The organism is Thermomonas sp. (assembly GCF_023953935.1).
Taxonomy (GTDB): Bacteria; Pseudomonadota; Gammaproteobacteria; order Xanthomonadales; family Xanthomonadaceae; genus Thermomonas.
Window position 1 is genome coordinate 1 of record NZ_JAMLIW010000001.1, and the last position, 228799, is coordinate 228799.

Genomic DNA, 228799 nt, shown 5'->3' on the forward strand with positions numbered 1-228799 from the left:
TAGTGCGGATTGCCGCGCAGCAGCGCCGCCATGCGCCGGCCGGCGTCCTCGATGGTCTGCAGGTCCTGCCCGCGCAGCTCGATCTCCAGCGGCGTGGAGAAGCTCAGCAGTTCGGGCCGGCTGAAATCGACCTGCGCGCTGGGCACGTCCCGCATGCTCGCGCGCAGCTTCTCGGTCTCGCGCGCTTCGACCGCCTTGCTGCCGCCGTCGGCCATGACCACGGTCAGCTTGCCGATGTTCTCGCCGCTCTCGGTCGGGTTGGCGTCCAGTCGCGTACCGGTGCCGCTGACGCCGTACAGCGTCTCGATGCCGGCGTCATTGGCGTGCTGCTCCTGCAGCCTCTGCACCAGCCGGTCGGTGTCGCGCAGCGGCGTGCCCGGCGGCAGCTTGACCGTCATCTCGAAGCGGTCCTGCGCCAGCTGCGGGATCAGGTCGGCGCCCAGCAGCGGCACCGCCATCATCGTCAGCGCGAACGCGACCGCGGCGCAACCCAGCACCAGCCAGGGACGGCGCAGCGCGTTGGGCAGCAGATTCATGTAGCCGCGCTCGGCGCGGTCGTAAGGCCTCATCGCCAGGTCGCTGGCCTTGCGCATGACCGGGCCGACGACGGCAACGATCCCGCGCCAAAGGCGAACGCACAGCCAGGAAAGCCCGAAGAAGGCACCGCGAATGCCGGCGCCGATCCCGCGACCGGTCGCGGCCGCGGGCTTCTGCCAGCGGCTCTGCGGCCGCCATGGCGGATGCGGCGCCTCTTCCGGAAACCCCATCGGCGGCCGCCCCTTCAGCGCGCTCAGCATCGGGATCAGGGTCATCGCCACCGCCAGCGAGATCGCGATCGCGATCGCCACGGTCAGCGCCTGGTCGCGGAACAGCTGGCCGGCAATGCCCTGCACGAACACCAGCGGCAGGAACACCGCGATCGTGGTCAGGGTCGAGGCCATCACCGCCATCCCGACCTCGCGGGTGCCCGCGATGGTGGCGTCGAGCACGCCCAGCCCGCGCTCACGCGCCTTGGCGATGGATTCCAGCACCACGATCGAGTCGTCGACGACGAGGCCGGTGGCCAGCGCCAGCCCGCCCAGCGACATCACGTTCAGGCTCAGATCGAGCCGGCCCATGAAGAAGAAGGTGGCGATGATCGAGACCGGCAACGACAGGCCGATCACGAAGGTGCTCCAGCCGTCGCGCAGGAACAGGAAGATGATCAGGATCGACAGCAGGCCGCCGATCACGCCGTCCACCTTGACGTCGCGCACGGCGTTGCGGATGAAGGTGGATTGATCCTCGATCACGGTCAGTTCGACGTCCCGCGGCAGGTGCTGGCGAATTTCATCGAGCCTGACCTGCAGCGCATCGGCGGTGGCCACGGTATTGGCATCGCCTTCCTTGTAGACCGCCAGCTCCACCGCCTCGCGGCCGTTCATGCGGATGATGGTTTCGCGTTCCTTGTAGCCTTGCCGCACGGTGGCCACGTCGCCCAGCCGCAGCGCCTGTCCGCCGGCGGTGGCGGAACTTCCTCCCGATTGTTGCGACAGCGCCGCCATCACGCTGGCATTGCCGCTGGCCGCCGCCACCCGCATCGCCTGCTGGGTACCGCTGGTGTCGGCCGCCGCCGCGCGCGTGGTCAGCAGCATGTTGCGGATTTCATCGACGCTGGCGAACTGGTTGACGGTGCGCACCAGGAAGCGCTGCGAACCCTGTTCCAGCCGGCCGCCGGAAATGTTGACGTTCTCCTGCTGCAGCCGCGAGATCACGCTGTCGATGCTCAGCCCGAGCTGCGCCAGCTTGTTCTGGTCGATGTCGACCTGGACTTCATCTTCAAGGCCGCCGCCGACCTTGACCGCGGCCACCCCGGCCACCGGTTCGAGCCGGCGCTTGAGATCCTCGTCGGCATAGCGTCGCAGCTCCACCAGCCGCCGCAGTTCTTCGGCGTCACTGCCGGCCTGCCTGGTGGAAAGTGCCAACCGCATGATCGGCTGGGTGGACGGATTGAAACGCAGCAGCACCGGCGGTTTGGCATCGAGCGGAAGCTGCAGCGACTCCATCTTGTCGCGCACGTCCAGGCTGGCCTGCTCCATGTCGGTGCCCCAGGCGAACTCCAGCACCACGTCGCTTTGCCCGGTGCGCGAAATGGATTTCAGCCGCCGCAGGCCCTTGACCACGCCCAGGGCCTCCTCGGCGGGCTGCGAGATCAGGGTTTCGACCTCGGCCGGCGCCGCGCCCGGAAACTCGGTGCGCACGGTCAGCGTCGGATAGCTCAAATCCGGCAGCAGGTTGACCTTCAGCCCGCCCAGCGCGATCAGGCCGAACAGCACCAGGGTGATCGTCATCATCGCCACCGTCACCCGGCGGCGGGTGGCGAACTCGACCAGGCTGAAACCGCGGGAGGGCGCGGCCAGCGGATCGTTGACCTGCCCTGGGTTCATCGGGCGTCCTGCGTGGGCGCGGCAGTCGTGGCCGCCGGTTTGGCCGGCGCCGTGGTCAGGACGTTGACCGCGCTGCCGTCACGCAGCGCCGCCTTGCCCGCCACCACCACCTGATCGCCGTCCTTCAGACCGGTGCGCACTTCCACCCAGGGGCCATCGTCATAACCCAGCTGCACCGCGGTGCGCGTCACCTTGCCGGCGCGCACGACGAAGACCGCAGGATTCCCGCCGTCATCCAGCAAGGCTTCCCGCGGGATCACCCGGGCATCGGCACGCTGGTCGTAGCGGATCCGGATCCGCCCGAACATGCCCGGCTGCAGCGCGTCATTGCCATCGAAGGCCACGATCACCCGGAAGGTGCCGCTGCCGGCATCCACCACCGGCGCCACCCGGTCCACCGTGCCGGCAAAGCTGCGCCCCGGCAATGCGTCAATCGCAAGGTCCACCGGCTGACCCGGCTTGATGGTTTCGATCTCGCGCTCGGGCACGTTCAAGGTCGCCTCCAGCCGCGAGGTATCGACCACGGTGAAGATCGGCGAGTTGATCTGGACGAAATTGCCGGGCTTGATGTCGCGGCTGGCAATCACGCCGGAGATCGGCGCTGTGACATTGCCGTAGGACAGTTCCAGCTGGGCCATGCGCAGCTGCTCGCGGGCGTTGGCCAGATCGAAGCGCAATTGGTCCACGTCGTTGGCGCTGACCATCTTCTGCTCGGCGAGCTGGACCGCGCGCCGGTAATTGGCCTCGAGCTTGCCCACTTGGGAGGACGCCTGGGCCGCCTGCAAGGTGGCGCGGTCGCGGTCGATCCGCAGCAGGGTCTGCCCGGCCTTGACGTGCTGGCCGACATCGACCAGCACCTGCAGCGCGATCCCCGACGTCTTGGCCACCACCTGCGCCTCGCCGCGCGCCTCCAGCGCCGCGGTGCCGGCATAGCTGGCTGCAATCGCGCGCCGCGCCACCGATGCAACCTCGACCGGCACGGCCTCGGGCGCAGTGTCGGTCTTGTCATCCTTGCCGGACGCGCTGGTCTGGACCTTGCAGCCGGTCAGACCGAGCACGAGCGCCATCAACGCCACCACCGCCAGCCGCGAGAGGTCGTGCGCAAAATCCTTGTCGAGCATCGAAGTCAGCCAATAACTGGTGTTGTAGTCAAGTATGTCACCTGCCCAGCAAAATCCGCATCCGCCAAAGGTCATGCCTTGATGCACGTCATTGCGTGATGGACGAAGCGTCACGCATCGCTATACTTGGGCGGTCGCGTCTCAATTCGTTCAGCGCGATCTCATTCACGGGGAAACCACCACATGTTGCGACCGTTGTCGATTGTCGCCGGCCTGGTTCTGCTGGTCGCGGCATTTTCCGTCACCGCCCAGGATCCTGCGCCGACCGCCACCCAAGCAGCACCCGCCGCTGCCCCGGCACCTGCCGCCGCCCCGGCTGCCGCCGGTCCCGGCGACGCCGCCCGCGGCAAGGCGCTGACCTACACCTGCCGCGGCTGCCACGGCCTGACCGGCTACAAGAACGCCTACCCGAGCTACCACGTGCCGAGAATCGGCGGCCAGTCGTCGACCTACCTCCGCAACGCCCTGAACGAGTACCGCAACGGCAACCGCCAACACCCGACGATGCAGGCCCAGGCGGAGAGCTTCTCCGAACAGGACATCAACGACATCGCCGCCTACCTTTCCAGCGTGAAGTGAGCCCCGCCATGAACAAGTTCGCCATGACCGTGCTCGCCGTCGCCTGTGCCCTGGCCCTGTCGGCCTGCAGCTCCTCCGGTGAATCGGGCCACGCCGTCGATGCCGGCAATGCCACCGTTCCCGCCCGCCTGCCCACCGGCAACATCGAAGCCGGCCGCAGCCTCGCCACCAAGGGCGACGGCAGCACCGCCGCCTGCGTGTCCTGCCACGGCGCCGAAGGCAACAAGCCGCTGGCCGACATGTACCCGAAGATCGGCGGCCAGTACGCCGACTACCTCGCCCACGCGCTGCAGGCCTACCGCTCCGGCGCCCGCAAGGGCGGCACCGGCGAAGTGATGGCAGCCCAGGCCAAGGGCTTGAGCGACCAGCAGATTGCCGATCTGGCCGCTTATTTCGCCAGCGTCCCGCCGCAGCTGCGCGATCTGGAAAACGCGAACTGAGCCCGGATCGACGCATGCCTCCCGCCGGGCCCACCCGCAGCTGGTGCCCAACCCGGGCCCGATCCGGTTGTGCGGTGCGTCCTGCAGATCCGCGATGGCAGCGCGCAGCCGCCTGCGTGCTTGTATGCGCCGCCTGCTGAGCGCCCTGCTGGCGGTCGGCGCCGGGTTCGGGCTGTGGTTCCTGTTCGATCGGGTTTGGGGCGCCGAGCCTTGGGATGGGGCCGGCCTCAAGTTCTACCTCCTGATCGAGGTCCTGGTCGGCGCAACCTGCACCTTGGTTGCCTACCCGCGCCGCCTGTTCGATGCCCTCCTGTGGACGGGCTTGTTCATCCTCGGCGAACTGCTGTTCATGCTGATCGACGCCAGCCGCTGGAACCTGTGGCCGCTGGCCTTGCTCGCTTTCTTGGTACTGAGCTTCCCGATCCTGTTGGGCGCAATCCCGGTGCAACTGCTGCTGAGGAAGCCCGCCCGTTGATCGCCGTCATGGCGGCGCTCGCGGCGTGAATGCACACTGCGGCGGAGCGTGTGAGGCAACCGTTGGCAACCATGGGCAGACGCATTCCCATCGACCTCAACCCGACGCGTGAAATCGTGATCGACGGCGCGCCGGTCGCGCGTGCGCTGGGCCTGGACAAGGCCGCATTTTTTCGCCTGCTCGGGCAGCGCAAGATCGACCAGCTGTGCGAGCGTGGCGTCGGCGAGGACGCCGGCCGCTTCCGCGCCAGCTTCTACCATGGCCGCAAGCGGGTGCGGGTGGTGGTGGATCACGCAGGCCGGGTGCTGGAGCCGCTGGAAATCAGCGAGCGCACGCCGGGCGGAACACCTTCCGGGGCGTGAAGGGTGCGACGGCGCGCATAACGCGACGGTTTGAATTCCGCAGCGTTGCCACAAAAACGATTCGAAAACGCTTCCTTGCCAAGCAGGGCGTTTGTTCGATAAGCACATGCCCATTCGGATTGGTCGGGCCGCCTCCGGATTTGGCATAGTCACCTCGCCTCCAGACGTTGTACCTCCATGTCCCGCCTGCTCGTGTTCCAACATGTCGCCGCCGAACCCCTGGGAACGCTGGACCCGTTGATCCGGCGTCGCGGCCACCGCATCCGCTTCAAGAATTTCGAGCGCCATCCGGACGCCCAACTCAATATCGACCGCTATCACGGGCTGGTGGTGCTGGGCGGCCCGATGAATGTCGATGAAACCCCGCAACGTGCGCACCTGCGCAGCGAGATGCAGGCCATCGAGACGATGCTCAAGCAGAGCAAGCCGGTGATGGGGATCTGCCTGGGCGCGCAGCTGCTTGCGCATGTACTGGGTGCCGCGGTGCCACGCAATCCGGTCAAGGAGATTGGCTGGTACTCGCTGCACAAGACCGCCGCGGGCAGGCAGGATCCGGTGCTGGCGCCGCTGGACGATGCCACGCCGGTGTTCCAGTGGCATGGCTGCCGCTTCGACATCCCGCGTGATGCGGTGCACCTGGCGCGCAGCAGCGACTGCGAGCAACAGGCGTTCCGCTACGGCGACAACGCCTACGGCTTCCAGTTCCATCTGGAGATGGACGAACGCCTGATCGAACGTTGGTTGGCCAATCCGGCCTACCGCGAGGAAATGCAGGAAGCCGGCCTGCCGCACGACGGCCATGCCGACCGTGAACAAGCCATCCGTGCCCACACCCGCCAGCACATCGCCAGGATGCAGGCGCAAGCCGATACCGTGTTCAGCAACTTCCTCGACCTGGTCGGCCGGCCGCAGCGCCGCCATACCCTGCCCTCGCGCGAGTGGGTGTGAACTGACACGGTTGACCTGATCGAACGCGCTTGACTGCCCGGAAGACTGCCCGGAAGACTGCTCAAAAGAAGGCCCGGCTCCGCAGGCATTGCGCCTGTCGAGAGTCGGGCCTCATCCGCCGAAGCGATTCTGCGTGTCGCCTTGCACGACGTGCAGTTTTTCTCCAGCACCGACAGGCTAGCGCAGCGAATGTTAGAAATCGGCTAAGTCAGTCGCATTCAGCTTTGCCGTTTGTCGGTTTCGCGCATTCAGTCTCCCCTCGCCCGTCGCCCCGCTCCCGTTGCCGTCACGCCCGTCCATGGCCACCAGTCACGGCCAGTCAGTGCATAGCGATCCGCAGCCTGTTCGAAACGGTTGCGCTCGCTGATCGCCCCGCCGGACAGCAGGTACAGCGGCAAGAACAACACGCCCAACACCATGTACTGATAGACGTGGGCGCGCTCGTGATCCGCCATCGAAATGAACGGTTCCTCCACCAAGCCGGCGCGACAGGCATAGGTGCGACAGGGACAAGCCAAGTCCTGGCCGGTATGCAGGATGACATTGCCCAGCGTGATCGCCCCGCCCGGTCCCCAGGGGAACTTCTGGAACACCAGCGCCAGATCATCGGAACGCAGTCGCGCATGCGCGCCGAACCCCAGCGCCACCGCACCAACCAGCAAGCCGACCAGCGACACCGGTAGCGCCCACAGCACGCCCAGCGTCAGCAGCGGGCCGCGCAGGACGGGCTGGCGCGGCAGGCGGTCCCAAGCCACGGTGGCAGCGCCTTCAGCCGCGCTTGCGCAGCCAGTCGTGGATGGTCTGCGGCACTTCGCGCTGGGCGCGGCTGGAGACGTAGATGCCGATGTGGCCGCCCTTGAACGCCAGCTCGGTGTAGTCGTCGCTGCCGACCAATCCGCGCAGCGCGCGCGAGGAATCCGGCGGCACCAGATGGTCCTGTTCGGCATAGATATTGAGCACCGGCATGTCGATGTTGCCCAGGTGCACGTCCTTGTTGCCGATCCGCGGCGGGGTTGCGCCCATGAAGCGGTTCTGCTGGAAGAACTGCTTGGAAAACTCGCGGAATGCTTCGCCGGCCTGGTCGGGTGAATCGAAGATCCACTTTTCCATCCGCAGGAAATCCTCCATCGCCCGCTGATCGTCGAGGATGTCGGCCATGCCCACGTATTTCTGCGCGAACAGGCGCCAGGGTTTGAGCATCAGGTAGGTGAAATTCATCATGTCCGCCGGCACGTTGCCGAGCGTATCCACCAGCAGGTCAACGTCGATCTCGCGATTCCAGTTCGACAGCATGTTATCCGGGGTGTGGAAATCCACCGGCGTCACCATCGTGATCAGGTTCTTGATCTTGTCCGGATGCAGGGCCGCGTAGCACAGCGAGAACGCGCCGCCCTGGCAGATGCCGAGCAGGTTGATCGAAGGCACGCCGCAGGCCTTGCGCAGGTGATCCACCGCGCCGCCGATGAAACGCTCGATGTAGTCTTCCAAGGTCAGGTAGCGATCGGAGCGGTCCGGATAGCCCCAGTCGATGACGTAGACATCCTCGCCGCGTTCCAGCAGGCCCTTGACCAGTGAGCGATCCTCCTGCAGGTCGACCATGTAGGGCCGGTTGACCAGCGCATAGCTGATCAGGATCGGCGTCTTCGCGGTTGGTGCGCGCGCGCCCTGGAAGCGGTACAGCACGACCTTGCCGTCGCGCCAGACTTCCTCGCGCGGCGTCACGCCGAAATCGACTTCGTCCATGTCATGCAAGGTGCGGATGCCGGCCATGAGCTTGCGCTGCAGGCGCGAGGCTTCCTCGGCCAGCGCGTCCGGGGTGATGTTCAGCGGTCCGTACATGTCAGCGCTTCCTTGCGGCGGGTTTGCCGCGCTTCGTCGTCGGTTTCAGCGGTTTGCGTGCAGCGGCGGGCCGGGCGGATGTGCGGGCAGGCACCGCAGCCTTCTTCGCGGCCGGTTGACTGGCGGCCCGCGTCACGGCGGATCTGACGATCTGTTTCTTCGCGGGTTTCCTTGCAGCCGGCTTGGCAGGCGGCGATTGTGCGGGCGAATCGCTGCGGCTCATTCCGCGCAGATCACGCTCCAACTGCGCAAGTCGGCGATAGGCGCCATCCAGTTCACTGCGCCCCGGCAGGCCCCAGGCCTGCGCGGCCTTCTCTGCGATCGCCTGCGCCGCGCTGCGCAGCTGCATCTGGGCATTGGCCAGTTCACCGAAAGCGTGCCGATATCCCGGCGACAGCGCCGTCTCGGCCCAGGCATCTTCCGCCGCATCGACCCAGACATCGAACAGCGCACGCACGCTGCCGATCTGGCGACCCGGCTCCTCGTGCTCGGCCAGCCTGGATTCGAAGCGTTCGAACGCGGCCTGCGAGACCTTCACCAGCAGCGCATCGTAGGCCCGCTGCGCGTCCTGCATGCGCAGCTGCGCCTTGCCCAGCGCCTGCAGCCGTTCCTGGTGTTCGCGTGTAAACCCGAACGCCGGCATCCCGAGCGCACCCAAGGTCTGCGAGCGCAACCCGTCGAGCCAAGGCGCCGCCGCGCTGCTCCACTGCGCGATGTTCTCCAAGCCCGGGCCGCGCAAGCCTTGCATCAGGCTGTCGAACGGGTGGCCGCCGGCAAAGGCGGCGCGCCACGCGGCGGCCACGTCCTGGGCGCGGTGCTCGCGGCCGGCGAACTGGGCCGCGACCTGCTGCATCTGCCCGAACCAGTCGCGGCATTGGCCCTGAAAGCGCTCCAGCAGGCCGCCGAACCCGCCCTGGCTGCCCGCCTGCCGCGCCCACAGGTTCAAGGCGTCACCCAGCCCCTGCTGGCCGACGTCGAAGCCGAGCCCGACCGAACCGTCGCGCAAGGCGTCGGCCCACAGGCCCCAATAGCGCTGCGCCAGCGCCGCCGGATCGTTTGGAATATCAGCCATGCGTCCTCCGTGTCTGCGTGAATCGTAGCAATGCGGAGGTAGTGCCGCCATCACGCGACGCGACAGGCAGTGCAGATTCACGGCTTGGGACAACGCTGATCAAGTCAGCGTTGCCTTGGCGCGATCAATAATCGCGCGACGAATGCGCGGTGGTCAGTGCGGCAAGGCCAGGTTTTCCGCCGCCAGCGGCTTGCCCAGGCGCGGCACGGTTGCGATCACCGCGCTTTCGGGCAGCGCGCCCTTGCCATCCAGATAGGCGTCGACCCGATCCAGCGCCGAATACATGTAGGGCAGCAGCGGCAGGTAGACCGCGGCCAGCTGCGGCACCGCGAGGAAGGCGTCGAAATGCTGCGTATTTTTCACCTGCCAGTAGCGCACGTCGCGCCCGGCGGCCTGCGCCATCGCCACGTACGGCAGGCTGGAGAACGCCTGCGGCACCAGCCCGTCGTCGGTGCCGTGGATCACCACCACCGGCAGCCCGGCGCGCGGCGGCGCGGCGCGGGTTTCCTCGATGCCCTTGCGCACCCGCCGGCCGTCGGCCGTGTCATCTGTCCACAGTGCGCGCAGGCAGCGCAGGCCGGTGATGCCGGCGTCCACGATCGGATGTGGATCCATGATCACCACCCCGTTGCCGGGCGGGATGCCGGAGGCGTCCGACCACAGCGGGATGCGTTGTTCCGGGGTCAGTGCGCGCGCGACCGGATACGTGATTGCGGAGTACCAATAGCCGCAGGGGTGGGCGTCAAACGGATAGCGCCCGTAGGCCGAGGCATAGGCCACACCGATGGCGCGCCAGAGGTCGTAGCTGACCGCGATCGAGCCGGCGCGGATGGCGGCATCGGTCCAGCCCGATGCGTGCAGCGCATCCAGCGCTTCCTGCTGGCGCGCTTCCGGCGTGTCCCCCTTCAGCACGCCCAAGCGCGCCAGTTCCGCGCAGCGCGCATCGCTGATCGGCAATGACGGAATGCCCAGCTTCGGCACCGCGCAGGGCATCAGCAGCGCGGCTTCGGTGGTGTAGTCGTAGAGACTGCGTGCGCCCTGGCCTTGGGCAAGGATGTTCGGCTCGCCGGCGACCACCGCATCCAGCCAGGGCTCGCTGTCCTCGGCGGCACGCAGCACCGCGCCGCCGCCGTTGGAAATGCCGACCGCGATGATGCGGGTATTTTCGAACGTGAACGGCGCCGCCTGCGGGAGCTGCGCGTTCAGTGTTTCCAGCGCGAATTCTGCCGCCTGTTTGACGTGCCGGCCCCAATCCGCCTCCGGGTTGTCCAGCGAATGCGCATGCTTGAAGGCCACCCCACGCCCCGTGGCCGGCTGCGGCGTGAACGCGAGGCCAGCCGCGGGCTTGGCCACTTGACCGGCATTGTCGTAGCCCAGGCCCGGTTCGAGGTCGAAATAGTCGGTGCCGGCGCCCTTGTCGGTATAGACCACGGCGCAGCCGCGCGGCAGGCCCCAGGCACCGGCCACCGCGATCGCGCCATAGATGCCGCGCGAACCGGACGCGGGCGCGACCAGCAGGCAGCGTTTTTGCACGTCGAACTGGTCCGGCAGCTGCAGCAGCACCCGATGCGGCTGGTGCGCCCCCGGGAGCATGGCAAACGCGCTGAACTCACGCCCCGGCACGTTGGCGACGCTGCCATAGAGCGTGCCGTAGCCGCCGCCCGGAGCAAGATCTGCGATCCCGCGCCAATTGTTCCAGACCGCGCGCCGACGCAGCTCCTGCGCGGTCGGATGGTGCAGATCGGCAAACGCCGGCGCCGCCATGTCCTGCAGACCGGGCAGGCCCAAGCCGGCGGTCAACAGATCGTCCTGGCCGCGGTGTTCGGTGCTGCGTGCGTGGCTGAACATGGTGGATTCTCCTGCGACGGCGGGAAAACCAACGGCGCTGCCCAGCAGCAAAGTGGTTATCAAGACCCTGTGTCGAATCATGCTCATGGCCTCAACCCTACTGCGATTCACGTTCGGCTTGCGTCGTACTTTCGTACCAAGAGCCGCGCCCCGGGTTCCTGCTAGCGTAGCCAACAATCGGCGGCTATGTGAAGACGGATTGGCGATGGACGGATTTTTGCAGGGGCGCAGTGCGCTGGTGACCGGCAGCACCTCGGGAATTGGGCTGGCCATCGCACGGCTGCTGGCGTCCGCAGGGACAAAGCTGGCGGTACACGGCCTGGGCGCGGAGGACCAGATCGCCGCTGCCGTTGCCGACGTGCGGGCCGAGGGCCACGGTGAGGTCCGGCATTTCGGCGGCGACTTGCGCGAAGCGGCCGCCATCGAACGACTGATGGGCGACGTGGCCGACTGGACGGGCGGGATCGACATCCTCGTCAACAACGCCGGCATCCAGCACACCGCGCCCCTGGCCGACATGCCGCCGGATAAATGGGACGCCATCCTCGCCATCAACCTGAGTTCGGCCTTCCACACCATGCGCCATGCCCTGCCGTCGATGGCCAGCCGCGGCTACGGCCGCGTCATCAACGTCGCCTCGGTGCACGGGCTGGTGGCCTCGAAGGAAAAATCCCCCTATGTCGCCAGCAAGTTCGGACTGGTGGGCATGAGCAAGGTGGCGGCGCTGGAATATGCCGCGCAGGGAAGCCGCGATTCCGGCGGCATCACCGTCAACTGCATCTGCCCGGGCTGGGTGGAAACCCCGCTGATCGAACCGCAGATCGAGGCCCATCGCAGCGGCGGCAGGCGCGAGGACGGCGTGCGCGCCCTGCTGGCGGAAAAGCAGCCCAGCCTGCGGATGTCGCTGCCCGACGAGATCGCCGCGCTGGCGGTGTTCCTGTGCCGGCGCGAGGCCCACAACCTGACCGGATCCGCAATTCCCGTGGACGGCGGCTGGACCGCGCAGTGACGCGGCGCCCCAGGATGCGTCAAAGTAGGCCGCGATGCCTTCCCTGCTGATCGCCGACGACCACCCGCTGTTCCGCGCCGCGCTCAAGCAGGCGGCGCGCGATGCGCTGGGCGAGGTCGAGTTGTTCGAAGGCGATTCGCTCGATGCCGTGCTGGCCCTGCTCGAAGCCCGGCCCCAGATCGACCTGGTCCTGCTCGATCTGCACATGCCCGGCAACCACGGTTTGGCCGGGCTCGCCGCGGTACGCGCCCAGTATCCGGGGGTGGCGGTGATTGTGGTCTCGGCCAACGACGACCCGCGGGTGGTCCGCCGCGCACTCGACCACGGCGCCGCCGGCTACCTGCCCAAGAGCGCCGGCCTGGACGATTTGCGCGACGCCATCCGCACCGTGCTGGCCTGTGACACCTGGCTACCGCCGCTGCTGCGCGCCAGCGTCGCCCGCGCCCAGAGCGCACCCGCAGACGCCGCACTCGCTTCCCGCCTGGCCAGCCTGTCACCCCAGCAATTCCGGGTGCTGACCTTGGTCGCCGACGGCCTACTCAACAAGCAGATCGCCGACCGCCTCGACATCCAGGAACGCACGGTCAAGGCCCACCTGACCGCCATCTTCGAACGACTCGGCGTACGCAACCGCACCCAGGCCAGCGTGATCCTGCGCGAACTGGAACTGACCGACCCTGCACGCCGCATAGAAGGCTGAACCACGCCACGGCGCGGATGCACCAAACCCGACCGCCGTGCGAAAATTGCGACATTCCGGAAGCGTGGCCGAGTGGTTTAAGGCACTGGTCTTGAAAACCAGCGATGGATCAAACCATCCGTGAGTTCGAATCTCACCGCTTCCGCCAATTTCTCCCGCCCACCGCGAACGTGAGTTCGACACATCGGCAGGATTGCCGATTTGGACAGCCACGGGCTGCCCCGCGCGCAGCGCGGGGTGAGGCCCAGGGACGGGCCGAATCAATCTCACCGCTTCCGCCGATCCTCCAGCGCACGCCCAGCGGCTGCATCACTCCCGCGCAAACGCCGCTACCGCCTCCATTTCGCGCGTCGCCCGCGCGAGGCTGCGACCGCTCAGGTCATCCACGATGCGCTGCCAGAACGGTGAACGCCGCTGCCGCGCCGCCACCCGCCGTGCCAGCCAGAGGCTCCACAGCATGCCGACGACGCCCACGGACAAGGTGAGCCAGAACCAGGTCGAGCCAGCGGCGAAACCGTCCACGCCACCCCACTGCCTGGCAATCGCCAGCGCCACGGGCAGCCACAGGCACCACCAAGGCAGCCCGAGCGCCAACGTGCTGCACACCTGGAACCGACGCAATTCGGAGAGCCGGCGCTGCTGTACCGTCACCGGCGCATCAAACAGGTGAATGCGGGTGGTGAGCAACAACCGGGTCGCGCACGCCCAAATTCCCGCAATTCCATACGCATGCAACACCAGCCCGATCGCGAGCCAATGCAGTTCCCCGCGATGCTGCACCCAGAACGTGGCTGCCAGCGCGGTGAACGCGATCCAGACGACCAGTTCCAGCCAACCGACGGCAAGGCTCCAGCGCAGTGCACCGCGGACGGCGTGACGACCGCGACGCGCCGATTCCGACTGCAAATGCCCTTCAATCCGCGCTTCGCAGGCTTGCAGCTGCGTCCACAGCTGTTTCATCTCATCATTGTTCATGGTCATTCTCCTGCAGGGTTGGCGGTCTCACGCCGACGACGCCGGCGCGCGGTCGGCCAGCCCGGCTCGCCAACGCTGCTTGATGCGATTGAGCTTGGTGGCCACGTTGGTGGTGCTGATCCCGAGCACCTCGGCAATCTCCGCGTAGCTGCGATCCTCAAGATGCAGCAGGATCAACGCCCGATTGAATGGATCCAGTTCCGCAATCCAGGCTTGCAGCGCCTGCATGCGATCATCCGGCAATTCGCTGGAGGGCGCCGGCAAGGTCTCGATCTGGGCGGTTTCCAGAGATTCGGTACGGGCAGGGTCGCCGCCGGCACGGCGCAGGTTCGAGATGGCCACGTTGAGGGCAATCCGATACAGCCAGGTGGAAAATTTCGCGCGGCGTTCGTCGAACTTGGGAAACGCCCGCCACAGCTGCGCCGCAATCTCCTGCACCAGGTCCGCCCGATCCTCGGCACTGCGCGCATACAGGCGCGCCACCTTGGTCACGATCCGCCGGTGTTCGCGCCACAGGGCGTCGAATTGCTGCTGGAGTCGCCCGTGATCCATGCCTGCCACCAAGGTCCGATGTCTTGATGATTCGCAGACCGGCTGAAAAAGTCACGCCCGGCAGAGGTTTCCCTGATGCCAACAAGCAAAACGGGCCCTGCGGCCCGTTCTGCTTTGCGAGGTTGTCCGCCTCAAACTGCCGCCGCGGCCTCCATCGGCTCGAACCGGCCCTGGAAGAAGCGCAGGTCCTTGGGTTCGTAGACGAAGCGCAGGCCGTGGATGGATTCGCGGCGCTGCCACAGGCGGATGATGCCGTTGGCCACTTCGCGCAGGTGGTCGTCGGAATACACGCGCCGGGCCAGGGTCAGCCGCACCAGTTCCAGCGCCGGGTGGTGGTTGCTGCCGTCGGGGTCGCGGCCGCTGGAAACATTGCCGCGCTCCATAGTGCGCACGCCGGTTTCGATGTAGATCTCGCTGGACAGGCGCTGCGCCGGGTATTCGTCCTGATCGACGTGGGGCAGGAAGCGGCGCGCATCGACGAACACCGCGTGGCTGCCGGTCGGTTCCACTACCGGCACACCGGCCTCGCGCAGCCAGCCGGCCAGCCGCTGCGCCTGGCCGACGCGGGCCTGGATATAGCGGTCGTCCACCATCTCGCGCACGCCCTGCGCCATCGCCGCCAGATCGGCCGCCGGCAGGCCGCCGTCGCGCACGCCGCCTTCGTAGATGCGCAGCTTGGCTTCGGACTTGTGCGCCCACTCGGCGTTGTCCTTGAAGGTGAGCAGGCCGCCGATGTTGATCAGGAAATCCTTCTTGCCGGACACGGTGGCGCCGTCGCCGTAGAGCATCATCTCGCGCAGGATGTCCTTGACGCGGGTGTCCTTGTAGCGCGGATCATGCGCCTGGATCATGTACGCGTTTTCCACCGCGCGGGTGGCATCGAACATCACCGCGATGCCGTGCTTGCGGGTCCAGGCATAGACCTCGCGCAGGTTGTCCATCGACACCGGCTGGCCGCCGGCCAGATTCACGCTCAGCTCGAACGAGATGTAGGCGATCTGCGCGGCGCCGTGCTGCTGCACCAGCGCTTCGAGCTTGGCCAGGTCGATGTTGCCCTTCCAGCGGAACGACGAGGTCGGGTCGTGGGCTTCGTCGACGATCACGTCGGCGAACACGCCGCCGGCGTATTCCTGATGCACCTTGGTGGTGGTGAAGTACATGTTGCCGGGCACGATCTGACCCGGGCGGATCATCACCTCGGACAGGATCTGTTCGGCGGCGCGACCCTGATGGGTCGGCAGCACGTGTTCGTAGCCGTAGACATCGCGGATCGCCGCGGCAAACTCCAGATAGGCGCTGCTGGTGGCCGGGGTCGGCAGCGCGGCCTCGTAGGCCGCCCACTGCGCGGTGGACATGGCGGTGGTGCCCGAATCGGTGAGCAGGTCGATCGCCACATCCGCCGAACGCAGCAGGAAGGTGTTCCAGCCGGCTTCGCGCATCGCCTGCAGGCGCTGCTCGCGGGTGGTGACGGCGATCGGTTCCAGGGTATGGGCCAGATACGGCTCGCAGTCGAACGCCACCGGTTCGAGATCGGCAAACACGGCGCCGAAGCGCAGTTCATCGTGCCATTGCCCATCCCGCTCCAGACTCAGCGCCGGCACCTGCTCACGCTGTCGATGCAGCGCGATCACCGCATCGGCCACCTGATCGAGCTGGCGGTTGGTCATCGCCAGCCGCGGGATCTGCAGCGGCAACAGGTGTTCGCCGCGTCCGGCCAGCCCTTGCACCAGCGCGCGCACGCCGGCGGTCTGGTAGAGCGCGCAGGCCAGCGCGTGTTCGGGGTACTGGTCAACCTGCGGCAGGAACGCGTCGGCGCGCAGGTAGGCGCCATCGCAACCGCGCTCCAGCGGCACGCCGGCAGCGCGCAGACGCGCGGTGAAGCGCTCGGTCTGCTGCATCGCCCACTGCACGGTGGGCTCGTCGCACATCTCGGCCAGGCCGCGCGCCAGCACTTCTATGGTGCGTCCGGCCATGCCGCCGTAGGTGTGCAGGCCCTCGAACACCACGATCTCGTTGATGAAGTGCTCGTGGTCGGCGGGGTTGTCGGTGGCGAGAAAACCGCCGGTGTTGGCACGCGCGTCCTGCGCACCGTCCATCAGGATGACGTGGGCGGTCTTGGCGAACTGCTTGACGATGTCGGCGATGGTGCGGTCGCCCATGCCCGGCTCGTAGCGCTGGATGTACCAGGCGTTTTCGACCACCCGCGACACATCGAGCACCAGCCGCAGGCCGTGGCGGTCGGCCAGCGCGCGGGCCGCGCGCAGGTTGCCGAGGCTGACCGGATGCTGGCCGTCGGCGAAGGCCTGGGCGCCGATGAAGGGCGGGCGGCTGGCGCCGATGCCCGCTTCCAGCGCAGCGAGGTCGAAATTGCCGGTGAACACGTCCTGGCCGTGGTCGCGCACGTCGTACAGCTCGATCCCGCGCGGCGCGTGCAGGTCCACCCGACCGCGGGCATTGCTCGGCAGGCGCTGGCCGCTTTCGGCGAACACGTGCAGCAGAATCTTCACCGAGCCGAGCGAATTGTGGGTCGGGCAGACATAGGTGTGACCAAGGACACGATTGATGTTGCCGCACAGGGTCTCGAAATTGCGCGCGCCGGCGTAGGCCTCGTCGCCAATGAACTGGCCGGCCAGCTGTTCCTGCGTCATCGCGCCGCTGCCGTAGGACACCATGTCGAAACTGACCTGCGGCGGGGTCAGATTGAACACGTTGAAGTGCGCCGCGGCGAGATTGTGCTTGCGCGCATCGATCGACGGAAACGCAATCTGACGGATGGTCTTGAACTTGTGCGGCTCGTGAACGGGAACGGGGGTGGCCATGAGGGGCTCCTGACTGGCGTGAAATCGACGCGCGGCGGGCGGACGGCGCGCCGGCATGGAAAAATTGTAGGAAGCCTTGGTCAGCCGTTTAATACGAAATTGTTGCCTTTTCCTTCATTCATGCTAAGAATCAAATACAAATTGCGGATTTCTCCTAATGTCTGAAAAACATCTCGACGCCACCGACTGGAAGCTGCTGGAATTGCTGCAAGCAGACGGGCGCACCAGCTTCGCCGCGCTCGGGCGCGCGGTCGGCATGTCCACACCCTCGGTGGCCGAGCGCGTGCGCCAGCTGGAATCGCGCGGCGTGATTCGCGGCTATCGCGCCGAAATCGACCTGGCCAAGGTCGGGCGGCCGATCCTGGCGATCGTGCGCATGAGCGTGGTCGGCGACGTGCTGCGCCGGATCACCGAAACCGTGCAGAACATGCCGGAGGTGCTGGAATGCCACCGCGGCACCGGCGCCGATTCGTTCATCGCCAAGGTGGCACTCGCCAGTGTCGAGGACCTCGAACGGCTGATCGACCGGCTCACGCCGTTTGGCACCACCTCGACCGCGATCGTGCTGTCCACGCCGGTCTCAGGCCGCACGATCACTTTGCCCGCCGCGGTGCCGCGGCCGCGCGAGCACGCGCACCACCACCGCCGTTGAGCGGTCAGGCTTCCTGCCCTAAAGCCGCGCGGCTTCCAGCAGCGGCGGCAACCGTTCGGCGAGAAAATCCAGCAACACCCGCACCGCCGGCAGCATGCCGCGGCGCGAGGCGAACACCGCGTGGGCAATCCCCTGCGGCAGGCGCCAGTCCGGCAGCACTACCTCCAGCGCACCGGCGCGCACCGCGTCCGAACACAGGATTTCCGGCAACAGGGTGATGCCGATATCGCGCTGCGCCAGCGCCAGCATCAGCGGCAGGTCGTGCCCACTCACCCGCGGCCGCAGCTCGATCCGGCGCACGTCACCGTCCGGTCCGTGCAATTCCCAGCGCTGGCGCGCTTCGTCCTCGTTCGAACACAGGGTGACATGCCCGTCCAGTTCTTCGGGCGTGCGCGGGCGGCCGGCGCGATCGAGGTAGCGCGGGCTGGCCACCAGCAGTTCCTGGATCTGGCCGAAGCTGCGCATCACCAGGCTGCCGTCATCGTCCAGCCGGCTGCGCACGCGGATCGCCACGTCCACGCCCTCGTTGATGACATCGACGCGGCGGTTGCTGACGATCAGTTGCAGACGCACTTCCGGGTAGTTCGCCATGAACTCCGGCAGGATCTTGGGAAACTGCAACTGCGCCATCGACACCGGCACGCTGACCCGCACCACCCCGCGCGGCTCGGCGCTCAGGCGATCCACCACCTCGCGCGCCGCCTGCGCTTCGGCCAGCATCGATTGAGCGTGCCGATGCACGCTCATGCCGACGTCCGTCACCGCGAACCGCCGGGTTGAACGCTGCAACAGCCGCACGCCCAGCTCGGCCTCCAGCGCGGTCACGCGGCGGCTCAAACGCGATTTCGGGATCCCCAGCGCCCGCGCCGCCGGCGCAAAGCCGCCGTGATCGACGACCGCTGCGAAGTACGAAAGATCATTGAGATTTTGCATCCACGCAGTCTGATTGACGGAACGATGAACGGGATTCGACCACGATATGTTGCAAAAACGCAACGTACTGAGGTCACGGCGAGGCCCGCTTGCTGTTGATTTCGCGCGGTCGTGCTGTGTGACCGATGGCGCTCATGCCCCCTCTGATATTGGCTTGCAGCCGGCATCTCCTATTGATCTCGCGCGGTCGTGCTGCTGTGACAGTTGCCGCTCATGTCCCCCGATGTTGGCCATTGGCCAACATCTCCTCCTTGACTTCGCGTCAACGGTCGCGGCAGCACGCCCTGCTGGTGTACTGGCAGCGCTTGCCGAATAGCAGAAAGGCCGGGACGGCGGCCCTTGGACGCGAAATCAAGGGGGAGGCGTCGTCCGCAGGACGATGCCGGAGGACATTCGCGTCCAAGGGCCGGCGGCACGGCCTTGCCATAGATACCACCACGGCCACCGCCAAACGATATTGGCGATCAAGAGTCGTCGGCCAGAACACATCAGGGAACCTCGGAAAACCTCATTTATCTCACCGGAGCCCGCATCAAGCATCTCCAAGCCGTTGAGTAAAAAAACAATGGATTGGACAAACATTCGTTTGTCAGAAGCGGCCCGCTTGCGCGGGAATGACGAGCAAAAATCCAGATTCTCGTGGTTCCCATCATGAACGTATCGAATCACCTGTCCGCAAACGCCCCCGAACTGCGCATCCCTTCAATAGCCCCGTTCCATCCAAAGGATCCCGACCATGCGCACTGCCCTGCTCGTCCCCGCGATCTCTGCCTGCCTGCTGCTGGCCGCCTGCGGAAAAACCCCGAACGCCGCGCCCACGCCCGCCCCGAGCACGACGCCGAGCACAGCGCCAAGTGCAACACCGGATGCCGCCGAAGCCCCGACCGCTGCAGAGGACGCAAAGCCCGCATCCGAGTCGGGGTTCGATTCACTCGACGCCAAGCCCGCATCGGGCTTCGACATCGACGCCGTGCGCCAGCGCATCGAGATCGCCAACATGACCTTCGGCGACCGCTACCGCAAGGACGATGCCTCGTGGTACGCCAGCCGCTACACCAAGGACGCCTGCGTGATGCCCGCCAACGAGACCACCATCTGCGGCCTCGATGCGATTCGCGGCTATTTCTACTACGGCGGCGCCAACCGCGACATCGACATCTCGGTCAAGGCCATCGACGTCTATGGCAGCGCCGACGCGGTGATCGAGGAAGGCAATTACGACATCCCCAACCCCAAGGGCGGCTACTTCGATCGCGGCAAGTTCATCGCCATCTGGAAACTGGATGGCGAAGGCTGGAAGGTCTACCGCGAGATCTGGACCAGCAGCATGCCCGCATCCGGCAAGCGGTAACTGCCTCAGACAATCCGCGTGGCACCGCCCATGTAAGGCCGCAGCACCTCCGGAACGTCGATGCTGCCATCGGCGTTCTGGTAGTTCTCCATCACCGCGATCAGGGCGCGCCCCACCGCCACGCCCGAACCGTTGAGCGTGTGCACCAACTCGGGCTTGCCGGTCGCGGGGCTGCGCCAGCGCGCCTGCATCCGGCGCGCCTGGAAGTCGCCGCAGTTGGAGCAGGAGGAAATCTCGCGATAGGTCTGCTGCGACGGCAGCCAGACCTCCAGATCGAAGGTCTTGGTCGCGCCAAAGCCCATGTCGCCGCTGCACAGCAGCATCCGGCGGTACGGCAGGCCGAGTTGTTCCAGCACGGTTTCGGCGCAGCGGGTCATCCGCTCGTGCTCGGCGTCGGAGTCCTCGGGCTTGGTGATGCTCACCAGTTCCACCTTCTCGAACTGGTGCTGGCGGATCATGCCGCGGGTATCGCGCCCGGCCGCACCGGCTTCGGCGCGGAAGCACAGCGAGTGCGCGGTCATCCGCAGCGGCAGCCGCTCGCCGTCCAGGATTTCGTCGCGGGCGATATTGGTCAGCGGCACTTCGCTGGTCGGGATCAGGTAGCGCTTGTGCTCGCCCAGCTGGGTCGAGAACAAGTCTTCCTCGAACTTCGGCAACTGCCCGGTGCCGCGCATCGAATCGGCGTTGACCAGCAGCGGCACGTTGGTCTCCTCGTAGCCGTGCGCGCCGCTGTGCAGGTCCAGCATGAACTGCGCCAGCGCCCGGTGCAGGCGCGCCAGCTGACCGCGCAGCACGGTGAAACGCGAGCCGGACAGCTTGGCCGCAGTCTCGCCGTCCAGCCAGCCATGGCGCGCGCCAAGTTCGACGTGATCTTTCACTTCGAAGTCGAAATCTCGCGGCGTACCCCAGCGCTGCTGCTCGACATTGCCGGTCTCGTCGCTGCCAGCCGGCACCGAGGCATCGGGCAGATTGGGGATGCCCAGCGCGATCGCTTCCAGCTCGCCGCGAATGTGATCCAACTTGATTTCCGACGCCTTCAGCTCTTCGCCGAAGCCGGCCACTTCCGCCATCACCGCCGCCACGTCCTCGCCCTTCGCTTTGAGCATGCCGATCTGCTTGCTGCGGGTGTTGCGCAGGTTCTGCAATTCCTGGGTACGCACCTGGATGCGCTTGCGGTCGGCTTCCAGTGTTTCCAGACGAGTCACGTCGAGGTCGAAGCCGCGCGTGGCGCGCAGGCGTTGGGCGAGTTCAGGGGCTTGGTTGCGGAGCAGTGCAGGATCGAGCATTGCAGTCAGGGATCGCATGGAAAGACGGTCATTATCGCCGAGGCAGGTCGCCTGCGTGCAGCGGGTGCGTGACCGTGCCACTCCCGCCCTCGGCTTGTGCGAAAATCCGGCCATGTCCGAACTCGACGCTCCGCCCGCCGCCCCGAAACGGTGGAGCCTGCCCAGATTGCTCGCGCTGGCCTTCGCGGCCGGCTTGGTGCTGTTCGTGTTCGTCTGGCTGTCCTCCCGCCACGACTACGATTTCTATACCCCGGGTGATCCGGCCACCGCGCAGGATCCGAACGCCACCCTGCCCGCCCCGATCGCCCCGGATCTCGCCGACGGCAACAGCGCCAGCGGCCTGCGCGTCGATGCCGCGCCCAGCGCCGCAACGCCACAGCCCACCGACGCCCCCGGCATCGTCCAACGGCCGGCCGCGCCCGTCGCAACACCGGTGCCCGCGCCGGATCCGAACACTATCGCCAGCGACCGCGCCACCCCGATCCCGCTCACCCACCAGCCACCGCGCTATCCGGCAGTGGAACAGCGGCGTGGCATCGGCGGCATCGTCTGGGTGCAGATCCACGTCGCCACCGACGGCAGCGTCGAAAGCAACGACATCGCCACCAGTAGCGGCAGCCGCAACCTCGACCGCGCCGCCCTCGAAGCCACCCGCCGCTGGACCTTCCAGCCCGCCACCCGCAACGGCCAACCCATCGCCACCGACGTGGTGGTGCCGATCGAGTTCAGGGCGCGGTGAGGGGTCCAATTCACGAACCCGTTGCTGCCCCTCAAGGGTGAATGGCGAATTGTCCCTGACACCTTTTCCTGCACTGCTGTCCTATTGCTTATTACGCAATATATTGCTTATAATGCAATATGACCGACGCGACCATCATCATCGACAGCAAGGTGGTCATGGGTCGCTGGATCGTGCAGCGCAAGGTCTGGCTTCTGTCTGAAGCCACCGACGAGCGCCCGCACGGTCTGAAATTCCGGCTGTATTGCGGGGACAGATCCGATTGTTTGGTGCGCTACGACAACGAAACCGGCAAGGGCGATCATCGTCACTACGGCGAACACGAGGAGCCGTATGCCTTCACCACTCTGGAAGCCTTGTTGGAGGACTTCCAGGCCGACATCATCCGACTGACCCAGGAGGCACCATGAAAGCCATCATCGAAATCGCCAACAACCAGGACATGCACCGCCGCGCCGTCGCTGCTGCCCGCGCCTTGGCGGCTGGCAAGCTCGATTCTGCGGACTTTCGCATCGGCTTCGAGAGCGCAGCTCAAGTATTTGCCGAACTCACCGCCGAACGCCTGCGCACGCTGGAAACGCTGCGCCGCGAAGGCCCGCAGAGCATCTACGGGCTGGCGGCGGTCCTGGGGCGCAACTACAGCAACGTGCATGGCGATGTGCAGCGGCTGATGGCCTTGGGGCTGGTGGAGCGCGACGGCCCCAAGGTGCGGGCACCGTTCGACGAGCTGGAAATCCATGTTCCGTTGGGCGCGAAGGCGGCCTGACACGCCCGCCTGCATACGCGTCCACGCCACCGCCGACGGGGTGTGTCGATCGAGTTCAGGGCGCGGTGACAGTTGCGCGCAGGGCGCGCCTCAAAAACAATCCAGATCCCGCGCCACGATCACCGGGCCCTTGTAGCCGCCGGCGCGGATGGCGGCCAGCAGTTCGGCGTCGTCATCGCCGTGGCGGACGATGTGGTGCAGCACCAGCCGCTTGGGTTTGGCCATTGCGGCGATCACGCCCAGTTCAATGTCGGAGGTGTGGAAGTCGCCCATGTAGGTGGGCCAGACTTCGCCGCCGATGCGCAGCTCTGGCAGGGCTTGGGTGTGCGGATAGACCTCGTGGACGAGGGTATCCACGCCGCGGCTGGCTTCGACGATTGCCTCTGTCGGGCGAGTATCGCCGGAAATCACGATGGAGCGATCCGGGGTGTCGATGCGGAAGCCGTAGGCGTGCTTCCAGCAGCCGTGTTCAACCGGGATGGCGGTCACTTTCACGCCGTCCTTGTCGTAGATGACGCCGGTATCGAATTCGTGCACGGCGACCTTGTAGCCGGTGGTGGTCTGCCGCTCCAGGCCTTCGATGCGCACGTGGATGTCCTCGTCCCAGGCGGCGAGGATGTGTTTGGTCATCTTCTTCAGGCCACGCGGCCCGTAGGCCTGCAATTTGTCGCGCCGGCCCATCACCCAGGTGGTCAGGATCAGATCGGGGTAGCCGAGGGTGTGGTCGCTGTGCAGATGGGTGAGGAACACCGCCTCCGGTCCGCGAATCGACAGCCCCGCCGCCGCCATCCGCCGCATCACCCCGGCACCGGCGTCGAACAGGAACACGCGGCCGTCGTACACCACCGCCGTGGCCGGCCCGAAGCAGGCCGGATCCGGGCGCGGCATGCCGGTGCCCAGCATCACCAAGGTGGTCGCGCCTGGCTTGCGCGCCGCAGCGCGCTTGAGGGCGGCGGCGCGATATTTGTCGATGGATGGCTTCGATGGCATCGACAGGCGCGCCTCAGCCCTGAATCCCGCCCTTGGTCAGCGCGGCCGGGTCCAGCAGCTTGCGCAGCTGCTTTTCGGTCAGGCCGCTGTCTTCCAGCGCCACGTCGAGCACGGGGCGGTTTTCGGCGTAGGCGCGCTTGGCGATTTTCGCGGCTTTCTCGTAGCCGATCACCGGATTGAGCGCGGTGACGAGGATGGGGTTGCGGTCCAGCGCTTCGGCCACCTTGTCCTTACGGATCTTCAAGGTGGCGATGGCGTTGTCGGCCAGTTCGCGCATGGAATGGGCGAGCAGGCCGATGGCTTCGTCGAGGTTGCAGGCCAGCAGCGGCAGCATCACGTTGAGCTGGAAGTTGCCGCTCTGCCCAGCCACGGTATTGGCCTGATGCAGGCCCATGACCTGCGCACAGACCATGCACAGCGCTTCGGGAATGACCGGGTTGACCTTGCCCGGCATGATCGAGCTGCCCGGTTGCAGGGCCTTGAGCTCGATTTCGCCGAGGCCGGCCAGCGGGCCGGAATTCATCCAGCGCAGGTCGTTGCCGATTTTCATCAGCGCCACCGCCAGCGCGCTCAGTTGACCCGACAGTTCGACCAGATCGTCGTGCGCGGCCAGGCCTTCGAAGGTATTGGGATTCTGTTCGAACTTCGCGCCGGTCGCCTTCGCCAGCGCCTTGGCCACGCCCTTGCCGAACTTGGGATGGGCGTTGATGCCGGTACCAATCGCGGTGCCGCCGATCGGCAGCCGGCGCACGCGTTTGAGGCTGTCTTCGATGCGGCCCTGCGCCGAGTGCAGCTGCGCCGACCAGGTGCCGAATTCCTGCGCGAAGGTCAGCGGCATCGCGTCCATCAAATGGGTGCGGCCGGTCTTGACCGTGCCGCCAATGGCCTTGGCCTGTTGGTCGAGGGTGTGGCGCAGGTGCGCCAGCGCAGGCAGCAGTTCGTCCGTGGTCTCCACCACCGCCATCACCCGCAGGCTGCTGGGGATGGTGTCGTTGCTGCTCTGGCCGAGGTTGACGTGGTCGTTGGGATGCACCTTGGCGCCCTTGGCCAGGTGCGCGATGACCTCGTTGACGTTCATGTTGGTCGAGGTGCCCGAGCCGGTCTGATAGCGGTCGATCGGGAATTGTTCGGCGTGGGCACCGCCGGCAATCGCGTTGGCGGCGGTGATGATGGCGGTGGCACGGGCGGCATCCAGCACGCCCAGCCCGAGGTTGACCTCGGCGGCGGCGGCCTTCAGACGGGCATGGGCGTGGATGAAGGCCGCCGGCATCGGCCGCCCGGAGATATGGAAATTCTCCACCGCGCGCTGGGTCTGCGCGCCCCACAGGGCGCTGGTAGGCACCTGCAGGTCGCCCATGCTGTCGTGTTCGATGCGAAAGCCGCTGCGGGCCTTGCTGGCCTTGGCCATGTCTGGAAGCTCCGGTGAAATTCAGCCGGAAAGGATACCGCCTTCGACGGTTAGAATGGCGTGTTTCCCCAGCCACGACGCCCATGACCAACCCGCTGACCGCCCTGTCCCCGCTCGATGGCCGTTATGCCGGCAAGGTCGATGCCCTGCGCCCGATCTTTTCCGAATACGGCCTGATCCATGCCCGCGTGAAGGTCGAGATCGAATGGCTGCTGGCGCTGGCCGCGCATCCTGGCATCCCCGAGCTGCCGCCTTTCTCGGGCGCTGCCGCGGTCCGCCTGCAGGCACTGGTCGACGGGTTTTCGGCGGACGATGCTGCGCGGGTGAAAGCCATCGAGGCCACCACCAACCACGACGTCAAGGCGGTCGAATACTTCATCAAGGAGCGCTTGAAGGACGATGCGGAACTTGCGCCGGCGCTGGAATTCGTGCATTTCGCCTGCACCAGCGAGGACATCAACAATCTGTCCTACGGCTTGATGCTCGCGGCGGCGCGGCGCGAGGTGCTCATTCCCGCCTATCAGGGCATCGCCGACGCACTGCGCCAACTCGCCCACGCCCAAGCGGGCCAGCCGATGCTCTCGCGCACCCACGGTCAGACGGCTTCCCCCACCACCTTGGGCAAGGAAATCGCCAACGTGGTGGCGCGGCTGGAGCGCCAGATCCGGCAGATCGCGGCAGTGGAAATCACCGGCAAGATCAATGGCGCGGTGGGCAACTACAACGCGCACGTGATCAGCTATCCCGACGTGGACTGGCCCGCCTTCGCCCAGCGCTTCGTGGAAAGTCTTGGGCTGGTGTTCAACCCCTACACCACCCAGATCGAGCCGCACGATTGCGTGGCCGAACTCGGCGATGCCGCACGCCGTGCCAATACCGTGCTGATCGACTTCGCCCGCGATGTGTGGGGCTATGTCTCACTGGGCTACTTCAAGCAGAAACTGAAGGAAGGCGAAGTCGGCTCATCGACCATGCCGCACAAGGTCAACCCGATCGATTTCGAAAATGCTGAAGGCAACTTCGGGCTGGCAAACGCCCTGTTCGAACACTTCTCGGCCAAGCTGCCGATCAGCCGCTGGCAGCGCGACCTCACCGATTCCACCGTGCTGCGCGCACTCGGCACCGCCTTCGGCCACCAGCTGATCGGCTTCGATGCCCTGCTGCGCGGGCTGGGCAAGCTCAGCGTGAATCCGGAGCGCCTCGCCGCCGACCTCGACGCCAGTTGGGAAGTGCTGGCCGAAGCCGTGCAGACCGTGATGCGCCGACACGGCCTGCCCAATCCCTACGAACAGTTGAAGGCCCTGACCCGCGGCCACGGCATCACCGCCGAGTCGATGCGTGCGTTCATCGACGGCCTGGACCTGCCCGCCGATGCCAAACAGCGCCTGCACGACCTGACTCCGGGCCGCTACATCGGGCTGGCGCAGCGGCTGGCGCAGGAAATCTGATACGGTGGCGACGAAGGCCGTCGCGCCCGCAGGCACCCGGCACTGGAGCACGCCATGACTGCCTACACGCCACCGCCGCCGCCCACCGACCCCGTCCGCATCACCGATCAGGCCACCGCCGTCGAAATGACCGCGCGGATCATCGCCGATGCCCGTCGCCAGGTCTGGATCCGCAGCCTCGACCTCGACCCGTGGCTGTTCGACCATCCGGACGTGCTCGACGCCCTGCGCGGCTTCGCCACCCACGGCCACGACACCCGCGTCCTGATTTTGCTGCACGACCACGCCGCGCCGCAGGCCGCCCACGCCAAGCTGCTGGACCTGGCCCAGCGCCTGCCCAGCGTGTTCGAGTTCCGCGAAGTCAACGACCCCGCCTATCGCGAAGACCGCTCGGCGATGGTGGCAGGCGACGCCGGTGGCTACTACTTCCGCGCCCAGGGCGACGCGTTCGAAGGCTCGGCCAATCTGTCTTCCCGCGCCCGGGTGCGCCAGCTCAAGGAGCGCTTCGACGAAATCTGGGAGCGCTCGCGGGTGATCAGCGAATACCGGGCGCTGGGGATCTGAGGTCCAGCCAGCAGACGCTCGACACGAACGCCCGACACGCCCTCGCGAAAGCCGGCTTGGTGCGGCCGTCGATGCCCCATTCAGTTTGATCCGGCTTATAATTCCGGATTGTTTGCACGCCCGCGTTCGATCCTGATCCGGTTTTCGGCCGGACACGTGCGTCCCGGCTTCGGCCGGAACGGGATTCCCCATCCAAATCGAAGGTCGCCAGCCACGCCGTGGACAGTCTTCTCAAGCAGTTCGCCCAAACCTCACAACTCGTCAGCAACGGCACCTACATCGAGGACCTGTACGAACAGTACCTGGCGGCACCCGACAGCGTCGGCCCGGACTGGAAGCGCTATTTCGACGGCCTGCACGGTCGCGAGGCCGGCGATGTTCCGCATTCGGCCATCATCGAACGCATTACCGAAGCCGCCCGTCAGGCCGCGCGCGGCGTCGTTGCGACGGGTGCGGGCGATGAGCGCGAGCGCCACGTCGGTCGGCTGATCACCGCCTACCGTTCGCGCGGCCACCTGGGTGCAAAGCTCGATCCGCTGGGGATGACCCCGCCGCTCAACCCGCCCGATCTCGGCCTGGCCTTCCACCAGCTCTCCGAGGCCGACCTGGATTCGGAATTCAGCACCGGCGGCGTCGGTGGCCAGGCGCGGATGAAGTTGCGCGATTTGTTCGCCCGCCTGCAAGCCACCTACACCGGCAGCATCGGCGCCGAATTCATGCACATCAGCGATGCCGGCCAGCGGCGCTGGGTGTACGAGCGGCTGGAAGCGGCCGCCGGCAACTACGGGCGCAGCCGCGAAGACAAGCTGCGCATCCTCGAACGCCTGACCGCCGCGGAAGGGCTGGAACGCTACCTGCACACCAAGTACGTCGGCCAGAAGCGGTTCTCGCTGGAAGGCGGCGATTCGTTGATCCCGCTGCTGGACATCGTGGTGCGCCGTGCCGGCAGCCAGGGCGTCAAGGAAGCCGTGATCGGCATGGCCCACCGCGGCCGCCTCAACGTGCTGGTCAACACCCTCGGCAAACCGCCGCGGCGGCTGTTCGACGAGTTCGAGGGCAAGTTCGAAAGCGGCCGCAAGGGCGACCACGCCCACACCGGCGACGTGAAATACCACCTCGGTTTTTCGGCCGACATCGGCACGCCGGGCGGCCCGGTGCACCTCGCACTGGCCTTCAACCCATCGCATCTGGAAATCGTCGATCCGGTGGTCGCCGGCAGCGTGCGTTCGCGCCAGCTGCGCCACGAGGATCACGAGCGCAAGCGCGTGCTGCCGATCCTGATCCACGGTGACGCCTCGTTCGCCGGCCAGGGCGTGGTGATGGAACTGCTGCAGATGTCGCAGGCGCGCGGCTTCCGCGTCGGCGGCACCGTGCACGTGGTGGTCAACAATCAGGTCGGCTTCACCACCAGCGCCGCCGAAGACGCACGTTCCACCTTCTACTGCACCGACGTCGCCAAGATGGTCGGCGCGCCGGTGCTGCACGTGAACGGCGACGACCCCGAAGCGGTCGCCTTCGTGGCCGAATTGGCCTTCGATTTCCGCCAGACCTTCGGTCGCGACGTGGTGATTGACCTGGTCTGCTACCGCCGCCACGGCCACAACGAGGCCGACGAGCCGGCCGCCACCCAGCCGCTGATGTACAAGATCATCCGCGCGATGAAGACCACCCGCGACCTGTATGCGGCGCAGCTGGCGACGGAAGGCACGCTCGACGCCGCCGGCGCGCAGGCACTGGTCGACGGCTACCGCGACAAGCTCGACGCCGGCGAGGTGACCGCCGACGTGGTCAAAGTCGAAGCCGACGCGCTCACCGTGGACTGGCGTCCGTTCCTCGACGCCGGGCTGGGCGATCCGGTGTCCACCAAGGTGGCGCGCAAGACGATCGATGCGTTGGCCAAACAGATCAACACGATCCCGGCCAACGTCACCCTGCATCCACGCGTGGCCAAGATCTACGACGACCGCCGCAAGATGGCCGCGGGCGAACACCCGGCCGACTGGGGCTTCGGCGAAAACCTCGCCTACGCCACCCTCATCCAGGAAGGCTACCGCCTGCGCCTGGTGGGCCAGGACTGCGGCCGCGGCACCTTCTTCCACCGCCACGCCATCCTGCACGACCAGAATACCGACGCCTATTACGTCCCGCTGCGCGAGTTGGCGAAGAATCCGGAAGACGTGGCGATCATCGACTCCCTGCTCAGCGAAGAAGCGGTGCTGGCCTACGAATACGGCTACGCCACCGCCGACCCGATGACCCTGGACATCTGGGAAGCGCAGTTCGGCGATTTTGCCAACGGCGCGCAGGTAGTGATCGATCAATTCGTGTCCTCGGGCGAGGCCAAGTGGGATCGCCTGTGCGGCCTGGCCTTGTACCTGCCGCACGGCTACGAAGGCCAGGGCCCCGAACACAGCTCGGCGCGGCTGGAGCGCTTCCTGCAGCTGTGCGCACTGGACAACATGGTGGTGTGCGCGCCGACCACGCCGGCGCAGGATTTCCACATGATTCGCCGGCAGATGCACCAGAAAACCCGCAAGCCGCTGATCGTGATGACGCCCAAGTCGCTGCTGCGCCACAAGCTGGCGGTGTCCAGTCTCGACGAATTCGCCAAGGGCGGCTTCCAGCGCCTGATCCCGGACAGCCACGCCAGCGCCAAGAAGGTGCGCCGCGTGGTGCTGTGCTCCGGCAAGGTCTATTACGACCTGCTGGAAGAAGCGCAAAAGCAGAACATCGACGACGTGGCGCTGGTGCGGGTGGAACAGCTGTATCCGTTCCCGCGCCCGGAACTGATCGCCGAACTGCAGCGCTTTGCCGCGGCGAAGGAGGTGATCTGGTGCCAGGAAGAGCCGCTCAACCAGGGCGCGTGGTACCAGATCCGCCACCATCTCGACGCCTGCCTGCAAGCCAAGCAGGTGCTTGACTACGCCGGCCGCCCGCGTTCGCCCTCTCCCGCCGCCGGCCACATGGCTGAACATCTTGCGGAATTGAAGCAATTGGTCGCCGACGCACTGACCAACCCCATCGACGGCATCGTCGATTCAGACTGAATCCCGCCCATCTACGCATTGCACCACGACAGGACGCCCTCATGGCCATCGAAGTCAAAGTTCCGGTACTCCCCGAATCCGTCGCCGACGCCACCATCGCCAGCTGGCACAAGAAGGTGGGCGATCCGGTCGCGCGCGACGAAAACCTGATCGACCTTGAAACCGACAAGGTGGTGCTGGAAGTGCCCTCGCCGGTCGATGGCGTGCTCAAGGAAATCAAGTTCGCCGAAGGCGCCACCGTCACCGGCGGCCAACTGATCGCGCTGATCGAGGAAGGTGCCGCCCCGGCGGCGGCGAAGGCCGAAGCGCCCGTCGCGGCAGCCGCTGCGACCCCCACCCCGGCGGCTGCGCCCAAGGCCGCGCCCGCGGCGCCGTCTGCGGCCGCCGACGCGCTGCCGCCCGGCGCGCGCTTCAGCGCCGTCACCAGCAACGTCAACCCGGCCGAGGTCGCCGGCACCGGCCGCCGTGGCATGGTGACCAAGGAAGACATCGTCAACTACGCGGCCGGCAAGACCGCCCCGCTGCCGGCCAGCGCCCGCCCCGAGCAGCGCGTGGCCATGACCCGCATGCGCGCCCGCATCGCCGAGCGGCTGATGCAGTCGAAGAACTCCACCGCCATGCTGACCTCGTCCAACGAGGTCAACCTGGCCAAGGTCATGCAGATGCGCAAGGAGCTGGGCGACCAGTTCCAGAAGGACAACGGCATCAAGCTCGGCTTCATGAGCTTCTTCGTCAAGGCCGCCGCCAACGCGCTGCAGAAGTACCCGGTGGTCAATGCTTCGGTCGATGGCAACGACATCATCTACCACGGCTATGCCGACATCAGCATCGCGGTATCCACCGAACGCGGCCTGGTGACCCCGGTGCTGCGCAACGCCGAGCGCATGTCCTTTGCCGACATCGAACAGGCCATCGCCACCTACGCCACCCAAGCCCGCGACGGTGGCCTCAAGCTGGAGGACCTGCAGGGCGGCACCTTCACGATCACCAACGGCGGCACCTTCGGCTCGCTGTTCTCCACCCCGATCGTCAATCCGCCGCAGTCGGCCATCCTCGGCATGCACACCATCAAGGAACGTGCCATCGTCGAAAACGGGCAGGTGATCGCCGCGCCGATGATGTACATCGCGCTCAGCTACGACCACCGCATCATCGACGGCAAGGACGCGGTGCTGTTCCTGGTGGACATCAAGAACCAGCTGGAAAATCCGCACAGAATGCTGCTGGGCATGTAATCCGCTTTACCCCCTCTCCCGCGCGCGGGAGAGGGCCGGGGTGAGGGCGCTCTTGTTCGCCACGCCCCACGCACCCCCATCCGGCGCTATACGCGCCCTCATCCGGCGCTTCGCGCCACCTTCTCCCGGGGGGAGAAGGAAACAGCAGGAACAATGCAATGAGCGAACAACAACAATTCGACGTCGTCGTCATCGGTGGCGGCCCGGCCGGCTACCACGCCGCGATCCGCGCCGCGCAACTGGGCCTGAAGACCGCCTGCATCGACGCCGCGCTGGGCAAGGACGGCAAGCCGGCGCTGGGCGGCACCTGCCTGCGGGTGGGCTGCATCCCATCCAAGGCGCTGCTGGATTCCAGCCGCCAGTTCTGGAACATGGGTCATCTCTTCGACCAGCACGGCATCAGCTTCGACAAGCCCAGGATCGACGTCAAGAAAATGGTCGCCCGCAAGGACGCCATCGTGAAGCAGTTCACCGGCGGGATTGCGGCGCTGTTCAAGGCCAACAAGATCACCCCGTTCTACGGCTTCGGTCAGCTGCAGCCGGGCAACGTGGTCAGCGTGAAGCAGCACGACGGCAGCACCGTTGAACTGAAGGGCACGAACGTCATCATCGCCGCCGGCTCCGATTCCATCGAGCTGCCGTTCGCCAAGTTCGGCGAGCACATCGTCGACAACGTGGGCGCGCTGGATTTCGACAAGACGCCCAAGCGCCTCGGCATCATCGGCGCCGGCGTGATCGGACTGGAGCTGGGCAGCGTGTGGAACCGGCTGGGCAGCGAGGTGGTCATCCTCGAAGGCCTGCCGAGCTTCCTGCCAGCCGCCGATGCCGAAGTCGCCAAGCTCGCCGCACGCGAGTTCAAGAAGCAGGGCCTCGATATCCGCCTCGGCTGCAAGGTCGGCGGCACCGAGGTCAAGAAAGATGGCGTGCACGTGGCCTACACCGACGCCAAGGGTGAAGCGCAGGAACTCGTTGTCGACAAGCTCATGGTCTGCGTCGGCCGCCGCGCCGCCAGCAAGGGCTTGCTGGCCGACGGCACTGGTGTGCAACTCAATGAACGCGGTCAGATCGTGGTGGACGAGCACTGCCACACCGGCGTCGATGGCGTGTGGGCGATCGGCGACTGCGTGCGCGGGCCGATGCTGGCACACAAGGGCTTCGAGGAAGGCATCGCCGTTGCCGAACTGATCGCCGGCCTGCCCGGCCACGTCAATTTCGACACCATCCCCTATGTCATCTACACCGAGCCGGAGCTGGCCTGGGTCGGCAAGACCGAAGAGCAGCTCAAGGCCGAAGGCGTGCCCTACAAGGCCGGCAGCTTCCCGTTCGCCGCCGTCGGCCGCGCGGTGGCGATGGCCGAACCGGCCGGCTTCGTCAAGGTGCTGGCGCATGCCGAAACCGACACCATCCTCGGCATGCACCTGATCGGCGCCAACGTCTCCGAGCTGGTCCACGAAGGCGTGCTGGCGATGGAGTTCAAGGGCAGCGCCGACGACCTGGCCCGCATCTGCCACGCGCATCCGTCGCTGTCGGAAGCCGTGCACGACGCCGCGATGGCGGTGCACAAGCGGGCGATCCACAAGGCGAACTAGCTGACAGACGGGAGATCGAAGTCAGCGTGCTCTTCTTCAGTTTCGTCATGACACACAACGCCGGGGAAACCCGGCGTTTGCGTTTCAAGGCATTCATCACAACCCCAGCCGCATCCCCTCGCGGGCCACATGAAATCCCGCCTGCTCGATCGTCTGTGATTCCGGGCTGTCGGCGCGCAGCAGCGGGTTGCTGTGGTTCATGTGGATGAAATACAGCTTGCCGCGCTCACTGGCGGGCAAGTCCGCGAGCAACGTCATCGTGTGGGTCACCAGCGGGTGCGGGATCTCGTCCATGTTGCGGCCCGGCAGTTCGCCCATGCTGTAGAAGGTGGCGTCGACCAAGGCGTAGTCCACTGTCGCCAGCACGTCCTTCAGGCTGCGCCCCCATTTTTCCCAGCCGTCGATGTCGGGGATGAACAGCGCCGATTTGCTCGGTCCACGGATCAGGAAACCCACGGTTTCGGAATACTCGTCGCGGTGCGGCACCCGCAGCGGCGTGACGGTGAGGCCACCGGGCAGCACGGTCGGCTGTCCGTCCTCCAACGGCTGCAAGGCGATGTTGCGCAGGGCCACCAGCTGGCTCCAGGGGCCGTTGTCGGTCAGGAAGACGCGCATCCTCGGCATCGCGTAGACCGGTACGTCCTTCGCCCCCATCACCTCGCGGCCGAACTGCATCAGGCCGGTGTAGTGACCGATATGCGCGTGGGTGAGAAACACCCCGCCGAAGCTGAAGCCGGTGTGCGGTGCTTCCAGTTCCAGCCGATACCACTGCTCCGGGAAATTGGGCGTGGCGTCGAACAGGTAGTCGACCTTGGAAACCGGATCAATCAGCGCCAGCGATGACGTCGGGTGACGCAGGTCCGGGTGTTCCCAACCGGGCATGCAATGCGGCTTGAAGCAGCCGGCCTGCGGGTAGCCGCCGTCCTGACTGGTGCCGAGGATGTAGAGATAGGGCGTCTCCGGGTGCGTTGCAGACGAAGCCTCGGCGGCGATCGCAGGGACCGCACTACCGAGCAGGAGCAAAGCAGCGGCCAACCATGCAGCAGGCGTTTTCGCGGCAATCGGCACGGTTCATCCGGATAATGCAGTTCCGAGCTTCAGGGTACACGTTAATGTCGCTGGAGAGCATGCTTATCCTGGCCGCAAAGCCCTGATTCCGATCATGGTTCGACAGGCTCACCACGAACGGAATCAGGCGCAAAGTGTGGGCGCTTGCGAAGGCTCACCACGAACGGAATCAGGGTGCTCGTCAGGGTGCCCCCATCCAGATTCTCGTCCGTTGAAATGTGGCACGTCTGCGGTGGCACAATGTCGCCATGAAATCCCTGTGCGTTTACTGCGGCTCCAACGCCGGCAGCGACCCCGCCTATGCCAGCCTCGCCAGTACCCTCGGTACGCAACTGGCCGAAAACGGCCTCACCCTCGTGTACGGCGGCGGCAACGTCGGCCTGATGGGCATCGTGGCCGATGCCGCGATGCAGGCCGGCGGCGACGTGATCGGGGTGATTCCCGAGCAGCTGATGCAGTGGGAAGTGGCGCACAAGGGTGTGACGCGGCTGGAAGTGGTCGATTCCATGCACACGCGCAAGGCGCGGATGTTCGAGCTGGCCGATGGTTTCGTCGCCCTGCCCGGTGGCTTCGGCACCCTGGACGAGATGTTCGAAATGCTGACCTGGCGGCAGCTCGGCCTTGGCAACAAGCCCTGCGCCTTCCTCGACGGCAACGGTTTCTGGAATCCGCTGATGGCCATGCTGGACACGATGGTGCGCGAGCGCTTCCTGCACCCGGAGCAGCGCGACGATCTGTGGCAGGGCCATGACATCGGCGCCATGCTCGCGTGGATGCGCGGGTATGTGCCGGCGCGGGCCGACAAGTGGCTGGACGAAAAGCGCCGCAGTCAGCTGAAATCGGAGTCCGCATGAGCCTGCCAACCCGATTCCGCGCCTTCCGCATCCACAGCGACGCCAGCGGCTACCGCAGCGGGATCGAGTCGATTGCGCTGGAGGATCTCAACCCCGGCGAAGTCGTGATCAAGGCCGCGTACTCGTCGGTCAACTACAAGGACGCGCTGGCCGGTACCGGCCAGGGCAAGATCCTGCGCCGGTTCCCGCTGGTGGGCGGGATCGATGTGGCCGGCCATGTGGTCGCCTCCACCGATCCGGCGTTCAAGGAAGGCGATGCGGTGCTGACCACCGGCAGCGGGCTGTCGGAAACCCGCGACGGCGGCTATTCGGAATATGCGCGCCTCGACGCCCGCTGGGTCATTCCCCTGCCCGCTGGCCTGAGCCTGCGCGAGTCCATGCTCCTCGGCACCGCCGGTTTCACCGCCGCGCTCGGGCTGCTGCGGATGGAAGACAACCGGCAGACGCCGGCGCTGGGCCCGCTGGCCGTCACCGGCGCGACTGGTGGGGTCGGCTCGCTGGCCGTCGCCATTTACCGTCAGGCCGGCTATGAGGTCCATGCGATCAGCGGGAAATCGGAACACGCGGACTACCTGAAGACGCTGGGCGCCGCCGAAGTGCTGGGCCGCGAGGCGCTGGCCACCACCCGACCGATGGACAGCGCCCGCTTCGGTGGCGGCCTCGACAACGTCGGCGGGCCAATGCTGGCCGCCCTGCTCGCCCAGACCGCGCCCTACGGCAACGTCGCCAGCTGCGGGCTGGCGGCCTCACCGGAGCTGCATGCGACGGTGATGCCCTTCATCATCCGCGGCGTCTCGCTGTTGGGGGTGGCCTCGGCCGGCACCGCCCGCGACATCCGCGAGGAGGTCTGGCGTCGGCTGGCCGGTGACTGGAAGCCGGCGACGCTCGGGCAGATCCACCTGCGCGAAGTCGGGCTGGATGGCCTGCCCGCGGTGTTTGCCGATATGCTGGAAGGCAAATCGCTGGGCCGTACGCTGGTGCAGCTCGGGAATGTCGCCTGAGTGCTTGCACAGCGAAAACCGATGGCTACAATTTACATGGAATCACGGGGACTCCCATGGCACGCATCCTGATCGTTGACGACTCACCCTCCCAGTTGATGAGCATCCGCCGCATCGTCGAGAAGCTCGGCCACGACGCGCTCACCGCCGAGGACGGCGCCGCCGGCGTGGAAGCCGCCAAGCGCGAGATCCCGGATCTGGTGCTGATGGACGTGGTGATGCCCAACCTCAACGGGTTCCAGGCCACCCGCTCGATCAGCCGCGAGCCCACCACCCGCCACATCCCGGTGATCCTGGTCACCACCAAGGATCAGGACACCGATCGGGTCTGGGGCATGCGCCAGGGCGCCAAGGCCTACATCACCAAGCCCTTCAGCGAAGCGGAGCTGGCGGCGGTCATCGCCCAATACGTCGGCAACGCATGAGCCGCGGGGCGCGCCCATTGCCTTGAATCCGCGCACGCGCTGGCATTGCGGCGCGTGCCGGCCTCATTCGCGCTGCCAATCGCTGCCAAACGCATCGCGCATCGTCGCGTAGGCCTTGCGCTGCGATTCGCTGCGCGCGCGCGGGGCGAGGATTTCCAGCTCGACGATCTGGTCGCCCGCACCGTCACGGCCGTCGGGCAGGCCGCGCCCGCGCAGGCGCAGCTTGCGGCCGGATTCGGAATCGGCCGGCACTTTCAACTGCACCGGCCCGCCCAGCGTCGGCACGCTGACGCTGGCGCCCAGCGCCGCCTCCCAAGGGGCGACCGGCAGGGTGTAGATCACGTTCAGCCCGTCCACTTCGAACTGCGGATCGGCGGCGTACTCGACTTCCAGCAGCAGGTCGCGCCCGCCCTGCCCCTGCCGCGCCAGCCGGATCGCCTGGCCGGGTTTGATGCCCTTGGGGACACGCACGTCGAGGGTGCGGCCATTGATCGTGATGCGCACGTTTTCGCCGGCAAACACGGCACGCAGCGGCACCGCCAGCCGGGCACGGGTATCCTGCGGCGGCGCGCCACCGGGCCGCACCGGGCCGGAGCCACCGCCACGCCCGCGTCCGAACAGGTTTTCGAAGAAATCCGAAAACCCGCCACCGGCGCCGCCACCGGCAAAAATTTCCTCGAAATCGAAATCAGGTTGGCCGCCCGGGCCGCGACCGTTGCCGAACCCGCCGGGCGGCGGGCGCACCTGGTCGCCAGGCCGATAGCCGCCGGCGCGCAGCTGGTCGTAGGCCTTGCGTTTGGCCGGGTCGCGCAGCGCCTCATAGGCTTCGTTGACCGCCTTGAAGCGCTCCTCGGCGCCTTTTTCCTTGCTGACATCGGGATGGTATTTGCGCGCCAGCCGGCGGTAGGCGGTCTTGATTTCCGCCTCGCCGGCGCTGGGTTCAATCCCGAGGATCGCGTAGTAGTCCTTGAATTCCATTGCCTGCCCTGCTGCCTGCCCTGCCCACGCCGCCCGGTCCGGACCGACGCTTGAAAAAAATGGCCCGCGACGTGCGCGGGCCATCAGTTTACGGCAGCCGCCGCGACCGCCGGATCAGCGCACCATCGCGGCTTCGATCACGAAGCGCGCAGGCCGCTGTTGCCGACCTGGATCCGGCGCGGGGTGGTTTCCGGGCGCTTGGGGATGCTGATTTCCAGCACACCGTTGCGGCCTTCGGCGGTGATGCCTTCGGCATCCGCGCTGTCCGGCAGGGCAAAGCGGCGGTGGAACACGCCGTAGCGGCGCTCAACCCGGCTGTAGTGCTCGTCGCTTTCGGCAAACTCGCTCTTGCGCTCGCCCTTGATCGACAAGATGCCCTTGTCCATCAGGATTTCGACCTCGCCCGGATCGACGCCCGGCAGGTCGGCCTGGATCACGAAGCGGGCGGCCTCTTCACGGATGTCGACCCGCGGGGTCCACTGGCTGGTGACCACCGAAGAATCGTCGCCAAGCTCGCCCAGCTGGAAGAAACGATCGAAGAACTGGCGCAGGTCGTCCTGCTGCAAACGCTGTCCGTCGCGCTGCTCAGCGCGCGCGAAACGCGGCCCGTGTGCATGCCTCATCGGGTTCATGGTGCTCTCCTGTCTGCGTGGCCCCACGGCCACCTGCTCCCGATATGGGATCATGCGGGCGGCATGCAAGACGTTGTATTGCCGGCAGCGTGCCCCCATTCAATCCACTTTCAGGTTTCCAGGAGCGCTCCCATGCCCATCCAGCCCGGTGATCGCATCCCGGAAGCGGTCTTGCAGTACATCGACGATGGCGTGCGCAAGATCAACGCCGCCGAATTGTTCGCGCATCGCCGCATGGTGTTGTTCGCCGTGCCCGGCGCCTTCACGCCGACCTGTTCCCAGCGCCACCTGCCGGGTTATGTCGAGCACTTCGATGCCTTCAAGCAACGCGGCATCGAGGTGGCCTGCATGGCAGTCAACGATCCCTTCGTCATGCAGGCCTGGGGGAAGGACCAGCACGTCCCGACCGGACTGCGCCTGCTGGCCGACGGCAACGGTGACTTCACCCGCGCGCTGGGCATGACGTTCGACGCCAGCGGTTATGGCATGGGGATTCGCAGCAAGCGTTTCGCCCTGTATGCCGATGACGGCATCGTGCGCGGGCTGTGGGTCGAAGCACCGGGCGAACTGCGGGTGTCAGCGGCCGACGCTGTGCTCGCCCGACTGTCCGCCTGAGCGCGCCGCCGGCGCACAGGCCTCGCAGGGCTGCGGTTCCAGGATCGCGAAGCGCAGGCTGTCCCAGGCGCCGCTGTCGGCCAGCGCGGTCAATTCATGGCGGCCCGGTTCGGTGAACTCGCGGATGAACGGGCGCCCGCCTTCGCTTTGCGCGAACCAGCGCCCGTCCAGCAGCCACTGCACCTGCCCGGCGGTGCCCAACGCGCGCAGGGTGACGCGCACGCCGGTGCGACCCGGCGCCGGCGCGAGGACGCTGTCGGCATTGATGCCCTGGATGTGCACGGTTTCCAGCGCGGCGCGCCCGTCGTCCACGCAGTCCTGCGCCAGCGGCGGCAGCGTCGACTGCGCGCGCCAGTCGGAAGGGAGCCACGGGCCAAGCAAAGCCGGCCAGCGCGCGATTTCCCGGGCTTGGGCGACGTGCGGCGCGCTGCACTGGGCCGACAGCCGCTGGCCGCTGGCCGCATCCACCTCGAAGCGCTCGATGCCGGTGGTCCAGCGCCGCGCGTCGCGCTCCGGGAAGGTCGGTGGAATGGCGCCGTCCAAGGTCCATGCCTGCAGCCGCTTGCGGCACAGTGCCGGCGGCTGCGCGGCCGCAGCAATCCCCAGCGGCCAGCAGACCTCGACGTCTTCCACCCCGGCCGGCGGCGGCGGCTCGCGCAGATCGCCGGGCCGGCGCGGCAGGCTGTCCACGACCTCGAACAACAGCGGCAGCGCTGTCACGGCGCCGTACTGGCCCGGCAGCGGCGTGCCGTCGGGCCGCCCGACCCACACGCCCACCGTGTAGCGCGGGGTCGCGCCCAGCGCCCAGGCGTCGCGGAAGCCGTAGCTGGTTCCGGTCTTCCACGCCACCTGCGCCCGCCGCCCGCGCGCGAACATGCCTTCGGGTTCGCCGGGGCGGGCGCCGCCGGTGAGGATGTCGCGAACGATCCAGGCCGCGCCAGGCGAGAGGATGCGGCGTTCGAGCTTCGGCGCGTCGGTGGTGTAGCGCACGCGCCCCGCAATTCCGTTGCGCTGGAACGCGGTGAACGCGCCGACCAGATCCTCCAACCTGGTGCCGGTGCCGCCGAGGATCAGGCTCAGGTTGGGCGGCGCGCCCAGCGGAAATTGCAGCGCCACGCCGGCATGTTCCAGCCGCGCGGCGAAGCGCGCTGGGCCGATGCGATCGAGCAGATCGACCGCCGGCACGTTCAGCGACAGCCGCAGCGCTTCGGCGGCGCCCACCGGCCCGCGGAAGCTGGTGTCGAAATTGCTGGGCCGGTAGCCGCCAAACGACTGCGGCGCGTCCACCAGCAGGCTCTCGGAATGGATCAGCCCGTCATCCAGCGCCATGCCGTACAGGAAGGGTTTGAGGGTTGAACCCGGCGAGCGCAGCGCCCGCACCATGTCCACGTCGCCCAGCCGCTGGCGATCGCCGAACGCCACCGAGCCGACGTAGGCGCGCGCTTCCAGAGTGGCGTTGTCCACCACCAGCAGCGCCGCCGAGGTGCGCGGTGGCAGGTTGGAAAAATACGCGCTGACGCGATCTTCCAGGGCACGCTGCAGGCTGGAATCGAGGGTGGTGACGATCCGCTTTGCCTGCGGGAACTGCGCGTGCAGACGCTGCGCCAGCAGGGCCGCGTCCATCGGATTGCGCAACTGCCGCGCCACCACGGTTTCGACCCGCGCATCGGCCACCTGGGACGGCGTCCAGATGTGCAAACTGGCCATCCGCGCCAGCAGCTTGTCGCGTGCCGCCTGCGCCGCTTCCGGATGGCGATCGGGGCGCAGCCGGCTGGGTGATTGCGGCAGCACCGCCAGCAGCGCCGCCTCGGCGTGCGAGAGCTGCCGGGCCGGCTTGCCCAGATAGGCCCAGCTGGCCGCCTCGACGCCCTCGATGGTGCCGCCGAAGGGCGCGCGTTCCAGATAAATGGTCAGGATTTCGCGCTTGGAAAGATGTGCCTCCAGTTGCAGCGCCCGCAGGATCTGGCGCAGCTTCCCGGACGCGCTGCGGGTGCCTGAACCACGCAGCTTCGGATCGACCATGCGCGCCACCTGCATGGTCAGGGTTGAACCACCGGAGACGATCCGCCGGCTGGCCACCAGCTGCACCGCGGCGCGCGCCATCGCCACCGGGTTGATGCCGGGATGACGCCAGAACCAGCGATCCTCGTAGCCGAGCAGGGCCTCCAGGTAGAGCGGCGAAACCTGCTCCGGCGTGGCCGGATAGCGCCACACGCCGTTGGCATCGGCAAAGGCGCGCAGTGGGGTGCCGTTGCGTGCCACCACCACCGTCGACAGATCGCGCTTGCCGGGCAGCGGCAGCGGGAAGGCCAGGTCCAGCACCAGCAGCAAGGCCAGCGCGGCGGCCGCGGCCCAGCGCAGCCAGGGCAGCAGCGCCCGCCAGCGGCGCCGTTGCGGCACGGTGGCGGATGCGGCCGCGGCGTCCCTCGACTCCGGCGTCATTCGTCTCCGCACGCCGCCGCGGCAGCGGGCGTCGGCGCGCCCCGCTGCCTCCCAATCGCAGGACGCGCCCGCGCGATTGCCGCCGGTCGCCTCACGGCTCCACCACCGTCAATGTCGACGGCACCGCACGGCCGACGCCACGCAGCTGCGGCCGGTACATGTCCTCGATCATCGGCGGCGGCACCGTGTAGGTCCCCGGCGTGACCGCGCGCACGAGGTAGTAGACGCGGGCAACTGAACCCGCACTCAGGCGCAGCGCCGCGACGTAGCGATCGTCGCGGAACTCTTCATGGCGGATATCGGACTCGCTCATGCGGTCGTCCATGCTGATCCCGTCGATCACCACATCGGCCCACTGCGCGCTGTCGCCGAGGTTCATGTTCTCGATCTCCAGCCCGGCCGGCAGCAGGTCGGTGAGCAGCGCGTCATTCATGCGCTGGTCGGCGGTGATCGACACCCGCACGATCAAGCTCTCGCCTTCCTTGAGCGGACGCGGGGTCCACGGCTTGCCGTCGGTGGTGAACAGCGCGCGCTCGATCTTGATCACGCTGGCGTCGGGCGCAGGCGCGCTGCGCGGCACGCCGGCCACGTCCAGGCTGGCGAAGAACGGCGGCTGCCCCTGCGGCAGGAAGCGCAGGCCGCTGGACAGGGCGGCGTAGTCGAAATCGCGGGCGAAGCTGCGTGCCGCCGCGATTGTTTCGGTGCTGCCACCGTGGGTGAGCGTACCCGACACCTCGCGGGTCTGGGCCGCCAGCAACGCCTTGCCCAGCCGCGCCAGCGCGATCTGCTCCTGCGTGCTCAGCCAGAACCACGGCGCCTGGCGGCGCGCATCCAGCTCGCGACCAAGGTCGATGACGCGGGCGTCATAGGCGGCCTTCGGATAGCCGCGCTCGTGGGTGAGCGCAATCATCAGCGCCAGGTCCCGCAGCGGGCTGCCGTAGTCGCCCAGCCAGCCGACCCGGTCCCCCTTGAACGCGAAGCCCGCCGCAATCGCCTTGTCTCCGCGCCCGCGATCGCCCTGCAGCGCCAGCGCCAGCCCCAGGTGCACCAGCGGCAGCCCCTTGAGCGCCTTGCTGCGGTCGTTGTCATAGAGCGCGCGCAGCGTGCCCAGCGGCGCCCGGTTGACCCGCGCCAGCACGTAGCCGGCATAGGCCTTGTAGGCGAACTTGAGGTACTCGCGCTGGTCACGGCCGTAGAACTCGACGCCGTTGGTCAGCAGGTCTTCGCTCAGCCGTTGCAGCGCCTTTTGCAGCACTGCATCGGGAATGGCGAAGCCGGCTTCACGCGCATCCAGCAGGAATTCGACGATGTAGGGCGTGAGCATCGGGTCGACGCTGTCGCTGTCGTTGCCACCCCACATCGAGAAATGCCCGCTCGACACCTGCATCGCCGACAGCCGGCCAAACGCGCCGTCCATGCGCGCCCGCCGCTGCGCCGCATCGAGGCCGGACACGCCGAACCCGCGCGCGGTGGCGGCATCGAGCTCAAGTGCCGCATAGCCCTTGCTGGTGGTCTGCTCGGCACAGCCGTAGGGATAGTCCAGCGCGCCCTTGAGCGCGGCACCGAACGGGATCGGCGGCAGCGCGCTGACCTGCATCCGCGCCCGCACCGAGCCCGGCAGCAGCCCCTCGGCGATGCCCGCATCCAGCGTCACCGGCGCGCCGGCAGCCAGTGCCAGCGTGCGCGAGCGCAGCACCGACGGCCAGGCCGGCCGCACCGGCAGGTCGTAGCGGCGATCGACCTTGAAGCCATTGCCCTCGACCCGGACCCGCACCTGGGCGGTGCCGAAGCCTTCCTGCGCGGCCAGCGGGAAGCTCAGCGTGGTCTTGGCCTGCGGCTGCAGGGTGGCGGATCGGCTGCCGTTGTCGATCCGGGCCGGGCCGATGCCTTCGACCTGGACATTGAAGCTGCCCGGTTTGCCGGTGTAGTTGCTCACGTCCAGGGTGACGGTGCCACGGTCGCCCGGCGCCATCACCCGCGGCATGCTGGCCTCGGCCACGATCGGCGCGCGCACCAGCACTTCGCTGTCACGATTGCCGTACTGGTGGTCCGAATACACCAAGGCCGAGACCCGCAGGGTGCCGTTGAAGTCCGGCGTGTGCAGGGTCACCCGCGCCACGCCCCTGGCATCGAGCTGTACCGGCCCCGAGAACAGGTCCACGGTCTGCACCCGCGAGGTCGGCCGCCGCGCCTGCGGCAGGGCGGCCAGCGCCATGTCGCCGCCGAAGCGGATCCGCGCCGTCCCGCCCTCGAAACTTTCGATCACCCGGCTGTAGATGTCATAGGCGTCCACCCCGAGGCGGCGCTGGGCGAAGAAATGCGCGTTGGCATCCGGCACCGGGTAGCGGGTGATGTTGAGGATGCCGACATCCACCGCCGACAGCGTCGCCCAGGCCCGCTTGCCGGCCAGCTGCGGGGCGGCAATGGTCACCTGCAGCGGCTCGTCCGGGCGCATCTGCGGGCGGGTGGTGAGGGCGACGTTGACCCGCCGGTCGATGCGGTCCATCGGCACGAACACCTCGCCCACCGCGCGGCTGGGGGTGATCTTGCTGGCCGCGCTGCCGCCGCGGAACACCAGCGCGGTGATGTAGACATCGTGCCGCTCCCAGTCCTGCGTCACCGGGATTTCGACCACAGTACCGGCCTTCACCTGCAGCGAACGCACGAACAACATCCGGTCGGTTTCCACCATCACCAGCCCCTGGCCGGGGTGCGGCGGGGTCAGGGTCACCTTGAGGGTCTCGCCGGCGCGGTAGGCGGTGCGGTCGAGCGAGAGCTTGACCTTGTCCGGGCGCGCATCGAGGCCGCGGTTGTCGTCGTCCCAGCCCCAGCCGGCCTGGAACGGATAGCGCATCGTCAGCCGGGTTTCGGGGTCGTAGACATCGACCCGATAATCGCCCCACTCGACCGGGAAGTCGAAACGGGTGGCGGTCGCACCGGCATCGAGGGTGCGGGTTTCGACATTCTCGAAGCGGCGGGTGAAATCGTAATTCCAGCCTTCGTCGCCGTGGGTCCAGTGGTAATCGCGGTGCTCGCGCACCAGGGTGACCTTCAGCCCCTTGACCGGCATCGGCTGGCCGTTGCTGGCGTAGCGCATCAGTTCGAAGCCGGCGCGGGTGTTGGCGCCGGAGCCATCGGCATCGTCGAACAGCGGGCGCACGCCGACCAGCGCGTTGGCCGGCCACAGGGTGCGGGTGAGGCTGCGGTTGACGCTGCGGCCACCGGTTTCGAACAGGCTGCCGGCGATCACCACCTTGACGGGGGTATTGCCCTTCACCTCTTCCGGCAGGGCGATGTCTTCGCGCAGCTCGCCGCGCGCATCGAGCTTGGCGTCGATGGCATCGCTGGCTTCCTTCGGCAGCGCCACGGTGGGATCGCCGAAGAACCAGCCCTTGAGGGAGGCCAGCGGGTGCTGGTCAACCGCCACCACCATCTTGGCGGTGAAGCGGTTGCCGTCGGCCGGCGCGCCGTACAGGTAAGCGCCCTTGGCCACCAGCTTCAGCGGTTGGCCAGGACGCAGCAGTGCGCCGGCGGCGTCCAGATCGAGCTTCATGCGCTCGGGCAGGAATTCCTCGATCCGCAGCGGCATGCCCTGCACCGCCTCCTTGCTGGCCGGATCGGTGCGGAACTCGACCTGCCAGCGCCCGGTCGGCGCTTCGGCCGGGATCGCCCGCTCGAAGCGGAAATAGCCGCCGGCCTGCGGCTCGATCCGCGATTCGACGAAGGTCTTGCCATCGGGCTGCTTGAGCCGCACGAACAGCGGCTGCGGCTTGCCGCCCTTGGCCGCCACGGGTTTGCCATCGAAGTCGCGCAGCAATGCGGAAATCCGCACGGTCTCGCCGGGGCGATAAAGATCGCGCCCGGACCAGGCAAACACGTCGAACCAGGCCTGCGTGGGCCCGGTGACAGCAAATTCGGACAAGTCCAGCGCCGGCTGGTTGAAGCCCAGGATCGACATGTCCTTGCCGCGTCTCGCCACGATCACGTGGCCGGCGTCCAGGGTGTAGTTCAGCAGCGCGTTGCCGTTGCTGTCGGTGCTGCTCTTGAAGATGGGCTCGCCCTGGGCGTTGAGGATCTTCAGCTCAACCCCGCCGAGGCCCGAGCCGTCGTTGAGCGAGGCGGTGTGCACGAACAGCTTGTCCTTGTAGGCGCGCACGTGCAGGCCGATGTCGCTGACCGAGAAGAAGGCGATGTCGTAGTCATCGCGGAAGCTGCCGGTCTTCTTCATCACCGCGAAGTACAGGCCGGGTTGCTGCAATTCCTGGATGTCCTGCACCGGCAGATAGGTCAGCGAGCGCTCGTTCGGCTTGCCGCCAAGCACGAAGCGGTTGACGTACACCGGGTCGGCCATCCGGGTGATCGGGGGACGGCTGTCCTCTTCGTCGGCGTCGTACCAGGACGGATCCAGCCGCCAGCTGTCGGCCTTGCCGCCGCGCCGGTAGTTGGCGAGGAACTGCGGTAGCGCGGACTCGCGCACGCGCAGGAACTCGACATCGACCTCATCGACGTTGACCGATACCACCGGCAGCCCGCGCGACTCCCGCGCCGGCAGCACGCTGCCCTGCGAGGCGAAACCCACCGCCGGGTCGAGCTTGCCGGTGTAGACCTTCAGCTCCTGGTCGCTGCCGAGGGTGGAGCCGTCCGCCGCAGCCAGGCGGCCCGCGATCTTCAGCGTGTAGGTCTTGTTCGCCTCGGCGTAGGGGAAGCGCAGGCGCTTGCCGTCGTCGCTGAGCACCCAGCTGCTGTCGCCTTCACCGCCCTTGGCGTCGATCACCAGCAGCTTGTCGAAGTCCTGGGTGCCGACCAGCGGGCGGGAGAACTCCACCGTCACCGCCAGCCCGTCGGGGCGTTGTTCGGGATAGGCGCGCACGATGCCGAAGCCGCGAATGGCATCGCGCTGGGCCTGGATCGCTTCGCCGCCGGCCACCGGCAACTGGCCGCTGGCATTGCGCTTGCAGCCGGGCGCGCCGACCGCCAGCGCCACTGCCGCCAGAAGAATCGCAACGGCGCGCAGCGCCCCGGTCCGTACCCGATCCATCGCCGCCCCGTCCTGTTGTGGCCATCACGAGTATAAGACGCGAAAAGCCGTCACAAGCGGACGCTGGCGGCAGGGTTCCGTCCAGCCGGAATTCAGCAACGCGAAACGCACCCCGCAAGGTGGCCGGCAAGACCGGCACGGCCACCGGGACGCCGGCTCAATCCGCCGGCGTCGCCTCACCCGCATCGGACCCGTTCGCCCGGGTGTCGCTGCCGGCGTCCTCGCCGTTGCCCTCGTCCAGCGAGGCGTCGAGGCGCTCGATCGCCTGCAGCTTCTCGCCTTCGCCCAGTCGCATCAGGGTGACGCCCTGGGTGTTGCGGCCCACCTGCGAGATGTCCGCCGCCGGTGTGCGCACCAGGGTGCCGCCGTCGGAAATCAGCAGCACGTCGTGGTGCTCGGACAGCTGGATGGCGCCGACCAGCGCGCCGTTGCGGCCATTGGTCTTCATCGCAATCACGCCCTGGGTGCCGCGGCCCTTCTTCGGGAACTCGTCGAGCACGGTGCGCTTGCCGTAGCCGTTTTCGCTGGCGGTGAGGATGTCACCGTCGCCGTGCAGGACCACCAGACTGACCACCTGCTCGCCCTTGGCCAGCTTCATGCCGCGCACGCCGGTGGCGGTGCGTCCCATCGGGCGGACGGTCTCGCCGGCGAACCGGGCCGCCTTGCCGTTGCTGGCGAACAGCATGATGTCGCGGGTGCCGTCGGAGAGGTCGGCGTTGACCAGCGCATCACCCTCGGCGAGGTTGATCGCGATCTTGCCGCGCTGCAGCTGGTAGGCGTATTCGGTCAGCGGGGTCTTCTTCACCGTGCCGTTTTTGGTGGCGAAGAACACGAACTTGCCTTCCTCGTATTCGCGCACCGGCTGCACCGCTTGGACCTTCTCGCCCGCTTCCAGCGGGATCCAGTTGATGATCGGGCGACCGAGCGCGTTCGGGCCGGCGTCGGGAATCTGGTGCACCGGCAGCCAGAACACCCGGCCATTGCTGGTGAAGGTCAGCAGGGTGTCGTGGGTATTGACCAGCCAGAGCTGCTCGATGAAATCCTCGTCACGGGTCGTGGCGGCGTTGCGACCGCGGCCGCCACGACGCTGCGAGCGGTAGCTGGTGGCCGGCTGGCGCTTGACGTAGCCGGCGTGCGAAAGCGTGACCACCACGTCCTCCGGGGCGATCAGATCGAGGATGTCGAGGTCTTCCTCGGATTGACGGATCTCGCTGCGACGCGGATCGCCGAACTCGGCCTTGAGGGTGCGCAACTCGGTGCGGATCACATCCAGCAGCACGCTGGCATCCTCGAGGATCCGGATCAGCCCGGCGATGACGTCGAGCAGCTGGCGGTATTCGTCAGTGAGTTTGTCCTGCTCCAGCCCGGTCAGGCGGTGCAGGCGCATCTCGAGGATCTGCTGGGCCTGAATGTCGGTGAGCTGGTAACCGTCAGACAGCAGGCCGACACCGGCCGGCAGGTCTTCCGGACGGCTGGCCGCGGCGCCCGCCGCCGCCAGCAGCGCGCCGACCAGACCCGGTGCCCAGCGCCGCGCCAGCATGCGTTCCTTGGCGACCTGCGGGTTTTCCGACGTCTTGATCAGCTCGATCATCGCGTCGATGTTGGCCAGCGCCACGGTCAGGCCTTCGAGCACGTGGGCGCGCGCGCGCGCCTTGCGAAGTTCGAAGATGGTGCGGCGGGTGACCACCTCGCGACGGTGGCGCACGAAGGCTTCGAGGATCTGCTTCAGATTGAGCAGCTTCGGCCGCCCATCGACCAGCGCCACCATGTTGATGCCGAACACCGATTCCATCGGCGTCAGCGAATACAGGTTGTTGAGCACCACCTCGGCCGAGAAGCCGCGCTTGATCTCGATGTAGATCCGCATGCCGTCCTTGTCGGACTCGTCGCGGCGCTCGCTGATCCCCTCGATCTTCTTGTCCTTGACCAGCTCGGCGATCTTCTCGATCAGCCGCGCCTTGTTCACCTGGTAGGGAATCTCGGTGACGATGATGGCTTCGCGTCCGCTGTCGCTGACCTCGATCTCGGTCTTGGCGCGGATCCGCACCCGGCCGCGGCCGGTGCGGTAGGCCAGCTGGATGCCGGCGGTGCCGTTGATGATGCCGCCGGTCGGGAAGTCCGGGCCGGGAACGTGCTCCATCAGGCTGTCGATATCGATCTGCGGATCGTCGATCAACGCCAGCAGCGCGTCCACCACTTCGCCGAGGTTGTGCGGCGGGATGTTGGTGGCCATGCCCACCGCAATGCCGGCCGAGCCGTTGACCAGCAGGTTCGGCACCCGGGTCGGCATGACCGTGGGTTCGAGCTCCTTCTCGTCGTAATTGGGCTGGAAGTCGACGGTTTCCTTGTCGATGTCGGCCATCAGCTCGTGGCTGATCCTGGCCATGCGCGCTTCGGTGTAGCGCATCGCCGCGGCGGAATCGCCGTCGACCGAACCGAAGTTGCCCTGCCCGTCCACCAGCATGTAGCGCAGCGAGAACGGCTGCGCCATGCGCACCAGGGTGTCGTAGACCGCGCTGTCGCCGTGCGGGTGGTATTTGCCGATGACATCACCGACGATGCGCGCGGATTTGTAATACGGCTTGTTGCTGTGCGCGCCCAGCTCGTTCATCGCGTACAGCACGCGGCGGTGGACCGGCTTGAGGCCGTCGCGAACGTCGGGAAGCGCGCGCCCCACGATCACGCTCATGGCGTAATCGAGGTAGCTTCGCCGCATCTCGTCTTCGAGCTTGACCGGGATGATTTCCTGCGCGAGATCGCCCATCGTGCGTCCGTATTCCTGTCGCTGGCCCACGCCCCGGCCCGGACGGCGAAAAGGCCGTCCGCAGGCGGTTTACGCGGGGATTCCTGGAGCCGTGAATTGTAGCATTTCCACGGCTTTTCCGCAGCATTGCAAGCGCTGGGAACGGCGCGTTTCCCGGCTTCGGTTCAGCCGTCCGCAAGCGCCCGCATGCGCGCCGCGTCGGGGCGTGCAAGCACGCCATTTTCGGTGACGATGGCGTCAATCAATCCGTGCGGCGTGACATCGAACACCGGGTTCCAGGCGCGCACGCCGGCGGCCACCGTGCGTTCGCCGCGTGCACTGAGCAGTTCGGCCGGATCGCGTTCCTCGATCTCGATCAAAGCGCCCTCCGCGGTGGCCATGTCGACCGTGGACGCAGGCGCCACGACCATGAACTTCACCCCGCAGTGGCGGGCGACGATGGCGAGCTGGCAGGTGCCGATCTTGTTGGCGACATCACCGTTGGCACAGATGCGGTCTGCGCCCACGACCACCCACTGCACCTGCCCGGTCTGCATCAGGTGGGCCGCCGCCGAGTCGGCAATCAAGGTGGCGTCGATGCCGTCCTGCTGCAGCTCCCACACGGTCAGGCGGGCGCCCTGATTCCAGGGCCGGGTTTCGGTGGCGAACACGCGCCGGATGCGTCCTTCGGCAACGCCGGCGCGGATCACGCCCAGCGCCGTGCCAAACCCGGAGGTGGCCAGCGAGCCGGTGTTGCAATGGGTCAGCACGCCGCTGCCGGGCGCGATCAGGCCGGCGCCCAGATGCCCCATCGCCCGGTTGGCCGCCAGATCCTCGGTTTCGATCGCACGCGCCTCGCGCTCCAGCACCTGCTGCCAGTCTGCACCGGCAGCAACCAGCACCCCGCGCATCCGATGCAGGGCCCAAGCCAGATTCACGGCGGTCGGCCGGGCCGCGTTGAGCCTTTCCAGCGCCGGCTCCAGCGCTTGCGCGGCCTCCGCACCGGATTCGGCCTGCACATCGCGCGTCGCCAGCACCGCGCCCCAGGCGGCGGCGATGCCAATGGCCGGCGCCCCGCGCACGATCAGGTCGCGGATGGCTACGGCCACCGCATCGCTGCTGCGGCAGGCCACGGTGGTGACCACGAACGGCAGGGCGCGCTGGTCGAGCAGTTCCAGCGCCTCGCTGGTCCAACGCAGCGGACGGACGTGGTCGTAGCGGTCGTAGTCGAGGGTGTTCACGGCGTGATTTTACCTGCTGCACACGAAACAGCCGGCGCCAGGACGCCGGCTGTCAACGTCGATTTGCAAACGCGGATCAGTAGCTGCGGAACTCCGCGCGGCAGCCCTGCGACACCCACACGCCGATCCGGCCATAGCCCCAGCTGCGGCCCTGGATGCAGGGCGCGTTCGACAATTGGCGAATCAGCTGGACGCCGGCGCGAACGTTGGCCGCACATTCCTGGGTCCGGCCATTGATCGACTCGCAGCGGAACTCGCGGCCACCATAGCCGCTGTTGCCCCAGCCGCCGCCGGTATAGCGGTTGGCGAACTCGCCGCGGCAGCCGTTGTTGACCCACACCGAATCCCGGTCCGCGCCCCAAGTACGGCCCTCGACGCAGGGCGAGTTGGAAATCTGCCGCACCAGCTCCGGCCTGCCGCGGCCGGGCACCGCGCAGCGGTTGTAGCGGCCATCGTGCGATTCGCAGCGCACGACACCGCCATAGCCGCCGTAGTCGCCATAGCCACGGCGGCCTGAAATCCTGAAATCGGCGCGGCAGCCTTGGGCCACCCAGATGCTGTCATTCCTCTGGCCCCAGCTGCGGCCTTCGATGCACGGCGAATTGGACACCTGCCTGAGCAGTTCTGCGCGCCCACCGCCGGTGTAGCACTGGTTGCTGCGACCGTCGATGGATTCGCAGCGGATGACGTTGTCATAACCGTTGCCATAGCCGTAGTTCTGGGCAGAGGCGGGAGCGGAAGCAAGGACACCCGCCAGCAGCAGAGCAATGGGGGCGACAGCGGCAAGAATCGGTCTGGACATGGCTGGCTCCTGGGATCTTCGGGACTGACGGGCGGGATCGACACTGATTGAAAACGCTTCGATGTCCGCAATCCGGACACGCGGCAGGTCACACGGTCGCTGGCACAACGGGCGGACAGCGGCCGATGCCCGTTTTGCCATCGCACAGGCTGAAATGCAAATCACCGCGCTGCTTCATTCAGGCTCTGGCAAAGTCGAAAGCCAGCACCGCGTCGATGCGCGGGTTGCCCCGCAGCACCATCAGCAGCCGGTCAACGCCCAGCGCCACGCCGGCGCAATCCGGCAGGGCCGGAAGCGCCGCCAGCAAGGCTTCGTCGATGGGCGGAAGCGCGGCGCCGCGCACGCGGCGTCGGTGCAGGTCGTTTTCAAACCGTTCACGCTGCTCTGTTGCATCGCCCAGTTCGTGATAGCCGTTGGCCAACTCGATCGGGCCCAGATACAGCTCGAAGCGTTCGGCCAGCGGCGGATCGCCGGGCCGGATCCGCGCCAGCGCCGCCTGCGTGGCCGGCCAGTCGTGGACCGCGATCAGCGCGTCGGCCGGAAACGTCGGCTGGATGCGGTGGGTCAGCAGCAGATCCAGCCAATCGTCGCGGCTCAGGCCTTCGGAGTTCACTTGCACGTCCCCAAGCGTCTCCTGCAAGTGCGATCCATCGGCCTCGAACGGATCCAGCCCGAGGGTTTCGAGATACAGCGCGCGATAACCGACCACGCGCAGCGTCGCACGACGACCGACCAGCGCCAGCGCCGCGTTGACGAACTCGGCAGTCTCCCCGATCAAACGCCGGTGATCCCAACCGACGCGGTACCACTCGAGCAGGGTGAATTCGGGGTTGTGCCGCCCGCCGGCCTCGCCGTTGCGGAACACCCGGCCCAGCTCGTAGCAGTCGCCCACGCCTGCGGCCAGCAGGCGCTTGAGCGAGTATTCGGGCGAGGTGCGCAGCCAGCGCCGGCGCGCGCCCGCGTCGACATGTCCGGAGAATTCGGTATGGAAACTGTCGATGTTCGGCTCGGTGTTGCCGGCCGCGGACAGGATCGGGGTTTCGACTTCGAGCACCTGGCGCTGCTGGAAAAATTCGCGCGCCATGCGGTTGAACGCGGCGCGCAGGCGCAGCGCGGCAACGTCGGCGGTAGGCTGCCAGTCAGGCATGATCGGAAAGGAAGGCCAGCAGCCGGGCCTCGTCCCAGACTTCGATGCCCAGCTCCCGCGCCTTGTCCAACTTGGAGCCGGCATCGCTGCCGGCGATCACCAGCGCGGTTTTTTTCGACACGCTGCCGGCCACCTTCGCGCCCAGGGCTTCCAGACGCGCTTTCGCCTCGTCGCGGGTCAGCGCCGCCAGCGCGCCGGTCAGCACCACGGTCTTGCCCGCCAGCGGGCCGGCCTGGGCGCGCTGCGGCGCACCCTCGGGCCAATGCACGCCGGCCTCGCGCAGCGCGGCGATCGCGGCGCGGTTGTGCGGCTCGGCGAAGAAATGCGCAATTCGCGTCGCCACCACCGGGCCGACGTCGGGCACCTGCTGCAAGGCGGCTTCATCGGCGTCCAGCAGCGGCTGCAGCGCCCCGAAATGGCGCGCCAGCGCCTTGGCCGTGGCCTCGCCCACTTCGCGGATGCCGAGCGCGAACAGCAGGCGTTCCAGCGTCGTACTGCGACTGGCGGCGATCGCCGCGACCAGATTTTCTGCCCACTTGGTCGCGATCTTGCCGGCCTTCACGGTCTCTGGAACCTCGCCGGCGACTTCGTCTGCGCGCTGTTTCATGGCGACGAAATCCTCGACCGTCAGGCGGTAGAGATCGGCGATGCCGTGCACGTAGCCATACTCGACCAATGCATCGACGAAACGCTCACCCAGCCCGTCGATGTCCATTGCCCGGCGCGAGCCGAAGTGGAGCAGCGACTGCTTGCGCTGGGCCGGGCAGACCAGCCCGCCGGTGCAGCGGGCGATGACTTCGCCATCGATGTGCTCGATTGCCGAATCGCACTCCGGGCAGTGCGTGGGCATGCGCCAGGGATGATGCCGCGGGCGTCCATGGGCGTCGTGCGGGCGCAGTTCGAGATTGACGCGCACCACCTCGGGGATCACGTCACCGGCGCGGCGGATGATGACGGTATCGCCGGGGCGCACGTCCAGCCGCGCCACCTGGTCGGCGTTGTGCAAGGTGGCGCGGCTGACCGTCACCCCGCCCACCTGCACCGGCGCCATCTGCACCCAGGGCGTGACGGCGCCGGTGCGGCCGACGCTGACCTCGATCGATTCCACCGTGGTCGCCACTTCCTGGGCCGGGAACTTGTGCGCGATCGCCCAGCGCGGCGCGCGGGCGACGAAACCCATCACCCGCTGCTGGTCGTAGCGATCGAGCTTGTAGACCACCCCGTCGATGTCGAACGGCAAGCGCTCACGCTGCGCGCCGATGCGCGCGAAGTAGTCCAGCAGTCCGCTCGCCCCGCGTGCGGTCTCCACTCGATTGCTGACCGGGAAGCCCAGGGTGCGGAGCCATTGCAGGGTTTGCGAATGGGTCGGCGGCAGCGTGACCTCGGGGCTGACCTCGCCCAGCGCATAGGCATAGAACGCCAGCGGACGTCGCGCGGTGACGGCAGGGTCAAGCTGGCGCAACGAACCGGCAGCCCCGTTGCGCGGATTGGCCAGCGGCTTTTCGTCGTGGGCGAGCGCATGGGCGTTGTATTTCTCGAACCCGGCCAGCGGCATGTATACCTCGCCACGCACTTCCAGCACCGCCGGCGGGTTCTCGCCGCGCAGCCGCAGCGGAATGGCCTTGATCGTGCGCAGGTTGGCCGTCACGTTCTCGCCGGTGGCCCCGTCGCCGCGGGTGGCGCCAAGCACGAAGCGGCCGTGCTCGTAGCGCAGGCTGATGGCCAGACCGTCGAATTTGGGTTCGGTCGAAAAAACCGGTTCCGCCGGGCCCGGCTCGGCCGTCCCGAGTTCCTTGACGATGCGGGCGACGAAGTCCTCGACTTCCGCCGCGCTGAAGGCATTGCCCAGCGACAGCATCGGGATCGCGTGTTCGACCGGCTCGAAGCGTCCGGACGGCGGTGCGCCGACGCGGCGGGTCGGGGAATCCGGATCGGCCAGTTCAGGGTGCGCGGCCTCCAGCGCTTCCAGTTCGCGCAGCAGGGCGTCGTATTCGGAATCCGGGATCGTCGGGTCGTCGAGCACGTGGTAGCGATGACTGGCCTCGCGCAGCTGCTGACGCAGCGCGGCAACGCGGGCAGCGTCGGCATTTTCGTTCATCGTGCTGCGGCAACCCACTGCATTGCGCCACTCACCACCGCGCCGGTTTGCCCAGCGGCGGCACGATGTGCTGGCGGTCGTAGCCGCGCAGTTCTTCACGGATGTGCTGCACGCGCTGGCGGCCCAGCGCGTTGCGCTCCTGGTCGAGCACCACGCCATCCAGCAGGTCGGCCATGCGCTGCGCCGCCGGCTCCATGGTTTCCCAGGCATCCAGCGCCGGCAGCGGAGCCGGCAGGGTCAGGAAGAAGGCCAGGGCCGGGGTTTCCAGTTCGGCGATCTTGGTCATGTCGAAGCTGCCGGGCTTGATGATGTTGGCCACGCTGAAGATCGGCCCCGCGTCCGGACGGCCGTCCACCAGGCGGTGGTAGACGCCCATGTAGCCGTAGGTCAGGCCGGCCTTTTCCGCCGCCACCACGATGTCGGGGCCGTGCAGCAGGTTGCCGGCCTTGGCCGCGACGTAGAGCGCGACAATCTTGTCGTACTCCTCGTTTGGCCGCCGGCCTGGCTCCGCCGCCGGCGGGGCTTCCGGGAGCGGCAGCTCGCCCTGCGCCGCCGGCGCCTTGCCCCAGCTGTCGGCCAGCTGTTCGCCCAGCGACGGTTCCTGGCGCCCCTCGCCACCCGGCCCGCCGCGCGCACCGCGCAGGTCACGCGCGCCCTTCTGGCTGCGGCCGAAAAAGATGATCGCGCCCAACAGCAGCGCCATCGCCACCGCGATGCCGATGCGCAGCAGGGTCAGGTCCGACATTGCTCCATCTCCTCAGTTGGGTCGCAGGATCGAACGATGCGTCATCATCTCAAACAGCGCCGGCCAGACGCGCGGCTTCGGCCAGGTCCACCGAGACCAGCCGCGAGACGCCCGGCTCGCGCATCGTCACACCCGAAAGCTGCTGGGCAGCCTCCATGGTGGCCTTGTTGTGGGTGACAAACAGGAACTGTACCGCTTCACTCATCTCGGTGACCATCGCCGTGAAGCGGCCGACGTTGGCCTCATCCAGTGGCGCATCGACTTCATCGAGCAGGCAGAACGGCGCCGGGTTGAGGCGGAAGATCGAAAACACCAGCGCCACCGCGGTCATCGCCTTCTCGCCGCCCGACAACAGCGAGATGTTGGACACGCGCTTGCCGGGCGGCCGCGCCATGATCGTCACGCCGGTATCCAGCAGGTCCTCGCCGGTCATTTCCAGATAGGCATGGCCGCCGCCGAACAGGCGCGGGTAGAGCTCCTGGATCCCGAGGTTGACGCGATCGAAGGTGTCCTTGAAGCGGCTGCGGGTTTCGCGGTCGATCTTGCGGATCGCTTCTTCCAGCGTGCCCAGCGCGGAGGTCAGGTCCTCGTTCTGCGCGTCCAGGTATTCCTTGCGTTTGGCCGCCTCGGCGCGTTCGGCGATTGCCGCGAGGTTGACCGGCTCCAGTCGGCGCAGCTTGCCGTCGAGTTCCTGCACCGCCTGCTCCCAACCGGCCGCATCGGCTTCTTCCGGCAGTTGTTCCAGCAGCGCATCGACGGCAAAACCGCCGGCCAGGATGGCCTCGCTGAACTGTGTCGCCTTCAGCTCCAGCGCCTGCTGTTGCAGCCGGCGCTGGCCGATCGCCTCGCGCTGCTCCAGCGCCTGGGCGTCGCACTGCTGGCGCTGCTGTTCCTGCGCGCGCAGTTCGATGTCCACTTCCTCCAGCGCAGCGCGCGCCTGCGCCAACACCTGGTCGGCCTGCACCCGGGCGTTCAACGCCGCCTGGCGCTGGGCCTCCAGGGTATCGGCCTGGGCACCGCCGTCGGCCAGCTGGCTGGCCAGATCCTCCAGCCGCGTCCCCAGCTGGCCGCGCTGGCCGTCCATGCGCTGCAAGGCCTGCGCCAGCGCCTGCATCTGGGCGCGCTGGGTTTCCAGGCTGAGCGACAGCGCGTAGGCGGCCTCGCGCGACTGGCGGGCGGCTTCGCGGGCGGCTTCGCGTTCGGCGGCCACGTCATCGCGCTCCGCTTCCAACGCCACCCGCGTCGATTCGAGCTCGCCCATGCGGGCCACCGCGCCTTCCAGCCGCTCGCGGGCCTGCGCGACCGCCGCCCGCTGTTCCTGCAACCCGGCCTCGAGCTGCGTCAGCTCGGCGTCGATGCGCTCGATCCGGCTGCGCGCACCGTCGAGTCGCCCTTGGGCGCTTTGCAACCGGCCGGAAGTTTCCGACAGGTCCCGATGCGCAAGATAGAGCTGGCGCTGGGCGTCTTCGCGCTGCTGCTCGGCCGCGCGCAGCGCGTCGCGCTGGCGAGTCAGTTCGGCGTCCAGCTCGGCTTCACGGCGTGCATCGGCCGCGATCGCTTCGCGCAGCGCGTGGATGTCCTTTTCACGCAACAGCACGCCCTGCCGCGAGGCATCCGCGCGCGCCACCTGCGCCCAGCCGGCGCCAAGCTGCTCGCCGCCACGGGTCATCACGCTTTCGTTCGCCGGAATCCGCGCCAGCAGCGCCTGCGCCTGGGCAAGGTCATCGGCCGCGTGGACCTTGGCCAGCCGCTGCCGGATCACCTCCGGGCCGCGCACCCGCGCCGCCAGCGAGGTGTCGGGGTAATCCTGCCCGGCCGCGGCGGCATTGCCTCCGTCGGCCACCAGCGCCACCCGCCCCTCGCCCAACTCGACCAAGGCGTCGACCAGAGACGCATCGAAGTGACCGGCGGATGCGTCCACCAGCGCCGCTTCGATCCACTGGCCCAGCGCGGTTTCGACGGCGGATTCCCAGCCGGCATCGACATCCAGGCGCTCGCCCACGCGCGCCGCCGAGCCCAGCCCGTGTGCCTGCAGCCAGCGCGCACCCGCGCCCGTTTCCTGCCCGAGCGCGGCCGCCTGCAATGTTTCCAGCGAGGACAGCCGCCCCCGCGCCGCCTGCATCCGCTTGCGCAATTCGGCCTGTTCGCCCTGCAGCTCGCGCTGGTGCTCCTGCGCCTGCGCGCTGGCCGCACGGCCGGCCTCCACCCGCGTGGTCAGTTCCTGCACCGTGACCTTGCCGGTTTCGACGCCGGCCTCCAGTTCCGCCAGCGCGGCGGTCAGGGCGGTCAGATCCAGCCCGGCGCGCTCTTCGCCCAGCTGCTGGATGCGACGGCCGGCATCCAGGTTTTGGCGGTCGAGATGCTCGATTCGGGTCCGTTCCACGTCGGCGGCCTTGGCCGATTCAGCCTGCTCGCGGGCGTGGGCGTCACGCCGCTGCTGCCAGTCGGCCAGCCGGGTTTCGGTTTCCCGCAGCGCCTGCTGCCGATCCCGGTCATCCTGTTGCACCACTTCGAGACGTGGGCTGGACTCTTCGACCGCTGCCCGCAGGACATCCAGCCGCGTGCGGTCGGAGACGATCTGGCCGCCGAGTTCATCCAGCGCGCTGCCGGCCTCGTCACTGGCGCGCTGCAGGCGCTCGGCCAGCTCGCGCTGATGGGCAATCTGCTGCTCGATCCGCGCCAGCGATCCGCTGGCTTCGTAAACCGCGGCCTGCGCCTGGTTGAGCGACTCGCTGGCGGCCTCGCGCTGCGTGCGCCCACTCTCCAGCGCGCTTTCGGCGCGACGCTGGCCGGCCACCAATTCTTCCAGCCGGGTCGCATCGCGCAGCAGCCCGGCGCGCAGCGCTTGCAGCTCGACATCCAGCGCGCGGTATTCCAGCGCCCGCCACTGCGCGTCCTTTTCCTTGCGCATGGCCTGCAGCGCGGTGTACTGCTCGGCCTGGCGCGCCTGCCGGAACAGGTGCTGCAGCTGCTTGTCGACTTCGTCGCGCAGGTCGGTCAGGCGGTCGAGGTTCTCGCGGGTGTGACGGATGCGGGTCTCGGTTTCGCGCCGGCGTTCCTTGTATTTGGAAATGCCGGCGGCTTCCTCCAGGTAGACGCGCAATTCCTCCGGGCGCGCATCGATCACCTGCGAGATCATCCCCTGCTCGATGATCGAGTAGCTGCGCGGGCCCAGGCCGGTGCCGAGGAACAGGTCGGTGATGTCGCGCCGACGACACTTGCCGCCGTTGAGGTAATAGCTGCTCTGGCCGTCGCGGCCGACCGTGCGCTTGACCGAGATTTCGTTAAACGCGGCATATTCGCCGGTGATGGCGTGATCGGCGTTGTCGAACACCAACTCCACCGAGGCCTGCGACACCGGCTTGCGCGCGCTGCTGCCGGAGAAGATCACGTCGGTCAGCGAATCGCCGCGCAGGCGGCTGGCGGCGGACTCACCCATCACCCAGCGGATGGCATCGATGATGTTGGATTTGCCGCAGCCGTTCGGCCCGACGATGCCGGTCATGTTGGTCGGCAGGTGCAACGTGGTCGGGTCGACGAAGGACTTGAAGCCGGACAGCTTGATGGTGGACAGGCGCATGCGGCGGTCGCAAACCTTGTGCGGCGCAGGGCGCCAATTCATGTAATGGATGGATAATACGACGTAAACGGTTGTTTCTTGATACTTAATGAAACAACAACTGGCGCCGAGACCACTGAGTATAACGGCCCTCAGCCCGCCTCGTCCGGGGTTTTTGCGTGGATCGAAAGCGCATGAATGTCGGTGCGCAACAGTTCGCCCAGCGCGGCGTACACCAGCCGATGGCGGCTCGGCAGCGGCTTGCCGACGAAGGCCGGACTGACGATGGTCAGCGTGAAATGCCCTTGCCCGGTCCGGCTGCCGGCATGACCGGCGTGGCGATGGCTGTCGTCCGTGATTTCGAGTCGGGTGGGCGCCAGCGCCACCTCCAGCAGCGCCCGCATCCGCGCGATGCGCCCCGGGTTCAGGCGCGGAACGTCGGCCTCGGTCCAAGCCTCGCTCACGGCAGTGCCTTGCAGAACGGCCGCACGTCCACCCGCTGGTAGACGCCAGCGGCGCAATACGGATCGGCATCGGCCCAGAGCCGCGCGTCCTCCAGCGACGGGAATTGGGCGATGACCACGCTGCCCTGGAAACCCGCAGGACCAGGATCCTCGGCATCGATCGCCGGGCACGGCCCGGCCAGCAGCAAGCGACCTTCATCGCGCAGCGCGGTCAAGCGCTCCAGATGCGCCGGTCGCGCCTGCTTGCGGCGCGCCAGAACATCGACGCCGTCAAACCCTTCGATCACGTACCACATCGTCCACTCCATGAACCGTTGCCCCCATTGTAGCGGCCCCCAGTGGACAGCCCGGCGGCGAATGCGTAGGCTTGCACCCTAGTTGTTTTCGCCCGGTCCTGCGGGTGCGCGTTGCCGGGCCTTCAGCCGCAGCGCGCCTGCCCACCCGGCACTGCATGCCATCGATCCGTTGACGGGGCCCACCGGCCGCGCCGTCGCGTGCGATGGAACGTGGAACCCACCCGCAACCCCGGCCATTTCCGGCCCTTGCAAATCAGGCGTGGCCCGGAGGGGGCCGCCAACCGATGACATCCGAGACCCGCAGCGGCACCTTGGCCGCCGCCAGCAGCGCAGGCAACCCGCCTCCCCAGCAGCAGGAAATGCCGCTGGCGGTGGTGCTCGGCCAGCCGCTGTCGGAAATCCCCAAGGATCTCTACATCCCGCCGGATGCGCTGGAGATCATCCTCGAAGCCTTCGAAGGCCCACTCGACCTGCTGCTGTACCTGATCCGCCGGCAGAACCTCGACATCCTCGACATCCCGGTCGCCGAAATCACCCGCCAGTACGTCGATTACATCCAGGCCATGCACGAGCTGCGCTTCGAGCTGGCCGCCGAATACCTGGTGATGGCCGCGATCCTGGCCGAGATCAAGTCGCGGATGCTGCTGCCACGGCCGCCGAGCGAGGAAGGCCTTGAAGAGGATCCGCGCGCCGACCTGGTCCGACGCCTGCAGGAATACGAGCGCTACCGCAAGGCCTCCGAGGACCTCGACACCCTGCCCCGGCAGGAACGCGACACGGTGGCAGTTTCCGCCTTCGTTCCCGATCGCGCGGTGGTGCGCTTGCCGCCGCAGGTGGACATCCGCGAAATGTTGCTGGCCCTGCATGAGGTCCTGCAGCGCGCCGAACTGTTCACCCAGCACGCCATCCGCCGCGACCCTCTGAGCGTGCGCCAGCGCATGGGCGAATTGCTGGAACGCCTGTCCGACGGCGCCTTCCATCGTTTCGAGTCGCTGTTCGTGGCCGAGGAAGGCCGGTTGGGCGTGGTGGTCACGTTCCTTGGCCTGTTGACCCTGGCCAAGGAACAGCTGATCGACGTCGTCCAGGAACAGCGGCCCGACGATGGCCACGCCCACGCACTGGCGCCGATCTACGTGAAGTCGCTGGCTGCGGGTGAAGCCGCGCCGGCGATGGAAGCCCTGTCCAGCGAATTCGACGACGACGTGCCCGCCGGAACCTGACCCCACGCGACCGCACCGCCACCTGCAATCCCGCGCCGCCGCCTTCAATCCCCAGCACCCTCGCCCAGCCAGGACGACATGCCGACCACCATGGATCAACAACTCGTCACCCGGATCGTCGAAGCCGCCCTGCTGGCCGCCGCGCAGCCGCTGACCGTGGTACAGCTCCACGGCCTGTTCCCGCTGGACGACCCGGCTCCCGAGGGCAGCGTGGAATCCGCCCTGCAAGCGCTGTCCACCGCCTGCGCCGGGCGCGGCGTCGAACTGGTGGAGGTCGCCTCGGGCTGGCGCTTCCAGGTGCAGGCCGACGTGCATCCCTGGGTGGCCCGCCTGTGGACCGAGCGCCAGACCAAATACAGCCGAGCCACCCTCGAAGTGCTGGCGCTGATCGCCTACCGGCAACCGATCACCCGCGGCGAAATCGAGCAGATCCGCGGCGTATCCACCAACAGCAACATCATCCGGGCGCTGGAAGAGCGCGACTGGATCCGCGTGGTCGGCCACCGCGACGTGCCCGGCAAACCCGAACTGCTGGCCACCACCCGCGGCTTCCTCGACTACTTCGGCCTGAAGCGTCTGGACCAATTGCCGCCACTGTCCGAACTCAAGGATTTCGGCGAACTCGAACCGCAGCTGCCGATCGCCGGCATCGAAACGGCAGGATCGGGCTCGGGTTCACTTTCCTCGGCGGATATTGCAGACGACGAAACAGGATCGTCGGAAAGTGAACCTGACACCGTTTCTCCCACCACCAGAGACGACGCGATGCCCGCATCGTCGGAGCAGATTGATGAGCACTGAAACCCCCCGCCGCCCGCTGAGCCTCAAGCGCGCCGGCGCCGCCGACGACGCCAACCCGCACGTCAGCGAACGCCTGCACAAGGTGCTGGCACAGGCCGGCCTGGGCTCGCGGCGCGCGCTGGAGCAGCGCATCGCCGAAGGCCTGATCAAGGTCAACGGGGAGGTGGCGCAAACCGGCATGAGCGTGACCGGCGGCGACAAGATCGAGATCGACGGCCGCACCTTCGTCGCCAGCGCCCTGACCGAAGGCGCGCGGGTGCTGATGTACAACAAGCCGGAAGGCGAAGTGACGACCCGCGAAGACCCGGAAGGCCGACCGACCATCTTCGATGCGCTGCCGGCGCTGCGCGGCGCGCGCTGGATCGCGGTCGGCCGACTCGACATCAATACCACCGGCCTGCTGCTGCTCACCACAGACGGCGAGCTGGCCAACGCGATGATGCATCCCTCGCACGAGATCGAGCGCGAATACGTCTGCCGTGTGCGCGCGCCGGAAGGCGAGGAAAACGTCAGCGACAAGCTGGTCGACCGGCTGGCGCGCGGCGTGGCGCTGGACGACGGCCCGGCGAAATTCGACGAGATCGAACGCATCGGCGGTGCCAACATGCCGGAAGAAAGCCGGCACGACTGGTTCCGGGTGCTGCTCAAGGAAGGCCGCAACCGCGAGGTGCGCCGGCTGTGGGAATCGCAGGGCTGCCAGGTCTCGCGCCTGAAGCGCATCCGCCACGGCCAGGTGCGGCTGCCGCAGCCGCTGCTGCGTGGCCATACCCAGGAATTGCCGCAGGCTGAAGTCGACGCCCTGCGCAAGTCGCTGGGGCTGGAGGACGGCACCCCGTCAGCATTGACGCTGATGCCGGTGCTGGGCCAGCGCAAGGCCGGCAAGACCGTCGTCACCAGCAATGCGCGCGGGCATGGCTACATCGGCGGCCACAACACCGCCGACGAAGGCCGCGAGCTGCGCCGCTTCGACAACGTGCGCGAAGATCGTGGCCGTCGCGGCGGTCGCAAGCCGAGCGGCGGCCTCACCGTCAGCGGCGAGCAGGCCGCCAATCAGGCCAACAAGCGCTTGAAGGTCAAGGGCCCGCGGCAACCCGGACAACGCATGAAGCCCGGCGAACGGCGTGGCGAGAATCCGGCGGCGATGCGCACCTGGTACGTGCCCGACGGCGTCGATACCGGCCCCAGCGGCCATCGCAACCCCGGCGGTCGTGGCCCGAAGAAATTCAAGCCGCGTGGCGCCTCGGGAACGACGGCGGCCGGCGAGGCCCGCCCGCAGCGACCGGCTCGCCCGTACGGCCATCCCGGCAACGCGCCCTACTTCCCGTCCGACCATGTGCACGGCCGCGATGCCCAGCCGGGCGCACCGCGCCGCGGGCCGCGTCCCGGCGGCAACGCCCGTCCCGCAGGGGGGCCGCGCCCCGGCGGCAATCCACGCCCGAACAGCGGCCCGCGACCCGGCAATCAGGGCCCGCGCGGACCGCGTGGGCCGCGCGGCGGCTCGCGCTGAATGCCGACTTCAAGGCATAGTGGAAGTTCCTCCAACGCCGCAACCTCAGGAGTCCCGACATGCCCGCCTCCCTGCTGCTCGCCCTGCTGCTGACAGCTCCGCAGGCCGCTCCCGCACCCGCGCAAACACCGCCGACGCCGTCCTCCGCGCCGGCAATGGAATACGCGGACGCCAAACTCCGCTCCGACGCCGACGAGGCCACCGTCACCGGGGCCGCGCACGCCGACATGGTCAAGCGCCAGAGCGACCTGCTGGACGCCGGCATCGCCGCCTGCGCCCGCGACGAGCTGCGCGACGACTTCACCCCGTTCACGATCGTCATGCAACTCGACGCCAGCGGCCAGGTTCAGCAGACTTGGCGCCAGGGCAGCTCGCCATTGGCCATTTGCATGCAGCGCTACGTGCGCGACAAGACCGTCTTCACCCCGCCCAAGGCGCCGTTCTTCAATTCGATCGAAGTCAGTTTCACGAAATAAGAAATAACGGTGTCAGGGACAATTCGCCCCACCCACGACGTCCAAGGCCCGCATCGCTGCGGGCCTTGTCGTTTGCCGTGCCGGTGATTGGCCTGTCGGGCAGCTTGCACGTTTGATGCGAAAGCGCGCGTCGGGCTCAGCCCAACGCGGCCAGTGCCGCCGCGTAGTCGGGCTCCTGGCCGATCTCCGGCACCATCTGTGCGTGCAGGATCTTGTTGTTCTCGTCCAGCACCAGCACCGCGCGCGCGGCCAGGCCGGCCAGCGGGCTGGTTTCGATGGCCACGCCGTAGTCCTTCAGGAACTCGCGACCGCGCATCGTCGAAAGCATCGTCACGTTGGAAATGCCTTCAGCACCGCAAAAACGCCCTTGCGCAAACGGCAGGTCGGCGGAAATGCACAGCACCGCGGCATTGTCCAGCGCGGCGGCGTCCTTGTTGAAATGTCGCACCGAGGCCTGGCACACGCCGGTGTCGATGCTGGGGAAGATGTTGAGCACCTTGCGCTTGCCGGCAAAGTCGGCCAGCGCCTTCTCGCTGAGATCGCCTGCCACCAGCTTGAACGCCGGGGCCTGGCTGCCCACCTGCGGGAACTGGCCGCCGACCTGGACCGGGTTGCCGTGGAATGTGACGTTGGACATGGTGGAACCTCTCATCTGGATTGACGCGGCGATCCTAGACGAGGTCGCGTGATGCTGGCGTCATCGCACAAGTGGTTCAAGCCGCGCTTCAGACCACGCTTCAGGCCACGATCCCGGTCCACGCCGCGGTGGCGAATTTATCCCGCGCCAGCGCTTCGGCGCGGTGCAGTTCCTCTGCGCTGACGGCCGCATCGACAAGGCCGTACGCAGCGCGAAAGGTGTCGATCATCCAGGCGATGACCTGCTCGCGCGGCAGCCCGGTCTGGCTGCGCAGCGGATCGACCCGCTTGTTGGCGCTCTGGGTGGCCTTGTCGGACAGCTTTTCACGCCCGATCCGCAGCACTTCCAGCATCTTGCCGGCGTCGATGTCGTAGGCCATTGTCACGTGGTGCAGCACCGCCTTGCCGCGCCGCATCTGCGCCGCGCCGGCGATCTTCCCATCTTTCGACGTGATGTCGTTGAGCGGCTGGTACCAGGCCTCGATGCCGAGCGAGCGCAGCGCTTCGAGCACCCAGGCATCCATGAAGGCGTAGGACTGTTCGAAGCGCATGCCTTCGACCAGCGCCACCGGCGCCGACAGCGAATAGGTGATGGTATTGCCCGGCTCGATGAACATCGCGCCGCCGCCGGTGATCCGGCGCACGACCTCGATGCCGTGGCGGCGGGCACCGTCCGGATCGACCTCGTTGCGCAGCGACTGGAAGCGCCCGATCACCACCGCCGGGGACGCCCATTCCCACACCCGCAGGGTCGGCGCACGCCGGCCGGCGGCCACCTCGTCGGTGATGACTTCATCCAGCGCCATGTGCAGCGCCGGCGCCTGCGGACCGGCGTGGACCAGCTGCCAGTCGAAATCGTTCCAGCCTGCGCTCATGCGCCCTCCCCGGCGTCGATCGCGCGCCGCACCGCCACCGCAAAGCCTTCGGCGTTGACTCCGAACATGCGGGTTCCGGGCGGCAGGGCGCGTTCGATGATCCCGGTCAGCGCCGCCTGCTCCAAACCGGATGATTGACCATGCAACGCCGCGTTGATCGCCGCCAGCGCCGTGTCCGGTTCGAGGAAGAAATCGCCGCTCAGCGCCACCTCGACCATCCGGCCAGCGGCGATGGCGACATCCGCGACCACCAGCTTGCCGCCCGGCACCTTGTATTCGCCATGTCCGTGCATCCTGCAATTCTATTGGATCGCGGGCCCGCGTGGCAGCGGATTTGACAAACGGCCATCACCTGTTTGCATCATTGCCCGCGGCCGCACCTGGCGGCCGCCGTCATGTCCGGAGACCGTCGTGGAATTTCGCACCATCATCGAGCCGTTTCGCATCCAGTCGGTGGCCCCGCTGAAGATGACCACCGCGCAGCACCGCCGCGAAGCGGTCGCGGCCGCCGGCTACAACCTGTTCAACCTGCACGCCGAAGACGTGCTGATCGACCTGCTGACCGATTCGGGCACCGGCGCGATGAGCCGCGACCAGTGGGCGGCGATCCAGCACGGCGATGAATCCTATGCCGGCAGCCCCTCGTTCGACATTTTCCGCACCGCCGTGCAGGACCTGTTCCCGTTCAAGCACGTGATCCCGACCCATCAGGGCCGCGCCGCCGAAAAAATCCTGTTCACCGTACTCGGCGGCAGCGAGAAGACCATTCCCAGCAACACCCACTTCGACACCACCCGCGCCAATATCGAGTACACCGGCGCCGAAGCGACCGACCTGGTGATCGCCGAGGGCCGCGACCCGGCCAGCCAGCACCCGTTCAAGGGCAACATGGACATCGCGGCGCTGGACGCCTATCTCACCCGCAACGCCGGCAAGGTGCCGGTGGTGATGATGACGATCACCAACAATTCCGGCGGTGGCCAGCCGGTGAGCCTGGGCAACCTGCGCGAGGTCCGCGCCGTATGCGACAGGCACGGCGTGCCGCTGTTCCTCGACGCCTGCCGGTTTGCCGAAAATGCCTGGTTCATCCGCCAGCGCGAGCCGGGCCAACAGGGCCGCGCGGTGACCGACATCGTGCGCGACATGGCCGCGCTGGCCGACGGCATGACCATGAGCGCGAAGAAGGACCCGATGGGCAACATCGGCGGCTGGCTGGCGCTCAACGACGATGCCATCGCCGAACAATGCCGCAACCTGCTGATCCTCACCGAAGGGTTTCCAACCTACGGCGGTCTGGCCGGGCGCGATCTGGAGGCGCTGGCGCAGGGCCTGAAGGAAGTGGTCGACCACGACTACCTGCGCTACCGCATCCGCTCCACCGCCTACCTCGGCGAGGCGCTGCTGCAATCCGGCATCCCGGTGGTGCAGCCGATCGGCGGCCACGCGGTCTATCTGGACGCGCGCGCACTGCTGCCGCACATCCCGCCGTTGCAATACCCCGGCCAGGCGCTGGCGGTGGCGCTGTACGAGGCCGGTGGCATCCGCGGCTGCGAAATCGGCACGGTGATGTTCGGGCGCCATCCCGACGGCAGCGAAACCCCGGCGGCGCTGGATCTGGTGCGTCTGGCCATTCCGCGCCGTACCTACACGCAGAGCCACATCGACTACGTGATCGAGGTCTGCCAGCAGGTCGGCGCCAATGCCAAGGCGCTGCGCGGCTACCGGATCGTGGCCGAGCCCAAGCAGCTGCGGCACTTCACCGCGAGATTCGAACCACTGGCCGGCTGATCCGCGGTTGCGCCGGATGCCGGGCGCGTGCTCCGCATGCGACCCGGCCGACGCACCCGCGCCGACCTCGGGGCGCCTGTCCCTCAGAGCGAACTTTCCAGCTCCTCCAGCCGCAGCGATTCCAGCTCGGCGCGGATCCGCACAAGCGCGCGGCGCATCGCCGCAGGAACGTAATCCGCCGTCTGCGCCGCCGCTTCCAGCCTCGTGCTCCATGCCTGCCAGCGCCGCCATTCCGCGGCGCTGGGCGCGGGCTTGCCGCTGGGCGGCGAAAACTTCGCGTGCAGAGTCAGTTCGGCGGCAGTTGCCCGCAGCTCCAGCGCGGCACGCAGGATTTCCTCCCAGACCGGGTACACCGGCGTATTGTCGAGAAAGGCGTTGCGCGTGAGCTGGCCGGCGTGACGGCGATAGCGCATCAGCACGCTGCCGGTATTGGCCACGGCCGCGGGGCCGAAGGCCTGCACGATGCGATGGGCAAACAGCCAGTCTTCACCCACCCGCGTCCGCGGAAGACGGATTGCCTCCAGCGCGCTGCGACGGAAGGTCATGGTGCTGGCGTAGATCGGGCAATGGAACACCAGCGCAGCGGCGATGTCCTCGCCACGGGTCGGCATGCGGATCCGGTGGTCGCTGGAAAACGGCAGGTGGCCGTGCGCGGGCGGAAAGCGCGGGTCGGCGAACATCACCAGATCACCGCCGACCAGCTGCACGCGTGGATCGTCGAGCCGTCGAAGCGGGTCGGCAAATCGGTTGGGCGCGCACAGGTCGTCGGCATCGACGCAGGCGATCAGCGGACTTTCCACGCACGCGAATCCGCGGGCGCGGGCGGCGCTCGCGCCCAGGTTGCTGGCGTTGCGCAGCACGATGCCCGGCAGTTTGAACTCGCCCAATGCGCGTTCGGCAAGCGCGGCAGTTGCATCCTGCGAGGCATCGTCAACGATGATGACCTGCTCCAGGCGATCGGTGCCTGCCGCCGCGGCCAGCGCAGCCAGTGCATCGCGAATGAACGCCGCCGCGTTGAACGCTGGCATCACCACGCTGAAGGAGGGGCTCATCACCGCACTCCGGGGCTCAGTCGGCTCCGGCAGGAGCCGCTGCCGCACCCGCGTTCATGAGGCCGCCGCGCCGGCCAGGGAGAAACCATCGGCATCGCGCAGCGCCGGGAAACGCGCACGGTGGGCCAGCAGTTCCCCGGCTTGCAGGGTCGCGGTGTGGGCGACTTCGGCATCGCCGGCCTCCAGCAGCGGGTGGCCGAGGAAATCCACCACCGCGCTGTCCCCGGAATAGTGCAGGCCGTTGCCATCGCTGCCCACCCGGTTCACGCCGATCACGTAGGACAGATTCTCGATCGCCCGCGCCCGCAGCAGGGTCTTCCACGGATAGGCGCGTGCCGATGGCCAGTTGGCGACGTACAGCGCCAGGTCGTATTCGGCACCGCTGGCGTGCGCGGCATCGAAACGATTGCGCGAGAACACCGGAAAGCGCAGGTCGTAGCACACCTGCGGCAGGATGCGCCAACCCTTCCAGTCGACCACCACCCGCTCACGGCCCGACGCGTAGCGCTCATGTTCCCCGGCATACGAGAACAGGTGGCGCTTGTCGTAATGGGCCACCCGGCCATCCGGCGTGGCGAACAACAGTCGGTTGAACACAGCCTCGCCATCGCGCAGCTGCACGCTGCCGGCAATCGCCGCGTCCAGCGTGGCCGATTGCGCCTGCAGCCAGTCCACGGTGGGGCCACGCATGTCCTCGGCGCCGGAGATGGCGTCATTGGAAAAGCCGCTGGTGAAGGTTTCCGGAAGCACCACCAGATCGGTTGCGCCCTGCAGCGGCGCCATCAGCGCACCGTAGTAGTCGCGATTGGCGGCGGGGTCGTGCCAGCGGGTTTCACCCTGGACGATGGATACGCGAAGATCTTGCATTGTCACTCCAGAAAACGGGCGCTTTGCGACAACCGAGTCAGCCGGCGGCGGGGTCGGGAACGAATTTCAGGACATTGCCGTTGATGCAGTAGCGCTTGCCGGTCGGCGGCGGACCGTCGTCGAACACGTGGCCCAGATGGATCCCGGAGCTGGTGCTTCGCACTTCGATGCGGTGCATGCCGTGGCTGTCGTCGCGAATGAATTCCAGCGCGCCGGCCATCGGCTCGAAAAAACTCGGCCAGCCGCAGCTGCTGTCGAACTTGGCATCGCTGCGAAACAGCGGCTTGCCGCTGACCGGGTCGAAATAGGTGCCGGGACGATGCTCGGACAGATGGGCGCCGGTGCCGGGAACTTCGGTACCACTCTCGAAGGCGATGCGCTGCTGTTCGGGCGTGAGCAGTTGCAGGCCCAACCAGTGCCAGAACGCCTTGGGATCGCCGCCATAGCCGGTCTTGCGCGCCACCTCCACGCCATTGCGGAACAGCACGACGGTGGGCGTGCCCAGCAGCGGGCCGGCCAGCGACCAGCCGGCGGGCGCCAGCGGGGCGCGGGTCTGCACGAACGGCACTCCGGCGCGCCAGTCGCGCAGCACGTCGGCATCGAAGCGCTCGCAATAGGGGCAATCTTCGGCCTCGTAGACCACCAGCTGCGCCGCCTGAGCCAGCGCCGCGCCGTTCAGCCGCACCGCTTCCGGCACTGCCGCATCCAGCGCGTAGCGGACGCCGGTGCCGCCCAGCCCGCAATAGCCGTCTGGATTCTTCAGCAGATAATCCTGATGCGACTCCTCGGCGCGGTTGTAGTGGCGCAGCGGCAGGATTTCCGTGGTGATCCTGCCGAAACCGGCGGCCGTCAACGCGCGCTGGTAAATGTCGCGACTCTGCTCGGCCAGCGCTTTCTGCTCGGGCGTGGTGTAGTAGATCGCGCTGCGGTAATTGCTGCCGATGTCATTGCCCTGCCCGCCCAGCTGGGTCGGGTCGTGGCCTTCCCAGAACGCGGCCAGCAGGGTCATCGGATCGGTCCGGCTGGCGTCATAGCGCACCCGCACCACCTCGGCATGATTGCGCGCCTGGCTGTTTCCGGCGCGGATCCGCGCTTCTTCGTCCAGCACGTCGCGATACCCCACCTGCGCCGCATCGCCACCGGCATAGCCGACCTCGACTTCCGCCACGCCCGGCACCGCCCGCAGGCGCTTTTCAGCGCCCCAGAAGCAGCCCATGCCGAAATACAGATCATCCAGTTGTCGCGATGTCACCGGCTTGGCCTCCGACAGTTTGCGCACTTCCAGCGCCTTCCAGCCCAATCCAACCACAGCCCCCGTGATGACCAGTGCAAACAGCAGGGCGAGCAGGTTGGACAAACGCATGACCGCCGCTCCCCGCTACAGCCTGGCCAGACGCTCGATCGCGGCGTCCATCGTGGCCTCGCTCTTGGCGAAGCACAACCGCAGCAAGCGCTGCCCGGCCGGCGGCCGCGCATAGAACGGCGACAGCGGGATGCCCGTCACGCCGTGCTCGACGGTCAGCCAGCGCGCGAACTCCAGATCCGGCAGATCGCTGACCGCCGAATAATCCACCAGCTGGAAATAGCCGCCCGGCACCGGCAGCGGCCTGAATTTCGTGGTGGTCAGCTGGGCGCGGAAGCGGTCGCGTTTCTCGACATAGAACTCGCCCAGCGTCTGGTAGTGCTCCGGCGCGTTGTCCAGCATGTCGGCAAAGGCATGCTGGGCCGGGGCAAAGGTGCAGAACACGTTGTACTGGTGGACCTTGCGAAATTCGGCCGACAGCGCCGGCGGGGCGATGCAGTAGCCGACCTTCCAGCCGGTGCAGTGGTAGGTCTTGCCAAAACTCGAGATCACGAAGGCCCGCTCGCGCAGCGCCGGATAGCGCAGCACCGATTCGTGGCGGGCGCCGTCATAGACGATGTGCTCGTACACCTCGTCGCTGAGCAGATAGATACCGGTACCGCGCAGCAGTCCTTCCAGCGTCGCCAGATCGTCCGCGCCGAGCGTCGCGCCGGACGGATTGTGCGGGCTGTTGATCATCAGCAACCGGGTCCTGGGCGTGATGGCGCGACGCACCGCCTCCCAATCCGGGGCGAACGTCGCCGGATCCAGCGCGACGTGGACCGCGGTGGCACCGGCCAGGTCGATCGCCGGCTCGTAGCAGTCATAACAGGGGTCGAGCACGATGACTTCATCACCCAGATGCGCCACCGCGTGGACCACGTCGAAAATGGCTTCGGTCGCGCCGCTGGTGACGGTGATTTCGGCATCGACGTGCGGGCGCCAGCCGTAGCAGCGCTCGGTCTTGTCGGCGATGGCGCGCCGCAGCGCCGGGATTCCGCTCATCGGCGCGTACTGGTTGTGCCCCGCCTGCATCGCCTGCGTCAGCGCATCGACCAGCCGCGACGGTGGCGGAAAATCCGGGAACCCCTGGCCGAGGTTGACCGCGCCGTGCTCGACGGCGAGCTGCGACATCACGGTGAAAATGGTGGTGCCGACCTTCGGCAGTTTGGTTGCAACCTGCATGCTGGTATTCCACGGGGCCCGCGCCGAGTCTACGCAATCCGGGCGTTGACGCATGTGAGTACGACGCATGCCGGTAGAATCCACGCCCGATGAGCGATTCTTCCGCCGCCCCGCCCCTGCTCGCCGCGCACGGCCTCGCGTTTTCACGCGATGAAGTGCCCGTGTTCGGGCCGCTGGAGTTTGCCGTCGGCCGTGGCGAGGCGCTGCTGGTGCAGGGGAGCAACGGCGCCGGCAAGACCACCCTGCTGCGGGTGCTGGCCGGCCTGCTGCGCGCCGATGCCGGCACCATCCGCTTGAAGGACACCGCGGCCGATCCGGCGCTGCGCGCGCAGCAGATCGCCTACCTCGGCCACCTGCCCGGCTTGAAGGCCGACCTGAGCGCGCTGCAGAACCTGCGCTGGCTGTGCGGGCTGCACGGCCAGCACCTGGGTCTGGCGCTGGAAGCGGCGCTGGCGCTGGTCGGGCTGGCCGGTTTCGAGGATGCACCGCTGCGCAGCCTGTCGGCAGGCCAGAAGAAGCGCCTTGGGCTGGCCCGGCTGTGGCTGTCGCCGGCCCCGCTGTGGCTGCTCGACGAGCCCTATGCCAACCTCGATCTGGAAGGCATCCAGCTGGTCAACCGCATGGTCGAGGCCCACCTCCGGGACGGTGGCGCGGCGCTGATCACCACCCACGGCGCCTATGCGGCGCCGCCGGTGCGCACCCGCCTGCTGGAACTGCGCGGGCGCACAGAATGATGCTGCAGGCCGCCCGCGCGCTGATGGTCCGCGACGCCCAATTGCTCTGGGCGCGGCGCGGCGACGCTTTCCAGCCGGCGCTGTTCGCGCTGCTGACGGTGGTGTTGTTCGCGCTCGGCCTCGGCGGGGAAGCTCGGGCGCTGGCGCCGGTGGCCGCCGCCGTGCTGTGGCTGGCGGTGTTGCTGGCCGGCCTGCTGGCGCTGGACGGTCTGTTCCGCGGCGACCTGGAGGACGGCTCGCTGGAGCAGTGGATGCTGGCGCCTGTGCCGCTGTGGTGGCTGGTGCTGGTGCGCACCGGGATGCATTGGCTGACCACCGCCCTGCCGGTGATCGTGGTCATTCCTCTGCTGGGCGAACTGCTGTACCTGCCCCACGCGCAGTTGCCGACGCTGCTGCTGTCACTGCTGCTGGGCACGCCGATCCTGAGCCTGCTGGGCGCGGTGGTGGCCGCGCTCACCGTCGGCATGCGCCGCGCCGGGATCCTGCTGGCCCTGCTGGCCTTGCCGCTGTACGTGCCGGTGCTGGTCTTCGGCGCCGGTGCGGTGGCTGCCCATGCGCAAGGGCTGGATGCCAGCGGCGCCCTGCTGCTGCTGGGCGCCGGGCTGGCGCTGGCGCTGCCGCTGGCGCCGCTGACGGCCGCCGCCGCGCTGCGGATCGCGCATGACTGAACAGCACTCCGGCACGGCAGGACAAGTCCGAAAACTGAATGCGCTTGAGCCAAGTCAATGCGGTCTTAACGAACGGCCTTGGACAATACCCGCGCTGGCTCGAACCGGGCCGGTTCAACATTTCAATGGAGTATTCCCAATGAAGTTCCGCCAGATTCTTCTCACCAGCGCCGTGGCGCTGGCCCTGTCCGCCTGCGGCGGCCAGTCCCCGGCCCCGGCCGCCGATACCGCCGCCCCGGCCGACGCCGCACCGGCCGCCGAGGCCGCCCCGGCTGAGGCCGCGCCGGCTGAAGCAGCGCCGGAAGCTGCGGTCGCCAGCAAGCCGGCCGTGGTCGAGAATTGCGCCACGACCATCGAGGCCAATGACCAGATGCAGTACAACGCCGATTCGATCACCGTCCCGGCCAGCTGCACCTCGTTCACCATCAACCTCAAGCACACCGGGACCATGGGCGCCAACGTCATGGGCCACAACGTGGTCGTCGCCGCCCAGTCCGACATGGAAGGCATCGACCAGGACGGCGCCGGCGTGACGCCGGACCACGTCAAGGCCGACGATGCCCGCGTGATCGCCCACACCAAGGTCATCGGCGGCGGCGAGTCCACCTCGGTCACCTTCGATCCGGCCAAGATCAAGGCCGGCGGCCCGTACAAGTTCTTCTGCAGCTTCCCGGGCCACATGACCCTGATGCAGGGCAGCATCCAGGTGCAGTAAGCGCTGCGGCGTCGGGCTCTCTCTTGACGCCGATTTCGATGCCGATTCACCACGCCAAGGCCAGCGCAAGCCGGCCTTGGCGTGTTTGTTTTTGCGCAATGCCGCGTATTGCGACAAGGGCAGGGGCGCGAGCCTTCTGAGCGAATGTCCCCCGGCGTCACCCTGCGGGCGACGCCTCCTCCTTAATTTCGCTCAGAAGGCTCACGCCTCTGCCTTTGCTGTACTTGCCGGCACGAAAAGCACCCGACTCCCGGCTGCTATGGAATCCGCGAAGCCACGATGGCCGGTGGGTCTTCGGAGAAAAATCAAGGAGGAGGCATTCGCCGCAGGCGGATGCCGGGGGACATTTGCCCCGAAGGTCCACCGGCCATCGTGGTACTGCCGCAGGACAACCCCGCTCAGATCAAGGCACTCAAAAGCGCACGCTGGTATCCTTGCAGGATTGTCGCGGCGTTGCTCGAGCCGCCTCCGCACAGGCCACGATGTCCCCGCTGATCCGCTGGTTCCATCAACTCGGCTCACCGCCGTACTTCGACCGCTTCTCCGCCCGCTGGGCGCCTTGGGCGTACCTGTCGGGGATGCTGGCGATCGCGGTCGGCGCCTATGGCGCGCTGCTGCAGGTGCCCGCCGACTACCAGCAGGGCGACAGCTTCCGGATTCTCTACATCCACGTCCCGTCGGCGTGGATGAGCATGGGCATCTTCGCGCTGATGGCGCTGTATTCGGCCATCGCCCTGGTCTGGCGGATCAAGCTGTGCGAAATCCTCGCCATGGCCTGCGCACCCACCGGCGCCGCCTTCACCGCCGTCACCCTGGCCACCGGCATGATCTGGGGCAAGCCGATGTGGGGCACCTGGTGGGACTGGGACCCGCGCCTGACCACCGAGCTGATCCTGCTGTTCTTGTATCTGGGCGTGATGGGCCTGTATGCCGCAATTGATGATCGCCGCAACGCCGCCCGCGCCGCCGGGCTGCTGGCGATCGTGGGGGTGGCGCTGCTGCCGGTGATCCGCTGGTCGGTGGTGTGGTGGAACTCGCTGCACCAGGGCCAGACCATCAACCTGTTCGGACCATCGCACATGGACCCGAGCATGCTGCCGCCGCTGTGGTGGATGGTGGCGGGCACCCACCTGTGGTTCGCAGGCTCCCTGCTGGCGCGCGCGCGCGCCGACAATCTGCGCCGCGAGGCAGGCAAGCAATGGACGACGAAGCTGGCCTGCGGGGACAGTCCATGAGCTACCGCGAATACGTCATCGCCGCTTACGCCGTGTTCGCCGTCATGCTGGCCTGGGACTACCTCGTGCCGAAGCTGTTGCTCCGCTCGGCCCTGCGCGCCATCCGCCAGCGCGAACGCCGCGCGCTGGCCGCGCCAACCCCACCTTCCGATGCGCCGCTGTCGCGCGGATGAAGCCAACGCCATGCACCCGACCCGCAAACGCCGCCTGATCTTCGTCATCGCCCTGCTGGCCGCCGGCGGAATTGCCACCGCTCTGGCGGCGCTGGCGCTGCAGCGCAATGCCGCCTACCTGTACACCCCGCACGAGGTGCTCGACGGCAGCGCCGGCAGCGGTGTCACCAGCGGGCAATCGCGTTTCCGCCTCGGCGGCATGGTCGCGGCCGGCTCGTTCCGGCGCGAACCCGGTTCGATGGAGGCGCATTTCCTGGTCGATGACGGCGACGCCAGGCTGCCGGTGGTCTACACCGGCATCCTTCCCGACCTGTTCCGCGAGAACCAGTCGGTGGTGGCCACCGGCCGCATGCGCGGCAACGTGTTCGTGGCCGAGGAAGTGCTGGCCAAGCACGACGAGACCTACATGCCCAAGGAAGTGGCCGACAAGATGGCCGAGGCGCACCGCAAGCACAACGTCGCCGAGACGGCCGACACGCCAGCGCAGGGAGCACCGCAGTGATTCCCGAGCTCGGGCAGATCGCGCTGGCGCTGGCGCTGATGGTGGCCGCGATACAAGCGCTGCTGCCGCTGCTGGGCGCGCAGCGCGGCGATCACGCGCTGATGGCCATTGCCCGTCCCGCCGCGTATCTGCAACTGCTGCTGGTCGGCCTGAGTTTCGCGATCCTCAGCTACGCCTTCGCGATCGGCGATTTCTCGGTCAAATACGTCGCCGACAATTCCAACTCCCTGCTGCCGATGCTGTACCGCTTCACCGCGGTCTGGGGCTCGCACGAAGGCTCGCTGCTGCTGTGGGCACTGGTGCTGGCATTGTGGACCGCCGCGGTGGCGCGGTTCTCGCAGGCGCTGCCCGAAGCCACCGTCGCCCGCGTGCTGGGCGTGATGGGGATCATCGCGGTCGGCTTTCTTGCTTTCCTCTATTTCACCAGCAACCCCTTCGCACGCCTGCTGCCGGCCGCCAGCGAAGGCCACGACCTCAACCCGCTGCTGCAGGATCCTGGCCTGATCATGCACCCGCCGATGCTGTACGCCGGCTACGTCGGGTTTTCGGTGCCATTCGCGTTTGCCATCGCCGCCCTGCTGGAGCGCCGGATCGACGCCCAGTGGCTGCGCTGGACCCGACCGTGGACCAACCTCGCCTGGGCCTTCTTGACCCTGGGCATCGCCATCGGCAGCTGGTGGGCCTATTACGAACTGGGCTGGGGCGGCTGGTGGTTCTGGGATCCGGTCGAAAACGCCAGCTTCATGCCGTGGCTGGTCGGCGCCGCGCTGATCCACTCGCAGGCCACCACCGAAAAACGCGGCAGCTTCGGCGGCTGGACCCTGCTGCTGGCGATCGCTGCGTTCTCGCTGTCGCTGCTGGGCACCTTTCTGGTGCGTTCGGGCGTGCTGACCTCGGTGCACGCGTTCGCCGCCGATCCCGGGCGCGGGCTGTTCATCCTCATTTTCCTGGCCATCGTGATCGGCGGCTCGCTGGTGCTGTACGCGCTGCGCGCGCCGGACACCGAAATCGACGCCAAGCCCTTCGCCACCCGTTCGCGCGAAACCCTGCTGCTGCTCAACAACCTGCTGCTGACCACCGCCTGCGCGATGGTCTTGCTCGGCACCTTGTACCCGCTGCTGGCCGATGCGCTGGAGCTGGGCAAGATTTCGGTCGGGCCACCCTACTTCGCGCTGATGTTCCTGCTGCTGATGGCGCCGCTGGTGGCGCTGCTGCCCTTCGGCCCATTGACGCGCTGGCAGCGTGACGACTTGCGCAAACCGCTGCGGCTGCTGGCGCCGTGGGCGGCGCTGGCCGTGGCCGCCGCGGTGATCGCCTTCTTCACCGCCCCGCAGGGCCAGTGGAAAACCGCGCTGGGCGTGCTTGGCGCGGTCTGGGTCGGCGCCGGCACCCTGCGCTTCGTCTGGCAGCGCCTGCGCGCCAGCGGCCGGCTGACCCGCGAAATGCTGGGGATGGCGCTGGCCCATCTGGGCATCGCCGTGTTCCTGATCGGCGCCCTGCTGGTCGAAGGGCTGGGCCAGCAACGCGAGCTGGCGGTGCGCGCCGGCAGCACGGTGGAGCTGGGCGGCTACGTGTTCCAGTTCGACGGCATCCGGGAAGTGCGCGGTCCGAACTACGTGTCCGATTACGCCACCGTGCGGGTGCTCCGCGAGGGCAAGCTGCAAACCACCTTGCATCCGGAAAAACGCCGCTATCTCGCCGGCGGCCAGGTGATGACCGAATCCGGGATCGCGGCCGGGGTGCTGGTCGACCGCTACGTCGCCATCGGCGAATCGCTGGGCAACGACGCCTGGGCAATGCGGGTCTACGTCAAGCCGTTCGTGCGCTGGATCTGGGGCGGCGCCCTGCTGATGGCGCTGGGCGGCGCGGTGACCGCCAGCGACAAGCGCTTCCGCGTGCGCGCCAGCGAGACGCGCCGTGCCGCTGCGCCCGCCGCGGCCGGCCCTGCGCCCGCAGCCGCGCCGGTCGCCGCCAATGCCAGCGCAGACACCCCGCACGGAGCGCGCGCATGAAACCGTCGCGCTGGCTGCCGCTGGCCGGTTTTGTAGTCCTTGCCGCGCTGCTCGCGGCCGGGGTGTGGATGAGCCGCCAGCCCAACCGCGAGGCCCTGCCTTCAGCCCTGCTCGGCAAGCCGGCCCCGGCCTTCACCCTGCCGGTACTGCACGATCCGTCCTACACCGTGTCTCTTGCTGATCTGAAAGGCCAGCCCTTCCTGCTCAACGTCTGGGGCAGTTGGTGCGTGGAATGCCAGGCCGAGCATCCGGTCATGACCCGCTTCGCCGAAACCAAGCGCCTGCGCGTGGTCGGCTACAACTGGAAGGACGAACGCGCTGACGCCCTGCGTTGGCTGGAACAATTCGGCAATCCCTACATGGTGGTGATTGCCGATGAAGACGGCCGCGCCGCGATCGACTGGGGCATCTACGGCGCTCCTGAAAGCTTCCTCGTCGACGCCAAGGGCATCATCCGCTGGAAACACGTCGGCCCGCTGACGGACGTCATCATCCGGAATGAACTGCTGCCGGCGCTGGCGCAGGTCGAGGCGCAGCGCTGATGCGATGGCGTTTGCCCTTGACCAGACTTGCGCTGGCGGCTGCGTTCGGCGCGCTGTTGCTGGGCGTTGCTGCCGCGCCACCGGCTTTCGCGCAGGCCAACCAGGCTGCCGACGCCGCGCCGCTGCATTTCAACAGCCCGGCCGAGGAAGCGCGCTTCCACGCGCTGACCCTGCAACTGCGCTGCGTAATGTGCCAGAACCAATCGCTGGCCGATTCCCACGCGATGATCGCGCTGCAGCTGCGCCGCGAAGTGCTCGACCTGATGCGTCAGGGCCGCAGCAACGACGAGATCAAGGCCTTCCTGGTCCAGCGCTACGGCGAATTCGTGCTCTACAACCCGCCGCTGGAAGCCCGCACCTGGCTGCTGTGGGCCGGGCCGGCGTTGATCCTGCTGCTGGGCGCGGGCGCACTGGTCATGATCGTGCGCCGCCAGCGGCCGGCCGATGCCGCGCCCAACGGCGATCCTGACGATTTGCAGGAGTGGTGATGGCCGCCTTCTTCGCCATCGCCGCCCTGCTCGGCATCGTGGTGTTCGCGCTGATGCTGCGCCCGCTGTGGAAGGATGCGCGCGCGGTCGCGCTGGGCGTGGGCGCGCTTGCCCTGCTCTCGGTCGGGCTGCTGTATCGCCTGGTCGGCACCCCGCAGGCACTGGACCCGGCCGCGGTGCGCGGTCCGCAAACCCTGTCCGAAGCGATCACCCAACTGGAAGCGGCGCTGCGTGACAACCCCAACCAGCCCGAAGGCTGGGCGCTGCTGGCGCAGGCCTGGCAGCGTGAGAACCAGCCGGCGAAGGCGCGCGACGCGCTGGGCAAGGCCGCCGCGCTGGCCCCGGACAATCCCGACCTCCTTACCGAAGCCGCGCAGGCACGCGCTCTGGCCGATCCAGAACGCCATTTCGACGCCCAGGCCATCGCCCTGCTGCAAGCAGCGCTGCAGGTCAACCCGGCCCACCAGCGCGCGCGCTGGTTCCTCGGCGTCAGCCAGCGCCAAGCCGGCAAGAACGCCCAAGCCGCCACCACCTGGGCGCCGCTGCTCGCACAAGTCGATGCCCGGACCGCGGGCAGCCTGCGCGAACAGATCAACCTCGCCCGCAGCGACGCCGGCCTGTCGCCGTTGCCGGAACCGGCCGCACCCACGCCCCTGCTCACCGTGGACGTGTCGCTGGATCCAGCCCTGGCCGCGAAGCTTGCGCCCGGTGCCAGCGTCTTCGTGATCGCCCGCCAGCCCGGCGGCTCGCCCATCCCGGTCGCCGCGCAGCGCCACCCGGCCGTCAGCCTGCCCTTCACCGCCAGCCTGAGCGATGCCGACAGCCCGATGCCCAACCTGAAGCTCTCGCAGGTCGGCGAGGTCGAACTGCTGGCAAAGATCTCCCTGGACGGTAGCGCCAATGCCGGTCCGAACGCCCTGGAATCCAGACCGGTTCGCATTCGCCTGCCGGCCACGGGGCCGGTGCGACTGGTGATCGACGCGCACTGAAGCCGACGGCTTCCAACAATTCCGCCCTGCGGAAACCGCCGCAAACACCCCCGATCCTCCAAGCGATCGGGCCCGGCAAGCACCCAACGTGGCTATGCCCTTATGCCCAAACGACATGCCCGATGCGGCGCGCAGGGCGGATGATGGGCCATCGCTCCTCCACCCTGCCGCCATGACCGAATTCATCCCGCCGGGCACCCGCTGGTTCAACCTGCCCTCGCCGTTTCCGATGAAACGCGGCGGCGCGTTGCACGGCGCGCGGCTGGCCTACGAAACCTGGGGCACGCTCGATGCCGAGCGCGGCAATGCCATCCTGATCCTGCCCGGGATGTCGCCCGACGCCCATGCCGCGTCCAATCCCGCCAACCCCGCACCGGGCTGGTGGGAATGGATGATCGGGCCAGGCAAGCCCATCGACACCAACCGCTGGTTCGTCATCTGCGTGAACGCGCTGGGCAGCTGCAAGGGCAGCACCGGGCCCGCGTCGGTGAATCCGGCCACCGGCGAAGCCTGGCGGCTGGAGTTCCCCGAACTGTCGATCGAGGACGGCGCCGACGCCGCCGCCGAACTGGTGCGGGGCCTCGGGATCGACGCACTGGCCTGCCTGATCGGCAACTCGATGGGCGCGATGACCGCGCTGGCCCTGCTCAATCGACACCCCGGCATCGCCCGCAACCACATCAACATCTGCGGCGCCGCCCGCGCGCTGCCGTTCTCGATCGTGATCCGCTCGCTGCAGCGCGAGGCGATCCGCAACGATCCCGACTGGAACGACGGCCACTACAGCGACGCCCGCTACCCGGAAAACGGCATGCGGATGGCGCGCAAACTCGGCGTGATGACCTACCGCTCGGCGCTGGAATGGGACGGCCGCTTCGGCCGCGTGCGGCTGGACTCCGAGCGTCGTGACGATGACGAACCCTTCGGCGCCGAATTCGAAATCGAAGGCTATCTGGAAGCCCACGCCCAGCGCTTCGTCCGCCGCTACGACCCCAACTGCTACCTCTACCTGAGCCGCTCGATCGACTGGTTCGACCTCGGCGAAGCCCACGGCGGCAGCACCGAAAACGCGCTTGCGGAAATCCGCAACCTCGAGCGTGCGCTGGTGATCGGCGTGAAAACCGACATCCTGTTCCCGATCCAGCAGCAGGAAGAAATCGCCGCCGGGCTGCGCCGCGCCGGCACCGAGACCCGCTTCCTGCCGCTGCCCTCGCCGCAGGGCCACGACGCCTTCCTGGTCGACACCGAGCGCTTCGCACCGGCCGTCACCGGCTTCCTGCGCACCCTGCACAGCGTCAGCCTGCTCACCGACAAGGTCGCCTGAGCGCCGCACTCCGCTATACTGCGCGTCCGCGCCGGAGTGGCGGAATCGGTAGACGCAGCGGACTCAAAATCCGCCGCCCTTAAAAGCGTGTGGGTTCGAGTCCCACCTCCGGCACCAGAGGCACTTCCATCAACATCCAGCAAGGTCACTAAACCCCCTGAATTTCAGGGGTTTTTTATTGCCTGCGCATTGAGACTATCCCCCGAGACCCCGCCGAAAGGTGGGGTTTCTGCTTCTGACGCCACGCGGGGCACGGCTGCACCGCCCGTGGAGCGGGCATCCACGTTGACCTCGGCCGGCCATCGGAAGCGGCGACGGTCTCCCATGAGTGGCTTCCGCCACTGAGTTGGTCGTCGTGGCGACAGTACGGTATGCTACCGTACAAGGAGGCTCGCCATGACCACGATCGTCGACCGTCTCGACCTGCGCCTGAGCACGGAGGACAAGAACCGCTTGCGCCGCGCCGCCAAGCTGCACGGCCTGCCGGTGGCCACCTTCGTGCGCGAAGTCGCCCTGCGTGAGGCGGAGACCACCATCGCCCATCCGCCCAAGGCCCACCACGGCAGTTTGGCCGCCCGCCTGCGCGGTCGCGCCACCGCGCGCCTGGGCACCGACGAAATCATGCGACTGACCCGCGGCGCATGAGGCGAGCACAATGAAGCGGGTGCTGGTGGATGCCAACGTCCTGCTGGACGTGCTGACCGACGACCCGCAGTGGTACGACTGGTCGGCGACGCAGCTCGATGCTTGCGCGCAGGACGCCGAGCTGTGCATCAACCCCATCGTTTACGCCGAGGTCTCGGTCGGCTTCGAACGGATCGAGGAGTTGGACAGTGCCCTGTCACCGGATGCGTTCACCCGGCTGGAGCTGCCGTGGGAAGCGGGCTTCCTGGCCGGCAAGGCCTTTCTCCATTACCGTCGCGCCAGGGGTGCACGCACGTCGCCGCTGCCGGATTTCTACATCGGTGCCCATGCCGCCATCGCGGGGATGGCGCTGCTGACGCGGGATGCCAAGCGCTACCGCACGTACTATCCCAAGCTTGAATTGATCTGTCCTTGAGCAGGAAGTCGAACGCACATGCAACTGCCACAACGGATCGCTGAAAAACTGGCAGGCTGGCGTGCCGTGGCACCGCGCTCCCCGGTGGGCTACTGTTCGGACTGACCGATGCGTTTGCCACCGACACGCAAAAAGCAGACACAGTGGAATGCCTTCCTGCGCAGGAACCGGCTTGCCGCGTCACAGCTAGTACGAGGCTTCGCTGAAGCGGTGCCGCCGGCACAGGTCCTTGACCGCCACGCCGACTTCGGCCTCACGCAGGAAGCCGATGATCTGTTCGTCCGAAAAACGCTTCTTCACGTCCAATCGCCTTCGGGTGAGGGATTGGACTCCAAATCACCGTGCTACTCAACAGCGGGGGGACGTCGATGAAGGCATGCTGATTTTCGCCGAACGCATATCTGGAGGCGCTGGCGTGAGCGCGTCGGTTCCGCCCGCCAATCGCATCTCGTCAATCCGGCAGCGCTTGCTGGATCGCGCCCGGGTGCGACAGGCGCGGAACCTCGAGCTGGACCGCTGAGCGTTCCGCTATCCTTGCGGGTAAACCGTCGCAGGCAAGGAATCCCGTGCCCTACAACGAGGAAGAAACGCGTTTCCATCTGATTGATCCCGTGCTTCGTCGCAAGGGCTATGACGATCCTCGGCGAATCAAGATGGAAACTCCGGCACCGGTCGAGCCCACGGGGCCCAAAGGTCGCCGCCGCAGGGGTACGGGTCGCACGGATTATTTGCTCTGCGTACAGGTGGGCGACATGCCCAAGCCGATGCCGGTGGCGGTGCTGGAAGCCAAGCGCGAAAGCGCCGATCCGCTTGCCGGCATGCAGCAGGCCAAGGGCTACGCAGACTGTGCACGCTTCGACGTGCAGTACGTGTTTGCCAGCAACGGCCATCTGTATGGCGCGTTCGACAAGCCCAGCGGTATCCAGACCGGCCCGCATCCGCTGGACGACTTCCCGCCGCATCCCGATCTGTGCGCCCGCTATGCGAAGGACAAGGGCATCGATCTTGCTTCGCCCGAGGCCGCGCTGCTGTTTCAGGCCGACAGCCCGGCGTGGTCGGCCAGTCGCTACTACCAGGACGCCGCCATCCGCGCCGCGTTCGAGAAGATCATCCGCGAGCGCCAGGCCGGCAACGCGCCGCGCGTGTTGCTCACGCTCGCCACCGGCGCAGGCAAGACCATCATCGCCACCAACCTGCTGTGGCGGATGGCGCAGGCGGGCCTGCTGCCCAAACCTGCCTTGTTCCTGTGTGATCGCGACGAATTGCGTCGGCAAGCGCACGACAAACTCTCGGCCGCATTCGGCGGCAATGCCCGCATCGTGGAAACCGTGCGCGGCCACAACGCCGCTGCCAATGCGCGCATCCATATCGCCACCTACCAGACCCTGGGGATCGATGGCGAGGAGGACGATGGCGGCGATGCCAGCTTCCTCACCGAGCACTACGGCGAAGACGCCTTTTCCGTCATCATCATCGACGAATGCCACCGCAGTGCCTGGGGCAAGTGGTCGCAGGTGCTCACCCGCAACCCCAACGCCATCCACATCGGCCTGACCGCCACGCCGCGCAAGCTCAAGCCACCCAGACGTCCGCGACGCCCCGTTCGTGGTGCGCCTGTCGAACCACGCCGTGCAGCAATCGCGCAGGAGCTGGAAACCGCCCTCGCCAAAGACGCGGCCATCACCGCCCACAACGTCCGGTATTTCGGCGAGCCGGTGTACGAATACACGCTGGCGCAGGCGCAGGAAGATGGCTATCTGGCCGCCTGCGAAATCATCAAGCGCAAGGCCGACATCGACGCCCGCGTGTTCACCCGTGGCGAAGTCCTCGCGGCCAAGGTCAAGGACATCAAGACCGGCAAACTGCTCACCGAAGCGGACCTGAACAAGAACACCTACACCGGCAAGGATTTCGATGACGAATTGTTCATCGACCTGCGCACGCCGGCGATGTGTCAGGACCTGTTCAAGCTGCTGTGCGAAAACGGCGGGCCGGAGCAGAAAGTCATCATTTTCTGCACCCGCGATGCCCACGCCGACCGCGTGGCAATGCACATGAACAATCTGTACAGGACGTGGTGCACGGCCAATAGCCACGCGCGCAAGGACGACTATGCCTTCAAGTGCACGGCCGATGCCGGCGCCGACAAGATCGAGGCCATGCGCGGCAGCGGCTCCCGCGCCTTCATCGCCTGCACCGTGGACCTGCTGGAAGCCGGCGTGGACATCGAGCGGCTCAACGCGGTGGTGTTCTTCCGCTACCTGCAATCCAGCATCAAATTCCACCAGATGGTGGGGCGCGGCACCCGCATCGACGAGGCCACGCAGAAGTACAAGTTCTGGCTGTACGACTACACCGGCGTGACCGACCTGTTCGGCACCGAGTTCATCACCCAGCCGCCGCGTTCCGGTGGTGGTGGGGGCGGTGGTGGCGGTGAGGAAGGCGAACCCTATGAAGGTACGCCTATCCCCGGTATCCGCCTGGGCGAAGGCGAGAGTGTCTTGATCAATGCCCAAGGCCGCTTCATCCTCGCCAACCGCAACGGCCAGGCCACGCCGATCCCGGTGGACGAATATCGGCGTGAAGTGATCCAGCGCGTACTGTCCGAAGCGCACAACCTGGACGACTTCCGCGCGCTGTGGGTCGAGGCGAAGAAGCGCCGGCAACTGATCGACCATCTCCTGGGCGACCACCTCAGCCCCGAAGTCATCCGCGAGGCGGACCAGATGGCGGAGTTCGACCTGTTCGATTTCTTCGGCAAGCACGGCTACCACGCGCGGGCGCTGAAACGACCGGAGCGCGGTGCGCACTACGTCAGCGCGAATGCGGCGTGGTTTGCCGGGATGGAGGCGAAGTCCGCCATCGTGCTGCGCGGGCTGGGCGCGCAGTTCGCCCAAGGCGGCACCGAGGCGCTGGAGTCGGACAGCCTGTTCGATGTGCCGGACATCGCCCGGGCCGGAGGCATCAAGGCGCTGCGCGCGCTGGGCAAGCCGGTGGAGGTGATGCAGGACGCGAAGATGAGGTTGTTTGGGGTATGACCACCACACCGTCATTCCCGCGCAAGCGGGCCGCTTCTGACAGCCGAATGGCTGTCCAATCCAGTGGCTTTGTGAGGCTCGGCGACTGCTGCAAGTTCTATAGCGGCGGCACCCCGGCCAAGGGCACGGCCCAGTATTGGAATGGCGACATTCCTTGGTTTTCGCCGAAAGACATCAAGACTTTTGACTTGTGTGTCGCACAAGACAGGATTTCGAAACTTGCCATTGCCGAGTCGGCAACCCAACTCATCATGCCTGGCACGATTCTCGTTGTTGGCCGCTCCGGTGTTCTGGCGCACACATTGCCAGTCGGTATCGTTCGACAGCCTTCGACATTCAATCAAGACATCAAAGCCATCGTTCCAAGCGATGCCTTTGACCCCGAGTTCGTTGCGCTATATCTACGTGCGAAACAGCCGCACGTCTTAGCCGACGGCGTGAAGCGCGGCCCAACCGTGCACAGCCTTGTAGCTAATTTTCTCGAAGACCTCGAAATTCCTACGTTGCAATTGCCAGAACAACGCCACATCGCCGCCCGCCTGAAAGCCCAACTGGCCGAGGTGGACACCGCGCGGCAGGCGGCGCAGGCGCAGGTGCGGGAGGCTGGCTTGCTGCGCCAGCGCCTGCTGCGCCAGACCTTCGATGCGCTGCATGATGCGCCGCGCAAGGTATTGGGTGAGTGGGCGAAGACCACCAGCGGCTCCACGCCACCGCGTGGAGACAAGCGTTACTGGTCGCCTGCCGAAATTCCGTGGGTGAAAACCGGTGAAGTCGCCTTCGCGCCAATCAGCACGACTGAAGAAGCCATCTCGCGGCAGGCGCTGGAGGAATGTTCGCTGACCTTGCTGCCGCCGCAAAGCGTGCTCATCGCCATGATCGGTCAGGGCAAGACACGCGGTCAGTCGGCGATTCTCCAGATAGAGGCGGTGACCAATCAGAACTGCTTTGCAATCCTGCCGAACGACTCTTGGGATGCGACGTTCCTGTATCACTGGCTGATGGCTTCGTATAAAGACTTGCGGGAACTTTCGGCTTCACGAGGCGGAAGTCAGTCGGCATTGAACGGAGCTTTGTTGAACGCGCTGGAAATCCCCGCCCCCGACATCGACACCCAACGCCACCTCGTCACCCGACTGCAAGCCCAACTCGCGCAGGCCGACGCCATCGCCCACGCCGCCGCCGCGCAACTGGCCGAAATCGAACGCCTGCCGCAGCGGCTGCTGGCCAAGGCCTTCGCCGCGCCCGCCTGATCGGAGCGGCCCGACGGCGTGCTAGAGTTAAGCATGTCAATCTGTGCTTAACCCGTATTTCTCATGAAAGACGTTTCAGATCAGCAAGTTGCAGAGCATCTTAAGCGCCTGAATCCGTGGTGGCAGAGCGCCACGATGGACGACGCAACCTTGGCGCTGCGCCCCCGTGCCTACCTGGACCCGGTGCGGCAACTGTTGCTGGAGCCCAAGCTGCGCCGCGCCGTGGTGCTGCTGGGCCCACGCCGGGTCGGCAAGACCATCCTGATCCGCCACCTGATCGCCGATCTGCTGGCGCGCGGCACGCCCGCGCAGCGCATCGCCTATGTGGAAATGGATCACCCGCTGCTGCACGGCCAGTCGCTCGAGGCCCTGATCCGCCAGATCGAGGAGGCGGCGCCCGGCGGCGACGGCACGCGCTACCTGTTCTTCGACGAGATCCAGTCGCACAAGGATTGGGAGAAGCACCTCAAGCCGCTGGTGGACCATCGCCCCGACCTGCGCATCCTGGTATCCGGCTCCGCTGCTGCCGCGCTCAAGCGCCAGAGCACCGAATCCGGCGCGGGGCGCTTCACCGATTTCCTGTTGCCGCCGCTGACCTTTTCCGAATATCTGGACCTGCGCCAGGAACCCGCCGCCGTCCGCGAGGAAACACCGGGCGTCTACCTGCTGGAGGACATTGGCCGGCTGAACGCCCAGTTCGTGGAGTACGTCAACTACGGTGGCTATCCCGAACTGGCGCTGTCGCCGGTGGTACGTGGCAACCCGGAACGGTTCGTCAAGTCCGACATCGTGGACAAGGTGCTGCTGCGCGACCTGCCGCAGTTGTATGGCATCAAGGACATCCAGGAACTCAATTCGCTGTTCACCCTGCTGGCCTTCAACACGGCGGAGGAAGTCGCGTTCGAGCAACTGTCCAAACGCAGCGGGGTCGGCAAGCAGACCATCCAGAAGTACATCGAGTACCTGGAAGCTGCGTTCCTGATCAAGCGTGTGTTCCGGGTGGATCAGGACGGAAAGCGTTACCAGCGCGAGCGCCACTTCAAGGTTTACCTGACCAATTCGGCGATGTACACCGGCCTGTTCGGTGCCAAGACGGCGGAGGATCCGGAGTTCGGGCACCTGGTCGAAACGGCATTGTTCGCGCAGCGCTTCCACGAGGATGCGCGGCTCAATTACGCGCGCTGGGGCACCGACGACAGCGAGGTGGATCTGGTGGAGTCGTCCCAGGCGCTCAAGCCGGTGGCTGCGCTGGAAATCAAGTGGAGCGACAAGTACGCGGACAAACCCGAGTCGCTCAAGGGGCTGATGAAATTCGTGCGCGCCAATCACTTGCCGTCAGCCTGGGCCACCACCCGCAGCCTGATCCGCCAGCAGACGATCGACGGCAGCGAGATTCGCCATTGGCCAGCCGCGGTGCTGGCCTTCCACTACGGCGTGCGCGCCGTGCAGGGCCGGCTGGCCGGCTTTGAAGCACAGATCAAGGAAATCGTTAAGTGACTGCCGTTGCCAAGACTCCCCGAAAACAAAAGGTTGGAAAGGCGGCGAAGCCGGCCAAGGCGATTGCCAGCACCCAGTCGCTGTCCGCGTTCGTGAAGGGTATCTGCGATGTGATGCGCCGCTCCAACTGCGCCAGCGCCCTGCAATACGTGCCGGAGCTGACCTGGATCCTGTTCCTGCACATCCTGGACGCGCAGGAGACGCGCGATGCCGAGCAGGCCGAGGCACTGGGCGCGGAGTTCTCGCCCGCGCTGCGCGCGCCGTACCGCTGGCAGGACTGGGCCGCGCCGTGGTCGGACAAACCCGGCCATCCGCAGACCACCGACGGCAAGCCGCAGGGCTGGAAGCGGCAGGAACTGTTCGCTGCCGGCGGCGGCAGGCTGTTCGACTTCATCAACAAGGAACTGTTGCCGCATCTGCATGCGCTGGATGTGGACGTGCGCACAGGACTGCCAAATCCGGCCGTGAGCCCGAAGCAGCGGATCATCGGCCGCATCATGACGGCGGTGGAGCGGGTGCGGGTGGACGACGAGGCCAATCTGCTGGACATCCTCGATCGCGTCCACGAGATCAGCATCGATCACATCGACGACACCCATTTCTTCACCCTGTCGCAGGTGTACGAGGACCTGCTGCTGAAGATGGGCGAGAAGAACTCCGACGGCGGCCAGTTCTTCACCCCGCGCGAGGTGATCCGCGCGATGGTGCATACCGTCGATCCGAAGCTGGGGCAGACGGTCTACGACCCGTGCTGCGGCACCGGCGGCTTTCTCGCGGTGGCCTACGAGCACATCGCCCGTGAGTTGGGCAGCGCGCCGGCCAGCACGGACATCGAGAAGCTCAAACACGACACCTTCTTCGGCCGCGAGAAGGAGAATCTGGTGTTTCCCATCGCGCTGGCCAACCTGGTGTTGCACGGGATCGACCAGCCGAACCTGTGGCATGGCAATGCGCTGACCAAGCGCGCGACCTATGATGCGCTGTTCCGGCAGGCACCGGGCCAGTTCGACGTGATCCTGACCAATCCGCCTTTTGGCGGCAAGGAAGGCAAGGAGGCGCAGAAGAACTTCGCGTTCGAGACCAGCGCCACCCAGGTGCTGTTCGTGCAGGACATCCTGGCTGAGCTGGCACACGGTGGCACCTGCGGCATCGTGCTGGACGAGGGCCTGCTGTTCCGCACCAATGAAAGCGCTTTCGTCGAGACCAAGCGCAAGCTAGTGGACGAGTGTGAACTGTGGGCCATCGTCAGCCTGCCGGGCGGGGTGTTCTCCACCGCCGGCGCCGGCGTGAAGACCAACCTGATGTTCTTCACCAAGGGCAAGAAGACCGAGCGCATCTGGTACTACGACCTGTCGTGGGTGAAGGTGGGCAAGAAGACGCCGCTGACCCTGGCGCATTTCGGGTTCGGCAAGGACGGCTCGGTGCTGGAGGATGAAGCGCTTCCCGCCGCACTGCTGGCCGAGTGGCAAGCCGATGAAGCCAATGCCGGCCAGGCTTTCCCGAGCTATGCGCGCATGCTGGCGTCGCACAGCGACAGTCGCTACTCCTGGACAGTGGACTTCACTGAACGCCGCACCAAATCCCGAGAGGAGATGCAGCCGCTATTGGACAAGGCCGCAGAGATCAGGGCGGCCGTGGTCGACCTGAAGGAGGAGCTGAAGCGGCTGAAGAAGGACAAGGCCGCGGCTGGCGCGATCCAGGCTACCGAGGCGACCATCCGCGAAAGGGACAAAGCTGCGCGTGACATGGAGGCTGAAGCCGCCGCCATTGACGCAGCGGTATTCGACTTGAAGGCAGTCAATCCCAATGCGGTGGCGGTGGTGGATGATCGAACGCTTGGAGAAATCATCGCCAGTATCGACGAGCAGGGACAAGCCGTCGTCTCGGCCTTGGCTAGGCTGAATGCGTTGCTGGCAGAAGGCTAGGACGTGTACCCCGGTGCCGGTCGCACCCGCCGGCGGGGTTTCGCGTTCTGGCCTATCCATGCAGGACGGCCAGCGCCTGAAGCAGGAACTCACCGCGCACTGAGGCAAGGGCGCGCCGCAGGTGGTGCTGGTTGCCGATGCGGACGAATTGCGCGCCGTGGCCCGCGAGCAAAACGAGAACCCGGACGGGATCAACGAGCTTGTGGAAGGGCTGTACCTGGATTCCTGTTTTGCCCATGCAACCACGCTACGGCGCGGTCTTTTCATGCCTCGCGCCTCGCGAGAACCTCCACGTGCGGCTCCTGCCCTGCGGCGCTGGAACCCACGGGTGATTTTCGACCCATGTGAAGGTTTGATCGCAACGCCGCTCGCATAATCATCTTCGACGGGCGTATCACGTCGTGTCGGCGTTGCCCGCGCCAGCAAATACCGATCATTCATCCCATGCCCGAAGGTCCTGAAATCCGCCGCGCCGCTGACCGCCTTGCGGCGGCCGTGCTGGGGCAGCCGCTGCGGCGCGTGCAGTTCGCCTTTCCCCAGCTCAAGCCCTACGAACGCAAGCTGCGCGAGCACCGGATCGAATCGATCACGTCGCGCGGCAAGGCGCTGCTGACGGCGTTCGACAACGGCTGGACGCTGTACACCCACAACCAGCTGTACGGCGTCTGGAAGGTCGCGCCAGCCGGCCACTGGCCGGCCACCACGCGCAGCCTGCGGGTGGCGCTGGAGACCGCGCAGTCGGCCATCCTGCTGTATTCGGCTTCCGCCATCGAAATCTGGCGCAGCGATCAAATCGAATCGCACCCGTTCCTGCAAGGCCTGGGGCCCGACGTGCTGGATCCGGCGCTGGATGCGACCGCCGTTGCGGCGCGACTTGGCTCGCCCGCGTTCTGCCATCGCGCGCTCGGTGGCCTGCTGCTGGATCAGGGCTTCCTCGCCGGGCTGGGCAATTACCTGCGCGCCGAAATCCTCTACGCCACCCGCCTGCATCCGGCGCTGCGCCCCGTTGATCTGAGCGCACGCCAGCGCAATGCGCTGGCCAGGCAATGTCTGGCGATCCCGCGCCTGAGTTACGCCACCCGCGGGGTCGAGCCCAGGCCGGGGATGCGCAAGGACCTGCAGGTCCACGAGGGCGCAGCCTTCCACTTCCATGCCTTCAAGCGCGAGGATGAACCTTGCGAGCGCTGCGGCACCACGATTGCACGCATCAGTTCCAATTCACGCCCGCTGTTTCTGTGCCCGCACTGCCAGCCGGACAAATGCGCCGGCACGGGCCGGGGATCGGAATGCGGTAAAATTCGCGGATGAAAAAAGAACTCGAAGCCCTGCTGCGCAGCAACCGCGACTGGGCCGATGGCATCACCCGCGATGACCCGACCTTCTTCGAGCGTCTTTCGAAACAGCAGGCGCCGAAGTACCTGTGGATCGGCTGTTCGGATTCACGGGTGCCGTCCAACCAGATCCTCGGCATGGATCCCGGTCAGGTGTTCGTCCATCGCAACATCGCCAACGTGATGGTGCACACCGATCTCAACTGCATGTCCACCATCCAGTACGCGGTCGACGTGCTGAAGGTGCGGCATATCCTGGTGGCCGGCCACTACGGCTGCGGCGGTGTCGGCGCGGCGCTGGAAGGCGCGCGGATCGGGCTGGCCGACAACTGGATTCGCCACGTCGCCGACGTGGCCCAGCAGCACCTGCCGCTGCTTGACGCCCTTCCGGAAGCGCGGCGCTATGACGCCATGTGCGAACTCAACGCCATCGCCCAGGCGCGCAACGTCTGCCTGAGCACGGTGATTTGCGACGCCTGGACCCGCGGCCAGCCTCTGGCCGTACACGGCTGGGTGTACGGGCTCGACGACGGCCACATCCACGAACTGGGAATGGACGTGCACGGCCCGGACGAACTGGACCCGGTGTACGCGAAAGCCATCGAAGCGGTCTACGCGCGCCACTGCGGCGCGGCCCGAACCTGACGGCAGGGGCTTGGCGACAACGAAAAAACGGGCCGCAGCCCGTTTTTTCCTGCATTCCTGAAGGCAGGCCGGTTCAGCCGACCGTTTCGCCTTCGGCCACGGCCTTCATCGACAGGCGGATGCGGCCCTGCTTGTCGACTTCCAGGACCTTGACCTTGACGATGTCGCCTTCCTTGAGCTTGTCGGAGACCTTCTCGACGCGCTCGTTGGAAATCTGCGACACGTGCACCAGCCCGTCCTTGCCCGGGGCAATGGTGACGAAGGCGCCGAAGTCCATGATCTTGGCCACCTTGCCCTCGTAGATGTGGCCCGGCTCGACGTCCGAGGTGATCTGTTCGATGCGGTGCTTGGCAGCCTGACCGGCGGCGGCGTTGACCGAGGCAATGGTGATCGTGCCGTCGTCCTGGATGTCGATCTGGGTGCCGGTTTCCTTGGTGATGCCCTGGATCACCGAACCGCCCTTGCCGATCACCTCACGGATCTTGTCCGGGTGGATCTTGATGGTGATCAGGCGCGGCGCGTAGTCGGACAGGTCCGGACGCGGCGCGGTCAGCGCCTTGGCCATCTCGCCGAGGATGTGGTGGCGGCCCTGCTTGGCCTGCGCCAGCGCGACCTGCATGATCTCCTCGGTGATGCCCTGGATCTTGATGTCCATCTGCAGGGCGGTGATGCCCTGATCGGAGCCGGCCACCTTGAAATCCATGTCGCCAAGGTGATCCTCGTCACCGAGGATGTCGGACAGGACCACGAAGCGCTCGCCTTCCTTGACCAGCCCCATCGCGATGCCCGCGACCGGACGCTTGATCGGCACGCCGGCATCCATCAGCGCCAGCGAGCTGCCGCAGACCGAGGCCATCGAGGAAGACCCATTGGACTCGGTGATTTCCGAGACCACGCGGATGGTGTACGGGAACGCTTCCATGCCCGGCATCATCGCCAGCACGCCGCGCTTGGCGAGGCGGCCGTGGCCGATTTCGCGGCGCTTGGGCGCGCCGAAGCGGCCGGTCTCGCCGACCGAATACGGCGGGAAGTTGTAGTGGAACAGGAAGTGTTCCTTCCACTCGCCGGCCACGTCATCCATGATCTGGCCGTCGCGGGCGGTGCCCAGCGTGGTGACCACCAGGGCCTGGGTTTCGCCGCGGGTGAACAATGCGGAACCGTGCACGCGCGGCAGCACGCCGACCTTGCAGGTGATCGGGCGAATCGCGTCGAGCTGGCGGCCGTCGATGCGGACCTTGGTCGAGAGCACGCTGTCGCGCAGGGTGTGGTATTCGAGTTCCTCGAACTCGGCGGCCTGCGCCGCAGCGCTCCAGCCCTCCGCTTCGGCGCGCCCGGCCAGCGCCAGCAGCACGTCCTTCTTCAGCGCGGAAATCGCGTCACGCCGCTGCAGCTTGTCGCGGATCTGGAAGGCCTCGCCCATGCGGCCACCGACGGCGTCCTGCATCGCGGCGACCAGCGCGGCGTTGCGTTCGGCGGACTGCCAGGTCGAGACCGGTGCCCCGGCTTCGGTCACCAGTTCGTTGATCGCGTTGATGGCTTTCTGCATTTCGCGATGGCCGAAGGTGACCGCGCCCAGCATCACGTCCTCGGACAGCTCTTTGGCTTCCGACTCGACCATCAGCACCGCCTGCGAGGTGCCGGCCACGACCAGTTCAAGGTCGGAATCCTTCAGCTCGGTGACGGTCGGGTTGAGCAGGTACTGGCCATTCTTGTAGCCGACCTTGGCCGCGCCGATCGGGCCCTGGAACGGAGTGCCGCACAGCGACAGCGCCGCCGACGCGCCGATCAGGGCGAGCACGTCGCCCTCGACTTCCGGGTTGAGCGAGACCAGGGTGGCGATGATCTGGATCTCGTTGCGGTAGCCGTCGGGAAACAGCGGGCGGATCGGGCGATCGATGAGGCGGCTGATCAGGGTTTCCTTTTCGGTCGCGCGGCCTTCGCGCTTGAAGAAGCCCCCCGGAATGCGGCCACCGGCATAGAACTTTTCCTGGTAGTCGACGGTCAGCGGGAAGAAATCCTGGCCTTCGCGCGCCGACTTGGCGGCCACCGCGGTGACCAGCACCTCGGTGCCTTCGCACTTCACCAGAACCGCGCCGCCGGCCTGGCGGGCGATCTCGCCGGTTTCCAGCGTGAACTGACGGTTGCCGTACTGGAACGTCTTGCTGATCTTTGCCACTTCGAAATCCTTGACTGGTTGCACGTTGACGTCGGCGGCCCTTGCCTGTCGACGCTGCGCCGCGAGCGACGCGGGAGTGCGGACGGGCCGCACGGTCGGGTTTTCCTTCCGCAAAAACGCACCGCGGCGCATTCTCGCGCCGCGGGGTGTGTCTGTATCAGCGACGCAGGCCGAGCTTGCCGATCAGCGCCTTGTAGCGTTCGCCGTCCTTGCTGCGCAGATAGTCGAGCAGGCTGCGGCGGCGGTTGACCATCATCAGCAGGCCGCGCCGGCTGTGGTGGTCCTGCTTGTGCGCCTTGAAGTGCTCGGTGAGCTGTTCGATGCGTGCGGTGAGCAGGGCGACCTGCACTTCCGGCGAGCCGGTGTCGTTGTCGCCGCGCTTGTGTTCGTTGATGACTTTGCTGGTATCGATGGACATGATTGCCTCACAGTCGCGGAGCCGGCAGGAACAGGGCAATCAAGCCCGCACCGCACGGTCCGTCACAAATGGATGGGAAACGCTCGTCTGAGCCCGTCAATTGTAGCGCGCACGCGACCTGACAGGCAAACCGCGGATTTCGGGCGCGGATTTCCAGCGCAGAGTTCAACCACGGACCTCAGTCGCCGGAATCGGCCACCACTTCCGGCTTGCCCTCGCCCTGGATGCGCTGGTAGATCTCCTCGCGATGCACGGCCACGTCCTTGGGCGCGCTGATGCCGATGCGCACCTGGTTGCCTTTCACGCCAAGCACGGTGACGGTGATCGCATCACCAATCATCAAGGTCTCGCCTACGCGTCTGGTCAGGATCAACATCGCAACTCCATTGCCGCCGTCCTGCACAACGTCTGTGCGTGCGGTCACGTCCGGTTCATGGATGATAGTCGCGCGGATCGTCCGGGAACAAGTCGCACTGCGTCACAGATTCGATACGAACTATCCCAGAATCCGCGCCACCGCTGCCGCCACGTCGTCGAGCGCGGTGCGCAGCGCCGGCCCATCCTCGCCGCCACCTTGCGCCATGTCCGGGCGTCCCCCGCCCTTGCCGTTGATCTTGCGCGCGACCTCGCCGAGCACGTCGCCGGCCTTGACCTTGCCCAGCGCGGAACCCGCGACGCCGGCCACCAGCGCCGCCTTGCCATCCTGGACGCCAGCCAGAACGATCACGGCATCGCCCAGCTGCTGCTTGAGCCGATCGACCGCATCGCGCAGCGCCTTGACGTCGAAACCTTCCAGCCGCACGGCCAGCACCTTGACGCCAGCCACCGCCCGCGCCTGCCCGGCCAGATCGCCGGTGGCGCTGGAAGCGGCCCTGGCCTTGAGCGCCTCGACTTCGCGCTCCAGCTTCTTCTGCCGGTCGAGCACGCCGTGCAGCTTGCCGGCCACCTCATGCGCGTTGCCGCCCAGCAGGTGGGCGACTTCATGCAGACGGCGTTCTTCCTCGGCCACGAAATCCAGCGCGCCCTGCCCCGTGACGGCCTCGATCCGGCGCACGCCGGCCGATACGCCGCCTTCACTGGTGATCTTGAACAGGCCGATGTCGCCGGTGCGGCCCACGTGGGTGCCGCCGCACAATTCGGTGGAAGTGGGGCCAAAGCGCAGCACGCGCACGCGCTCGCCGTACTTCTCGCCAAACAGCGCCATTGCACCGAAATCCAGCGCCTCCTGCATGCCCATGTGGCGCACTTCGCCAGGGTGGTTGGCGCGGACCTCGGCGTTGACGCGACGCTCGACCTCGGCCAGTTCCTGCGCCGTCATCGGCTGGAAGTGGGAGAAGTCGAAACGCAGGCGATCCGGCGCGACCAGCGAGCCTTTCTGCTGGACGTGGGTGCCCAGCACGCTGCGCAGCGCGGCGTGCAGCAGGTGGGTGGCGCTGTGGTTGAGGATGATCGCGCCGCGACGCGCCGCATCGACGCTGGCGGACAGACGGTCGCCCAGCCGCAGCTGGCCCGTTTGCAGCCTGCCGATGTGGGCGTGGAATTGGCCGGCCAGCTTGTGGGCGTCGGCCACGGCAAACGCGGCGCCCGCGCCCGAGAGCGTGCCGGTGTCACCGACCTGGCCGCCGGATTCGGCATAGAACGGGGTGGCGTCGAGCAGGACGATGCCGTCATCACCAGCCACCAGTGCGTCCACCGACTTGCCGTTCTTGAGCAGGGCGACAACGCCGAGGTCGTCGGCGGCGAGCGTTTCATAGCCGAGGAAGCGGGTCGGCGCGAGCTGCGCCACCAACTCGGCCGGCAATTGCACGCCGCCGCCGAACTTGCCGGCCGCGCGCGCGGTTTCCTTCTGATGCTCCATCGCCGCGTCGAAGCCGGCCACGTCCACCGACAAACCCCGCTCGCGCGCCATGTCCTGGGTGAGATCCAGCGGAAAGCCGTAGGTATCGTAGAGGCGGAAGGCTTCGGCACCGGGGATCACGCCATCATCCACGCCCGCGGCCACGTCCGCGAAGATTTTCATCCCTGAATCCAGGGTTTCGGCAAAACGCTCCTCCTCGGCCAGCAGCGCGCGCTCGGCAGTGGCGCGGCCGGCGCGCAGCACCGGGTAGGCCTCGCCCATCAGCGCATCGAGGGTGGCCACCAGCTTGTGGAAGAACGGTTCGCGGGTGCCCAGCATCCAGCCGTGGCGCAGCGCGCGGCGGATGATCCGGCGCAACACATAGCCGCGGCCTTCGTTCGACGGCAGCACACCATCGACGATCAGGAACGCGCTGGCGCGGATGTGGTCGGCAATCACCCGCAGCGACTTGCTGCCCGCATCAGTGGTTCCGGTCAGTTCAGCGGCGCGACCGATCAGGGTCTGGAACAGGTCGATCTCGTAATTGGAATGGACGTGCTGGAAGATCGCCGCCAGCCGCTCCAGCCCCATGCCGGTATCGACGCAGGGCGCCGGCAGCGGCTCCAGCCGGCCGTCACTTTGGCGATCGAACTGCATGAACACGAGGTTCCAGATTTCGATGAAGCGATCGCCATCGGCCTCCGGCGAACCGGGCGGGCCGCCAGCGATGCCTTCGCCGTGGTCATAGAAAATCTCGCTGCACGGGCCGCAGGGGCCGGTGTCGGCCATCTGCCAGAAATTGTCGGAAGCGTAAGGCGCACCCTTGTTGTCGCCGATGCGGATGATGCGCTCGGGCGGCAGGCCCACCAGATCGTGCCAAATGGCGTAGGCCTCGTCATCGTCGTGGTAGACGGTGGCCAGCAGGCGCTCGCCGGGCAGCTTCCAGACTTCGGTCAACAGCTCCCAGGCCCACAGGATGGCGTCTTTCTTGAAGTAGTCGCCGAACGACCAGTTGCCGAGCATCTCGAAAAAAGTGTGGTGACGCGCGGTGTAGCCGACCTGGTCGAGGTCGTTGTGCTTGCCGCCGGCGCGCAGGCAACGCTGGACATCGACCGCCCGCACGTAGCTGCGCTTCTCCGCGCCGAGGAAGACGTCCTTGAACTGCACCATGCCGGAGTTGGTGAACAGCAGGGTGGGATCATTGCCAGGCACCAGCGGCGCGGACGGCACGACGGTATGACCGCGGGCGGCAAAGAAGTCGAGGAAATCGCGGCGAAGGTCGGCGGTGGTTTTCATGCAGGCATCAAGATGGCGGAATGCGGGCAACACAAGACCCGCGAACTCGACACGATGCGGCCGCAGTTTCGAGTTGGCAACCCAGTCCGGGGATTTTAGCGCGACTGCCTGCTTCGGCGAGCTTTGCCGGACCGCCCCGACCGCAATCAGGTGCGCTTGGGCTCAAGGCGGGGATTGGGCCAGCGCGGCGCGTGCCTGGTCCATGGAAAAGCCGCGACGCAAGAGGAAATCCAGGGCTTTGCGCCGGGCGGTGACCGCCCCGGAGAACGCCTGCGGATGCCGCCGTCGGGCCAGGTCGCGGGCCAGCGCCAACCAATCACCCTCGAAGCCGTCCATGGCGGCAGCGATGACGCCGGCCGACAACCCGTGCAGGTTGGCCAACTCGGCGCGGACGTAGGCCGGGCCATAGCCGCCGCTGGCGCGGGCGCGCAACAGGGCGTCGGCAAAGCGCGCATCGCTTTGCCAGCCATCGCGGGCCAGCCTGTCCACCACCGCCTGCGCCTCCGTGACAGGCACGCCGCGCTGTGCCAGCTTGCGCGCGAGCTCGGCCTGCGAGTGCTCGCGCCGCGTCAGCAGCGCGAGCGCGCGCTGGGTCGGGGCCGGCTCGACGTGCGGCGGGCGCCGGCGCCGGGAGGCGACATCCCTGTCAGGCCCGGGTCCCGGATGCTTCATTCACCTTCTTCGCGCGCGGCTTCCTGCGGGACGAACTTCTCGCGCAGCAGCGCTTCCAGCCTGGCCGCAATCTCCGGGTTTTCCTTGAAGAACTGGCGCGCGTTCTCCTTGCCCTGCCCGATCCGCTGGTCGTCGTAGCTGTACCAGGCACCGGATTTTTCGACCAGGCCCGCGGTGACACCCATCTCGATCAACTCGCCCTCGCGCGAGATGCCTTCGCCATAGAGAATTTCGGTAATGACCTGCTTGAACGGCGGCGCCAACTTGTTCTTGACCACCTTGATCCGGGTCTGGTTGCCGATGATCTCGTCGCCCTTCTTGATGCTGCCGATGCGGCGGATGTCGAGCCGCACCGAAGCGTAGAACTTGAGCGCATTGCCGCCGGTGGTCACTTCGGGGCTTTGGCCCGGCATCATCACGCCGATTTTCATGCGCAGCTGGTTAATGAAGATCACCAGGGTATTGCTGCGCTTGATGTTGCCGGTGAGCTTGCGCAGGGCCTGGCTCATCAGGCGCGCTTGCAAGCCGGGGAGCTGGTCGCCCATTTCGCCTTCGATCTCGGCCTTGGGGGTAAGCGCGGCCACCGAATCGATCACCACCATGTCCACCGCATTGGAGCGCACCAGCATGTCGGCGATTTCCAACGCCTGCTCGCCGGTGTCGGGCTGCGACAGATACAGGTCATCGAGGTTGACACCCAGCTTCTGCGCGTAGACCGGATCCAGCGCGTGTTCGGCGTCGATGAAGGCGCAGGTGCCGCCGACCTTCTGGCACTCGGCAATGGCTTGCAGAGTCAGCGTGGTCTTGCCGGAGGATTCCGGACCGTAGATTTCGACCACGCGGCCCTTGGGCAGACCGCCGATGCCCAGCGCGATGTCGAGCATCAGCGAGCCGGTGCCGATGGTTTCCACCGCTTCCACGGTGCGGTCGCCCATGCGCATCACCGAGCCCTTGCCGAACTGGCGCTCGATCTGGGTCAGGGCCGCGGCCAGCGCGCGCTTCTTGTTTTCGTCCATCGGGGTACTCCTTAGAAAGCGGTTGGGGATGGTGTGCGTTCGGTACGGAGACAGCTTAGGCGGGGCCAGTCGCACGGACTGCGACGCTGGCGGGCCGCGATGAAAATTTTTCATGTTGCGCAAAGCGGGGAAATCGGAAAACGCCGCGCCAAGCATCGGAATTGCGCTCGACCCGGGCCGCCAGCTCAGCCATGCGGACGCACCAGGCCGCAGTACAGGCCTTCAATGGCAAAGTCCTGCCCCGGCTGGACCTCGATCGGATCGTGATCGGGATTGCGCGGCAGCAGACGGACCTTGCCGCGGGTCGGCTTGAACAGCTTGACCGTGATTTCATCGTCGATTCGGGCGATCACCACCTGCCCGCTGCGCGCCTCGTTGGTGCGGTGCACGCCGATCAGGTCACCGTCGAAGATGCCTTCATCGCGCATCGAATCCCCCTTCACGCGCAACAGATAATCCGGGGTCAACGAAAACAGGGTGCGGTCCATCAGCACCACCTGCTCGCTGCCGATGTCGGCACCGATCGGCACGCCGGCCGCCACTTGCCCCAGCACCGGCAGCTGCAGCGCATCGTCGTTGGCCGGCAGGTCGAGCTGGCGCGGCCAGTCCGGCCACTGCAGCAAGCGCAGGCTGCGGGCGCGCCCGGGGCTGCGTTCGATCACGCCAGCCGCTTCCAGCGCCTCCAAGTGGTACTGCGCGGCGCGCACGCCGCTGAAACCAAAGGCATGGGCGATTTCCGCCTGCGAGGGCGCATAGCCGTCGGCCTCGATGCGTTCGGCGAGGAAAGCGTGAATCGCGCGCTGGGTATCGGTCAGGCTCATGTTTAGTAGTAATACTACTAATGCCAGTGGTCGTCAAGCGCGCCGGCCTGCGCTCCGCCCGCTCACCCCAGTTCGTGCTCCAGCCCGTGCAGCGCTGCCGCCACGGTCTGCCGACGCACCGCGTCGCGGTCGCCGTCGAAATGAAACAGCTCGGCGTGGGCATAACCGCCGCGCCGCTTCCAGCCGATCCACACCGTCCCCACCGGCTTGTCCTCATTGCCACCGCCAGGACCGGCGATCCCGGTGACGGCCACCGCAATCGTCGCGCCGGAATGCACCAGCGCACCGCTGACCATTTCGACCACGGTTTCGCGGCTGACCGCGCCGGTCTGTTCCAGCGTCTGCGGCCGCACGCCCAGCAGCGCCTGCTTGGCCTCGTAGCTGTAGGCCACCATCCCGCAGTCGAACCACGCCGACGAACCGGCGACCTCGGTCACGCACTTGGCAATCCAGCCGCCGGTGCAGCTCTCGGCGGTCACCAGCATCTGCCGTGCAGCCGCAAGGCGTTCGCCCACGGCCTGCGCCAAGGCATTCAACTCGGTGTTGGTGGGAACAGACACGACGCGACTCCCGCGGACGGAAGTCGCTTTGTATCGCATGGCGATCAGGAGCGAAAGCCGCCGCACGCCTCCTTTGCCCGAAACGGACGTTCAGCGTCGAGTCAAATTTCAACTTGCAATTTTTCCGCAAGCCGGTATGTTAGTAAGCGATTACTTACTTTGAATGCTCCCATGTCCCCATCTCCTCGCTATCTCCCAGCCGACGTACGCCGCAACGCAACCGTCGAGACCGTGGTTTCTCTGGCCGCCGAGCGCAATCCCAGCGATATCACGACCACCGAGATTGCTGCCCGGATGGGGCTGACGCAGGGTGCGTTGTTCCGCCACTTCGTTAACAAGGACGCCATCGTGCAAGCGGTCATGGCTTGGGTGTCCGAACGTCTGTTGTCGCGATTGGACGCGGCGTCGGCCAATGCCGCCTCTCCGCTGGCGGCGCTGGAAGCGATGTTCCTGGCCCACGCCGGATTCGTGGCGGATCATCCAGGCGTGCCGCGAATGCTGTTCGCGGAACTGCAGCGCCCGAGTGAAAGCGTGACACGGCGGATGGTGCAGACACTTCTTTCGCATTATCGCCAGCGGCTGCAGCAGTTGTTCGATGCAGCCAAGGCAAGGGAGCAACTGGACTCGGCGCTGGACGTGGATGCAGCGATTTCGCTGTTCATCGGCACCGTTCAAGGGCTGGTGATGCAATCCCTGCTCTCCGGAAACAGCGACACCATCCGCCGCGATGCCCCACGCGCCTTCGCGATCTATCGTCGCGGGATCGAAGCCAGACCATGAGCACTCTTGCATGCGGCACACGCGCAGTCCCGACGCTTGCGCCAGCAAACCTGCCCGCCTTTCACGATGGAGACGCCCACCCATGAGCATTGGCCGTCCCTCCCCCTCTGCCCTGCGTACATGGGCGGGCGTCGCCATCGTCCTTGTTTTGCTGGGTCTGACTTGGCTGTGGATGCAGCGAGATGGTCGTGGCACGGCCGCAGTGCGCCTGTACGGCAACGTTGACATCCGCGAAGTGCAGCTGGCCTTCCGTCAGCCCGGACGCATCGCCGCAATGACCTTCGAGGAAGGCGATCAGGTGGCGACAGGCGCGCGCATGGCAGTGCTGGATGCCGGGCCTTACCGCGATGGGTTGGCCGCCGCCGACGCCGCGGTTGCGGTCGCCCGCGCCGAGCGGGACAAGCTGCGCAACGGACTGCGTCCACAAGAGCTCGTGCGCGCCCGAGAGGCCTTGCGACAGGCCAGCGCAGTAGCCACCGAAGCCGACCGCAACCTGCAGCGGCAACTCGGCCTTCAGGCCAGCGGCGCCGCCAGCCAGCGCACTCTGGACGTGGCAAGAGCCGCGCAGGAGCAGGCCGCCGCCGGGCTGAAATCCGCACAGGCTGCGTTGTCCCAGGCCCGAGAGGGTGCACGTTCGGAGGACATCGAAGCGGCCGAGGCACGCCTGCAGGCCGCGCAAGCGGCGCGCGCACAGGCCGCAACCGCATTGGCGGACGCCACCCTGCTGGCCCCCGGACCCGGCACCGTGATCACGCGGGTGCGCGAGCCCGGCAGCATGGTCAACGGACAGACTCCGGTCTACGTCCTGAGTCTGGATCGACCAGTGTATGTGCGCGCCTATGTTGGTGAAACGGAACTGGGGCGCATCGCACCCGGTGCCCGCGTGACGCTGCGATCGGACAGTTCGACCAAGGTGTATCACGGTCAGATCGGCTTCATTTCGCCGCGTGCGGAATTCACGCCAAAGACGGTGGAAACGACCGATCTGCGCGCCGATCTCGTCTATCGGCTGCGGATCGTGGTGACCGATGCAGATGCAGCCCTGCGCCAAGGCATGCCGGTGACGATTGACGTGAACGCCGCACCCGCGGACAAGCGCTAGGATGACTGCCACGCCCGCCAGCGGCACGGTCGAAAAGTCAGGCAGCAGCGGTGCCGCCGTGGTCATTCGCGGCCTGCACAAGCGTTTCGGCAAGGTACATGCCTTGCGCGGGCTGGATGCCGAAATCCAGTACGGATGCCTGACCGGACTGGTTGGCCCGGATGGTGCCGGCAAGACCACCCTGATGCGCATCCTCACCGGGCTGTTGGTACCCGATGCGGGAAGCGCGCGTTTGGCCGGCTTCAACGTGGTCGAGGACAACGACGCCATCCACGTTGCCACTGGCTACATGCCGCAACGTTTCGGTCTCTACGAAGACTTGACAGTGATGGAAAACATGCGTCTGTACGCGCATCTGCGCGGAATGGACGCGAACCGGAACGCCACACTGTTCGATGAACTGCTCGACTTCACCCGACTGGCACCGTTCACCCGTCGCCTTGCCGGAAGACTGTCCGGCGGGATGAAACAGAAGTTGGGGTTGGCCTGTGCGCTGATGGCGCGCCCCAAGGTGCTGCTGCTGGATGAACCCGGCGTCGGGGTGGACCCGGTCAGCCGCCAGGATCTGTGGCGGATGGTATTGGCGCTCACTGACGAAGGCATGGCGGTGGTGTGGTCAACGGCCTATCTCGACGAAGCCGAGCGCTGCGCCAGCGTCCTGCTGTTGAACGAGGGCACGCTGGCCTTTGACGGGCCACCGGCGGAATTGACCGGGCGGCTGTCGGGACGCAGCTTTCGACTCGAAAACATCGGCGGCCGCCGCCGCGACGTGCTGGCGCGCGCACTGGCCCTGCCTGGCGTCGGTGACGGTGTGATCCAGGGTGCCGGGGTTCGCGTGGTGCTGCGCAACGGTGCCGCGGTGGATGCGATTCAGACGCTGGCCGCGGAAGAAGCCGTCGCACTCGCGCCGGTCCCGGCACGCTTCGAAGATGCATTCATCGATCTGCTCGGCGGCGGCCCCGGCGGCACCTCGGCATTGGCCGAACGCATGCCCCCGGTCACGTTGGATGTCGAAAACGCCGTGACCTGCCGCCAACTGACCAAGCGCTTCGGCGAATTCACCGCCACCGACTCCGTCAGTTTCGAGGTGCGCAAGGGTGAAATCTTCGGTTTGCTCGGGCCAAACGGTGCCGGCAAATCAACCACGTTCAAGATGCTGTGCGGCCTGCTCAAACCCAGCCATGGCGAAGCCCACGTAGCCGGCATGGATCTGCGTCGCGCCACCGGTGCAGCCAAGGCCAGGCTCGGCTACATGGCGCAGAAATTCTCGCTGTACGGCCTGCTCTCGGTGCGCCAGAACCTGGAATTCTCGGCCGGTGTGTATGGCCTCGACGGCGTCTTGCGGCGCGAGCGCATCGACGAAATGATCGCCACCTTCGGGCTGGAGCCGTGGCTGGACGCAGCGCCGGAAGCGCTGCCGTTGGGGTTCCGGCAGCGACTGGCGCTGGCCTGCGCATTGATGCATCGGCCACCGGTGCTGTTTCTCGACGAGCCCACCTCGGGCGTCGATCCAGTGACGCGTCGCGAATTCTGGACCCACATCAACGGTCTCGCCCGCAAGGGCGTGACGATCATGGTGACGACCCACTTCATGGACGAGGCTGAGTACTGTGATCGGGTCGCCATGCTGTACCGGGCAAAACTGATTGCCCTCGATACGCCTGATGCGATCAAGCGCAGCGCGATCGACGCCACCCATCCCGATCCGACCATGGAAGACGCCTTCATCCATCTCGTGGAAGCGGTCGATCGGCGTCAAACGGAGGCAGCATGAGCGCGAACTCCAGCTTGCCGCCACTTGCGGCCAGTCCTCTGCGTCGCTTTGACCGCGGGCGCCTGCTGGCGTTGGTGCGCAAGGAAAGCCTGCAAGCGCTGCGCGACCCCTCCACGCTGTTGATCGCGTTCGTGCTTCCGGTGGTCCTGCTGCTGCTGTTTGCCTACGCGGTTTCTCTGGATGCGCGCCATGTCCGCATCGGCGTGGTGGTGGAATCGCCTTCGGCATCGGCGCAGTCGCTGGCGGCCGCTTTTGCAGCCACCCGCTATCTCGACGTCAGCTTCGCCCACGACCGCCGCGAGGTCGCCGATCGGTTGGTCTCGGGCACCCTGCGCGGGTTCGTCGTGATCCCTCAGGATTTCGAACGACGCATGGCTGCACACGATGGCCAGCCACTGGTGCAAATCATCACCGACGGCTCCCAGCCCAACACGGCGAACTTCGTCGCAAATTACGCCCAGGGCGTGATCCAGACCTGGCGCGGCGGCGGGCCAAACGCGCCATCGGCAGCGGTCGCGCTGGAACCGCGCTACTGGTTCAATCCCGAACTGGAAAGCCGGCGCGCGCTGGTGCCCGGCGCAATCGCCATCGTCATGACCATCATCGGCACCATGCTCACCGCGCTCGTTGTCGCGCGCGAATGGGAGCGCGGCACCATGGAGGCGGTCCTGTCCACGCCCGCCTCAATCGCCGAGATCCTGATCGGGAAATTGCTGCCCTATTTCGTGCTCGGCATGCTGTCGACGCTTGCTTCGGCCGCGTTGGCGGTGTCCGTGTTCGGCGTGCCTCTGCACGGTTCGCTGCTGGCGCTGTTGACCCTGTCGGCGGTATTCATGCTGCCTGCGCTCGGCCAGGGCCTGCTGATCTCGTCGCTGGCGCGCAATCAGTTTCTCGCCGCCCAGATCGCGCTGTTTTCCGGGTTTTTGCCGGCATTCATGCTGTCCGGATTCCTGTTCGAAATCGACGCGATGCCGGCACCGATCCGCGCCATCACCTGGCTGGTCCCGGCGCGCTATTTCGTGACCTCGCTCAAGACCGTGTTCCTCGCCGGCGACCTGTGGTCGGTGTTTATCCCCGACCTGCTTGCGATGGCGGCCATCGGTGCGGTGTTCTTCCTGCTGGCCAAGCGAGCCACGCGCAAGAATCTGGAGCCTTGACCATGGTCACGGCGTCCCGCCTCTTTTCACTGACCCGGCTGCGAGCCCAATTCATCAAGGAGATGCTCAGCCTGCTGCGCGATCCGCGCAGCCGACTGATCGTCTTCGTTCCGCCGCTGCTGCAACTGCTGGTGTTCGCTTTCGCAGCCACACTGGAAGTGCGCAACGTCGATATTGCCGTGCGCGATCAGGACAGCGGACGCGGTTCGCACGAATTGCTGCTGCGGCTCGACAGCGCGCAGTTCATCCATCGCGTTCGGCGCGTGGACAACCGCGCCGAACTGCGCGCGCTGCTCGACGGTGGCCAGGTGATCGCGGCCCTGGATATCCCCCCGGACTTCTCGCGCAAGCTCGTCGCCGGGCAGCCCGCTCCCGTGCAGGTGCTGCTCGATGGACGCCGCAGCAATGCGGGGCAAATCGCGCTCGGCTATCTGTCCGCGATCGTCGCCGACATGGGGGCCGAAACCGGTACCGCGGCGATCGCATCGCCCGTCGCCGTGCGTCACTGGTTCAACCCGAATCTGGTCTATCGCTGGTTCATCGTCCCCGGTTTGACCGGCATCCTCGCCCTGTTCAGCGCGCTGCTGATCACCTCGCTGTCGATCGCACGCGAACGCGAATTGGGCACCTTCGACCAATTGCTGGTTTCACCCGTCTCCACCCCGGAGATCATCATTTCCAAATCGTTGCCGGCGCTGGCCATCGGCACCCTGCTCGGACTGTTGATGGTGGCGGCGGCAACCGTGCTGTTTTCGATCCCCTTCACCGGATCGTTCCTGCTGCTGTTGGCGGGGCTGGTGCTGTTCATCCTGGCCGCGGTCGGGATCGGGCTGATGATTTCCGCATTCAGCCAGACCCAGCAGCAAGCGATCCTCGGCGCTTTCGCGATCGGCGTCCCTTCGGTGCTGATGTCGGGATTCGCCACCCCGGTCGAGAACATGCCGCTGTTCCTGCAATGGCTGGCGCAGGCCATTCCGCTGACCCATTTCCTGATCATCATCGAAGGCAGCTTCCTGAAGTCGATGCCACTGTCCGACCTCCTCGCCAGCCTTTGGCCCCTGGCCCTGATCGCGACGGCAACCCTCACGCTCGCCACTGTCTCCATCCGAGGGAGATTGCAATGAACCTGCCCCCTTCCGACACCACGCCGACCACGATGGCCACGCCCCGGCACCTTTCCGCCCGGCTTGCCCTGGCGCTGGCCTGCGCGGTGCCGCTGGGTGCCTGCACCACCGTCGGCCCCGATTACCGCTCGGCGCCCGCGGTGACGACCGGCGACGGCTGGAGCGACGCCGGGGCGGACGCGGCGACGCCGGAACGATTGACCCACTGGTGGCAGACGCTGGGCGACCCGGTACTCGATCGCCTCGTGACGACCGCGCTCGAACGGAACCTGGACCTGCGGCAGGCGCAGGCGCGCATCGACGAGGCGCGCGCCCTGCGCGACCGCGTCGCCGGCGGGCAGGCTCCGGTGGCGGCTGCGGGCGCAGGCGTCACCCGACGGCGCCAGAGCGAAAACGGCCCGTTGCCGATCGACCGGATTCCCGGCCTCGACGCCACCCAGACGATTCGCGACGTCGGTTTCGATGCGTCCTGGGAGCTCGACCTGTTCGGCGGCCAGCGACGGGCGCTGGAGGGAGCAACGGCGCGCTGGGAGGCACGCCGTGCCGAGGCGCAGGGCGTGCGCGTCCGGGTGGTCGCCGAAGTGGCGCGGGCATGGTTCGTCGCCAGCGGCGCCGGCGAGGAACTGCGGGCGCAGGAAGCGCGCAGTGCCGATCTGCAGCAGGCCTTCGCGCTGACCCGAACGCGCGCGCAGGCCGGCGATGCCTCGGAGATGGATGTCGAAACAGCCCGGGCGCAATGGACCGCGGCGCAGTCCCTCCTGCCCGCCATCGCGGCCCGTCGCCGCGCGGCCCTGCTCGGGCTGGCCGTCCTGCTCGGCGAGCCACCCGAGGCCGGGCTCGACCTGCAAGACGCCACGCCTGCCGACATCGCGCTGCGCCCGTTTCCGGTCGGCGAACGCGCGGACGTGCTGCGGCGCCGGCCCGACGTGTACGCCGCCGAGCGGCGCCTGGCCGCCAGCACGGCGGACATCGGCGTGGCCACTGCGGAACTGTTCCCGAAGCTGTCGATCAGCGCCAGCGGCGGCTTCCAGGCGCTGGCCGGCAAGGACTGGTTCGCCGGGTCCAGCGAACGGCTTTCCATCCTGCCGCTGCTGTCGTGGCGGCTGTTCGACGGTGGCCGCGTCCGTGCGGAGATCCGGGCCCGCGAAGCCGCCACGCAGCAAGCCGCGCTGGCCTACGAACAGGCCGTCCTGTCCGCGCTCGCGGATGCCGAGCAGGCCCTGGGCGACTATCGGGCCGGACTGGACAGACTCGACCAGCGCACGCAGGCCTTCGATGCCAGCCTGCGCGTCCTGGAACACGCACAGTCACGCCTTGCGGCCGGCGATATTTCCAGACTCGAATTGCTCGCGGCACGCCGTCAGTTCCATGAAGCCGCGCTTGCCCGCATCCATGCCCGGACCGACGGCGCCATCCAGCTGGTCGCCCTGTACAAGGCCCTGGGCGGCGGCTGGGATGCGCCGCAGCGAGCCGAAGGCGATGTCTCCACCGCCACGGCACCAGCGCAGCCCGGGGCGGATTGATCCACCGGCCGCCGGCTCATCAAACGGTTCCACGGCAGCCGCCGAATCCGGCCGCCACGCCCGATCAGAACCGGAACTCGCCCCAGACGCCGAACTCGTCGGTCTGCAGATCCCGCGTGCGCAAGGCATTGCGCTGCTCGGTGTGCTTGTACACGGTGGCGAGCTTGATGCCGGGCGCCACCGGCCATTCCACGCCGAGGTTGTAGTAGGTGTCGCGCAAGGTCGGATCCAGCGTGCGGCTCGGATGGCTGTTGTCGTAGCGCGCGAACAGGGTGACGCCGGCCTGATTGAGGCCATGGCTGCCCCACAGCGACCAGCCGCTGGCCTTGTCAGTGGCGACGGTGGCGACGTTGTTCCAGTTGTTGGCCTGGAAATACTCGACGCCCAGACGGGTGTTGCCGTTCCTGTACGCCGCCATGAAATTGACGCGGTTGGCGGTGTGCAGCGCGGGGGTCGTCTCCTTGTCGCGGCCAAGCGTGCCGGTGTAGAGGCCCACGCCAAGCACCGTTCGACTGGTCGGCGAGAAACTCAGCCGGCCTTCGAAATCCAGCCCCTGGCTGCGGCTGGGGTTTTTGTAGCCATTGCCGTTCAGCGCCGCGACCGCGTACTCCAGCGAACCGCCGGCCAGCTTGCCGCTCGCGTGGATGCCCCAATCGGCCGAGGTACCGAACTTGAGCCGGTCGGCGAGGGTGTTTTCGATGTAGCGCATGCCGTACCAACTTTCGGCGAACGGCACCCACGGCAGATCCGTGGAACCGGCGCGCAGCACGAAAGCATCGCTCAGCTTGTACTGCACATAGGCCTTCTTGATGTAGATCTCGGTGGACGAGATCGCCGACGAGTACTGGAAGTCGGTGGTCAGGTTCATCGACCAGCGGTCGTTGAACCTGTGATCGACACCTAGGTAGAAACGCTTGATGTCGAAGGCGAAGCCGGACTTGTCGGTCTTCACGCCCCGGTTGCTGTCTTCGATGTGGGTCAGGTCGTAATACAGGCGGCCGCTGATTTTCGTGTCGTTCACCAGCCGCCGCAATGCGGAGAAATCGTCCAGTTGCTCGTTGGTGGCGGCCTGGGCGACGTTGACTTCAGACTGCGCATCGCTGCGCTCTTCCAGATTCTGGACCTGGGCCTGCAGTGCCGCGATCTGCGCCTTCAGTTCGGCGATGTCCTGGGCGCTGGGCGCCGTTTGCGCGGCGGCGGTGAAACTGAAGCTTGCGACGGCCAGCGCGATCGCGGCGGCCAGTTGTGCAGAACGCATGGGGTCACTCCGGATGGGGAATTGGCGATCCGGATGGCGGCTGCGCGCGGCCCATCGCCGGCGGCCCCATCCGCGGCGCATTCCACAGGAATCGTGTTGCGGTTTCGTGTCGGAAATTTGGCGATTCGGTTTCCGCGCATCGCGGCCACGGCTGTCACGGAACTGTCATGGAATCGTCGTGTTGGCGTCACCCGGACACGCTGGAATACACGGCGAGGCGGGCCTGCCCCGCCGTCTTCCCCACCCCCAGGAGTCGTTCGTGATTCAGTCCCTCAAATCCAGTCTCGTTGCATTCGCGCTGGCGCTGGGCCTCACCTCCGTGGCCATGGCTTCCGACGTCACCGGCGCCGGCGCATCCTTCGTCTATCCCGCCATGTCCAAGTGGGCGTCCGACTACAAGGCCGCCACCGGCAAGGAAGTGAACTACCAGTCGATCGGCTCCGGCGGCGGCATCGCCCAGATCAAGGCCGGCACGGTGGATTTCGGATCGTCCGACAAGCCGTTGCCGCCGGAAGAACTCGCGCGCTCCGGTCTGGCGCAGTTTCCGTCGGTGATCGGCGGCGTGGTGCCGGCCTTCAACCTGCCCGGCGTCGCCGCCGGCGCGATGAAGCTCGATCCGGACGTGCTGGCCGACATCTTCCTCGGCAAAATCACGATGTGGAACGACCCGCGCATCGCCGCCAGCAACCGCGGCCTGCCGCTGCCGGCGCTGAAGATCACCGTGGTGCACCGTTCCGACGGTTCCGGCACCAGCTTCAACTTCACCAATTACCTGTCCAAGGTCAGCCCGTCCTGGAAAGCGCAGGTGGGCGAAGGCACCACGGTGAAGTGGCCGACGGGCATCGGCGGCAAGGGCAACGAGGGCGTGTCCGCCTACATCAAGCAGATTCGCGGCAGCATTGGCTATGTCGAACTGGCGTTCGCCGTGCAGAACCGGCTGGCCTACCCGCGCCTGAAGAACGCCGCCGGCAACTACGTCCTGCCGAACGACGATTCCTTCGCCGAAGCCGCCACCAGCGCCAACTGGGCGGGGAGCAAGGACTTCTATCTGATCGTCACCAACGCGCCGGGCGCCAATGCGTGGCCGATCACCGCCACCAATTTCATCCTGGTGCGCAAGGACGGCAAGCCGGGCACGCGCGCGGCCATCGACTACTTCCGCTGGGTCTACGCCAACGGCGACGCCGCGACCACCGCGCTCGGCTATGTGCCCTTGCCGGACGCCGTGGTGCGCCAGGTCGAGGCTTACTGGGCACAGCAGAAGCTGCGTTGATTCCACTCCGGCTGCGGCAGCACCGACTGCTGCCGCAGCCAGCCTTCTTCGCCATTGCCCGCGGCCGCGGGCAATACCCGTAGAGCCGAAATGATGTCAGCCGTCGTCACACCCGCAGTCCTGCCAACCGCCGCGCTCCGCGACGCCGCCGATGCGCGCCACGACGCCGGGTTCCGCTGGCTGCTGACCGCCACCGCCGTGTTCGTGCTGGTGACGCTGGCCGGCGCCGCGCTGTCGATGCTGTGGGGCGGGCGCAGCGTGCTGGCGCACATGGGCCTGGACTTCTTCATCACCAGCGACTGGAATCCGGTCGAGGACAGATACGGCGCGCTGGTGCCGATCTACGGCACCCTGGTGACGGCGGTGATCGCCATGCTGATCGCGGTGCCAGTCAGTTTCGGCATCGCCTTTTTCCTCACCGAAATTGCGCCGCGCTGGCTGCGCGCGCCGGTCGGCGCCGCGATCGAACTTCTGGCCGGCATCCCTTCGATCATCTACGGCATGTGGGGCTTCTTCGTGCTGATGCCGGTGATGCGCGAAAACCTGTTCCCGTGGCTGGATGCGCACCTCGGCCCGCTGCCGGTGATCGGCGCGCTGTTCCGCGGCCCGCCCATCGGCATCGGCATGCTCACCGCCGGGCTGGTGCTGTCGATCATGGTGATCCCCTTCATCGCCGCAACCATGCGCGAAGTGTTCAAGACCGTGCCGGCGCGGCTCAAGGAATCCGCCTACGCGCTGGGCGCGACGCGCTGGGAAGTGAGCCGCGACATCGTGCTGCCCTACACCCGTTCGGCGGTGATCGGCGGCATCTTCCTCGGCCTCGGGCGCGCGCTCGGGGAAACCATGGCGGTCACCTTCGTGATCGGCAACAGCGTCGCCTTCACCGCCTCGCTGCTGGAACCATCCACCACGATCGCCGCATTGATCGCCAACGACTTCGGCGAGGCCACCGAAACCTACCGCGCCGCCCTGCTGCTGCTCGGCTTCGTGCTGTTCCTCGTCACCTTCGTGGTGCTGGCGCTGGCGCGGCTGATGCTGCGCAACCTGTCGCGCAGGGAAGGCAACGCATGAGCGCCGTGTCCACCGCGCTGTATCGCCGTCGCCGCATCGCCAATGCCGTGGCGATTGCGCTGGCCTGCGCCGCCGCGCTGGTCGGGCTGGCCGCCTTGGGCTGGATCCTGTGGACGCTGCTGGCCAAGGGCCTGGCCAATTTCAACCTCGCCCTGTTCACCCAGGACCAGCCCCCGCCGATGGAAGCCGGCGGCCTGCGCAACGCGATCGTCGGCAGCCTGCTGATGTGCGGCATGGGCATCGCGATCGGAACGCCGCTGGGGATCGCCGCCGGCACCTGGCTCGCCGAGTTGGGCGATCGCGGCAAGCTCGGCACCGTCGTGCGCTTCGTCAACGACATCCTGCTGTCGGCGCCGTCCATCGTGCTCGGCCTGTTCGTCTATGCCGCCTTCGTGATGACGACCAACGGCCGGTTCTCGGCTATCGCCGGCGCGCTGGCGCTGGCCTTCATCGTGCTGCCGGTGGTGGTGCGCACCACCGACGAGATGCTGCGGCTGGTGCCGGTGCAGATGCGCGAGGCGGCGCTGTCGCTGGGCATCCCGCAGTGGAAGGTCACGATGCAGGTGCTGTATCGCAGCGCCCTGCCCGGCATCCTCACCGGCGTGCTGCTGGCGCTGGCGCGGATCGCCGGCGAGACCGCGCCGCTGTTGTTCACCGCGTTCGGCAACGAGTTCTTCAGCCTGAAGCCGACCGGCGCGATGAGCGCGGTGCCGCTGGTGATGTACAAGTTCGCCGGCTCCGGCTACGAGAACTGGGAGCACTTGGCGTGGGCCGGCGCGCTGCTGACCACCTTGTTCGTGCTGGCGGTCAGCCTGCTGGCGCGCCTGTTCCTGTTGCGCAAGCGAGTCGCCCATGACTGACGCCGCACTGGCCCATGTTTCGCGGGTTCGCGAAAACGGCCCATCCCACGTCACCACGCCCCTGTTCCCCGACCGGACGCCGTCCATGAACGATGCACCCATCGCCATCACGCCAACCAAGCGCCCGATGGCCGCGGTCGCCCAGCCGTCGATCAAGATGGCGGCGCGCGGCCTCGGCTTCTGGTACGACCAGTTCCACGCCGTCCGGCACATCGACCTGGAGATTCCGGAAAAACAGGTGACGGCGCTGATCGGGCCGTCCGGCTGCGGCAAATCCACCCTGCTGCGGGTGTTCAACCGCATCTACGCGCTGTATCCGAAACTGCGCGCCGAGGGACAGGTGCTGCTCGACGGCGAGAACATCCTGGCGCCGACGTATTCGATGAACCGCCTGCGCAGCAAGGTCGGCATGGTGTTCCAGAAGCCGGTGCCGTTCCCGATGACCATTTACGAAAACGTCGCCTACGGCATCCGCCACCACGAGCGGCTGCCGCGCGCGGAACTGGACGCGCGGGTGCAGCACGCACTGGCCCAGGCCGCGCTGTGGGACGAGGTCAAGGACAAGCTCGGGAAGAGCGCGCTCGGCCTGTCCGGCGGCCAGCAGCAGCGCCTGTGCATCGCGCGCGCGGTGGCGCTGCGCCCCGACGTGCTGCTGCTCGACGAACCGACCTCGGCGCTGGACCCGATCTCCACCAGCAAGATCGAGCAGCTGATCGAGGAACTCAAGCGCGACTACACCATCGTCATCGTCACCCACAACATGCAGCAGGCCGCGCGCGTGTCCGACTTCACCGCCTTCATGTACCTGGGCGAGCTGATCGAACACGCGGACACCGGGACGATCTTCTCCAATCCCGGCAAGCAGCAGACCGAGGACTACATTACCGGGCGGTTCGGGTGAGCCCCGGCCGCCGCGTCCGCAACGGGAAGAAAGGAGCAAACGCGTGAACGAACAGCACGGCCACATCGTCAAGAGCCACGACGAGGAGCAGCGACGCCTGCTCGACGAAATCCTGCGCATGGGCGAAATGGCCGCCGCCCAGCTCGACGCCGCGCTCGACGTCATCGACCGCCGCAACGACCGCGCCGCCGAACGCATCATCGCCGGCGACCGCGCGATCGACGCGCTCGAACACGAGGTCAGCAACGACGTCATGAAACTGGCCCTGCGCGGCCCGCTGGCGCGCGACCTGCGCCAGATCCTGGCCGCCCTGCGGATCGCCTCCGACATCGAGCGCATCGGCGACTACGCGGCCAACCTCGCCAAGCGCTCGATGGCGCTGAACCGCACCCCGCCGCTGCAGCCCACCCGCGGCCTGCGCGCGCTGGGCACGCTGGCCGCGCGCCAGACCCGCGACGTGCTGGCCGCCTACCGCGACGGCGACGCCCAGGCCGCGCAGCGCGTCCGCGAACGCGACGCCGAACTCGACGTGCTCTACACCGGCCTGTTCCGCGAACTGCTGACCTACATGATGGAAGACGCGCACAGCATCACACCCTGCACCCACCTGCTGTTCATGGCCAAGAACATCGAACGCATCGGCGACCACGCCACCAACATCGCCGAGAACGTCTGGTTCCTCGTCCACGGCGACGACAGCCTGCCGACCCGCGACAAGCGCGACGACACGCATGATGTCTCGGAGCCCTGAGCGTCGCTTGCCGGCCGACCCTCCCGACCGTTCCGCTCACGCCTCCGAGAAGCGGTAGCCGGTCCCGCGCACGGTCTGCACCATGTGCGCCAGGCCGTGCGGTTCGAGCAGCTTGCGCAGGCGCCGGATATGTACGTCCACGGTGCGCTCCTCCACGAACACGCTGCCGCCCCAGACCTGGTCCAGCAGCCGCGCGCGCGAATAGACGCGGTCGGCGTGGGTCATGAAGAAATGCAGCAACCGGTATTCGGTCGGGCCCGCCTTGATCTCGGCGTCGCCCGCGAACACACGGTGCGCCGGGCCGTCGATGCGCAGGCCGCCGACCTGGATCGAACCGTCGTCGCCGTCGGCCTGGCTGCGGCGCAGCACCGCGCGGATGCGCGCAACCAGCTCGCGGGTCGAGAACGGCTTGACCACGTAATCATCGACGCCCGCCTCCAGCCCGCTGACGCGGTCGGCTTCCTCGCCGCGCGCGGTCAGCATGATGATCGGCACCTCGGCGCCGCCCTCCTCGCCGCGCAGGCGCCGGGCCAGCTCCAGACCGGACATGCCGGGCAGCATCCAGTCCAGCAGGATCAGGTCCGGCGGCGCGTCCGCGATCGCGACCAGTGCCGCGCTCGCATCGGCGGCGTGCGCCACCTCGATGTCCGCCTTGCGCAGGGCGAACGCGATCATGTCGCGGATCGCCGCCTCGTCCTCGACCACCAGCACGCGTTTTTGCATGTTCGGGTTCCGTGTCGCCTGCGTGACGCGGATATTGCAACCGATGAAGATGACAGCACGGTGACGGCTTGGGCAGCAGGCGGCGGGCATGCGACACTGCGCCATTGGCCCGCCGTTCCCGCACCATGGCCCCCGCCCCCGCCGATTCCAGCCAGCACACGCCCCTGATGCGCCAGTACTTCGCCGCCAAGGCGGAGCATCCGGACGTGCTGCTGTTCTTCCGCATGGGCGATTTCTACGAGATGTTCTACGACGACGCGCGCAAGGCGGCGCGGCTGCTGGACATCACCCTGACCCAGCGCGGGCAGTCGGCAGGCCAGCCGATCCCGATGGCGGGCGTGCCGCACCATGCCTACGAGGGCTATCTGGCGCGGCTGGTGGCGCTGGGCGAATCGGTGGCGATTTGCGAACAGATCGGCGATCCGGCGCTGGCCAAGGGCCTGGTGGAACGCAAGGTGGTGCGCATCGTCACCCCCGGCACCGTCACCGACGAGGCGCTGCTGGACGAGCGCCGCGACACGCTGCTGCTTGCGATCAGTCGCGGCAAGCATGGCTACGGACTGGCCTGGGCCGACCTCGCCAGCGGCCGCCTGCGCGCCAACGAAGTGGCGGGCGAGGATGCGCTGGAAGCCGAGCTGGCGCGCCTGCAGCCGGCGGAAACGCTGGTGCCCGACGAAGACGGCTGGCCGCAATGCGTGCAGGAAGCGCGCGGCCTGCGTCGGCGCGCGCCGTGGCTGTTCGACGCCGATTCCGGCCGCCGGCAACTGCTGCAATTCTTCGGCGTGCACGACCTCACCGCCTTCGGCATCGACGACCGGCCGCTGGCCATCGCCGCCGCCGCCGCGCTGCTGGACTACGTCGAGGAAACCCAGAAGCAGCGCCTGCCGCACCTGCGCGCCATCGCGCTGGAAACCAGCGATGAGGCCATCGCCATGAACGCGGCCACGCGCCGCCATCTGGAACTGGATTCGCGCATCGACGGCGACGTCAAGGCCACCCTGCTGGGCGTGCTGGATTCCACCGTCAGCCCGATGGGCGGCCGCCTGCTGCGGCGCTGGCTGCACCGTCCTCTGCGCGACCGGCGCACGCTCGGCGAGCGCCACCACGCGGTGCAGACGCTGATCGACGCGCGCGCCGACGACACGCTGCGCGAGTCCTTCCGCAGCCTCGGCGACATGGAGCGCATCCTCTCGCGGGTGGCGCTGCGCAGCGCGCGGCCGCGCGATCTGTCCACCCTGCGCGACGGCCTTGCGCTGCTGCCCGCCGTGCGCGAGATCCTCGCCCCGCTGGATTCCCCGCGCCTGCAAACCCTGCATACCGAACTCGGCGAACACGACGCCACCGCCCACCACCTGCGCACCGCCATCGTCGCCCAGCCGCCGCTGCTGGCACGCGACGGCGGCGTGATCGCGGACGGCTTCGACGTGGAGCTGGACGAGTTGCGCCAGCTTTCCACCAACGCCGACCAGTTCCTGATCGACCTCGAAGCGCGCGAGCGCGAAACCACCGGCATCCCGACCCTGAAAGTCGGCTACAACCGCGTCCACGGCTACTACATCGAAATCAGCAAGGGCCAGAGCGACAAGGCCCCCGTGCATTACACGCGACGACAAACCCTGACCGGCGCCGAGCGCTACATCACCGAGGAGCTGAAAGGCTTCGAGGACAAGGTGCTGTCCGCGCGCGAACGCGCGCTGGCGCGCGAGAAGCTGCTGTACGAGGGCCTGCTCGACGTGCTCAACGAAGTGCTGGAGCCACTGCGCCGCTGCGCGCTGGCGCTGTCCGAACTGGACGTGCTGGCCGGCTTCGCCGAACGCGCGCAGGCGCTGGACTGGAACCTGCCGACGCTGCGTGAGGAGCCCGGCATCCACATCGAACGCGGCCGCCATCCGGTGGTGGAAGCGCTGCGCGACGCGCCGTTCGAGCCGAACGATCTTGTCTTCGACGACGCGACCCGGATGTACATCATCACCGGCCCGAACATGGGCGGCAAGAGCACCTTCATGCGCCAGAACGCGCTGATCGTACTGCTGGCCTGCATCGGCAGCTTCGTGCCGGCGGCGAAGGCGACCCTCGGCCCGATCGACCGCATCCTCACCCGCATCGGCGCCGGTGACGACCTGGCCCGCGGGCAATCGACCTTCATGGTGGAAATGAGCGAAACCGCCTACATCCTCCACCACGCCACCGAACAATCGCTGGTATTGATGGATGAAATCGGTCGCGGCACCTCCACCTACGATGGCCTCGCGCTGGCCGACGCGGTAGCGCGCCAGCTGGCCGCCGGCAACCGCAGCTACACCCTGTTCGCAACCCACTATTTCGAACTGACGGCCCTGGCCGAACCGGGCAGCGGAATCGCGAACCTGCATCTGGATGCGGTCGAGCACGGCGACGCGCTGGTGTTCATGCACGCCGTGAAACCCGGCCCTGCCAACCGCAGCTTTGGCCTGCAGGTCGCGGCACTGGCTGGCCTGCCCAAAGCCGCGCTGCAACAGGCGCGTGCGCGATTGGCGGAACTGGAATCGCAGAACCGCGACGCACCGCAGGTCTCGATGAGCGCACCGGCGCTGGATGCGCCGCAACAATTCGGCCTGTTCGCCACGCAGTCCGCCGCGCTGGACGCACTGGCCGGCCTCGACCCGGACGACCTCACCCCGAAACAGGCGCTGGAAGCGCTGTACCGGCTGAAGGCGCTGACGTGAAACCAGCGCTGCAGGTGCGCGTGGAGGCGCTGCTGACCGGCACGGCCAGACCCTACACGCGCCCCGGCTCACGCAGCGGCATCGACAAGCAGCCGCGCACGGACAGCGTGCAGCTCGGTGCACTCGGATTCGAGGGTGACGAGCAGGGCGATCCGCGCGTGCACGGCGGGCCGGACAAGGCCGTGCATCACTATGCCTTCGAGCATTACCCGGCCTGGCGCCGCGAACTGGGCAACCTGCCGGTGCTGCAACAGCCCGGCGCATTCGGCGAAAACCTCAGCACGCAAGGCCTGACCGAGGCCGATGTCTGCCTGGGCGACCGCTTCGCACTCGGCGATGCGCTGCTGGAAGTCAGTCAGGGCAGGCAGCCGTGCTGGAAACTCAACGATCGCTTCGACCTGCCGGACATGGCCCGCCGCGTGCAGGCCAGCGGCCGCACCGGCTGGTACTACCGCGTGCTGCAACCCGGCCGTGTCCAACGCGGCGACAGCCTGCGCCTGTTCGAGCGGGCCCATCCCGATTGGCCACTCACCCGGCTGGCCCGGCTGATTTACGACCGCGTTCTGGACCCAGTCCTGCTGGAGCCCGCGTTGGCGCTGCCACTGGTGGCTTCGTGGCGAAAGCTGTTTGAACGGCGACTGCAGCTGGGCAGCATCGAGCATTGGAGCAAACGGATCGACGGACCGGAACGGGAGTGATTCCGTTTTTTCCAGCCGTTTGACCGTCCATTTCCGCCATCCATCGCCCACGGCCGTCCCCGGCCCGGTCTGGATGGCTTCCGGCCGCGACTGGCGTTTATCATGCCCGGGCACTCGCGGGGCAAGCACCGGGGGCGTGCCCGTGGATGTCCGCGGCGCGAACACCGTTTCGACTCGGACGGGGAAATGCACTTGAACAACTGGTTTTCCGCACTGTTTTACAGGCTGTTCTCGCGCGGGGCGGCGCGCCCGGGGCGGCCGGCACTGGCGGGTGACGTCGATCAGGAAATGCGCGAAGTCTTCCTGGGCGAGCTCGAAGACATCATCAAGAACGTCGAAAAGGCGCTGGCGGCCTGGCGCGAGGATTTCGCCAACCCGGCCCACACCCGGTCGATGGTGCGCGCCTTTCACACCCTCAAAGGCTCGGCGCCGGTGATTGGCGCCACTCAACTTGCGGATCTCGGCCGCGCCGCGGAAGCCACCGCCAAGCGTGCCGGCCGCAAGCGCAACCCCGAGCTGCACCAGATCGCCGCGCTGGAAGCCGCGGTGGCGCTGCTGCCGAAGTGGCTGCACGCGATGCGCAACGGCCTGCCGATTCCCGATGACACCCGCAGCGTGATCAGCGCGCTGCAGCGCGCGGCCAGTTGATCGCACCGGTCGCGGCCGCGCCGGCCGCGGTTCGGGCTGTCGCTCAGGCCATCGCCTGCGCGAGGTCGTCCCAGAGGTCTTCCACGTCCTCCAGCCCCGCCGACATCCGCAGCAGGCCCGGGGTGATGCCGGTGGCCAGCTTCACGTCGTCGGGCACCATCCGGTGGGTCAACCCGGCCGGATGCTGAATCAGGGTATCCACCGAGCCCAGGCTCACCGCCGAGGTCATCACCTTCACCCGCGACATGACCTTGGCCGCCGCCTCGTGGCCACCCCTCATGTCGAACGAGAGCAGTGAGCCGGGGCCGGACATCTGGGTGCCGACCAGATGCGCGTTGGGCGCATCGGCCAGGCCGGGGTAATGCACCTTGGCCACCGCCGGATGCTCGGCAAGGCGCTGCGCCAGCACCTGGGCGTTGGCCTGCGCGGCTTCCACCCGCAGCTTCAGCGTCGGCAGTCCGCGGTGCAGCAGGTAGGCCGCCAGCGGGTGCAGCAGGGCGCCGGTGGCCGCGCGCATGGTGCGCAGCGGGTGGGCGCGCTCCTCGCTGCAGCACACCACCCCGGCGATCACGTCGCCGTGGCCACCGAGGAACTTGGTGGCGCTGTGCCAGACGTAGGCCGCGCCCAGTGCGATCGGGCGTTGCAGCACCGGGGTGGCGAAGGTCGAATCCACCGCCACCGGCACCTTGCCCGCGGCGGCAACGGCGGCGCGGATGTCGATCAGGTTCAAGGTGGGGTTGGACGGCGTTTCGATGATGACCAGCGCGGTGTCGGGGCGCAGATGCGCGGCGATCTGGCCGGCGTCGGTGATGAACTCGGCCTGCATCCCGCAGATGCCGCTTTCCAGCAGATGATCGGATGTGCCATACAGCGGTCGCACCACCAGCACGTGCTTGCCGTGCTGGGCGCGGTCCATCAGCAGCGCGGTCAGCGCGGCCATGCCCGAGCCGTAGGCCACACAGGCTTCGCTGCCTTCCAGCGCGGCAATGCCGTTTTCGGCGCGCGCCACGGTCGGATTGTGCAGGCGCGCATAGATCGGGTTGGCCGCGTCGGCAGCGCCGCCGATCAGGGCGTCGAAGCTGGCGCTGCCGGTGTCGAGGTCGGCGATCGGATAGGTGGTCGACAGGTCCAGCGGCGGCGCGTGCACGCACAGCTTGCCGAAGTCTTCGCGGCCGGCGTGGACGGCGGTGGTCTGGAAACGGGTCATGGCGCACTCCGATCGACGGGAAACCCTTATGCTAGAACGTCGTTCGGTACAAGGCCATCACATCGAACGATATTTCGATATCAGCGGATAATTCCATGCTCGACCGAACCGACTACGCCCTGCTGCGCCTGCTGCGGAAGAATGCTCGGCTGTCCAACAAGGATCTCGCCGCGCGCGTCGGGATCGCGCCGTCCACCGCGCTGGAGCGAGTGCGCCGGATGCATGCGGACAAGGTGCTGCTGGGCTACCACGCCGAGATCGCGCCCGCGGCCATCGGGGTCGGCCTGCAAGCGATGGTGTCGGTGCGGCTGGCGCGGCATTCACGCACGCTGGTGGACGGCTTCCACGCGCATCTGCTGGCCCTGCCGGAAGTGCTGGCCTGCTACCACGTCGCCGGTGCCGACGATTTCCTGGTCCACGTCGGCGTACGTGACAGCGACCACCTGCGCAACTTCACCCTCACCGCCTTCACCGAGCGCGATGAAGTGGCGCACATCGAAACGCGGCTGATCTTCGAATACCAGCGCAACGTCGAGCTGCCGCTGCGCCCCGGGGCGGAATGACGCCCAAACTTGTTGCACTGGCCGCGCCGACACGACGTCGCATAATCGGAGTTTCCCCTGCTGCGGCACATCCCCATGAACGATCCAGCCAATCTCGAATTCACGCCCGAGGCCATGCGCACGATGGGCCATGCGGTGGTCGATCGCGCGGTGGCGCATATCGACGCGCTCGGCGAGGCGCCTTCCAACGGTGATTTCGACGGCATCGAGGCCCTGTGCGAAGCGCTGCGCGAACCCGAGCCGCTGGACGGCAGTCCGCTGGATGCCCTGCTTGATCCCTTGTTCGAGCAGTGGATCCCGCGCTCGTTCGGCACGCCCGGCCCCGGCTATCTGGCTTATATCCCCGGCGGCGGCATTTATCCTGCTGCGCTGGCTGATTTCATCGCCGACACCTGCAATCGCTACACCGGCATCTGGCAGGCGGCCCCGGCGCTGGTCCAGCTGGAAGCCAACGCGCTGGACTGGATGCGCGAATGGATGCAGATGCCCGCCAGCACCCGCGGCGTGTTCACCACCGGCGGTTCGATGGCGATGTTCAACGCCATTGCCGCCGCCCGCGAGCAGCGCCTGGGCACCGATATTCGCGCCGGTGTGCTGTACGTGTCCTCGCAATCGCACCACTCCATCACCAAGGCCGCGCGGCTGGCCGGCATTGCCCACGACCGCGTGCGCACCATTGCGGTCGATGCGCAGTTCCGCATGCGCGTGGACGCTCTGGAAGCGGCGATCGCCGCCGACCGCGCCGCCGGGCTGAAACCGTTCATGGTGTTTTCCACCGCCGGCACCACCAATACCGGCGCGGTGGATCCGATCGACGCGGTGGCCGACCTGTGCGCGCGCGAGGGCCTGTGGCACCACGTCGACGGCGCCTATGGCGCGTTCTTCCACATGGTGCCGGAGCTGCGGCCGCTGCTGGCCGGCCTGCCGCGCGCCGACTCGCTGACTCTGGACCCACACAAGGGCCTGTTCCTGCCCTACGGCACCGGCGCGCTGCTGGTGCGCGACGGCGAAGCGCTGCGCGCGCTGCACGCCTCCGAGGCCGGCTATCTGCCCAGCAACCAGAACACCTTCTACGATCCGGCCCAGTACGGCCCCGACCTGTCGCGCGGCTTCCCGGGATTGCGGGTGTGGCTGACGATGAAACTGCTGGGCACCGACCGCTACCGCGCGGCACTCTCGGAAAAGCGCGGCCTGGCCATCTGGGCCGCCGGCGAAGTGGGCAAAATCCCCGGCATCGTGATGGACGCACCGCCGCAGCTGTCGCTGTTCGCCTTCCACCTGGAACATCCCACGCTGCCGACGCTGGACGCGCAAAACGCGGCCACCCGCGCGCTGATGGAGCGCGTGACGGCACGCGGCCGGGTGATGGTGACCGGCGCTCAGGTCGGCGAGCGTTTCCTCGGCCGCGTCTGCGTGCTCAGCTTCCGCACCCGGCGCGCGCAGATGGAGGCCTGCGTTGAGGATATCGCCGCGGTTGCCGCCGAGCTTCTCGCCAGCTGAAGCAAGGCCCGGCGCCACCGCCGCAGCTCACCTGGCAAGCAGCGATGCCGTTTTGACGCGGCGCCAACACCGCTGCGCCCAGATTGGTGGAGCGGTGCACCGTGCGTGCACCTTCCACCCCGATGGGAGAGCAAGTCATGGCAGAGGTTCTGGGTCCGCAGCGTTTGGGTCCGCTGACGCGGTTCGTGGGCGATTGGGAAGGCGATGTCGGCGTCGATCTGTCCTACCACAACAAGGACGATGAAACCGGACAGACCAGCTACTTCGAAAAAGCCTGGTTCCACCCGATCCCGATGCAGGAAAACGGCCAGCAGCAGCTGGAAGGGCTGAAGTACGGCATGGTGGCCTGGCGCCACGGCGAGGAGGCGATGGAGCCCTTCCACGACGAGGTCGGCTATCTGCTGTGGGACAAGCAGCGCGGCCAGGTGATGCGCGCGGTGGTGTTTGGGCGCGGGATCGCGGTCCTCGCCGGCAGCAGCGCCGGCCCGCGCGACCGCACGCTGCATTTCAATTCCCGCCCCGGCAATCCCGACTACGGCATCCTGCAGAACAAATACCTGCTGGAACGCGCCGAACTGCGCAGCTTCGACAGCACCTTCACTTTCAACGACGACGGAACGCTGAGCTATACCTCGGATCTGGTGCTGAAGCTGGCGGCGCAGGGCGGCAAGGAGATGCACCACACCGACCGCAACACGCTGCGCCTGGTCAAGCGCATCCATCCGGGCAGCGACAACGCCTGAATCATTACAGCGCGTCCAGGTCACCGAGGGCGCGAATCAGCCGGCGCGCGCGCTTGTCCGGGCGCGTGGCCGGTGGCTGGTAACCGGCGCGTTCGGCGGCTCGCTGGGCCCGCGCTTGTTCGCGGGCGACTCTGGATGCTTCGGATTCCCGATACAAGGCTTGGGCAACGCTGGCCGAACCGCGCGTGCTGGACAGCACCAGCACTTCGATTTCGAAGCGCTCGCCGGCACGTTCGATCAACATGGCATCACCGACGATGACGAGGCGCGACGGCTTGGCTGGTTGGCCCGCCAGCGCGATCTTGCCGGTTTCGATGGCGTGCTTGGCCAGAGCGCGGGTCTTGAAGAAACGCGCGGCCCACAGCCACAGATCGAGGCGCACGCCAGCGACGGATGGGTTTGCTTGCGGCATCGACGCTTCCGGCCTTGAAACGCAAACGGCCACCCGGGGGTGGCCGTCGTGCGCATCCGGATCCTGCGGCTTACTCGGAAGCCGCTTCGGCGGCGGCCTTGGCGCGCGCCTTGGCATTGCCGGCGAGGTCTTCCTTGATGCGCGCCTTCTTGCCTTCCAGACCACGCAGGTAGTACAACTTGCTGGCGCGCACGGCGCCGCGACGCTTGACCTCGACCGAATCGATCGCGGCACTGTGGGTCTGGAACACGCGCTCGACGCCGAAGCCGTGGGAAATCTTGCGCACGGTGAAGGCGGAATTCAGGCCGGCATTCTTGATGCCGATCACGACGCCTTCATAGGCCTGCACGCGCTCGCGGTTGCCTTCCTTGACCTTGACGTTGACGATGACGGTATCGCCGGGGCCGAAGTCGGGCAGCGTGCGCGAAACCTGGGCAGCTTCGAAATTCTGGACGAGGGTGTGGATCGAGGGCTTGTTCATGGGATCAACCTGTGGAGTCGTTTGCGTGGCGAGCACGCGCCTGTTGGATGTTGTTGTTGCGCGAGTGCACGTGGACCCGCGTCATGGCACTGGTGAAGCTGTTCAGGGCATGGCCTAGCCGCGCATTGTAGCGGGTTTTGCAGGCATGCGCTGGAACCCGGCAACAGAACCCGGCATCCACCGGATTGCGCGGCTCAGGCCGGCTCGCCTGAATTGGTGCCCGGTGCGGCCTGCATGGCCAGGAATTCCGCCAGCAATGCCCGGTCCTGCTTCGACAGCGCGGCTTCTTCCAGCAAATCCGGGCGCCGCAGCCAGGTCCGCCCCAAGGCCTGCATCCGCCGCCAGCGCGCGATCTGGGCGTGGTTGCCGGACAGCAGCACCTCGGGCACCGCGCCCAGCGCGTGCTCAACCGGGCGGGTGTAATGCGGGCAGTCGAGCAGGCCATCGGCACCGAAGCTGTCTTGCTCGGCCGATTGCGCGTCATTGAGCGCGCCGTCCTGCAGGCGCGCCACCGCATCGATCAGCACCGCCGCCGCCAGCTCGCCGCCGGACAGCACGTAGTCGCCGATCGAGAGCTCCTCATCCACTTCGGCCTGCAGCAGACGCTCGTCCACGCCTTCATAGCGCCCGCACAGAAGGATCAGGCGTGGCGCGCTCGCCAAGGCACGCACCCTGGCCTGATCCAGTCGCCGCCCCTGCGGGCTGAGGTAAATGACGGATGCCGGCGCAGGATCGGCCGCTCGCACGGCTTGCAGCGCGGCGCGCAGCGGTTCGATCAGCATCACCATGCCAGGACCGCCGCCGAACGGGCGATCGTCCACGCGCCGGTAATTGCCTTCGGCGTAGTCGCGCGGATTCCAGCCGTGGATATCAATCAACCCGCGCTCGCCCGCCCGCCCGACCACACCGTGGCCGGCGAGGCTGGCCACGAAGTCTGGAAACAGGCTGATGAGGTCGATGCGCATGGCCCCTCCGAAATGCAATGGCGGCTTGTCTGTGGGAGCGCACCGCAGGAGTACGATTGAAGCTCCGCGGGAAACAGCTTTCGCGCCCCTGCGGTGCGCTCCCACAATGCCCAGATCCGTCAGAAATCCGCGTCCCAATCAACCCGGATGGTGCCCGCATCGAAATCCACTTCGTGAACGTATTCCGGCTGCACGAACGGAATCATCCGTTCGCGCTCGCCGATGACGACCAGCACCAGATTGGCACCGGTATCGAACAGATGCGAGACGGTGCCGAAAGCAACGCCCTCCAGATTGACGACGCGCAGGCCTTCCAGATCGACCCAGTAATACTCACCGGGTGAAGGCGGCGGCAGCGCCGAACGTGGCACCAGCACCTCGAACCCGCGCAGCGCCTCGGCACCGTCGCGATCGGCAACCCCCGGCACGGTGGCGACCAGGCCCTTGCCGCCGACGCGCACGCGCACGCCGGCGACACTGAGCGCATCGCCACGCGCATCACGCAGGATCCAGGGTTGATAGCGGGCGATGGCCGGCGCGGGATCGGTGAAGCTTTCCAACTTCACTTCACCGCGCACGCCGAACGCACCGTGCAGGCGACCGACGGTGATCAACCGCTGGCCGGCATCCGGTGCGTTCATGTCCACTGCCTGCGGTTCCGGCGGGAATCGCCGGAGCCAGCCGGGTCAGGCCGCCTGCGCGGCCTGCTTGTACAGGTCGGCGACCTTGTCGGACAGCTGGGCGCCGCGGTCGAGCCAGAACTTCACGCGCTCGGCATCGAGCTGGACGCGCTGTTCGCCGCCCTGCGCCACCGGGTTGTAGAACCCGACGCGCTCGATGTTGCGGCCATCGCGCGCGCTGCGGCTGTCGGTGACGATGATGTGGTAGAAGGGGCGCTTCTTGGCGCCGCCGCGGGTGAGGCGGATCTTGACCATGGTTGTACTGCCATCCAGCGGTCGGAATGACCGGGTAAGCCGATAAGTATAGCTGTGATTGCCACGACAACCAAGGGACAGGGGCACGCGGCCCCACGCCCCGGTTCCGTCTCTCTGAGCCAGCGTTCGCCACATGACCCGGCCCGGCCACCCCGGTACCTAGGTGGAATCGACAGTCAGACGGTCACGCCCGGACGCCTTGCTGCCGTACAGTGCCGCATCGGCGCGGCGCAGCAGGTCTTCGGGGGGCTCCCCTTCGCGTGCCACTGCGGCGCCAATGCTGACGGTCATGGCACGCTGGGGCCAGGCATGCCCTCGGAATGCATCAAGGATGCGCTGCCCTGCCAGCTGCGCCTGCCTTTCGCCGCCTTCCGGGAGCAGGATCACGAACTCCTCGCCACCATAGCGCGCCGCCATGTCCTGCGAACGCATGACCGTGCGCAATATTCGCCCAGCCTCGCGCAGGACATCGTCACCGGCTTGGTGCCCGAAACTGTCGTTGAAATCCTTGAAACGATCCAGGTCGAGCATCAGCAGCGAAAATTCACCCGGCCTGCGCTTTGAATTGGACAGCGCAGCGTCGAACGCACGTCGATTGGCAAGCCCGGTCAACCCATCGCTGTGGGCATCTTGGCGCAGCAAAACCTCCACGCGCCGCTGGCGTTCCACCCGATCCAGCAGGAATCCGACCCAGACGATCATGGTCGCCACTGCGCCCCCGGCAACGACCGATGCCAGCGCAAGTGACAGTGACTCCGACATGCCGAGCCACTCACGTCCGGCCCGGAGGGCGAATGTCATCAGCGACGGCAGCAGCAGCGACGGCAGGATCAATCGTCGCGCGAACGCCCCGCCAAGGCTGTCCGCCACGGCGACCCGGGTCATCCCGGTCGTCGGCACCGACGACAGCCAGCCCAGCACCAGCAGCAGTTGCATCGCGGCAGTGAGGATCGGCAGTTTCTCCAGCAGGGCCAACCCGTCGCCTGCCAAGACCTGGCCATAGGTCGCGGCGGATGCCAATACGCTGGCAATGACAGCCAGTGCAGCCGCTTCACGCAGCCACAGCGCCCGCTTTGCCACAACCAACAGGCCCACGCCGGCGAGCAGGAGATAGGAAAGCGTCGCAAGCCCGGTCATGTGCGCCGAAGGGCGACCCGCATAGTCCGGGAAACTGACATCCAGCCAGTGCGATTGTGCGTGGGTGGGCTCGGTCGCATGCAGCCATAGCTCATGCCCCCCCAGCAGAGCAACCATCAGCGACATGGCCATGCTGGCGGCAGGAAATCTGCCAGCCAACAGCAACGCACTGCCCGCAAACACGCAGGCCAAGGCAGATGCGGCGTGCATCCCGGCTTGCACATGTGCAAACAAGTCTATCGGGCCAACCCCTGCCACCCACAAGGCCAACACCAGGATCCCGATTGCCAGGGCGACCCACCCGGCCACTCGTGAAAACACCACGAAACCGCGCACCACCGCCGCATTGAAGCGGATTCCGTTCTCTGCGGAGTGCGCCATCTGTGCCATTTCCTAACGGGAATGAGAACTAAGGTAATCCTTCACCGTGGTGCGGAACGCGATGTTGAAGCGGTTCCAGCCGTTGATGGCGATGATGGCCAGGGTCAGGTCCACCAGCTCCTTGTCGCTGAACTGGCGATGGGCGTCTTCCCACGCCGCATCCGACACGTCCTGAGTGTTCGCAACCCGCGTCACCTCTTCGGTCCAGGCCAGCGCGGCGCGTTCGCGCGGGGTGTAGCAATGGGCGTCGCGCCAGGCCGGCAGCAGGTACAGGCGCTGCTCGGTTTCGCCCTGCGCGCGGGCGTCCTTGGTGTGCATTTCCAGGCACCAGGCGCAGCCATTGATCTGCGAGGCGCGCGATTTGACCAATTCGAGCAGGGATTCCTCCAGACCCAGGTGGTGGATCTGCTGTTCGAGGTGAAGCATGGCTTTGAACGCTTCCGGGGAAGCGGTTTGGTAGGCAAGACGCTGGGACATCGGAACCTCCGTGAATGACGTCAGTGTTTCGGGAACAACTGTTGTAGCGCGTCGTAGCCGAAACTGGCGTCAAGGCCTGCGAATTCGCCGGTGGCACGCAGGGCTTGCGCCGTTTCCCGGGCCGCCGAATACGCCACCATGGCCAATCGCGTGGCGGTGCTGACGCGCGCCACGCCGAGCTGTTTCAGCGCCTCCAGCGACGACGACCCGGCGCGGGCGCCGACGTTGATCGGCGTCGGTACCGCGCGGCAGAAGCGCTCGATGAGCTCCGGGTCGGACAGCGCGATCGGATAGATGCCGTCTGCACCCGCGTCGATGTAGGCGCGGGCGCGCTGAACGGCCTCTTCGAAGAGCGCCGCCGCATCCATCCCGCCGACGATCCAATTGTCCACGCGGGCATTGATGAACACATCGACGCCCGCGGATGCGGCAGCGGCGCGGGCGGCGGCAATACGCGCGGCGGCGTCACCCACCGGCCGCAGCCAGGCGTGCTCCACGCCGTCTTCCAGATTCAGGCCCACCGCGCCGGTGTCCAGCAGCGCGCGCACGCTTTCGCCGACCTGTTGCGGCGTGGCACCGAAGCCCGCTTCGAAATCCACCGTGACGGGCACATTCACCACCCGCACCATCCGCCGCACCGCCGCGAGCAACTCGGCCAGCGCCAGCACTTCGCCATCGGCGTGACCCAGCGACCACGCCACCCCGCCGCTGGTGGTGGCGATGGCCGGATAGCCCAATGCCGCGAAGATCGCCGCGCTGCCGGCATCCCAGGCATTGGGCAGCAACAGCGGACGGGCACCGTGGTGCAGCGCCGCGAACCGCCGCGCCAGATCGTGCTGCGCCTGCGTCGTCTCGCCCATCAATGCATCGGCGGCATGCCGCCGCGCCCGCCCATCATCCCGGACAGGCCGCGCATCATGCCCTTCATGCCGCCGCGGCCGAGCTTGCCCATCATCTTTTCCATCTGCTGATACTGCTTCATCAGCTTGTTGATGTCGGCCGGGGTCAGCCCGGAACCGCGGGCGATGCGGGCGCGCCGCGAGCCGTTGAGGAGGTCGGGATTGCGGCGCTCCTTCTTGGTCATCGAATTGATGATCGCGATCATCCGCGGCATTTCCTTGCCGGTGACCTGCTGCTTGACCGATTCGGGCAGTTGCCCCATGCCCGGCAGCTTGTCCATCAGCCCGTGCAGGCCACCCATGTTCTGCATCTGCTCGAGTTGGTCGCGCATGTCGTTGAGGTCGAAGCGCTTGCCCTTGGCGACTTTCTCGGCCAGTTTCTGCGCCTTGTCCTTGTCGACCTGCGATTCCACCTGCTCGACCAGCGACAGCACATCGCCCATGTCGAGGATGCGGCCGGCGGCGCGCTCGGGGTGGAACACGTCGAGGCCATCGGGCTTTTCGCCGACGCCGATGAACTTGATCGGCTTGCCGGTGATGTAGCGCACCGACAGCGCCGCGCCGCCGCGCGCATCGCCGTCGGTCTTGGTCAGCACCACGCCGGTCAGCGGCAGCGCCTCGCCGAAATGCCTGGCGGTGACGGCGGCGTCCTGGCCGGTCATCGAATCGACCACGAACAGGGTCTCGACCGGATGCACGGCGGCGTGCAGGGCCTTGATCTCGGCCATCATGGCGTCGTCGATCGAGGTGCGGCCGGCGGTATCGACGATCAGCACGTCGGCGAAGGTCTTCTTCGCCTCGTCGATCGCCGCCCTGACGATGGCCTCGGGCTTCTGCGACGCCGCCGACGGGTAGAACACCACGCCGACCTGCCCGGCCAGCGTCTGCAGCTGCTCGATCGCGGCCGGACGGTAGACGTCGGCGGACACCACCATCACCTTCTTCTTGCGCTTGTCCTTCAGGTGCTTGGCCAGCTTGGCCACGGTGGTGGTCTTGCCGGCACCTTGCAGGCCCGCCATCAGGATGACGGCCGGCGCGGGCACGTTGAGGTTGAGCTCGGTGGCCTGCGACCCCATCACCGCCGCCAGTTCGTCGCGCACGATCCGCACCAGCACCTGGCCGGGGGTCAATGAACGCAGCACTTCCTGGCCCAGCGCACGCACCTTGATGCGCTGGATCAGGGCCTGCACCACCGGCAGCGCAACGTCGGCTTCGAGCAGGGCGATGCGCACTTCGCGCATGGCCTCGCTGATGTTGGATTCGGTCAGGCGGCCACGGCCGCGCAGGCGTTCGATCGTGCCGGACAGGCGTTGGGTCAGGGATTCAAACACGCGACGGGGCCACTCTTCGGACTGAGGACGGGAATTATAGGTGACCGCGAAAAACCCTGTTTGTCTCGCTGGGGCCCTCAACGAGCAACTTCAAGTCATTGAATACAAGAGCAATGGATTGGACAAACATGCGTTTGTCAGACGCGGCCTGCTTGCGCGGGAATGACGAGCGATGACCCGGTTTTTCGAGGTTCCCCATGGAGAACCCGGAGCATTCGCGACTGGCCTGGCGCCGGAGGGCCCCGGTCTGCCGTGGATGACTCGGCTGACTCGGCACCGGCGGCAGGCCCAGGCATCGGAAGGACCACGAACGGCAACGGCAAACCCCGGGGATCATTTCGACGAAGCAAGCCGCTAGACTGTCGGCACCAGCGCAGTAAGGAAGGGCCGGAATGACACAAGGCGGTTGGTTGGCAAAACTGCTCACGCTCGCTGCGGCGCTGCTGCTTGCGGCAACGCCCGCGCTAGCCGCCACCGCACCCGCCGGGCCGAAGCCGGCGCCAGTGACCGCACGGATCGCGGTGGCGGCAAACTTCGCCGACGTCGCCCGCCAGCTGGCCAGCGAGTACGGCCGGCAGAGCGGCCATCGGATCACGATCTCCTCCGCCTCGACCGGCAAGCTGTACGCGCAGATCCACAACGGTGCGCCGTTCGATGCGCTGCTGTCGGCTGATGCCTCGACGCCGCGCCTGCTGGTGAATGAAGGCCTCGCCGATGGCAGCACGGTGCAGGATTATGCCACCGGCCGACTGGTGCTGTGGAGCCGCGACCCGAACCTCGTTCGCAATGGCGAAGCCCTGCTGCGCCAAGGCAGCATCAGCAAACTCGCCATCGCCAATCCCGAACTGGCCCCCTACGGCGCGGCCGCCCGCGAGACCCTGCAATACCTGCGCCGCTGGACCGAATTGCAGCCGCGACTGGTGATCGGGGAGAACGTCGGCCAGGCGGCGCAGTTCGTCGCCAGCGGTGCCGCGCCGCTGGGCCTGTTGCCGGCCTCGCTGGTGCGCCCGGCACGCGGGCGGCCCACCGGCTCCGCGTGGGAAGTGCCGGCGGCGTGGCATGCGCCGATCGTGCAAAGTGCGGTGCTGCTGCGCCACGGGCGCGGCAATGCCGCCGCGCGCGGCTTCCTGCGCTACCTGCAAAGTCCGGCGGTGCGCGCCCGGATCCGCAGCCTCGGCTACGACTGAGCATTGCCGTGCCGCTTGACGCCGCCCCTCCGGCTTGGCTGATGGCCGCATGGGTGTCATTCAAGCTGGCCGGCCTGACCACCTTGATCCTGCTGGCCATCGGCACCCCGCTGGCGTGGTGGCTGGCGCGCACGCACTCGCGCTGGCGCGCACCCATCGGCGCGGTGGTGGCCCTGCCAATGGTATTGCCGCCGACCGTGCTCGGCTTCTACCTGCTGGTCGCGTTCGCACCGCAGGGGCCGATCGGCCAAGCCACGGCAGCGTTGGGCCTGAGTACGCTGGCCTTCACCTTCAACGGCCTGCTGCTGGCCTCGGTGCTGTATTCGCTGCCGTTCGTGGTGCAACCGCTGCAGGCGGGCTTCGCCGGCATTCCGCAAGCCACGCTCGACGCCGCCGCGACCCTGCGCGCCTCGCCGCTGGATCGCTTCTTCAGCGTGGCGCTGCCACTGGCACGCCCGTCCCTGCTCGCCGGCGCCCTGCTCGGCTTCGCCCACACCGTGGGTGAATTCGGGGTGGTGCTGATGGTGGGCGGCAATATCGAAGGCGAAACCCGGGTGCTGTCGGTGCTGCTCTACGATCAGGTCGAGGCCATGGCCTATGGCGACGCGCACCGGCTGGCGGCGGGTCTGCTGTTGTTCTCGTTCGCGCTGCTGCTGTTGATGCAATGCCTGGGCCGGCGCACGGCGATGGCCAATGACTGAGCGCGATTCAACCCTGGACATTGCGCTGCGGTTGAATCGCGGCACATTTCGGCTGGACGTGGATCTGCATTTGCCGACATGCGGGACGACCGTGGTGTTCGGCCCTTCCGGCTGCGGCAAGAGCACCCTGCTGCGTGCGGTCGCGGGACTGGAACCGGCGGCCAGCGGCGTGCTGCGGGTGGCCGGCCGCACCTGGCAGGACGCGACCACCCGCCTGCCCGCGCATCGGCGTGCGGTCGGCATGGTGTTCCAGCACAGCGCCCTGCTGCCGCATCTGCGCGTGCTGGACAACCTGCGCTACGGCTGGAAGCGCGCCGGCGCGCGTGCCGATTTGCTCGACAGATGGATCGATCGTTTGGCGCTCAAGCCCCTGCTGGCACGTAAACCCGACTCGCTGTCGGGCGGCGAACGCCAGCGGGTCGCGCTGGCCCGGGCGCTGGCCTGTGCGCCGGAAATCCTGCTGCTGGACGAACCCCTGAGCGCACTGGACGCGCCGCGCCGCGCCGAGATCCTGCCGTTCCTCGAAGCCGTCCGGCGTGAGGCGGGCATCCCGCTGCTGTACGTCACCCACGCGGTGGAAGAAGTGGCTCGGCTGGCCGATCACCTGGTGCTGCTCGACGCTGGCCGCGTCGTCGCCACCGGCGCGGCGCTGGACCTGCTCAACCGCCCCGACCTGCCGCTGGCGCTGCGCGACGATGCCGGCGTGGTGCTGGACGCCCACGTCATCGAGCGCGACCCATACGGGCTGTTGGCCCTGCAAACCGCCATCGGAACCCTGCACGCGCAGGGCGACGCGCACCCGCCGGGCACCGCGCTGCGCCTGCGCATCCTCGCCCGCGATGTCAGCCTGGCGCTGAGCCGGCACGAGGATTCCAGCCTGCTCAATCTGCTGGAAGTCCGCATTGTCGATCTGGTCGAATTGCCCGGCGGCCAGGTACAGGTGCGGCTGGAGGCTGCCGGCAACCCGCTGCTGGCGCGCATCTCGCACCGTTCACTGGAACGGCTGCAGCTGCAGCCGGGAATGGCGCTGTGGGCACAAATCAAGGCGGTGGCCCTGTTGCTGTGATGGTTTCCAGCGCACTCCCGATTGATCACGATCAAATCAGGGAGCGTCCGCAGGTTTAGTCTGGAAAGTCGCCCGCCCACCCGCCAGCCACCCGCCCGTCGCCATCCCATGTCCCAGTCAGACGCCACCTTGAAGCACGACGATGGATCGCTGCATGAACCCGCGCCGCAGGCGGGTCTGGCAAGCCTGTCGCCGGCCTATTTCGGCATGGTCATGGCCACCGGCATCGTCTCGCTGGCCGCGTGGATGCGCGGCTGGCCACGGCTGGCGGAATTCCTGTTCGCCCTGAATCTTGCGGTCTACGTGCTGCTGTGGGTGCTGTACCTGCTGCGGCTGTTCCGCCACCCGCGTAGCTTTCTCGGCGATTTGTTCGACCACCTGCTGGGCCCGGCCTTTTTCACCGTGGTCGCCGCCACCGGCGTTTTGGGCTCGCAGTTCCTGCTGCTGGACTCGGCGCTGCGCGCCAGCTGGATACTGTGGACGCTGGCGATCGCGCTGTGGCTGGTGCTGACCTACACCATTTTCACCGTGCTCACGGTCAAGGAAAACAAGCCCACGCTGGATCGCGGCATCAGCGGTGGCTGGCTGCTGGCGGTGGTAGCTACCCAGTCGCTGACCGTCCTGAGCGCGCTGCTGGCCGCGCGCACCGGGCAGCCGTGGAAGCTGGAGCTCAATTATTTCGCGCTGTCGATGTGGCTGTGGGGCGGGATGCTCTACATCTGGATGATGTCGCTGATCTTCTACCGCTACACCTTCTTCCGCTTCCAGCCGCACGATCTGTCGCCGCCGTACTGGATCAACATGGGCGCGATGGCCATCTCCACCCTGGCCGGCTCGTTGCTGATCCTCAACGCGGATGAAGCGCCGTTTTTGACCTCGGTGCTGCCCTTCATCAAGGGCTTCACGGTGTTCTACTGGGCCACCGGCACCTGGTGGATCCCGATGCTGCTGGTGCTGGGCGTCTGGCGCCACATCTACAAGCGCTTCCCGCTGCGCTACGACCCGCTGTACTGGGGCGCGGTGTTCCCGCTGGGCATGTACGCGGCCTGCACCCACCAGCTGGCACTGGCGATGAAACTGGATTTCCTCGACCCGATCCCGGACCTGTTCTTCGCCGCCGCGATCGTCGCCTGGACCGCCACCTTCCTCGGCGCCCTGCGGCGCGGCGCGCAATCGCTGCTGGCGCTGCGGGCTGCGGGCTGAGCGCGACGGTTCAGGCGCTTTCCCGACTACGCCTTCGCGCCGCGCTTGCGCGCCGCTTCCGCCGCCGCAGCCGCCGCCTGCGCGGCCTGCTGCGCGGCGTCGGCAGCAGCTTGGGCGTGGCGGGCGGCTTCCTGCGCGGCCATGATTTCCGGCAGGTCGGTGTCTGCAACCAGCTCCGGATGGCGGGCGCGGTTGGCGCGCAGGATGGCGAAGTGCATCCACAGCAGGTTGGTCAGGGCGATCGCAAACAGCAGCATGAAGCAGCTGGACCAGATGCCGACCAGATCGTTCATCACGCCGAAGGCGATCGGCAGGACGAAGCCGCCGAGGCCACCGATCATGCCGACCACGCCACCCACCGAACCGACGTGCTTGGGGTAGTAGGTCGGAATGTGCTTGAACACGGCGGCCATGCCCAGCGACATCACGAAGCCGAGGATGAACAGCACGATCGCGCGTTCCAGCATGGTCGGCGCGATGGTGAAGGCGATCGGCCCCTTGATGCCTTCGATCACGTAGTGGGTGTTCGGGTAGGACAGCAGGAACAGGCCGACCATGCACACCGAAAACGAGATGTACATGATCTTGCGGGCGCCGTAGCGGTCGGCCATGACGCCGCCGAAGGCGCGGAAGATGGTGGCCGGGAGGCCGAAACTGGCTGCCAGCATGCCGGCGGTGGCGATGTCGACCTTGTACACGCCCATGTAATAGCGCGGCAGCCACGAGGTCAGGGCGACGAAGCCGCCGAACACCAGGAAGTAGTACAGCGAGAACCGCCAGACCTGCAGGTTGCCCAGCGGGGCGAGGCGCTCCTTGAGTGAGGCCGGCTGGCCCGCGGTTGCGGGATCCTTCGGGGCCGGCTCGGCCAGCAGGTAGAACAGCACGGCGGTGACAAGGACTGCGGTGGCATAGACGTTGATCGCCTGGCGCCAGTCCATCACCGCCAGCAGCAGCGGTGCGCCGAAGCTGGTGACGGCGGCGCCGACGTTGCCCATGCCGAACAGGCCCAGCGCGGTGCCCTGCTTCTCGCGCGGGAACCAGGCCGACACATAGACCACGCCGATCGAGAAGGTGCCGCCGGCCAGCCCCAGCCCGAGGCCCAGCGCCAGCATCATCGGGTAGCTGCTTGCATGCGGCAAGGCATAGGCGAAGCCCGCCACCACCAGCATGGCCAGGGCAAACACCCGGCGCCCGCCGATCATTTCCGACCAGATCCCGAGGATCGGCCGGCTGATCGAGCCGGTCAGCACCGGGGTGGCCACCAGCAGGCCGAACTGGGTATCGGACAAGCCCAATTCTTCCTTGAGCTTCATGCCGATGATCGAAAAGACCACCCAGATGGCGAAGCAGACGCCGAAGGCAAAGGTGCTCAGCCACAGCGCCCGCTGGCGGCGTGCGTTGCTGATCTCGACGTGCTCTTGCATGGTCGCGTTTCCGTTTGTCATATTGCGGGGGCAGGAGGACGCGGCGTGCGGGAACTCGCTCAGCCGGCTTCCGCCTCGATTTCGGCCAGTCCACGCACCTCGAAGCGCTCCTGCAGGGTTTGCAGATAGAGCTGCAGCTCGCGCTGGCGCACTTGCAGTTCAAGGTAGTCCGAGATGCGCGCGCGGGCTTGATCGAACGCAAGCTTTTCGCCGGCGGCGATCGCATCCACGCACACCACGTGGTAGCCCCAGCGTGACTCCACCGGGAAGGCGGCAAGGCCTTCGCGCAGGCGGAACACCTGCCGATCGAACTCCGGCGTGGTCTGGCCGCGTTCCAGCCAGCCCAAGTCGCCGCCTTCTTCCTTCGAGGGGCAATCGGAATGGCGCAGCGCGAAGTCGGCGAACAGGTGCGGCTGCAATTTCAGCTCACCGATCATCTTTTCGGCGCGGGCGCGGGCATCGAAGCGGCCGTTGACATCATCGGCCGCGGCCCCGCACAGGATGTGGCGCAGGCGGATCCGGTCGGGCGCGTGGAAGCGCTCCGGATTCTGCTCGTAATAGCGCAGGCAGTCGTCTTCGCTGGGGACGCGGTTTTCCACCTCGCGTTCCAGCAGGACGCGGATGCAGGCTTCCTCGACCGCCTCGCCACCGCCAGCGTCCACTTCGTCCTGCAACCCGAGCCGTTCGACCTCGCGCCGCAGCAGTTCGCGCACCACCAAGGCACGCGCCGCATCGGCGCGTGATTGCTCGGGTTTCATCGCACGGTGGAACTGCATTTCCCGCGCAATTTCGGCTTCGCTGATGGCGGTGTCGCCCACCGACAGATAGCTCGGCGCCGCCTGCCCCAGCGTGCGCGGGCCCTCGCCCGCATCGTCGTGATGATGCGCGTGGGCTTCCTGCGCCACCGAATTGCCTGAATCGATGACGGTGATCGGCAGCTCGCGGCTGCCCGGCTTGCGCTCGCCCATGGTTCAGCTCCTCGGCCCGTAGCGCAGCCCGGGCTGGCGCCGGCGCACGACCTGATACGGCCGCCACAGGTAGCTCAGCGGGATGCTCCAGATGTGCACGAGGCGGGTGAACGGGGTCACCAGGAACAGGGTCAGGCCGAGGATGATGTGGGCCTTGTATACCCAGTGCACGCCGGAGATCAGCTCGGCCGCGCCGCCGCGGAAGGTGGCGATGCGCTGCGCCCAGTCGGCCAGCAGCGTCATCACGCTGCCGTCGAGGTGGTGCGCAGACTGGAAGATGGTGCTCAGCCCGAGCAGCAGCTGCGCCATCAGCATCGCCAGCAACAGCACGTTGCGCCAGTTGTCGGTGGCGCGGATGCGCGGGTTGAACAGGTGCCGCCACATCAGGATCACCATGCCGATCAGGCACAGGACGCCGAAGGTGCCGCCCACCACCATCGCCAGCATTTGCTTGTTTTCCTGGCTGATGAAAATCGAGTAGATCGAATGCGGGGTCAGCAGGCCGACGATGTGGCCGCCCAGCACCACCAGGATGCCGACGTGGAACAGGTTGCTGCCGATCCGCATGCCGCGGCTGGACAAGAGCTGGCTGGAACCGCTGCGCCACGTGTACATCGAGTGGTCGAAGCGGACCAGGCTGCCGACGAAGAACACCGCCATGGCGATGTAGGGATAGATCTGGAACCAGAAGACGTCGAAATAGCTCATGGCTGCACCTGGCGTTGGGCGGTGGCGGGGCGGCGGGTCGGTGGCGCGCAGTCTTCGGATGGCGCATCGGCGCCGAAGCGCACCGCCTCCTCTTCCCACAGCCGATCCATTTCCTCGTTGGTGTCGTCGCGCGGCTCTTCGCTGGCGCGGCGGCGCAGCGGGCCGAGGTCGAGCTTGCCGTCGGCCAGTTCGACCAGCAGTTCCAGCAGCAGCGCGTACGGGCTGCCGCGTTCGCCGGCGCGTGCGGCCAGCAGGCCGACGATGTGGGCGACGTGATGCAACCAGTCGCGGGCTTCCTCGGCCGGCCGCTGGCTGAGGTATTCCAGCAGCAGCGGCAGGTAGTCCGGCAGCTCCCGCGCCGACAGCTCGAAGCCGTTCTTGCGGTAGGTGTTGATCAGATCGACCATGGCCTGGCCGCGATCGCGGGATTCGCCATGGATGTGCTCGAACAACAGCAGGCTCATGCTGCGGCCGCGGTCGAACAAGCTCAGCCAGCGGTCCTGCGCGTCGAGCGGATCGGTGTCGAGCAGGCCGCGAACGAAACCGACGAGCTGCGCACGCCGCGCTTTCGACAAACCCGGATCGTCGGCAGCCGCCAGCAGCTCGTCACCGTGCTGCCAAAGCGCGTCCTGCGGATAGTCCAGCAGCACGCCCACCAGCTTGAGCAGGCTCATTCGAGCACCTCGGTTTTCTCCTGCCGATTCGGGTGCACTGAGTAGCGGGCGGTCTTGCGCTGGGTGAACAGATCGGCCGGGGTATCGCCGCTGCAGCCATTGCCCCAGCTGAACCCGCAGCCGCCGCGTTCGCCGAAGGCGTCATTGGCGTATTCGCGATGCGCGGTCGGAATGACGAAGCGGTCCTCGTAATTGGCGATCGCCAGATAGCGGTACATGTCCTCGGCCTGGGCCACGGTCAGCCCGGCCTGCTCCAGCACCTTGGTGTCCTCGACGCCATCGACGTTGCGGGCACGGCGCCAGGCGCGCATCGCCATCATCCGCTCCAGCGCGCGGATCACCGGGGCTTCGTCGCCGGCGGTGAGCATGTTGGCCAGATAGCGCACCGGGATGCGCAAGGACGCCACGTCCGGCAATTCGCCGTTCATGCCGACGCGGCCACGCTCGGCTGCGGACTGGATCGGCGACAGCGGCGGCACGTACCAGACCATCGGCAAGGTGCGGTATTCCGGATGCAGCGGCAGCGCCAGCTTCCAGTCGATCGCGAGCTTGTAGGTGGGCGAAATCTTCGCCGCCTCCAGCCAGTTGTCGGGGATGCCTTCCTTGCGCGCCGCCTCGATCACCTTCGGGTCGAACGGGTCGAGGAAGATGTCCAGATGCGCCTGGTACAGATCTTTCTCGGCCGGCACCGAGGCTGCTTCCTGGATCCGGTCGGCGTCATACAGCAGCACGCCGAGGTAGCGGATGCGGCCGACGCAGGTTTCCGAGCACACGGTCGGCTCGCCCATCTCGATGCGCGGGTAGCAGAAGATGCACTTTTCGGATTTGCCCGACTTCCAGTTGTAGTAGATCTTCTTGTAGGGGCAGGCCGAGACGCACATGCGCCAGCCACGGCACTTGTCCTGATCGATCAGGACGATGCCGTCTTCCTCGCGCTTGTAGATCGCGCCGGACGGACACGCCGACACGCAGGCCGGGTTCAGGCAGTGCTCGCACAGCCGCGGCAGGTACATCATGAAGGTCTTTTCGAAGGCGCCGTAGATCTCCTTCTGCACGCCGTCGAAATTGCGGTCCTTGGCGCGCTTGGCGAACTCGGTGCCGAGGATCTCCTCCCAGTTCGGACCCCAGTGGATCTTCTGCATGCGCTCCCCGGAGATCAGGGAACGCGGGCGCGCGGTCGGCTGGTGCCTGGAATCCGGCGCTTCGTGCAGGTGCTGGTAGTCGAAATCGAACGGCTCGTAGTAGTCGTCGATCTGCGGCAGGTCGGGATTGGCGAAGATCTTCGACAGCATCCGCCAGCGGCCGCCGGCCTTGGGAACCAGCTTGCCGGCCTTGGTGCGCACCCAGCCGCCGTTCCACTTGTCCTGATTTTCCCATTCCTTGGGATAGCCGATGCCGGGCTTGGTTTCGACGTTGTTGAACCAGGCGTACTCGACGCCCTCGCGGCTGGTCCAGACGTTCTTGCAGGTGATCGAACAGGTGTGGCAGCCGATGCACTTGTCCAGGTTCAGCACCATCGCGATTTGTGCACGGACCTTCATCACACCACCTCCTGTGCGGACGCCGGCACCGCCTCGCCATCCAGCCAATCGACTTTCTTCATCTTGCGCACGATCACGAACTCGTCACGGTTGCTGCCCACCGTGCCGTAGTAGTTGAAGCCGTAGGCGAACTGGGCATAGCCACCGATCATGTGGGTGGGCTTTTGCACCACGCGGGTCACCGAGTTGTGGATGCCGCCGCGGGTGCCAGTGATCTCCGAGCCCGGGATGTTGATGATGCGTTCCTGCGCGTGGTACATCATCGCCATGCCGTTCATCACGCGCTGGCTGACCACCGCGCGGGCGGCAATCGCGCCGTTGACGTTGAACAGTTCGATCCAGTCGTTGTCCTCGATCCCGGCCTCGCGCGCATCGTCCTCGCTGATCCACACGATCGGGCCACCGCGCGAGAGGGTCTGCATGATCAGGTTGTCGGAATAGGTACTGTGGATGCCCCACTTCTGGTGCGGGGTGATCCAGTTCAGCACGATCTCCTTGTTGCCGTTGCTGCGCTGGTTGAGCAGCGGCTGCACGGTCTTGGTATCGACCGGTGGGCGGTACTGCATGAAGCCCTCGCCGAACGCGATCATCCACTCGTGGTCCATGTAGAACTGCTGGCGGCCGGTGACGGTGCGCCACGGAATATGCTCGTGGACATTGGTGTAGCCGGCGTTGTAGCTGACGTGCTCGTCTTCCAGGCCTGACCAGGTGGGGCTGGAGATGATCTTGCGCGGCTGCGCCTGGATGTCGCGGAAGCGGATCGCCTCGTGCTCCTTGCCCTCCGCCAGATGCGTGTGGCTGCGCCCGGTGAACTTGCCCAGCGCCTCCCACGCTTTCACCGCGACGTGGCCATTGGTCTCGGGAGCGAGGTGCAATACGCACTCGGCCGCGTCGATCGCCGACAGCATGTTCGGGCGCCCCTTGCTGACGCCTTCCTCGCGCACGCGATGGTTGAGCTCACCGAGGAATTCCACTTCATCCTTGGTATCCCAGTTGATGCCCTTGCCGCCATTGCCCTGCGCATCCAGCAGCGGCCCCAGCGAGGTGAACTTCTTGTAGATATCGCGGTAATCGCGCTCGACCACCGCGACCGCCGGCATCGTCTTGCCCGGGATCGGCTCGCACTCGCCCTTCTTCCAGTCGGCGACAACGGGCATCGCCAGTTCATTGGGCGTGTCGTGCAGGGTCGGCACCAGCACCACGTCCTTGACGACCTCCAGCACGCCCGGCGCCATGTCGCTGACGGTCCTGGCCACGCCCTTGAAGATGTCCCAGTCGCTGCGCGCTTCCCAAGCCGGGTCCACCGCCTTCGACAGCGGGTGGATGAACGGATGCATGTCCGAAGTGTTGAGGTCGTTCTTCTCGTACCAGGTCGCGGTCGGCAGCACCACGTCGGAGTAAAGGGCTGTGGTGCACATGCGGAAGTCGAGCGTCACCAGCAGGTCGAGCTTGCCTTCCGGCGCCTGGTCATGCCACTTCACGTCTTCCGGCTTGACCGCGCCGCGCTCGCCCAGATCCTTGCCCTGCAAGCCATGCTTGGTTCCAAGCATGTGCCGCAGCATGTACTCGTGGCCCTTGCCGGAACTGCCGAGCAGGTTCGAACGCCAGACGAACATCACCCGCGGGAAATTCTTCGGCGCGTCCGGATCGGCATAGGCGAAATCCATCGCCCCGCTCTTGAGCTGACTCGCCACGAACTCCGGAACCGCCATCCCGGCGCCCTCGGCCGCCTTGGCGATGCCCAGCGGGTTCCGATCCAGCTGCGGCGCGCTGGGCAACCAGCCCATCCGGATCGCCTTGAGGTTGAAATCGGCCTGACTGCCGCTGTACTTGGCCGGATCGGCCAGCGGCGACAGCAGTTCGCTGATCTCGACCTTTTCGTAGCGCCATTGATCCGAGTTGAAGTAGTAGTACGAGGTGCCGTTCATGTGCCGCGGCGGCTTGCTCCAGTCAAGGCCGAACGCCACCGGCAGCCAGCCGGTCTGCGGACGCAGCTTTTCCTGCCCGACGTAATGCGCCCAACCGCCGCCGGTCTGGCCCACGCAACCGCACATCATCAACATGTTGATGAGGCCGCGGTAGTTCATGTCGTTGTGGAACCAGTGGTTCATGCCGGCGCCGACAATGATCATGCTGCGACCGCCGGTCTTGGCGGCGGTACTGGCGAACTCGCGGGCGATCTCGATCACGTCCGCGCGCGGCACGCCGGTGATGATTTCCTGCCAGGCCGGCGTGCCCGGCAGGTTGTCGTCATAACTCGACGCCACGTTGCCGCCGCCGAACCCGCGATCGACGCCGTATTGCGCCAGCAGCAGGTCATAGACGGTGGCGACCATCCATTCCCTGCCATCGGCCAGGGTCAGCTTGCGCACCGGGATGTTGCGCTCGAGGATGTCATCGAACTTGGCGGCGGTGAAACGGTCGTGCACGACCCCGCCGAAGTACGGGAAGCTGACCGCGGCCATGCCGTCGTTGCCGTCCTTGAACGACAGCAGCAAGCGGGTCTCGCGGCCGGAGGCGTCTTTTTCCTCGATGTTCCACTTGCCTTTTTCGCCCCAGCGGAAACCGACCGAACCGTTGGGCACGACCACCTGCCCGCTGAGCTCATCGAACGCCAGCGTCTTCCACTCGGGATTGTTGCTTTCACCCAGCCCGCCCAGATCCGAAGCACGCAGGAAGCGCTCCGCGACCACGCGACCATCGGCGCGCTGTTCGAGGCGCACCAGCATCGGCATGTCGGTCGTTTTCCGGCAATAGTCGACGAAGTACGGCGTCGGCTTGTCGACGTGGAATTCCTTCAGGATCACGTGGCCGAAGGCAAACGCCAGCGCCGCATCGGTGCCCTGCTTGGGGTGCAGCCAGTGGTCGCACAGCTTGGCGACTTCCGCGTAATCCGGGGTGATGGCGACGGTCTTGGTGCCGTTGTAGCGGGACTCGGTGAAGAAATGCGCATCCGGCGTGCGCGTCTGCGGGACATTGCTGCCCCAGGCGATGATGTAGCGGCTGTTGTACCAGTCCGCCGATTCGGGCACGTCGGTCTGCTCGCCCCACACCTGCGGGCTGGACGGCGGCAGGTCGCAATACCAGTCATAGAACGACAAACAGGCGCCACCCATCAGCGACAGATAGCGCGCGCCCGAGGCATAGGAAATCATCGACATCGCCGGAATCGGCGAGAAGCCCACCACGCGGTCGGGGCCGAATTCCTTGCTCGTGTACAGGTTCGAGGCGGCGATGATCTCGTTTGCCTCATCCCAGGAAACCCTGGCAAAGCCGCCCATGCCGCGCCGGGTCTTGTACTCGCGGGCCTTGTCCGGGTCACTGACAATACTGGCCCAGGCATCGACCGGGCGCATGGTCTGGCGCGCCTGGCGCCACATCTTCAGCAGCGCGCCGCGCACCAGCGGGTACTTCATGCGGTTGGCGCTGTACAGGTACCAGGAATAGCTGGCGCCACGCGGGCAGCCGCGCGGCTCGTGGTTGGGCAGGTCCGGGCGGGTGCGAGGGTAGTCGGTCTGCTGGGTTTCCCAGGTGACGAGCCCGTTCTTGACGTAAATCTTCCAGCTGCACGAGCCGGTGCAGTTCACGCCGTGGGTGGAACGCACGATCTTGTCGTACTGCCAGCGCGAACGATACGCGTTTTCCCATTCGCGACTTTCGGTCTTGGTGAAGCCATGACCATCGGCAAACGGCTCGGGATTGCGCTTGAAGAACTGCAGACGATCGAGGAAATAGCTCATCGGGCCGTCCTCCCTTCACTGCGGTGGTCGCGGCACAGAGGCCACGCCTCGCTGGAGCCGATTGCCGGTGTCGCCTGCGGATTTGTCATGGGCCTGCCCGTCTGCTTCGAATGGATCGGCTACGGGGCAAGCTCGAACCCAGCTGCCACCGTCGCCACCAAGCCATGGTGCCGCGAACGGCCGGCGGCCTTTTTGATCGGAGTCAAAATCCGGGTTTGCGGCATCCAGGACCGGCGGGAACCGGATACAAGCGCATCCTGGCCACTGGACCGAGCAAAGGGGGCCCTGATCAGCGCTTGGCCTTCCCCCGCAGCCGGGCGCTGTCGCGCACGTCCACTTCGAAATCAATGGTCAAGGTCCGGCCCGCCGACGCCGGCAGGGCGTAGTGCAACCCGTCCTTGCAAGGCAGGCGCTGGACGTAATCTTCGACCTGCGCTTGCGGCAGGAGCAGCAGCCAATCGCCGGAACTGCCGGAAAACCCCACCTGCGTGGCATCCGTCAGCGCCATGCGTTGGGCGCAGGCGCCCGGCCCCGGCAGGGCGGTGGTGTTGGTGATCTCCTCGCCATCGCGCAGCCGCGCCAGTTCGGCCTCGTCGATCCGCAGGCGCAGGGACTGGCCTTGCAGCTGCACTTTCATGGCGCCAAGCCTTCGCCCGCTGGCGCGTGTGCATCGTGCCCGCACAGCGAGCAGCCTTCGCTCCAGACGCTGTCGCCGTCGGCGTAGTGTTCCTGCTTCCAGACCGGGCTTTCGTGCTTGACCGCCTCGATCGCGAGCCGGCAGGCGCGGAAGGCTTCATCGCGATGCGGGGTGCCGGCGGCCACCACTACCGCCAGATCGCCGATCCCGAGCCGGCCTTTGGCGTGGGCGATGTAGAGCTTGAGCTTGGGGCCGAATTGGGCCTCGCCGCGGGCGGCGATCTCGGCAAATCCATTCAAGGCCAGCGCGTCGAACATGTCGTAGCTGACGCCGGTGACGACGCGGCCGTGATTAAGGTCACGCACCCGGCCCACGAACATCGTGATGCCGCCAAAACCCGGATCGGACACGAATTCCAGCGCGGCGGCGGGATCGAGTTTATCGGTCGCGATATCGACGACGGCGCAATGGTGGCGCGGCGCGGCGGGTGCGTCCATCTCAACCTCCACTGACCGGCGGCAGCACGGCCATGCGGCCATCGGCCGGGATCGGGTCGCCCTCGCGCAGCACCGCGCGCTCGCTGGCGAACGCCGAATACTTCAGCAGCTTCGGGCAGAACTGCGGCCAGTGCGCGCCGGCGTAGGCGGCCAGTGCGTCGCGCACGTCCGCCACCTTCGCCTCGGGCGTCAATTCCAGCGTCACCCGTGCATCGGCTTCGTAGTCGCGAAACGCGCCAAACAACTTCACTTCGACTTTCATGTCTCCGGTCCCGTCAATTGCAACCCCGCCAAATGTCCCGGCCCCCAGAACGCCACCGGCGCGCCCGCCGGCAGATCGCGCGCCGCTTCATCGAGCACGATCCAGCCATTGCTGCAAGCCAATGGCGCGATCCGGAACGATTCCTGCCCCGGCAGTACCTGCGCCTGCAGCTGACCTGCGGCATCCATCGCCAGCCGCCCCTTGAGGTGGAAACGCAGCGGATGGCGTTTGTTGTAGGCGTGCGCCAGCGGCACCCGCAGCGGTTTTTCCACCGGCAGTCCAAGCATCTGGCGCAGCAACGGTTCGACGAAAAACCGCAGCCCGACTGCGCTCGATACCGGGTTGCCGGGCAGACCGAAAAACGCCTGACCGCCCGGCAGGGTGGCAAACAGCAGCGGCTTGCCAGGGCGGATGTTCACCTTGTGGAAGTGGATCGTCGCACCCAGCGCGCGCAGTGCGTCGGGGATGAAATCGTGGCGTCCCATCGACACCGCGCCGGTGCTCACCAGCACCTGCGCGCCGGCGTCCAGCGCCTGTTGCAAAGTGGCGGTGAAGGCGGCGGGATCGTCACTGACGGTCTGCCGCAGCACCAGTTCGGCGCCGGCTTCGACCAGCCGCTGCGACAGATACGGGCCGTTGCTGTTGCGGATCTGGCCCGACGCGAGCGGCAGGCGCGGATCGTCCACCAATTCGCGGCCGGTGTTGAGCAAGGCCACCTTCGGCGGCGCCACCGCGAGCACTTCCCGCACGCCCAGCGCCGCCAGCAGCATCAACTGTGGCGCCTCGATCCGATTGCCGGCAGCGAGCACCATCGCGCCTTGCCGCACATCCTCACCCCGCCGGCGAATGTGCTGCCCCGGCGGCACCGCCGCAGCGAGCCGGATGCGCTGCGGGCGACAGTCGCCATCCCGCGCCAGCACCTCGATCTGCTCTACCGGGATCACCGCATCCAGCCCGTCCGGCACCCGCGCGCCGGTCATGATTTCCCACGCGCCCGCGCCAGCCAGGACCGCCGCATCGCCCGCCGCCTGCGCGCCGGCCACATCGAACTCGGCCCCGGCGATAACACCGTTCTCACCGACGTACAGGGCGAAGCCGTCCATCGCCGAGTTGTCGAACGGCGGCAGGTGTTCCTCGCTGAAGATCGCGGCCCCCAGCACTTGCCCGAATGCCGGCGGCACGCGCTGCATCTGCGCGGTGGGCGCTTCCCGCAAGATCAAGGCCAAGGCGTCCTGATAGCCGATCATGCGTGCGGCCTGCCATCGATCATCGCCAGCGCATGCGCCAGCAGTGGGGCGAGGATGTCCATGCACTGCCTGGCCGCACGCGGGCTGCCGGGCAGCGCGAACGCCAGCATCGACCCGATCTGCACCACCTCGGCCCGGCTGAGCCAGGCCAGCGGCGTGTGCTTGGCACTTTCGATGCGCAGCAGTTCGGCCAGCCCTTCGACTTGCCGATCCGCCACCATCCGCAGCGCTTCCGGCGTCACGTCGCGCCGCCCGAGGCCGGTGCCGCCGGTGCACAGGCAGATTCGCACGCCTTCATCCGACAATTTGCGCAGCCGTTCGGCCAATGGATCAATACCATCGGGAAGCACTTCGACATGGGCAAGCGTCGCGCCAAGTCGCTCCAGCCCCGCCACCAGTTCCGGCCCCGAACGATCCTCGTATTCTCCGCTGCTGGCGCGATCGCTCAGGGTCAGCACCGCACAGGACACGCCATCGAGCCTGGCCATGCCACGCGGACGATAGTGGTCACGCTCGTCATCACTTATGCCTTCGGGATGCAGCCACAGGCCTTTCTTGCCGCCTTCCTTGAACAGCAGACGCACGCCGCTGATCATCAACGCCGGCTGCACCGGCTTGGTCAGGTCGTAGAGCGTGAGCAGGGCGGCATTGACGCCGGCCAAGGCTTCCATCTCGACGCCGGTGCGCGCTTCGGTCGCGCATTCGCAATAGACCCGGATCACCTGGCGCGCGGCCACCGGCACGCAGCGCGCCCGCACCAGTTCCAGCGCCAGCGGATGGCACAGCGGCATCAATTGCGAGGCCATCTTGGCGCCCTGCAAGCCGGCGATTTCCGCCATCACCAGCGCGTCGCCCTTGGGCAGGCGGCGTTCGATAATCGTGGCAAATGCGTCCTGGCCCGGATGGAACTCACCCACCGCTACCGCACGCCGGCGAGTCGGGCGCTTGTCGCGGATATCGGCCATATGGAAGGCCGCGGCCTGTAGTTCATTCATGCGTTCAACCACCGATCGAGGCCAGGTGCGGAGTGATCCCGCTGTTGCCTTGGTGCAGGCCGTGCCCGGCCGCCTTCAGGCCGAGCTGGGTGGCGATGCGGCCCATCAGGGCTTCGTGGTCATCATCCGATTGCAGCAGCGGGCGCAGCGGAATGCCGAACTCGCCGAACAGGCACAGCCGCAGATCGCCGCGTGCGGTGACGCGCAGGCGATTGCAGCCGGCGCAGAAATCCTTCGAATACGGCGCGATGATGCCGATCCGGCCGCGATAGTCCGGATGCCGGTATTCCAGCGCCGGGCCGGCGTCGGCGGCGCGCGGGGTCAGGGTCCAGCCGCCGTCCTGCAGCTGTCGCTGCAAGGTGTCGGCGCGGACGTGGTGTCGTTCGAAATAGGCGTGGTTGTCGCCGGTGCGCATCAGCTCGATGAAGCGAATGGCGATATCACGTTCGCGCAGAAAGTCCAGCCACTGCGGCAATTCGTCATCATTGCGGCCACGCAGCAGCACTGCGTTGAGCTTGACCGCATCGAAACCCAACCCGAGCGCGACATCGACCCCGGCCATCACCTCGTCGAAACGATCATGCCCGGTGATCGCGTGGAAGCGCTGCGGGTCGAGGCTGTCGACGCTGACGTTGAGCGCGGTCAGGCCGGCTTCGCGCCACTGCCGCACCTTCGAGAGCAGCAGACATCCGTTGGTGGTCATCGCCACCTTGCGCACGCCGGGGGTGCTGGCGGCGATCGCGATGATTTCAGGAAGATCCTTGCGCAGGCTGGGTTCACCGCCGGTCAGGCGTACCTTGCGCATGCCGAGGCCGGCAAAGGCGCGCAGCAGGTGGCGGATTTCATCGAGGCCAAGGAAACTCGGGCGGCCGTTGGCTTGGTAGCCATCGGGCAGGCAATAGCTGCAACGGAAATTGCAGGCTTCTGTCAGCGACAGTCGCAGGTAGGGAAAGCTCCGGCCGAAGCCGTCGACGAGGGACGCCATGTTGTTGCTCCTTTCCAAACACGGGAGGTCGGCCCGTTTCCGAAGCCGACCCGGTGGCGGTAGCGCCACGGCCCAAGCGCCCTATCCGAAGACGTAGGCGCCGGGGCTCGGAGGTGTTGCCCGTGCAGGATAGGGCCGAATCGCGTTTCGTGTTTGATCCCGATCAAGATTTGCGCCCATCCGGCATCTGCCCCTCATCCGGCGCTTCGCGCCACCTTCTCCCCGCGCAGCGGGGAGAAGGGACGCAGTCAGCCTGAAAGCACCAAGGCTTGTCTCCCTGCGGCAGCAGGGTGTTCTCCCGGACGTAGCCACTGCCAAGGCTTGTCCTCCTCTCCCTGCGCCAGCGGGGAGAGGGCCGGGGTGAGGGGCCGCAGACGATGTCACAGCGCCAAGCCTGGTGACGTGCTAGGGTTCGCGCCCTGCACGACTTGCCGGATCGATCCGATGGAACTTGCCAGCTTCGACGATTTGCTCACCGCCGCCCGCCAGCAGCCGGAGCCGCAGCGGCTATTGTTTGTTTTTGCCCGGATCGAACTCCCGGAAAACGCCACGCCGGCCCAGCGCGAGCGCTTCGAACGCCGCGAGGGCGGCACCATCAGCCCCTGCCTGTGCGTCGACAAGGCACCCGGCGAGGTGGCCGATTTCGCCGCGCTGAAAGTCGAATCGGAAGCCACCGGCCAGCGCTGGGACATGGTCTTCGTCGGCAGCCTCGACGGCCGCGGCGGCATCGCGCCCAGCGCCGACGAGGCGGCCCAGCCGCTGCGTTTCATGGTCAATGCGATCAACGATGGGCGGGTGTCGGATTTCGCCGCTTTCGATCACGACGGCCAGGTCCTGCGCTTTGCCTGATCCGGCGGCCGGTGCCGCCGCTGTGCGACACTTTCGCCATGCTCCCGATTGTTCTCGCCGCCACCTTCTACGCCATCGCAACGCTGTGGCTGGCCCGAGACGCGCGCGCGTTTGGCGAGCCGCAGGGCCGCGGCTGGCTGTGGGCGGCCATTCCGGCGGTGACGCTGCACGCCTTCATCCACTGGCTGGGCTGGCACCAGACCGGCGCCACCGACATGCATTTCTTCGCCGCGCTGTCGCTGGTGGGCCTGGGCATGGCCGCGCTGACGGTGCTGGGGGCGGTTGGAGGCCCGGCGCGGGCACTGGGCGTGGTGGTGTTTCCACTGGCGGCCTGCGCGATGATCGCCTACGCGCTGTACGGCCACACCACGCGCCCCGAACCGTTGGGCTGGCAGCTGCTGCTGCACGCCTGGCTGGCCCTGCTGGCCTATGCCACGCTGTCGCTGGCCGCCGTGCTGGCGGTGTTCCTGTGGACGCAGGAACGCGCCCTGCGTCGGCGTGAGTTCCACGCTTGGCTGCGCGTGCTGCCGCCGCTGACCGAACTGGAATCGCTGCTGTTTCGCACCATTGGCGCCGGCTTCGTGCTGCTGACGGCCACCCTGCTCACCGGGGCCGTGTTCGTGGAGAACCTGTTTGCCCAGCACATCGTCCACCACACCGCACTGAGCATCCTGTCGTGGCTGGCCTTCGGTGCGCTGCTGCTGGGCCGCTGGCGGCTCGGCTGGCGCGGCCGGACCGCCGTCCGCTGGACGCTGACGGCGATGACGCTGCTGGTGCTGGCTTTTTTCGGCAGCAAATTCGTGCTGGAACTGGTGCTGCGGCGCGGGGTTTGATCCCTGTTTACTTGCCGCTGATATATTTGCATTGACAACAATTGCATGGGCTATAAAATACGCCCATGCCCAGTTCACTTCCTCCCGTTCCTCCCGCCGCCGCCAGCAGCGGCTCGGCGCTTGGCCTGCTGTTTCGCCAAGTGCGTGATGCGATGTGGGCACGGATGGAGCGCGAGCTGGCCGCCTCCGGCCACGCGCTGAACTTCAGCCAGTTCATCACCATCAAGGCCTTGGCGATTGGCGGCCCCACCGGGGTCACCGATCTGGCGCGTCTGGCCGACCTCAACCCCGGCGCAATGACGCGCCTGCTCGACAAGCTCGAAGCCCGCGGCCTGCTGGCCCGCAGCGCCGACCCGAACGACCGTCGCGCGCTCAATATCGATCTCACCCCGGCCGGACTTGCGATTTGGCAAGACATCGACCAGTGCGGCCAGCGCGTGCGTGAGCGCGCGCTGCACGGCATGGATGAGGCCACCCGCATCCAACTGACCCGGCTGCTCGAACAGGTCCGGGACAATTTGACCAGCGAAGACTGAGCCATGCCTCGATCGATCCTCCTGCTTGCGTGCGCCGCCGCGCTGCTGTCCGGCTGCACCTCGATGGGCCAGCTGAGCACGGCGCAGACGCCGCGCGACCCGGCCACGCTGTCCGCCCAACGCACGTTCGGTGAAGTCAGCCTGTCGCCGGCGGCCTGGCCCGATGCCCGCTGGTGGAGCGCTTTCGGCGATCCACAGCTGGACGCGCTGGTCGAAGAAGCGCTGGCAAATTCGCCGACCCTGGCCATCGCCGACGCGCGCGCACGCAAGGCGCAGGCGCAGGCCGGCGTGGCCGATGCCGCCCGTCTGCCGGCGGTCGGCGCCAGCGCCCAGATCAACGGCATCCAGCTCCCGGAGGGCATGGCCGGATCGAAGGTCGGCGGCAAGCTCAACGTCGCCGATGTCCTGATGCTGAGCCTGAAGTTCAGCCCGGATCTGTGGGGCCAATCGCGCAATCGCTGGGAAGCTGCCGTCGACAACGCCCACGCCGCCGAGGTGGACGCGCAGGCGGCGCGGATCACGCTGGCAGCCAACGTCGCCCGCACCTACATCGCGCTGGCTCAGGCGTTCGACGTGCGCGACGCCGCGCAAGCCGAAGTCGCCCGCAGCGCCAGCGCGCTGCGGCTGGCCGAACAGCGTCAGCAGGCCGGCATCGACAACGCCATCGCGGTGGATGCCAAGCGCAGCGCCGCCGCCACCGCGCAGCAGCAGGCACAGCTGACCGACCAGCGCATCGCGGCCCTGCGCACCGCCCTGGCCACCCTGGTCGGCGCCGATCCGGATCGCGGCCTTGCACTCACCCGGCCGCAGCTGGCACAACCGGCGCTGGCGATTCCCTCCGGGCTGTCCAGCGACCTGCTGGCGCGGCGCGCTGACGTCGTTTCCGCACGCTGGCGCGTGGAAGCCACGCAGCGCGGGATCGACGCCAGCAAGGCGGCCTTCTATCCCAGCCTCAACCTCAGCGCGATCGTGGGGCTGGTCTCCGGCGGCCTGTCCGAGCTGTTCAACAGCAAGGCCCTGCTGCTCAACGGCGGCCCGGCGCTGAGCCTGCCGATTTTCGAAGGTGGCCTGCTGCGCAGCCAGCTGCGTGGCAGCCAGGCCGATCACGACCTGGCCGTGGCCAGCTACAACCAGACCTTGCTGATCGCCATCCGCGAAGTCGCCGACGCGGTGCAGGCCGCACACGCGCTGGATGCCCAGATCGCCAGCACAACCCAGGCACAGGCGGCCGCAGCCAGCGCCCACGCCCGGGTCCAGCAGCGTTTCCGTGCCGGCCTCGCCACCCGGCTCGACGTGCTGGGCGCCGAACAGCCGGTGCTCCAACTCGATCAACTCCTGTCCAGCCTGCGCGCGCAGCGCCGCAGCGCCAGCGTGGACCTCGACCAGGCGCTGGGCGGCGGCTTCTCGTCCACAGCTCCCGAGCAAATGGCTCCCGACCAAACCGCTTCCAAGTAATCGCCCATGACCACCGAAACCACGCCGAACACCTCCACCGGCAGCGGCGCCACCCTGCCCGCCGCGCAAACCGCGCTCAAGCCGGTCAACGGCAAGCGCCGCCGTGCCCTGCTGATCCTGCTGGCGATCATGCTGTTCGTCGGCATCGGCTGGCTGGCGTATTACCTTCTGATCGCGCGCTGGGAGCAGGGCACCGACGATGCCTATGTGCAAGGCAACATCGTCAGCATCACCCCGCAGACGCTGGGCACGGTGGTGGCGATCAATGCCGATGACGGCATGCGCGTGCGCGCCGGCCAGGTGCTGGTGCAGCTCGATCCGAACGACGCCAAGGTGGCGCTGGAACGCGCCGAAGCCAACCTCGCCGGCACCGTGCGCCAGGTGCGCGGGCTGTACAGCAGCGTGGCAACTGCGCAGGCCGACATCGCCGCGCGCCAGGTCGCGCTCAAGCAGGCGCAAGCCGATGTGGCGCGTCGCAGCGGGCTGGTCGCCAGCGGCGCGGTCTCCGCCGAAGAGCTCGCACACGCGCGCACCGCGCTGGATGCCGCCCGCGCCGCGCTGGGCGCCTCGCAGGGCCAGCTGGCACGCAGCCGCGCGCTGGTCGATGCCACCACCGTGGCCAGCCAGCCGCAGGTGCAGGCCGCCGCGGCGCAGCTGCGCGAGGCCTACCTGAACCTGCAGCGCGCCGCGATCGTGTCCCCGATCGACGGCTACGTCGCCCGCCGCAGCGTCCAGCTCGGCCAGCGGGTCGCGCCTGGCGCACCGCTGATGGCGGTGATCCCGCTGGACGAGGTCTGGGTCGACGCCAATTTCAAGGAGACCCAGCTCCACAACCTGCGCCTGGGCCAGCCGGTCAAACTGACCGCGGATCTGTACGGCGACAGCGTCAACTTCGATGGCAGGCTGGTCAGCCTGGGCATCGGCACCGGCGGCGCCTTCGCCCTGCTGCCGCCGCAAAATGCCAGCGGCAACTGGATCAAGATCGTCCAGCGCATCCCGGTGCGGGTGGCGCTGGAGCGCAAGCAGCTGGCCGAACACCCGCTGCGGCTGGGCATGAGCATGGATGCTACGGTCAACGTCCGCGACCAGAGCGGCCCGGTGCTACCGGCCGCGCCGCCAAGCAAGCCGGTGCTCAGCACCGACGCCTACGCGCGCCAGCTGCACGACGCCGACGCGCGGATCGAGGCGATCATCGCCGCCAACCTGCCGGACAGCTCGCGGAACTGAGCGGCGCGCCATGGCGACCATCGCAGACCAGGAAGGCGCACTCGGCATCCCGCCGGGTCAGGAGGCGGCCAAGCCGACGCTGGCCGATTTCCGCCCGCCCAGCGTGCCGCTGACCACGCTCGGGCTGGCGCTGGCCAGCTTCATGCAGGTGCTCGACACCACGATTGCCAATGTCTCGCTGGCGACGATTTCCGGCAACCTCGGCGGCAGCGCCAACCAGGCCACTTGGGTCATCACCTCGTTCGCGGTCAGCACCGCCATTGCCTTGCCGCTGACCGGCTGGCTGGCGCGCCGCTTCGGCGAACGCAAGCTGTTCATGTGGTCCACGCTGGGCTTCGTGTTCGCCTCGTTCCTGTGCGGACTGGCGCACAGCATGGGCCTGCTGGTGATGGCGCGCGCGCTGCAAGGGCTGCTGGCCGGGCCGATGTATCCCGTCACGCAGGCGCTGCTGCTGTCGATCTACCCGCCGGCCAAGCGCGGCCACGCGATCGCGCTGCTGGCGATGGTGACCGTGGTCGCGCCGATCGCCGGCCCGATCCTCGGTGGCTGGATCACCGACAACTACAGCTGGGAATGGATTTTCTTCATCAACATCCCGATCGGCATCTTCGCCAGCACCGTGGTCGGCGCGCAGCTCAAGGGCCGCCCGGAGAAACTCGAAAAACCGAAGATGGACTACGTCGGCCTGACCGCGCTGGTGTTCGGCGTCGGCGCGCTGCAGATCCTGCTGGACCTGGGCAACGACGAGGACTGGTTTTCCTCCCACCTGATCGTGATCCTGGCGATCGTCGCCGTGGTCGGGCTGGCGGTGTTCGTGATCTGGGAGCTGACCGACGATGATCCGATCGTCGACCTGCGCCTGTTTCGCCACCGCAATTTCGCCTACGGCACCCTGGCGATGGTGCTGGCCTATGGCGCGTTCTTCAGTGTCGGCATCCTGGTGCCGCTGTGGCTGCAATACGACCTCGGCTACACCGCGATCTGGGCCGGTTTTGCCACCGCGCCGATTGGCCTGCTGCCAATCCTGCTGACGCCGTTCATCGGCAAATACGCCAACCGCTTCGACCTGCGGATGCTGGCCAGCTTCGCTTTCATCGCCATGTCGCTGACCAGCTTCCTGCGCTCGGCGTTCAACCTCGACGTCGATTTCTCCCACGTCGCCTGGGTGCAGTTCCTGCAGGGCCTGGGCGTGGCGCTGTTCTTCATGCCGGTACTGCAGATCCTGCTGTCCGACCTGGAACAGCACGAAATCTCCGCCGGTTCCGGGCTGATGACCTTCCTGCGCACCTTGGGCGGCAGTTTTTCGGCATCACTGACCACCTATGCATGGACCTCGCGCGGCGCCATCCACCACGCGCAGTTGACCGAACATGTCTCGACCCTCGATCCCGCCGCCATGCAGCAGGTGGCCGCCTACGGTGGTGGCGATCTGCAGCACGGCGCCGCCGTGGTCGAGATGATGATTTCCAATCAGGCTTCGCAGATCAGCTTCAACGAAATCTTCCACCTGCTGGGCATCCTGTTCCTGGTCGTGATCGCCTTCGTCTGGTTGGCCAAACCGCCGTTCGGGGCGAAGACCAGCGGCCCGCCCGGCGGCGGTCACTGAGGCTCAATCTTCCGGCACGTGGATGGTCGCTTTCACATGCTTGAGCCCGGCCACGATCGTGAAGGTCATGATCACCAGCAGCGACCACGAGCTCCACTTGCCAAGGTGCACGCGCGACCACGCGCCCATCTGGTTCGGATAGCTCCAGATGGCATAGAAGGTGCTGAGGTTTTCCGCCAGCCACAGGAAGAACCCGATCAGCACGAAGGCCAGCAGCAGCGGCATCCGGCGCTCGCGGTCCAGCGGGCGAAACACCACGGTGGCGCGGGCATACAGGCCCAGCACCAGCGCCGTGATGTACCAGCGGTAGTCGCCGATGACGTGATGGGTGAAGAAGTTGGCGTAGATCAGCAGCGCCGCGCCGGCCGCCATCCAGTACGGCGGATGGTGGCGGATGCGCACCTCGAGCAGGCGCCAGGCCTGGATGATGTAGCTGCCCACCGCCGCGTACATGAAGCCGGAAAACAGTGGCACGCCCAGGAACTTGCTGTAGGCGAAGTCCGGGTAGCTCCACATCCCGATCCGGGTCTTGTAGGCCTCCAGCAAGAAGCCGACAACGTGGAACAGGCAGATCGCGCGGAACTCGTCGAAGCTCTCCAGTTTCGACCACAGCATCCACGCCTGCACCGCCAGCGCCCACAGCAGCAGCGCGTCGTAACGCGGCAGCCCGAACACGCCCGCGCGCGGCATCGCGAATACGGCGACGAAGAACAAGCCGGCGAACAGGCAGGCGCGCGCCTCCTTCAGCCCGAACCAGAGCAACTCGCGCAGACCCGCCGGCAGCCACGCCAGCGCCGCAACGGGCGGCGCCAGCAGCCATGCATCCAGCGCGTGCAGCCAGCCGCCGATGCCACGCCAGCGCATCCGGGCAAGCGCGGCGGTTTCGTTCACGCCTGCTCCAGCGCGTCGGCCAGGCGCTCCACGCCGATCACCTCCATGCCCTTGTAGCTGCCGGATTTCGGCGCATTGGCCTTGGCCACGATCGCCCGCTTGAAGCCGTGCGTCGCCGCCTCCTTCAGCCGTTCCTCGCCATTGGGCACCGGGCGGATTTCACCGGACAGCCCGACCTCGCCAAAGGCCACGGTTTTCTCCGGCAGCGGCGCGTTGCGCAGCGACGACAGCACCGCCAGCAGCACCGGCAGATCGGCCGCGGTTTCCTGCACGCGGATGCCGCCGACCACGTTCACGAACACGTCCTGGTCGCCAGTCATCACCCCGCCGTGGCGGTGCAGCACGGCCAGCAGCATCGCCATCCGATTGCCTTCCAGCCCCACCGCCACGCGCCGCGGATTGGACAGCGGCGAGGCATCCACCAGCGCCTGCACTTCCACCAGCAGCGGGCGGGTGCCCTCGCGGGTCACCATCACGCAGCTGCCCGGCTGCGGCTGGCCGCTGCCGGACAGGAAAATGGCCGACGGGTTCGCCACCTCGCGCAGACCACGATCGGACATCGCGAACACGCCCAGCTCGTTGACCGCGCCGAAGCGGTTCTTGAACGCCCGCAGCACCCGGAAGCGGCTGCCGGAATCGCCCTCGAAATACAGCACCGCATCGACCATGTGTTCCAGCACCCGCGGCCCGGCGATGCCGCCTTCCTTGGTGACGTGGCCGACCAGAAACACCGCAGTCCCGGTTTCCTTGGCATAGCGCACCAGCCGCGCCGCCGCTTCGCGCACCTGCGAAACCGAACCCGGCGCGGCGGTCAGGGTTTCCGTCCACAGGGTCTGGATGGAATCGGCGATCAGCAGCCGTGGCCGCGCCTGCACCGCATGTTCGAGAATGCGCTCCACGCAGGTTTCCGCCAGCGCCTGCAAACCCTCCAACGGCAGCCCCAGCCGCTGAGCGCGGCCGGCCACCTGCGCCAGCGACTCCTCGCCCGTCACATACAACCCCGGCAGGGTTCCGGCCATCTGCGCCAATGCCTGCAACAGCAGCGTGGACTTGCCGATGCCCGGATCGCCGCCCACCAGCACCACCGCGCCTTCAGCGAGGCCGCCACCAAGCACGCGGTCGAACTCGCCGATCCCGGTCGATGCCCGCGCCTGTTCATCGGTCTGCACCTGCGCCAACGGCGTCACCTTCGGCGCGTCCACCTTGCCCGCCCAGCCGCTGCGCCGCGCCGCCGGTGACTTCGCCTGCGCAGCGGATTCCAGCGCGATTTCCGCCAGCGTATTCCACGCCCCGCAGGCCTCGCACTGCCCTTGCCATTTGGCGTAATCGGCGCCGCACTCATTGCAGACGTAGGCGGTGCGTGATTTGGAGGATGCGGACTTGGCCATGGCCATCATCGTAATGGGAAAGCCGTCATTCTGGCCGTGCCGAGTCGCAAGAACCGCGACGATGCATCCTCATGGCGGTCATGCAGCCCGTCAGGCCTGATTGACCCCATTCCCGGGCTTGGTACGTTTACCCGGGATGTGGCCACCGCCGACTCCTCATCCCAACGCCGGAATTGCCGATGAAACCCTTGCCCGCATGCACCACCCTCGCCTTCGCACTTGCCGCCGCCATCGCTTCCAGCAGCGCCCTTGCCGAGTCGCCGCAGATCCGCGTCGAGGGCGAGGTGCAAACCCGGGCCACCGCGCTGGAATGGACGCTGGACGGGCCGTTCGCGCTGCGTCGTATCGAACTGGTGGTGCGCAATCCGCACAACCGTCCGCTGGAAGCCGTGGTGCGGCTGCCGCTGGCGGCCAACGAACGTCTGCGCGGCTATGCGCTCGACGTCGATGGCCAGCTGCGCGACGCGGTGCCGGTGGAACGGGTGCAGGCGCGGGTGGCGTTCGAGGAAATCGAGCGCCGCGGGATCGATCCGGCCTTAGCGGAAAAAGACGTCGGCAACAGCTACCGCATCCGGGTGTTCCCGGTGCCGGCCCACGGCGAACGGCGGGTGCGGATCGAGGTGGCCAGCCTCGGTGAGCGCCGCGTCTGCGGCTGGGAGCACGTTCTGGACGCCGGCCTGCCTGCGGGCAGCGCGCTGCAGGCCAGCGCCAGCGTGCGCGGGCCGCTGGCCCACGGCGGCGATGCCGGTCTGGCATGGGCCGCCAGCGGCGAGCGGCTGTCCGCCCATTGGAATTCCGATCGCACCGGCACCGCGCGCAATCTGTGCGTGCAGGCCCCCGTGGGCAATGCCGGCTTCAGCGCGCGCTTTGACGACGGCCTGCGCATGCATTGGCTGGAAGTGCCGGTGCCGCCACAGCCCGCACGCGCCAGCACGCCGTTCCCGGCGCGCATCGAAATCGTCTGGGATGCCTCCTACAGCACCCTCGGCAAGGACCGCCGCGCCGAGCTGGAACTGCTCGCGAACTATCTGCGCGGCCACACGGTGGAGATCCAGCTGAACGTGCTGCGGGAAACCCTGCAACGCAGTCAGGTCCGCATCGCAACGCAGGCAGATGTTGATGCGCTGATTGCCAGACTGGCCAGGGAAACGCCCGACGGCGCCACCGCGCTGGCCGACTGGCACGCCAGCGGTCGCGCCGAGCGCGTGCTGTTGTTCAGCGACGCCGTCAACACCCTGCCCGGCCTGATGCAGCCCGACGCCGCCATGCCGGTGTTCGTGATCGCACGCGGTATCGGTGATCCCGCGCTGGCGCGCTGGCTGACCCGCTCCGGCGGGCAGGTGCTGGATCTGGCCACCCTCGCGCCCGCCGACGCGCTGCGCGCCCTGACCCACGCGCCGGCGCTGGAGGCGCGGCTGGGCGCGCTGGACGGCGATTGGCACATGGACAGCATCGCCGCCAACAACGGCGCCCTGCGCGGCTGCCATGTTTCCTCCGATGCCACTTCCGTTCCGCGCTTGCCGGTCGCCCACGCCACCGCGACCGGCGTGGCGGTGCGCCGCCACGTCAGCACCGAACTGCGCGCTTCCGAGCTGGCCGCGTTCTGGTGTGCGGTCTGGCAGGCCGAGGATCTGGAAGCCCAGCCGCAGCGCAACGCTGCGCAACTGGCCGCGCTGGGCCAGCGCTTCGGCGTGCCCAACCGCGAAACCAGCCTGCTGGTGCTGGAGCGCGACGAGGATTACGTGCGCTACGGCATCCTGCCGCCGCAGGCCGACGCTGCGCTGTACGCGCGTGTACTCGCCCGCCGCGCCGAGCAGGAAAACGAGAAAGCACGCGACTGGGCCGCCAACCGCAGCGCGATTGCCCAGGGCTGGCAGGCGCGCATCGACTGGTGGAATACCCGATTTCCGAAGAACGCGCCACCCCGCCAGCCCAAGGTGGCGGGTGGCAACGGGGGTCGCGATGCATCCCTGGATTCTGCTGACGTGATGATGGCGCGCCCCACGCCGGCGCCGATGTATGCCCCGATGGCAGAGTCCGCGCCCCCGCCTGCGGCCAGGGCCAGTTCGGTCGCACTGCTCGCACCGGGTACGGTGGCCGCCACGGCCTCCGACGCCGGCACCTCACCCGCCATCAGCATGCAACTGAAAGCGGTGGCGATGGACGCGCCCTACGTCGCCGAGCTGAGTACCGCACAAAGCGCCACCGCGCTCTATCAGCGCTATCTCGACCTGCGCACGCAGTACGGCCAGAGCCCGGCCTTCCACTTCGACGTGGCCCAGCGCCTGTTCGAACTGGGCGATGCGGCGCTGGGCTGGCGGGTGCTGAGCAACATCGTCGAATTGATGCCCACCCAGCAGGCGGCGCTGCGACTGGTTGCCTACCGGCTGCGGGAGGCCGGCATGGCGAAGGAAGCCATCGCCCTGCTGCGGCAGATTCGCGCGCTCGCGCCTGACGAACCGCAGTCGTTCCGCGACTTGGCGCTGGCGCTGGCCCAGCCGGCCACCTGCCGCGAAGCGCTGGATCTGTTCCAGCACGTGGTCGATTCGCCCTGGGATTCGCGCTTCGCCGACATCGGCCTGATTGCCCTGGCCGAACGCAACGACCTGCACAGCCGTTGCCCCACCATTCCGCTGCGCGACGCCGGCGAGGCCACCGCGCAGGCCCTGCCGGTCGGCCTGCGCGTCACCCTGCGCTGGGACCTCAATGACACCGACATCGACCTGCACGTGACGGACCCGAACGGCGAAGAGGTCTATTACGCCCACCGCAACAGCTACCAGGGCGGCGCGCTGTCGCGCGACTTCACAGGCGGCTACGGGCCGGAGGAATTCATCCTGCGCGATCCCAAGCCGGGCGACTACACGGTCTCGGTGGTGTATTTCGGCAGCCGGTTGGCGCAGCTGGCACGCGGTGCGACCATCAACGTCGCCCTGCAAACCGGCTTCGGCACGCCCGCGCTGCGCCAACAGGCGATCAACATGCGCCTGCTGGAACGAACCGGCAACGTGCGGGTCGGTCGCTTCCGCGTCGCCGGCAATGGCCAACTGCAGGTGGCGCCGGCGGATCCTGCTGCGGACAAGTGAGCATGCGGCCCGCTGCGCCCGTCGGCGCAGCGGCCGCCCGTCTTCGTGATGCCGGCCTCAGCCAAACGGCAGCTCGATCGACGGGCTCTGCGGCGTGAACCAGCGCCCGCCCGCGGGCGTGGTCACCATGCACTCCTCCAGCCGCACGCCGAACTCGCCGGGGATGTAGATGCCGGGCTCATCGCTCAGGGTCATGTTCGACAGGATCGGCTGCCGGCTGTCCCCCACCGCGTAATACCATTCGTGCATGTCCATGCCGATGCCGTGGCCCAATCGGTGGGTGAAGTATTTGTAGCCCGGTCCGTAGCCACCATCGACGATTACCTTGCGGGCGGCGGCGTCGATGTCGCCCATCACCCCGCCGGTGCGCGCTGCCTCGCGGGCGGCGATCTGCGCCTGTTGCACCAGCGCGAATACCCGCTGCATCTTGTCGCTGGCCTTGCCGAGTACGAAGGTGCGGGTGATGTCGCTGGTGTAGCCGTGGACCTGGCAGCCATCGTCGAGGATCACCACCGTGCCTTCGACGATCTTCTGCGGCTCGATCGAACCGTGCGGTTGCGCGGTGTACTTGCCAACGTTGATGTCGACAAAGCCGCGCACGCCCATCCGGCCGTAGGCCTGCGCCACCAGCGCCTGCACGTCCTGCTGGGTCATCCCCGGCTGCAGCGCCTGCCAGACCGCGTGATAGCAGGCCAAGGTGGCGTCGTTGGCGATCTGCAGCAGCGCGATTTCGGCTTCGGACTTCACCGCCCGGCAGCCGGCCGTCACCGGCGTGGCGTTGACCAGATGCAGCTGCGGCGCGGCCTTGCCGATGCCGTCGGCCATGAAGAACGGCAGCTGTTCCTCGATGCCCAAGGTGCCGGTGGCGATGCCGCGGTCGCGCAGGGTGCGCGCAATCAATTCAAACGGGCTTTCGTTTTCCTGCCAGGTGCGGATCTCGCTGCCGAAGCGCACCTGCTCCATGGCCCGACTGCGCTCGAACTCCGGGGTGATGTAGATCGGATCGCCGCTGCGGGTGAGCAGCACGCCGGCGGTGCGCTCGCTGCCCCACCAGTTCAGGTCGACGAAATACTTCAGCGTGGTGCCCGAGCCGATGAAGATCGCCTGCATGCCCTGCTCGGCCATCAGCCGCTGCGCCTTGGCCAGCCGCGCACGGTATTCGTCGTCGGCAATCGGCACCGCCTTGTCCAGCACCGGCCGCAGCGCGGCGATCGAGGGCGGCAAGCGTGAGGCGCCCGGTGGCGTTTGCGCCGCCGCGCTCCCGGCCATGCCCAGCCCCAGCGCCGCCGCACCCGCCGCCGACAACCCGAGGAAACGGCGCCGGTCCAGTGTGCTTCGCCCTTGTGTCGCCATCTTCGCCTCTCCCGGACCGCCAAAGTTTGCACAGACGCACAGCATGCCTCGCAGCGTGCCGGCGGGAACCTGCCAAAAGTCTTCGCCCCGCGCACCCGCCGCAGGATGTGACGCCAGCGGGCAGGCCATGCCGGACTCCGCTGCGGCCGGGTGCGATCAGCGCAAGGCCGCGTTGATCGCCTCCAGCGCCGCATTGCCCGGGCACAGCTCGGCTTCGCCCAGCTGATTGAACGGGGTGGCGACGGTGTTCAGATGCGCGTGCAGGTCGCGCGGGTCGGGGTCGATGTACAGCAGGCCGGTGGCCACTTCGCCCTCGGCCGCGGTGGTGCGCGCATAGCGGATCGCCGCGGTGCGGTCACGGGCATCATAGGTCGCTGCCAGCTTGCGCAGCCGCAGCACACTGCCGTCGTGCTGTTCGACGTCGAGCACGCTGCCGGCTTCGTAATCGACCACGATTTCGTCACGACAGGGCACGAAGTCCACGCGATTGGCCACTTCATTGTGATCGCGCACGAAGTCGTAGCTCTTGGTGCTGCCGGCGTGGTTGTTGAACGCCACGCAGGGGCTGATGACGTCGATCAAGGCCGCGCCCGGATGCAACATCGCGCCCTTGATCAAGGGCACCAGCTGGCGCTTGTCGCCGGAAAATCCGCGCGCCACGTAGGTTGCGCCCAATTGCAGCGCCAGCCCGACCAGATCCAGCGGCGCATCGGTATTGACCACGCCCTTCTTCGACACCGAGCCATGGTCCGCGGTGGCCGAGAACTGCCCTTTGGTCAGGCCGTAGACGCCGTTGTTCTCGACGATGTAGACCATGTTCACGCCGCGCCGCAGCGCGTGCACAAACTGGCCGATCCCGATCGATGCGCTGTCGCCATCGCCGGACACGCCCAGATACAGCAGCTCGCGATTGGCGAGATTGGCGCCGGTCAGCACCGACGGCATGCGCCCGTGCACGGTATTGAAGCCGTGCGAGTTGCCGAGGAAATAGGTCGGTGTCTTCGAGCTGCAACCGATGCCCGAGAGCTTGGCGACGCGGTGCGGTTCGATGTCCAGCTCCCAGCAGGCATGGATGATCGCCGCCGAAATCGAATCGTGGCCACAGCCGGCGCAAAGCGTGGAAACGGCGCCCTCGTAATCGCGGCGGGTGTAGCCGACCTTGTTGCGGGTCAGGCTGGGGTGGTGGAGTTTGGGCTTGGCGAGATAGGTCATGCGGCCTGCTCCTGGTCCGATGGGCGCGTGGCCGTGGACACGCGTTCCCCGATCGCCGCGGCGATGAAGCGCGCGGTGATCGGGGTGCCGTCGTAGTGCAGCACCGAGACCAGCCTGGCCGGATCAACGCCCAGCTCGTTCACCAGCAGGGCCTTCATCTGGGCATCGCGGTTTTGTTCGACCACGAACACCACCTCGTGCCCGGCGATGAACTCGGCGACCACCTGCGGGAACGGGAACGCGCGCAGGCGCAGAGTGTCGAGGTGGATGTCATGCCCATCCAGCAAGGCCCGGGCTTCGGCCATCGCCGGGCTGGTGGAACCGAAATAGATCGCACCGTGCCGGGTTGGTTGCTCGGCGTGGTGCAGCACCGGCTGCGGCACCAGGGCCTTGGCGGTATCGAATTTCTTCAGCAGTCGCTCCATGTTGTAGATGTAATCCGCGCCGCGCTCGGAATAGCGCGCGTAGGCATCGCGCGACGTGCCGCGGGTGAAGTAGCCGCCCTTGGTCGGGTGGGTGCCGGGATAGGTGCGGTACGGAATGCCGTCGCCATCGACGTCGAGGTAACGGCCGAAATCGCGCCCGGCTTCCAGTTCCTCGGCGGTCATCACCTTGCCACGGTCGAGGCGGCGCGATTCGTCCCAAGCGAACGGCTCGCACAGGCGCTGGTTCATGCCGATATCCAGATCGGTAAGCACGAACACCGGGGTTTGCAGGCGGTCCGCCAGATCCAGCGCGGCGGCGGAGAACTCGAAACACTCGCGCGGATCCTCGGGCAGCAGCAGGACGTGCTTGGTATCGCCGTGCGAGGCGTAGGCGCAGAGCAGGACATCGGATTGCTGGGTGCGCGTTGGCATGCCGGTGGACGGACCGCCGCGCTGCACGTCGATCAAGGTGACGGGAATCTCGGCAAAATAGGCCAGGCCGATGAACTCGCTCATCAGCGAAATCCCCGGCCCGGAGGTGGTGGTGAACGCGCGCGCGCCGTTCCAGCCGGCGCCGACCACCATGCCGATCGAGGCGATTTCGTCTTCGGCCTGCACGATGGCGTAGCGGCTGCGGCCCTGTTCGTCCTTGCGCAGTTTCGTGCAATAGCGCTCGAACGCCTCGGCGCATGACGATGAAGGCGTGATCGGGTACCAGGCGCACACCGTCGCGCCGCCGTACACGCAGCCGAGCGCGGCGGCCGAATTGCCGTCGACGAAGATGCGATCGCCGACGTTGTCGGCGCGCCGCACGCGCAGGTGCATCACGTCACCGAGCTGCTCGCGGGCGTGGTCGCGGCCAAGGTGCAATGCTTCCCGATTCGCGGCAAGCAGCTTTTCCTTGCTCCGGTACTGCTCGCCGATCAGTTGTTCGATGACCTCGATCTCAATGCCGAGCAGCTGCGAGAGCGCGCCGACGTACATGATGTTCTTGAACAACTGGCGCTGGCGCGGATCGGCGTAGGTGGCATTGCAGATCGCGGTCAGTGGCATGCCGATCACGGTGATGTCGTCGCGGAACTTCGAGGCCGGCAGCGGCTTGCTGCTGTCGTGGAACAGGTACCCGCCCGGCGCGATTTCCGCCACATCCTGCGCCCAGGTCTGCGGGTTCATCGCCACCATCAACTCGACGCCGCCACCGCGCCGCCCGAGCCAGCCTGCTTCGGTGACGCGCACCTCGTACCAGGTCGGCAGGCCCTGGATGTTGGACGGGAAGATGTTGCGCGGCGACACCGGCACACCCATGCGCAGGATGGATTTGGCGAACAGTTCGTTCGCCGAGGCAGAACCCGATCCGTTGACGTTGGCGAACTTGACGACGAAGTCGTTGCAGGCGGCAATCGGCGTGACGGTCATGCGCAACCACCTTGTTGGTCTTTGGCCGTTTCACCGCCGCCGGTGCCGGCGTGCGGCTGCTGGAACAGGTATTTGCGCATGTCCCAGGCCCCGGTCGGGCAGCGCTCGGCGCACAGGCCGCAGTGCAGGCACACGTCCTCATCCTTGACCATCACCCGCGTGGTCCGCAGTTCCCCCGAGACATACAGGTCTTGCGCGAGGTTGACCGCCGGTGCGCTCAGCCGGGTGCGCAATTCGGCTTCCTCGCCATTGGCGACGAAAGAGATGCTGTCCATCGGGCAGATATCGACGCAGGCGTCGCACTCGATGCACAGGTTGTCGGTGAACACGGTTTGCACATCGCAGTTCAGGCAGCGCTGCGCTTCCTTGAACGCTGTGGCCGCATCGAAGCCCAACTCCACCTCGACCGTCATCGAATCGAGTTTCTTCGCCTGCTCGGCCCACGGCACCACGTAGCGCTCGTCGCGCACGATCTCGTTGTCGTAGCTCCACTCGTGGATGCCCATTTTCTGCGACATCAAATTGGTGGTCGGCGGTGGGCGCACCGCCGGGTCGGCACCGGACAGCAGCTGATGGATCGTCACCGCCGCCTCGTGGCCATGCGCCACGGCCCAGATGATGTTCTTCGGCCCGAATGCGGCATCGCCCCCGAACAGCACCTGCGGCAGCGAGGATTGCATGGTCGCCTTGTCCACCACCGGCATGTCCCACTGCCCGAACGCGATGCCGCAATCGCGCTCGATCCACGGGAACGCATTTTCCTGCCCCACCGCGATCAGCACCTCGTCGCAGGCATGGTCTTCATCGGGTTCGCCGGTCGGCACCAGCTTGCGACGGCCGCCCTCGTCATAGACCGACTGCACGATCTCGAAACGCATCCCGACCAGTTTGCCGTTCTCGTGCAGGAAAGCCTTGGGCACGCGGCAAGGCAGGATCGGGATGCCCTCATGCGCGGCATCCTCCTTTTCCCAAGGGCTGGCCTTCATGTCCTCGAAGGTCGAGCGCACCAGCACCGTCACCGATTCACCGCCGAGCCGGCGCGCGCTGCGGCAGCAGTCCATCGCGGTATTGCCGCCGCCGAGCACCAGCACCCGCTTGCCAACCTGGGTGGCGTGGCCGAAATACACGTTGGCCAGCCAATCCAGGCCGACATGGATGTGCGCGGCGGCCTCCTGCCGGCCGGGCAGGTCGAGGTCGCGCCCGCGCGGCGCGCCGCAGCCGACGAACACCGCATCCCAGCCCTCGTCCAACACGGCTCGCATCGAATCGATGCGGCGGTTGCCGACGAAATTCACGCCCAAGTCGAGGATGTAGCCGGTCTCTTCGTCGATCACCGCTTCCGGCAGTCGGAAGCGCGGCACCTGGGTGCGCATGAATCCGCCGGGCTTGGGATCGGCTTCGAACACCGTCACGTCATAGCCCAGCGGCGCCAGATCGCGGGCCACCGTCAGTGAGGACGGCCCGCCGCCGATGCAGGCGATGCGCTTGCCGTTGCGCGGCCGCGTCGGCGGAAGCTTTTCGCGCAGGCGTGCGGCCACGTCCGGATCCTTGTGGTCGGCGGCCACGCGTTTGAGCCGGCAGATCGCCACCGGCTCGGGCTTGCCGGTGTTCTTTTCCTCCACCCGCCCGCGCCGGCAGGCCGGCTCGCAGGGGCGGTCGCAGGTGCGCCCGAGGATGCCGGGGAACACGTTCGATTCCCAGTTGACCAGATAGGCATCGGTGTAGCGGCCAGCCGCGATCAGGCGGATGTATTCGGGCACCGGGGTATGCGATGGACAGGCCCATTGGCAGTCCACCACCTTGTGGAAATACTGCGGATCGCGCACATCGGTCGGACGCACGGGCAACTCCTCGCAGGCAGCCTTCGGCGGAGTCTAGCCTGCCCCGGCGCGGGCGTCATGCTGCAGGAAAATTCCCCGTGGGACGTGCTTTCGAACGGGCGTCCGACCCGGCAAACGCACGGAATCGCGACGAACAATCCCGCGCTTGCGCCAGCAAAAAACCCGCCGCAGCGGGTTTTTGTGCAACTGGTGCCGGAAATAGGATTCGAACCTACGACCTACGCATTACGAATGCGCCGCTCTACCAGCTGAGCTATTCCGGCAAGGCCGGGCATTTTATCGGCTGTGGGGAGTTTGCGCCAGTCGGGCCAAGGGCCGCGAGGTCAGCGCAGTTCCTTGGGCAAGGCGAAGATCATGGTTTCCGGCTCCCCGCGCAGTTCCTGCACGTCCGGGGCGCCGAGGTCGCGCAGCCGCGCCAGCACGCCTTGCACCAGCACTTCCGGAGCCGAGGCGCCGGCGGTCACGCCGATGCGTTTGTGGGCGGCCACCCAGGCCGGGTTGATTTCGTCGGCGCTGTCGATCAACAGCGCGGCGGCGCCTTCGCGCTGCGCCAGTTCGCGCAGACGGTTGGAATTGGAGCTGTTGGGCGAACCGACCACCAGCACCGCGTCGCAGCCGCCGCGCACCAGATCGCGCACGGCGTCCTGGCGGTTCTGGGTGGCATAGCAGATATCGTCGTGTTTGGGACCCTGGATCGCGGGAAATTTCGCACGCAGGGCGGAGATGATCTCGCGGGTGTCGTCCACGCTGAGCGTGGTCTGGGTGGTGTAGGCGCAGTTGTCGGGCTGGCCGAGTTCGAGCGTCGCCACGTCGTCCAGGCTTTCGACCAGATGGATCTTGCCGGTCTGGCCGGCGGCGGTCCATTGCCCCATCGTGCCTTCGACCTCGGGGTGCTTGGCGTGCCCGATCAGCACCATGTCGCGCCCGCGCCGGTTCTGACGGCCGACTTCCTGATGCACCTTGGTCACCAGCGGGCAAGTGGCGTCGAACACCCGCAACCCGCGACGTTCGGCTTCCAGCCGCACCGCCTGCGAGACGCCGTGGGCGGAAAAGATGACGGTCGCTCCGTCCGGCACTTCACTCAGCTCCTCGACGAAGATCGCGCCGCGGCTTTTCAGGTCATCGACCACGAATTTGTTGTGCACGACTTCATGGCGCACATAGATCGGCGCGCCGAAAATCTCCAGCGTGCGCTTGACGATCTCGATTGCGCGATCGACGCCGGCGCAGAAGCCACGCGGGTTGGCAAGCAGGACATCCATGGCGCTCAGTTTACGATTCCTTGCCGGGTTTGGACTTGCCTGAGGTCAAGCCGGAAGCCAGCACCAGCCCGATCGCTCCGCCCACCACCGCGCTGTCGGCGATATTGAAGGCCGGCCAGTAGTGGTTGCCGACGTACCACTGGATGAAGTCGATGACGTGGCCGTGCAGGAAGCGGTCGATCACGTTGCCAAGCGCGCCGCCGATCACCAGCGCCAGCGGCAGCGCCTGCTTCCAGTCGCCGCGCGGGGTGCGCGCCAGCATCCACGCCAGCACGCCGCTGATCACGAACGCCAGCAGGATGAAGAACCACTGCTGCCAGCCGCCTGCGTCGGCGAGGAAGCTGAACGCCGCACCGGTGTTGTAGGTGCGGTACCAGTTCCAGAAGCCGTCGATCACGGGTACCGCGGTGTGTTCGGGCAGCGCAGCCAGCACCCAGGCCTTCGACCACTGGTCAAGGCCGAGGATCAGGGCCGAAATGGCCAGCCATGGCAGCGCGTTGGGTTTGGTGGCGGATTGCATCAAGTCTCCAGGCGGTTTGCCATGGGTTTGTCGAAGCCTGATCTGGACGCTGGCGAAGGGGCGAAACGAGTTTCTGTGTGTCCCGTTCATGGTTCGACAAGCTCACCACGAACGGATTTAGATGCTCGGCCGAACGGATTTTGAAGCTCGGCACGAACGGATTTGGATGCTCAGCACGAACGATCCCTTTCTCCCGTTCGTCCTGAGCCTGTCGAAGGATGAACGGAGTTTCTGGATCTCCGCGTATCCGTTCATGGTTCGACAAGCTCACCTCGAGCGGAGTTTGGAAGCGCAGCACGAGCGGATTTGGACATCTCAGCACGAACGATCCCTTTCTCCGTTCGTCCTGAGCTTGTCGAAGGGCGTGAGCCGGTGTTGTTTCAACTCAGAACCACTTGCGCACCTCCCCCGCACCATCGATATTGTCCACGCAGCGGCCACACAACAACGGATGGTCGGCGTGACTGCCCACGTCCTCGCGGTGGTGCCAGCAGCGCACGCATTTCGGCTTGGTCGTCGGCTGGGCGAGCACGCTGATTCCGCCCTCGGCATCCTCGTCGGGCGTCACCCGCACATCGCCGCTGATGAACAGGAAGCGCAGTTCGTCGACCAGTGGTGCCAGTCGGTTCTGCTGGGCGACGCTGCAACGCAATTCGATTTCCGCTTCCAGTGCGGCGCCAATCCTGCCTTCGGCGCGCAGCGGTTCCAGCGCGCGGGTCACCTGCTCACGCAGCGCCAGCAGTTTGTCGAAGGCGGCGGCCGACAGCGGTGCATCGTCGGCCAGCGGCGCGAGCTCTTCAGACCAGGTGGCAAACAGCACATTGGCCTCGCGCTGGCCCGGCAGGTAGCCCCACAGCTCATCGGCGGTAAAGCTCAGGATCGGCGCAATCCAGCGCGCGAAGGCATCGACGATGCGGTACATCGCCGACTGCGCGCTGCGGCGCCCCCGCGAATCTTCCTGCATCGTGTACAGGCGATCCTTGGTGACATCCAGATACAGCGCGCCGAGATCGACGCTGCAAAAATTCATCAGGGTCTGCACCACCAGCGCGAAGTCATAATCGGCATAAGCCGTCTTGATGGTCTCCTGCACCTGCCAGGCGCGATGCAAGATCCAGCGATCCAGCGCCACCATGTCCTGGGCGGCAACGCTGTGCCGCGCCGGCTCGAAGCCGTGCAGATTGCCAAGCAGGAAACGCGCGGTATTGCGGATGCGGCGGTAGGCGTCGGCGTTGCGCTTGAGGATTTCCTGCGACAGCGACATCTCGTTGCTGTAGTCGGTGGAAGCGATCCACAGGCGCAGGATGTCGGCGCCCAGCTTGCCCATGATGTCCTGCGGCTCGATGCCGTTGCCCAGTGACTTGGACATCTTGCGGCCGTGCTCGTCGACGGTGAAGCCGTGAGTCAGGCACTGCCGGTACGGCGCGGCCTTGTCCAGCGCCACGCCGGTCAGCAGCGAGCTCTGGAACCAGCCGCGGTGCTGGTCGGAGCCTTCCAGATACAGATCGGCCGGCTTGCCCAGGCCGCGCCCGGGCAGCACGCATTCGTGGGTGACGCCGGAATCGAACCAGACATCGAGGATGTCGGTGATCTTGTCGTACTGCGCCGCTTCGGTGCCCAGCAGTTCGGCCGGGTCCAGCGCGTACCACGCATCGATGCCGCCCTGCTCCACCCTGTCGGCCACCTGTCGCATCAAGGCGACGCTGTGCGGATGGATGGCGCCGGTTTCGCGGTGCACGAACAGCGCGATCGGCACGCCCCAGGTGCGCTGGCGCGAGATCGTCCAGTCCGGGCGGTCGCCCACCATGCCGGCGATCCGGGCCTGGCCCCATTCCGGATACCACTTGACCGTTGCGATTGCGGCCAGCGCATCGCGGCGCAGGCCGGCCTGCTCCATCGAAATGAACCACTGCGGGGTGGCGCGGAATGCCACCGGGGTCTTGTGCCGCCAGCAGTGCGGGTAGCTGTGGGTGATCTTCGAAAATGCGAGCAACGCTCCGCTGGCGCGCAGGACCTCGACGATGGCGTCATTTGCCTTCCACACGTGCAGCTGGGTGAGATCGACATCGCCCGCCTTCGGCGTGGACGGCAGGTACACGCCGCGTCCGTCGACGGGGTTGAGCTGGGCCGCGCTATAGCGCTCGATCAGGCCGTAGCGCTGGCCGATCGCGAAGTCCTCCTGACCGTGGCCGGGCGCCGTGTGCACCGCGCCGGTGCCGTCTTCGGCGCTGACATGGTCGCCGACAAGGATCGGGATATCGCGCTCGGGATAGAACGGATGCGCGAACACCAGGCCTTCAAGTTTTTCGCCCACTGCGCGGCCATGGATGACCAGCGTATCGACGCCATAGCGCGCCAGCGCCTGCTCTGCCAGCGCCTGTGCGAGCACCAGCCAGCGCGGCGTGCCATCGGCCTTGGCCGGGCCTTCCACCAGCACATAGTCCAGCTCCGGCCCCAGCGAGATTGCAAGCGAGGCCGGCAGCGTCCACGGCGTGGTGGTCCAGATCGGAATGGCGACTTCCACACCTTCCGGCAGCTCGCTGCCGAACGCGCGGCTGACTTGCTGCGAATTGCGCGCGGCATAGGCCACGTCGACCGCCGGCGAGGTCTTGTCCTGGTATTCGATCTCGGCCTCGGCCAGCGCGCTGCCGCAGTCGAAGCACCAGTACACCGGCTTCACCCCGCGCAGCAGATGGCCGTTGTCGACCACCTTGGCCAGCGCGCGGATTTCATCGGCCTCGTATTTGAAGTCCAGCGTTCGATACGGATGCTCCCAATCACCGAGCACGCCCAGTCGCTTGAAGTCGCGGCGCTGCACGTCGATCTGCGTGGTCGCGTATTCGCGGCACTTCTGCCGGAACTCGGTGGCGTCGAGCTTGACGCCGACCTTGCCGAATTTCTTTTCGATGGCGATCTCGATCGGCAGCCCGTGGCAGTCCCAGCCCGGGATGTAGGGCGCATCGAAACCGGCCAGCGTCTTGGATTTGACGATGATGTCCTTGAGGATCTTGTTGACCGCATGGCCGAGGTGGATCGCGCCGTTGGCATACGGCGGGCCGTCGTGCAGCACGAACTGCGGGCGGCCCTTGGCTGCGCTGCGAATCTGCGCATACAAGCCTTCCGACTCCCAGCGCGCCAAGGTGTCGGGCTCGCGCTTGGGCAGGTCGCCGCGCATCGGGAACGCGGTGTCCGGCAGCAGGATGGTGGCCTTGTAGGGGTTTTCGCTCTGGTCGCTCACGCAAACACTCGCTGCGGTTCGTGTTGAAGGAGGATGGCTCTTGCTTGCGCATCGTCGCGCTGCATCTGCGCGGTCAGTGAAGCGAGATCGGGGAATTTTTCCTCGTCGCGCAGGTGGGCGACGAACTCGACTTCGATCCGGCGCCCGTACAGGTCGCCATCGAAATCGAACAGATGCGCTTCCAGCAGCGGCTCGACGCCGTCCACCGTGGGCCGGGTGCCGAAGCTCGACACCGATGGCCACGGCGCAGCAGCGACGCCACGCACGCGGGTGGCATAGATGCCGCGCAGCGCCGGAGTCTTGCCGGCGAAACGCAGGTTGGCGGTGGGATAGCCCAAGGTGCGCCCGAGCTGGCGCCCGCGCACCACCCGGCCGCTGATCGCGTAGGGCCGCCCAAGCAGCGTCGTCGCTTCGGAAAAACCACCCGCTACCAGCGCCGTGCGGATCCGGGTGCTGGAGACCCGTTCGCCCCCGTGCAGCACCGGCTCGATGGCATGCGCGGTGAACCCGGCCTGCGCGCCCATGGCGTCGAGCAGGGCCAGATCGCCACCGCGCGCGTGACCGAAACGGAAGCCCGGCCCGACCCAGACTTCGCGCGCGGCCAGCCGCCGTACCAGCAAGTGCTGCACGAAGTCCTCGGCCGTCATCGCCGCCAGCGCGCGATTGAAACGCAGCAGGCCAACGCCCTCCACACCCAGTGCCCGCAAGCCCGCGGCCTTGTCGTGAGCCAGCATCAACCGTGGAGGCTTGGCGGCTGGCGCAAACAGTTCACGCGGCAGCGGCTCGAAGCTCACCGCCACCGCCGGCACGTCCAGCGCACGCGCACGCGCGACCGCGCGGTCGATCAGTGCGCGATGGCCCAGATGCAGGCCGTCGAACGCACCGATGCAGACCACGCTGCCTTGCGGGCAAAGCACCCGCCCGATGGCGTCACGAAACAACAGGGTCATCGATGGGAACCCCGGCCACGAGGGGCCGAGAACAGCAGTTCGGAAGAATGTCCGGAAGTATAGCTGCGCTGCAACATGGCGGCTTCAGCGCTCGCGGAAATCGCGCGGCCGGAAGCCCAGCGCCAACATCGCCAGCGCGTACACCAGCGCGCCGCCACCGACCAGGGACGCCAGCCACCACACCCGCGTCATCTGGCCCATCTCCGGAAACGCCGGCGCCAGCTGCAGGCCGCCCAGCACCGCCGCCGCCATCACCAGATTGGCGACTCCGAGCTTGGACAGGAACCGGCCCCAACCCGGCAGCGGGTCATACACCCGCGCCCTGCGCAGCCAATACAGCAGCAAGCCAAGGTTGAGATAGCTGGACAGGGCCGAGGCGATCCCCAGCGCGAAATGCAGGCCCGGCGTGCTGGCCAGCCCGGCCATGACGCCCTTGGCCTGCGCTTCCGGCGGCACGTACAGCACGTACAACAGCGCCAGCAGGGCCACGTTGAACAGCATGTTCGCCAGCAGCGCGGCAATCCCCGCACGCATCGGCGTCCTGGTGTCCTGGCGCGCATAGAACGCCGGCAGCACGGTCTTGACCAGGGCAAACGCCGGCAGCCCGAAGCTCAGGCCGAACACCGACAGCGCGGTCATTTCCGCCGCGAATTTGTCGAACTTGCCGGTCTGGAACACGGTCGATACCAGCGGCAGCGCCAGCAGCATCAGCCCCAGCATCGCCGGCACGATGATCAGGAAGGTGGCGCGCAGGCCCCAATCCAGCGATTTCGAGAACGCGGCGCGGTCATCGTTGACGTGGTGTCGTGACAGGGTCGGCAGCACCACCGTGCCCAGCGCAATTGCGAACACGCCCAGCGGCAGTTCGAGGAAACGATCCGCGGTCGACAGCCAGCTCTGCGAGCCGGAGGCGAGCTTGGCGGCGAGGAAGGTGTCGAACAGCAGGTTGATCTGCGCCACCGACGAGCCGATCAGGGTCGGCACCATCAGCGTCATCACCTTGCGCACCCCGGCATGCCGCCAGCCCCAGCGCGGCAGGCTGAGCAGGTCGAACCGGGCCAGCTGCGGGAACAGGAACAGCAATTGCAGCACCCCGCCCGCCAGCACCGCCCAGCCCAGGGTCATGATCGGCGGATCGGTGAGCTGTGCACCGAAGATCGCACCCAGGATCATGCACAGATTGAGGATGATCGGGGCGAACGCCGGCAGGCCGAAGCGGTGGTAGCTGTTGAGCGCGCCGGCGGCCAGCGCGGTTAGCGAGACGAACAGCAGGAACGGGAAGGTCAGCAGCAGCAGACGCACGATCAACGCCTGCTGGCCCGGCACCGGCTCGGCGTGGTTGGAAAACAGCGAGGCCAGCAAGGGCGCAGCCAGCATCCCCAGCGCGGTGACGACAAGCAGCACCCCGCCGAGGGTGCCGGCCGTGCGCGCCATCAGCTCCTTCAGTTCGGCCTTGCTGCGGGTTTCCTTGAACTCGGTGAACACCGGCACGAAGGCGGTGGAGAACGAGCCTTCCGCGAACAGGCGGCGCATGAAATTGGGAATGCGAAACGCGACCCAGAACGCGTCGGTCATCGCGTTGGCGCCGAAGTTGTGGCCGATCAGGCGGTCGCGGATCAGCCCGAAGATCCGGCTGACCATGGTCATGGCCCCGAACGAGACCACCCCGCGCAGCATCCCGCGCGGCTTGCCGCTGTCCTTGGCCGGGCGGCTCACGGGCGCCCCGCGCCGGCGCGGACGCGGGCGCACGCATCGTTGACCCGAGCCGTTGAATCCATCATAATTCGCAGTCTTTCCAAAGCGACATTCGGCGCGGCATTGTGCCAGCCGGAGCCGCCGCACGCCAAAACCCGGTTTTTTACCTCCAACGCATCCAGGATTTTCCCGTGGCAAACATCAAGTCGTCCAAGAAGCGCGCCAAGCAGATGGTCGTGCGCAATGCCCGCAACGTCGCCCAGCGCTCGCAGCTCCGCACCGCCGTCAAGCGAGTGCTCAAGGCCCTCAACGCCAACGACGCCGCTGCCGCCACCGAGGCGTTCACCGTCGCCCAGCCGCTGCTGGACCGCTTCGCCGCCCGCGGCCTGATCCACAAGAACAAGGCCGCCCGCCACAAGTCGCGTCTGACCGCACGGATCAAGGCGCTGAAGGCGGCCTGAGTTCACGCATGTTGCATGCAACGCTGAAAAGCCCGGTGCAAGCCGGGCTTTTTGCTGTGTGCAGTACATTGTGAGCGGTTTGAATCAGGCTTCCGTCGCTTCCTCGCGCAAACGATCGAAGAACGCCTGCACGGCCAGCACGATCGGCCAGGTGCCTTCGCGGCCGATGGCCGAGACCAGGTACCACGGCTCCTTCCAGCCGAGCTCGGCAACGATGGCTTCGGCTGCAGCACGCGCCTCGTCTTCGAACATCAGATCGGCCTTGTTCAGCACCAGCCAGCGCGGCTTTTCCAGCAGCTCCGGGTCGTGCTTGCGCAGCTCGTCTTCGATCGCACGCACTTGCTGTACGGGCGTCAGCGCGCCCTGCCCTTCGTATTCCATCGGTGCGATATCGACCAGATGCAGCAGCAGGTGCGTGCGCTGGATGTGGCGCAGGAACAGGCTGCCGAGGCCGGCGCCGTCGGCCGCGCCTTCGATCAGGCCGGGGATGTCGGCGATCACGAAGCTGCGCCCCGGCTCCACGCTGACCACGCCAAGATTCGGATACAGCGTGGTGAACGGATAGTCGGCCACCTTCGGGGTCGCCGCCGAGACCGCGCGGATGAAGGTGGATTTGCCGGCGTTCGGAAAGCCCAGCAGGCCGACGTCGGCCAGCAGTTTCAATTCCAGGCGCAGCAACCGGCTCTCGCCCTCGCCGCCCGGCGTGGACTGCCGGGGCGAGCGGTTGGTCGAGCTCTTGAAGTGCATGTTGCCCAGCCCGCCCTGGCCACCCTTGGCCACCAGCAGACGCTGGCCGTGCGCGGTGAGATCGCCGATCACTTCGTCGGTATCGACGTTGTGAACGACGGTCCCAACCGGCACCGTGATGGTGAAGTCCTCGCCAGCCTTGCCGTATTTCTGGCTGCCCATCCCGTTCTCGCCGCGCTGGGCCTTGAACTGGGTCTGGTGGCGGAAATCGACCAGGGTATTGAGGTTCTCGTCGGCGACAAGCCAGACATCGCCGCCGTCACCACCGTCGCCACCGTCCGGCCCGCCCAGCGGGATGAACTTCTCGCGCCGGAAGCCGACGCAACCGTTGCCGCCGTTGCCGGCTGTCACGGTGATTTCAACTTCGTCGACGAGTTTCATGGGAAGGCCGTGATTCGGGGTTCGTGATTGGTGATTGGTGATTCGTGATTGGAAAGAGCTTTGGTTAGGAGTGAAGCGAGGTTTGTTGGCTCTTGCGAATCACCAATCACCAATCACCAATCACCGTTCCAACAACGAAAAACCCCGCACGCGGCGGGGCTTCTCGCGCGTGTCGCGTGCCGCTTACTGCGCGGCGGCGACGCTGACCGTGCGGCGCTTCTTCGGGCCCTTGGTGGAGAATTCCACGGTGCCGTCGATGAGCGCGAACAGGGTGTGGTCGCGGCCGAGGCCGACGCCGGTGCCCGGATGGAACTGGGTGCCGCGCTGGCGCACGATGATGTTGCCGGCTTCGATGGCCTGGCCACCGTAGATCTTCACGCCGAGGTACTTCGGATTCGAGTCGCGGCCGTTGCGGGTCGAACCACCAGCCTTTTTATGTGCCATGACGGCGTCTCCTTACTTGCTGCCACCGGCAATGCCGGTGATCTGGATTTCGGTGTAGTGCTGCCGGTGGCCCATCTGCTTGCGATGGTGCTTGCGGCGGCGGAACTTGACGATGCGCACCTTGTCGGCGCGGCCGTGGCCGACGACCTTCGCGGTGACCGAGGCGCCCTTGAGCGCGTCGCCGAGCTTGATGCCATCGGCATCGCCGAGCATCAGGATGTTGTCCAGCTTGATCTCGCTGCCGGCTTCGGCTTCGAGCAGTTCGACGCGGAGCGTTTCGCCCTGCATCACGCGGTATTGCTTGCCGCCGGTGACCAGTACTGCGTACATGAAAGGTTTCCTCGTGGGTTCTGTCGTTCTTCTTGGGTGCTCGTGATCGAGCCCTGCCCGCCATCGAGGGCGGACAGAAGCGGAATTGTAGCCGATTCATCGAGTTATGGTCAAACGCTGGCTGTGGCCGCGATTGTTGCAGGCGGCCCGGGCGCCCTGCCGGTTTCACGCCCGGCGCGAGGCCATGCACTCGACCGTCACGCTGGCTGCCTAGACTGAGTGCGTCTTCGCGCTGCGACATGCCGCTGCGCGATCGAATTCGAGCTCACATCAAGAGGCATCCCATGACGGAAACCGAGGGCCGGAATTCGGCCAATTCCAATTGGCCGGCGATGGCCGGCACCGCGCTGCGCGTGGCGTTCGGCATGATCTGGGCGGTTGGCGCCGCGCTGACCTTCAGCGCCGATTTCGCCAACAACTACGTGGGCTATCTGCACAATGCCGCGACCGGACAACCGGCCTGGTCGGCGTGGTGGTTCAGCATGTGGATCGCGCTGGTGACGCCCAACGTGACCTTCTTCGTGTGGGCGACGCGGATCGCCGAAGTGCTGCTGGCCGTCGCCCTGCTGTTTGGCATCGCCCGCAAGTTCACCTACATCATCGGCATCCTGTTCAGCCTGCTGATCTGGAGCACGGCCGAGGGTTTCGGTGGGCCGTATTCGGTGGGCGCCAGCAACATCGGCGCGGCGCTGAGCTATGTGCTGATCTTCGCCGCGCTGATCGTCATCAACATGCGCTCCGGGCCGAGCCCGTACAGCCTGGACTACCTGATCGAACAGCGCTGGCCGACGTGGCGCAGGCTGTCGGAGTGGAATCCGGACGTGCGCCCCGAACAGGTGCAGCACCTGTCCTGGCGGGTGCAGGCGCCGGCTTTGGCGGGCGTGCTGCTGTTGACCGCGCTGCTGCTGGCCGGGCTGCACAGTGCCTTGAACGTGCGCTCCGCCAGTCCGGCTGCCGCGGCCGCCGCGGTATCGCCACTGGCACTGGCGTCCGCCAACCCGGTGGCGCAAGCGCGTGACGCGCGATTGCCGCCGGTGCCCGCGGGCGATACCGCGGAGATCCGGATCGGCGTGTCCGACGACAACATCGAGATCGCCAGCGGCGTGCAATACCAGGCGTGGACCTTCGGCAAATCGGTGCCCGGCCCGGTGATCCATGTCCGTCAAGGGCAGATGGTGAAGGTGGTGCTGACCAACAACGGCAGCATGCAGCATTCGATCGACTTCCACTCGGCGATCACGCCGCCGAACCTGCATTACGTTGACATCATGCCCGGCGAGTCGATCGAGTTCACCTTCGAAGCGAAGGTGGCTGGCGCCTTCCTCTACCACTGCGGCACCCCGCCGGTGCTGTTGCACATCGGCAATGGCATGTACGGCGCGATGATCGTCGATCCGGCCATCCCGCTGCCGCCGGCCGCCGAAAGCTATGTGCTGGTGCAGGGCGAGTGGTACACCCAACAGGTGTCCGGCCAGGTCATGGCGGGCAACTACCAGAAGATGCTGGACATCAAGCCGGACGAAGTGGTGTTCAACGGCGTGGCGTTCCAGTACCGCGACCATCCGCTGACCGCCAGGCCCGGCGATCTGGTGCGGATGTACGTGGTCAACGCCGGCCCGAGCCTGTGGAGCGCGTTCCACGTGATCGGCGCGATCTTCGACAAGGTCTATCCGGGCGGCAATCCGGCCCAGGCCATCGATGGCGTGTCCACCTACAGCGTGGGGCCGGGTGAAGGCGCGGTATTCGATCTGACCCTGGACGAGGCCGGCCACTACCCGTTCGTCGATCATTCGATGGCGCATCTGGAACTGGGCGCGGTGGGCGTGCTGGCCGTAGGCGACGTGGGCAACGCCAAGCCGCCGATCACGCGCTCGGCAACCCCGGCGCCACCGCCGCCGCAGGCGACCGGCCCGTATGCGTTCAACCCGGCGAAAGCGGAACAACTCTACAACCGCAATTGCAGCGCCTGCCACCAGCCCAGCGGTGAAGGCACGCCGGGCATGTTCCCGCCGCTCAAGGGCAATGCCGTGGTGCTCGCTCCCGATCCGACCAAGCAGATCAGCGTCATCCTGAACGGCATGCACGGTGAGGCGATCGACGGCGTCAACTATCAGGGCGCAATGCCTCCGTTCGCCTCGACCCTGAACGATGCCGACATTGCCGACATCGCCAATCACGAGCGCACCTCCTGGGGCAACCAGGGCAGGCCGATCACGGCCGACGAGGTGAAACGGGTTCGCGGAACACCGGCGGCAGCGCCAGCACCGACACCGGCCGGCGGCGGTCACGCGCATTGAGGATCCCCATTCGCCGTGAACCGCTTACATCGTCACCCCGGCGAAAGCCGGGGTCCATTTGGTTCTCCGGCTGCATTGAAGAATCGAAATGGATGCCGGCTTGCGCCGGCATGACGCGGCTGGTTCTGTTGCGTTGTCGAGTGAACACGGCGTCACGCCGAACATGCCCGACGCGCTAAACTGCTCGGTCGCTTCCCGAATCCACGACGATGGCCCTCGATTTCATCCGCATCCGCGGCGCACGGACGCACAACCTCAAGAACATCGACCTCGACTTGCCGCGCGATCAGTTGATCGTGATCACCGGGCTGTCGGGTTCGGGCAAGTCGTCGCTGGCGTTCGACACGATCTACGCCGAGGGCCAGCGCCGCTACGTGGAATCACTGTCGGCCTACGCGCGCCAGTTCCTGAGCGTGATGGACAAGCCGGACGTGGACCATATCGAAGGGCTGTCACCGGCGATTTCGATCGAGCAGAAATCCACCAGCCACAACCCGCGTTCGACCGTCGGCACGATCACCGAGATCCACGACTACCTGCGCTTGCTGTATGCGCGGGTGGGCACGCCGCACTGCCCCGACCACGGTTTTCCGCTGGAAGCGCAAACCGTCAGCCAGATGGTCGATGCGGTGCTGGCGCTGGAAGCCGACCCGGATCTGGCCGAGCAACGCTGGATGTTGCTCGCCCCGGTCATCCGTGAGCGCAAGGGCGAGCATGTGCAGGTGATCGACCAGCTGCGCGCGCAGGGCTATACGCGGGTGCGGGTGGACGGGGCGATCCACGAAATCGACGCGGTGCCGCCGCTGGCGCTGCGGGTCAAGCACACCATCGAGGCGGTGATCGATCGCTTCAAGCCGCGCGCCGAATTGCGTCAACGGCTGGCGGAATCGTTCGAGACCTCGCTCAAGCTCGGCAGCGGCATCGCGCTGGTGCAGTCGATGGACGAACCCGCCCGCCCGCCGCTGCTGTTCTCCTCGCGCTATTCCTGCCCGGTCTGCGATTACTCGCTGCCGGAACTCGAACCGCGGCTGTTTTCGTTCAATTCGCCGATCGGCGCCTGCCCAACCTGCGACGGGCTGGGCGTGGCCGAGTTCTTCGACCCCGACAAGGTGGTGGCGCGCCCGGAGCTGTCGCTGGCGGCGGGTGCGATGCGCGGCTGGGACCGCCGCAACGCCTACTATTTTTCGATGATCACCTCGCTGGCGCGTCACTACGGCTTCGACGTGGACATGCCCTGGCAGGACCTTCCCGAACGCATCCGCGACATCCTGCTCAACGGCAGCGGCGAGGAAGCCGTCAACCTCACATACATCAGCGAAAGCGGCCGCAAGATCCAGCGCAAACACGCCTTCGAGGGCATCTTGCCGAACCTGGAACGCCGCTACCGCGAAACCGAAAGCGCGGCGGTGCGCGAGGAGCTGTCCAAATACATCAGCCAGCGCCCCTGCCCCGACTGCGGCGGCGCGCGGCTGAACCGGCAGGCGCGCAGCGTGTTCGTGGCCGGCAAGCCACTGCCGGAAATCGCGGTGCTGCCGATCGGGCAAGCGCTGGACTTCTTCAAGGGCCTTGCCCTGCCCGGCTGGCGCGGTGAAATCGCCACCCGGATCGTCAAGGAAATCCGCGAGCGGCTGGGTTTTCTGGTCGATGTCGGCCTCGACTACCTGACCCTGGAACGCCAGGCCGATTCACTCTCCGGCGGCGAGGCGCAGCGCATCCGCCTGGCCAGCCAGATCGGCGCTGGCCTGGTCGGCGTCACCTATGTGCTCGACGAGCCCAGCATCGGCCTGCACCAGCGCGACAACGCACGCCTGCTGGCCACGCTCACCCGCTTGCGCGACCTTGGCAATACCGTGCTGGTGGTCGAACACGACGAGGAAGCGATCCGGCTGGCCGACTACATCGTCGACATCGGCCCCGGCGCCGGCGTCCACGGTGGCGAGGTGGTCGCACAGGGACATCTGGCTGACGTGCTGGAAGCGCCGCGTTCGCTGACCGGGCAATACCTGTCAGGCCGACTGAAGATCGACGTGCCCGCCCACCGCAACCCGCCCAACCGCAGGCGGATGCTCAAGCTCAAGGGCGCCTGCGGCAACAATCTCAAGCAGGTGGACCTCGAAATCCCGGCCGGCCTGCTCACCTGCATCACCGGGGTGTCCGGCTCCGGAAAATCCACCCTGATCAACGACACCCTGTACGCGCTGGCGGCCAACGAGATCAACGGCGCTTCGCACACGTCGGCGCCGTTTGGCGAGATCGTCGGGCTCGACTTGTTCGACAAGGTGGTGGCGATCGACCAATCGCCCATTGGCCGCACCCCGCGCAGCAACCCGGCCACCTACACCGGCCTGTTCACACCGCTGCGCGAGCTGTTCGCGCAGGCGCCCGAGGCGCGCGCGCGCGGCTACTCGCCGGGGCGATTCTCCTTCAACGTGCGCGGCGGTCGCTGCGAAGCCTGCCAGGGCGACGGTCTGATCAAGGTCGAAATGCACTTCTTGCCCGACGTGTACGTGCCCTGCGACGTCTGCCACGGCCAGCGCTACAACCGCGAGACTCTGGAGATCCGCTACAAGGGCCACAGCATCCGCGACGTGCTGGAAATGACGGTGGAAGACGCGCTGAACCTGTTTGAGCCGGTGCCGTCGATCGCGCGCAAACTCGAAACGCTGGTGGACGTTGGCCTGTCCTACGTCAAGCTCGGCCAGAGCGCGACCACGCTGTCCGGCGGCGAGGCGCAGCGGGTGAAGCTGTCGAAGGAACTGTCGCGGCGCGATACCGGCCGCACCCTGTACATCCTCGACGAACCCACCACCGGCCTGCACTTCCACGACATCGAAGCGCTGCTGGTGGTATTGCACCGACTCCGCGACGAGGGCAATACCGTCATCGTCATCGAACACAACCTCGATGTCATCAAGACCGCGGACTGGGTTGTGGATCTGGGCCCGGAAGGCGGCAATGGCGGCGGACAAATCATCGCCACCGGAACGCCCGAGACGGTTGCCGCCAACCCCGTCTCCCACACTGGCCGCTACCTCGCCCCGCTGCTGCGGCCACGCGTCAAATCCCGAGTCAACGCAACCAGTGAACCCAGGGAGCACGCGTGAACGAGACATCCCCCATATTCCGGATGCTTCTGCCGCTGCGCTGGAGTGACCTGGATGCGTTCAACCACGTCAACAACGCGCGCTATCTGACCTTCCTCGAACAGGCGCGGATCGAGTGGTTCGAAAGCATCGGCGAGCCGTGGGTGACCGAGGACTTCGCGCCGGTAGTGGCCTCGGCCACGCTGAACTTCAAGCGCCCGATCGAATACCCGTCCAAGGTGTTCGTCGAATTGTTCACCGACCGGCTGGGCACGCGCAGCGTGGTGATCGGCCACCGTATCGTGGACGAAGACGGCCGCCTGTACTGCGACGGCAACGTGGTTGCGGTCTGGATCGACCGCCGCAGCGGCCGCTCGACGGACCTGCCGGATTGCGTGCGGCGGGCGGCGGGGAAACTGCTGGCGCAGCCTTGACGGAAGCCTGCCGGGCCCGGGCCGCTTGTTGAGAAAGAAACGCCACGTCCGAACCGGACACAGGGACAATCGGCGCCATGGATGGCGCCGATTAGCCTACATGGATGTACTTGCGGCGTGTCCCTGTGGCCGGTTCGGACGTGGCGTTTCCGGCGTTTCCGGCGTGTCCCTGTGTCCGATTCGGGTGCCGCGTTTCCGGCGTGTCTCTGGGCACGCCATCCATGGCGCCGGTTGTTCCCGCGTCAGATCTGGACGCAGCAGTCGTCCTATCCCACCCTGCGCATCCGTATCATTGAGCATCCGGCCATCGAGACCCGCACATGCCATCCAGCGCCCTGATTGAAACCACCGTCCACGGCGACATCCACCAGATCCGGATGACGCGGCCACCGGTCAATGCGCTGGATCCGACACTGTGCGCGGCACTCACCACGGCCCTGCACGCGGCGATCGCCGCGGATGCGCGCGGCATCGTGCTGGCCGGCGGCGCGAAGGTGTTTTCGGCGGGCCTGGATGTGCCCTACCTGCTGGGTCTCGGCGAAAACCAGACCGCGCTGGCGCAGGCCTGGGAAGCCTTTTTCGAAGCAGCGCGCGCGCTGGCCACCTGCCCGGTGCCGGTGGTCGCGGCGATGGCCGGGCACGCACCCGCCGGCGGCTGCGTGCTGGCCCTGTGTTGTGATTACCGAATCTTCGCCGAAGGCCCGTTCCGGATCGGCCTCAACGAGACCCAGGTCGGGCTGGTCGCCCCGGAAGGCATCCAGGCGCTGCTCGCCCGCGTGGTTGGCCCGCACCGCGCCGAACGCCTGCTGGTGGCCGGCCACATGCCGGAGGCCACGGAAGCACTGGCGATTGGCTTGGTCGACGAACTGGCTGCCAGTGCCGACGTCGAGACCCGCGCCCGCGCCTGGCTGGGCGAACTGCTGCAACTGCCACGCGAGCCGATGCTGGAAACCCGCGCCATCGCCCGCCGCGACGTGGTCGATGCGCTGGCGCCCGAGCGCATCGGCCTGAGCGGATTCATCACCGCCTGGTCACGTCCCGACACCCAAGCCGGCCTGAAAGCCATGCTGGCGCGGATCGGGAAGTAGGAGCACACCGAGGCCACTGGCCGAGGGGTGCGAATCGCGACGCATCCAGGCAGCCGCGATATCAATCGCACCCCTGCGGTGCTTCTACGAGAAACCGTCGCCCGGCTTCAGAGGATTTCCAGCACGGTCTCCGGCGGGCGGCACAGGCGTGTGCCCTTGGCGGTGAAGACGAACGGGCGGTTGATCAGTTTGGGCGTGTCCACCATCGCCTGCAGCAGGGCGTCGTCGCTCAGGGCGGGATCACCCAGGCCCTGCGCCTGGTATTCGGGTTCCTTGCTGCGGATCGCATCGCGCACGCGCAGTCCGGCGTCTTTGATCGCCTTCTTCAGGCGCGTTTTGTCGGGCGGATTGTTGACGTAATCCACGATCACCGGTTCGATGCCGGCTTCAAGGAGAATCTCCAGCGCGCCGCGCGAATTGCTGCATGTGGGGCGGTGCCAGATCTCCACCCGCTGCGTCTTGTCCACCATCTTCAGTCTCCCGTCGCCACCGGTCGGGTCGGGTCGGCGATCCAGCCACTCCACGAGCCGGTGAACAATTTCGCTCCCTTCAGCCCCGCCCGCTCCATCGCCAGCAGGTTGTGGCAGGCGGTCACGCCGGAGCCGCACATCATCACCACCTCGGACGGGTCGCGGCCTTGCAGCAGCTCGCGGTACTCCGCGGCCAGCCGCACCGGCGACTTGAAGCGCCCGTTTTCCAGATTCAGCGCGTAGGGCCGGTTGACCGCGCCGGGCACGTGCCCGGCCACCCGGTCCAATGGTTCTTCGTCGCCGCGGAAGCGCGCCGCGGCGCGGGCGTCGAGCAGCAGATCGTCCACCGCCAGACGGGCCGCCACGCCGTTGGCATCGAGCAAGCGGCTGGCATCGAAGCTCCCGCTGATGAACGAAGCCCCCGGCGGCGACGGTGCGGTGGAGACCGGCAGCCCGAGCGAGGTCCAGGCGGTCCAGCCGCCATCGAGCACGGCGACTTTCTCATGGCCCATGACGCGCAGCATGAACCACAGCCGCGCCGCGATCGCGCCGTCGTTGTCGTCGTAGACGATGACCTGCGAGGTCGGCGTCACGCCCCAGCGACGCAGGCGCTCCAGGAAGAGTTTTTCGCTTGGCCACGGGTGGCGGCCGTGGCCGAACTGGGAGATGTCCGACAGGTCGCGTTCCAGGTGCGCATACACGGCGCCCGGGATCCGCCCGCGCAGCCACGCCTGCTCGCCCTGGTTGGGATCGAGCAGGGAAAAACGGCAGTCGACGATGACCAGGTCGGAACGCCCCAACGCCATCGACAAGACATCCGCCTGCACCAAGGTCGTCCACCCGGCCATCACGCTTCTCCCTGATCCACGGCCGCGAGTCGTTCGCGAAGGTTGTACAGGATCGAGGCCGTCGCGCCCCAGATCCGATGCGCAGCATACCGGTATTGCAGCACATGGCGCGGGCGACCGGCAAAGCTGATTTCGACCGCTTCGAGCCGGCGTGGATCGAGCAGGAGATCCAGCGGCACCTCGAACACATCCGCCACTTCCGCAGGATTGGCGAGCGGCGAGAACCCGGTTTCGACAATTGCCAGCACCGGCAGCACGCGATAGCCGGTGACGGTCAGGTACGGATCGAGATAGCCCAGCGGCCGTGCCTGTCCCGCCGGCAGTCCGATTTCCTCGTTGGCCTCGCGCAGCGCCGCCTGGGCCGGGCTGGCGTCGAGCGGGTCGATCCCGCCGCCGGGGAAACTGACCTGGCCGGCGTGATGGCGCAACCGCTCGGTGCGCCGGGTCAACAGGACGCCGGCGCCGGCCGGCCGTGGAATCACCCCGATCAGCACCGCGGCCGGACGCGGATGGGCCGCCACCGGCAGCCCCTCCAATTCCGCAAGGTTCCACGGCGCCGCCGTCGGTGGCGCATCCAGAGGATGGGCGGCGCGGCGCAGGCGCCTGGCGAGGGTGTCGACGTCGCTCATGGGAGTGCACGCTGCGCGGCGCGCTCTGGAACAACCACATCCATGATGTGCCGGCGTTCCGCATCGTCCAGCGCCAGCCACGCCGCGATCTCATCGCCGCTGCGCAGGCAGCCCAGGCACAGGCCATCCGCACCGAGGGTGCAAATGCCCGTGCAAGGACTCAGGATGGCAACCGGTTCACTCATGGACGAAATCAACGCTCCCGAAACGCGATACGCCGGCACGGGGCCGGCGCATCGACAGGTTTGCCTGGGCAGGTTCCCGATGGAGGCCGCCCGAAACTGCGGGCGACTTCCCGATCACGGCGAGTCCGCACGCGGACCCGCCTGCCACATCACTTCACCGCGCCAAGCTCGATCTGCAGGGCAATGGCCTGCTGCGCGAACTGGGCATTCTGACCCGCACCCAGCGCGGCGCCCGGCGGAATCACGACTTCCCAGACCGCGCCCTGCTGCATCAGCGGCAGGGTGTCCTTGATCGCCGGGATCGGCGCCTGCGATACCTTGAACGGCGGCGGCGTCTGGACGTTGCTCAGCGGGGTGCCGACCGCGGCAAGGAAGCTGCGGAAGGCAATCGTCACCTCGCTGTTGGCGGTCGGCTTGGCGCCGGTGCCGGGCTTGACGACGCGATACATGACGCCGCTGGGCAGGGTCAACACGCCCTGCTGGGCCTTGTACTGGGCGAGGAAGCCGGCGGACTGCGCCTTGTTGTCTTCCAGCGCCTTGAGGAAGGCGGCCTGAGCCTTGGCTTCCATGCGCGCCTGGAAGCCGGTGAAGGCGGTGCGCAGCTGGTCTTCGGTATAGGCCGGCTGCTTGTTGCCGAACGCATCCTGCAGACCGCGCACGACGGTGGCGATGTCGATCGGCTCGCCGCCGACCCGCAGTTCCTGGCCGAGGTTCCAGCCCATCACGTAGCTGGCGTGGGTCTTGTCGACCACCGGCAGGGCCGGGGCCGCAGGCGCCGTCGCCGGACGGGGAGCCGCCGCCGGAGCGGTCTGGGTCTGCGCGGTAGCCACGCCGGCGCTCAGGGTCAGGGCCACCAGACTGGCAGCGAGTGCATGAAACTTCATCCAGAACCTCATTCGTTGATCGTGACCGCGCACGCGGCCGGGATGGAAAAAACCGGCCGAGGCCGGATGGGTTTGCCTGCACCGGGCGGCAAGCCGCCTGCGGGACACGATAGGATACAGTTCGCGGCCCTGAACGGCTACTGAGGCTTCACTGCGACCAATGCCGGCCGGGGAAGTTCCGCAATTTCCAGCAATTTCCAGCAATTTCCGGACACACCATGATCGACGCCCTGCTCCTGACCGAAACCGCCGACGGTATCCGCACCCTGCGGGTCAACCGGCCGGACAAGCTCAACGCCCTGAATGCGGCCACCCTGGATGCGCTGGACGCCGCTTTCGCGGCCGCCGAAGCCGATCCCGAGGTGCGCGTGGTGGTCCTGACCGGGGCCGGCCCCAAGGCCTTCGTGGCCGGCGCCGACATCGCCGAAATGCGCACTCTGACGCCGGTGCAGGGCCGGGATTTTTCGCTGCGTGGCACCCGGATGATGCGGCGGGTCGAGAAACTGTCGAAGCCGGTGATCGCCATGATCAACGGCTTTGCGCTGGGCGGCGGCCTGGAGCTGGCGATGTGCTGCCATCTGCGCGTCGCCGCCGACACCGCCAAGGTCGGCCAGCCGGAAATCAATCTTGGACTGATTCCCGGCTTCGGTGGCAGCCAGCGCCTGCTGCGGCTGTGCGGCCGCGCCGCCACCCTGGAACTGTGCCTGACCGGTGCGCCGATCAGCGCCGAACGTGCGCTGCTGCTGGGCATCGTCAACCGCGTGGTGGCCGCTGCCGATCTGGAGGCAGAAACCATGAAGCTGGCCACGCAGCTCGCCAATGCGGCGCCGCTGGCGCTGCGCGGAATGCTCGACTGCGTGAACGTGGGCGGCGAGTGCGGGATCGAGGAAGGCCTGGAGTACGAATCCGCGCAGTTCGGGCTGATGTTCGCCACCGAGGACATGCGCGAAGGCACGTCGGCATTCCTGGAAAAGCGCAAGCCGACCTTCGCCGGGAAATGACGCGGGCGACCCGCCCCTGCCCGTCCTGCGGCTGCACGGCACCGGACCGCGCCCACGCGGTGCTGGCCGCGCTGCGGGAAGACGACCTGGACGCGGCGCTGGCGCTCGGCCTGCTCGACCTGCCGCACTGCGCAAGCTGCCGCGAAGATTGCAACGCCATGCTGGCCGCCGCCAGCCAGGCCCGCCAGTTTGCCCTCGCCGCCCGCGACCGCCATCGCGCACGGGCGCTGCGGCTGGCGCGGATCCAGTCCGAACGCGAAGCCGCGCGGCGTCCGGCGCAGGTCAATCGCCTCGCACCGGACCCGGCCCTGCCCGCCGCCGCCGCTGACGCCTTGGCCCGCGCGCTGGCGCGGGTGAAGTCGCGGCGCGGATGAGCAAGTCACGCGCCGCCGCGTCACCCCATTCACCCGCACCGACCAAGCCGCGTGCCGCCCGCGGCAGCAAGCTCACGCCGGCGGAAATCGATGCGTTGTTCGCGCGCCTGCGCGAGGCCAACCCGCAGCCCACCACCGAACTGGAATATTCCAGCCCGTTCGAGCTTCTGGTGGCCGTGGTGCTTTCGGCACAGGCCACCGACGTCGGTGTCAACAGGGCCACCCGTCGGCTTTATCCGATTGCCAGCACGCCTGGAGCAATCCTGGCGCTGGGCGAGGACGGCTTGAAGGAGTGCATCAATGGCATCGGCCTGTACAACGCCAAAGCGGCACATCTGATCGCGTTGTGCCAATTGCTTCTGGAGCGCCACGGTGGCGAGGTGCCGCGCACCCGCGAGGAACTCGAGGCCCTGCCCGGCGTGGGCCGCAAGACCGCCAACGTCGTCCTCAACATTGCCTTCGGGCAGCCCACCATCGCCGTGGACACGCATATCTTCCGGGTCGCCAACCGCACCGGACTGGCGCCTGGAAAGAACGTGCGCGCGGTGGAAGACAAGCTGTTGCGCCTGGTGCCGGAGGAATTTCGGCGCAACGCCCACCACTGGCTGATCCTGCACGGGCGCTACGTATGCAGGGCGCGCAAACCGGACTGCGCGCACTGCCTGCTGCACGACCTGTGCCGGTGGCCGGAGAAGGCGCCGCTGGCCATCGGCGACAGCGCCTGGCGGTCAATCGCGCGATGAGCCGCCGTGGGCCCGCAGCAGGGTGAACGCAAAACCGACGACCACCAGCGCCCCCAGCACCAGCAGCGCCCACAGGGTCAGTGTCTTCCAGTCGCGCGGCGCCGGCGCGGGCGAATAGGCGGCGGCCCCGGCGCGCGCGCGCGCGGGCCCCAGCACCGCCGGCGCCGGTGACCACTGCGCGCCGCGCTGCGTCCACAGCGCGTCCAGCATCGGACCCACGGCGTCGGCTGCGACTTCCTCGGACGCGCTTCCCGCCACCAGCACATACGGCGGCGTGCCCTGATCGAGGAACACCAGACTGCCGGGCACATAGCCCAGCCGCAGGGTCGGAGCCAGCGCCGGCGTCGTCCCCGCGTCCGGCTGCAGACGCCAATCGTGGTCCTGGATCACGTAGTGCAGGTCCAGCGGCGGCGAGGACCGTGCTTCCCCGGCATCGTCCAGGCGCCACGCATTCCAGCCAGCGGCGCGCAGTTTCCACGCCGGTGGACTGGTGTCGGCGCTGCGCGCCGCCCCATCCCGACTGAACAAGCTCCAGCGCACGCTGCTGTTGGCAGGCATCACCACGTCCACGCGCTGGATCGGATAACGACCTTCGAGTCGATACTGGAAACCGGCCTCCGCGGAGGCGGGTGTCGGCGCGGCGGCCAGTTCGAGCCAGCGCCAGTTCGCGGGTTCGGCGGCCTCGCGCCATTCCCCGCGCACGCCGCTCAGGCGCAGGGCAGCACCGTCCTGCAGCGACAGCAGCCGCAGGTAGCGTGGCGGAGACGCCAGCGCGATGCGGTTGCTGCGCAGCTCCTGCCCCTGGTTGCGCAACTGCACCAGCCGCACCTGTGGATCGAGAATCCGCCAATCTCGCAGGTCATCGCTGCCTTCCAGCCGATAGCCCAGATCCACCGCCGCGGCGTCGTTGCCCCAGTCCAGCAGCAGCGCCTGCATCCGCGTGCTGTCGGCGCCCAGATCCACCAGCCAACCGCTGCCGCCGGTCGCATCCGCACGCTGCGCCGTGACATCGCGCACGGACACCACCGCGCCATCGGTATCGCGGCGCACCATCACGCTCAGATCGGCGCCGGTCGTCGCCGCGTCCGCCGGCAAGGGAAACCAGCGCAGCGCCGTGGCCTGCACGCGCGCCGACGGTGGCTGCGCCGGCATCACGATGCTGGCCACCCGCCGCCCCTTGGCATCCAGCACGCGCACATCGCGCAAATCCGGCCAGTACGCCGCGCGATACACCGCGTCGTCCAGCGGCACCCGGTACGCACCGGCATCGGCGCGCGACAGCTGCAGCGGCCATTGCTGCGCGTATCTGTCCGCGGCCTGCGAGGCCAGCGGCAACAGCGCGAGGAACAGTGCCAGCCAACGCTTCATCCCTTCCCCTCGCTGCCTGTCGTCGCTGCCCCCATGGCCGCACGTCGTGGCGGCACCGGCGCCAGCCAACCCACCAGCGTGCACAGCAATCCATACACGATGAACGCACCAATGCCGAGCAAATCACCCAGATTGCCGCGATCCACCAGCAACAGCTTGAGCAAGACCACGCCCATGAGCAAGGCTCCCGCCAGCCACAGCCCCCAATGGCCACGCCGCGACCCGGAAAACCAGCCGGCCACGCCCAGCAGGCTCCACACCACGGTCAGGCCGGTCTGGGACAGGCTGGCACCCGGAAGGTCGGCATCCCATGCAACGCCACCCCAATGGCAGACCGCCCGCAGGGTCAGGACACTCACCAGCAGCAGGCCCGCGAGCGCCAGCCAGACCACGGGAAGCGATCCGGCCCCGGCGGCCGCGGCGCGGTGGCTGCGCAACCAGACCGCCAGCAACAACAGCATTGCGATCTGGGCCAAATCCAGCGGATTGAACACGACGATCCACGGCAGCGGCGCGCTGTGCCCGGAATGGAACAACATCAGCACCCACCACAACCCGAGCGCGAGGAAAACCAGCAGGCGCAACGCGGCCTGGAACGGCGCAAACCCGGCGCCCAACGGCGGCGCCAGCCAGGCGGCACGGCGCAGCGAGACCGCCGCAAGCACCAGCCACGGCAGCGCCAGCAGCATGCCGACCCAGCCATCGGCCAAGACAAAACGCTCGCCGACGAACGCGGCCAGCAGCGACAGCACCGTCGGCCACAGCAGCCACCACGCCAGCTGCGCCAGTCCTGCCACCCGGCCGCTGGCATTGCGCAAGCCCACCAGCGCCCGCGCCGCGAACGCGGCGAACAGCGGCCAGATCCACGCCCCATGTCCGGCAAACGGCTGGCCGTCGGCGCTCCACTGCGCCCAGGCCAGCGGGAACGCCAGCAGCAGGGCCACCAGCGTGGTCAGGGCCAAGGCCCGCGCCGGGGACCGTCGGTGGTATTCCGCCACCAGCCAGCCGGTGGCGCCAACCAGCAGCAGGATCCAATGCAGGCGCTCGCCCGAATCCGCAAATGCCTCGATCTCCCGAAGGAAGGACAACAGCCACCAGAACAGCCCCCACAGATAGGCGGTGACGGCCATGCCATCGCCCGCATTGCGCCGATACAGGAGGGCAACCGCGAAACCGCCGCAGGCCACCAGCAGCCCGCTCATGAAGGCGGCATTGGCAAATGGCAACGCAGCAGGCGGGTGATCCAGCGCGCCGAATCCGACCGTGAGCAGCGCGAACGCCGCGGCCAGTTGCAAACCCAGGCCCGCCCAGCGCGGCAATCGCCGCGACTGCATGAAGCCCAGCCAGACCAGGCCCGCGCCCTCGAGCGCGAACACCGAGGCGGTCGCCCGCGCCGACAGTGCCAGCGGCACCGCCAGCGTGGCAAAGCCGACCGCGAGCACCGCGTAGCCGCGAGCCAGCAGCGCCATCCGCGACCGCGGCAGCAGCAGCTTCGCCAGAATGGCGTACAGCGCCGCCAGCCCCAGCGCGCACAGCGCCAGCGTCATGCGCTGCCCCGGCAACATGCCCGCTTGCATCGAGAACGCGACCAGCGGCGTCCCGAACAGCAGGCTGCCATCGATCCGCGCGCCGCCGGGGGTTGGCGCCTTGCGCGCATACAGGATCGGCAGCAGCAGATAGAAGCCGAAGAACAGCAGCAGGAACGGCTCGGTGCTGGCGAAGTGTTCCGGTCGGTACTCCAGCAATCCCCACAAGGTGCCAATGCCGAAGGTGAAGGCAAATCCCAGCAAGTTGAGAACCCGCCACGGTCGCACCCAGGCGATCGCGAAGATGCCTGCGTTGAGGGCCGCGTAATAGCTGAACAAGGCCACATGGTTGCCGCCGCCGGTGGACAGCCACAGCGGCGCCAGGAAGCCGGCCAGCACGCCGAGGATCACCAGCGTGCGTGAATCCTGCAGCACCGCCATCACCGACAGCCCGGCGATGAACGCGACGCTGATCGCGAACGCCGGTCCCGCCCCGAGCAGGTCGTAGCGCTTGCTGGCGGCGAACGTCACCAGCAGCAGGATGCCGATCGCCCCGCCCTGCAGCGCGAGCGCAAAGCTGCGGTGGCTGTCCCGTTTGCGCCAGCCGAACACCAGGCCGGCCAGCGCCGCCGCGGCCACCCCGGCCAGACGGAATTCGATCGGCAACCGCAGCCAGCCCTGGTCGCTGGCATAGCGCAGCAGCGCCGCCACGCCCGCCAGCAACACCAGCATGCCCACCTTGACCGGCACGTTCCCGGTGGTGAACCAGCCCTTCACGCGTTCGACGCCACGTTCGACCCAGTCGGGCTCGTCGCGCGGGGACGCGGCTGGCGATGGCGGCAGCGGGGGCGGCATGGACGGCGCCTGCGCCTCTTCCCCGTCGCCTCCGGCGGGCTCAGCCGTCTCCGCTGCCGTCTCCGCTGCCGCTTCCACGGGCGTCGTTCTGGATCTCGTGGCGGGCGTCTCGGCCAGCGGTGACCACCGCGGCTGCGACGCGTATGCCGGCACCCAGGGCGCAGGGTCTTCTGCGGCCACCGCGTCATCCGGCTCGGCAGGGGGTCCCGCGGTGGCCGGCGCAGCCGCTTCCGCCGGCATCTCCGCCGCCCGCCGGGAAACCGCCCGCTCCAGCACTTCGACCCGCTGGCGCAGGCCGGACAGCTTCACCAAGGCCACCACCAACAACACCGGCATGGCCAGCAATGCCAGCAGTGCAACCAGCCCCACCGCCACCAGTTCATCCATGCTGGGTCGCCAGTCCCGCAAAAGGCGCACTCTAACCCATCACCACAGCCGCACGGAACCTGAACGCACCTGCCTCCATCGCCACCGCCAGCGCGCACTGCCGTTAGCATTTACACTTCGACGGGACCCATTCCACGAGGCTACGCAATGCACCCATTCAACCCTCTTTCGCGCACGGGTTTCACCGCCCTGCTCGCCGCCGCCGCACTCGCCCTGACCCTGTCGCCATCGGCTGCATTCGCTGCGGGCCAGGCACAAGGCGGCGCCGCGCCCGCCAAGCCGTCCGGGCATGAACACGGTTTTGGCCAGATCGACACCGACCACGACGGTCGGATTTCCCGGACCGAATTTGCCGCCGCGCACGGCGGGAAATCCGATCGCTTCGCCTCGATCGACGGCAACGGCGATGGCTTCATCAGCCAGCAGGAATTCGATGCCCACCACGCGGCGATGGGTGCGGCGACCGAGGGCCACGCGCCGGCTGCCGACGGCGAGCACGCCGGCCACCATTGAGCGCGGCCTCGGCAGCGCCCGCCGCAAGGCCCGCCCGGACGTCGGTTCGGGCAGCCGCGGGGCTGGAAGCATGAGCGGCGCGGCGCAGCCCAGCGCACCCACGCCGATGGCCGCGCGTTTTCGCGGCTACCTGCCGGTCGTGGTGGATGTCGAAACCGGCGGTTTCGACTGGAACCGGCACGCCCTGCTCGAGATCGCCGCGATTCCGCTCGAATTCGATGCCGACGGCCGCTTCGTCCCCGGCGAAGTGGCGCACGCCAACCTCGCCCCCGCGCCCGGCACCCTGATCGATCCCAAATCACTGGCTGTCACGGGAATCCGGCTCGGCCACCCGCTGCGTGGCGAACTGGACGAACGCGCGGGCCTCGACAAAGTGTTCGCACCGGTGCGTGCGGCGATCAAACGTCACGGCTGCCAGCGCGCGATCCTAGTCGGCCACAACGCCCACTTCGACCTCAATTTCCTCAACGCCGCCGTCGCCCGGGTCGGCCACAAGCGCAACCCCTTCCATCCGTTCAGCGTGTTCGACACCGTGACCATGGCGGCCCTGGCCTACGGCCAGACCGTGCTGGCGCGCGCCGCCTTCGCGGCCGGCATCGGCTGGGACCCGAACGAAGCGCACTCGGCGATCTACGACGCCGAGCAGACCGCCAAACTCTTCTGCACCATCGCCAACGCCTGGCCGCCGCTGGCCCATGCCGCCGCGCCATTTCCGGACGCAGCGGCCGGGGATGACGACGGCGATCCGCGCGACGTGCAAGGCTGCACGTAAGCGTCGGGACGCCGATCCGGCGCTCATCGCGGGCAGCTTGCCCAAGGCAGACAATCGACGCCATGAATGGCGTCGATTAGCCTGCATGTACGCACTTGCGGCGTGCCTACGCGCAGACACGACACGTTCGTCGAGGGCCGCTTTTGCGCAGGGACAATCGGCGCCATGGATGGCGCCGATTAGCCTACATGGACGTACTTGCGGCGTGTCCCTGTGCAAAAGCGGCCTTCGGCGAACAACGCGAAGACGCTATCAAGCCAAAGCAACTCACCGCCGCACGGTCAAGTTTTCACCGCGCCTGATTTCAGCCTCAACATTCGCAAGATACCGTAGGCGCTGATCGCCACCCAGGCGGCTTCCAGCACGAACACCGACACATTGAACTTGCCGACCAACGAGACCAGCACGCCGCCGGAACCGAACAGATTGAGCAACTGGTACACGATGCCCGTGCCCGCCAACCGCCCGGCCTGCAGCAGGAAAAACGCCAGCAACACGCCCAGCGTGCCGCAAATCCCCACCCAGTCGTACCACGCCAGATTGATTGCCATCATCGACTCCTCTGCCGCACGGCTTCGAACAGGGCAACGCCGGCGGCCACCGACACGTTCAGGCTCTCGAGACCGCCCGGCATCGGAATTTTCACCAACTGGTCGCAGTGCTCGCGGGTGAGCCGGCGCAGCCCTTCGCCCTCGCCGCCCAACACCAGCGCCACGTTGCCGACCAGATCCAGCGCATACAGCGACGCCTCGGCTTCACCGGCCAGGCCGTAAACCCATACACCCAGCTTCTGCAGCTCGCGCAAGCTGCGCGACAGGTTGGTGACGGCAAACATCGGCAGCGTGTCCGCCGCGCCCGCCGAGGTCTTGCGGACGGTGGCATTGACCTGCACCGCCTTGTCCTTCGGGATCACCACCGCCGTCGCACCGGCGGCCGCCGCGCTGCGCAGGCAGGCGCCGAGGTTGTGCGGATCCTGCACGCCGTCCAGCACCAGCAGCAGCGCGCGTCCCGCCGCGGCCTCGACCAGCGCCGGCAATTCGTGTTCGTCCCAGGGCTTCGCGGCCGCATAGCGCGCCGCCGCGCCCTGATGTCGGAGCCCGCCGGCCACCCCGTCCAGCGCCTGCGCCGGCACCCGGCGCACCTCGATTTCGCGTCGCCGCGCCTGCTGCTCGATCTCGACGATGCGCGGATTCCGGCCACCGGCTTCCAGCAGCACTTCCAGCACATGCTCGGCGTCGTGCTCCAGCGCCGAGGCCACCGGATTCAGCCCGACCACCCATTGCGACGATTTGCTCATGCGCGCATTGTGCCGCAGCCGGACACCACCACGCGGCGATTTCCTGCATGTACCATGGACGAAGAAGCCACGAAGCCGAGGGTCGGGCCATGTTTGAACGGTTTTCGCGCAGCTGGAATCTGATCAAGGCCAGCGCCGGCGTGCTGTCGAAAGACAAGGAATTGCTGGTGTTTCCGCTGCTGTCGACGATATGCAGCCTGATCGTCCTCGCCGCATTCGTGCTGCCGGCGCTGGGGATGGGGGCACTGGACAACCTGCACAGTGGTTCGGCGGGAACCCGGGTCGGGGTCTACGTCCTGGCTTTCCTGTTCTACCTGGTCCAGTACTTCGTGATCTTCTTCTTCAATTCCGCGCTGGTCGGTGCCGCCATGATCCGGCTCGACGGCGGCAATCCGACCGTGGGCGACGGGCTGGGCATCGCCTTCCGCAAGCTGGTGCCGATTCTTGGCTATGCCGCCATCGCGGCCACCGTGGGCTTGATTTTGCGCTCAGTGCAGGAGCGCGCCGGGTTCCTGGGCCGGATCGCGGTCGGCCTGCTCGGGGTGGCGTGGACGGTGGCGACCTTCCTGGTGGTGCCGGTGCTGGTGACCCGCGACATCGGGCCGATCGACGCGCTGAAGGAAAGCGCCACGCTGCTCAAGAAGACCTGGGGCGAGAACCTGATCGGCCAGGGCGGCGTCGGCGTGGTGTTCGCCCTGTTCTATGCCTTGCTGGCCGTGGTGGGCATCGTGGCAATTGCCCTCGTCGGCGCAGGCACCCAGAACGCGATGCTGGCAGGCGTGACGGCGGCGATCGTGGCGTTCGCCTTCGTGTTGACCGCCCTGGTCCAGGCCGCGCTGTCGGGCATCTACTCGGCCGCGCTGTATCGCTACGCCACCGCACAGGAAACGCCGGCGGGCTTCGACAGCCAGCTCCTGCAGCATTCCTTCGCCGTCAAATGACACACTGACGCCGGCACGCGCTGCGCTGGCCCTGGCCCGTGCAGCCTGCCGGCGCCGGCTGGATCGGTCGTGAACGCGCGTCGGATGGGCCGCGACCGCGGCACGCCCTGACGCGGACCCGCGGCGCTCGCGCCGCTGCGCGTCTCGTGGCACGCTAGACGGATGTACCTTGCCTATTACGGCCTGCGCGAGCCGCCCTTTTCGATCACCCCGGACCCGCGCTTCGTCTTTCTCAGCGAGCGCCACCGGGACGCCTTGGCGCACCTGTTGTTCGGCATCGACAAGGGTGGTGGCGGCGGCTTCGTGCAGCTGACCGGCGAGGTCGGCACCGGCAAAACCACCCTCAGTCGCTTGCTGCTGGAGCAGCTTCCCGAGCACGCCCGGATCGCACTGGTACTCAATCCGCGCCAGAACGCGGTCGAGCTGCTGGAAACGGTGTGCGAGGAACTGCACATCAACATTGAAGGCAAGCACGGCAGCGCCAAAGCCCTGGTCGACGCCCTCAACGCCTACCTGCTGGACGCCTACGCGCAGGGCCTGCGGGTGGTGCTGCTGATCGACGAGGCGCAGAACCTGCCGCCGGATGCGCTGGAGCAGGTGCGGCTGCTGACCAACCTGGAAACCCACACCCAGAAGCTGCTGCAAATCCTGCTGCTGGGCCAGCCCGAACTGCGCGATCTGCTGGCGCGCCCGGAGCTGCGCCAGCTGGCCCAGCGCATCACCGCACGCTTCCACCTGAGCCCGCTGGACGAACGCGAAACCGCGGCCTATCTGCGCCACCGCTGGCGGGTGGCGGGCGGATCGCGTTTCCCGTTCAACGCCAAGGCGGTGCGCCGGCTGCACGCGCTGTCCGGCGGCGTGCCGCGGCTGCTCAACGTGATCGCAGAACGCGCGCTGCTGGCCGGCTACGCCCGCGATGCGGTCAGCATCGACGCCAAGCTGGTGAACGCGGCGGCGCGCGAAGTCCTGCCGCCCGCGCGTGCGCCACGCTTCCACCCGCTGCTTGCCGTGGGCAGCGGGGTGGCCGTGGCGGCGCTGATCGCCGCCACCTGGTACTTCCACCCGTGGCCGTCGGGTGCCAGCGCCGCGCCCACGAAGGCGCAGCCGATGCTCTCGGCGGTGCCATCCAACACACCCGCGAGATTGCCCGGGCCGGTCGTTGACACTGTGGATGCAGCCACATTCGAACAGCTGCTCGCCACCGTCAACGCTTCACCAACGGCCGCCTGGCGCGAACTGCTGCAACAGTGGTCACTGGGCGGGGATACCATCACCCTGGCCGCTGACGGGAGTTGCAGCCCGACCGCAGCGCGCCTGGACCTGCATTGCATCCAGGGCAGTACCCGCCTGGACACGCTGCTGGCCCTGGACCGGCCGCTGCTGCTGCGCCTGCGCGCGGGCGCGGTGGATGCCTGGGCGCTGCTGCTGGGCGCGGATGCGCGCATGGTTCGCCTGCGGATCGGCACGCGCACGATCGACATCGACCGCACCCTGCTGCAATCGCGCTGGGATGGCCGCTACGCGGGCCTGTGGCGCGGCCCCGACGCGCTCGCGCAATCACCGCTGCCTGGCACCGCCGGCCCGGCGGTCGACTGGCTGTGGCAACAGCTTGCGGCACAACCACAGGCGCCCGGCACACCCTACAACGCTGCACTGCGTGCGGCAGTGCGCGAATTGCAGAACGCACGCGGCTTGCCCACCGATGGCATCGCCGGCTCCCTGACCCTGATGGCCTTGGCCAATGACCTGCCCGGCCCGCGCCTGCAGCGGGTGCTGGAGTGAATTTCGATGTCGCTGATCCTTGAAGCCCTGCGCAAATCCGAAGCCGAACGTCAGCGCGAGGGGGCCCCGAGCGTGGCGATGGAACTGCCGCCGGTGCCCGCACGCGGCGCCGGCGCCACGCCAGGCTGGGTGTGGCCGACGCTGGCCATCGTGGTCGTCGGCGCGGTTCTGGCGGGATGGTTGGGAATACGCGCTGGCAAAGGCGGCCATACGACCGACCCCGCCGCCCAAGCGGCGCCCGCAGGCGCCACGCCGCCGGCCGCTGCGGCCGCGCCATCCGCTCCTGCCGGGCCTGCTCCACTGCCCGCACCGCCGCCTGCGCCGCTGCCCGTACCACAGCCGGCTCCGCCAGCGCCCGCGTCTCCCTCCCTGGCCGCCGCGCCCGAACCACCGCCCGCACCCGCGCATGCGCCGCCTCCCAGCGTCGCGACCCCGCCGCCAGCGCCGCCGGCTCCGTCCGCATCGCTGCGCCCGGTCCCGGCCCCGGCGCCAGCCATCACCCCGCGCGCGGAAGACAGCGAAGACGCCCCGCCGATTTCAGCCACCGGCCTGCCGGCAATGAAACTGAGCATGCACATGTGGGACGCCGACCCCGGCAAGCGCTTCGTCATCCTTGACGGCCAGCGCATGGGCGAAGGCGATCGCAACGGCAGCGTGCAGGTGATCGCCATCCGCCGCGACGGCGTGATCATCGAGCGCAGCGGCATTCGCGCCCGCGTGCCCCTGCCCTGAGCCGCGTGCAGCGCCCATGCCGATCCTCGACTTCCTCCTCGAGCGCGATTTCGTCGAACTCAACCAGCTGCTGAAGCTGACCGGCCTGTGCGATTCCGGTGGCGCCGGCAAGCAACTGGTGGCCAGCGGCGCGGTGCGCGTCGACGGCGTGGTCGAGACGCGCAAGACCGCCAAGATCCATGCCGGGCAGCGGGTGCAGGTGGGGGCGTCGGAGATCCGCGTGCGCGCCCACTGATGCACTTGCGTCCGCATTCCCGCACAATCCACGTTGAACCAAGAAGCGGCGGTCGACGGCGGCATCCGATCGCGCAGGATGTCGGTGTCAGCCGCTGCTGGACTGCCGGCGGCTTGAGGAGAGGGAATGGGGATTCTTGCCGTCACCGCGGCGGCCGCGATTGCCGTCGGATTGACACTGATATTCAACCGCCTGATCCGCTTGCGCAATCAGTACCGCACGGCCTGGGCCGACATCGACGTCCAATTGCAGCGCCGCCATGACCTCGTTCCGCAGCTGGTGGAAGCTGTGCGCGGCTACGCCAAACACGAACGCGCCACCCTGGAAGCCGTCACCGAGCTGCGGGCGCAGGCGCAGGCGATGCGCGGCGCGCGCGATCAGGGTCGCGCCGAAGACCAGCTCGAACAGGCCCTGTCGCGACTGATCGCGCTGAAGGAGGCCTACCCTGAGCTCAAGGCCAGCGAAAACTTCCAGCAACTGTCCACCGGACTGGTGACCGTCGAGGATCACCTGCAGTACGCGCGGCGCTTCTACAACGGCGCGGTGCGCGATTACAACGACGCGATCCAGCGCTTCCCCGCGCTGCTGATTGCGCCCGTCTTCGGTTTCCGCGATGCGGAGTTCTTCCAGGCAGAAACCAGTAGCCAGGCGGCACCACACGTGGAGCTGGGCCGATGAAGCACCTGTTCGCGTTGCTGCTGGGTCTGGCCTGTGCGCTCGCCGCCCCTGCTATTGCGCAGCAAGCGCCGCCCCCGAACGCCGCGACAACCGCCACCCCCGACGCCGACGAGATCGCCCGCCGCGTCAAAGCGGCCATCGCCCAGGGCGGCAGCGCGGAGGAGACCCGCCAGCGCATCCAGAGCGCACTCGCGGGCAGCGGCTACAGCCTCAAGGATATTTCCGGCAACGGCGCGGAAGCCGGCGCCGCTTCGGGTCGGGAAGGTGAGCGCATCCTGTCCTACGACATCGACGTCAAGGTCAACGCCGACAACAGCCTCGACGTCACCGAGACCATCCGCGTCCACGCCGAAGGCATCCAGATCCGGCGCGGCATCTACCGCGACTTCCCGACCCGCTACAAGGATCGCTACGGCAACAGCGTCGTGGTCGGTTTCAAGGTCATCGACCTGCAGCGCGACGGCAAGGTCGAGCCCTGGTTCACCGAGAACCTCAGCAACGGCGTGCGCGTCAACTTCGGCAACGATGATTTCCTGCCGGTGCCCGCCGACTACACCTACACCCTGCGCTACCGCACCAGTCGCCAGATCGGGTTCTTTGCGGATCACGACGAGCTGTACTGGAACGCCATCGGCACCGGCTGGGATTTCGTCATCGAACAGGCCAGCGTGCGCGTCCAGCTGCCGCAGCCGGTGCCGGTATCCGCGATGCAGGTAGACGGCTTCACCGGCACCCAGGGCGCGCACGAGAAAGGCTTCCTCGCGGCGCTGCCCGCTGCCGGCGAGGCGCGCTGGGTCTTGAAGGCACCGCTCTACACGCGGCAGGGACTGACCATCGTCCTGAGCTTTCCGAAGGGCATCGTCACCGCGCCGACTTCAATCCAGAAAGCGCAATGGTTCTTCAAGGACAATGTTTCCGTCCTGATCATGCTGGCCGCGCTGGCGCTGATGCTGGCCTACCTGTTGCTGCGCTGGACCCAGGTGGGTCGCGACCCGCCAGCCGGCACCATCATCGCCCGCTACACACCGCCGGACGGCTACTCGCCCGCCGCCCTGCGCTTCATCCGCACGATGCGCGCCGATGGCCGTGGCTACACCGCCGACCTGCTGGCAATGGCGGTCGCGGGCCTGCTCACGATCAAACGTGAGCCCAAACGCCTCGGCGCCGACCAGTGGACCGTCACCCGCACCGACGCACGCATCCCCCTCTACATCAGCGACGCCCAGCGCGAGCTGCTGGATGAACTGTTTTCGGAGGAAGAGACGCTGCAAGTCTCGGCGGCCAATCGCGAGCGGTTTCTGGCCTCACGGCTGGCGCAAACCAAACGGCTCGAAGCGAGCTACGCCGGCCGCATGTTCAAGCGCAACGGCAAGCCCATCTTCTTTGCACTGCTGATGGCCATGGGGATATCCGTCCTCGCCTACTTCCTCTCGCACGGCAACGGATTGCCGGCGCTGGTCGTGATCGATTTCCTGATGTTCGGCGTCATCGTCCTGTTCGGCCAGCTGCTGCCCGCGCCCACCGCCGAGGGGCGCAAGCTGCTGGATGAAATCGAGGGACTGAAGCTGTATCTGGGCGTTGCCGAAGACGATGCACTGAAACGGCTGCAAGCCCCGGGGGACGCACCCACCCTCGACGCCAGAGAATACGAAGCCATGCTGCCCTATGCGCTGGCGCTGGATGTGGAAGAGGCGTGGACCAAGCAGTTCACCGCTGCCGTAGGCGAGGCCGTAGCCCAACAGACCGCCTCCAATCTGTCCTGGTACCACGGCACCAGCTTCAGCAACCTGAGCCAGCTCAGCAGCAGCCTCGGCAGCAGCTTCAATACCTCGATCGCCTCGGCGTCTTCGCCACCCGGAAGCAGCTCCGGCGGCGGCGGTTCCTCCGGCGGCGGCGGCGGTGGTGGTGGCGGCGGCGGACGCTGAGACATGCGCAGGCACGCAGTCGCCATCGCGCGAGCTTTGTTCAGCGGCATCCGCCAGCCGTTTCAGGCCAGGTTCGCGGTAGTCCATGCCTGCCCGCTGCGCGCGCGCGTCGCGCTGGCGTTGCTGGCGCTGTGCCTGTTGCTTGCGCAGTCCGCAGATGCCGGCGTGCAGGCAGCGCAACCGAGCGCCAAGGTCCCGCAAAAAGCAACCACGGCCACGGCCGACAAGGCTGCACCCAAGCCCGCAACCGAGGCACCGCTTGCGCTGCCGGAACAGCCACGCCGCCCATCCGGTGACGAACGCATCCTCGGCTACGACATCGACATCAAGATCAATGCCGACGGCAGCCTCAACGTCACCGAAATCCTGCGCGTCCACGCCGCAGGCAACAAGATCCGGCGCGGCATCTACCGCGATTTCCCGACCCGCTACCCGGACCGCTACGGCAACGACGTCGTGGTCGGTTTCAAGGTCATCGGCCTGCAACGCGACGGCAAGCCCGAGCCGTGGTTCACCGAAGATATCGACAATGGCGTGCGGGTGAACTTCGGCAATGACGACCTTCTGCCGGTCCCCGCGGATTACAGCTACGCCCTGACCTATCGCACCGATCGTCAGATCGGATTTTTCAGCGACCACGACGAGCTGTATTGGAACGCCATCGGCAATTCGTGGGAATTTCGCATCGAGCAGGCCAACGTCACCGTGCGCCTTCCGCAGGCGGTGGCCATTGCCGCCATGCGCGCGGAGGGCTACACCGGACCCCAGTTCAGCAATGCGCAAGGCTATCGCGCTTCGATTCCATCGCCGGGCACGGCGCGCTGGGCGCTGGCCGCTCCGCTGGCTGCTGGGGAAGGAATGACGATCGTCCTGAGCTTCCCCAAGGGCGTCCTGACGCCGCCCAGTCGCTGGAAAAAACCCGATGGCTGCTCCAGGACAATCCCGGCCCGTCCGTGATGCTGGCGACACTGCTGCTGGTCCTGGGCTGGCAGTTCCTGCTGTGGCTGCGGGTGGGGCGCGACCCCAAACCGGGCGTCATCATCGCCCGCTACGAGCCGCCCGCCGGCCACTCTCCGGCCGGAGCGCGTTTCCTGCAGCAGCAGGCCGCGGACGAACTGTGCTTCAGCACCGGGCTGCTGGCACTGGCGGTCAAGGGCCTGATCCGCATCACGGTGGCTGCCGACGGCAACGCATCCCCGCTGTGGACCTTGACCCGCACCGATGCCGCTCCGGGAGAGCTTCCGGTCTCGGAGCGCAGACTCCTCGACACCCTGTTCGGCAGCCGCGAGGCGGTCACCGTCGACGAAGCCCACGGCCCATTCCTGCGGTCAGCGCAGACCATGCAGTCCGACGCGCTCAAGCAGCGCTACGGCGGCATGCACCACGACACCCAGGACACCACGGGCTGCCTGATTCCGACCGCCATCGGTGCCGCCGGCTTCATCGCCGCTTTCATCCTCGCCAACGGCTGGGCCCTGTGGATGGTGCTGGGCATCGGCCTGGCAACGGCAGGCGTGGCCCTCGGTTTCTGGAAGCTGACCGCAAGTTACACTGCGGAAGGCCGCAAACTTCTGGACGAATTCGAAGGCCTGAAGACGTATCTGAGCGTGGCCGATCGCGATGATCTGGCGCGCTTGCAGGGCCCGGACGCGCCGCCAACGCTCGACGGCGAGCGCTACGCCGCGCTGCTGCCGTGGGCGATCGCGCTCGGCGTCGAAGCGGCCTGGACCGCCAAGTTCACCGCCGCGGTCGGCTCGGCAATGGCCAGTGCGGCGATCGCGGACTTCGCATGGATCCAGAACGCCAGCGCCAGCTCGCTCGCCCAGCTCAACCGCCAGCTCAATCACGATCTGAACAGGCGCATCGCCAAAGCCGCTGCGCCACCACCGCTACCGACAACCCGCACCCGCACCCGCACCACATCCTCCACCCGCACCAGCTCCAGCCACTACCGTCCCGGTTCCAGCTCTGGTCGCGGTGGCGGCGGTTACTCCGGCGGCGGCGGTGGTGGCGGCGGCGGCGGCGGGCGCTGAGCACCCGCGCGCTCCTCGCGCCCTGGTCAGCGGTGGGTGGCCGGCGGCTTCGCGTCGGCACCCGAAGTCGAACCAGCCGCTTGCGAGTCCTGCATCGGCACGTCTTCCGCCGACTCGGGCGCCGCGGCTTCATCGCCAGGGACCTCTGCCGGCTCGGCCGGAATCGCCAGAATGGCACCATCGAGCTCGGCCATCGGGCTTTCGATCGGGCACTTCGGGTCCGGGAAGCCATAGCGCGCGCGCAGCGCCAAGCCGCAGGCGTTGATCTCGGCCACGTCCTGGTTGGCGGCGTCCGACGGCTCCACGCATTCTCGCTCGTAGGCGCGGCGGAAGATGTCGCGGCGCTGCAGGAACTCGCTGCCGCAGCGACGCGCCAGGCGGATGCGGTCGAGGTCATCCTCCACCGCGTTGGCGCCGGACAGCCCGAAATTCTCCAACTCTTCGTCGGTCAGGATCTTCACCGTGCGATTGGGCACCGTGGTCATCAGGTCATAGACTTCGATCGAAGCGCCGTTGCGTTCGAGGTAATTGCGCAGTTCCTCGCTCAGAGCGCGCAGTTCTTCCCCAAGCTCCTTGCGGGACGTTGCCGTCGAGCGCATCCGGATCATCCGGTGGATGCCGACCGGCCCGACGATCACGCGCATGTCGCCCGCCGCCAGGATCAGCACACAGGCGCTGTGGCAGACCGAATCACCGCGCACCCAGATCGTCCAGTCGTTTTCGCCGATCGCATCGCCCGCGCGCATCGCCGCCTCCACGCTGCCGCCGGAGGAATCGATGTCGAGGATGCGCTTGCCGATGCCGAGATCAGCAGCCACCTTGCCGGCACGCTCGGCCAGGGCGGCAAAGCCGGCGGTGATCTTGCCCTTGTAGCGCAGCCGCATCAGGCCAGTGGCGCGGCAGTCTTGCATGGTGGTGCGCAGGTCGAGGTAGGCCAGCGACAGCACCGGCTTGCCGTCGCCGTGCAGATAATCCGCGCTGCAATCGATCGAGGCATCACCCGCTTCCAGCCGCGCCGGCGACCAGTCGATCTCGGCCTGCGGTTTGCGCTGCGTCACCGGCGCCGGCGGCGCCATCGCAGCCGCATCGGCGCTGGTCTGGGCAGGCTCAGGCGTGCGGCTGCAGGCGACCATCAGCACGCACAGCAAGAGCAGGATCCGGCGCAAGGGCATCGTGGCGATTCGTCCGAATGACCGTGCCCATTCTAAGGCAACGTTGATTTGTCCAGCGTGCCGCACGCCATGGCGGGCGCGCCCGCGGGCCGAGTGCGCAAGTGCTTGATCCGGCGTGAGTCGCTGATGGCGATCGCGAGCAAACCGCGGGCGACGCATGAACCGTGGTGAAACTGTCAGACCTGCCGCAACGCCGCTATGATCGTGATGGAACCACGACGGGCGCTGGCATGGAACAGGAAAACGACCGCTGGCAAGTGAGAGTGAACGGCGTCCCCCTGTCGGCCATGCAGGACAAGGGCAAATGGTTCATCTACCCGTTTTTCGGCTTTCACATGCTGATGTTCGGGCTGTCCGGCTTTTTCATGTCGTATGCGGAACACGGCCCCAGCTTGTTTTTCATCTACATGCACGGCGGCATCGCGATCGTCGTCTACCTGATCTTCTACCGGGTGATCTTCGGCCTCGACGAAGTGCGCTGGATGCTGATCAATGCCGCACTCGGTTTCCTCGGCATCTATTCGCAGCTCGGCTGGTTGCTCGACAAGTTCGGCAAAAACATCGATGACTATCCGTGGTATGTCAACATCACGCCGTTCCTGTATTACGTCCTGTATACCTTCCTGCTGCGCCAATTCCTGATCGACGTCACCGGCAGCCGCGGCAATCTGGCGCGGTTGAAGTGGGTCAACGCGCTCTACGTCACCGGCTCGCTGCTGGTCTACGGCGGGATGCTGGTTCGAACCTGAGCCTGCGCATCCGGCTCAGGTCGCTTCGCCGTTGGCCGCCGGCTTCGGCTCGCGGGCGATCTGCCGCAGCGCCTGCGCGAACACCTCCGGCGGCTGGCCGCCGGAAATCAGGTGTCGCCGGTCCACGATCACCGCCGGCACGCTGTTGATGCCCAGTTTCTGGAAGAATCGTTCGGCCGCCTGCACGTCGTCGGCGTAAAGGTCGGAATCGAGCACTTCGCGCGCCTTGTCCGCATCCAACCCAACGCCGCCGGCGATTTCGGCCAGCACCGCATGGTCGCTGACGTTGCGCCCCTGGCTGAAATGCGCCACCAACAGCGCGCCCTTGAGCGCCAGCTGCAAGCCCGGCCCCTGGGTCTCGGCCCAGTGCAAAAGACGATGCGCGGACAAGGTGTTCCAGGTGCGGCTGCGGGCGTTGAAGTCGAAGTGGAAGCCCAGCTCGGCGCCGCGCTGGCGGATCCGTTCCTGATTCTCGGCCAGCTGCGCATCACTCATGCCGTACTTGCGCTTGAGGTTTTCGGCCACGTCCATGCCTTCGTCCGGCATCTCCGGGTCCAGCTCGAACGGCTGCACGTGGATCTCCGCCTTCACCTCGCCCTGAAGCCGCCGCAGCGCTTCACTCAGCGAGGCCAGCCCGATCGCACACCACGGGCAGACCACATCGGAGACGAAATCGATGCGCATCACGGGCACCGTGCCGTGGCCTTCCGTCGCAGCCATGATTGTCCACTCCTGCAAATGGCGAAACCCGCCCGCACACTTTATCCAAACGCCGTCACGGTGACGCCCAGAGGGAATCAGGCAACCGTTCGTCCAGCCGCTTCCCCGGCGCGCATTGATCAGAGTAATACGCCGCCTGCATCCCGCCAATCTGCTGGCGCTGCTGGTACAGGGATTGGTAATAGAGCATCCCGCCCGCCCGCGCGCTGGCTTCGGGGATGCCGAGCAGGCGCGCCGCGCGCAGGTAGCGCTGGATCGCCTGGCACTCAGTCACCGCCTCGTTGCGCTCGCCGCGCACGTGCATGGCCTCGTGGGCGAACATCTGCACGCTGATGATGCCTTCACGATCGAGTTTTTCCGGATGCCGCAGATAGCGTCGCAGCACGCTGCACCACGGTTTCTGGAACACGATCCGTCCGCTCTCGAAATCGGCGTGGCCGGAGGCCAACGCCATTGGATCGACCGCGGTGTCGAAGAAGGTATTGCAGTGCACCTTCGCCTGTTCCACCCCCGACAGGATCCGCGCCTGCCGGGTCAGGAACTGCTCGAAGCGCCAGGTGCGCAGCGGGGGGTATGCGCAGGCGCAGGCCAGCGCGAGGGTGACCACGAGATAGGGCCCGAAAATCTTCTGCGGCTCGGCAAAACCGGGCTTGGGCACGAAACCGTAATAGACCTCGCGCAGGGCCAGCCACAGAAACAGCGCCGCGCCCAGCCACCAGAGCATCAGCGGTCCCGCCTCACGCAGGCGCGGATGAACGCCCGCCCGCCACCCGCAACGGCGGTCCGCACCGGCCGCACGCCGTCGTCCGCACCCGCGCGACAGCCGTCAGTGGTAGTCATCTTCGCGCTGGTGTCGCACCGCCAGCACGGTGACGGTCTGGCCGTCTTCGATCTCGAACAACGCCACGTAGCCGGCGCTGCCGAACGGAATCAGCAGCTCGCGCAGGAACGGATTGGCCTCATCCGCCTTGCGGCAGGCGAAGGGCGACTCCCGCAGCAGGTCGGCGCCACTCAGGATTGCCGCCAGTGCGGCGCGCGCGGCGGCGATGTCACGCTCCAGCAAAAACGCGTACAAACGCTTGAGATCGTCACGTGCCGCCGGCGCGTAGCGGATGCGCCAGCTCATGCACGATTCTTGCACGCTGCTTTGGCCTCGGCAGCGGCGAGCATCTCACCCAGCTCAGCGTGAACCTCGGCGGCGTCAAGATAATCCCCCGTCCGCCTGGCCTCCTCGCGCACCGCCAGCCCGCGGGCGATGAACTCGGATCGCAGGCGACGGCGGTTCACTTCCTCGCGCAGCGATTTTTCCATCAGCCCGGACAGGCTTTCGCCCTCGCGCAGCACCGATTCGGCGGCTTCACGCAGCTCCGGTGCCACGCGCAGCGGCGGCAAGGTGGCGGATTTCATGGCGTTCTCCGGATGTATTGCATTTGCGATGCAACTCTAGCACGCCTGCCGGCCGGGCGCGATTCCCGGTCGCGCAAAGACCGCCCGGGCCAACGGCCAAGGTCCTCACAGCATCGGCAACTTCAATCCCTGTTCGCGTGCGCAGTCGATGGCGATCTGGTAGCCGGCATCGGCATGGCGCATGACGCCGGTGCCGGGATCGTTCCAGAGCACGCGGGCGATCCTCGCATCGGCTTCGGGCGTGCCGTCGCACACGATAACCAGGCCGGCGTGCTGGCTGTAGCCCATGCCAACGCCGCCGCCGTGGTGGAAGCTGACCCAGGTGGCGCCACCGGCGGTGCTGAGCAGGGCGTTGAGAATCGGCCAATCCGAAACCGCGTCGGAGCCGTCGCGCATCGCTTCGGTTTCGCGGTTGGGGCTGGCCACCGATCCCGAATCGAGGTGGTCGCGGCCAATGGCGACCGGCCCTTTCAGCTCGCCGCTGCGGACCATTTCATTGAACGCCAGGCCCAGCTTGTCGCGCAGACCCAGACCCACCCAGCAGATGCGCGAAGGCAGGCCCTGGAAGCTGATCCGCTCTTCGGCCATGTCCAGCCAGTGGTGCAGGTGCGGATCGTCGGGAATCAATTCCTTGACCTTGGCATCGGTCTTGAGGATGTCCTCGGGATCGCCGGACAGCGCCACCCAGCGGAACGGGCCGATGCCGCGGCAAAACAGCGGGCGCACGTAGGCCGGCACGAAGCCGGGAAAGTCGAAGGCGTTTTTGCAACCGACGTCGAAGGCCATCTGGCGGATGTTGTTGCCGTAGTCGAACACCGGAATGCCCTGCTTCTGGAATGCGAGCATCGCTTCGACGTGTTCGCGCATCGAGGCCTTGGCGGCGTCGCGGGTGGCGTCGGGATCGCTGACGCGGCGCTCGAACCATTCTTCGACGGTCCAACCCTTGGGCAGGTAGCCGTTGACCGGATCGTGGGCACTGGTCTGGTCGGTCACCGCATCCGGACGCACGCCGCGCCGCACCAGTTCGGGCAGGATGTCGGCGGCATTGCCCAGCAGGGCGATGGATTTGGCTTCGCCCGCCTGCGTGTACTTTTCGATCCGCGCCAGCGCGTCATCCAGGTCGGTCGCCTGCTCGTCCACGTAGCGGGTCTGCAGGCGAAAATCGATGCTCTTCTGCTGGCATTCGATATTGAGCGAACAGGCGCCCGCCAACGAAGCCGCCAGCGGCTGCGCGCCGCCCATGCCGCCGAGGCCGGCGGTGAGGATCCAGCGGCCCTTGAGATTGCCGCCATAGCTTTGCCGGCCCATTTCGACGAAGGTCTCGTAGGTGCCCTGCACGATGCCCTGCGAGCCGATGTAGATCCAGCTGCCCGCGGTCATCTGGCCGTACATCATCAAGCCCTTCTTATCGAGCGCGTGGAAATGCTCCCAGGTGGCCCAGTGCGGCACCAGGTTGGAATTGGCGATCAGCACCCGCGGCGCGTCGGTGTGGGTCTTGAACACGCCCACCGGCTTGCCCGATTGCACCAGCAGGGTCTCGTCCGGATTCAGCTCGCGCAGCGATTTCAGGATCGCGTCGAAGCACTCCCAATTGCGCGCGGCGCGGCCGATGCCGCCGTAGACCACCAGCTCGGCGGGGTTCTCCGCCACTTCGGGATCGAGGTTGTGCTGGATCATCCGGTAGGCGGCTTCGATCTGCCAGTTCTTGCAGCTCAGCTGGCTGCCCTTGGGCGGATGGATGACGCGGGTCGGATCATTGCGGGTGGACATGGCGGGCTCCTGCATGGATTGCATAGGCGAGCAAACGCCGATTATCGCATCCGCGCAGAAAACCGCCGTCCACGGTCCACACCGCCCCCATGATCGAATACCATGGGCCGATGCCCGCATGGATCCGCGCCAGCCTGCTGCTGGCTCTTGCACTGATCACCGGCTGCGCCACGCAGCCGCCCTCGGACGCACGCCCTCCGCTGCTGCTGGTGTCGATCGACGGTCTGCGTCCGACCGATGTCGATGCCAACCAGATGCCGATCCTCAACGCCTTGGGCAATGCCGGCGTGCGGGCGGAGTGGATGACGCCCTCCTATCCCAGCAAGACCTTTCCAAACCACTACACCCTCGTCACCGGCCTGCGCCCCGACCACCACGGCATGATCAACAACACCATGTATGACCCGGTGTTGGGCGATTTCAACCTGTCCTCGCGCGACGCCGTGCAGGACCCGCGCTGGTGGACCGGCGGCGAGCCGGTGTGGATCACCCTGCAGCGCCACGGCGGCCGCGCTGCGACCATGTTCTGGCCCGGTTCGGAAGCCGCCATCCAGGGCCAGCATCCGACCGACTGGCGCGTCTATGACGAACACCTCAGCGCCTCGGCGCGGGTCGATCAGGTGCTGGCGTGGCTGGACCGCCCGGCCCGTACCCGCCCACAGTTCATCACCCTGTATTTCGAACAGGTCGACCACGCCGGCCACGCCACCGGACCGGACTCGGCGGAAAGCCGCGCCGCCCGCGCCGAGGTGGACGCCGCGCTGGGCAGGTTGCAGGACGGGCTGCGCCAACGCGGGCTGCAAGACAAGATCAACCTGATCGTGGTGTCGGACCACGGCATGGCCGACATCACCGGCCGCGAATACCTCGCCGACTACCTGCGGCCACACGGTCTGGGTCTGGAGGCGATCACCATCGTCACCGGCGGCGCGCTGGCCAGCATCAATCCACGCCCGGGACAGGAAGCCGCCGTCGCGGCCGCGCTGCTGGGTCGCCATCCGCACGCCACCTGCTGGCGCAAGCAGGATCTGCCCGCGCAATGGCATTACGGCACGCACGCGCGCATCCCGGCGATTCTGTGTCAGGCCGACCTGGGTTGGCTGCTGCTGGCCCGCGACAACGGACGGCCGTTCAAGGCCGGCGGTGGCCACGGGTATGCCATCGAAGACCCGACGATGCACGCCACCTTCATCGCCTCCGGCCCGGCATTCCGCAACGGCGTGACGCTGCAACCGTTCGACAACGTCGACGTGTATCCCCTGCTGATGCGCCTGCTGGGGCTGACACCGTTGCCCAACGATGGCGACATCGCGCCGCTGCTGCCGGCGCTGCGCGACACGCGCTGACGCTTGCCGCCACCGGCCAACGGCAACTGCGGCGAACGCAGTCCGCGTGAACAATCGGGAACTCCGCTTGCCTTACGATGGAACAAGCGAACCCGACGTCAATGGCCCCGCCGCCGAGGAGCGAGCATGATTGTCTTCCGCCGCATCGAAAGCCCGATCGGGCCGCTGTTGATCGCTGCCGATGAACGCGGCCTGTGCAACATCGAATTCCGGCAAAGCAGCCACCCCGTCGACCGCAGCGGTTGGCGCGGCGGCAACAGCCCGTTCCTCGACGCCACCGAAAAACAGCTGGGCGAGTATTTCGCCGGCAAGCGCCGCCAATTCGATCTGGCGCTGTCACCGCAGGGCACCGATTTCCAACTTCGCGTCTGGCGCGCACTGGAAACGATTCCCTACGGCCAGACCATCAGCTACGCCGAACTGGCGCGCCGGGTGGGCAATCCGAAAGCATCGCGCGCGGTCGGATTGGCCAACGGCCGCAATCCGCTGTCGATCATCGTGCCCTGCCACCGCGTGATCGGCGCCGACGGCAGCCTCACCGGCTACGGCGGCGGCTTGCCGATCAAGGAATTCCTGCTGCGCCTGGAAGGCGCGCTGCCGGCGGAGAACGCCGGGTTGTTCGCAGCGCACGCAGGCCGATGCTGAGGCAAGAGGACACCGGCAAGCGTCAATATCAGCAACACATCGCCCGTCGCTGCAGCGGATTCGCGTGGTGTTGCATGGCGGATGCCGACATGGGGCGCGGATTGCCGGATCACGCACCCGTGCGCGCCTGCCATGCCGCATGACACACACGGTGGATCAGGCGCGCGGCCACCCGAGCGGTCACATTGTCGCGATCCAGCGGCGGTGACAGTTCGGCCACGTCCAGCAGCCGCAATTTGCCGGTGGCTGCGACGGCATCGAGCAGCGGCTCCACCACCTCCAACGGCAGCCCGCGCGCGGCCGGCGCGCTGACGCCGGGTGCCATCGCGTGCGGCAGGCCGTCGATGTCGATGGTCTGGTAGATCAAGTCCACGTCGGCCAGGCGCGCTTGCAATTGCTCGATGTGCGCAGCCAACGTCAGCAGGTTCAGCTGGTCATCCATGACGTAGCGCACGCCAAGCCGATCGGCGGTGTCGAACAGCACGCGGGTATTGGCAGCGGCGCTGATGCCGTAGACGTGGTATTGCAAATCGATTCCCAGCGCCTGCGCGTGCTCGATCGCCTGCAGGAACGGCGTACCGCTGCTGCCTTCGTCCTGCCGGCGCAGGTCGAAATGGGCATCGATGTTGATGATCGCCACGCGCGGCCTTCGCGTGCCCAGGTGCTGCGCCAGGCCCTGCCAACTGGCGAAGGCGATCTCGTGACCACCACCGAGGCCCACCGCGAAGTGGCCGGCATCCAGCAGCGCCGCCAGTCGCTGTGCATAGCGCGACTGCGCGGCTTCCAGATCGCCATCGGTGCAGTCCACCGTACCGGCGTCGTACAGCGGTGCGGCATCGAGCACGGGCAAGTTCGACAACATCTTGCGTAGCGCCACCGGGCCGTCTTTCGCGCCGACCCGGCCATGATTGCGGCGCACGCCTTCATCGCAGGCAAAACCCAACAACGCCACCCCGGGCGCGGCACCCGCCTGCGCCCGCCGCACCCACTGGTGCCAACGCCGGGTCGAGGCATCCTCGGGCAGATCGACGCGACCACCCCATCCGTCTACAGTGCTCATGACCGCACCCGCCGCATCGCTTGCATGACGTCACTCCGTTTCGATGCCGGCATTATGGAACGTGCAGCCGACGACGGCGCTCACCTTCCCGCAACTGCGCGATACCGCGCAACGGTCCTGCGGCACCCCCGCGACAGCGAAGTAAAGGAGGAGATGACGGCCGCCGGCCGTCATCGGGGGACATTCGCTGTCGCGGGGGTGCTGCAGGACTCGCCAATCCACAAACCGCACCCAAGCAACCACAACGCAATCTGGCCGGCTCCTCCGCACACGGCCATAATCAAACCCTCGAAACCGCCATGGAACATCCATGTCCGCACCCGATTGGGACCTGCTGCTGACCCATGCCACGCTGGCCACGCTGGACGGCTCCGCGCCGTTCGGCCTGATCGAAGACGGCGCGCTGGCCTGCAAGGACGGTGTGATTGCGTGGGTGGGCCCGATGGCACGATTGCCCGAGGGCGCAACCGCCGCGCGGGAAGACGACCTTGGCGGCGCGCTGGTGACGCCGGGGCTGATCGATTGCCACACCCATCTGGTGTTTGCCGGCAACCGCGCGCGCGAGTTCGACATGCGCCTGAACGGCGCCAGCTACGAGGACATCGCCCGCGCCGGCGGCGGCATTCTCTCCAGCGTGATTTCGGTGCGTTTGGCACGCGAGGACGCACTGTTCGAACAATCCCTCACACGCGCGCAGGCATTGCTGGCTGACGGCGCGACCACGCTGGAAATCAAGTCCGGCTACGGGTTGGATCTCGATTCGGAGCGCAAAATGCTGCGCGTGGCGCGGCGGATCGGCGCGACGCTCGGGATCGGCGTGCGTACCAGCTTTCTCGGCCTGCACGCCTTGCCGCCGGAGTTCCACGGCCGCGCCGACGACTACGTCGAGGAAGCCATCGACTGGCTGGCGGTCCTGCACGCCGAAGGACTGGTGGACGCGGTGGACGCCTTTTGCGAGGGCATCGGGTTTACCCCGGCGCAGACGCGGCGGATGTTCAACGCTTCACGCGAGCTCGGGGTTCCGGTGAAACTCCACGCCGACCAGCTCAGCGACCTCGGCGGGGCCATGCTCGCCGCGGAATTCGACGGCCTGTCAGCCGACCACATCGAGTTCAGCAATGAAGGCAGCGTGCAAGCCATGGCCCGCCACGGCACGGTGGCCGTACTGCTGCCGGGCGCCTTCCACGTGCTGCGTGAAACCCGGCTGCCACCGCTGGACCAGCTGCGGCAGCACGGCGTGCCGATGGCGGTGGCCACCGATTGCAATCCCGGCACCTCGCCACTGCTGTCGCTGCGGCAGGCCATGCAACTGGCTTGCACCCACTTCAAGCTGACCCCGGAAGAAGCCCTGCGCGGCGCCACCGTCCACGCCGCCAAGGCGTTGGACCTGCCCGATCGGGGCCTCCTGCGCGCCGACCTGCGCGCCGACTTCGTGGTCTGGAACCTCGGCCATCCCGCCGAGTTGTGCTACTGGCTGGGCGGAAGCTTCGCACGCAGCGTGTACGCCGGCGGGACACAGCTGCGCTGAACCGGCAATCACCCGGTTCCGGAAACGCGAAAGCCCCGCATCGCGGGGCTTTCGACAAGCGTCAGGACCCGCGGCTCAGGCGGCGGACTTCTTCACCGCCTTCTTCGCGGCGGTCTTGGTCGCCGTCTTCTTGACAGCAGGTGCCGCGGCGCTGCCGGCGGCCTTCTTCGCGGGGGCCTTCGGCCGCACGTTGCCAAAGCTGGCGTTGAAGCGCTTGCCCTTGGCGGTCTTGGTATCGCCCTTGCCCATCGGTGTTGCTCCCGGATCGATTCGTTCAGAAGGTGGATCGCGTCGCGCGCGAGTCGGGCATTCTATCACGCGGTTTCGTGCGCGGAACCGCGCACGGCGTCGGCGCAGCGGCCCTGCGCGCAGGTCGCACCGTGCACGTGCCCGTGGTTGAGGCGCAGGTTTTGCCAATGCGCCAGTCCCACCAGCACCCCGCCGAAGGTCATCACCAGTGCGTGCGGCAGCACCGAGTGGTGCAAGGGCGCGTACAGGATCGCCAGCCACAGCGCCGCCAACCCCGGCAGCAGCAGCCACAGCGCGCGCACGGCGCGATGGCGACGGTACCCCCACGCCAGCACCGCCAGCCCGAACAGGCTGGCAAAGGCCACGAACCCGGCCTCGAAGCCATCACCCAACCACAGCGCCACACCCAGCGAAGGCAGGGCGGCAATCAGCAATGGCAGCAGCGCGCAATGGATGGCGCAGACCAGGGAGCCGGTCGCGCCGATCCGGTCGAACATTGCAGGGACACGATCGCGCATCGGCAGCGTGACTTCAGGCAGAGGCAGTCTCAATTTTTGTTATGTTATAACGTTTGCAATACCCGCGCAACCCGACACGCCATCTCCTCCATGCTTCGCCACGCCGCGCATTCCCGCAAGCAGTACGCCACCCGGGCAGCCGTGCTGGCGGCCCTGCTGGGGTCGATCGCACCTGCCAGGGCCCAGCAGACGCCACCCGCCACCGCACCGCCGCCACCTGCCACCGACACCCGGCATCCGCCCGAAGAAGAGCATGTCAAGGTCCTCACCGGCCTCGTGGTGACCGGCGGCATGCCGCGGGACACCGCGGCCGACCTGGGCAGGCCTGCCGAAGTGCTGTCCGACGAACGCCTCGATGAAAATCGGGCCGCCAGCCTGGGCGACACCGTCGCCAGCGTCCCCGGCGTGCAAAGCTCCAATTTCGGCCCCGCCGCGGGTCGCCCGATCATCCGTGGTCTGGATGGCCCGCGCGTGCTCATCCTCAACGACGGGCTGGCTTCGCAGGATGTCTCGACGCTCAGCCAGGACCACGCCCCGGCGGTCGAACCCTTCCTCGCCGACCGGATCGAGGTGTTGAAAGGTCCGGCCACCCTGCTGTACGGCGGTGGCGCAATCGGTGGCGCGGTCAACGTGGTCGATGGCCGCATCCCCGAGGTGGCCGTCGACAATGGCCTCAGCGGGCGTGCGGAAACCCGCTTCCTCGCCGCAGCGCAAGGAGGCAATACCAGCATGGTCCGCGTCGATGGCGGCAGCGACCTGTTCGCCCTGCACGCCGATGCGGTGTTTCGCCACGCCCGGGACTACGCCACACCGCGGGATCGACAAGCCAATTCCTTCATCGACACGCGGGCCGGCAGTCTCGGCGGCGCGCTGCTGGGCGACTGGGGCTTCGTGGGTCTGTCGGCGGCGCGTTTCGGGAATATCTACGGCAATCCCGGCGAACCCGACGTGCACCTGCGGATGCGACAGGACCATTACGAATTGAAAGGCGCATTGCGCGACGTGTGGGGCGCGGGCAATGGGCTGCGGTTTGCGGCCGGTCACAGCGGCTACGAGCACACCGAATTCGAAGGGGACACGCCCGGCACGGTGTTCCGCAAGAACGCCAACGAGGCCCGCCTCGAAGCCAGCTTTGGCAACGCCACACATTGGCAGGGCGTGGTGGGCGTGCAAGCATCGGCAAGCCGCTTCATCGCCATCGGCGAAGAGGCCTTCGTGCCGGAGACCCGCACCCGGGCCCAGGGCGTGTTCGGCGTGGTCCGCCGAAGTCCCGGCAACGTCCAGCTGGATCTGGGCGCGCGCATCGACCATCTCCAATCCAGACCTGTCGGCGGTGCTGCGCGCAGCTTCCACCCGCTGAGTCTTTCCATCGCCGGCGCGTGGAAGTTCGCCCCCCGCTGGACGCTGGCCGCCAACTTCGATCATGCCGAACGCGCACCGGCCGAAGAAGAGCTGTTCTCCGATGGCCCGCACGTCGCCACCCTCGCCTACGAGATCGGCGATGCCCACTTGCGCAAGGAAACGGCCCGGCAACTGGAGCTGGAACTGCAATACCAATCACCGCGCATGCAAGCCAAGCTGACGGTGTATTCCACCCGCATCCGCGGCTTCATCCATCTGGCCGAGACCGGCGCGTTCTGGCATTGGGACGATGCAGACAAACTCCTGCCAATCCGCCGATGGACGCAAGCCGATGCCGATTTCCGCGGGTTCGAAGGCGAGGCCATCTTCCATCTGACCACCAACGCTAGGGGTGACTGGGACCTGCGCGTGTTTGCCGACGGCGTGCGTGCCAGCTTCGACAGCGGCGGCAATGTTCCCCGCATCGCACCGTCCCGCCTGGGCGCGCAATTACGCTGGGAAAACCTGGGCTGGCGCGCCGCCCTGGGCGCGATCTGCAGCCGCCGCCAGAACCACGTTGCGCCCAATGAAACCCCAACCGCCGGCCATACCCTGGTGGATGCGCACGCCGCACGTCACTTCGATACCGGCAACGTCAGCTGGGAGGTGTTCATCGACGCCAGCAACCTGACCAATCAGGACGCCCGCGTGCACACCTCGTTCCTGAAGGACGTGGTGCTGCTGCCGGGCCGCAGCCTTGCTTTTGGCGTGCGGGTGTTCTTCTGATCGATCGTTTGTCGCTGATCGCGCTTTCAGCTGCCGCGTGGCTGGAACTGATACGGGGCGCGGGTCGCAGGGCCAGTGCTGATGCGGTCCGCGGATGGCCAGATCGAGTTTGCCGCTCAATGCTCCGCTTCCGGCTCCGATTCGCGGCCGCAGGCCACCCCTGGTCTGCTCAAACCCGACCGGGCCACCCGCGACCCGTGAGCTTCTCGCATTCCACGGCTTTGAATCGACACGTTCGCGCTTGGTGGCTAACCCACCACCACGAATGTCCGGCGGTGTCGTCGGAGAATGTGCTGAATCCATGCAAAGCAGCCACAAGGCCGCCTCCCTTCGCGGTCGATTCGAGTCTGGCGCACCCGGAAGGAATCAAATCACTCTGCCGCGCAGCGCGCGCACAGGCCATGCACTTCCAGCGTCTGCGCCTGCGGCGCAAACCCCAGCGCGCGGGCGGCGGCATCCAGTGAAGACACGATGCTGGCGTCCTCCAGCTCGGTCGCCGAGTGACAGCGATTGCAGATCAGAAACGGCACCGAATGCTGGGCGCTGTTCGGGTGATGGCAGGCGACGAACGCGTTGATCGATTCCAGCTTGTGGATGAAACCATTGGCCAGCAGGAAATCCAGCGCCCGGTAGACCGTTGGCGGTGCCGCGATGCCGCCGTCTTCACCATCGCGCATCTTGTCGAGCAGGTCATAGGCCTTGATCGGCGCACCGGCGCGAGCGATCAAGGCCAGCACGCGCGCGCGGGTGGCGGTGAGGCGCAGGCCGCGCTCCTGGCAGGCGCGTTCGACCACGCGCACGAAGTCATCGGCGTCGTGGACGTGGTGGTGCGGATCGATGCAGGCGCGTGACTTGCCCATGCCGCCATCTTGCCACGCTCAGGCCGAAGGCAGCATCCCGATGGCGGTATCAATGCGCGCCAGCGCCTCCTCGCGCCCGCACAGGTACACCGTCCAGCCGATATCCGGGCTGACCTGGGTGCCGGTGATCGCCACCCGCAGCGGCTGGGCGATCTTGCCCATGCCGATGCCCAGTGCTTCCGAAACGGCCTTCACCACATCGTGAATGGCCTCCGGCTCCCACGCGGGCAAGGTTTGCAACCGCACACGCATTTCCGCCAGAGGTTGCCTCGCGGCATCCTTGAAATGCTTGGCCACCGCCGCCTCATCGTAGGCGGCCAGCGGGCCAAACCACACCGCCGATTTTTCCGCGATTTCTTTCAGCGTCTGCGCCCGCTCGCGCAACGCAATCACCAGTTCCGCCGGCTTGGGACCGTGATCCAGATCGTAGCCGGCCTGCTGCAAATGCCAACGCAGATGTTCAGCCACGGCTTCCGGATCATCCGTCTTCAGGTATTGCTGGTTGAGCCAACCCAGCTTGGCCGGATCCAGACGCGACGCCTTGGCGTTCACATCGGCCAAGTCGAACAGCGCCTGCATTTCGCCGATCGAGAAAATCTCCTGATCGCCATGCGACCAACCCAGTCGCACCAGATAATTCAGCAGCGCGTGCGGCAGGTAGCCGGCGTCGCGGTACTGCATCACGTCGGCCGCGCCGGTGCGCTTGGACAGCTTGGCGCCATGCTCATCGAGGATCATCGGCAGGTGCGCGAAATGCGGCACCGGCGCGCCGAGCGCCTTGTAGATATTGATCTGGCGCGGGGTGTTGTTGACGTGATCATCGCCGCGCACCACGTCGCTGATGCGCATGTCGATGTCGTCCACCACCACCGCGAAGTTGTAGGTGGCATAGCCGTCGCTGCGGAAAATGACCAGATCGTCCAGCTCGCTGTTGGCGATCTCGATGCGGCCTTTCACCTTGTCGTCCCAGGCTACCGTGCCATCCAGCGGATTCTTGAAGCGGATGACGCGGTTGGGGTCATCGCGCCAGCCCGCATTGGCCTCGCGATACGCACCGTTGTAGCGCGGCTTCTCCTTCGCCGCCTCGGCTGCGGCACGCATCGCCTCCAATTCTTCCTTGGTTTCGTAGGCGTAATAGGCATGGCCGGACGCGACCAATTGCTCGGCTACCTGCTTGTACCGATCCAAACGATGGGTTTGGTAGATCGGGCCTTCGTCGTAGTCCAGGCCCAGCCAATCCATCGCTTCCAGAATCGCGTCGATCGCCGCCTGGGTGCTGCGCTCGCGGTCGGTATCCTCGATCCGCAGGATGAACTGCCCACCTTTGTGGCGCGCCTCCAGCCAGCAGTACAGCGCGGTGCGGGCACCACCGATGTGCAGGTAGCCGGTCGGCGATGGGGCGAAGCGGGTGCGGGTGGTCATGGCAATCGTGAATACGGCAAACGCGTATTTTAGCGTGCCGCCTTACACTGCGCGGATGACCACGCTGTTCATCTCCGACCTGCACCTCGATGCCGAGCGTCCCGGCATCACTCAGTTGTTCGCCCGATTCCTCGATGGCGAAGCGCGTAGCGCGGATGCGCTCTACATCCTCGGCGACCTGTTCGAGGCCTGGGTGGGCGACGATGATCCGGCAGAGGCCGGTGCGGTGATATCGGAAACGCTGCACACGCTCGCCGCGTCAGGCGTGCCAGTGTTCTTCATTCGCGGCAACCGCGATTTCCTGCTGGGCGACACCTATGCCGCTCGCTGCGGCATGACCGTACTGGGCGATCCCACCGTCATCGACCTGTACGGCACGCCGACCCTGATCCTGCACGGCGATCTGCTGTGCACCGACGACACCGCCTACCAGCAATTCCGCACCCAGACCCGCGCCCCACAGTGGCAAGCGCAGTTCCTTGCGCAGCCGCTGGCCGCACGGCTGGCCTTTGCCGAGCAGGCACGCGTCACCAGCCGTGCCCGCTATGGCGAACTGCAGGCCAGCGGGCAATCGGAGACGATCACCGACGTCACGCCAGCCACGGTGCAGGACTGGTTTGCGCGTTACGGCGTGACGCGCATGATCCACGGCCATACCCATCGCCCCGCCATCCACGACGAAGGCAATGGCCACACCCGCATCGTGCTGGGCGACTGGTACACACAGGGCTCGGTGTTGCGGGTGGATGCGGATGGGGTGGCACTGGCGGCGTTGTAGTCAGCCTCAACCCACCCTGTCGCCAAGCACAGTCGCGGCGGCCTGCCCCCTTCCGCGAATGTCCCCCGGCAACGGCCTGCGGCCGCTGCCTCCGCCTTGATTTCGCTGCAGGGGACAAACCGCCGCGACTGTGCCCGTCTATTGGGCACTGAACGCTTCATCCGCCGCAGCCAGCAAACTCTCCAGTTCTTCCAGGTCAAACCCGGCTTGCAGCCGCGCTTCGGTATTGAAGGGTTTGTGCAACACACCGCTGGCGTATTCGCGCAACAATTCGCGGAAACGCTCTTTCGGTTCCACACCCGCGCGCGCGCAATACCAGCGGTACCAACGCGAACCGGCGGCGACGTGCCCGATTTCCTCGCGCAGGATGATTTCCAGAATGTCGGCAGTCGCGGCATCGCCCAAGCCGCGCAGCTTCACGATCATTCCCGGCGTGACGTCCAGCCCGCGTGCCTCCAGCACCCGCGGCACCAAGGCCATCCGCGCCAGCCCATCGTGCGCGGTTTTCTCCGCCATCTCCCACAGCCCGTTGTGGGCATCGAAATCGCCGTAGTCGTAGCCGAGTTCACGCAGGCGCGTGCGCAGGAAATTGAAGTGGCACGCTTCATCGTGCGCCACCGACACCCAGTCCGCATGAAACTGCGCCGGCAGGCCGCGAAAGCGATACACCGCATCCCACGCCAGATCCATCGCATTGAATTCGATGTGCGCCACCGCGTGGATGAAAGCAGCACGGCCTTCCACCGTGCCGAAGCCGCGGCGCGGCAGGTCGCGCGGATGCACCAGCTTGGGTGTGGCCGGTCGGCCCGGCATGCGGATCGGTTCGGGCGTCGGCGCGTCGTCGGGAACGGTCAATGCACCGCGCGCGAAGGCCTCAGCCATCGCCAGCGTCAGCGCGGGTTTGGCGTCCGGCGTGTCGGCGTCAAGGCAGGCGCGGGCGGCGGAAAACAGATCTTTCATGGCGACAACGAGACTGTCAGGGAGGCGCGCGGCGGGGGATGCGTCTCAACCAAGCGAGTATCGGGGAGCGACTTGAAACGCATCCCCCGTCGCGCGCCTGCCAAGAGCCCGCACTCGTTGCAAGGTGGGGGGTTGCAAGGTGATAGTCGGGGTAGCGTTTCAACCGAGCGAGTATCGGGGAGCAAATTGAAACGCTGCCCCGATCTCCACCCACCACATTGTGCCTAGGTCGCTCGCCGCATCTTTTTCGCATCATCCGAACGCAGTTGCTTGATGCGTTCGAAGTAGTCGGCATCAACCCCGGTGACGTACTCGCCACTGAAGCAGGAACTGTCGAATGCCCGACCCGGAAATTTCGGCCCCGCCACCGCCGCTTCCAGATCGGCCAGATCCTGATAGACCAGCCAATCGCAGCCCAGCAGCGCCTCGATTTCCCGTTCGCTGCGCCCATGTGCCACCAATTCTTCGGCCGAGGGCATGTCGATGCCATACACGTTCGGATGGCGCACCGGCGGCGCGGCCGAGGCCAGATAGACCTTTTTCGCACCGGCATCGCGCGCCATCTGCACGATCTGTTTGGAGGTCGTCCCGCGCACGATCGAATCATCCACCAGCAGCACCACCCGATTGCGGAACTCCAGCGGGATCGGATTGAGCTTGCGGCGCACCGATTTCGCCCGTTCGCTCTGCCCCGGCATGATGAAGGTGCGACCGACGTAGCGGTTCTTGATGAAGCCCTCGCGATACTTCACGCCCAGCGTGTTGGCGATTTCCAGCGCGGAGTCACGGCTGGTGTCCGGGATCGGGATCACCACGTCGATATCGTGATCCGGGCGCTCGCGCAGGATCTTTTCGCCCAAGGTGACGCCCATGCGCATCCGCGCCTTGTGCACCGAGATGTTCTCGATCATCGAGTCGGGGCGCGCGAAATAGACGTATTCGAAGATGCAGGGCGTGTGCTTGCCGGGCTGGGCGCATTGGCGCGCGTGGAGGTCGCCGCGGGCGCTGATCACGATGCCCTCGCCCGGCGCCACGTCGCGCAGGCGCTCGAAGCCAAGGATGTCCAGCGCCGCCGATTCGGAGGCCACCATGTATTCCTCGCCACTGTCCACGCGGCGTTTGCCGAGCACCAGCGGGCGGATGCCGTTGGGGTCGCGGAACGCGACCACGCCCAGCCCCAGCACCGTGCACACCACCGCATAGCCGCCGCGCACGCGCCGGTTCACGCCTTCCAGCGCGGCGAATACCGCGTCCGGGGTGAGCGCCTGCTGCTTGTCCAGCTCGTGCGCGAACACGTTGAGCAGGACTTCCGAATCCGAGCCGGTGTTGACGTTGCGGCGATCCTGCTCGAACACCTCGCGGCGCAGTGCTTCGGTATTGACCAGATTGCCGTTGTGCGCCAGCGCAATCCCGTAGGGCGAATTGACGTAGAACGGCTGCGCCTCGTCGCTGCCTTCACTGCCCGCGGTCGGGTACCGACAGTGGGCGATCCCGACCCGGCCCTGCAACAGCGCCATCGCCCTGGCGTCGAACACGTCGCGCACCAGGCCATTGCCCTTGTGCACCCGCAACCGCGTGCCATGCACGGTGGCGATTCCGGCCGCGTCCTGGCCACGGTGCTGGAGCACGGTCAAGGCGTCATACAGGAGGCCTGCGACTTCGCCCTGGCCGACGATACCAACGATCCCGCACATCGATTTATTCCCGTGGGCCGTACTGAATCAGGGATGGGAACGGACCATGCCGTCCTTGCCGGTTTTCGACTTGACCTGCGCCTTGAGCGCGTCGGCTTCGGCACGGGTCATGACCGGCCCGACCCGCACCCGGGTCAGGCTGCCATGCTCGCCGCGCACGGTGTCGGTGAAGGCGTTGAAGCCCGCACGGCGGATCTCGTCGCGCAGCTTGGTGGCGTCCGGGGCCGAGGCGAACGCGCCGATCTGGACCACGAACCCGGTCGCGGCCGGATTGGCCGGCGGGGTCGGCGCCGGCTCGGTTGAACCGGCCGCAGGTTTGGCGGTCGCAGCCGGTTGGGCGGGCGCAGGTGCGGGGGCAGCGGCCGGCTTCGGCGGCTCGGCAGGCTTGGGAGGCTTGGGGGGTTCGGCCGGCTTGGAAGGCGGCGGGGTCGCCGCTGCGGCGGCAGGCGTTGCTGGCGCGGCTGGCGTGGCCGGTGCGGGCGCCGCGTCCAGCGCGATTACCTTGGCTTCCACCCGGCTGCCCAGCTGGCCGGCCCGGATGCGTGCGGATTCGGCGGTGGCCTGATCTGCGAAAGGCCCGATTCGCACGCGCTGGACCTCAGTGCTGCCCGAGGTGATTTTCTCGCGATAGCCGGGCAAACCCGCCGCGCGCAGGGCCGTGATGACCTTGTCGGCATCCGCCACCGATTTGTAGCTTCCGAAGCTCACCACGAAGTTGCCGGCCGCCACCGCCGCGAGCGGTGTCGCCGTTGCGGCCGCATCCGGTGCGGGAGCAGCTGGCGGCGCCGACACGGGCGCCGGCATGCCGGTCGCACCGCCGGCCGGTGCCGCACCGGGCGCATCCAGCGGCAGGTCTTCGGTGACCATATCGCCACTGCCCTGCGGCTCGGCCGGCATCCGCAACGAAACCCCCGAGACGCCGCTGTCCGGTGCCGGATCCTTGACCAGCAGCGGCAGGAAAATCACCGCCAGCGCTATCAGCACCACCGCGCCGATCAAGCGCTGTTTCATCGAGACATCCAACGACATGGGCGCGCACCGGGGCGGCGGGGGAATGCGAATTATACCGACCGCGGGGACAGGTCCGGGGCAATTGACGCCGGGCTATTCAGCCAGCGCAGCACATCCGCCGCGACATGAAAAGAACCGAAGGCGAGGATGCGATCGCCCGGATGGGCCTCCGCCAGCGCCGCGGCCAGCGCCGCCGTCACGTCCGGATGCCGCCAACCGCCAGCCGCTGCGGTTCCATGCAGCCGCAGCGCCAGCGCGTCCACCTCGGTGCCACGCGCTCCGGCATCGTGCAGGCCCGCCAGATGCCAGCCGTCCACCTGCGCCGCCAGCGCCGCCACCACGCCGGCCGCATCCTTGTCCGCCAACGCCGAAAACACCGCCAGCGTGCGTTTGCGCGGCTGGCCGAGCAGCCAATCCACCAGCGCCTGCGCTGCCTGCGGGTTGTGCGCCACATCGACCCACACCTCGACCCCATCACGATGGAAGCATTGCAGTCGCCCGGCCACGCGCGCCTGTGCCACGCCCTGTTCAAGTGCGCCCTGTTCCAGCCGCAGCCGCAGGGCGCGCAGCGCGGCAATCGCGCAGGCCGCGTTGCGCAACTGCACCGGCGCCGCCTGTCCGCCCATCGGCAAGGGCAATTCAATCGAATAACCCACCTCGCGCCAGCGCCAGTGCGCGGCATCAACCGATTCGGCGAAGAAATCACTGCCGAAGCGCCAGGCCGGCGCACCGATCGCATAGGCATGGCGCAGCACGCTGGCCGGCGGATCGATGTCACCCAGCACCAAGGGCTTGAACGCCCGCGCGATCCCGGCCTTTTCGAAACCGATCGCCTCGACGTCATCTCCCAGCCAAGCCTGATGATCGAGCCCGACGGTGGTAATGATGGCGGCATCGGCATCGACCAGATTCACCGCATCCAGCCGCCCGCCCATCCCGACTTCCAGCACCACCAGATCCAGTTCCGCACGCTGGAACAACCACAGCGCGCACAGGGTGGCGTATTCGAAATAGGTCAGCGGAGTATCCGCACGCGCGGCATCGACGGCCTCGAACCCGGCCACCAGCGCCGCATCCTCCGCATCGACGCCCTCGATGCGCACGCGCTCGTTGAACCGCAGCAAATGCGGCGAAGTGTAGGCACCCACGCGCAGGCCCTGCGCACGCGCAATCGCTTCGAGAAAGGCCACTGTCGAGCCCTTGCCATTGGTGCCGCCGACGGTGATGACGCGGCGTGCCGGTTGCCCCAGCCCCATGCGCGCGGCGACGGCACGCACCCGATCCAGCCCCAACGCGATGGCGTTGGGATGCTGTCGTTCAATGAAGGCGAGCCAATCGGGGAGGGTTTTCATCATGGCCAATTGCAGGAGTGCGCCTACAGCGCCCGATGCTTGGCTTCGCCGAACAGGGAGGTGTGATGACTGCAATCATTCAGCCGCACCACTTCCAGCGTGTCCACGCCTTCGCCTTCGAGCAGGTTGAGGGTGGTCGGTGCCTGCCGGAACCCCCACAGGCGCGCGAACGGGATGCCCAGCACATGGCACAGCAGCACGCGGTTGACCGCATCGTGGGCGACCACCAGCACGGTGTCGTCCTTGCCGAGGCCGGCGCAGGCGCGCGTCAGCGCAGGCCAGGAGCGCTCGAAGACTTGTTGCAGCGATTCACCGCCCGCGCCCGGCATCTGCACCGTGTCCGGCGCATTGCGCCACGCGGTCAGGCGTTCGGGGTCGCGGGCCTGGATTTCGCTGGCGAGCAGGCCCTCCCAATCGCCGTGACCGATTTCCTGCAGGTCCTGATCCAGGGTGAGCATGCCCGCCCGCTCCGCGCCCAGCGCCAGCCGTGCCGTCTGCGCGGCGCGATCCAGCGGCGAGGCCACCGCGCGGTCGATCCGCAGCTCACGCAGGCGGTGCCCCAACGCCTCCGCCTGGCCGATGCCCACCTCCGACAGCGGAATATCCACCTGGCCCTGATAGCGGCCTTCGGCATTCCACGGCGTTTCGCCGTGGCGGGCAAGCAGGAGTTTCATGGGCGCGACAACGGCAATGGTGCGGCGCACAAGGCTAGCAGACTGCGCCCTGCCCGGCATCTGCGTGTACCGTATCGACTCCTCCACGCAGCGGGGTAATCACGCATGCAAGCCAAGGGCGAATTCGATGTCACCCGCACACCGCAGGGCGAACTGGAGATCGGCGGCGGCCTGCGCATCGGCCATATGCGCTTTGACAAGCGTTTTCACGGACCGCTGTCTGCGACCAGCGTGGTGCACATGCTGGCGGCGATGGCGCCGGTGCCCGGCTCCGGTGCCTACGTGGCCATCGAGCGCATCGAAGGCACGCTGGATGGCCGCCAAGGCAGCTTCCTCACCCAGCACAGCGGCGTCATGGAACGCGGCACGCCGTCGCTGCAACTGACCGTGGTTCCGGATACCGGCACGGGCGATCTGGCCGGACTGCGCGGGCGCATCGCCATCGACATCGTCGATGGCAAGCACTTCTACACCTTCGACTACACGCTGGACGAGGGCTGACGACCGGTGATCGACGCACCCCGATCGTCATCGAGGTGCGTCGCACTCACGCCCTGCCGTCGAACTCACTCCGCCGGCAGCTGCATTTCCCGCAGCAACCGTGGCGCCGGGTAGACCTTGGCCAGCAGCCAGCGCAGGTAGCGCATGTCGACGTGGATCGCGCGCTTGTAGCGCGGGTCGTACATCCAGCTGGCGCTGACCGCTTCCCAGTTGGAATCGAAGTTCAGGCCGATCAGCCGCCCTTCGGCATCCAGCACCGGCGAGCCGGAATTGCCGCCGGTAGTATCGAGATTGGTCAGGAAATCGACGGTCTGGGTCTTCAGCTCGGGATCGGCGGTGCTGCCGAAATCGCCGCGTTCGATCGCCTCCAGCAAAGGCTTGGGCGCATCGAAGGGCACCACGCCGGTGTGCTTCTCGACAATCCCGGCCACCGTGGTCAGGGCGCGGTAGTCCACGCCATCACGCGGACTGAGCGTGCTGACCCGACCGAAGCTGACGCGCAGGGTGGAATTGGCATCCGGATACACCGCACGGCCTTGCGATTGGCGATAGGCGATCAGCGCCTGCATGTAGGCCGGGCGCAGCCGCAGCAATTCGCCGGCGCGCTGCTTGGCTTCGTCTTCCAACCGCAGCAGCGCGGGTTGCAGGGTGGCAGCAGCGCGCAGCAGGGTGTCCCTGGAAGCCGCCAGCTGCGCAGCATCGAGCTGCAGTGCCGCCATCCGCGTGGCTTCATCGCCCAGATGCGTGCCGGCATAGAGTGCCTCGACGCGGGTCGCGGCCTGAGCGGCATCCTGGCCGAACACGGCGTCGAACTCCGGCACGCGCTGCGCGACGGGCAAGGCGAAATAGCGGGCCAGCGCGTAGCGCAGCGTGGCCTTCTCCACCTCCGGGTCATAACGGCGCTGCAGCTGCCGCAGCCCGGCCTCGATCATTGCCTCGTCGCGTTGTTGATAGCCCGAATCCCGCTCGGCATCGGGCTTGGCGTGTTCCAGCGCGCGGCGCTGCAACCGAACCGCCGCGCCCAGCAACCCCGGCCTCAGGAACGGCAGCAGGAAATCGCGCTCGCGGCTGGCCTCGCCGGCATCGAGCTGCGCCTGCAGCGCATTGATTTCCGCGAGCCGTTCCGTCGCGCCGGGTTGCCTGGCCAGCCACGCTCGCATGGCAGCTTCATCCGCGTTCCGCACCCGGATCGCATCACTGCGGCGCAAGCCTTCCAGTTCGCCCTGCGCACGCTTGAGCGTGTTCTTGTAGCTGGCCACGGTGGAGGCGTACAGCACCTCCTTGCCGGCATTGCCCGCGGTCGCCTGTTCGATGACCCGAATCAAGCCGTCGTACATCGTCACGCGGTTGGGCAGCAGCCAGTCGATCTGGTGTGTGAACTCGGACGCAGTGCGATGGCGGAAGGTGACACCCGGATAGCCGGCCAGCATCGCGAAATCGCCCGCCTTGACCGGCGCGGTCGAAACCGTCAGCCAGGCCGGCGGCCGGTACGGCACGTTGTCCTTCGAGAACGCGGCCGGCTTGCCATCCTTGCCGACATAGGCGCGATAGAAGCTGTAGTCGCCGACGTGGCGCGGCCAGACGAAGTTGTCGATCTCATCACCGTAATTGCCGATCGACACCGGTGGCGCATTGACTAGCCGGATGTCCCGCAACTCCAGCTGCTTGATCAGGTAGAAATCGCTGCCGTAGTACATGTCGGCAACGCTGCAGCGATGGCCGGCGTCCTGCTCGCAGGCGGCCACCGCCGCTTTTTTCGCGGCATCCACGGCATCGAAATAGGCGCGCCCGGTCTTGCCGCGGGCACCTTCGAGGATGCGATCGGTGATCTTGTCGAAAGCGACGGTGACATACACCCGCGCCGCCGGGCCCGCCGACACCTCGTCTTCCTGCGTGGCGGCATTGAAGCCATCGCGGATCAGGTTGCGCTCGGGCGTCGAGTTGTACTGGATCGCACCCATCGCGCAGTGGTGGTTGGTGACGATCAGTCCCTGCGGCGAGACGAAGCTTGCGGTGCAGCCACCCAGCGATACCACCGCCGCCAGCGGCGCCCGCTTCAGATCGGCCAGCGCCGCGGCATCGCCGCGAAAGCCCGCGGCCGCAAGCTGCGCCGACAGATCCGGAAGCTGCGACGGCAGCCACATGCCTTCATCGGCATGGGCGGCGCCCACGGCAAGGGTCATGGCAAGGGCGGCGGCAAGAGGGCGTCGTGACATGGTTTGACTCCGGGAAGGGCGCGGCGCGATCCAGCTGCGCGGCGCAATTGTCGGGCCTTGCATATTAGCCGTTTGCCGCACTACCAAGGCATGACGAGGGTCACGCAGCGCGGCAACTCACCCCGCAGCAATGCGACGGTCACCACGGAGCGTTCGCAAACCCGCGTTAAAATGCCGGCACGTTCCCGAGGACTACGGCCATGCCGGACATGATGATGAAAGCGCTGGTCAAGCGCGAAGCGGGCAAAGGGATCTGGATGGAACAGGTGCCGGTTCCGGCACCCGGCCCGAACGAGGTGCTGATCAAGCTGGAAAAAACCGCGATCTGCGGCACCGACCTGCACATCTACCTGTGGGACGAATGGAGCCAGCGCACCATCAAGCCGGGGCTGGTGATCGGCCACGAGTTCGTCGGCCGCATCGCCCAGCTGGGCGCGGCGGTCACCGGCTACCAGATCGGCCAGCGCGTTTCCGCCGAAGGCCACATCGTCTGCGGACACTGCCGCAATTGCCGCGGCGGCCGCCCGCACCTGTGCCCGAACACGGTCGGCATCGGCGTCAATCGTGACGGCGCGTTCGCCGAATACATCGTGATGCCGGTGACCAACCTGTGGCCGATCCCGGACCAGATCCCTGGCGAACTGGCCGCCTTCTTCGACCCCTACGGCAACGCCGCGCACTGCGCGCTGGAGTTCGACGTGATCGGCGAGGACGTGCTGATCACCGGCGCCGGCCCCATTGGCGTCATCGCTGCCGGCATCTGCAAGCACATCGGCGCGCGCAACGTGGTGGTGACGGATGTCAACGATTTCCGCCTGAAACTGGCCGCCGACATGGGCGCCACCCGGGTCGTGAACGTCGCCAACCAGTCGATCAAGGACGTGATGAAGGACCTGCACATGGAAGGCTTCGACGTGGGCCTGGAAATGAGCGGCAACCCGCGCGCTTTCAACGACATGCTCGATTGCATGTATCACGGCGGCAAGATCGCGATGCTCGGGATCATGCCGAAGGGTGCCGGTTGCGACTGGGACAAGATCATCTTCAAGGGCCTGACCGTGCAGGGCATCTACGGCCGCAAGATGTACGAGACCTGGTACAAGATGACGCAGCTTGTCCTGAGCGGCTTCCCGCTGGGCAAGGTACTCACCCACCAGCTGCCGGTGGATGAATTCCAGAAAGGTTTCGACCTGATGGAATCCGGCAAGGCCGGCAAGGTCGTTCTCAGCTGGAATTGATTCGGATCGAAGATGCCCACGTCACGAGTGGCCTGCAGCCCATGCCAGTCGGGACTTCCGCCATGCGATCATCGGATCGGAGATGCTTGCGGCACAAGATGCCTGCAGCCCATGCCAGTCGGGGCTTTCGCCATGTGATCTCCGGGTCGGAGATGCTTGCGGCACAAGATGCCTGCAGCCCATGCCAGTCGGGGCTTTCGCCATGTGACCATCGGCGGCAGGGATGCCGCCGATGAGCCTACATGGATGTATTCACGGCGTGTCGCATGGCGAAAGCCCCGACTGGCATGGGCCCGGCGTAGTCATGATTCCATCCGCACAAACCCGCCTGCCTCTTCCGGCATTCCATCCATAAGTTCTCCCACGCA

201 protein-coding genes, 3 tRNA genes, 5 pseudogenes and 1 riboswitch are annotated in these 228799 nt (G+C 67.1%); of the genes and pseudogenes, 101 read left to right on the forward strand and 108 right to left on the reverse strand.

Annotated elements, in window-relative coordinates:
- Together M9902_RS00005 and M9902_RS00010 are read right to left on the reverse strand one after the other, a co-directional pair.
- Positions 1 to 2426: efflux RND transporter permease subunit (locus M9902_RS00005; protein WP_297220170.1), on the reverse strand; the 2426-nt coding region annotated here is incomplete at its 3' end.
- Positions 2423 to 3493: an efflux RND transporter periplasmic adaptor subunit gene (locus tag M9902_RS00010; protein WP_297220972.1), complete on the reverse strand. Its 1071-nt coding sequence runs from the start codon at positions 3491 to 3493 to the stop codon at positions 2423 to 2425. The genes M9902_RS00010 and M9902_RS00005, both read right to left, overlap by 4 nt.
- A gap of 237 nt (positions 3494 to 3730) precedes the next feature.
- Between M9902_RS00010 and M9902_RS00015 the strand changes: the two genes are divergently transcribed.
- From M9902_RS00015 to M9902_RS00035, 5 genes are all read left to right on the forward strand, one after another.
- Entirely contained in the window at positions 3731 to 4126 is a 396-nt protein-coding gene (locus M9902_RS00015) for a c-type cytochrome (protein WP_297220171.1), read from the forward strand.
- On the forward strand, positions 4123 to 4566 hold the full coding sequence (locus M9902_RS00020) for a cytochrome c (protein WP_297220174.1): 444 nt from the start codon (positions 4123 to 4125) through the stop codon (positions 4564 to 4566). Before M9902_RS00015 ends, M9902_RS00020 begins: the two co-directional genes overlap by 4 nt.
- A gap of 124 nt (positions 4567 to 4690) precedes the next feature.
- Positions 4691 to 5041 (forward strand): hypothetical protein, encoded by a 351-nt coding sequence (locus M9902_RS00025; RefSeq protein ID WP_297220176.1) that lies wholly within the window; start codon positions 4691 to 4693, stop codon positions 5039 to 5041.
- Between the two features lie 71 nt (positions 5042 to 5112).
- Complete coding sequence (locus tag M9902_RS00030) at positions 5113 to 5403, forward strand: DUF6522 family protein (RefSeq protein WP_297220178.1); 291 nt, start codon at positions 5113 to 5115, stop codon at positions 5401 to 5403.
- A 177-nt stretch (positions 5404 to 5580) separates the two neighbouring features.
- Positions 5581 to 6351, forward strand: a complete 771-nt coding sequence (locus M9902_RS00035) for a gamma-glutamyl-gamma-aminobutyrate hydrolase family protein (protein WP_297220180.1) — start codon at positions 5581 to 5583, stop codon at positions 6349 to 6351.
- A gap of 248 nt (positions 6352 to 6599) precedes the next feature.
- On the opposite strand, the gene M9902_RS00040 is transcribed toward M9902_RS00035, so the two are convergent.
- The 4 genes from M9902_RS00040 to M9902_RS00055 form a co-directional block, all read right to left on the reverse strand.
- Positions 6600 to 7106: a hypothetical protein gene (locus M9902_RS00040; protein WP_297220181.1), complete on the reverse strand. Its 507-nt coding sequence runs from the start codon at positions 7104 to 7106 to the stop codon at positions 6600 to 6602.
- A 13-nt stretch (positions 7107 to 7119) separates the two neighbouring features.
- Positions 7120 to 8190 carry a class III poly(R)-hydroxyalkanoic acid synthase subunit PhaC gene (locus tag M9902_RS00045; protein WP_297220183.1) on the reverse strand — a complete coding sequence of 357 codons (1071 nt, stop codon included), beginning with the start codon at positions 8188 to 8190 and terminating at the stop codon, positions 7120 to 7122.
- A 1-nt stretch (position 8191) separates the two neighbouring features.
- The gene (gene phaE / locus M9902_RS00050) at positions 8192 to 9262 is read right to left on the reverse strand and encodes a class III poly(R)-hydroxyalkanoic acid synthase subunit PhaE (protein ID WP_297220185.1); all 1071 of its coding nucleotides are present in this window, start codon (positions 9260 to 9262) and stop codon (positions 8192 to 8194) included.
- Positions 9263 to 9415: 153 nt separating this feature from the next.
- Positions 9416 to 11110, reverse strand: a complete 1695-nt coding sequence (locus M9902_RS00055; protein WP_297220187.1) for a 3-hydroxybutyrate oligomer hydrolase family protein — start codon at positions 11108 to 11110, stop codon at positions 9416 to 9418.
- Positions 11111 to 11315: 205 nt separating this feature from the next.
- Here M9902_RS00055 and M9902_RS00060 point away from each other — a divergent pair, with 205 nt between their 5' ends.
- The 3 genes from M9902_RS00060 (at position 11316) to M9902_RS00070 (ending at position 12967) form a co-directional block, all read left to right on the forward strand.
- Positions 11316 to 12119, forward strand: a complete 804-nt coding sequence (locus M9902_RS00060; protein ID WP_297220189.1) for a 3-hydroxybutyrate dehydrogenase — start codon at positions 11316 to 11318, stop codon at positions 12117 to 12119.
- Positions 12120 to 12153: 34 nt separating this feature from the next.
- Complete coding sequence (locus tag M9902_RS00065) at positions 12154 to 12819, forward strand: response regulator transcription factor (RefSeq protein WP_297220191.1); 666 nt, start codon at positions 12154 to 12156, stop codon at positions 12817 to 12819.
- A gap of 58 nt (positions 12820 to 12877) precedes the next feature.
- A tRNA-Ser gene (locus tag M9902_RS00070) sits at positions 12878 to 12967 on the forward strand.
- A gap of 161 nt (positions 12968 to 13128) precedes the next feature.
- Here M9902_RS00070 and M9902_RS00075 read toward each other — a convergent pair.
- From M9902_RS00075 to M9902_RS00085, 3 genes are all read right to left on the reverse strand, one after another.
- Entirely contained in the window at positions 13129 to 13794 is a 666-nt protein-coding gene (locus tag M9902_RS00075; RefSeq protein WP_297220194.1) for a hypothetical protein, read from the reverse strand.
- A 27-nt stretch (positions 13795 to 13821) separates the two neighbouring features.
- Positions 13822 to 14346 carry a sigma-70 family RNA polymerase sigma factor gene (locus M9902_RS00080; RefSeq protein ID WP_297220196.1) on the reverse strand — a complete coding sequence of 175 codons (525 nt, stop codon included), beginning with the start codon at positions 14344 to 14346 and terminating at the stop codon, positions 13822 to 13824.
- Between the two features lie 131 nt (positions 14347 to 14477).
- Positions 14478 to 17165, reverse strand: a complete 2688-nt coding sequence (locus M9902_RS00085) for a tryptophanase (RefSeq protein WP_297220198.1) — start codon at positions 17163 to 17165, stop codon at positions 14478 to 14480.
- A 157-nt stretch (positions 17166 to 17322) separates the two neighbouring features.
- Between M9902_RS00085 and M9902_RS00090 the strand changes: the two genes are divergently transcribed.
- Positions 17323 to 17817, forward strand: a complete 495-nt coding sequence (locus M9902_RS00090; protein ID WP_297170869.1) for an Lrp/AsnC family transcriptional regulator — start codon at positions 17323 to 17325, stop codon at positions 17815 to 17817.
- Between the two features lie 18 nt (positions 17818 to 17835).
- Here the strand turns inward: M9902_RS00090 and M9902_RS00095 are convergent, their stop codons facing one another.
- Positions 17836 to 18750, reverse strand: a complete 915-nt coding sequence (locus M9902_RS00095) for a LysR family transcriptional regulator (protein WP_297220201.1) — start codon at positions 18748 to 18750, stop codon at positions 17836 to 17838.
- A gap of 736 nt (positions 18751 to 19486) precedes the next feature.
- Here M9902_RS00095 and M9902_RS00100 point away from each other — a divergent pair.
- Positions 19487 to 20101 (forward strand): DUF4440 domain-containing protein, encoded by a 615-nt coding sequence (locus M9902_RS00100; RefSeq protein ID WP_297220203.1) that lies wholly within the window; start codon positions 19487 to 19489, stop codon positions 20099 to 20101.
- Between the two features lie 5 nt (positions 20102 to 20106).
- Here M9902_RS00100 and serS read toward each other — a convergent pair whose 3' ends face one another.
- Positions 20107 to 21387: a serine--tRNA ligase gene (gene serS, locus M9902_RS00105; RefSeq protein WP_297220973.1), complete on the reverse strand. Its 1281-nt coding sequence runs from the start codon at positions 21385 to 21387 to the stop codon at positions 20107 to 20109.
- Between the two features lie 112 nt (positions 21388 to 21499).
- Here serS and M9902_RS00110 point away from each other — a divergent pair, with 112 nt between their 5' ends.
- The 3 genes from M9902_RS00110 (at position 21500) to M9902_RS00120 (ending at position 22892) form a co-directional block, all read left to right on the forward strand.
- Positions 21500 to 22126: a TonB family protein gene (locus tag M9902_RS00110; protein ID WP_297220205.1), complete on the forward strand. Its 627-nt coding sequence runs from the start codon at positions 21500 to 21502 to the stop codon at positions 22124 to 22126.
- 119 nt (positions 22127 to 22245) lie between these two features.
- The gene (locus M9902_RS00115; RefSeq protein ID WP_297220207.1) at positions 22246 to 22536 is read left to right on the forward strand and encodes a DUF6516 family protein; all 291 of its coding nucleotides are present in this window, start codon (positions 22246 to 22248) and stop codon (positions 22534 to 22536) included.
- Positions 22533 to 22892 (forward strand): hypothetical protein, encoded by a 360-nt coding sequence (locus tag M9902_RS00120; protein ID WP_297220209.1) that lies wholly within the window; start codon positions 22533 to 22535, stop codon positions 22890 to 22892. Before M9902_RS00115 ends, M9902_RS00120 begins: the two co-directional genes overlap by 4 nt.
- 90 nt (positions 22893 to 22982) lie before the next feature.
- Here the strand turns inward: M9902_RS00120 and M9902_RS00125 are convergent, their stop codons facing one another.
- Both M9902_RS00125 and M9902_RS00130 read right to left on the reverse strand, forming a co-directional pair.
- Entirely contained in the window at positions 22983 to 23882 is a 900-nt protein-coding gene (locus M9902_RS00125; protein WP_297220211.1) for an MBL fold metallo-hydrolase, read from the reverse strand.
- 13 nt (positions 23883 to 23895) lie between these two features.
- Positions 23896 to 25290 carry a class II fumarate hydratase gene (locus tag M9902_RS00130; RefSeq protein ID WP_297220213.1) on the reverse strand — a complete coding sequence of 465 codons (1395 nt, stop codon included), beginning with the start codon at positions 25288 to 25290 and terminating at the stop codon, positions 23896 to 23898.
- Between the two features lie 83 nt (positions 25291 to 25373).
- Between M9902_RS00130 and purB the strand changes: the two genes are divergently transcribed.
- From purB to lpdA, 5 genes are all read left to right on the forward strand, one after another.
- Positions 25374 to 26738 carry an adenylosuccinate lyase gene (purB, locus tag M9902_RS00135; RefSeq protein WP_297220215.1) on the forward strand — a complete coding sequence of 455 codons (1365 nt, stop codon included), beginning with the start codon at positions 25374 to 25376 and terminating at the stop codon, positions 26736 to 26738.
- Positions 26739 to 26792: 54 nt separating this feature from the next.
- Complete coding sequence (locus M9902_RS00140) at positions 26793 to 27302, forward strand: hypothetical protein (protein WP_297220217.1); 510 nt, start codon at positions 26793 to 26795, stop codon at positions 27300 to 27302.
- 218 nt (positions 27303 to 27520) lie between these two features.
- Positions 27521 to 30349 (forward strand): 2-oxoglutarate dehydrogenase E1 component, encoded by a 2829-nt coding sequence (locus M9902_RS00145; protein ID WP_297220218.1) that lies wholly within the window; start codon positions 27521 to 27523, stop codon positions 30347 to 30349.
- Between the two features lie 41 nt (positions 30350 to 30390).
- Positions 30391 to 31584 (forward strand): dihydrolipoyllysine-residue succinyltransferase, encoded by a 1194-nt coding sequence (gene sucB / locus M9902_RS00150; RefSeq protein WP_297220221.1) that lies wholly within the window; start codon positions 30391 to 30393, stop codon positions 31582 to 31584.
- A 158-nt stretch (positions 31585 to 31742) separates the two neighbouring features.
- Positions 31743 to 33173, forward strand: a complete 1431-nt coding sequence (gene lpdA, locus M9902_RS00155) for a dihydrolipoyl dehydrogenase (protein ID WP_297220223.1) — start codon at positions 31743 to 31745, stop codon at positions 33171 to 33173.
- A gap of 96 nt (positions 33174 to 33269) precedes the next feature.
- Here lpdA and M9902_RS00160 read toward each other — a convergent pair whose 3' ends face one another.
- Entirely contained in the window at positions 33270 to 34208 is a 939-nt protein-coding gene (locus M9902_RS00160) for an MBL fold metallo-hydrolase (protein WP_297220225.1), read from the reverse strand.
- Positions 34209 to 34489: 281 nt separating this feature from the next.
- On the opposite strand from M9902_RS00160, the gene M9902_RS00165 reads away from it, so the two are divergent.
- The 3 genes from M9902_RS00165 to M9902_RS00175 are packed head-to-tail and all read left to right on the forward strand — an operon-like array spanning position 34490 to position 36521.
- Positions 34490 to 35095, forward strand: coding sequence for a TIGR00730 family Rossman fold protein (locus tag M9902_RS00165; RefSeq protein ID WP_297220227.1), 606 nt, complete (start codon positions 34490 to 34492; stop codon positions 35093 to 35095).
- Positions 35092 to 36096: a YhdH/YhfP family quinone oxidoreductase gene (locus M9902_RS00170; protein ID WP_297220229.1), complete on the forward strand. Its 1005-nt coding sequence runs from the start codon at positions 35092 to 35094 to the stop codon at positions 36094 to 36096. Before M9902_RS00165 ends, M9902_RS00170 begins: the two co-directional genes overlap by 4 nt.
- 56 nt (positions 36097 to 36152) lie before the next feature.
- A complete protein-coding gene (locus M9902_RS00175) occupies positions 36153 to 36521 on the forward strand; it encodes a response regulator (protein WP_297220231.1) in 369 nt (122 codons plus the stop codon).
- A 63-nt stretch (positions 36522 to 36584) separates the two neighbouring features.
- Here the strand turns inward: M9902_RS00175 and M9902_RS00180 are convergent, their stop codons facing one another.
- Positions 36585 to 37499, reverse strand: a complete 915-nt coding sequence (locus tag M9902_RS00180; protein WP_297220233.1) for a DnaJ C-terminal domain-containing protein — start codon at positions 37497 to 37499, stop codon at positions 36585 to 36587.
- A 137-nt stretch (positions 37500 to 37636) separates the two neighbouring features.
- On the reverse strand, positions 37637 to 38122 hold the full coding sequence (locus M9902_RS00185; RefSeq protein ID WP_297220975.1) for an Hsp20/alpha crystallin family protein: 486 nt from the start codon (positions 38120 to 38122) through the stop codon (positions 37637 to 37639).
- A gap of 141 nt (positions 38123 to 38263) precedes the next feature.
- Between M9902_RS00185 and M9902_RS00190 the strand changes: the two genes are divergently transcribed.
- The gene (locus M9902_RS00190; protein WP_297220235.1) at positions 38264 to 38746 is read left to right on the forward strand and encodes a peroxiredoxin; all 483 of its coding nucleotides are present in this window, start codon (positions 38264 to 38266) and stop codon (positions 38744 to 38746) included.
- Here the strand turns inward: M9902_RS00190 and pbpC are convergent.
- From pbpC to M9902_RS00245, 11 genes are all read right to left on the reverse strand, one after another.
- The gene (gene pbpC, locus M9902_RS00195) at positions 38708 to 41146 is read right to left on the reverse strand and encodes a penicillin-binding protein 1C (RefSeq protein WP_297220237.1); all 2439 of its coding nucleotides are present in this window, start codon (positions 41144 to 41146) and stop codon (positions 38708 to 38710) included. The genes M9902_RS00190 and pbpC overlap by 39 nt on opposite strands.
- 133 nt (positions 41147 to 41279) lie before the next feature.
- On the reverse strand, positions 41280 to 46226 hold the full coding sequence (locus M9902_RS00200; protein WP_297220239.1) for an alpha-2-macroglobulin: 4947 nt from the start codon (positions 46224 to 46226) through the stop codon (positions 41280 to 41282).
- Positions 46227 to 46383: 157 nt separating this feature from the next.
- The gene (gyrA, locus tag M9902_RS00205; RefSeq protein ID WP_297220241.1) at positions 46384 to 48990 is read right to left on the reverse strand and encodes a DNA gyrase subunit A; all 2607 of its coding nucleotides are present in this window, start codon (positions 48988 to 48990) and stop codon (positions 46384 to 46386) included.
- Positions 48991 to 49154: 164 nt separating this feature from the next.
- Entirely contained in the window at positions 49155 to 50210 is a 1056-nt protein-coding gene (gene mtnA, locus M9902_RS00210) for an S-methyl-5-thioribose-1-phosphate isomerase (RefSeq protein ID WP_297220244.1), read from the reverse strand.
- 76 nt (positions 50211 to 50286) lie between these two features.
- On the reverse strand, positions 50287 to 51012 hold the full coding sequence (locus M9902_RS00215; RefSeq protein WP_297174577.1) for a DUF3011 domain-containing protein: 726 nt from the start codon (positions 51010 to 51012) through the stop codon (positions 50287 to 50289).
- A gap of 178 nt (positions 51013 to 51190) precedes the next feature.
- On the reverse strand, positions 51191 to 52159 hold the full coding sequence (gene epmA / locus M9902_RS00220; protein ID WP_297220247.1) for an EF-P lysine aminoacylase EpmA: 969 nt from the start codon (positions 52157 to 52159) through the stop codon (positions 51191 to 51193).
- On the reverse strand, positions 52152 to 54257 hold the full coding sequence (gene ligA, locus M9902_RS00225) for an NAD-dependent DNA ligase LigA (RefSeq protein WP_297220249.1): 2106 nt from the start codon (positions 54255 to 54257) through the stop codon (positions 52152 to 52154). Before ligA ends, epmA begins: the two co-directional genes overlap by 8 nt.
- Positions 54258 to 54288: 31 nt before the next feature.
- Positions 54289 to 55002 carry a cell division protein ZipA gene (gene zipA, locus M9902_RS00230; protein WP_297220251.1) on the reverse strand — a complete coding sequence of 238 codons (714 nt, stop codon included), beginning with the start codon at positions 55000 to 55002 and terminating at the stop codon, positions 54289 to 54291.
- Positions 55003 to 55051: 49 nt separating this feature from the next.
- Entirely contained in the window at positions 55052 to 58582 is a 3531-nt protein-coding gene (smc, locus tag M9902_RS00235) for a chromosome segregation protein SMC (RefSeq protein WP_297220254.1), read from the reverse strand.
- 131 nt (positions 58583 to 58713) lie between these two features.
- The gene (locus M9902_RS00240) at positions 58714 to 58965 is read right to left on the reverse strand and encodes a BolA family protein (RefSeq protein ID WP_297174598.1); all 252 of its coding nucleotides are present in this window, start codon (positions 58963 to 58965) and stop codon (positions 58714 to 58716) included.
- 56 nt (positions 58966 to 59021) lie between these two features.
- Complete coding sequence (locus M9902_RS00245; protein ID WP_297174601.1) at positions 59022 to 59321, reverse strand: YciI family protein; 300 nt, start codon at positions 59319 to 59321, stop codon at positions 59022 to 59024.
- Between the two features lie 284 nt (positions 59322 to 59605).
- On the opposite strand from M9902_RS00245, the gene M9902_RS00250 reads away from it, so the two are divergent.
- The 4 genes and pseudogenes from M9902_RS00250 (at position 59606) to M9902_RS00265 (ending at position 63325) form a co-directional block, all read left to right on the forward strand.
- Entirely contained in the window at positions 59606 to 60541 is a 936-nt protein-coding gene (locus M9902_RS00250; protein ID WP_297174590.1) for a ScpA family protein, read from the forward strand.
- Positions 60542 to 60631: 90 nt separating this feature from the next.
- Positions 60632 to 61183, forward strand: a pseudogene (gene scpB, locus M9902_RS00255) (SMC-Scp complex subunit ScpB); the annotation flags it as partial.
- Positions 61184 to 61331: 148 nt separating this feature from the next.
- Positions 61332 to 62849 (forward strand): pseudouridine synthase, encoded by a 1518-nt coding sequence (locus tag M9902_RS00260; RefSeq protein WP_297220256.1) that lies wholly within the window; start codon positions 61332 to 61334, stop codon positions 62847 to 62849.
- A 59-nt stretch (positions 62850 to 62908) separates the two neighbouring features.
- Positions 62909 to 63325 carry a hypothetical protein gene (locus M9902_RS00265; RefSeq protein ID WP_297171808.1) on the forward strand — a complete coding sequence of 139 codons (417 nt, stop codon included), beginning with the start codon at positions 62909 to 62911 and terminating at the stop codon, positions 63323 to 63325.
- A gap of 136 nt (positions 63326 to 63461) precedes the next feature.
- On the opposite strand, the gene tpx is transcribed toward M9902_RS00265, so the two are convergent.
- The 3 genes from tpx to M9902_RS00280 form a co-directional block, all read right to left on the reverse strand.
- Positions 63462 to 63962 (reverse strand): thiol peroxidase, encoded by a 501-nt coding sequence (gene tpx / locus M9902_RS00270; protein WP_297220258.1) that lies wholly within the window; start codon positions 63960 to 63962, stop codon positions 63462 to 63464.
- 100 nt (positions 63963 to 64062) lie between these two features.
- On the reverse strand, positions 64063 to 64836 hold the full coding sequence (locus M9902_RS00275) for a biotin/lipoate A/B protein ligase family protein (protein ID WP_297220261.1): 774 nt from the start codon (positions 64834 to 64836) through the stop codon (positions 64063 to 64065).
- Positions 64833 to 65129 (reverse strand): biotin--protein ligase, encoded by a 297-nt coding sequence (locus M9902_RS00280; protein ID WP_297220263.1) that lies wholly within the window; start codon positions 65127 to 65129, stop codon positions 64833 to 64835. The genes M9902_RS00275 and M9902_RS00280 overlap by 4 nt, the downstream gene beginning before the upstream one ends.
- A gap of 118 nt (positions 65130 to 65247) precedes the next feature.
- Between M9902_RS00280 and M9902_RS00285 the strand changes: the two genes are divergently transcribed.
- On the forward strand, positions 65248 to 66624 hold the full coding sequence (locus M9902_RS00285) for a tryptophanase (RefSeq protein WP_297220266.1): 1377 nt from the start codon (positions 65248 to 65250) through the stop codon (positions 66622 to 66624).
- Between the two features lie 83 nt (positions 66625 to 66707).
- On the opposite strand, the gene M9902_RS00290 is transcribed toward M9902_RS00285, so the two are convergent.
- The 4 genes from M9902_RS00290 to M9902_RS00305 are packed head-to-tail and all read right to left on the reverse strand — an operon-like array spanning position 66708 to position 71070.
- On the reverse strand, positions 66708 to 67676 hold the full coding sequence (locus M9902_RS00290; protein ID WP_297220268.1) for a glycosyltransferase family 2 protein: 969 nt from the start codon (positions 67674 to 67676) through the stop codon (positions 66708 to 66710).
- A gap of 54 nt (positions 67677 to 67730) precedes the next feature.
- Positions 67731 to 68543 carry an amidohydrolase gene (locus M9902_RS00295; RefSeq protein ID WP_297220270.1) on the reverse strand — a complete coding sequence of 271 codons (813 nt, stop codon included), beginning with the start codon at positions 68541 to 68543 and terminating at the stop codon, positions 67731 to 67733.
- Positions 68544 to 68580: 37 nt separating this feature from the next.
- Complete coding sequence (msrA, locus tag M9902_RS00300) at positions 68581 to 69906, reverse strand: peptide-methionine (S)-S-oxide reductase MsrA (RefSeq protein WP_297220272.1); 1326 nt, start codon at positions 69904 to 69906, stop codon at positions 68581 to 68583.
- A gap of 15 nt (positions 69907 to 69921) precedes the next feature.
- A complete protein-coding gene (locus M9902_RS00305) occupies positions 69922 to 71070 on the reverse strand; it encodes a pyridoxal phosphate-dependent aminotransferase (RefSeq protein ID WP_297220274.1) in 1149 nt (382 codons plus the stop codon).
- Positions 71071 to 71159: 89 nt separating this feature from the next.
- Between M9902_RS00305 and ccmA the strand changes: the two genes are divergently transcribed.
- The 14 genes from ccmA (at position 71160) to M9902_RS00375 (ending at position 81512) form a co-directional block, all read left to right on the forward strand.
- Positions 71160 to 71804: a heme ABC exporter ATP-binding protein CcmA gene (gene ccmA, locus M9902_RS00310; protein WP_297220276.1), complete on the forward strand. Its 645-nt coding sequence runs from the start codon at positions 71160 to 71162 to the stop codon at positions 71802 to 71804.
- On the forward strand, positions 71801 to 72472 hold the full coding sequence (gene ccmB, locus M9902_RS00315; protein WP_297220278.1) for a heme exporter protein CcmB: 672 nt from the start codon (positions 71801 to 71803) through the stop codon (positions 72470 to 72472). Before ccmA ends, ccmB begins: the two co-directional genes overlap by 4 nt.
- 139 nt (positions 72473 to 72611) lie before the next feature.
- The gene (azu, locus tag M9902_RS00320) at positions 72612 to 73187 is read left to right on the forward strand and encodes an azurin (RefSeq protein WP_297220280.1); all 576 of its coding nucleotides are present in this window, start codon (positions 72612 to 72614) and stop codon (positions 73185 to 73187) included.
- A 482-nt stretch (positions 73188 to 73669) separates the two neighbouring features.
- On the forward strand, positions 73670 to 74422 hold the full coding sequence (locus M9902_RS00325) for a heme ABC transporter permease (RefSeq protein ID WP_297171121.1): 753 nt from the start codon (positions 73670 to 73672) through the stop codon (positions 74420 to 74422).
- Positions 74419 to 74595 (forward strand): heme exporter protein CcmD, encoded by a 177-nt coding sequence (locus tag M9902_RS00330; RefSeq protein WP_297171123.1) that lies wholly within the window; start codon positions 74419 to 74421, stop codon positions 74593 to 74595. Before M9902_RS00325 ends, M9902_RS00330 begins: the two co-directional genes overlap by 4 nt.
- 10 nt (positions 74596 to 74605) lie before the next feature.
- On the forward strand, positions 74606 to 75097 hold the full coding sequence (ccmE, locus tag M9902_RS00335) for a cytochrome c maturation protein CcmE (RefSeq protein WP_297171125.1): 492 nt from the start codon (positions 74606 to 74608) through the stop codon (positions 75095 to 75097).
- Positions 75094 to 77109, forward strand: coding sequence for a heme lyase CcmF/NrfE family subunit (locus tag M9902_RS00340; protein WP_297220283.1), 2016 nt, complete (start codon positions 75094 to 75096; stop codon positions 77107 to 77109). The genes ccmE and M9902_RS00340 overlap by 4 nt, the downstream gene beginning before the upstream one ends.
- Positions 77106 to 77651 carry a DsbE family thiol:disulfide interchange protein gene (locus M9902_RS00345; RefSeq protein WP_297220285.1) on the forward strand — a complete coding sequence of 182 codons (546 nt, stop codon included), beginning with the start codon at positions 77106 to 77108 and terminating at the stop codon, positions 77649 to 77651. Before M9902_RS00340 ends, M9902_RS00345 begins: the two co-directional genes overlap by 4 nt.
- 53 nt (positions 77652 to 77704) lie before the next feature.
- Positions 77705 to 78139 (forward strand): cytochrome c-type biogenesis protein, encoded by a 435-nt coding sequence (locus M9902_RS00350; protein ID WP_297170380.1) that lies wholly within the window; start codon positions 77705 to 77707, stop codon positions 78137 to 78139.
- Positions 78139 to 79128 (forward strand): tetratricopeptide repeat protein, encoded by a 990-nt coding sequence (locus M9902_RS00355; RefSeq protein ID WP_297220287.1) that lies wholly within the window; start codon positions 78139 to 78141, stop codon positions 79126 to 79128. The genes M9902_RS00350 and M9902_RS00355 overlap by 1 nt, the downstream gene beginning before the upstream one ends.
- Positions 79129 to 79300: 172 nt before the next feature.
- Positions 79301 to 80452, forward strand: coding sequence for a homoserine O-acetyltransferase (locus M9902_RS00360; protein ID WP_297220289.1), 1152 nt, complete (start codon positions 79301 to 79303; stop codon positions 80450 to 80452).
- A gap of 30 nt (positions 80453 to 80482) precedes the next feature.
- Positions 80483 to 80569 (forward strand) — tRNA-Leu (locus tag M9902_RS00365).
- Positions 80570 to 80848: 279 nt separating this feature from the next.
- Positions 80849 to 81097, forward strand: a complete 249-nt coding sequence (locus tag M9902_RS00370) for a DUF1778 domain-containing protein (RefSeq protein ID WP_297170368.1) — start codon at positions 80849 to 80851, stop codon at positions 81095 to 81097.
- A gap of 10 nt (positions 81098 to 81107) precedes the next feature.
- The gene (locus M9902_RS00375; RefSeq protein ID WP_297170366.1) at positions 81108 to 81512 is read left to right on the forward strand and encodes a type II toxin-antitoxin system VapC family toxin; all 405 of its coding nucleotides are present in this window, start codon (positions 81108 to 81110) and stop codon (positions 81510 to 81512) included.
- A gap of 189 nt (positions 81513 to 81701) precedes the next feature.
- Here M9902_RS00375 and M9902_RS00380 read toward each other — a convergent pair.
- Positions 81702 to 81812, reverse strand: a pseudogene (locus M9902_RS00380) (transposase); the annotation flags it as partial.
- Positions 81813 to 82264: 452 nt separating this feature from the next.
- On the opposite strand from M9902_RS00380, the gene M9902_RS00385 reads away from it, so the two are divergent.
- From M9902_RS00385 to M9902_RS00400, 4 genes are all read left to right on the forward strand, one after another.
- Positions 82265 to 84550 (forward strand): DEAD/DEAH box helicase family protein, encoded by a 2286-nt coding sequence (locus M9902_RS00385; protein WP_297220291.1) that lies wholly within the window; start codon positions 82265 to 82267, stop codon positions 84548 to 84550.
- Entirely contained in the window at positions 84547 to 85800 is a 1254-nt protein-coding gene (locus M9902_RS00390; RefSeq protein ID WP_297220293.1) for a restriction endonuclease subunit S, read from the forward strand. The genes M9902_RS00385 and M9902_RS00390 overlap by 4 nt, the downstream gene beginning before the upstream one ends.
- A gap of 135 nt (positions 85801 to 85935) precedes the next feature.
- Positions 85936 to 87297, forward strand: a complete 1362-nt coding sequence (locus tag M9902_RS00395; protein WP_297220295.1) for an ATP-binding protein — start codon at positions 85936 to 85938, stop codon at positions 87295 to 87297.
- Positions 87294 to 89222, forward strand: a complete 1929-nt coding sequence (locus tag M9902_RS00400; RefSeq protein ID WP_297220297.1) for a type I restriction-modification system subunit M — start codon at positions 87294 to 87296, stop codon at positions 89220 to 89222. The genes M9902_RS00395 and M9902_RS00400 overlap by 4 nt, the downstream gene beginning before the upstream one ends.
- A gap of 52 nt (positions 89223 to 89274) precedes the next feature.
- Here the strand turns inward: M9902_RS00400 and M9902_RS00405 are convergent, their stop codons facing one another.
- Positions 89275 to 89460 (reverse strand): hypothetical protein, encoded by a 186-nt coding sequence (locus M9902_RS00405; protein ID WP_297220299.1) that lies wholly within the window; start codon positions 89458 to 89460, stop codon positions 89275 to 89277.
- Positions 89461 to 89666: 206 nt separating this feature from the next.
- Here M9902_RS00405 and nei point away from each other — a divergent pair, with 206 nt between their 5' ends.
- Both nei and can read left to right on the forward strand, forming a co-directional pair.
- Complete coding sequence (nei, locus tag M9902_RS00410) at positions 89667 to 90530, forward strand: endonuclease VIII (RefSeq protein WP_297170357.1); 864 nt, start codon at positions 89667 to 89669, stop codon at positions 90528 to 90530.
- Positions 90527 to 91198, forward strand: a complete 672-nt coding sequence (gene can, locus M9902_RS00415) for a carbonate dehydratase (RefSeq protein WP_297170355.1) — start codon at positions 90527 to 90529, stop codon at positions 91196 to 91198. The genes nei and can overlap by 4 nt, the downstream gene beginning before the upstream one ends.
- 73 nt (positions 91199 to 91271) lie before the next feature.
- Here the strand turns inward: can and pnp are convergent, their stop codons facing one another.
- The 8 genes from pnp to M9902_RS00455 form a co-directional block, all read right to left on the reverse strand.
- Positions 91272 to 93374, reverse strand: a complete 2103-nt coding sequence (pnp, locus tag M9902_RS00420; protein WP_297220301.1) for a polyribonucleotide nucleotidyltransferase — start codon at positions 93372 to 93374, stop codon at positions 91272 to 91274.
- Between the two features lie 157 nt (positions 93375 to 93531).
- Positions 93532 to 93792, reverse strand: coding sequence for a 30S ribosomal protein S15 (rpsO, locus tag M9902_RS00425; protein ID WP_297170350.1), 261 nt, complete (start codon positions 93790 to 93792; stop codon positions 93532 to 93534).
- 178 nt (positions 93793 to 93970) lie between these two features.
- Positions 93971 to 94168: a carbon storage regulator CsrA gene (gene csrA, locus M9902_RS00430; protein WP_297170378.1), complete on the reverse strand. Its 198-nt coding sequence runs from the start codon at positions 94166 to 94168 to the stop codon at positions 93971 to 93973.
- Between the two features lie 120 nt (positions 94169 to 94288).
- Positions 94289 to 96925: an alanine--tRNA ligase gene (gene alaS / locus M9902_RS00435; protein WP_297220304.1), complete on the reverse strand. Its 2637-nt coding sequence runs from the start codon at positions 96923 to 96925 to the stop codon at positions 94289 to 94291.
- Positions 96926 to 97087: 162 nt separating this feature from the next.
- Positions 97088 to 97597: a regulatory protein RecX gene (locus tag M9902_RS00440; RefSeq protein ID WP_297220306.1), complete on the reverse strand. Its 510-nt coding sequence runs from the start codon at positions 97595 to 97597 to the stop codon at positions 97088 to 97090.
- Positions 97594 to 98613, reverse strand: coding sequence for a recombinase RecA (recA, locus tag M9902_RS00445; protein ID WP_297220308.1), 1020 nt, complete (start codon positions 98611 to 98613; stop codon positions 97594 to 97596). The genes M9902_RS00440 and recA overlap by 4 nt, the downstream gene beginning before the upstream one ends.
- Positions 98614 to 98798: 185 nt before the next feature.
- A complete protein-coding gene (gene lexA, locus M9902_RS00450; RefSeq protein ID WP_297220310.1) occupies positions 98799 to 99434 on the reverse strand; it encodes a transcriptional repressor LexA in 636 nt (211 codons plus the stop codon).
- A 62-nt stretch (positions 99435 to 99496) separates the two neighbouring features.
- Positions 99497 to 99994: a CinA family protein gene (locus M9902_RS00455; protein WP_297220312.1), complete on the reverse strand. Its 498-nt coding sequence runs from the start codon at positions 99992 to 99994 to the stop codon at positions 99497 to 99499.
- Between the two features lie 171 nt (positions 99995 to 100165).
- On the opposite strand from M9902_RS00455, the gene M9902_RS00460 reads away from it, so the two are divergent.
- The 6 genes from M9902_RS00460 (at position 100166) to M9902_RS00485 (ending at position 107454) form a co-directional block, all read left to right on the forward strand.
- Positions 100166 to 100774, forward strand: coding sequence for a TetR/AcrR family transcriptional regulator (locus M9902_RS00460; protein ID WP_297220314.1), 609 nt, complete (start codon positions 100166 to 100168; stop codon positions 100772 to 100774).
- 82 nt (positions 100775 to 100856) lie between these two features.
- On the forward strand, positions 100857 to 101876 hold the full coding sequence (gene hlyD, locus M9902_RS00465) for a secretion protein HlyD (RefSeq protein WP_297220316.1): 1020 nt from the start codon (positions 100857 to 100859) through the stop codon (positions 101874 to 101876).
- A gap of 1 nt (position 101877) precedes the next feature.
- Positions 101878 to 103650, forward strand: a complete 1773-nt coding sequence (locus tag M9902_RS00470; RefSeq protein WP_297220318.1) for an ATP-binding cassette domain-containing protein — start codon at positions 101878 to 101880, stop codon at positions 103648 to 103650.
- Entirely contained in the window at positions 103647 to 104807 is a 1161-nt protein-coding gene (locus tag M9902_RS00475) for an ABC transporter permease (RefSeq protein ID WP_297220320.1), read from the forward strand. The genes M9902_RS00470 and M9902_RS00475 overlap by 4 nt, the downstream gene beginning before the upstream one ends.
- Positions 104808 to 104809: 2 nt before the next feature.
- Entirely contained in the window at positions 104810 to 105931 is a 1122-nt protein-coding gene (locus tag M9902_RS00480; protein ID WP_297220329.1) for an ABC transporter permease, read from the forward strand.
- The gene (locus M9902_RS00485; RefSeq protein ID WP_297220336.1) at positions 105928 to 107454 is read left to right on the forward strand and encodes an efflux transporter outer membrane subunit; all 1527 of its coding nucleotides are present in this window, start codon (positions 105928 to 105930) and stop codon (positions 107452 to 107454) included. The genes M9902_RS00480 and M9902_RS00485 overlap by 4 nt, the downstream gene beginning before the upstream one ends.
- 64 nt (positions 107455 to 107518) lie before the next feature.
- On the opposite strand, the gene M9902_RS00490 is transcribed toward M9902_RS00485, so the two are convergent.
- On the reverse strand, positions 107519 to 108712 hold the full coding sequence (locus tag M9902_RS00490) for a porin (protein WP_297220346.1): 1194 nt from the start codon (positions 108710 to 108712) through the stop codon (positions 107519 to 107521).
- Positions 108713 to 108725: 13 nt separating this feature from the next.
- Between M9902_RS00490 and pstS the strand changes: the two genes are divergently transcribed.
- The 5 genes from pstS (at position 108726) to phoU (ending at position 113568) form a co-directional block, all read left to right on the forward strand.
- Positions 108726 to 109985: a phosphate ABC transporter substrate-binding protein PstS gene (gene pstS, locus M9902_RS00495; RefSeq protein ID WP_343231865.1), complete on the forward strand. Its 1260-nt coding sequence runs from the start codon at positions 108726 to 108728 to the stop codon at positions 109983 to 109985.
- Between the two features lie 93 nt (positions 109986 to 110078).
- Positions 110079 to 111056 carry a phosphate ABC transporter permease subunit PstC gene (pstC, locus tag M9902_RS00500; RefSeq protein WP_297220353.1) on the forward strand — a complete coding sequence of 326 codons (978 nt, stop codon included), beginning with the start codon at positions 110079 to 110081 and terminating at the stop codon, positions 111054 to 111056.
- On the forward strand, positions 111053 to 111916 hold the full coding sequence (pstA, locus tag M9902_RS00505; RefSeq protein WP_297220355.1) for a phosphate ABC transporter permease PstA: 864 nt from the start codon (positions 111053 to 111055) through the stop codon (positions 111914 to 111916). Before pstC ends, pstA begins: the two co-directional genes overlap by 4 nt.
- A gap of 127 nt (positions 111917 to 112043) precedes the next feature.
- Positions 112044 to 112817 carry a phosphate ABC transporter ATP-binding protein PstB gene (gene pstB, locus M9902_RS00510; protein ID WP_297220977.1) on the forward strand — a complete coding sequence of 258 codons (774 nt, stop codon included), beginning with the start codon at positions 112044 to 112046 and terminating at the stop codon, positions 112815 to 112817.
- Positions 112818 to 112860: 43 nt separating this feature from the next.
- Positions 112861 to 113568, forward strand: coding sequence for a phosphate signaling complex protein PhoU (phoU, locus tag M9902_RS00515; protein ID WP_297220357.1), 708 nt, complete (start codon positions 112861 to 112863; stop codon positions 113566 to 113568).
- A gap of 36 nt (positions 113569 to 113604) precedes the next feature.
- Here phoU and phoB read toward each other — a convergent pair whose 3' ends face one another.
- Positions 113605 to 114291: a phosphate regulon transcriptional regulator PhoB gene (gene phoB, locus M9902_RS00520; RefSeq protein WP_297220359.1), complete on the reverse strand. Its 687-nt coding sequence runs from the start codon at positions 114289 to 114291 to the stop codon at positions 113605 to 113607.
- A 125-nt stretch (positions 114292 to 114416) separates the two neighbouring features.
- On the opposite strand from phoB, the gene mutS reads away from it, so the two are divergent.
- The 3 genes from mutS (at position 114417) to M9902_RS00535 (ending at position 118342) form a co-directional block, all read left to right on the forward strand.
- Complete coding sequence (gene mutS, locus M9902_RS00525) at positions 114417 to 116996, forward strand: DNA mismatch repair protein MutS (protein ID WP_297220361.1); 2580 nt, start codon at positions 114417 to 114419, stop codon at positions 116994 to 116996.
- The gene (locus M9902_RS00530; RefSeq protein WP_297220363.1) at positions 116993 to 117694 is read left to right on the forward strand and encodes an MOSC domain-containing protein; all 702 of its coding nucleotides are present in this window, start codon (positions 116993 to 116995) and stop codon (positions 117692 to 117694) included. Before mutS ends, M9902_RS00530 begins: the two co-directional genes overlap by 4 nt.
- A gap of 192 nt (positions 117695 to 117886) precedes the next feature.
- On the forward strand, positions 117887 to 118342 hold the full coding sequence (locus tag M9902_RS00535) for an Hpt domain-containing protein (RefSeq protein WP_297220365.1): 456 nt from the start codon (positions 117887 to 117889) through the stop codon (positions 118340 to 118342).
- Between the two features lie 43 nt (positions 118343 to 118385).
- Here M9902_RS00535 and M9902_RS00540 read toward each other — a convergent pair whose 3' ends face one another.
- Entirely contained in the window at positions 118386 to 119549 is a 1164-nt protein-coding gene (locus M9902_RS00540) for an aminotransferase class I/II-fold pyridoxal phosphate-dependent enzyme (RefSeq protein WP_297174344.1), read from the reverse strand.
- 95 nt (positions 119550 to 119644) lie between these two features.
- On the opposite strand from M9902_RS00540, the gene M9902_RS00545 reads away from it, so the two are divergent.
- The 3 genes from M9902_RS00545 to M9902_RS00555 all read left to right on the forward strand — a co-directional run bounded on the left by M9902_RS00545 (position 119645) and on the right by M9902_RS00555 (position 122355).
- Complete coding sequence (locus M9902_RS00545) at positions 119645 to 120112, forward strand: Lrp/AsnC family transcriptional regulator (RefSeq protein ID WP_297220367.1); 468 nt, start codon at positions 119645 to 119647, stop codon at positions 120110 to 120112.
- A 75-nt stretch (positions 120113 to 120187) separates the two neighbouring features.
- The gene (locus M9902_RS00550; RefSeq protein ID WP_297220369.1) at positions 120188 to 121612 is read left to right on the forward strand and encodes an aminotransferase class V-fold PLP-dependent enzyme; all 1425 of its coding nucleotides are present in this window, start codon (positions 120188 to 120190) and stop codon (positions 121610 to 121612) included.
- Positions 121613 to 121749: 137 nt separating this feature from the next.
- Positions 121750 to 122355 carry a heme-binding beta-barrel domain-containing protein gene (locus tag M9902_RS00555; protein WP_297220371.1) on the forward strand — a complete coding sequence of 202 codons (606 nt, stop codon included), beginning with the start codon at positions 121750 to 121752 and terminating at the stop codon, positions 122353 to 122355.
- Positions 122356 to 122359: 4 nt separating this feature from the next.
- On the opposite strand, the gene M9902_RS00560 is transcribed toward M9902_RS00555, so the two are convergent.
- The 9 genes from M9902_RS00560 to ffh all read right to left on the reverse strand — a co-directional run bounded on the left by M9902_RS00560 (position 122360) and on the right by ffh (position 129373).
- Positions 122360 to 122767: an RNA-binding S4 domain-containing protein gene (locus tag M9902_RS00560; protein WP_297220373.1), complete on the reverse strand. Its 408-nt coding sequence runs from the start codon at positions 122765 to 122767 to the stop codon at positions 122360 to 122362.
- A 70-nt stretch (positions 122768 to 122837) separates the two neighbouring features.
- Positions 122838 to 123248, reverse strand: a complete 411-nt coding sequence (gene rplS, locus M9902_RS00565; RefSeq protein ID WP_297220375.1) for a 50S ribosomal protein L19 — start codon at positions 123246 to 123248, stop codon at positions 122838 to 122840.
- Between the two features lie 194 nt (positions 123249 to 123442).
- Positions 123443 to 124213 carry a tRNA (guanosine(37)-N1)-methyltransferase TrmD gene (gene trmD / locus M9902_RS00570; RefSeq protein ID WP_297220377.1) on the reverse strand — a complete coding sequence of 257 codons (771 nt, stop codon included), beginning with the start codon at positions 124211 to 124213 and terminating at the stop codon, positions 123443 to 123445.
- A 119-nt stretch (positions 124214 to 124332) separates the two neighbouring features.
- The gene (gene rimM / locus M9902_RS00575; RefSeq protein WP_297220379.1) at positions 124333 to 124854 is read right to left on the reverse strand and encodes a ribosome maturation factor RimM; all 522 of its coding nucleotides are present in this window, start codon (positions 124852 to 124854) and stop codon (positions 124333 to 124335) included.
- A gap of 45 nt (positions 124855 to 124899) precedes the next feature.
- Positions 124900 to 125148, reverse strand: coding sequence for a 30S ribosomal protein S16 (gene rpsP / locus M9902_RS00580; protein ID WP_297220381.1), 249 nt, complete (start codon positions 125146 to 125148; stop codon positions 124900 to 124902).
- A 159-nt stretch (positions 125149 to 125307) separates the two neighbouring features.
- Entirely contained in the window at positions 125308 to 126666 is a 1359-nt protein-coding gene (locus tag M9902_RS00585) for a GGDEF domain-containing protein (protein WP_297220383.1), read from the reverse strand.
- Between the two features lie 12 nt (positions 126667 to 126678).
- Positions 126679 to 127143 carry a carboxymuconolactone decarboxylase family protein gene (locus M9902_RS00590; protein WP_297220385.1) on the reverse strand — a complete coding sequence of 155 codons (465 nt, stop codon included), beginning with the start codon at positions 127141 to 127143 and terminating at the stop codon, positions 126679 to 126681.
- Between the two features lie 20 nt (positions 127144 to 127163).
- Positions 127164 to 128003, reverse strand: a complete 840-nt coding sequence (locus tag M9902_RS00595; RefSeq protein WP_297220387.1) for an isocitrate lyase/phosphoenolpyruvate mutase family protein — start codon at positions 128001 to 128003, stop codon at positions 127164 to 127166.
- Entirely contained in the window at positions 128003 to 129373 is a 1371-nt protein-coding gene (gene ffh, locus M9902_RS00600; protein ID WP_297220389.1) for a signal recognition particle protein, read from the reverse strand. The genes M9902_RS00595 and ffh overlap by 1 nt, the downstream gene beginning before the upstream one ends.
- A gap of 392 nt (positions 129374 to 129765) precedes the next feature.
- Between ffh and modA the strand changes: the two genes are divergently transcribed.
- The 4 genes from modA to M9902_RS00620 all read left to right on the forward strand — a co-directional run bounded on the left by modA (position 129766) and on the right by M9902_RS00620 (position 133530).
- On the forward strand, positions 129766 to 130560 hold the full coding sequence (modA, locus tag M9902_RS00605; protein ID WP_297220391.1) for a molybdate ABC transporter substrate-binding protein: 795 nt from the start codon (positions 129766 to 129768) through the stop codon (positions 130558 to 130560).
- An 8-nt stretch (positions 130561 to 130568) separates the two neighbouring features.
- Positions 130569 to 131261 carry a molybdate ABC transporter permease subunit gene (gene modB, locus M9902_RS00610; RefSeq protein WP_297220393.1) on the forward strand — a complete coding sequence of 231 codons (693 nt, stop codon included), beginning with the start codon at positions 130569 to 130571 and terminating at the stop codon, positions 131259 to 131261.
- On the forward strand, positions 131254 to 132327 hold the full coding sequence (gene modC / locus M9902_RS00615; protein WP_297220395.1) for a molybdenum ABC transporter ATP-binding protein: 1074 nt from the start codon (positions 131254 to 131256) through the stop codon (positions 132325 to 132327). The genes modB and modC overlap by 8 nt, the downstream gene beginning before the upstream one ends.
- Positions 132328 to 132435: 108 nt before the next feature.
- A complete protein-coding gene (locus tag M9902_RS00620) occupies positions 132436 to 133530 on the forward strand; it encodes a tellurite resistance/C4-dicarboxylate transporter family protein (RefSeq protein ID WP_297220404.1) in 1095 nt (364 codons plus the stop codon).
- Positions 133531 to 133556: 26 nt separating this feature from the next.
- Here M9902_RS00620 and M9902_RS00625 read toward each other — a convergent pair whose 3' ends face one another.
- The 12 genes from M9902_RS00625 to moaA all read right to left on the reverse strand — a co-directional run bounded on the left by M9902_RS00625 (position 133557) and on the right by moaA (position 147208).
- A complete protein-coding gene (locus M9902_RS00625; protein WP_297174398.1) occupies positions 133557 to 134954 on the reverse strand; it encodes an MFS transporter in 1398 nt (465 codons plus the stop codon).
- A gap of 59 nt (positions 134955 to 135013) precedes the next feature.
- A complete protein-coding gene (locus M9902_RS00630; RefSeq protein ID WP_297174401.1) occupies positions 135014 to 135922 on the reverse strand; it encodes a peptidylprolyl isomerase in 909 nt (302 codons plus the stop codon).
- A 3-nt stretch (positions 135923 to 135925) separates the two neighbouring features.
- Entirely contained in the window at positions 135926 to 136630 is a 705-nt protein-coding gene (gene narI, locus M9902_RS00635) for a respiratory nitrate reductase subunit gamma (protein ID WP_297174404.1), read from the reverse strand.
- Entirely contained in the window at positions 136627 to 137304 is a 678-nt protein-coding gene (narJ, locus tag M9902_RS00640) for a nitrate reductase molybdenum cofactor assembly chaperone (protein ID WP_297220429.1), read from the reverse strand. The genes narI and narJ overlap by 4 nt, the downstream gene beginning before the upstream one ends.
- The gene (gene narH / locus M9902_RS00645; protein ID WP_297220431.1) at positions 137301 to 138845 is read right to left on the reverse strand and encodes a nitrate reductase subunit beta; all 1545 of its coding nucleotides are present in this window, start codon (positions 138843 to 138845) and stop codon (positions 137301 to 137303) included. Before narH ends, narJ begins: the two co-directional genes overlap by 4 nt.
- Positions 138845 to 142585, reverse strand: a complete 3741-nt coding sequence (locus M9902_RS00650; protein WP_297220433.1) for a nitrate reductase subunit alpha — start codon at positions 142583 to 142585, stop codon at positions 138845 to 138847. Before M9902_RS00650 ends, narH begins: the two co-directional genes overlap by 1 nt.
- 289 nt (positions 142586 to 142874) lie before the next feature.
- Positions 142875 to 143222 (reverse strand): hypothetical protein, encoded by a 348-nt coding sequence (locus tag M9902_RS00655; RefSeq protein ID WP_297220435.1) that lies wholly within the window; start codon positions 143220 to 143222, stop codon positions 142875 to 142877.
- On the reverse strand, positions 143219 to 143719 hold the full coding sequence (locus tag M9902_RS00660; RefSeq protein WP_297220437.1) for a molybdenum cofactor biosynthesis protein MoaE: 501 nt from the start codon (positions 143717 to 143719) through the stop codon (positions 143219 to 143221). Before M9902_RS00660 ends, M9902_RS00655 begins: the two co-directional genes overlap by 4 nt.
- Position 143720: 1 nt before the next feature.
- Positions 143721 to 143981, reverse strand: coding sequence for a MoaD/ThiS family protein (locus M9902_RS00665; RefSeq protein WP_297220439.1), 261 nt, complete (start codon positions 143979 to 143981; stop codon positions 143721 to 143723).
- Positions 143978 to 145228 carry a molybdopterin molybdotransferase MoeA gene (locus M9902_RS00670; RefSeq protein WP_297220441.1) on the reverse strand — a complete coding sequence of 417 codons (1251 nt, stop codon included), beginning with the start codon at positions 145226 to 145228 and terminating at the stop codon, positions 143978 to 143980. The genes M9902_RS00665 and M9902_RS00670 overlap by 4 nt, the downstream gene beginning before the upstream one ends.
- Positions 145225 to 146223 carry a bifunctional molybdenum cofactor biosynthesis protein MoaC/MoaB gene (gene moaCB, locus M9902_RS00675; protein ID WP_297220442.1) on the reverse strand — a complete coding sequence of 333 codons (999 nt, stop codon included), beginning with the start codon at positions 146221 to 146223 and terminating at the stop codon, positions 145225 to 145227. The genes M9902_RS00670 and moaCB overlap by 4 nt, the downstream gene beginning before the upstream one ends.
- A 4-nt stretch (positions 146224 to 146227) precedes the next feature.
- A complete protein-coding gene (gene moaA, locus M9902_RS00680; protein WP_297220444.1) occupies positions 146228 to 147208 on the reverse strand; it encodes a GTP 3',8-cyclase MoaA in 981 nt (326 codons plus the stop codon).
- Positions 147200 to 147333, reverse strand: a riboswitch (molybdenum cofactor riboswitch). It overlaps the preceding gene by 9 nt.
- Before the next feature lie 319 nt (positions 147334 to 147652).
- Between moaA and M9902_RS00685 the strand changes: the two genes are divergently transcribed.
- The 6 genes from M9902_RS00685 to M9902_RS00710 all read left to right on the forward strand — a co-directional run bounded on the left by M9902_RS00685 (position 147653) and on the right by M9902_RS00710 (position 153714).
- The gene (locus tag M9902_RS00685; RefSeq protein WP_297171599.1) at positions 147653 to 148057 is read left to right on the forward strand and encodes a ribonucleotide reductase subunit alpha; all 405 of its coding nucleotides are present in this window, start codon (positions 147653 to 147655) and stop codon (positions 148055 to 148057) included.
- A 38-nt stretch (positions 148058 to 148095) separates the two neighbouring features.
- Positions 148096 to 148890 carry a cytochrome c biogenesis protein CcsA gene (ccsA, locus tag M9902_RS00690; RefSeq protein ID WP_297220446.1) on the forward strand — a complete coding sequence of 265 codons (795 nt, stop codon included), beginning with the start codon at positions 148096 to 148098 and terminating at the stop codon, positions 148888 to 148890.
- A 65-nt stretch (positions 148891 to 148955) separates the two neighbouring features.
- Entirely contained in the window at positions 148956 to 149426 is a 471-nt protein-coding gene (locus M9902_RS00695; RefSeq protein ID WP_297220449.1) for a MarR family transcriptional regulator, read from the forward strand.
- A gap of 3 nt (positions 149427 to 149429) precedes the next feature.
- On the forward strand, positions 149430 to 150881 hold the full coding sequence (locus M9902_RS00700) for an efflux transporter outer membrane subunit (RefSeq protein WP_297220451.1): 1452 nt from the start codon (positions 149430 to 149432) through the stop codon (positions 150879 to 150881).
- 6 nt (positions 150882 to 150887) lie between these two features.
- Entirely contained in the window at positions 150888 to 152108 is a 1221-nt protein-coding gene (locus M9902_RS00705; RefSeq protein ID WP_297220453.1) for an efflux RND transporter periplasmic adaptor subunit, read from the forward strand.
- 10 nt (positions 152109 to 152118) lie between these two features.
- Positions 152119 to 153714, forward strand: a complete 1596-nt coding sequence (locus M9902_RS00710; protein ID WP_297171610.1) for a DHA2 family efflux MFS transporter permease subunit — start codon at positions 152119 to 152121, stop codon at positions 153712 to 153714.
- 3 nt (positions 153715 to 153717) lie between these two features.
- Here M9902_RS00710 and M9902_RS00715 read toward each other — a convergent pair whose 3' ends face one another.
- Both M9902_RS00715 and radA read right to left on the reverse strand, forming a co-directional pair.
- A complete protein-coding gene (locus M9902_RS00715) occupies positions 153718 to 154605 on the reverse strand; it encodes a DUF817 domain-containing protein (RefSeq protein WP_297171612.1) in 888 nt (295 codons plus the stop codon).
- Complete coding sequence (gene radA / locus M9902_RS00720) at positions 154602 to 155993, reverse strand: DNA repair protein RadA (protein WP_297171613.1); 1392 nt, start codon at positions 155991 to 155993, stop codon at positions 154602 to 154604. The genes M9902_RS00715 and radA overlap by 4 nt, the downstream gene beginning before the upstream one ends.
- Positions 155994 to 156172: 179 nt before the next feature.
- Here radA and M9902_RS00725 point away from each other — a divergent pair, with 179 nt between their 5' ends.
- Positions 156173 to 159079: a VIT domain-containing protein gene (locus M9902_RS00725; RefSeq protein WP_297220457.1), complete on the forward strand. Its 2907-nt coding sequence runs from the start codon at positions 156173 to 156175 to the stop codon at positions 159077 to 159079.
- 57 nt (positions 159080 to 159136) lie between these two features.
- On the opposite strand, the gene M9902_RS00730 is transcribed toward M9902_RS00725, so the two are convergent.
- The 10 genes from M9902_RS00730 to murJ all read right to left on the reverse strand — a co-directional run bounded on the left by M9902_RS00730 (position 159137) and on the right by murJ (position 172973).
- A complete protein-coding gene (locus M9902_RS00730) occupies positions 159137 to 160432 on the reverse strand; it encodes a Xaa-Pro peptidase family protein (RefSeq protein WP_297220460.1) in 1296 nt (431 codons plus the stop codon).
- 156 nt (positions 160433 to 160588) lie between these two features.
- The gene (locus M9902_RS00735; protein WP_297220462.1) at positions 160589 to 161644 is read right to left on the reverse strand and encodes a 2-oxoacid:ferredoxin oxidoreductase subunit beta; all 1056 of its coding nucleotides are present in this window, start codon (positions 161642 to 161644) and stop codon (positions 160589 to 160591) included.
- Entirely contained in the window at positions 161641 to 163485 is a 1845-nt protein-coding gene (locus M9902_RS00740) for a 2-oxoacid:acceptor oxidoreductase subunit alpha (RefSeq protein WP_297220464.1), read from the reverse strand. Before M9902_RS00740 ends, M9902_RS00735 begins: the two co-directional genes overlap by 4 nt.
- Positions 163482 to 165326 (reverse strand): FAD-dependent oxidoreductase, encoded by a 1845-nt coding sequence (locus M9902_RS00745; protein WP_297220467.1) that lies wholly within the window; start codon positions 165324 to 165326, stop codon positions 163482 to 163484. The genes M9902_RS00740 and M9902_RS00745 overlap by 4 nt, the downstream gene beginning before the upstream one ends.
- A gap of 187 nt (positions 165327 to 165513) precedes the next feature.
- Positions 165514 to 165589, reverse strand: a tRNA-Thr gene (locus M9902_RS00750).
- A 60-nt stretch (positions 165590 to 165649) separates the two neighbouring features.
- Positions 165650 to 166588 carry a 4-hydroxy-3-methylbut-2-enyl diphosphate reductase gene (gene ispH / locus M9902_RS00755; RefSeq protein ID WP_297170138.1) on the reverse strand — a complete coding sequence of 313 codons (939 nt, stop codon included), beginning with the start codon at positions 166586 to 166588 and terminating at the stop codon, positions 165650 to 165652.
- A 10-nt stretch (positions 166589 to 166598) separates the two neighbouring features.
- Positions 166599 to 167108 (reverse strand): signal peptidase II, encoded by a 510-nt coding sequence (lspA, locus tag M9902_RS00760; RefSeq protein WP_297170140.1) that lies wholly within the window; start codon positions 167106 to 167108, stop codon positions 166599 to 166601.
- A gap of 385 nt (positions 167109 to 167493) precedes the next feature.
- Entirely contained in the window at positions 167494 to 170283 is a 2790-nt protein-coding gene (ileS, locus tag M9902_RS00765) for an isoleucine--tRNA ligase (RefSeq protein ID WP_297220979.1), read from the reverse strand.
- Between the two features lie 59 nt (positions 170284 to 170342).
- The gene (locus M9902_RS00770) at positions 170343 to 171296 is read right to left on the reverse strand and encodes a bifunctional riboflavin kinase/FAD synthetase (protein WP_297220470.1); all 954 of its coding nucleotides are present in this window, start codon (positions 171294 to 171296) and stop codon (positions 170343 to 170345) included.
- Positions 171297 to 171380: 84 nt separating this feature from the next.
- Positions 171381 to 172973, reverse strand: a complete 1593-nt coding sequence (murJ, locus tag M9902_RS00775) for a murein biosynthesis integral membrane protein MurJ (RefSeq protein ID WP_297220981.1) — start codon at positions 172971 to 172973, stop codon at positions 171381 to 171383.
- 209 nt (positions 172974 to 173182) lie between these two features.
- Here murJ and rpsT point away from each other — a divergent pair, with 209 nt between their 5' ends.
- Positions 173183 to 173452 (forward strand): 30S ribosomal protein S20, encoded by a 270-nt coding sequence (rpsT, locus tag M9902_RS00780; protein ID WP_297170143.1) that lies wholly within the window; start codon positions 173183 to 173185, stop codon positions 173450 to 173452.
- A gap of 84 nt (positions 173453 to 173536) precedes the next feature.
- Here the strand turns inward: rpsT and obgE are convergent, their stop codons facing one another.
- The 3 genes from obgE to rplU form a co-directional block, all read right to left on the reverse strand.
- A complete protein-coding gene (obgE, locus tag M9902_RS00785) occupies positions 173537 to 174580 on the reverse strand; it encodes a GTPase ObgE (protein WP_297220475.1) in 1044 nt (347 codons plus the stop codon).
- Between the two features lie 183 nt (positions 174581 to 174763).
- Positions 174764 to 175024 carry a 50S ribosomal protein L27 gene (rpmA, locus tag M9902_RS00790; protein ID WP_297170147.1) on the reverse strand — a complete coding sequence of 87 codons (261 nt, stop codon included), beginning with the start codon at positions 175022 to 175024 and terminating at the stop codon, positions 174764 to 174766.
- 12 nt (positions 175025 to 175036) lie between these two features.
- Positions 175037 to 175354, reverse strand: coding sequence for a 50S ribosomal protein L21 (rplU, locus tag M9902_RS00795; protein WP_297170149.1), 318 nt, complete (start codon positions 175352 to 175354; stop codon positions 175037 to 175039).
- Positions 175355 to 175638: 284 nt separating this feature from the next.
- Here rplU and M9902_RS00800 point away from each other — a divergent pair, with 284 nt between their 5' ends.
- The 4 genes and pseudogenes from M9902_RS00800 (at position 175639) to M9902_RS00815 (ending at position 182256) form a co-directional block, all read left to right on the forward strand.
- Positions 175639 to 177651 (forward strand): multicopper oxidase domain-containing protein, encoded by a 2013-nt coding sequence (locus M9902_RS00800; protein WP_297220478.1) that lies wholly within the window; start codon positions 175639 to 175641, stop codon positions 177649 to 177651.
- 209 nt (positions 177652 to 177860) lie between these two features.
- Positions 177861 to 180719 (forward strand): annotated as a pseudogene (uvrA, locus tag M9902_RS00805) (excinuclease ABC subunit UvrA); the annotation flags it as partial.
- A 32-nt stretch (positions 180720 to 180751) separates the two neighbouring features.
- Positions 180752 to 181168 carry a thioesterase family protein gene (locus M9902_RS00810; protein ID WP_297170156.1) on the forward strand — a complete coding sequence of 139 codons (417 nt, stop codon included), beginning with the start codon at positions 180752 to 180754 and terminating at the stop codon, positions 181166 to 181168.
- Between the two features lie 320 nt (positions 181169 to 181488).
- Positions 181489 to 182256, forward strand: a complete 768-nt coding sequence (locus tag M9902_RS00815) for an enoyl-CoA hydratase/isomerase family protein (protein ID WP_297220481.1) — start codon at positions 181489 to 181491, stop codon at positions 182254 to 182256.
- Positions 182257 to 182363: 107 nt separating this feature from the next.
- Here M9902_RS00815 and arsC read toward each other — a convergent pair whose 3' ends face one another.
- The 4 genes and pseudogenes from arsC to M9902_RS00835 all read right to left on the reverse strand — a co-directional run bounded on the left by arsC (position 182364) and on the right by M9902_RS00835 (position 185272).
- Entirely contained in the window at positions 182364 to 182726 is a 363-nt protein-coding gene (gene arsC / locus M9902_RS00820; RefSeq protein WP_297220483.1) for an arsenate reductase (glutaredoxin), read from the reverse strand.
- Positions 182727 to 182728: 2 nt separating this feature from the next.
- Positions 182729 to 183574 carry a sulfurtransferase gene (locus tag M9902_RS00825; protein WP_297170163.1) on the reverse strand — a complete coding sequence of 282 codons (846 nt, stop codon included), beginning with the start codon at positions 183572 to 183574 and terminating at the stop codon, positions 182729 to 182731.
- Positions 183574 to 184388, reverse strand: a pseudogene (locus M9902_RS00830) (CoA pyrophosphatase). Before M9902_RS00830 ends, M9902_RS00825 begins: the two are co-directional and overlap by 1 nt.
- A 149-nt stretch (positions 184389 to 184537) precedes the next feature.
- The gene (locus tag M9902_RS00835) at positions 184538 to 185272 is read right to left on the reverse strand and encodes an FKBP-type peptidyl-prolyl cis-trans isomerase N-terminal domain-containing protein (protein ID WP_297170165.1); all 735 of its coding nucleotides are present in this window, start codon (positions 185270 to 185272) and stop codon (positions 184538 to 184540) included.
- 218 nt (positions 185273 to 185490) lie between these two features.
- On the opposite strand from M9902_RS00835, the gene M9902_RS00840 reads away from it, so the two are divergent.
- Genes M9902_RS00840 through nth form a run of 3 tightly spaced genes read left to right on the forward strand, consistent with a single transcriptional unit; the run spans position 185491 to position 187390 of the window.
- The gene (locus tag M9902_RS00840) at positions 185491 to 186273 is read left to right on the forward strand and encodes an enoyl-CoA hydratase-related protein (RefSeq protein ID WP_297220486.1); all 783 of its coding nucleotides are present in this window, start codon (positions 185491 to 185493) and stop codon (positions 186271 to 186273) included.
- Positions 186270 to 186647, forward strand: a complete 378-nt coding sequence (locus M9902_RS00845) for a hypothetical protein (RefSeq protein WP_297220488.1) — start codon at positions 186270 to 186272, stop codon at positions 186645 to 186647. The genes M9902_RS00840 and M9902_RS00845 overlap by 4 nt, the downstream gene beginning before the upstream one ends.
- Complete coding sequence (gene nth / locus M9902_RS00850; protein ID WP_297220491.1) at positions 186644 to 187390, forward strand: endonuclease III; 747 nt, start codon at positions 186644 to 186646, stop codon at positions 187388 to 187390. Before M9902_RS00845 ends, nth begins: the two co-directional genes overlap by 4 nt.
- Here the strand turns inward: nth and M9902_RS00855 are convergent.
- Positions 187376 to 188758: a DUF3999 family protein gene (locus tag M9902_RS00855; protein WP_297220495.1), complete on the reverse strand. Its 1383-nt coding sequence runs from the start codon at positions 188756 to 188758 to the stop codon at positions 187376 to 187378. The two genes, nth and M9902_RS00855, sit on opposite strands and share 15 nt — an antisense overlap.
- Positions 188755 to 191526 carry a DUF2339 domain-containing protein gene (locus M9902_RS00860; RefSeq protein WP_297220497.1) on the reverse strand — a complete coding sequence of 924 codons (2772 nt, stop codon included), beginning with the start codon at positions 191524 to 191526 and terminating at the stop codon, positions 188755 to 188757. The genes M9902_RS00855 and M9902_RS00860 overlap by 4 nt, the downstream gene beginning before the upstream one ends.
- A gap of 147 nt (positions 191527 to 191673) precedes the next feature.
- On the opposite strand from M9902_RS00860, the gene M9902_RS00865 reads away from it, so the two are divergent.
- Positions 191674 to 192039 carry an EF-hand domain-containing protein gene (locus M9902_RS00865; RefSeq protein WP_297175242.1) on the forward strand — a complete coding sequence of 122 codons (366 nt, stop codon included), beginning with the start codon at positions 191674 to 191676 and terminating at the stop codon, positions 192037 to 192039.
- A 70-nt stretch (positions 192040 to 192109) separates the two neighbouring features.
- Positions 192110 to 192730: pseudogene (gene rnt / locus M9902_RS00870) on the forward strand (ribonuclease T); the annotation flags it as partial.
- A 362-nt stretch (positions 192731 to 193092) separates the two neighbouring features.
- On the opposite strand, the gene M9902_RS00875 reads toward rnt, so the two are convergent.
- A complete protein-coding gene (locus M9902_RS00875; protein ID WP_297220499.1) occupies positions 193093 to 193362 on the reverse strand; it encodes a hypothetical protein in 270 nt (89 codons plus the stop codon).
- Entirely contained in the window at positions 193362 to 194108 is a 747-nt protein-coding gene (rlmB, locus tag M9902_RS00880; protein ID WP_297175248.1) for a 23S rRNA (guanosine(2251)-2'-O)-methyltransferase RlmB, read from the reverse strand. The genes M9902_RS00875 and rlmB overlap by 1 nt, the downstream gene beginning before the upstream one ends.
- Before the next feature lie 89 nt (positions 194109 to 194197).
- Between rlmB and M9902_RS00885 the strand changes: the two genes are divergently transcribed.
- The 8 genes from M9902_RS00885 to M9902_RS00920 all read left to right on the forward strand — a co-directional run bounded on the left by M9902_RS00885 (position 194198) and on the right by M9902_RS00920 (position 202434).
- Positions 194198 to 195049: a DUF6159 family protein gene (locus M9902_RS00885; protein WP_297175251.1), complete on the forward strand. Its 852-nt coding sequence runs from the start codon at positions 194198 to 194200 to the stop codon at positions 195047 to 195049.
- A gap of 162 nt (positions 195050 to 195211) precedes the next feature.
- Positions 195212 to 196831, forward strand: a complete 1620-nt coding sequence (locus tag M9902_RS00890; RefSeq protein ID WP_297175254.1) for an ExeA family protein — start codon at positions 195212 to 195214, stop codon at positions 196829 to 196831.
- A 6-nt stretch (positions 196832 to 196837) separates the two neighbouring features.
- Positions 196838 to 197563 carry a general secretion pathway protein GspB gene (locus M9902_RS00895; protein ID WP_297220502.1) on the forward strand — a complete coding sequence of 242 codons (726 nt, stop codon included), beginning with the start codon at positions 196838 to 196840 and terminating at the stop codon, positions 197561 to 197563.
- A gap of 16 nt (positions 197564 to 197579) precedes the next feature.
- Complete coding sequence (locus tag M9902_RS00900) at positions 197580 to 197798, forward strand: RNA-binding S4 domain-containing protein (RefSeq protein WP_297174291.1); 219 nt, start codon at positions 197580 to 197582, stop codon at positions 197796 to 197798.
- Between the two features lie 126 nt (positions 197799 to 197924).
- A complete protein-coding gene (locus tag M9902_RS00905; protein WP_297174294.1) occupies positions 197925 to 198476 on the forward strand; it encodes a LemA family protein in 552 nt (183 codons plus the stop codon).
- Positions 198473 to 200401: a DUF2207 domain-containing protein gene (locus tag M9902_RS00910; RefSeq protein WP_297220505.1), complete on the forward strand. Its 1929-nt coding sequence runs from the start codon at positions 198473 to 198475 to the stop codon at positions 200399 to 200401. Before M9902_RS00905 ends, M9902_RS00910 begins: the two co-directional genes overlap by 4 nt.
- A gap of 3 nt (positions 200402 to 200404) precedes the next feature.
- Entirely contained in the window at positions 200405 to 201358 is a 954-nt protein-coding gene (locus tag M9902_RS00915; RefSeq protein WP_297220507.1) for a DUF2207 domain-containing protein, read from the forward strand.
- Entirely contained in the window at positions 201358 to 202434 is a 1077-nt protein-coding gene (locus M9902_RS00920; RefSeq protein WP_297220983.1) for a DUF2207 domain-containing protein, read from the forward strand. Before M9902_RS00915 ends, M9902_RS00920 begins: the two co-directional genes overlap by 1 nt.
- A gap of 26 nt (positions 202435 to 202460) precedes the next feature.
- Here the strand turns inward: M9902_RS00920 and M9902_RS00925 are convergent, their stop codons facing one another.
- Positions 202461 to 203606: a hypothetical protein gene (locus tag M9902_RS00925; RefSeq protein ID WP_297220509.1), complete on the reverse strand. Its 1146-nt coding sequence runs from the start codon at positions 203604 to 203606 to the stop codon at positions 202461 to 202463.
- 263 nt (positions 203607 to 203869) lie between these two features.
- Here M9902_RS00925 and M9902_RS00930 point away from each other — a divergent pair, with 263 nt between their 5' ends.
- Positions 203870 to 204355: a hypothetical protein gene (locus tag M9902_RS00930; protein ID WP_297220511.1), complete on the forward strand. Its 486-nt coding sequence runs from the start codon at positions 203870 to 203872 to the stop codon at positions 204353 to 204355.
- 15 nt (positions 204356 to 204370) lie between these two features.
- Here the strand turns inward: M9902_RS00930 and M9902_RS00935 are convergent, their stop codons facing one another.
- The 5 genes from M9902_RS00935 to hutU form a co-directional block, all read right to left on the reverse strand.
- Positions 204371 to 205075, reverse strand: coding sequence for a DsbA family oxidoreductase (locus M9902_RS00935; RefSeq protein WP_297220514.1), 705 nt, complete (start codon positions 205073 to 205075; stop codon positions 204371 to 204373).
- Positions 205076 to 205130: 55 nt separating this feature from the next.
- Positions 205131 to 205799, reverse strand: a complete 669-nt coding sequence (locus M9902_RS00940; RefSeq protein WP_297171207.1) for a hypothetical protein — start codon at positions 205797 to 205799, stop codon at positions 205131 to 205133.
- A gap of 102 nt (positions 205800 to 205901) precedes the next feature.
- Entirely contained in the window at positions 205902 to 206201 is a 300-nt protein-coding gene (locus M9902_RS00945; protein WP_297220516.1) for a type II toxin-antitoxin system RelE/ParE family toxin, read from the reverse strand.
- Positions 206198 to 206482, reverse strand: coding sequence for a YlcI/YnfO family protein (locus M9902_RS00950; protein ID WP_297220518.1), 285 nt, complete (start codon positions 206480 to 206482; stop codon positions 206198 to 206200). The genes M9902_RS00945 and M9902_RS00950 overlap by 4 nt, the downstream gene beginning before the upstream one ends.
- 105 nt (positions 206483 to 206587) lie before the next feature.
- The gene (hutU, locus tag M9902_RS00955; RefSeq protein ID WP_297171213.1) at positions 206588 to 208252 is read right to left on the reverse strand and encodes a urocanate hydratase; all 1665 of its coding nucleotides are present in this window, start codon (positions 208250 to 208252) and stop codon (positions 206588 to 206590) included.
- Between the two features lie 110 nt (positions 208253 to 208362).
- Here hutU and M9902_RS00960 point away from each other — a divergent pair, with 110 nt between their 5' ends.
- Together M9902_RS00960 and M9902_RS00965 are read left to right on the forward strand one after the other, a co-directional pair.
- Positions 208363 to 209598 (forward strand): ectonucleotide pyrophosphatase/phosphodiesterase, encoded by a 1236-nt coding sequence (locus M9902_RS00960; protein ID WP_297220521.1) that lies wholly within the window; start codon positions 208363 to 208365, stop codon positions 209596 to 209598.
- A gap of 126 nt (positions 209599 to 209724) precedes the next feature.
- A complete protein-coding gene (locus M9902_RS00965; RefSeq protein WP_297220523.1) occupies positions 209725 to 210243 on the forward strand; it encodes a methylated-DNA--[protein]-cysteine S-methyltransferase in 519 nt (172 codons plus the stop codon).
- A gap of 109 nt (positions 210244 to 210352) precedes the next feature.
- Here M9902_RS00965 and hutG read toward each other — a convergent pair whose 3' ends face one another.
- Complete coding sequence (gene hutG, locus M9902_RS00970) at positions 210353 to 211303, reverse strand: formimidoylglutamase (RefSeq protein ID WP_297220525.1); 951 nt, start codon at positions 211301 to 211303, stop codon at positions 210353 to 210355.
- Between the two features lie 310 nt (positions 211304 to 211613).
- On the opposite strand from hutG, the gene hutI reads away from it, so the two are divergent.
- A complete protein-coding gene (gene hutI, locus M9902_RS00975) occupies positions 211614 to 212831 on the forward strand; it encodes an imidazolonepropionase (RefSeq protein ID WP_297220527.1) in 1218 nt (405 codons plus the stop codon).
- Positions 212832 to 212906: 75 nt separating this feature from the next.
- Here the strand turns inward: hutI and M9902_RS00980 are convergent, their stop codons facing one another.
- Together M9902_RS00980 and M9902_RS00985 are read right to left on the reverse strand one after the other, a co-directional pair.
- Positions 212907 to 213080, reverse strand: a complete 174-nt coding sequence (locus M9902_RS00980) for a 30S ribosomal protein THX (protein ID WP_297171222.1) — start codon at positions 213078 to 213080, stop codon at positions 212907 to 212909.
- Between the two features lie 65 nt (positions 213081 to 213145).
- Positions 213146 to 213598 carry a MerC domain-containing protein gene (locus tag M9902_RS00985; protein ID WP_297220529.1) on the reverse strand — a complete coding sequence of 151 codons (453 nt, stop codon included), beginning with the start codon at positions 213596 to 213598 and terminating at the stop codon, positions 213146 to 213148.
- 90 nt (positions 213599 to 213688) lie between these two features.
- Here M9902_RS00985 and M9902_RS00990 point away from each other — a divergent pair, with 90 nt between their 5' ends.
- Complete coding sequence (locus M9902_RS00990) at positions 213689 to 215725, forward strand: TonB-dependent receptor (protein WP_297220532.1); 2037 nt, start codon at positions 213689 to 213691, stop codon at positions 215723 to 215725.
- A gap of 371 nt (positions 215726 to 216096) precedes the next feature.
- On the opposite strand, the gene M9902_RS00995 is transcribed toward M9902_RS00990, so the two are convergent.
- Both M9902_RS00995 and gltX read right to left on the reverse strand, forming a co-directional pair.
- Positions 216097 to 216585 (reverse strand): transcriptional repressor, encoded by a 489-nt coding sequence (locus M9902_RS00995; protein ID WP_297220534.1) that lies wholly within the window; start codon positions 216583 to 216585, stop codon positions 216097 to 216099.
- 18 nt (positions 216586 to 216603) lie between these two features.
- The gene (gene gltX / locus M9902_RS01000) at positions 216604 to 218007 is read right to left on the reverse strand and encodes a glutamate--tRNA ligase (protein ID WP_297220536.1); all 1404 of its coding nucleotides are present in this window, start codon (positions 218005 to 218007) and stop codon (positions 216604 to 216606) included.
- 55 nt (positions 218008 to 218062) lie between these two features.
- Between gltX and lpxH the strand changes: the two genes are divergently transcribed.
- Complete coding sequence (lpxH, locus tag M9902_RS01005) at positions 218063 to 218785, forward strand: UDP-2,3-diacylglucosamine diphosphatase (RefSeq protein WP_297220538.1); 723 nt, start codon at positions 218063 to 218065, stop codon at positions 218783 to 218785.
- 138 nt (positions 218786 to 218923) lie between these two features.
- Here the strand turns inward: lpxH and M9902_RS01010 are convergent, their stop codons facing one another.
- From M9902_RS01010 to M9902_RS01030, 5 genes are all read right to left on the reverse strand, one after another.
- Complete coding sequence (locus M9902_RS01010; RefSeq protein ID WP_297171234.1) at positions 218924 to 219745, reverse strand: ferritin-like domain-containing protein; 822 nt, start codon at positions 219743 to 219745, stop codon at positions 218924 to 218926.
- 224 nt (positions 219746 to 219969) lie between these two features.
- Positions 219970 to 221439 (reverse strand): amidophosphoribosyltransferase, encoded by a 1470-nt coding sequence (purF, locus tag M9902_RS01015; protein ID WP_297171236.1) that lies wholly within the window; start codon positions 221437 to 221439, stop codon positions 219970 to 219972.
- Positions 221440 to 221466: 27 nt separating this feature from the next.
- On the reverse strand, positions 221467 to 222462 hold the full coding sequence (locus tag M9902_RS01020) for an SPOR domain-containing protein (RefSeq protein ID WP_297220985.1): 996 nt from the start codon (positions 222460 to 222462) through the stop codon (positions 221467 to 221469).
- 38 nt (positions 222463 to 222500) lie between these two features.
- On the reverse strand, positions 222501 to 223802 hold the full coding sequence (gene folC / locus M9902_RS01025) for a bifunctional tetrahydrofolate synthase/dihydrofolate synthase (RefSeq protein WP_297220540.1): 1302 nt from the start codon (positions 223800 to 223802) through the stop codon (positions 222501 to 222503).
- Positions 223803 to 223825: 23 nt separating this feature from the next.
- Positions 223826 to 224476 (reverse strand): histidine phosphatase family protein, encoded by a 651-nt coding sequence (locus M9902_RS01030; RefSeq protein ID WP_297220542.1) that lies wholly within the window; start codon positions 224474 to 224476, stop codon positions 223826 to 223828.
- A 105-nt stretch (positions 224477 to 224581) separates the two neighbouring features.
- Here M9902_RS01030 and M9902_RS01035 point away from each other — a divergent pair, with 105 nt between their 5' ends.
- Positions 224582 to 224977, forward strand: coding sequence for a DUF3224 domain-containing protein (locus M9902_RS01035; protein WP_297174809.1), 396 nt, complete (start codon positions 224582 to 224584; stop codon positions 224975 to 224977).
- Positions 224978 to 225042: 65 nt separating this feature from the next.
- Here M9902_RS01035 and M9902_RS01040 read toward each other — a convergent pair whose 3' ends face one another.
- Positions 225043 to 227193 (reverse strand): S46 family peptidase, encoded by a 2151-nt coding sequence (locus M9902_RS01040; protein ID WP_297174811.1) that lies wholly within the window; start codon positions 227191 to 227193, stop codon positions 225043 to 225045.
- 215 nt (positions 227194 to 227408) lie between these two features.
- On the opposite strand from M9902_RS01040, the gene tdh reads away from it, so the two are divergent.
- Complete coding sequence (gene tdh / locus M9902_RS01045) at positions 227409 to 228431, forward strand: L-threonine 3-dehydrogenase (RefSeq protein WP_297220987.1); 1023 nt, start codon at positions 227409 to 227411, stop codon at positions 228429 to 228431.
- Positions 228432 to 228799: the final 368 nt, after the last annotated feature.

What these genes read in the sequence shown, in the direction of transcription:
- M9902_RS00010 (WP_297220972.1), bottom strand. Translation starts at nt 3,493, where the DNA reads ATGGCGCTCGTGCTCGGTCTGACCGGCTGCAAGGTCCAGACCAGCGCG.
- M9902_RS00015 (WP_297220171.1), top strand. Translation starts at nt 3,731, where the DNA reads ATGTTGCGACCGTTGTCGATTGTCGCCGGCCTGGTTCTGCTGGTCGCG.
- M9902_RS00025 (WP_297220176.1), top strand. Translation starts at nt 4,691, where the DNA reads ATGCGCCGCCTGCTGAGCGCCCTGCTGGCGGTCGGCGCCGGGTTCGGG.
- M9902_RS00030 (WP_297220178.1), top strand. Translation starts at nt 5,113, where the DNA reads ATGGGCAGACGCATTCCCATCGACCTCAACCCGACGCGTGAAATCGTG.
- M9902_RS00035 (WP_297220180.1), top strand. Translation starts at nt 5,581, where the DNA reads ATGTCCCGCCTGCTCGTGTTCCAACATGTCGCCGCCGAACCCCTGGGA.
- M9902_RS00045 (WP_297220183.1), bottom strand. Translation starts at nt 8,190, where the DNA reads ATGTACGGACCGCTGAACATCACCCCGGACGCGCTGGCCGAGGAAGCC.
- phaE (WP_297220185.1), bottom strand. Translation starts at nt 9,262, where the DNA reads ATGGCTGATATTCCAAACGATCCGGCGGCGCTGGCGCAGCGCTATTGG.
- M9902_RS00055 (WP_297220187.1), bottom strand. Translation starts at nt 11,110, where the DNA reads ATGTTCAGCCACGCACGCAGCACCGAACACCGCGGCCAGGACGATCTG.
- M9902_RS00060 (WP_297220189.1), top strand. Translation starts at nt 11,316, where the DNA reads ATGGACGGATTTTTGCAGGGGCGCAGTGCGCTGGTGACCGGCAGCACC.
- M9902_RS00065 (WP_297220191.1), top strand. Translation starts at nt 12,154, where the DNA reads ATGCCTTCCCTGCTGATCGCCGACGACCACCCGCTGTTCCGCGCCGCG.
- M9902_RS00075 (WP_297220194.1), bottom strand. Translation starts at nt 13,794, where the DNA reads ATGAACAATGATGAGATGAAACAGCTGTGGACGCAGCTGCAAGCCTGC.
- M9902_RS00080 (WP_297220196.1), bottom strand. Translation starts at nt 14,346, where the DNA reads ATGGATCACGGGCGACTCCAGCAGCAATTCGACGCCCTGTGGCGCGAA.
- M9902_RS00085 (WP_297220198.1), bottom strand. Translation starts at nt 17,165, where the DNA reads ATGGCCACCCCCGTTCCCGTTCACGAGCCGCACAAGTTCAAGACCATC.
- M9902_RS00090 (WP_297170869.1), top strand. Translation starts at nt 17,323, where the DNA reads ATGTCTGAAAAACATCTCGACGCCACCGACTGGAAGCTGCTGGAATTG.
- M9902_RS00095 (WP_297220201.1), bottom strand. Translation starts at nt 18,750, where the DNA reads ATGCAAAATCTCAATGATCTTTCGTACTTCGCAGCGGTCGTCGATCAC.
- M9902_RS00100 (WP_297220203.1), top strand. Translation starts at nt 19,487, where the DNA reads ATGCGCACTGCCCTGCTCGTCCCCGCGATCTCTGCCTGCCTGCTGCTG.
- serS (WP_297220973.1), bottom strand. Translation starts at nt 21,387, where the DNA reads ATGCTCGATCCTGCACTGCTCCGCAACCAAGCCCCTGAACTCGCCCAA.
- M9902_RS00110 (WP_297220205.1), top strand. Translation starts at nt 21,500, where the DNA reads ATGTCCGAACTCGACGCTCCGCCCGCCGCCCCGAAACGGTGGAGCCTG.
- M9902_RS00115 (WP_297220207.1), top strand. Translation starts at nt 22,246, where the DNA reads ATGACCGACGCGACCATCATCATCGACAGCAAGGTGGTCATGGGTCGC.
- M9902_RS00120 (WP_297220209.1), top strand. Translation starts at nt 22,533, where the DNA reads ATGAAAGCCATCATCGAAATCGCCAACAACCAGGACATGCACCGCCGC.
- M9902_RS00125 (WP_297220211.1), bottom strand. Translation starts at nt 23,882, where the DNA reads ATGCCATCGAAGCCATCCATCGACAAATATCGCGCCGCCGCCCTCAAG.
- M9902_RS00130 (WP_297220213.1), bottom strand. Translation starts at nt 25,290, where the DNA reads ATGGCCAAGGCCAGCAAGGCCCGCAGCGGCTTTCGCATCGAACACGAC.
- purB (WP_297220215.1), top strand. Translation starts at nt 25,374, where the DNA reads ATGACCAACCCGCTGACCGCCCTGTCCCCGCTCGATGGCCGTTATGCC.
- M9902_RS00140 (WP_297220217.1), top strand. Translation starts at nt 26,793, where the DNA reads ATGACTGCCTACACGCCACCGCCGCCGCCCACCGACCCCGTCCGCATC.
- sucB (WP_297220221.1), top strand. Translation starts at nt 30,391, where the DNA reads ATGGCCATCGAAGTCAAAGTTCCGGTACTCCCCGAATCCGTCGCCGAC.
- lpdA (WP_297220223.1), top strand. Translation starts at nt 31,743, where the DNA reads ATGAGCGAACAACAACAATTCGACGTCGTCGTCATCGGTGGCGGCCCG.
- M9902_RS00165 (WP_297220227.1), top strand. Translation starts at nt 34,490, where the DNA reads ATGAAATCCCTGTGCGTTTACTGCGGCTCCAACGCCGGCAGCGACCCC.
- M9902_RS00170 (WP_297220229.1), top strand. Translation starts at nt 35,092, where the DNA reads ATGAGCCTGCCAACCCGATTCCGCGCCTTCCGCATCCACAGCGACGCC.
- M9902_RS00175 (WP_297220231.1), top strand. Translation starts at nt 36,153, where the DNA reads ATGGCACGCATCCTGATCGTTGACGACTCACCCTCCCAGTTGATGAGC.
- M9902_RS00180 (WP_297220233.1), bottom strand. Translation starts at nt 37,499, where the DNA reads ATGGAATTCAAGGACTACTACGCGATCCTCGGGATTGAACCCAGCGCC.
- M9902_RS00185 (WP_297220975.1), bottom strand. Translation starts at nt 38,122, where the DNA reads ATGAGGCATGCACACGGGCCGCGTTTCGCGCGCGCTGAGCAGCGCGAC.
- M9902_RS00190 (WP_297220235.1), top strand. Translation starts at nt 38,264, where the DNA reads ATGCCCATCCAGCCCGGTGATCGCATCCCGGAAGCGGTCTTGCAGTAC.
- M9902_RS00200 (WP_297220239.1), bottom strand. Translation starts at nt 46,226, where the DNA reads ATGGATCGGGTACGGACCGGGGCGCTGCGCGCCGTTGCGATTCTTCTG.
- gyrA (WP_297220241.1), bottom strand. Translation starts at nt 48,990, where the DNA reads ATGGGCGATCTCGCGCAGGAAATCATCCCGGTCAAGCTCGAAGACGAG.
- M9902_RS00215 (WP_297174577.1), bottom strand. Translation starts at nt 51,012, where the DNA reads ATGTCCAGACCGATTCTTGCCGCTGTCGCCCCCATTGCTCTGCTGCTG.
- epmA (WP_297220247.1), bottom strand. Translation starts at nt 52,159, where the DNA reads ATGCCTGACTGGCAGCCTACCGCCGACGTTGCCGCGCTGCGCCTGCGC.
- ligA (WP_297220249.1), bottom strand. Translation starts at nt 54,257, where the DNA reads ATGAACGAAAATGCCGACGCTGCCCGCGTTGCCGCGCTGCGTCAGCAG.
- zipA (WP_297220251.1), bottom strand. Translation starts at nt 55,002, where the DNA reads ATGTCGGACCTGACCCTGCTGCGCATCGGCATCGCGGTGGCGATGGCG.
- smc (WP_297220254.1), bottom strand. Translation starts at nt 58,582, where the DNA reads ATGCGCCTGTCCACCATCAAGCTGTCCGGCTTCAAGTCCTTCGTCGAC.
- M9902_RS00240 (WP_297174598.1), bottom strand. Translation starts at nt 58,965, where the DNA reads ATGCGGGCGCTGCTGGAGGTGGCGCTGGCGCCCACCCGACTCGAAATC.
- M9902_RS00245 (WP_297174601.1), bottom strand. Translation starts at nt 59,321, where the DNA reads ATGTGGTACGTGATCGAAGGGTTTGACGGCGTCGATGTTCTGGCGCGC.
- M9902_RS00250 (WP_297174590.1), top strand. Translation starts at nt 59,606, where the DNA reads ATGACATCCGAGACCCGCAGCGGCACCTTGGCCGCCGCCAGCAGCGCA.
- M9902_RS00260 (WP_297220256.1), top strand. Translation starts at nt 61,332, where the DNA reads ATGAGCACTGAAACCCCCCGCCGCCCGCTGAGCCTCAAGCGCGCCGGC.
- M9902_RS00265 (WP_297171808.1), top strand. Translation starts at nt 62,909, where the DNA reads ATGCCCGCCTCCCTGCTGCTCGCCCTGCTGCTGACAGCTCCGCAGGCC.
- tpx (WP_297220258.1), bottom strand. Translation starts at nt 63,962, where the DNA reads ATGTCCAACGTCACATTCCACGGCAACCCGGTCCAGGTCGGCGGCCAG.
- M9902_RS00275 (WP_297220261.1), bottom strand. Translation starts at nt 64,836, where the DNA reads ATGAGCGCAGGCTGGAACGATTTCGACTGGCAGCTGGTCCACGCCGGT.
- M9902_RS00280 (WP_297220263.1), bottom strand. Translation starts at nt 65,129, where the DNA reads ATGCACGGACATGGCGAATACAAGGTGCCGGGCGGCAAGCTGGTGGTC.
- M9902_RS00290 (WP_297220268.1), bottom strand. Translation starts at nt 67,676, where the DNA reads ATGAGCCCCTCCTTCAGCGTGGTGATGCCAGCGTTCAACGCGGCGGCG.
- M9902_RS00295 (WP_297220270.1), bottom strand. Translation starts at nt 68,543, where the DNA reads ATGCAAGATCTTCGCGTATCCATCGTCCAGGGTGAAACCCGCTGGCAC.
- msrA (WP_297220272.1), bottom strand. Translation starts at nt 69,906, where the DNA reads ATGCGTTTGTCCAACCTGCTCGCCCTGCTGTTTGCACTGGTCATCACG.
- M9902_RS00305 (WP_297220274.1), bottom strand. Translation starts at nt 71,070, where the DNA reads ATGCAGGTTGCAACCAAACTGCCGAAGGTCGGCACCACCATTTTCACC.
- ccmA (WP_297220276.1), top strand. Translation starts at nt 71,160, where the DNA reads ATGAGCGATTCTTCCGCCGCCCCGCCCCTGCTCGCCGCGCACGGCCTC.
- ccmB (WP_297220278.1), top strand. Translation starts at nt 71,801, where the DNA reads ATGATGCTGCAGGCCGCCCGCGCGCTGATGGTCCGCGACGCCCAATTG.
- azu (WP_297220280.1), top strand. Translation starts at nt 72,612, where the DNA reads ATGAAGTTCCGCCAGATTCTTCTCACCAGCGCCGTGGCGCTGGCCCTG.
- M9902_RS00325 (WP_297171121.1), top strand. Translation starts at nt 73,670, where the DNA reads ATGTCCCCGCTGATCCGCTGGTTCCATCAACTCGGCTCACCGCCGTAC.
- M9902_RS00330 (WP_297171123.1), top strand. Translation starts at nt 74,419, where the DNA reads ATGAGCTACCGCGAATACGTCATCGCCGCTTACGCCGTGTTCGCCGTC.
- ccmE (WP_297171125.1), top strand. Translation starts at nt 74,606, where the DNA reads ATGCACCCGACCCGCAAACGCCGCCTGATCTTCGTCATCGCCCTGCTG.
- M9902_RS00345 (WP_297220285.1), top strand. Translation starts at nt 77,106, where the DNA reads ATGAAACCGTCGCGCTGGCTGCCGCTGGCCGGTTTTGTAGTCCTTGCC.
- M9902_RS00355 (WP_297220287.1), top strand. Translation starts at nt 78,139, where the DNA reads ATGGCCGCCTTCTTCGCCATCGCCGCCCTGCTCGGCATCGTGGTGTTC.
- M9902_RS00360 (WP_297220289.1), top strand. Translation starts at nt 79,301, where the DNA reads ATGACCGAATTCATCCCGCCGGGCACCCGCTGGTTCAACCTGCCCTCG.
- M9902_RS00370 (WP_297170368.1), top strand. Translation starts at nt 80,849, where the DNA reads ATGACCACGATCGTCGACCGTCTCGACCTGCGCCTGAGCACGGAGGAC.
- M9902_RS00375 (WP_297170366.1), top strand. Translation starts at nt 81,108, where the DNA reads ATGAAGCGGGTGCTGGTGGATGCCAACGTCCTGCTGGACGTGCTGACC.
- M9902_RS00385 (WP_297220291.1), top strand. Translation starts at nt 82,265, where the DNA reads ATGCCCAAGCCGATGCCGGTGGCGGTGCTGGAAGCCAAGCGCGAAAGC.
- M9902_RS00390 (WP_297220293.1), top strand. Translation starts at nt 84,547, where the DNA reads ATGACCACCACACCGTCATTCCCGCGCAAGCGGGCCGCTTCTGACAGC.
- M9902_RS00395 (WP_297220295.1), top strand. Translation starts at nt 85,936, where the DNA reads ATGGACGACGCAACCTTGGCGCTGCGCCCCCGTGCCTACCTGGACCCG.
- M9902_RS00405 (WP_297220299.1), bottom strand. Translation starts at nt 89,460, where the DNA reads ATGGGCAAAACAGGAATCCAGGTACAGCCCTTCCACAAGCTCGTTGAT.
- nei (WP_297170357.1), top strand. Translation starts at nt 89,667, where the DNA reads ATGCCCGAAGGTCCTGAAATCCGCCGCGCCGCTGACCGCCTTGCGGCG.
- can (WP_297170355.1), top strand. Translation starts at nt 90,527, where the DNA reads ATGAAAAAAGAACTCGAAGCCCTGCTGCGCAGCAACCGCGACTGGGCC.
- rpsO (WP_297170350.1), bottom strand. Translation starts at nt 93,792, where the DNA reads ATGTCCATCGATACCAGCAAAGTCATCAACGAACACAAGCGCGGCGAC.
- csrA (WP_297170378.1), bottom strand. Translation starts at nt 94,168, where the DNA reads ATGTTGATCCTGACCAGACGCGTAGGCGAGACCTTGATGATTGGTGAT.
- alaS (WP_297220304.1), bottom strand. Translation starts at nt 96,925, where the DNA reads ATGAAAACCACCGCCGACCTTCGCCGCGATTTCCTCGACTTCTTTGCC.
- M9902_RS00440 (WP_297220306.1), bottom strand. Translation starts at nt 97,597, where the DNA reads ATGAAGCATCCGGGACCCGGGCCTGACAGGGATGTCGCCTCCCGGCGC.
- recA (WP_297220308.1), bottom strand. Translation starts at nt 98,613, where the DNA reads ATGGACGAAAACAAGAAGCGCGCGCTGGCCGCGGCCCTGACCCAGATC.
- lexA (WP_297220310.1), bottom strand. Translation starts at nt 99,434, where the DNA reads ATGAGCCTGACCGATACCCAGCGCGCGATTCACGCTTTCCTCGCCGAA.
- M9902_RS00460 (WP_297220314.1), top strand. Translation starts at nt 100,166, where the DNA reads ATGTCCCCATCTCCTCGCTATCTCCCAGCCGACGTACGCCGCAACGCA.
- hlyD (WP_297220316.1), top strand. Translation starts at nt 100,857, where the DNA reads ATGAGCATTGGCCGTCCCTCCCCCTCTGCCCTGCGTACATGGGCGGGC.
- M9902_RS00470 (WP_297220318.1), top strand. Translation starts at nt 101,878, where the DNA reads ATGACTGCCACGCCCGCCAGCGGCACGGTCGAAAAGTCAGGCAGCAGC.
- M9902_RS00475 (WP_297220320.1), top strand. Translation starts at nt 103,647, where the DNA reads ATGAGCGCGAACTCCAGCTTGCCGCCACTTGCGGCCAGTCCTCTGCGT.
- M9902_RS00480 (WP_297220329.1), top strand. Translation starts at nt 104,810, where the DNA reads ATGGTCACGGCGTCCCGCCTCTTTTCACTGACCCGGCTGCGAGCCCAA.
- M9902_RS00485 (WP_297220336.1), top strand. Translation starts at nt 105,928, where the DNA reads ATGAACCTGCCCCCTTCCGACACCACGCCGACCACGATGGCCACGCCC.
- M9902_RS00490 (WP_297220346.1), bottom strand. Translation starts at nt 108,712, where the DNA reads ATGCGTTCTGCACAACTGGCCGCCGCGATCGCGCTGGCCGTCGCAAGC.
- pstS (WP_343231865.1), top strand. Translation starts at nt 108,726, where the DNA reads ATGGGGAATTGGCGATCCGGATGGCGGCTGCGCGCGGCCCATCGCCGG.
- pstC (WP_297220353.1), top strand. Translation starts at nt 110,079, where the DNA reads ATGTCAGCCGTCGTCACACCCGCAGTCCTGCCAACCGCCGCGCTCCGC.
- pstA (WP_297220355.1), top strand. Translation starts at nt 111,053, where the DNA reads ATGAGCGCCGTGTCCACCGCGCTGTATCGCCGTCGCCGCATCGCCAAT.
- pstB (WP_297220977.1), top strand. Translation starts at nt 112,044, where the DNA reads ATGGCCGCGGTCGCCCAGCCGTCGATCAAGATGGCGGCGCGCGGCCTC.
- phoB (WP_297220359.1), bottom strand. Translation starts at nt 114,291, where the DNA reads ATGCAAAAACGCGTGCTGGTGGTCGAGGACGAGGCGGCGATCCGCGAC.
- mutS (WP_297220361.1), top strand. Translation starts at nt 114,417, where the DNA reads ATGGCCCCCGCCCCCGCCGATTCCAGCCAGCACACGCCCCTGATGCGC.
- M9902_RS00540 (WP_297174344.1), bottom strand. Translation starts at nt 119,549, where the DNA reads ATGACCCGTTTCCAGACCACCGCCGTCCACGCCGGCCGCGAAGACTTC.
- M9902_RS00545 (WP_297220367.1), top strand. Translation starts at nt 119,645, where the DNA reads ATGCTCGACCGAACCGACTACGCCCTGCTGCGCCTGCTGCGGAAGAAT.
- M9902_RS00550 (WP_297220369.1), top strand. Translation starts at nt 120,188, where the DNA reads ATGAACGATCCAGCCAATCTCGAATTCACGCCCGAGGCCATGCGCACG.
- M9902_RS00555 (WP_297220371.1), top strand. Translation starts at nt 121,750, where the DNA reads ATGGCAGAGGTTCTGGGTCCGCAGCGTTTGGGTCCGCTGACGCGGTTC.
- M9902_RS00560 (WP_297220373.1), bottom strand. Translation starts at nt 122,767, where the DNA reads ATGCCGCAAGCAAACCCATCCGTCGCTGGCGTGCGCCTCGATCTGTGG.
- rplS (WP_297220375.1), bottom strand. Translation starts at nt 123,248, where the DNA reads ATGAACAAGCCCTCGATCCACACCCTCGTCCAGAATTTCGAAGCTGCC.
- trmD (WP_297220377.1), bottom strand. Translation starts at nt 124,213, where the DNA reads ATGCGCATCGACCTCATCAGCCTGTTTCCAGACTTCGTGGCCAGCCTC.
- rimM (WP_297220379.1), bottom strand. Translation starts at nt 124,854, where the DNA reads ATGAACGCACCGGATGCCGGCCAGCGGTTGATCACCGTCGGTCGCCTG.
- rpsP (WP_297220381.1), bottom strand. Translation starts at nt 125,148, where the DNA reads ATGGTCAAGATCCGCCTCACCCGCGGCGGCGCCAAGAAGCGCCCCTTC.
- M9902_RS00585 (WP_297220383.1), bottom strand. Translation starts at nt 126,666, where the DNA reads ATGGCGCACTCCGCAGAGAACGGAATCCGCTTCAATGCGGCGGTGGTG.
- M9902_RS00590 (WP_297220385.1), bottom strand. Translation starts at nt 127,143, where the DNA reads ATGTCCCAGCGTCTTGCCTACCAAACCGCTTCCCCGGAAGCGTTCAAA.
- M9902_RS00595 (WP_297220387.1), bottom strand. Translation starts at nt 128,003, where the DNA reads ATGGGCGAGACGACGCAGGCGCAGCACGATCTGGCGCGGCGGTTCGCG.
- modA (WP_297220391.1), top strand. Translation starts at nt 129,766, where the DNA reads ATGACACAAGGCGGTTGGTTGGCAAAACTGCTCACGCTCGCTGCGGCG.
- modC (WP_297220395.1), top strand. Translation starts at nt 131,254, where the DNA reads ATGACTGAGCGCGATTCAACCCTGGACATTGCGCTGCGGTTGAATCGC.
- M9902_RS00620 (WP_297220404.1), top strand. Translation starts at nt 132,436, where the DNA reads ATGTCCCAGTCAGACGCCACCTTGAAGCACGACGATGGATCGCTGCAT.
- M9902_RS00625 (WP_297174398.1), bottom strand. Translation starts at nt 134,954, where the DNA reads ATGCAAGAGCACGTCGAGATCAGCAACGCACGCCGCCAGCGGGCGCTG.
- M9902_RS00630 (WP_297174401.1), bottom strand. Translation starts at nt 135,922, where the DNA reads ATGGGCGAGCGCAAGCCGGGCAGCCGCGAGCTGCCGATCACCGTCATC.
- narI (WP_297174404.1), bottom strand. Translation starts at nt 136,630, where the DNA reads ATGAGCTATTTCGACGTCTTCTGGTTCCAGATCTATCCCTACATCGCC.
- narJ (WP_297220429.1), bottom strand. Translation starts at nt 137,304, where the DNA reads ATGAGCCTGCTCAAGCTGGTGGGCGTGCTGCTGGACTATCCGCAGGAC.
- narH (WP_297220431.1), bottom strand. Translation starts at nt 138,845, where the DNA reads ATGAAGGTCCGTGCACAAATCGCGATGGTGCTGAACCTGGACAAGTGC.
- M9902_RS00650 (WP_297220433.1), bottom strand. Translation starts at nt 142,585, where the DNA reads ATGAGCTATTTCCTCGATCGTCTGCAGTTCTTCAAGCGCAATCCCGAG.
- M9902_RS00655 (WP_297220435.1), bottom strand. Translation starts at nt 143,222, where the DNA reads ATGAAAGTGCAGCTGCAAGGCCAGTCCCTGCGCCTGCGGATCGACGAG.
- M9902_RS00660 (WP_297220437.1), bottom strand. Translation starts at nt 143,719, where the DNA reads ATGGACGCACCCGCCGCGCCGCGCCACCATTGCGCCGTCGTCGATATC.
- M9902_RS00665 (WP_297220439.1), bottom strand. Translation starts at nt 143,981, where the DNA reads ATGAAAGTCGAAGTGAAGTTGTTTGGCGCGTTTCGCGACTACGAAGCC.
- M9902_RS00670 (WP_297220441.1), bottom strand. Translation starts at nt 145,228, where the DNA reads ATGATCGGCTATCAGGACGCCTTGGCCTTGATCTTGCGGGAAGCGCCC.
- moaCB (WP_297220442.1), bottom strand. Translation starts at nt 146,223, where the DNA reads ATGAATGAACTACAGGCCGCGGCCTTCCATATGGCCGATATCCGCGAC.
- moaA (WP_297220444.1), bottom strand. Translation starts at nt 147,208, where the DNA reads ATGGCGTCCCTCGTCGACGGCTTCGGCCGGAGCTTTCCCTACCTGCGA.
- M9902_RS00685 (WP_297171599.1), top strand. Translation starts at nt 147,653, where the DNA reads ATGGAACTTGCCAGCTTCGACGATTTGCTCACCGCCGCCCGCCAGCAG.
- ccsA (WP_297220446.1), top strand. Translation starts at nt 148,096, where the DNA reads ATGCTCCCGATTGTTCTCGCCGCCACCTTCTACGCCATCGCAACGCTG.
- M9902_RS00695 (WP_297220449.1), top strand. Translation starts at nt 148,956, where the DNA reads ATGCCCAGTTCACTTCCTCCCGTTCCTCCCGCCGCCGCCAGCAGCGGC.
- M9902_RS00700 (WP_297220451.1), top strand. Translation starts at nt 149,430, where the DNA reads ATGCCTCGATCGATCCTCCTGCTTGCGTGCGCCGCCGCGCTGCTGTCC.
- M9902_RS00705 (WP_297220453.1), top strand. Translation starts at nt 150,888, where the DNA reads ATGACCACCGAAACCACGCCGAACACCTCCACCGGCAGCGGCGCCACC.
- M9902_RS00710 (WP_297171610.1), top strand. Translation starts at nt 152,119, where the DNA reads ATGGCGACCATCGCAGACCAGGAAGGCGCACTCGGCATCCCGCCGGGT.
- radA (WP_297171613.1), bottom strand. Translation starts at nt 155,993, where the DNA reads ATGGCCAAGTCCGCATCCTCCAAATCACGCACCGCCTACGTCTGCAAT.
- M9902_RS00725 (WP_297220457.1), top strand. Translation starts at nt 156,173, where the DNA reads ATGAAACCCTTGCCCGCATGCACCACCCTCGCCTTCGCACTTGCCGCC.
- M9902_RS00730 (WP_297220460.1), bottom strand. Translation starts at nt 160,432, where the DNA reads ATGGCGACACAAGGGCGAAGCACACTGGACCGGCGCCGTTTCCTCGGG.
- M9902_RS00735 (WP_297220462.1), bottom strand. Translation starts at nt 161,644, where the DNA reads ATGACCTATCTCGCCAAGCCCAAACTCCACCACCCCAGCCTGACCCGC.
- M9902_RS00740 (WP_297220464.1), bottom strand. Translation starts at nt 163,485, where the DNA reads ATGACCGTCACGCCGATTGCCGCCTGCAACGACTTCGTCGTCAAGTTC.
- ispH (WP_297170138.1), bottom strand. Translation starts at nt 166,588, where the DNA reads ATGGATGTCCTGCTTGCCAACCCGCGTGGCTTCTGCGCCGGCGTCGAT.
- lspA (WP_297170140.1), bottom strand. Translation starts at nt 167,108, where the DNA reads ATGCAATCCGCCACCAAACCCAACGCGCTGCCATGGCTGGCCATTTCG.
- ileS (WP_297220979.1), bottom strand. Translation starts at nt 170,283, where the DNA reads ATGCGCGGCGACCTGCCCAAGCGCGAGCCCGACACCTTGGCGCGCTGG.
- M9902_RS00770 (WP_297220470.1), bottom strand. Translation starts at nt 171,296, where the DNA reads ATGACCCTGTTGTTTCGTGACGCCATCGGGCGGGTGCTTTGCCCGCAA.
- murJ (WP_297220981.1), bottom strand. Translation starts at nt 172,973, where the DNA reads ATGCTGCGCGGGGTGGTCTCGTTCGGGGCCATGACCATGGTCAGCCGG.
- obgE (WP_297220475.1), bottom strand. Translation starts at nt 174,580, where the DNA reads ATGAAACTCGTCGACGAAGTTGAAATCACCGTGACAGCCGGCAACGGC.
- rpmA (WP_297170147.1), bottom strand. Translation starts at nt 175,024, where the DNA reads ATGGCACATAAAAAGGCTGGTGGTTCGACCCGCAACGGCCGCGACTCG.
- rplU (WP_297170149.1), bottom strand. Translation starts at nt 175,354, where the DNA reads ATGTACGCAGTACTGGTCACCGGCGGCAAGCAATACCGCGTGATGCAG.
- M9902_RS00800 (WP_297220478.1), top strand. Translation starts at nt 175,639, where the DNA reads ATGACGGAAACCGAGGGCCGGAATTCGGCCAATTCCAATTGGCCGGCG.
- M9902_RS00815 (WP_297220481.1), top strand. Translation starts at nt 181,489, where the DNA reads ATGCCATCCAGCGCCCTGATTGAAACCACCGTCCACGGCGACATCCAC.
- arsC (WP_297220483.1), bottom strand. Translation starts at nt 182,726, where the DNA reads ATGGTGGACAAGACGCAGCGGGTGGAGATCTGGCACCGCCCCACATGC.
- M9902_RS00825 (WP_297170163.1), bottom strand. Translation starts at nt 183,574, where the DNA reads ATGGCCGGGTGGACGACCTTGGTGCAGGCGGATGTCTTGTCGATGGCG.
- M9902_RS00835 (WP_297170165.1), bottom strand. Translation starts at nt 185,272, where the DNA reads ATGAAGTTTCATGCACTCGCTGCCAGTCTGGTGGCCCTGACCCTGAGC.
- M9902_RS00840 (WP_297220486.1), top strand. Translation starts at nt 185,491, where the DNA reads ATGATCGACGCCCTGCTCCTGACCGAAACCGCCGACGGTATCCGCACC.
- M9902_RS00845 (WP_297220488.1), top strand. Translation starts at nt 186,270, where the DNA reads ATGACGCGGGCGACCCGCCCCTGCCCGTCCTGCGGCTGCACGGCACCG.
- nth (WP_297220491.1), top strand. Translation starts at nt 186,644, where the DNA reads ATGAGCAAGTCACGCGCCGCCGCGTCACCCCATTCACCCGCACCGACC.
- M9902_RS00855 (WP_297220495.1), bottom strand. Translation starts at nt 188,758, where the DNA reads ATGAAGCGTTGGCTGGCACTGTTCCTCGCGCTGTTGCCGCTGGCCTCG.
- M9902_RS00860 (WP_297220497.1), bottom strand. Translation starts at nt 191,526, where the DNA reads ATGGATGAACTGGTGGCGGTGGGGCTGGTTGCACTGCTGGCATTGCTG.
- M9902_RS00865 (WP_297175242.1), top strand. Translation starts at nt 191,674, where the DNA reads ATGCACCCATTCAACCCTCTTTCGCGCACGGGTTTCACCGCCCTGCTC.
- M9902_RS00875 (WP_297220499.1), bottom strand. Translation starts at nt 193,362, where the DNA reads ATGGCAATCAATCTGGCGTGGTACGACTGGGTGGGGATTTGCGGCACG.
- rlmB (WP_297175248.1), bottom strand. Translation starts at nt 194,108, where the DNA reads ATGAGCAAATCGTCGCAATGGGTGGTCGGGCTGAATCCGGTGGCCTCG.
- M9902_RS00885 (WP_297175251.1), top strand. Translation starts at nt 194,198, where the DNA reads ATGTTTGAACGGTTTTCGCGCAGCTGGAATCTGATCAAGGCCAGCGCC.
- M9902_RS00890 (WP_297175254.1), top strand. Translation starts at nt 195,212, where the DNA reads ATGTACCTTGCCTATTACGGCCTGCGCGAGCCGCCCTTTTCGATCACC.
- M9902_RS00895 (WP_297220502.1), top strand. Translation starts at nt 196,838, where the DNA reads ATGTCGCTGATCCTTGAAGCCCTGCGCAAATCCGAAGCCGAACGTCAG.
- M9902_RS00900 (WP_297174291.1), top strand. Translation starts at nt 197,580, where the DNA reads ATGCCGATCCTCGACTTCCTCCTCGAGCGCGATTTCGTCGAACTCAAC.
- M9902_RS00905 (WP_297174294.1), top strand. Translation starts at nt 197,925, where the DNA reads ATGGGGATTCTTGCCGTCACCGCGGCGGCCGCGATTGCCGTCGGATTG.
- M9902_RS00910 (WP_297220505.1), top strand. Translation starts at nt 198,473, where the DNA reads ATGAAGCACCTGTTCGCGTTGCTGCTGGGTCTGGCCTGTGCGCTCGCC.
- M9902_RS00915 (WP_297220507.1), top strand. Translation starts at nt 200,405, where the DNA reads ATGCGCAGGCACGCAGTCGCCATCGCGCGAGCTTTGTTCAGCGGCATC.
- M9902_RS00920 (WP_297220983.1), top strand. Translation starts at nt 201,358, where the DNA reads ATGCTGGCGACACTGCTGCTGGTCCTGGGCTGGCAGTTCCTGCTGTGG.
- M9902_RS00925 (WP_297220509.1), bottom strand. Translation starts at nt 203,606, where the DNA reads ATGCCCTTGCGCCGGATCCTGCTCTTGCTGTGCGTGCTGATGGTCGCC.
- M9902_RS00935 (WP_297220514.1), bottom strand. Translation starts at nt 205,075, where the DNA reads ATGGCTGCGACGGAAGGCCACGGCACGGTGCCCGTGATGCGCATCGAT.
- M9902_RS00940 (WP_297171207.1), bottom strand. Translation starts at nt 205,799, where the DNA reads ATGCTCTGGTGGCTGGGCGCGGCGCTGTTTCTGTGGCTGGCCCTGCGC.
- M9902_RS00945 (WP_297220516.1), bottom strand. Translation starts at nt 206,201, where the DNA reads ATGAGCTGGCGCATCCGCTACGCGCCGGCGGCACGTGACGATCTCAAG.
- M9902_RS00950 (WP_297220518.1), bottom strand. Translation starts at nt 206,482, where the DNA reads ATGAAATCCGCCACCTTGCCGCCGCTGCGCGTGGCACCGGAGCTGCGT.
- hutU (WP_297171213.1), bottom strand. Translation starts at nt 208,252, where the DNA reads ATGTCCACCCGCAATGATCCGACCCGCGTCATCCATCCGCCCAAGGGC.
- M9902_RS00960 (WP_297220521.1), top strand. Translation starts at nt 208,363, where the DNA reads ATGCCCGCATGGATCCGCGCCAGCCTGCTGCTGGCTCTTGCACTGATC.
- M9902_RS00965 (WP_297220523.1), top strand. Translation starts at nt 209,725, where the DNA reads ATGATTGTCTTCCGCCGCATCGAAAGCCCGATCGGGCCGCTGTTGATC.
- hutG (WP_297220525.1), bottom strand. Translation starts at nt 211,303, where the DNA reads ATGAGCACTGTAGACGGATGGGGTGGTCGCGTCGATCTGCCCGAGGAT.
- hutI (WP_297220527.1), top strand. Translation starts at nt 211,614, where the DNA reads ATGTCCGCACCCGATTGGGACCTGCTGCTGACCCATGCCACGCTGGCC.
- M9902_RS00980 (WP_297171222.1), bottom strand. Translation starts at nt 213,080, where the DNA reads ATGGGCAAGGGCGATACCAAGACCGCCAAGGGCAAGCGCTTCAACGCC.
- M9902_RS00985 (WP_297220529.1), bottom strand. Translation starts at nt 213,598, where the DNA reads ATGCGCGATCGTGTCCCTGCAATGTTCGACCGGATCGGCGCGACCGGC.
- M9902_RS00990 (WP_297220532.1), top strand. Translation starts at nt 213,689, where the DNA reads ATGCTTCGCCACGCCGCGCATTCCCGCAAGCAGTACGCCACCCGGGCA.
- M9902_RS00995 (WP_297220534.1), bottom strand. Translation starts at nt 216,585, where the DNA reads ATGGGCAAGTCACGCGCCTGCATCGATCCGCACCACCACGTCCACGAC.
- gltX (WP_297220536.1), bottom strand. Translation starts at nt 218,007, where the DNA reads ATGACCACCCGCACCCGCTTCGCCCCATCGCCGACCGGCTACCTGCAC.
- lpxH (WP_297220538.1), top strand. Translation starts at nt 218,063, where the DNA reads ATGACCACGCTGTTCATCTCCGACCTGCACCTCGATGCCGAGCGTCCC.
- M9902_RS01010 (WP_297171234.1), bottom strand. Translation starts at nt 219,745, where the DNA reads ATGAAAGATCTGTTTTCCGCCGCCCGCGCCTGCCTTGACGCCGACACG.
- purF (WP_297171236.1), bottom strand. Translation starts at nt 221,439, where the DNA reads ATGTGCGGGATCGTTGGTATCGTCGGCCAGGGCGAAGTCGCAGGCCTC.
- folC (WP_297220540.1), bottom strand. Translation starts at nt 223,802, where the DNA reads ATGAAAACCCTCCCCGATTGGCTCGCCTTCATTGAACGACAGCATCCC.
- M9902_RS01030 (WP_297220542.1), bottom strand. Translation starts at nt 224,476, where the DNA reads ATGAAACTCCTGCTTGCCCGCCACGGCGAAACGCCGTGGAATGCCGAA.
- M9902_RS01035 (WP_297174809.1), top strand. Translation starts at nt 224,582, where the DNA reads ATGCAAGCCAAGGGCGAATTCGATGTCACCCGCACACCGCAGGGCGAA.
- M9902_RS01040 (WP_297174811.1), bottom strand. Translation starts at nt 227,193, where the DNA reads ATGTCACGACGCCCTCTTGCCGCCGCCCTTGCCATGACCCTTGCCGTG.
- tdh (WP_297220987.1), top strand. Translation starts at nt 227,409, where the DNA reads ATGAAAGCGCTGGTCAAGCGCGAAGCGGGCAAAGGGATCTGGATGGAA.